Origin of the sequence: Polaribacter batillariae, assembly GCF_017498485.1 — a bacterium.
Taxonomy (GTDB): domain Bacteria; phylum Bacteroidota; class Bacteroidia; order Flavobacteriales; family Flavobacteriaceae; genus Polaribacter; species Polaribacter batillariae.
Genome location: NZ_CP071795.1, coordinates 2,075,772 through 2,306,457, shown reverse-complemented (window position 1 = coordinate 2,306,457; position 230,686 = coordinate 2,075,772). Strand labels below are relative to the sequence as shown.

Genomic DNA, 230,686 nt, shown 5'->3' with positions numbered 1-230,686 from the left:
AACGTTTTTTAAAAGCAATTTTTGGCGTTAGTCTTTTTTTAATATTATGTATGGGAGGGTTTGCCTACCAACACGTTCAAAAACTTACAAAGTCTTTTGAAATGGTAGAGCATACCTACGAAGTTAATGTAGAGTTAGAACAAATACTTTCTTATTTAAAAGATGCAGAAACTGGGCAAAGAGGATATCTTATTTCTAAAGACACCTTGTTTTTAGAACCTTATTATTCGAGTAGAGAAAAAACGAACAACAGTTTTGCCAGATTAAAAGAACTTACAAAAAACGATAAAACACAACAAAATAGTTTAAAAAACTTAAGCTTTTTAATTGCCGAAAATCTAAGTATTTTTGATAAAAGCTTTAAATATGCAAATAAAAATGGTACTAATACTGCCGATTTCTATGCACTATTAAATAATGGAAAAAATACGATGGACAGCATTCGTGCAAAAATTAGTAAAATGATTGCCCATCAAAACCAGCTACTTCAAGTAAGAAAGAAAAAAAGTAACGAAAGCCTAACAAACACTCCATTAGTTATTTATTCTGTTTTAATAATTACATTGGTTATTTTATTACTTACTTATGCTAAAATTAATAAAGATTTAAAAAATCTTAAAAAGAAAAATATCCAGTTAGAAATTTTTAAAGAATCTACAAATCAATCAGAAATTGTAAGCAAACATGGCAATTGGACCTACTATATTAATGAAGATAAGTTCGAATATTCCAATAATTTATACCGCCTTTTAGGAGAGCAACCACAATCTTTTGATCCTACCATCGAAAACTTTATGAAATTTGTGCATCCAGAAGATGCAGAAAATTTACAAAAACAAGTAAATAGAATGATAAAAGAAGAAAACCTCCCTTTTATCTATTACAGAATTATTCAAAAAAACGGAAATATAAAGCACTTTAAAGCTTATGGTAAAATGATTGTAAGTGAAGACAATCAAAAAAGGCTTCTAGGAATTACATCCGATATTACAGAAGAAGTAAAAAATTACAAACTGCTAGAAGAAAGAAACTTAGAACTAGAAAGAAATAATAAAGAACTATCTTCTTTTAACCATGTTGCAAGCCACGATTTGCAAGAACCTTTGCGTAAAATTCAAACCTTTATTTCTAGATTAGATCATAAAGAAGCCAACAACCTATCTGAAAAAGGAAAATTATATTTAGAGAGAATAAAAATTGCAGCATCTAGAATGCGTTTGTTAATAGACGACTTGTTACAGTTTTCTAGAACCAATAAATCTGAAGAAGTTTTAGAGGTTACAAACATGAATCTTATCTTAGAAAATGCAAAGCAAGAATTGGCCGAAACAATTTTAGAAAAAGAAGCCACAATAACTTCAGATGCCATTCCTGAAATGACCGTTATTCCCTTTCAAATTCAACAATTATTTATAAATTTAATTGGCAATTCTCTTAAATATAGCAAGCAAAATGTAAAACCGATTATAGAGATTTCTTACTCGAAAATAAATACAGATGATGTTTCTAAACTAAAAAAACCAAAATATAGCAACTACCATAAATTAACATTTGTAGATAATGGAATTGGTTTCGACCAAGAATATGCAGAAAAGATTTTTGTGCTTTTTAGCAGATTACATAACAAAAACGAATATTCTGGAACAGGAATTGGACTGTCTATTTGCAAAAAAATTATAGACAACCACCAAGGCTATATTTTTGCTGAAGGAAAATTAAATAAAGGCGCCACTTTCGAAGTTTTTCTTCCTTTTAAATAATTTTTTTATGTTTGCAAAACGTTAAATCCTCCGCTTATATAATTTCACATAAACTTAATGGTAATTCTATAAGTTCTATTACAAATTATATAACAGTAAAACATTAATTTTTGTCAACTTTGTATAACAAAACAAAGCACGTAATGAATGTCAAAAAAAAAATACTAATAAGCTCTCTTCTTAGTATTTTTATGTTTGTAGCAATTTCTCTTTCAACCGTTTCTTGCAATACAAACCATAATAGTAAAACAGAAGAGGACAATGCAGCTAATAAAGAAGCTAAAATTAATAAGAGCCAAAAAGAGGCAAAACTATTGGTTTTAGCATCTAAGAATTATATAAACCTAATTAATTACAGCAATTATATTAAATCTAAAACTACAATAACTAAAAAAACAAAGTCTTTTTTAGAGTCTTTTGAAGCAAATTTAAACGAGCGTTTTAACCATTTAAAAGAACTTTCTAAACACGAATTGGTATTATTACCCAACACTACAAAAACTTCGTTTCTAGATAAAAAAAAGACTACGGAAGAGGTTGAAATCAATCAGAATGTTTATTTAACAGAACTAAATACAAAGATTAACGACCAAATCGATTTAATGAATAAACTTTCGGAAGAATCTAATAAAATTTCCATTAGTATTTTTGCAAGCGAAGCTGAAGATTTTTTAAAAGAAAATAAAAGAAACATAGAAAATATTATCGATAAAAGTTAAAGAAAACCATGAAAACCCTCCTATACACCATTACTATTCTTATAATAATAATTTGGGCCTTAGGTTTCTTCGTATATGCAGTTGGGTCTTTATTAATTCACTTATTGCTACTGCTAGCTTTTTTACTCGCAATTGCTGGTTACAAAATTAAAAACTCTTAAAATCATAATTGCTAGTAACCTGAGTTCGATTAATATTTAGATAGATTTTATTAAGAAAAAAAGATAGATTTTTAGTAATTTAAAGTTTTGAAATTCAATTTCTTAATCTAAGAACCCATCTATGTATTGTTACTCTAAAACTACGAGGTTATTTTGTGTTGTCGATGAATTTTGTAAAGAATATGATTAAATTGTAGAAAAATCGCTACTTGGTAACCCTGCTAAACGCACCACCAAAGATGTAAAAAAATCAAGATATAAACTAAAGCGGGAAATCCTAATGGAAATCCCGCTTTTTAAAAATGTTTATCGGACACTAATAGTTTTTAATTATTAATTTTCTCGTTTCCGTCCATTGTTTGGAATTGATTTTAATAACGAGAATTCCATCTGGAAGTCCATTTTCCATGACCTCCCAAACATGACTCCCTGGTTGAAAATCTCTGGTGCCGAATGCCAATTGCTGTCCTGATGAAATAGCTATAATCCTATAGGTAACAGTGGAACTTTCAGCCAAATTAAAGGCTATATTAAAATGTCCATCGGACTCATTGGGGTAAATAACCAATTGCTGTAAGTTGGAGGGGGTATCTGTTAAACTTAAGATCTCATCTTCAGAGATATATTGCTTCTCATCCAAGTTTTTATTGTTCATATTGGGCGATAAAGACATTATGCTCGAAATTTCAGCTGCAGTTAAAGCCCTTTCCCAAATGGTAATCTCGTCCAAGGCTCCTATATGCCGGATGTCGTCGTTACTATCCTTAAAGGATCCTATCTGGAACGTTCCCCCACTGGGGTCGTAGGTAATGTCTCCTGATCTGGCCGTAGAGGAAGCCTGTTGCTGGCCGTCAACGAACAGTTTCATGGTTGTTCCGTCATAGGTCGCTGCCACATGATACCACTGGTTTAAGTTGAAATTGTTAGGAGCCACAAGATAGGTCAGTACGTTATTTGTCGATATCCCGATACTGAACTTCTGACCGCTACCGTTAGTTCCCAGTATCCAACCTTTCTCATCGCTACCGTTGTCTGTGACCAGTCCTATAAGGCTGCTCCACCCCTTGGCCGTTGTGGTCTTTACCCAAGTGCTTACTGTAAATTTTTGTTGTGGAAGCCCGTCCTTGGCATTGATACCCGATTGTATGGATATCATGTCGTTCCCGTCTAGGGTAACCACGTCGCCTTTGGCGGGATCGTTCGCAAAGGTGGCTCCGTCATTAAGGCCCCCGTCGAAATCCTTGCCCATTGCAGATTCATCGTTTACATTTCCATTGAAAGGAAAATAGGCTATCGCTTCTGTTATTGGATTTGTTGGCTCATATTTAACTATATTATCTTCCTTATATAATAATTCTACTTCGGAAGCGGTAAGAGCTCTGCCCCAAAATACCACATCGTCAAGGTTTCCGTCATAGGTAACATGACTATTTTTGTTTAAGTCGCTGCCTAATATTGTATTGCCTGCACCGTTAGCCCAGTCCAAATTAAGATCTCTGCTATTGTTCAATGCACCGTTAATGTATAATTTTCGATTGATTTTTCCACTTTGTGCTTCGGTGTCTATTACATAGGCAATATGGTACCAACTGTCATCGATAAGGTCTTCTGAACTTGGCAGTCCGTATGATGTGCTTGGATTGAGTGGATCGTACACATTAATATCTCCAATTAGTTTGTCTCCTCTCATTTTGATCTCAAAATTGGAACCAGCCATTATGTTTGAAAAATTTTTGGAATCTATTTTATTTTTCATCCAAAAAGTTACGGTAAGGTCTCCATTATAATCATTAGGATCAAAATCATAATTGGTATCTATATAATCATCTGTGCCATCAAAACTCGCTACTATACCACGATCTAAATCACTTATATAGCTTGACCCACTGTTAATACCGTGATGGTTGTTTCCAGAACTATCATTGGCATTTGATTCCGTAAAGGCATAGACGGCCAAAGGATCCATTATATCTATTTTCGAGGAAGCATATTCTTCAGAAATCTCTTCAAGGGTAAGCGCCTTTTTCCATATTCTAACGTCATCTAACATACCGTTGTAATAATTTGATCCGAAACTTGATAGCCTGCCCATTCCCAAAACAGATTCATTAAGGTTGAAATTAGATGTGGTGGTCGTTTGGTCGATTAGATTGGAATTGATATACAATTTAATCTTTACTGTACCATTGGTTTTATCGGTATCATATACTGCCACAACATGGTTCCATTCATCCATACTAATAGTACTCTCCAAATTGTACGCTGCTACACTGCTTAAAGTTTCCGTATATAATGAAGCGGAAATAGTTCCTCCACCTATGGTACTTATCAAAAATTGTTTTGACCCTATTATCTCCATAATACCCGATTGAAAATTAGTTTTCATCCATAGAGATACACTAAAATCACCACCAAACTTCCTAGGGTTCAGGTCATCGGCTACTTCTACATATCCATTTTGACCATTAAATTGAGCTACTAAACCTCTTTTCGAGTCATTGGCAAAGGTCATATTGGATAACGAACCATGGCGTTCATAGACCGACGAATCAGAGAGATTATTTTCAAATTGATAATTGGCAAGCAGAAAATCTTCTTTTTTGGTCATGCTGTATTCCTCTTGCATTTCGGTTTCGGAAAGCACTTTTTTCCACATTTTAACGTCACTTATATGTCCTTTAAAGCTACTTCCGATCGCTCCGCCGAATCGATTGCCTATGGTTGTATTAGGGTCTTCGTCGTTTACCACATCCATAAAGCCATAAGGTATATTTGATGTGTTTGCAACAACGCCGTCCACATATAGCGTTCGGTTTACCGAGCCATCATCTTGGGTGTCCAACACTAAGGCCACATGATGCCATGTTAAGCCGGTTACATCATTTATGGAGCCGCTATCCATGCCATATTGAACCGTGCCCCCGTTATGAAATGTATGTACTTTTATGCCGTTTGTTGTTCCATTCCTATTTATTGACCAATTTCTGGAACCTATCAGAACAGCGTCACTTTCACCCCAACTCTCGGTACGCATCCATAAAGCTATGGTCATATCCTTTAGGTCTAAGGGATCAAAATCAAAACTAGTGTCCACATAATCGTCTATACCATCAAAATAAATTGCCATATTTCTTTCTGGGTCATTCTGATATTCAGCTCCTTCGGCTTGTCCATGATGAGCATATTTAGAATAATCTGTACTATTCCCTCCAAAGGTATAATGTGCAATAAGATCTGGTAGATTAAGAACATCCTTAAATTGAAACTGATAATCAACACCGCTAAATTGAGGTTTCCCATGAACATTAAACGTCACAGATTCATTAACCGCTATATTTTCATCAAAATGAGTATTGTATCTTAAAGGTAAGTTATTGACCGTTAGATAAAAATTAGTATCATCAACATATCTAACCAGCCAATGGGAGATATCGTTAGCATTTTCACTTTGAGACCAAGTGAGACCTGATCTAGAAGTGAAATTCAAGTATTTACCTGAACTTCCGTTTTGGATTACATATGTCATGCATCCCGAATAAATTAATTTTACTTTTCTATTAGTTGAAGAAATTCTGTTTTTATCTAATAGTCCAGGATCTCCAGTATCTGTAATATCCAGTACGGCACCTTTTATAGGGTTGGTAATATATTTTTCGTCATCAATAATAGGGTTTGCACTATTTTTTCTATTGAAAGCAAAAGGCATACCATCGGAGAAATTAAAAATAAACTGACCATCGTTATTCAAATCCAAATAAGCCTTCTGCCCTATATTAAAAAGTTTTACAAAGTTTTGTGCTGAAAATTCCAGGTTCCAATATAATCCGTCATTTTTAGGATCCCAATTATATATTCCATATTCCCCATCTATAAAACCCAAAACACCCCCTGTAGCCCGGTTTGCTATAGCGTAATTACCATTAGGTTGAATTTCTACAAGCCAATCCATAGTTTCACTTGGATCTGTTGGAGTACCGTGACCCAATTTTAAGTTATTTTTCCCATTTACAAAAGTATAGTAGGCACGCTCAATAGAATTATTGGTAAGAGGTATACGGAAAAGATCTCTTGTCATGGAACCATCTGTATAATATGCTTTCACATCAACCGTCTCAAATGCTTTAAAAGGTGTATTCTGAACGAGAAACTCGACTGAAGTGGTGGTACTTGATGAAGTTGAAATATTGTCAACAAAGTTATTGGAAGAAATACTGTAGCTTCCTTCTTGAGAGGTGCTTGGTATTAAGTAGTTAACCGTTAAATCATTCTCAGAACTATTTATTGTGTTATAGAATCCCCTAACTGAAATTTTTTTGTTACCATTATTATTTTCAACATTAAAATCCAAAACGGTTACGAATGGTGATGTTATGCTTTCAATCTCAATATAATCAATTTGCCTCCAACCATCTCTATAAGGTATTTTTATAGATAAATTTGTTTTATCGGCTTCAGGCTTAGAAATATCACTTCCATTTTCAAATTCTGTGATTCCAAAATTATTCACTTTAGGAAACGGATTTACATTAGATTGGTTTGCTACAATACTTGCAGATTCTTCTTTGTGATAAAGCTGATAATCGTGAATTCTAAAATATGCTAAGGTCTTTCTTTCAAGAGAAGGTTCCGGAAAAAGCATTCTTTGTTCCAACGGAGTTCCATACTCATTATTACTTGCTAAAAACATAGTTGGAAAGTGATTTTTATAGTTCGAGGAACTTTCTTCTGCTCCTGATTTCCACTGCCACCAATAATAGGAATACGCTTGTAAGTGTGAAAAATATTTGTGGGATTGAACCATAAAACGTACGAAAAGTTCTTTGCCTCTAGGCGCATCAGAAATATTCAAGTTGTGCACTCTAAACAACATTTTTTCTCCATTATCTTCAACAGTATATTCTACTTCTTTAACCACTACTATCTGACCGTTTTCAATATAGGCTAGTTCCATAACTAGCTCGCTTGTATTAGATAGCGTTCTTTCTCTTGTATTGCTAAAATTCGCCTGTACATCTGGGTACTCAGGTGGCCAATCAAGATAGGTTAAATTTGGATTATAGTGTTTCCAGTACAATTCCACATTTGCTTGTGCTTTATTATTGCTATTTTCCGACAATGTTATTTCGGCTACTTTTCTCCTATAATTTCGCACGGCATACTCCGGATTTTCACTAGCGTGATACACAGCGTCATTTCCTCCAATAAGCAATTCTCCTCCTTCCAAAATCCATTGACTGAAATATGGATTATAATCATAATTTTGGCTAATTAAATTTTCCTGAAAAATTGAAAATGCATATGGTAAATGATCCGTCAATTTATTATACCCATAGGTTTTATTAATATAACCAACGGAATCTTTGGCTTCTAGATAGTTTCTTACTGCAGCAGAATCAATTGTTTTTTGAAAAAAAACAGCAAAAGAAACCGTGTCCTTGGCAGAATTCAGATCGGATGCCTTAATTGAAAAACTTGGAACAATTGGCAACACATAATCTCCTGACGTTTTTTTGACCCATTGTTCCTCTTCACGATCATGCGCTTGTTCAATCCTTCTTTCTTCTTCAACCATAATAAAGTCGTAAATTAAAAATGCGAGACCCAATCCAGCACCAAAGATATCGGCTACTCCTGAGACTAAATCAAAAGCTTCCAATCCAACAGACATTTCTTCAATCCCAGCACGAAGAGCTACGTCTTCTACTGCTTCTGTCGCAAATTTCTCAGAGACTTCCCCTCCTAGCATATCCGCCTCATTAAAAGACATTTCTTCTGCTGACTCTCCAATATTTATATTATAATCCGCCTCGTTTTCAACTTGTTCACCTTCTTCACATTGATTACAGGTGGAACATAGAATTTGCCCATAAACAGGGTTAAGTATTGGAGCTAGGACGAATCCAAAGATTATCAATAAAATTATTTTATAATAAATTTTTTTCGTATTCATATTATTGAGATTTTTTAAAAAAATATTTAATCACACTTTTCTTTCATTTCTATATTTTCAATCTTATTGTACCCACGAGTAGATAGATTATTGAAATATCTGTATGTAGCAAAGCTTCCTCCACCAACTACAAGACTTGTTCCTATAGTTGCACCTATCGCAATACCCGCTATTTTAGCAGGGCTAAGAGATGAAGAAAGCGATGAGGCGCCACTTGCTGCAGAGGGATTAACTGTACCTACATCAAAAAAGCTATAGGAAAAACTACCTCTTCCATCCTCTAACAAAGCAACGGGTGTTGTAGTGCTGGGATCATTACCTAGTTGGTAGGGTTTTAAGACAACTTTGGATTGTCCTGCAATTAATGGATAGTTCGAGGCTTGCTTTCCGTTACTTTGTGGTATTTCCAATACGGTAGAATTGGCAGTATCAATACCAATAAACTCTGGTCTGTCTTTTAGTTTAAATGATCGCTCATAACCTGTTCCGCCCTCATCAGTAACTGATACTTTGCTACAAACATCCCAATTAGAAATGTCATTACCGTCTCTGTACAATTGCCATTCAAAATTTCCTTTGGCATTTTGAGCTAAGCAGCGGTTAGCTTGATCAACCATATAATAATTTCCTGGAGCAAGAGCAAAAGATGGCAAATCTTTTAGGTTTTTTAATCGAATAGTGTTAAGATTAAGACCATAGAGATACGTATTATTAGAATTTTCAGATAGAGAAAAACTATGCATGCCAGATGATTCTTCAAATTGTAGCGCATATGTATTGGTAGCATAATATTTGTTTCCCAAATCTGGAAGATTGGTTTCCGTAGTTAGAGTGCTTGAAATTGTATGTATGTCACTTAAAAGATTTTGTAATGCTATATTACCATTTACAAAAAGATAGTTGTCTACCGCTAATTTGGCATTTCCAGTTACAAAACGCCCATCTATATTAGCTGTTCCAATAGCCATATGCGTAGTCACATCCATCTCGAAAAGATCTTTTCTTAAATCTAAATCGTATACTGGCGGAGAATATGTTCCCTTGCCTTCAATATCAATATTATCTACTTTTGTCAAAGTAACATAGGTTTGAGTATGATCGGGGTTTGGTCCATTGTAAACTAAAAAGCTGTGCCATCTGTTGTCAATGTATTTATCAAATGATGATACATCTTCAAACTTGTATTGTACAACCTTTCCATCCGCTATTTTTATAAAATAAAATGCCTGATCATTAAGAGTTAATAGTTGACTTAATTCTTCTGCATCTCCGACCTCGGGTAAAAGTGGTTTTTTCTTGATTCGTTTTAGGGCATAATTCGGTATTTTACCTATACCTATAAGCAACATATTTCTCAAGGTTGGCACTACAGTACTTTCTCCTTCTGTATCTTCGTAGTACGTGTCCTCTCCTTGGTAAAAAAGAACGGCTCCTTTGGCAGCTTTTAAATTTTCTATTTTAAAATTACCTGCAATCATGCCTTCAGAATCGTTTAGCAAAGGCATACTTGGACTAAGGCTTATAAAGGCTTTGTCAAGGGTATGATCGGTATTATCATTATAATTAAAAGTTAGTTTACTATTATCCAATACTAAATATTGGTCATTGATTGAACGGTATTGCGAAATTTCTTCTGTGTGCTTTTTTGGCACTAGCATTAAAAAGCTGGATACTAGTCGAGAATAATAAGGTCCCTGATTGTCTTGAACCAATGGATAGCCTGTCCAATCGTGCAATGGCCCTTTAGCGTTAAACCAGATTTGGGAAGAACTTCCCCCGTCCAAATTTATCAGTTTGTCATATCCCTTATATTGATAATAGTTGCTTACCTCTGAATTTTTCATTCCAAAGGTTTTAGAGTAGTTAACTCCTCTAGCATCGGCAAAATTACCTAAATCACCATCTATTATCCCCACATCTAGTTTGTTATCCTTTATAGCTACATATGTTCGCGCATTAGGTACACGCTCAAAGAGTTTGTCATATTGTCTATAAGCCAGTGTTGAAAACCGCTTAATAAATTCATTTTCCGTCAATCGGCTACAGTCATTCCAACCTTCTTCTGCTGGCGCATATTCTACAGTACCCCAAGCTCTACGCAGTACCTCGTTACAAGCTTGTGGATTCGGATTGGATAGAAAACAGCGTATCGCCGTTCCAGACGGCCCCATATGCTTTGGGCTAAATCCAGGGTAATATAACATCCAACTGGGTTGCAATCCATATATATTATAGGCTTCTCCATCTTTCATGTAAGTCATGCCTGCCAAAGCATTGGTGTATTGTGAGGTTTCATTATTAAAAAGAGAACCTAGTTCTGCCACTGTATTTGTACCCGAAATCTCTTTAGGCCTACTTATTATGGTTGCCGATTTTTGAGCACCCCAATTCCAAGCAAATGCTCCTTCTCCCTTATAGCTTAAAATTTGTGGTTGTGCCTTAATTTGACCATCTTTTTTAATAAATGGCACCACCCCAGGTACACCATTGTAGTCCCAATCATAGACTGATCCATTCACGACCCACATGGCACCTTCACGTGCCATAACCCTAGAGGGAATATCTAGCCAACTGGTTTTTGGAACTTTTGTATATTCAAAACAATCCATATTTTGTTCATCACCGTTTGCCGGATCATAGGATTGAAATCCATCTTCTTCTTTTGGATGGAATTTATAACTTACTTTCAATTCATACTCATCGCTGCTGTTACCTAAGTCAAACTGGGAAATGGTTATTCTTTGTTTACGGTCGTTACCTGTTTTACTGTAACCATCAAGCCAACCTAAAAATGTAGGTTGTGAATTGTAACTGTTATAATCATAAATTGCGATTTCTTTGAGTTGTTCACGTGAATTCCAATAAGGATTTGCTGGATATTCATATCTTTTGATTTCCAGTCCAGCTTCTGGTATAGAAGCAACATTAGTAGTTACAACTGGTTCTGGATGCGAATCTAGACTAGAGCCATCATCATTAATGGCCATATTCTTAAGATCTTCGATAGTTAATTTTTGTAAGTTAGAATGGTAGTTTTTGAAACCAGAAGCCCCGCCAAAATTGGCAATTATATCTTTTGCCACTAATTCACAAGGTGCCTCCATTCCATCAGATGTATTCCAAACGTCTGCCTTTTGCCAAGTGTTTTGGGTTACATTTTTCATTCCTATACTTTTCAATTCCTTCACAAAAGACTTTCGGTTACGTTTGGCATTGAATTTCACAGGAATAGCGTTAAAATCTCTACTGGGATATACTTGACTAATTTTATACGAAAGAAGATTTTTAACTCTAGCTGCGGTATTTTTTTCATTACCTAGCTCCTGCCAATATAGCATGGGTATTTGGCCTTTTTGGGTTTCGTAAGCTGGATACCCGATCAAGTACTCGTTCATGGCAATACCTTCTATTGGACTAGTACCTAATTTTGATATGTTTTTTTGTGCAAATTTCAAAGATAAATCCATTGTGATATTGTAGAAACCAATGGATTCAGAACCTTCAATCGCATAAATGTAAATGCTAGAATTATTATACTCAATACTTTGTTTAAAGTTTTCGATTTGTGTTTTTGTTATCCCACTCTCCCAATCGCTAATACTACGTTGAGGTTCCATAGTTTGTAGGTCATAATCTTTGAAATAATTCCTTAAATAAGATAAACCTTGATCTCCCCCGTGAGTCATTACGTATATAGATCCTTGATTATACATAGTTGGGCTACTTACAGGAAATTTAAAAGAAATGCGTCTTGCTTGGGTTTCTCCAAATCCTGATTCTGTGGCTCCCATTATAATAACATTCCGAACATTATGGTCTAATATGAATTTCTTGTATTCATTTGGCAAATCCAATAATTTAATCCAAGCTACTCCTTCTCCTTTTATAGAAGGGTCGTAACCAGCAGTAGCATAACAGGAATAACCGTCTTTAATCCCTGAATGTACAATGCTTTGAACTTCTGCAAACGAATTCACAGAGACTAAAAAGTGAAGTGGTAGAATAGGCGCACCCATGTAATAAGAGAGGTAAGGCGCAGAAGGAACACCTGTTGAAATAATTACCGTATTGAAATCTGTTTCGCTTCCTAATTCTGCATTGTAAAGATCTACTGTTTTTTTAATTGATTTTTCAAGAAAGTTAAGTGAAGAATATACAGATACAGGCCCTCCACCAGGCAAATCCAAAGTTCCATCTAATTTTCTTCGTACATCCCATGTATGAGACACACCCGAATTTAAAGCGGCTAAAGATTTTTGAACCGCGTATTCAGCACTCATGCCTCCTTTTAAAGTATATACGGGTAGGCCTTGATAATCATTCTTGCCTATTTCGTAAGTGTCAATTTGTGTTGGGTTAAATTTTCTGAAAAAACTAAGAGGCAAAGTATAAATAACATCCCCTAATCTATACTCAAGCTTAACAACATATGCCCCTGCACTTAGCTGGCTATACTTATTGGAGGATATTATTTGTAGCCCAGATATCAAATGGGTACTATTTGCCTGGATCGTAAAATCGGATATAGCCGGATTTGTTGGTAAAACGGATTGATCACTGGTCACATTTTCTATTCGAATTACAGCCTGACTGATGCTCAAGTCATTGGGATTCACATTTTTTAATGTGAAAGAAATATCAACTTCTTTATTATTACTAATCGTAGTTTCAGGTTCATCTTGAAGAACAAGTTTAAGGTTTTCAAACGAACCATTTGCTCCATAAGAGAGGTTCGAAAATGACACTACAAAAATGAGCATTGCCACTATTAACTCTTTCAAATAATAATTTCTCATAATTTTAATTTAATTTAGTTGGTTCTTTTTGTAATCTTCTCGCAAATATTCGTTCTATCAATAAATACTTCTATAGACTCTGTTCAAGTGCTATAAGTGTACTGTAGGTTTAATTACTTGCCCTATCAGTATCTGAAATATGACGTTTGTAAGTGATGTTCCCTGCTACATTTCCATCAACAATATAAGAACCACTTTTTTCTACTGTTAAGTTTCCGACAACAGAAACATTGCTTTCTGCATATAATACGCCTCCAGACAGAGTTGTTATTTCCCCTCCTAATTCTACATGAAAATCTTGAGATCGTGAAACATTTGTGATTATTATGCAGAACATTAAATTCATAATTTTCTTCATAATTTATTTGATTTTGTGTTTAACAATGCCATGAAGGTATTGTATATAAACGACCGCTAGTGTTTAGAATAAATAAGTGGTTAATATTAAAAATAACTGGGAGTAAAAGGGAGATAATCGTTTTTTTAAGAAATGGTATTACACCTTCCGAAATTAATTATAAAAATTCCAGACAGTGTATAAATATTAAAGAAGTATGATTGAAAAAAGCCTCTTTTATGCGCTAAAAGTGGCACGTTGCAAACGGTCGTTAATCGATTTTTCCTAAGCTCAACCAAAAAAGTTGTTGTAGATGTGGCATAATGTCTTGCCAACATTCCTGGAGCATCTGGGCTTTGTTCTTTCTTGTTTTTAATGGTAACCCTGCTAAACCCCCACCAAGAATATCAAAAAATGAAGTGGTAACGATATCTGTACTCTTTCAGCTAAGCAATTTTAGGACTTTTAAACACTTTTATATTTACTATGCGCAACAACATATGAAAAAGGAATTTCCCAAAACTGTGTCCTACAATAGATTTACAGAGCTTATACAACAAAATCTTATGGCTATGGTAATGTTCTTAAAAACTTGCTGTATCGGAAAATGTATAGGTATTTCTTTTATAGATTCTACGCCTGTTACCTGTTAGGGGTTGTAAGAAAAAGCGTATCTATTCCAATAAGGTGTCTAAGGGTATTGCTAATACAGGAAAATCTATCGTTGGCTGGTTTTGGCTTTAAGCTCCATATTATCATAAACAATAAGGGAGAAATATTAAAATTTACCATAGCTTTGCATTAGGAGCTTGGACAGTAAATCATGCTAACAGAAAGGTCTTAAAGATTGCTTTAAACACTAAAAAAAGACCTTGGATGGATGGCTTATTCTCCCAAATTAATGATTTAAGTCCTCCTTTTGTGTATTCCTAATGCATAATGCAGGTTAAAACAAGAGTGTTTTTTTGATAAAATATTCGGAAAACTTTTTGCCGATAAAGGCGATATAGGTAAAAAATTGGCGCAATTACTCTTTGTAAATCGCGTCCAGTTAATAACAGGTATCAGGAATAATATGAAAAACTGTTTAATGAGTATTTCTCATAAAATATTGCTTAGAAAACGCTCAGTTATTGAAACAGTAAATGATGAACCTAAAAGTATTTGCCAAATAGAACATTCTAGACACAGAAGTTTTGGCAATTTTTTAACCAACATAATCTCTGGTTTAATAGCTTACATTTTCTTGCCCCAAAAACCATCTATCAAGTATCAAACAGTGAATTCTAAACAAATTTGTTCGTTTTAATAATCGAAATCAGGTTTTTAGCTTTTTCCTTTAATTAAACTTAAAGCTACTGCAAGAATTCCTAAACCAATTGTAATGTACGAATTCGTGTTGTCTTGTGCTTCTATTAAGTCTAAATCTCCAATAGAAACTTGTGTTTCTGGCTGAATTAACGTGTAAATTCCGTAACCTAATAAAATAAGACCGGCTACTAATAATACTGTTTTGATGGTTTTGTTCATAATGTTTGTTTTAGCTAGTTAATTTCATACAAAAATAAAAAAGCTATGTAACGAATATTAACTTGTTTAGAACAAAGGTTAACTGTATTGCTTACAAATCAAAACCCATATTAACGCCCAATTTTTTGGCGATAATCTTGGTAATTCGTTGTTTTACTTCTGGAATTTTTACACTTTCTAACACAGTATTTGCAAAAGCGTACATGAGTAATGCTTTTCCTTCTTTTTTCGGAATTCCACGTTGTTGCATGTAAAACAGCGCATCATCATCTAATTGACCAATGGTACAACCATGAGAACATTTTACATCATCAGCAAAAATTTCTAGTTGAGGTTTTGCGTTAATGGTCGCTTTATCACTTATTAAAACATTGTTGTTTTGTTGGTATGCATTTGTTTTCTGCGCTTCTTTTTCTACAATAACTTTACCGTTAAAAACTCCGGTAGAACGCGCATCGTAAATTCCTTTATAATCTTGATGAGACTCGCAATTTGGCTCTATATGATGTACTAAAGTATGATGATCTACGTGTTGTTTTCCTTCTATAATTGTAATTCCTTTTAAAATAGAATCGATATATTCTCCTTTTTGATAAAAGTTTAAATTGTTTCTGGTAATATTTCCCCCGAAAGAAAAAGTATGTACAGAAACCACACTTTTCGACTGTTGTTCTATGTAAGAATTATCGACTAAAGAAGCGTTTAAATTGTCATTCTGAATTTTATAATAATCGATATGAGCACTTTTATCTGCAAAAATTTCAGTAACCGCATTTGTTAATACAGCATTGCTAGTTAAACTTTGATGGCGTTCTATAATTTGCACCTGAGAGTTCTCGCCCACAACAATTAAATTACGGGGTTGTAACATGGTTGCAGTTTCTGACCCTGTTGTAAAATGAATTATTTGAATTGGTTTTTCGACCTCTTTATTTTTTGGGATATAAATGTAAGCACCCTCGTTTGCAAATGCCGTATTTAAAGAGGTTAAATTGTCTTGTTTTGCAATTTTGTTAAAATAATTATCGATTACAGCTTTGTATTTTGGCTTTGCCAATGCAGATGACATTAGGCAAACATCTATTGTATCGTGTGTAGTTTCTGATAAAAAAGAGCTGTATTTGCCATCGATAAATACAATTTTATAAGCATCTATATCGTGAATAAAATATTTTTTTACTTCTGCCAACGCAACAGCGTTTTCTTTGTGAGGAAATAAACTATAATCTTGCTTTAAAACAGAGTTTAAAGAAGTGTATTTCCAAGCTTCTAATTTTCTGGTAGGAAAACCCAAGCTTTCAAAATTTTGAAGCGCCTTAGAACGAATTTCGTGAATATCTGAATTGGTATCTACACGATTTTCAAACGCTACGTATGATGATAATAATTTATCTTTTAATTCCATGGTTTCAGTCTTCAGTCGCCAGTCTTCAGTTAGCAGTTTATGAATTAAATATATAAATTGCTTTTAATGACTAACTTTCTTGTTTTTTATTTTTGTTTTTGGAGTGCAGTTTTTTGACTGCATACTGCCTACTGATTTACTACGAACTTATACAAGTTCTTGCTTAATCCAATCATATCCCTTCGCTTCTAACTCTAAAGCTAAAGAAGCGTCTCCTGATTTTACAATTTTTCCATCGTGTAAAACGTGTACAAAATCTGGAACAATATACTCTAACAAACGTTGGTAATGTGTAATTACAATTACGGCATTATCTTTCGATTTTAGTTTGTTTACTCCGTTTGCAACAATACGCAAAGCATCAATATCTAAACCAGAATCTGTTTCGTCTAAAATGGCTAATTTGGGGTCTAACATTGCCATTTGAAAGATTTCGTTACGTTTTTTTTCGCCTCCAGAAAAACCTTCGTTTAAAGAACGCGATAAGAATTTACGGTCTATTTCTAATAATTCTGATTTCTCACGAATTTTCTTTAACATGTCTTTGGCTGGCATGTCTTCTAAACCTTTTGCTTTGCGAGTTTCGTTAATTGCTGTTTTTATAAAGTTGGTTACAGAAACGCCAGGAATTTCTACTGGGTATTGAAAAGATAAAAACACCCCATTGTGTGCTCTTTCTTCTGGAGCAAGTTCGCTAATATCTTCGCCATTTAATTCGATGGTTCCATTGGTAACTTCGTATTCTTCTTTACCTGCAATAATATTTGCTAAAGTACTTTTTCCTGCTCCATTGGGTCCCATAATTGCATGAACCTCACCTGCTTTTACCTCGAGGTTTAATCCTTTTAAGATTAACTTATCGTCTATACTTGCTTGTAAATTTTCTATTTTTAACATCTTTTATATATGTAAAATTAATTGCATTTTTTATTTTCATCTAACGAAATAAATTTAGAAATAACCAATTGTTCTTCTAAACCTCCATTCATTTTTTCTCCCATTTTAAGTTCTCCAGAAACTTTTACCCATTCAGGCTCATATGTTTCATGGTCTGCATTTAAATATGCCTTTTGCAACAAAATATAATCTTCATTGCCAGTTATTGAATATATTTTTCCTGTTTTACAGTCTGTAAAACTTGCTGCATCTGCTACATACACAAATTCTCCTTCGAAAATTTTTGGAGAAGACGTTTTATTTTTAGCCAATATTTCTTGTAGTTTTAAAAAATCTTGTGGTGAATGCTGAATGATTACTTCTGCATTTTTTTCTTTCGCAAAAGCTTCAAACTTTTCCATACTTTCTAAAGTTTGTTTTACATCGTAATTAAATGATGGAACTCTTTTATGTTCTCTATTTTCTTTAAAATGATATAAATCTCCTGCTAATAAAATGGGTTTTTCTAAACCTAAATCGACATATAAAACTTGATGCCCAACTGTATGCCCTGGCATGTATTTTATAACCACTGTTCCGTCTCCAAAAACATCGTAATCTCCTTTAATTTTTTTAACGTTTTTTAAGGCTGCAACTGCTGGGTTTTTAGTTTTTAAAGAGTCTCCTAAAACCGAATTGTATTCGTTTTCTTGCACAATCCATGTGGCATCTTTCATGTAATTTGCATGACCTGTATGATCGAAATGCGAATGAGACATGGCAAAGTATTTAAAATCGTCTTTTTTAAAACCGATGGAATTTAATTGATTTGCTAAAGAATCTGGTCTTTGAATTCTAAAAACACCACTTGGCTCGTCAAAAGGTTCTGGCATTACAAATTGTTCTGGCAAACCTGCATCCCACATTAGGTTTCCTTTTGGGTGTTCTATTACATAATATGTATCTGTAAATTCTTTTGTTTGCCCTTTATAGGTTGAGTCTTGAGAGAAAACTTCTAATTTTTTTACAAAGATAGTACCCCCCACTAATTGGTGTAATTTTACTTTTGGTTTCGAAGTTTCTTCAACCTTTTTTTCTGTTTTTTTACAACTTACAATACTAATTGCAAGAAGTAAGAATAGTATTTTTTTCATGTATTTATTATTTTGATTTTCCTGCAAGGTCTTTTTTTTGACCTTGTAGGTATAATTATTGTTTTTTTTAAATACCTACAAGGTTTTTGAAACCTTGCAGGATGTTTTTGAAACCAACCTTGCAGGAAATTTTTGAAACCCTACAGGATGTTTTTGAAACTCTGCGGAACAAGATAATTATCCTACACTTCCTTCTAAAGAAATTTCTAATAATTTTTGCGCTTCTACAGCAAATTCCATAGGTAATTTATTGAGTACTTCTTTACTAAAACCGTTTACGATTAAAGCAATTGCTTTTTCAGTATCAATACCACGTTGGTTGCAATAGAAAAGTTGGTCTTCACCGATTTTACTAGTGGTTGCTTCGTGTTCTATTTGAGCCGATTTGTTTTTTGCTTCGATGTAAGGAAATGTGTGTGCACCGCATTCATTTCCCATCAATAAAGAGTCGCATTGAGAGAAATTACGCGCATTTTCTGCTCTTGCATTTATCTGTACTAATCCTCTATATGAATTTTGAGAGTTTCCTGCAGAAATACCTTTAGAAATAATGGTAGAACGTGTGTTTTTGCCTAAATGAATCATTTTGGTTCCAGTATCTGCTTGTTGGTGATTGTTGGTAACTGCAATCGAGTAAAATTCGCCCACAGAATTGTTTCCTTTTAAAACACATGATGGATATTTCCAGGTAACTGCAGAACCAGTTTCTACTTGTGTCCAAGAAATTTTTGCATTGTTTTCGCACAAACCTCTTTTGGTAACAAAATTGTAAACACCACCTTTTCCTTCTTTATTTCCAGGATACCAGTTTTGTACGGTAGAATATTTAATTTCTGCATCGTCCATTGCAATTAATTCTACTACAGCTGCATGTAGTTGATTTTCATCTCGCATTGGAGCAGTACAACCTTCTAAATAAGAAACATAACTGCCTTTGTCTGCAACAACTAAGGTTCTTTCAAATTGGCCTGTTCCGCCTTCGTTAATTCTAAAATAAGTTGATAATTCCATGGGACATTTAACACCTTTTGGAATGTAACAGAAACTTCCGTCAGAAAAAACGGCCGAGTTTAAGGCTGCATAAAAATTGTCTGTCGTTGGTACCACAGTTCCTAAATATTTACGCACCAACTCTGGATGTTCTTGAATTGCTTCTGAAATTGGCATAAAAATAATGCCTTTTTCGGCCAATGTTTTCTTAAAAGTAGTTGCTACAGAAACAGAATCCATTACAATATCTACAGCAACATTGGCTAATTTTTTTTGTTCGTCTATAGAAATTCCTAAACGTTTAAAAGTGTCTAATAATTCTGGATCTACTTCGTCTAAAGAATTTAATTTTGGTTTCTTTTTTGGGGCAGAATAGTAAGCAATGTCTTGGAATTTTGGTTTCTCGTAATTTACATTTGCCCAATCTGGTTCTTGCATTTGTTCCCAAACTCTGTACGCTTCTAAACGCCATTCAGTCATCCATTCTGGCTCGTTTTTCTTTTTAGAAATGGCACGTACAACATCTTCACTTAATCCTACAGGAAACGTGTCGCTCTCTATGTCTGTATAAAAACCGTATTTGTATTCTTGGGTTTTTAATTCTTGTTCTAATTGCTCTTCTGTATATTTCATAGTTTAAGGTTCTTTGTTTAAAGTTCAAAGTTGGCTTCTGTACATGTCCACTAATTGTTTTAAATAATTTAAAGAGGTGTAATTATTTTTGTATTTTGAACATTAAACTTTAAAATTTTTAGTTTTTGTATTTACTTCCTTTGAAATCACTTTTTTACAAGTAACTGATAAAACCACCAATCATTTTACTTAATTTAAGTGCTTGTTCTTTTAATTTATTAAACTCTTTTTCGTTTATATAATTTCTATCAAAAACCCTATATAATTGAGCATCTTATTTCTCCACAAGATGCTTTTGCAATTGATAAAAATTGAATAAACTCTTTATTTCCATTTCTTTTGAAACCCTTCAGCAATATTATCTATAATAGAACCTGAAGAGCCATCTATTTGACCATATAATTTGTAATCTTTTCTTTATTCTGTATTATTAGCTACTAAATTAATGTCGTTACAAAAAACTCTGGAAAGTTTCCAAATTTCTAAATCTTCGAACATTTTAACGGTAGCCATAACTCGGAATTTTAAATCTTAAATTTTAAAACTATTTACAAACTAAAACTCTCTCCACAACCACATGTTCTATTGGCATTTGGGTTGTTAAAAACAAATCCTTTACCATTTAAACCTCCAGAATACTCTAATGTGGTTCCTACTAAATATAAAAAGCTTTTTTTATCTACAATTAGTTTTATATCGTTTTGTTCAAAGATTTTATCGTCTTCATTTTTTTTATTATCAAAAGTTAAATCGTAAGACAAACCTGAACAACCTCCACTTTTAACACCTACTCTCACGTAATCTTTAGTAGCGTCGAAACCATCGTCTATCATTAATTCGATGACTTTCTTTTTTGCTGTGTCTGAAACTTTTATCATAATTTAAGTAGATTAAATCTAAATTGACTGCAAATATACGATATCTGTTGCAGAAAAACACAGATCTTTTATTATGAAACTTAATGAAACAATTGGTTTTATTGATTATTAGTAAAGTTTGTATTATTGACAAATTCTTCATCGGAAAGAGATAGTAAAAAGGCTTTTAAATCGGCTTTGTCTTTGGTCGATAAATTTACACCACCTTGGTTTACCTTTTTCATTAAAGGGTCTATTGTTGAAGATTTTTGAAGTCCTTCAGAATAATGATTGATAACTTCATCTAAAGTTGCAAATCGACCATCGTGCATATAGGGTGCAGTAAATTTTAAATTTCTAATGGATGGCGATTTAAATTTGCCATTATCTTTTGGGTCGCCAGTAATTTTACCCAAACCTAAATCTGTAAAAGTTGCGTCTAAACCGTTGTTATGAAATTTGTTATCTGTCCAAAGTGGATTGTTATCACTTCCATGGCAATGGAAACAATCGCCTTTCGTTTCGTCCATAAAAACGTTAAATCCGTTTTGTTCTTCTGGTGTTAATGTTGCTTTTCCTAAAAGGAATTTATCGAATTTAGAATTTGCTGAAATAAGTGTTCTTTCGAATTGCGCGATTGCTTTTGTTACTAGAACAGAATCGATGGTTGAGGTTCCAAACGCACGCAAAAACAAATCTGGATAAGCCGAATCTTTCTGTAGTTTTTCGGCGACTTTTTTCCAGTTCGAATGCATTTCAATAGGGTTTGAAACAGGTTCGAAAGCTTGTTTTTCTAGGCCGAATTCTTTACCATCCCAAGCGAATCGCTCGTCGAAATTCCAAGCCAAATTAAATAAGGGCATGGAGTTTCTAGTGCCAAAACTGCCATCTACTCCATCGCTAAAACGTGTTTCGTCTGTAAAGGCTTTTTTAGGATTGTGGCAAGTAGCACAAGATTGAGAATTGTCGCCAGAAAGCGATGTGTCGAAAAATAATTTTTTACCCAATGCAACTCCTTCTTCTGTTAGTGGATTGTTCGAAGGAATTATGGGCGCAATTAATTTATCTGAAAATAAAGGTGGAATTTCTAAATGATAAGGAATTGGGGTATAAATTTCTTCTTCTTTAGATGCACAATTCATCAAAAGGAAAAAAGAGAGAAGAAAAATATAGTTTGTTTTCATTATTTGTGATATACCTACAAGGTTTTTGAAACCTTGCAGGAAGTTTTTGAAACCTTTTTAGAAAGACCTTTCGACTGCGCTCAGGGTGACATTTTATTTATTGACTACTTTTCCCAAAGAAAAAACCGACTTTCCGTTTGCATTCATCATTTTTTGGGCTTCGAAATTGCCCATTAAATTAGTATTTAATTCGTTTAAATTCCACAAATTGGGGTTTTTAAACCATTCTGCGATGTTTACCTTAATTTCAATTTCGGTATTGTTTTTTATTTCTACTTTTCCTAAATTTACTTCAAACGAAGTGTCTTCGAACTTTAAATCGGTAAGATTTGTTCTATCAACAGCTCTAATTGTATGATAATTAAAGCCTGCTTCTTGGTTGTTATCGTCTATGTATTTTCCATCAAATTGCATAAAATGATATCCTCCACCCAACATAGCAGGTACATTAAAATTTACAGAATTTAAAAATTGATATTCGCCATCTTTATTGTCTTCATTAGCAAAACCAAAACGAAAAGAAAGGTTGTAAGTTCCATTTTTTACGTCTAAAATACTAATTTCGGTACCCGTATTTTCGCCAACATCTACCAAAGTATAGTTTTTAGAATCCATAAGGTTGATGTTAGAAATTAGGTATCGCAATTTTTCGATGCTTAGTTTTTCGCCATTTTCGTTTGTAAATTTTAGTGCACTAAAATCTTCATTTGTTATTGGAATTCCGTTCCAATTGTGTGTAAATTTTAAGTTGATAAAAGGTGGGCTTACACAACAATCGATTTCTTTACAACTATTAAAGGCAATTAAAATTACGACTAATAAAATACTATATTTTTTCATTTTTTTCATTAATTTGAATTACCAAAATATCTGTAAATCCTTTATTTTCAGAGATTTCTAAATCGGAACTACTACTTTCTCCAACAGCAATAATAGATCTATTATTTAGCTCTACTACATCATATAAAAAATCAATTTTTGTACCACCAACCGTTTTTTGCCACAGTAATTTTCCGTTTTTATCAACCTTTAAAATAAGGGCATCGTTTTGTCCGTTATTAGAAAAGCCATTGTCTAAGCTTCTAGAACTTCCTGCAATAACAAAGCCATTATCTTGGGTTTTGTAAATAGCTCTTGCAACATCGAAATTGCTTCCCCCAATGGTTTTTTCCCAAATAATTTTTCCGTTTGGAGAGATTTTTACCATCCAAACATCTGCGGCACCCTTATTTATAGTAACATCTTTGTTTGAGCTTCTGGTGTCGCCAACAACCATAAAATTACCATCGTTTGTGGCTACAATTGCTCTTGCTTCATCAATTTCGGAACCGCCAAAACTTTTCTCCCAAAGTAACTCTCCGGTTTTAGAAATTTTTATTACCCAAAAATCGTACGTTCCTTTGTTATTTTTAATGTTAAAGTCGTTGCTATCGGATGAACCCGCTAAAATATAACCATTATCAGCCGTTTTTACGACTCCTAAAGGGGTGTCTGTAAACGAGCCTCCATAATATTTACTCCACTCTAAAACACCTGATGGATCTGTTTTTATTGCCCAATAATCGCCACCTGCGTGTTTTTTTACTCTGGTTTTTGAGTTTCCTTGGCCTCCAGAAGCAGAAACATCTAAAACGCCTGTAATTAGAAAACCATTATCGTTTGTTTGTAATAAAGAAGTTCCATAATCTGCACCAGAAAAACCGTAGTTTTTTTGCCAAAGAAGGTTTCCTGTTGAAGAAATTTTAATCAACCAAAAATCTTGAAAACCTGCATTGGAAGTTACGTTACCATCTAAACTTTTGGTGTAGCCCAAAATGGCAAAACCACCGTCTTTTGTTTGAATGATGTCTGCGGCTCTATCGTCTTCGGAGCCACCAAAGTTTTTTTGCCATTCTAAAACACTGTCTGCAGAAAATTTTAACACCCAAAAATCGAAAGATTCGTTTGTTTTTGTAGTAACATCGCCATTGTTACTTTGGGTATAACCTGCAAGAATATAGCCACCATCAATTGTTTTTGCAACTGTATTTGCAACATCGTTTTTAGTGCCACCTAGAGTTTTTACTTTAATTTCTTGAACTGAATTTTTGGTGTTTTTAAATGTAATACAATCATCTTTAGAACAATTAAAAAACGAGAAACAGATAAAAATTAGTAAACTATTTTTCAAAATATATTAGGTTTTGCTTTTTCGAATTACAAACAGACCACGATTTATATCGCTAATAATAATATTTCCACTTGGTAAGTATGGGTACACATTCCAAGCACCATTAAAAGCGGTGTTGTCGTTTTCTGGATAGGTGTCGAAAAAACCAACCTCCGTAAATAGTTTATTATCGATATTTGAAATATCTATAATTCGAACACCTGCTGTATAGTTTGCTTGAAAAAATAAGTTGCCCTTTACATAACCATTATGATCGATAGCTGCAGATTTTCCTAAATACTCGAAATGTAAAAGCGGATTGTCTAAATCTGTAAAATCGAAAATAATAGTTCTTGTATTTGTTCCTTTATCTTGCTCGTCTAACTCGTCTCCTAAAATAAAATATTTAAGATTTTCTGTAAACCAACCTTGGTGTGTGTAACCAATATTCGGATAACTAATGGCAGAAATTTTAGTTGGGTTTTCTTTATCTGTAACATCTACAATTACCACTTCGTTTTCGTTACTTCCAATAAGAATTTCTTTTCCTGTATAATCTAAATCTGGACCATTATAAGTTACTACTTGTGCATCGTGTGAATAGGCACTTTGCTCAAAACCACCTGCGGCTTTTACTTGAAAAGGATTGTTTAAATCCATAAAATGAGGTCCACCAGCAAAAGTTTTTGTACCAACAGCGTATCCAAAACCACTTTCTTCGTTAATAACGATGTTATGTGCGCTTCCAAATTCGGTATATTCTCTATCTGCCGTAAATTCTACTGGTGCATTTATAACTTTACCTAGTCTATCTAAGTTAAAAATTTGCATTCCATGATTTTCGGCTTCACTTACAATATATGCTACATTTTTGTACACTTTTATATCTCTCCAAGAACTGTTTTCTGTTCTTGTTTTTAAAAACCCTAAAACAACTGCTCTTGCAGGATCTGTAATATCGATAAAAGAAACTCCTTTATTTGTACCAACCAATGCATACTCTTTATTGGTTGAAGGATCTACCCAACCCCAACTATCGTTACCAACTGTGTTTTCGCCTGCAATTTCTTCTAAAGAAATATGTGTTAATAAATCGTAATCGTTACAAGGATAGTCGCCAGCAAAACCATTTTCGCATTTTATAGCAGGATTTATAATTATTTGTCTATCTGCTTCAAAAACATCTTTTTTGGTACAACTACATACGATTAATATTAAAAGGAAGAGAATTTTTTTCATCATAATTTATTTTTTAAAAAATCTATGTAGATTTATATTAATGATAACGAAATTATATTTTTTTAGTATTTCGAATTGTGTTTTAAGAAGATTTATTTAGGTTCGAAACTTTTCTTACCAACAAAAATAAACATATTGTAACAAATTATTTAGAGATCTCTGTTAAAGTAATTCTATATTCTTTTTTATTGTAATTATCTTTGCAAAATGTTAGAAGATAAAAACCCACAGAAAACATCGTTGGCAGAACTTGGAGAGTTTGGCTTGATAAACCATATTACGCAGTATTTTAAAGTTGAAAATGCATCAACCATAAAAGCGGTTGGAGACGATGCTGCAGTTTTAGAGGCTTCTGAAAAACAAACTTTGGTTACTACAGATTTGTTGATTGAAGGTGTGCATTTCGATTTGAGTTACATGCCGTTAAAACATTTAGGTTATAAGGCTGTAATGGCAAACTTGTCTGACGTGTATGCAATGAATGGAGTTGCAGAGCAAATTACAGTTTCAATTGCAGTTTCTAACCGTTTTTCTTTAGAAGCTATTGAAGAGTTGTATGCTGGTATTCAGTTGGCTTGCAGTACTTATAAGGTCGATTTAATTGGTGGAGATACGACTTCTTCTACCAAAGGAATGTTAATTTCTATAACCGCAATTGGAAAAGCGAATAAAGCAGATGTTGTATATAGAAATGGCGCAAAAGAAACCGATTTAATTGTGGTTTCTGGAGATTTAGGTGCTGCTTATTTAGGTTTACAGGTCTTAGAAAGAGAGAAGCAAGTTTTTAAAGTAAACCCAAACAATCAGCCAGATTTAGACAATTATACTTATTTAATTGAACGCCAGTTAAAACCAGAAGCTCGCAAAGATGTTCCCTTAATTTTAAAGGAATTGGGTGTAAAACCGACTGCGATGATTGATATTTCTGACGGACTTTCTTCGGAACTTTTTCATATTTGCACACAAAGCAAAGTAGGCTGTAAGATTTATGAAGAAAAATTGCCTTTAGACCCACAAGTAATTTCTGCTTGCGAAGAATTTGAGTTAGATTCTACCATGGTTGCTTTAAGTGGTGGCGAAGATTACGAACTTTTATTTACGGTGCCAATTACCGATTTTGAAAAAATAAAGGGAAATCCGAATTTTTCTATTGTTGGACACATTACTGCCCAAAACCAAGGTTTAAATTTGGTAACTAGAGCCAACCAAGAAATTGAACTGAAAGCCCAAGGTTGGAATGCTTTAAAAGGCAAATAAAATTCTAAAAATTGATGGTAAATGATATAAAAACTCGTACATAAAAATTTTCGGGTTTTTTTTGAATGGTTTGTTCTTGGGCACAATACTTATTTTTAGGACGCCCATTTTAAGATGCTTTTTTCAATATTTTCACTCCAAATACTTTCATCTTCCATTTCTTGATTGTTTTGCCATTGCTTTTCCAGCCAGTTTTTTAGCTTTTCTGGATTATTAAATTTATTTTCTATTCCTGTTTTTACAAATTCAATAAATTGATCGATAGTTAGCGGAATAATTTTAGTTTTACCTCCATACAGTTTTGTGTTGAAGCGGTTTAAATTAAAATAGTGTGCTAGAGTTCCTTCACTTATTTTGGGGGCAATAAATAAACAATACATTTCTTTGTTAAAACTTTCTTTGGCTTTTCCAAAATGCCTTGGCACAGATTCGCTTTCCATTTTATATTGAGTATTACCCCCAGACATTGTTACTTCTGTAATTAAACCAAAATCTGCAAATTCCGATTCGATGTCAGATTTTTGACCTGGCGCATGATTCAATGGCATTCCATCGATATCCATAACAAAATTGCCATCCACTCTTTTTGCATAATTGAGCATAACTAAAGCTCTCCATACATTCCACTCAAGAAACAGAGGTGCATCTGGAACCTCTTTTTTCTTTATTTGTTTAAAAACTTCAAGAATATCGGGCAATTCTTTGTAATCTTTTAGTTTACGCTTCTTTTCTTCAATATTTTTTGATTTAACACTAATTTCAAGATTTTCTAAAATATCTTTAAGTTCTTCAATTGATGCTGTTTTATCAAATTCAGTAAGACCTAATTTTTCTATTTTATTAATTAAAAGGTCTTTATTATCTGATAATAATTTGACTGAAAATGGATTAAATAAATGTTTTTTAAAATTTGATACATTTTTAAAAACCAAAGGTTTTCTATCAGTTTCTTTTAAAATGTAATTTACTTCCTCAATTTTTTGAGGTAAAATTACCAACCTAAAGGTTCTTTTTTGAAAAGTAATTAACTCTGTAGCTCGAATATACCTGACAAAAGCATCAGCATAGTCTTTCATATTTGAGCTTTTAGTTTTTATAAACTTTTGTAAAGAGATGTTAGAACTTTCCCTAGTTTTTAAGTTTTTGTCTTGTACTTCTTGTTGAAAAACTTCTAACACTTCTTTTTTAAAACATTCTGCAACGTACATTTTACGACTGCCTTTAAAAGACTTTGAACCCTCGCGGAAATTAATAATTTTTTCAACAATCTTATCAAAATCTTTGTAGTTTGTTAGTTGCGAAAAGAACAATGCAATTTCTGTTTTAGATAGACTTTCGAGTTCTTTAACTAGCCTTAATAGTTCGAGGTAAGGTTTTACTGAAAATTCAAGAGATTTAGATTGTGTATGATAAGGTGAAGGGAGTTGAAACTTTAACATTTGCCTTGTAAATATTTCATCTTCTCTTTTTCCTGTAAGTAATAATTTTCCAGCTTCCGTGATTTTAATTTCAGGTTTTAAATCAACAAAGCCAAATGCTTTTGGTGCTCTTGTAATTCTATCTCTCGCAGCAAATGCAGGGTCAGCAGGATAACTTTCGCCTTCATAAAATTCTGATTTATATAAGGAGCCAAAAAAATCGGCTTGTAGCTCCGAATTACCAGTCCATTTTTTACCTGAAAAGGAACTAGTTAGTAATTCAATTTCTGGAATAATTTTTTCTAAAGTTCTTGGTGATGTAAAACCGAATAATGCTTTAACTTTTGATAAACTTCCCATATTTATTCCCAGAAGATTTTATCATCAATTGCCATTGATTTTGTTTGCAAATTATCTTTTCCTGAATTTAAATATTCAAATATCCTTGAAGATGACATTTCTATAGATTTGCCAGATATGTCACACCCTATAAAATTACAATTATTTTTTATTGATGCTATTGCAGATGAAGCACTTCCTAAAAAAGGGTCGCATACAGTAAACCCCTCTTCTGAACTAGCGTGTATCATTGCTTGAAAAACCTCTACAGGTTTTTGAGTTGGATATTTTGAACTATGTATTCTCTTAAAACGCCAAACATCAGGAAATTTTCTATTTCTTATTTTTCTGGTATTACCATTAGTAGCAAAAATTACATATTCGTGTCTTCTTCTGAAATAATGCCCCATTCCAATATTTACTTTATCCCAAGTGATTAAGTTTTTTACGTCAAAGTGATTTCTAACTACATTTCCGAGACTTAAAAGTGAGTAAGAATCGAACATTATATAAATATGTCCAGTAGATTTTTTTAAAACTCTTTTGCATTCAGATAAGAATTCGTTGTAGTTTTCTTCGCTGTCTTCAAATTCTCCAAACCATTTTCCATTTTCTTTTCCTTTATCAGCGTATTTTCCAACGATTCTTCCTTTTCCAAGTTGTAACTTGTCGTTCATTCCAGAATAAGCTGGGTCAGTAGCAATGATATCAACACTATTTGAAGGAAGTTTTTTTAGAAATGAAATGGCATCATCTTGATAGATGGATACTTTATTATTTTCTGAATTATATTTAAAAGTAGCTTCTGCTTTTTTTAATCTCTTCTCAATTCTATCTTCTGTTTTTTCAATAAAAGACAGGATTGTTTGAAAGTATTTTTTTGATATTTCCTCTTCATTTACGAGAGGAATATTTTGTTGAATTATGTATTCTTTAAGTCGGCTTTCATTTATTCCGTATTCTGCTATTATTTCAGATGTTTTGTACATTCGATTCTTTTTTTCAAATCTACGAAATTTGTCTCGTTTCTGGATGTTTTTCGTATTGTTCCTAACGAGTTTGTGTATGGTTAATTCATAGTTTAAATACTCAAAGTTAGCAAATAAAAACAGCTTACATTATTTTTTATGAAGATTATGCAAATAATTTATGCAGTCTAAACAAGAGAAATTTAAGCTATTATTAAAGTTTACCTTTACCGTATTTACACTTATAAAAAAAGCTTCATTTTTTTATCGCTTTAATATTATAGGTAAATTTAATCTTATGTTTAGGCGAATTCAAAAATAAATGAAACAAAATTATTTACACAATTTCTTTCATATCTTATATAATTTCTAGCTGAAAGAAATACATAACTTAAAAAATAAAGTTAATTTACTGAAAATCAATATTATAATTAATCAAAATAAAATCATATAACAAAAAGAAAAAATTGTGTAACAAAAAAAGTCGTTTATGGTTGTTTCTTTGTAGTATCATTTTAAGTGCAAGTTAAACAAAATTTAATTTGATTAAAAAAACTTAAAAAAGAAAAAAAATATCAATCTTAAAAAACCAACCAATTATGATTACTGTAAATTCTAAATTAAAGGGCTTAAATTTATTCTTTAATAAGTTACAAAAAGAAATTGGGGGCAAGCTAAGCGTTACTGCAGGAGAAAATATTCTTACTCTAAATAATAAAATAGGTAATGGTACTATTCGTTCTATTCGCTTAGAAGATGGTATTAGTTTATTAGAGTTTAGTATAAATGCTAAAAAAGATATACAAATTAGTATAGATTCTAATGCAGGTTCGCACATTAATTTTGTGTACTGTTCTAAAGGAAAAATTTCGCATTCTTTCGAGAAAAAAGAGGCAATAAATACAATTGAGACTTTTCAAACAAGTATTATTTCTAACGTAGTTTCAGAAAAAAATACAATTACTTTGTTTGAAGGCGTAGAAACAAATACAACCATTATTTCTGTAAATACAGCACTTAAAAAAAGAACCTCTTCGATTAATACAACTTTAAAAGAGGCTTTTATAACAAATAAAACAGAAGATTATATTTATTTAGGTTCTTATAACTTAAAAATTGCAGAAAACATTAAACAATTAAGAGCGATTGATAATGAAGGCGTTGTAAAAGCTTTATTAACAAAAGGAATTGTTAATTTAATTTTAGCTTTAGAAATCGAACAACATAAAAAAGATTTAAAAAACCCAGAAATGGCTTCTTCTTCGTTAACAAAAAGCGAAATGGAGTTGATAAAAGAACTAACAGATTACATAAACAACTATCCAGATATGGACCATAGAGTAAACGTTTTAACTCGTAAAATTGGTTTAACTGCGGCAAAAGTGCAAGAAGGTTTTAAATTAATGCACGGTTTAACGGTTTGCGAATATGTAAGAACTGTACGTTTAAAAAGATCGGAAGAGTTAATTGTAAATACCGATTTAAGTATTTCTGAAATTGTGTATAGTTTAGGTTTTTCTAGTCGTAGTTATTTCTCGAAAAAATTTAGAGAAATGTTTAACTGTTCGCCAAGTAACTATAAAAAGAAAAATAGGTTAGCTGTATCAGCATAATATATATCTAATACCAAAATGAATATTTAAAAAGTCCAATAATTAGAAAAAATATATTCTTGTCTTGTAATTGATTTGACTAATTCTTTAGTAAGATTTTCAGATTTATTGGAGATAAACTCTACAATTTGTGGTATTGATTTATAGATTCTGTTTGTAAAGGCTCTTTTATACCAAGCCCATATTTGTTCTGCAGGGTTTACTTCTGGAGAGTATGGAGGTTGAAATATTAAGATGATATTATCAGGAATTTTAATTTTCTTAGCCTTATGAAAAGCCGCATTGTCCACTACCATGACTTTAAGTTCGGTTGAATTTTCTTTGGATAATTCATTCAAAAACAACTCAAAAATATCGGCATTACAGTTTGGGTATTCCAGTAAAAACTTATCCCCGGTAATTGGAGAAAATGCACCAAAGAGATAGGTCGATTTAAACACCTGTTGAAAAGGGCAAATTGGCTTAACGCCTTTCACTGTTAAAGCGCGCCCATTTTTGGTAAACATCCCAAAACGACTCTCATCTTGAAAATAAAGATGGATGCTTTTGTAAGAATCTCGTTTTTCTTTTACGGCTTGTTGGCAAATACGACCAAAGTTTTTTTAAAAGTATCCACAGCTTTAGCATCCTTTTTGATATGTGATTTACGAGCTACTTTTATCTTGGTACCAAATTGATTACGACAGAATACCATAAGACTATTATATTTCACTGTTTTTCCAAATTCTTCTTCTACCCAAATCAACAATTCTTTATAACCGCGAATACCTGATTTGGGATCACTTAGCTTAGCATAAATTTTCTCTCGTTCTTGCTTGGTAAACATAAAGGGAGCAGAGGCTGTGGTCTTATGAGCAAGCAGTCCTTTTAAACCACCATTAAGATACATCGTTCGCCATCTTTGAATACTGTTATGATTTACCCCAACTAATTTAGCTAAAGCGTTTTTAGATAGTGGCTCTTTATGTTCTTTAATGACTTGTAGCATTCTAAGTCGTGGAATAAATAAAGCTTTGCTCTTTTTTTGTAATGATTTTAATTCTTTAATACTCTCTTTTACTATAATTTGTTTTGGTAATGCCATCTTTTTATAATGAATTAATTAATAGTCTAATTTACGAAAAATAATAATTAAAACCAAATATTAGTCTAAAAAAATATTCATTTTGGTATAATGATTTTTCATTAGCCACTATCGTGTAGAACACATAAAAAAATAGAAAAAGAAAATAAAAATCTCAAGGTATTTTATCTTGAGATTTTTTGCTATTTATAAAATGTATTTCGAGAAAAATTTACCCTAAAAGATTACTTTTCTTTATCTCGTTTACAAAAGGCTGGCTGTACATTCTCTTTCCTAAAGCAGCATTAATTGCATTGGCAACTGCACCACCAGCAGGTGGTAAACCTGGTTCTCCTAAACCTGTTGGCGATAAATTATTTTCAACAAAATAAACGTCCACTTTCGGAGTTTCGCCCATTCTTATCAACCTATATTTATCGAAGTTTTTATATGCTGGTTTTCCATCTTTAAAAGAAAAATCGGCATACATGGCATGTCCAATTCCATCGATTACACCACCTTCTACTTGGTTTCTTGCTCCTGTTGGGTTTACCACCACACCACAATCTACTGCAACTGTTACTTTTTTAATTATGGGAAACCCATCTTTTAATTCTATTTCTGCAACTTCTGCAACATGTGTATTATGGCTATAATAAGCAGCAAAACCTTGGTAAGTTCCTTTAGTATTTTTACCCCAATTCGATTTTTCTCTTACCAACTTAATGGTGTCTTCCATTCTTTGTCCAGAATACTCGATTCTTTTATCGTCTGTATTTTTTACATTTTGAAGCAAATCTAAACGTAATTGAATGGCATCTACATTTAATTCTGTCGCCAATTCGTCAAAGAAACTTTGCTCAGCAAAGGCTAAAAAATTGGTATATGGTGCTCTCCAAGCTCCTGTGGTTATGTTGCTTTTATAATTGCCCGTTTCTACCTTGTAATTTGGAATACAACCCGCAGGGAAAAAATTTGGAATTAAACCATACATGTTTCCGTTAATAGCAGCTTCTTTTAAGTGATATCCTGTAACTTTTCCATCTTTTAAAGATGCTTTTATTCTGTATTTTATGGCTGGTCTGTAAATTCCCGCAGTCATGTCGTCTTCTCTCGAAAAGACAACTTTTATTGGTTTTTTTGCCAGATTAGAAATTTCTGCAGCTTCCAAAGCAAAATCGCCATACAATCTTCTTCCAAAACCACCACCCATTCTTGTCATTTCTAAATGAATTTCTTCCACTTTTCTTTCTAATAATTTTGCAACTCTGTTTGCAGTCCATTGTGGTGTTTGAATTGGACCCACTAAATGAATTTTATCTGCAGTAACATCTGCATAAAAGTTCATGGGTTCCATACAATTGTGTGGTAAAAATGGCGAATTATAGGTTCTTTCAATTACTTTATCTGCTGTTGAAAATGCCTTTTTTATATTTCCATCTTCTCTTCGAACGTCAAAATCTTTTCCGTCTAAAATTTTGTTTAAAATTTTGTCGTGTTTTTCTGTACTTTCTGCTTTCGAATCTGTTTTCCAAGTCGCAGAAAGTGCTTTTTTACTTTTCATTGCTGCCCAAGTAGAACTTGCCAAAACTGCAATTTTATCTCCAAATTTTAATACATCAGAAACTCCATTTACAGCTTTTGCTTTGGCATCATCATAGGTATCTAATTTTTGTCCAAAAGCTGGTGGTCTTAAAACAGAGGCATACACCATTCCTTCAGTTTTATAGTCTAAACCAAAAAGCGGTTCTCCTGTAATAATTTTATCAATATCTACATTTATAGCATCTTGACCAATAATGGTAAAATCTTTGGTTTCTTTTAGTTGTACTTTTTCTGGAACTTCTAGTAAAGCAGCTTCTTTTACAACAGCTCCATAACCTAATTTTTCTCCTTTTTCGTTAGTTATAATTCCTTTTGAAGCTTTTAAAGTGGTTGCATCTACATTCCATTTTTTTGCGGCTGCATTTACCAACATTTGTTTTGCAGTTGCGCCTGTTTGCCTTAAAGCATCCCAACCTTGACGTATAGATTGGCTTCCGCCAGCAACTTGTCTTGTATAATTTTTAGTATCTAAAATTCCTTGAGCTACTGTTACATTTTTCCATTCTACATCTAATTCTTCAGCAATAATCATTGGCATAGAGGTTTTTACACCTTGTCCTATTTCTGGATTTGGCGAAAAAATAGTTACATAACCTTCATCTGAAATTTTAATAAAAGCATTAAAATCGTTAAAGTTTAAATTGGCAATATCTACTGGCATTTCTGCCTCTTTTTTACAAGCTGTTAATAGGTTAAAACCAATTAATAAACCTCCACTTGCCAAAACAGAGGTTTTTAAAAACCCTCTTCTGCTAAAATTATCTTTTTTATGTAGTTTCATTTTATAGGTTTTTAGATGCTAATTTTACTGCTTTTTCTATTCTATTGTAAGAAGCGCACCTACAAATATTGCCATGCATTGCTTCTCTAATTTCTTCGTCAGTAGGGTTTTTATTTTCTGCTAAAAATGCAGAAGCTGTCATAATTTGTCCTGCTTGGCAATAGCCACATTGTGGTACATCTATTTCTTTCCAAGCTTCTTGTACTGGGTGTTTCCCGTTTTTAGACAAGCCTTCTATGGTTGTAATTTTTACATCATTTAAAACTGAAACTTGCATTTGGCAACTTCTGGTGGCAACTCCATCTATATGCACTGTGCAAGCGCCACATTGTGCAATTCCGCAACCAAATTTTGTACCTACTAAATCGAGTTCGTCTCTTAAAACCCATAATAAAGGGGTGTCTTCATCTACAGAAACAGCCCTGTTTTTTCCGTTAATATTTAAAGTGTAGTTTGGCATAAATAGATATTTTAAAAAATACTGAGGTAAGTTACAAAATTTTAAACTTCGTTTTTTTTAATATTGAAAACATTTTCGTTTTTTTTATCATTTTAACAAAAAAAACAAATACTATTTAAACTATATTTAGTTTTTGAAGTCTAAGCAATATGAAATTAGTACACATACAACATTTGTATAACAGAATTGGTTTTGGTATTACACCAAAAGAAATGGCTCGTTTGTCTAAAAAAAGTAAACAGCAGATTGTAGATGAAATTTTTTCATCCTCCGAAAAAATAACACCCCTAAAAATTGATACCTCTTTTTTAAAAGATATACAACCAAAAGATCTAAAAGACCAAGATAAAAAGCGTGCACTTCAAAAAATAAACAGAGAAAAAGTAAATGATTTTTCTGTTGCGTGGTTTTATCGTATTTTAAATCCGACAGCAATTTTTAGAGAAAAAATGACGTTGTTTTGGGCAAATCATTTTGTGTGTGAGAGTAGAAATAATGTGTTGTTTATTCAAAATTACAACAACGTTTTACGAGAAAATGCTTTTGGAAATTTTAGCGATTTTACAAAAAAAATTTCCAAAGAAGCTGCCATGTTAGGTTATTTAAACAACAAACAGAACCGAAAGAAAAGTCCGAATGAAAATTTCGCCAGAGAATTAATGGAGCTTTTTACATTAGGACAAGGAAATTATACAGAAACCGATATTAAAGAAGCTGCCAGAGCATTTACGGGTTACAATCATAATTTTAGAGGAAAATTTGTGATGAGAAAATATCATCATGACAAAAATGAGAAAACATTTTTTGGAAAAACTGGCAATTTTACTGGAGACGATATTATTGATATAATTCTCGAAAAAGAACAATGTGCACGATTTATTTCAGAAAAAATATATCGCTATTTTGTAAATGAAAACATTAACAAAAATCATATCGATCAAATGGTTGCTGTTTTTTACAAAGAGTATAATATCGAGAAATTAATGCGTTTTGTGTTGCTTTCTAATTGGTTTTATGATGATGAAAATATTTGGACTAAAATAAAATCGCCTATAGAATTTTTAGCAGGAATTTACACAGTGGTTCCTTTTAATTTTAAAAAACCAAAGCAAATTTTATTAATTCAGAAACTTTTGGGGCAAGTTTTAATGCGACCACCCAACGTGGCTGGTTGGCAAACTGGTAAAAATTGGATAGATTCTAACACCTTGGTTAGGCGTTTGCGTTTGCCTTCTATTTTATTGAATAATACTGCAATTACATATTCAGATACTGGAGACGAAGAAGCAATGGTTAACGACTTAAAATCGAAAAAACTAAAAAGAAAAGGGTACATAAAAACAACAGTAGATTGGAATTCGTTTGAGAAAAATTATAAAAAAGAATCGAATAACAAACTCATTTCCTTGTTGTTAACCAACAAAATACTTTCTGGAACCAAAGAATTATTGTTAAAAAATGCAAACATTCCAAAAAAGGATTTTTGCATTCAGTTAATGTCTATTCCAGAATACCAACTTTGCTAAGCTCTCGACTGCACTCGAGATGACAAAATATAATATTATGAAACGTAGAGATTTTTTAAAACAGACTTCTTTTGCCTCTGGAATGTTTTTTGTTCCGCAGTTTTTAAAAGCTTTTGAACAGCAGCTTCCAAAGACTTTTAGTCATAAAAAAGTAGTAATTATTCAGTTAAAAGGGGGTAATGATGGTTTAAATACTGTAGTGCCTTTTAGGAACGATATCTACCATCAACAAAGAAAAAATATTGCCTTAAAAGAAAACGAACTTTTAAAAATTACTGATGAAGTTGGGCTACACAAAAGTTTAAAATCGTTACAAAATTTATATGATAAAGGTTTTGTAAGTATTATTAATAATGTGGGATATCCGAACCCTAATTTATCGCATTTTAGATCTACAGATATTTGGCAAACTGCCAGTGATAGTAACGAATATTTACAAAGTGGTTGGGTAGGAAGATATTTAGATTTTACCAAAGAAAACCCTTTAAAAGCCATAGAAGTAGATGAGTCTTTGTCTTTATTATTAAAGGGAAAAACGCAAAACGGATTGGCAGTTACAGATGCTAAAACGCTGTATAATTCACTTCGTGAACCGTTTTTTAAAAATGTAATCAATCATAATTTAGATGCGCATTTAAGTGAGCATAATTTAGGCTATTTGTACAATACTTTAATTGATGCAAAATCGTCTGCAAAATACATTTTCGAGAAGACAAAAACAAAATCTGCTGCTAACAATTATCCTAAAAACTTGTTCGGAAAACAGCTAAAAACCATTTCTCAATTTATAAATTCTGGTTTAGAAACACAGGTGTATTATGCAGGCTTAACAGGTTTTGATACGCATGCAAATCAGCCCAATACACAAGCAAGATTGTTACAAACCTATGCAGAAAGTATGGAAATTTTTGTGGAAGATTTACAGAAAAACAACCATTTCGATGATGTTTTAATTCTTACTTTTTCTGAATTTGGAAGACGTGTAAAACAAAACGAATCTCAAGGAACAGACCATGGAGCTGCAAATAATGTTTTTGTAATTGGTAAAAATTTAAAGAAGCAAGGTTTGTATAATAATTTGCCAAATTTAAGCGATTTAGATGCCAATGGAAACTTAAAGTATAAAATTGATTTTAGAGAAATCTACGCCACCATTTTAGACAAATGGTTGCAAGTAAATGATAAAGCTATTTTAAATAAATCGTTTTCTAAATTGAGGTTTGTTTAAAGCAAAGAGTGCTAATAATCTGCAGATTATTGAGGCTGTTTTTTCTTAAATTATCTAAATAAAGGAATTTTAATTTTTTCGGTTGGTTTGCTTAATTTCCGGGTTTTTATTCTTAATCGCTGTTCTTTGTTCTTCTTTTGATGGTTTCTCTAAATTTTGTTGTTATTGCGTAACTTTTTTCGATAACTAATGTCAAAAATAAACGAAATCTAAAGACGTAGTAACGGTTTCTGTAATTTTTTTAGATGCAGAATTAGCAAGTATAATGCCATTTGTTATTTAAAATTACCATAATAAAGCGCCTTTTTTTCTAAATCTTGTTATACTTTTCAAGAATATTCGTTACTCTAAATATAAGATGAAAACAAAAGATTTCGAAAATAAAATACTTTCACTCTCAGATCAAGTTTATAGAATGGTTTATCGAATGCTTCAAAATCACGAAAGCTCCGAAGATGCTGTTCAAGAAATAATGATAAAACTTTGGGATAAACGTAAAAAAATTCGAAATCACCCTAATATTCCTGGTTTTGTGTTTTTAACAGCACGCAATTATTGTTTCGATCTTTTAAAGAAAAAAAAGCCGAATTTTAATTCCTCTGAGTATCAATTGAAAAGAGTAGAATCGGATACGAATTTGCATCAAATTGAATGGAGAGAACTTACCGAAAATGTTAAAAAAATTTTAAAAGAATTACCCCCAAAACAAGCGGAAGTAATGTTGTTGAGAGATCTTGATGGTTTCGAATTTAAAGAAATAGCCATTATTACAAATCAAAAAATAGCACATGTTAGGGTTTTATTATCGAGAGCCAGAAAACAAGTTGGTGTACAATTAACTAAAATATATAATTATGAATATCCAAAAATCTGATGATTTAAAAGATAAGTATTTTACTGCTAAAACGACACTTGAAGAAGAAAAATTGCTTTTTAACAGTAAAAATAGAACTCCAGAAATAGAAAAATGGGCAGCTTATGTGAAAAAAAATAAAGCAGAAATTCCTTCTAATTTAAAAGATTCTGTTTGGAATGCCATTCGAAATAAAGAAAAAAAGAAAAGACAAAAATTAATTCGTTTTTCTGGAATTGCAGCGTCTGTCGTTTTATTTTTATCGGTATTCATTTATAATTACACGAATAAAATAAAATATAAAAAAAACGAAGCTTTATTAAACGAAGCTTTATCCATGTTTCCTGAAGAAAATATCGTAAAAAAACAGCAAATTTTTTATGAAGACAACATGGTTATTGTTTACTTAGAATCAAAATAATTTTTACGAATATTATTAATCATTTAAAACTAAATTATGAAAAAATACTCATTGCAATTTTTGTATCCTGTATATCTATTGCTCATTTTTCTGCACAAGACAAATTAAAAGTTGAAATAAAAAAAGAGAAAAAACCAGATGTTTATATAGACGGAATAAAGTATAATTATGCCATTGTTAATTTACTTGATCAAACTAAAATTGAATCTATAAATATTCTAAAAGACGAAAAAACTTTAAAAACATACAAAGCTCCAAATGGTGTTATTTTAATTAAAACGAAAAAAAACATTAAACAAAACCTTACTATTGACGAAAAAACAACAACTGGTAAAAAAGAACCGCTTGTAATTATTAATGGAAAAGTTGCAGACAAAGCAACATTATCGAATCTATCTCCTCAAAATATTAAGTCTATGGAAGTATTAAAAGGAAAGGAAGCAATAAAACAATACAAGGCTTTAAATGGTGTTATTATTATAAAAACTAATAAATAACATAAGTTCGATGTAAATTATCTACTTTAATGCTCATTAACAGGTCTTTAATTTAATATGTACGATATTTTTTAGTCTTTTCTAATTAGCTTGAAAACATCTGTAAATTCAGTGCTTTCAGAACGGAAGCTAAGTATGTAAATCAATAAAAACTTACTAATAATTGTTTATTACAACTTCACTGTTATTCGAATTATTTAATTAGCTCTAGAAATAATATTGGTTGGTAAAACCTTATAGTTAAAATTTACAAATAACCTCACTTTAAAACAATAATCGGCATTTTTACAATTCTCGGTATTTTTAAAACCATTTTTTGAATATAATTTAGGTTGAAAAAAAGGTTTTATAAATAACTTATAATTAGATAATTAAAAACTCGTTATCCCTGAGCTCAGGGATAAGCATCCCTGAATTCAGGGATGCAAAAAATATACGGTCTTCAGGGGTTGACAAGCTTCTTTTAAACACTTATGTTTATAGAATATTATTTACATAATAAAAAAATTAAGAACATTAAGAACAGTTGGCAATCATTTTATTCCCAATAGTTGGAAGATTAAAAAGACCATGAATTTATATATAAAGATTCTTTATACAAAATGAATTTTCATAGTTTTGGTTGGAAAAGTGACTTCAATTTGGTTAAAAAAACGGCAACAAGTCTTACTTTTGAGTTGCTTTCATCAGAAAATAGCAGAAAACAATATCCTTTTGAATTTAAATTACAAATCGAATATGTTATTCATGGAAATAGTTTAGACGTAAATTATTTTGTGGAAAATCCTGCAGAAAAAGAAGATTTATATTTTTCAATTGGTGGACATCCAGCTTTTTAATATTCCTCTAAAAATAGGGCAAAAGAGAGATGAATATCAGCTTGTTTTTGATAATAATAATAATACAATGCCAAAATCCAGAGATAAAGAAAGTAGTTTGTTTGTAGATACTTATACTCAGTTTTTCGATAAAGGTGGCGTTTTACAAATTAAAGACAGCACTTTTATTGAAGGTACTTTGGTGTTTAATCCGAATCCGTTTTCGAAAGCAACTTTGGTTCACAAACTTACAAAAGAACCGTTTTTTACAATTCATTTTAAAAATTTCCCTTATGTCTCAAAAAGACCCGAAGACGCCATTTATTGCCATTGATCCTGGTATGTTGTTGCAGACGACGTTTATCATAATAGAGAATTCACACAAAAAGAAGGCATACAAATTTTAAAACCCAAAAAGGAGTTTCGTTCTTCTTATGCTGTTGAGGTTTATTAGAGTTTGTGAACTTGACTTTCTTAAAAAAAAACACTATCTTCGTTTAACTTCTGATATAAAACATTGAAACGTTTTATATCATTAATAGTTATGGGCAATTAAACGAACATTATGGTTAAAAGAAATCAATGAGATGGCAAAAAAAAGGACTAATTTCGGGAAAACCAGAAGGTATTGAAAATGGGTTAACTCTTTCGCGTTTAAAATTTGGTTTTAATTTAGCTTATGCTCAATCTGAAAGTGGTGGTGATGGTAGTTGGTGGAATGACCCTAGTGCTTTTGGAACAATGTGGACATTAGCTCTAGCTGAACCAACTCCTATTGGAGAAGCTGTTGCAGGAATAGTTACTGGTATAGTAGGTATTATTTAGTAATAACTAGGTCAGAATGTATTGCTGAATATGTTAGTTGTAAACTTTATACCTCAAATAGTAACTGTGGAGATTGTCTTCATTTTTGTATAGTTCAAGGTTATTGGAATTGTTAAAAAAATATTATGATAGGATTTGAATTAAATATTAATAAAAAGAAGATTTCTGCTGCATTGGAAAATGGAGTTGTATCAATAATTCTAACAAAGTTATCTGACGAATTTATAGATTCCATTGATTTGGATTTTACTGGACTTAATACTTCTGAAAAAGGAAACGAAGAAGCATTAGACTGGTATAAGTCTCAATTAAAAGTAGGTGACGAACTGACAATTAAAGTTAAAGATATACCGAAAAATTCATTACCAAAAGAGGTAAGGAAAAAAAATCGTACTTTAGAAAATGAACGAAAATTAAAAACATATCGCACTCTAAAAAAAGAATTGGAAGAACAAGGGTTGATTTAAAAAAAGCCCATAACACGGTATATAAAAAATAGCAGTTAAGAGCTAAGCTAAAAGTTTCGTTCTTTTCTGTTATTATTTTTTATAAATTGAAAAGAATATAACTTTTATTCTGCTACTTTCCATAAACAAAACCGTTAAACGAACCAACTCAATTATACTGCACCTTCCTTATCACACGCATGGCTTCTTTATAATTAATATAAGTTGTTTTATCTTCTAAATTTTTAATGTAGTGCTTTGCTTTTTTCAAATGCTCTGCAACGTCTAAAAAACCGTGTAAATAACAAATTAAATAATTGGTTGGCAGTCTTAAAACATCTAAATATTCAGTTTTAGAAAGGGGTTTGTTTTCTTCTATTTTTTTAACAATGGCATTGCAATTATAATACATATGGTAGATAATTTCTGCATCGAATTTTGGGGGCTCAAAAAGAAATTCTTTAACTATATCATGTTTGCCATTGTTCTTAAAATGGATAATTGTTTTCTCTAAAGGATAGTATTTTTCTTGCTTTTCTAAGCCTAAATAAATGTATTCTGTAACAATAAAAGAGTTGCTGTTATAACTAATTTGAACATCGTCTAAAGCAGAGAAAAAGAGTTTTACTTGTTCGTTTATCAACTCTATATCTACTCTAGAGAAAAATTCTTTACCATTTATAATTTTACTTTCTCCAGCCCAACACAACACAAAGAAGGCATACAAATTTTAAAACCCAAAGAGGAGTTTTGTTCTTCTTATGCTGTTGAGGTTTATTAGAGTTTGTGAACTTGACTTTCTTGAAAAAAACTACTATCTTCGTTTAACTTCTGATATAAAACATTGAAACGTTTCATATCATTATAGTTGTGCCCAATTAAAAATTCTGTTTTACAACTTAACTCAAGATAAATTATTTTACCAAGAATGAAACCACGATAAGAAATAACATCATCTATTTTAAAATTAATCACTTATATTTCAGAGAAAATATTAAGTAATGTAATTTATTAAATAAACCTTTACCAAAATTGGGGAAACAGTTTTTTATTTTTAAGTTTGCTATAAATTTAAAAATAATTATATGAATATGAAAAAAAATATTTTAATATTTGCTATTTTACTGACTTGTAATTTTTTATTAGCTCAAAAAAAAGGACGTTTTTTAATTGGGGGAGATTTCAATTATTCATCTCAAAAATTTGAAGGATCTGACAATTCTGGAAATATAATTGATGATAATTTAGGATACTCTTTTAGTCTAAATACAAAAGTGGGTTACCTATTTAATCAATCAAATATAGAAATTGGTATTAGTTTGGGTTACTCTAAATCAGATAGAAATGAAAGTAGTAATTTTAATCCAAATCAATCTTGGGATAATGAATTTAAAGGTTATTCTTTTTCACCCTATATTAAAAAATATTTTCCTGTAAATAGTAATTTTTCTTTCACTTTAGATGCTTTCTTTAGCATTTTTTATGGTGAGTCATTTTATAGCCAAAGACAAGTGCAATCTGACTTAATAAATAAATCTTTTGGAATAAGACCTGGTATATTTTATTTTTTAACTAAAAACATCGCCTTAAACTCTAATATTGGTTTTATAGGATATAGAGAAAATAAATATAAAAATCAAGAAGGAGAAGCATATGATAAAAATAAATTTTTTGATGCAAATTTCGGTTTCACAAATTTATTTATAGGAGTTACCTACTTTTTTTGATTTTTCTTAATATTTAAGATTTGAAATATTCGAATGGATTAATAGAATACAAACAGCAATAGCGAAGGAAGAGGCAAAAAGTATTATATAAATAAAGATGGAACTTTTAACTATAGAATTACCATTAAGGAATCTTTATTTAGTTTACCGATAGAAATAAATTTTAACCAACTAATTAATATATATAATTTTAGTATATAAAAACTGTGCACAACAAAATATAAAAATTAATTATAAATTTGTCTAAACTTTTGGGTGCACATCACTTTCTATCTGTGATTTATTTGCTAACTCTAATGCTTAAACACGCAACTAATCTTATACAAAACCGTTAAACGAACCAACTCAATTATACTGCACCTTCCTTATCACACGCATGGCTTCTTTATAATTAATATAAGTTGTTTTATCTTCTAAATTTTTAATGTAGTGCTTTGCTTTTTTCAAATGCTCTGCAACGTCTAAAAAACCGTGTAAATAACAAATTAAATAATTGGTTGGCAGTCTTAAAACATCTAAATATTCAGTTTTAGAAAGGGGTTTGTTTTCTTCTATTTTTTTAACAATGGCATTGCAATTATAATACATATGGTAGATAATTTCTGCATCGAATTTTGGGGGCTCAAAAAGAAATTCTTTAACTATATCGTGTTTGCCATTGTTCTTAAAATGGATGATTGTTTTCTCTAAAGGATAGTATTTTTCTTGCTTTTCTAAGCCTAAATAAATGTATTCTGTAACAATAAAAGAGTTGCTGTTATAACTAATTTGAACATCGTCTAATACCAAAATGAATATTTAAAAAGTCCAATAATTATACCATTTAAACTTTGAATTCAAGATAATATTTATTATCTTTCGAGGTAAAATTTATTATCTTTCAATATGCCAAAGAAAATTACCTTATCCATTAAAGAAGAATCTGTTGAATTGCGAAAACTATATGAGTCTACCACTACAGAATTACGAAGAGATCGTTTAAAAATGTTATACTACATAAAGTCCGGGAAATACATCTATCGTAATGCGATCGCAAAGAAGCTTGGCAGACGTCCAACCACCATAGGCAATTGGATTAAAGACTATGAAACAGGAGGCCTTTCAAATTTATTAGAAATACATAGCGGAGGTAATAATACCGTTCATATTTCAGATAGAGCAAAAGCCTATATCTCCAAGACATTATCTAATAGCGATACCACCATAACTTCCTATATAGAGTTACAAGCTCGTATAGCCGAAGATTTATCAGAGATAATAAATTATGGTGCACTTTATGCACATTGTAGGCGAAAACATAAGTCTAAGCTAAAAGTATCAAGAAAGTCACACTATAAAAAAGACCCGAAAGCCGAAATGGTTTTTAAAAAACCTAGAAAAAACTTTTAAATTATTTAGAACAAAACTAAATAAAAATAACTTTGAATCGGTCAATTTATTTTTTCAAGATGAATCTCGTTTTGGATTAATCACCAAACAAAAAAGAGTCATTACAGCTAAAGGCGTTAAACCTATAGCAAAGTACAAACATAGTTATCAGAGTAAATGGCTATGGGGAAGTTTTTCACCCATTACCGGTGAGAGTTTCTGCATGCTAACAGATACTGTGTGTAAAGACTTTTTTATTGAGTATTTAACAGACTTAAGTGCCTGTAATCCTTTGGAACTAAAAATTGTAATTATTGACAATGCAGCTTTCCACTCTACTAAAGATGTAAAATTGCCTGATAATATTATTTTATTACCTATCCCTGCATATTGCCCTGAACTAAATCCAGCTGAAAAAGTTTGGCAATACCTTAAAAGTAAAATTGCAATGAAAATTTATGACACTTTAGATATACTAGAATCCAAAATAGAGCACCTAGTTTATCAAATGGATAATAAGACCATTAAGTCTATAACCGGATATGAATTTTATCTAAAATCTTTTTATAACGTTTTTAATGTTTAAATGGTATTATATTTAATATCATTTATCAAAAAACAAACAAACAAATGTCGATATCAGATTTATATTTTAACGGAGAGCATAAAAAAGAAATTGGGCATTTTGCAAACATTGTAAAAATTGCAAAAGCAGACGGAAAAATTAGCGAAGAAGAAAAAGCGTTGTTAATTAAAACGGGTAAAAGATTAAATATTAGTTTAGAAGAATTTACAGCCATTATAAACAATCCCGAAAAATTTCCTATAAATCCGCCAATTAGCTACGATGAAAGAATAGAACGTTTGTATCGTTTAACAAAAATGGTTTTGGTAGATGGAGAAGCCGCTTTAAAGGAAGTAAAATTATTAAGAAAAATTGCAGTTGGTTTGCATTTTTCTATAGATAATGCAGAAAAAGTTTGCGACGAAGCGATACATTTAGTGATGAATGATAATAATTTAGAAGATTTTACTTCGGCGATTAAAAAGATAAATCTTGTGTAAAAGTTTAATCTAAAATATTTGTTGGCAAACCGTCTATACTTTCTTGATTTCTGTTTTTCCAATAGTTTTTAATGCCTTTTTCGCCTTGTTCTTTTGCCCAATTGTTTAAATCGTTTCTTTCTCCTTTATATTCAAAATAAGGAATAGACATTCCGCAAGATGTTTGGGCAGATTCCACTTTAATATCAAAAATTTGACGTGTTCCAGGAATTTCTGGAAACAAGGAAATAAGCTCGTTCCAAGAAGCATCGCCTTCTTTTATTTCTTTTCCTTTTCCGTACAAACGTAAAATATTTGGCACTTTTTCGAACGAACAAAACATTATAGTAATGCGTTTGTTTTCTAGTAAATGTGCAGCAGTTTCGTTGCCACTTCCAGTAACATTTAACCATAAAACGCGATTTTCTTCGATAATTCTAAAAGAATCCATTCCTTTTGGCGATACATTAATTCTGCCTGAAGTTAGCGCAGTTGCTACAAAAAATATTTTTTGAGCTTCTATAAATTTTTGAAGTCGAGAGGTAATTTTAGTGTAGAATTTAGACATGTTATAAAGATACTATTCGTTTTTAAATTTCTTTAAAAAATTTGATTTATATTTTGAACCAATTGGTATTTTTTTAGTGTCAATAAAAATTTGGTTTCCTTCAACAGTATTTACTTTTTTTAAACTGATTGCAAATGATTTATGAACCTGAAAGAAAGTATCTTCAGGTAATAGGCTTAGTATTTTTTTAAAGGTATTATTTGTTAAAAGAAATTTATTTTCTAGATGAATTTTCACATAATCTCCAAATGCTTCTATATAAAAAATGGAAGAAATTTTTATTTTATGCAACTTTTTATCGGCCTTAATTAAAATGGTTTCTTTTGAGTTTGTTACTTTTTTAGGTATTTCTAATTTATCTGTAACTTTATTTACAGCTTGTAAAAAACGATCAAAAGAAAAAGGTTTTAAAAGGTAATCTACAGCATTTACATTAAAACCATCTACAGCATATTGTGGATACGCAGTTGTAAAGATTACTAAAGGAGGGTTTTGTAAAGATTTATAAAATGATAATCCAGATATTTTAGGCATATTAATATCTAAAAAAATTAAATTAATGGTTGGGTTAGATTTAAGTTCATTTAAAGCTTCAACAGCATTGTTACACGTTTTTGTAAGTGATAAAAAACCAATTTTTCTTATAAAAAGTTGTATAATTTCTTGAGATGCAGGTTCGTCATCTATAATTAAACAATTAATATTCATTTGCATTTATTTTAAGAGAAACTTGAAATTTATTGTTTGTAATACTTGTAGAGAACGAATGTTTTTTAGGATAAATAAGGGCTAAGTTTTGTTGAATGTTTTTTAAGCCTAAACCGCCAACGTTATTATACTCTACTGGTTTTTCTTTAGGAAGATTATTTTCTATAAAAAAAGAAAAGCTATTTTTAGTTTGCTTTATTTTTATATCGATAAAAGCGGCCTCAATTTCGCCTTTAATGCCATGTTTAAAGCTATTTTCTATTAATGGTAGCAATAACATTGGGTATATTTTAAAATTATAATTATCAACTTTTACATCAAAATTTATGTTTGGTTTTTGGTGTCTTGATTTTTGAAAATCGATGTATTTTTCTAGTAAAATAACTTCTTCTTTTAAAGTAATTTTTTTAGTACTTACATCGTACAAAACATATCTTAAAATATCTGAAAGCTGCAAAATTGCTTCTGTGGTTTCTTTTTTATTTTTTAGTGATAAAGAATATAATACATTTAAAGAATTAAATAAAAAGTGCGGATTTATTTGTGCTTTTAAAGAAGATAATTGGTTTTCTATTTCTTGCTTTTCTAATTTTAAAGTTCTGTTTTCTACTTTATTTAAGTAGATCCAGTCTTTAGAAAGTTTTATAAGTGTAGTAATAATTAAAAAAACAGCAAAAATGAATACTATTTTTATATTAGAATGATAAGATATAAAGTAATAGTCTGAGAAAAATCCTTCGATTAAAGAATTAAAAAACCAAATATTTAATTGTGTAAATAGGGCTAAATTTGTAAGAAAAAGAAGGCTAAAAATTAAATACTTTTCTTTTTTTAAGAAAAAAGGAATTAGAAAATATAAATTTATAATTACTGGAATTATTAAAGTAATAAAAAAAGAGATGGTATATACATAATCTATTTTAGTCGGTGAAAAATCCTCTGAAAACACAAATAATAAAAGCACAAAAGAAAACCCCCATAATAAAGTATTAAATACAACTTTATTATGGCTTTTTTTTAAAAGAAAAAAAGGGTTAATCTGTAACATTTATTTTGCTTAGAGTAAATTTTGTAGAGGTTTCCCATTTTTTAGCATCGTTAGATGCCATATATTTTTTAACAAATTTTTGTAATTCTTCGGGCTTTGCTGTTAATAAATACTTGTCATCTGTTAAGCCAATTTTTTCGTGCTTAATTTTAATCTTTTTTTCTTTAAAAAGTGCCTCAATTTTATCTTCATCTAACCATCTTATTTCTATCTCTCCATTTTTTTGTACATCATATTTTACCAAACTATGTGTATATACTGAGTGGCTTTCTAATAAATTGTCAATACCACTTTCTTGATTTATTGGAAAGAAATCTAAAAACTTTTGATTATTTATAACAAACGGAGTTGCAATAAATATAACTTCTTTATTTTTATAACCTCTCTTTATAAAGTAACTGTTTTTATAGTCAAGATATAATTTCCAATCATCTTTTTTCATTTTTGAGTCATCTTTTATTATTTTATCTGTAAAAGCGACAACATTCCACTTTCCTTTTTTAGAATCTTCCCATTTGCCAATAAAATTTTTATCGAAAGAAATGCTTTCTTTTGTATAAAAAGGATGTAAAGATTTTACTACGCAAGAAGTAAAAAGTAACAAACAAATTGCAAAAATTAAATTTCTAGCAGTCATAATTTTAAATTTATAGATTATTTTACAAACGAAAGAATATATTAATGTAAAAAAAATAAAATTCGGTTAACACAGTTGTTTTCTCGATAAACAATTGGTTTTTAAAATAAACTCTCTAAATTGTAGCCTTTAAATTAAAAATAAAAACTTTTTTTATGGAATACGGCTTTCTTTCAGTAATACCACCCATTGTTGCCATTATTTTAGCATTAAGAACCAAACAAGTATATATCGCTTTGTTGTTCGGAATTTGGTTTTCTTGGTTGATAATTGAAGGCTGGAACCCATTAAAAGGAACCTTAGCCATGATTGAAGGAATGGTAAACGTTTTCCAAGATAAAGGAAGCACAAGAACCATTATATTTAGTGCTTTGGTGGGTGCATTGCTAATTTTTATTCAATTTTCGAGAGGAGTAGAAGGGTTTATCAATATTATTAATAAAAAATTGGTAAAATACGAAAACAAAAAATCGGGTTACAGCAGAGTAATGGTACAAATTTTGGCAACATTTACAGGATTGTTGTTGTTTGTAGAAACTAGTATTAGCTCTTTAACAGTAGGAACTTTGTACAGACCAATTTTCGATAAATTAGGAATTCCGCGTGAAAAACTGGCTTACATTGCAGACTCAAGTTCTGCACCTTCATCCATATTAATTCCCTTTAATGCTTGGGGCGCATTTATTATGGGTTTATTAATTACACAAGGAATAGAAAAACCATTTCCGGTAATGATGTCGTCTATCTTGTATAACTTTTATCCTTTATTGGCAATTGCAATTGTATTTGTGGTAATCTTAACAAAGAAAGATTTTGGTCCAATGAAAAAAGCCGAAAAAAGAACCAAAGAAACAGGTTTATTAATGAATGAAGGCTCCAAACCAATGGTTTCAGATGAGGTAACTTCATTTCCGCCAAAAGAAGGGATTCCAGCAAGAGCCTATAATATGATTGTGCCTTTGTTAACCATGGTTTTAATGATGCCTATCAATTTAATTTACACAGGTTGGAATGAAGTTAAAGAATTCTCATCAACTTTTGATCATATAAAACAAGCCATTGGCGCAGGTTCTGGCTCATCATCTGTTTTATACGCCGTAATTACAGCACTTTTAGTGGCAATTACAATGTATATGATTCAAGGTTTTTTAAAGCCAAAAGAAGCTGTAAATTTAACATTAAAAGGAATAAGCGAATTAATGCCTTTGGCGTTATTAATGTTATTGGCATTCGCCATTGGAAACGCTTGTGGAGAATTAGAAACTGGAAAATACGTTGCTACAGCTACAGAAAAATGGTTATCGCCCCAATTATTACCAGCAGTTGTGTTTGTAATTAGTTCGTTTATTGCATTTTCTACAGGAACTTCTTGGGGAACGTTTGCCATTATGCTGGCAATTTCTATTCCAATGGCAAATATTCATGGAGCTGATGTTACCATGGTAGTTGCAGCCACTTTAGGAGGCGGAATTTTTGGAGACCATTGTTCGCCAATTTCAGATACTTCTATTATTTCTTCCATGGCATCTGCCAGCGATCATATAGATCATGTAAAAACACAATTGCCTTATGCATTGGTTGGTGGTGTAATTACTACGATTTTGTATTTAATTATTGGGTTTTTTGGGTAAGTTTCTTTTCAGTTTTGTCATTCCGCAGAAATCTCACACAACATTATTCAAATGAATGATTTAAAAATTCCATTTTAGCATTTTTTCTAAAATTAATTTTCTTTTGCCTTGTTAAGTTTTTTATTTCTTTTTCTCTGACAATAGCCTCTTGTATCCAACCAAAATGTTCGTAAAACAATAAATAATGTACATTATATTTTACAATAAAGCTTTTGGGATTCTTTTTTTCTTGATGCTGTTGTAACCGTAACGTAAGGTTATTGGTAACGCCTGTATATAAAACCGTTTTATGTTTATTTGTAAGAATATAAACATAAAAATTATAGATATCAGGAGCATGTGATATCTATTATTTTTAACTTTTTCGGTTTGTTATTTTGCATGTGAGACGCTTACAGCGTGACAAAACGGTGTGGAAAATGTTTTTTCAAACAACGTATTTCCTTCAAAAAAACTCACTTGAAAACGATTATTAAGCTTGAATAATTGGGGTTGTGCCTAGTTATTTTAATTTATAAATTGTTTTATTTTTTTCTCCTATTTTTTCAAATAAACCTACTTCTACTCCTTTTTTTAAATCTCTACTTGCTGTCGCTGAAGAAATACCTTTAAAAATATTCATATAATCTTTTCTTGTAAATTTAGTTTTATTTAATGAAACATAATATTCTAATCTGTCTTTTTCATTTAATGTTCGATTATTAAAATCTAATAACTGACTTATTGAAATGTCAATTACGTTGAGCATATATTCAATAAACTTAGTTGATTTTCCAGATTTATCACATTCAGACAAGGCTTTATAATATTTTTCTTGGTCGTTGCTAATTAACGTTTCAAAGGGGAGAAACTCAAAGATTGGATATTTTTCCATTAGAATTAAAGTTTGCCATAATCGTCCCATTCTGCCATTTCCATCCAAAAAGGGATGTATGAATTCCATTTCGTAGTGAAAAACACAACTTTTAATTAATTCAATTTCATCAGACTTTTTCATATATTCAAAAAGGTCTTTCATTAAATATGGCACATTCTCAAAAGGTGGTGCTAAATGCTCAACTTTTGAGCCTTTTACAATTCCGACACTTCGATTTCTATATTTTCCAGAATTTTTAATTAGGTCTTCCATTAAGATTTTATGCGCTTTTAAAAAAGATTTTTCATTAGAAGGATTGTACTTTTCTAAATTTTCATAGATTTTTATAGCATTTAAAACTTCAAGAACATCTTTTTTAGGGCCAATAACTCTTTTGTTTTCAAGAAGTGCTGTTATTTGTTCTTCTGTAAGTGTGTTTCCTTCTATTTTTAAAGAAGAATAAATAGTTTTAATTCTATTCTGTTTTCTCAGTTTTGGCGAAGGTTTGTTTAATAAATTAGCATTTACTTCTCCTATTTTCTCTGAAATAGAAATTATTAATTTTAAAATAGAAGATGTTATTTCGTAAGGTGGTTTCATTTCTTGATACTATCATTTGATACTATCAAAAATACAGTTATTTCGCCTTAATTATGTAATGAAACGAAATTTTTTAACCGAAAAGAATTCTAGAGGCGATGCCTTGGGGGTTTCTGTTGCAATTGTTATTTCCGTGAAAACGAGAGTCTAAATACAGTATTTTATTTTTTGACCTTTCTAGGTCAAAATAAAACCAGTGGATTTTTGGTTTCAATAAATTTTTATTGAAGCAAACATCTTTAAAATAATTTTGGTGTTATTTTAGTCTGAAGGCATTCAGGATAAAGTCGCGTTTTTACTACTCGCTTTTTTTTAGAAAAAGTAAAAAAAGCTCAAGCAATTCGCTTGTCTTAAGCGAAGTCGAAAAATTCAATTGCTAACGCAAGCTTGTTTTTTCTATTCTAAATAAGTTTATCATTTTTAAAAAGAGATATCTATTATTTTTAACTTTTTCGGTTTGTTATTTTGCGTGTGAGACGCTTACAGCGCGACAAAACGGTGTGGAAAATGTATTTCTATTTTAAATATTATTTCGCCAAAACCCCACGTTTTTTTAATTCAGCAATTTCTCTTAAAGCACCTTCTTTAACCGTGTTTTCTTTGAATAAAAATGTTTTTTCAAACAACGTATTTCCTTCAAAAAAACTCACTTGAAAACGATTTTTTAGTTTGAATAATTCAGGTTGCATAAACTCAATTTTTGCAAAAGAATTTGCTGGCAATTTGTCTATTTTTTTACGCAATAAAGAAGTGGTTTTAGTGTCAGAAAAACCTTGAGAAACAATCATAACCATTTCTAAATCAACATTTTTATTGTTGATTAAATAAACATTCCAATCACTGGTGTTATAAATGTCGTTAAACTCATAAACAACAGCCATTTTTACGTTGGTAACTTCTGGTATTTTGATGTCTTTTTTCATAAGCCTCTTTCCTAAAAAGGGGAGAAATTATTTGATAATTTGTTATTTTTTTATTGCTTATCTATAAATGTTTTTAACTTTTATTGAATCTAAAAATGATATTTTATAGATTTTAAAAGGAAAATTTTTAATAGAACAGATTGGAGTTTCTTCTGTTTTCGTTAAGGTGGGCTTTTAGATTACACTCTTAAACTGCTCTAAAAAACGTTTGTCGTTTTCGTAAAACATTCTAATATCTGGTATTTGATACAGCAACATTGCAATGCGCTCAATTCCCATTCCAAAGGCGTAACCAGAGTATTTTGTAGGATCTATATTGGCGTTTTTCAACACATTAGGATCTACCATTCCACAACCCATAATTTCTAACCAACCTGTACCTTTTGTAATTCTGTAATCGGTTTCTGTTTCTAAACCCCAATAAATATCTACTTCTGCACTTGGCTCTGTAAATGGAAAATAAGAAGGACGCAAACGAATTTTCGACTTGCCAAACATCTCTTTTGTAAAGTATAAAAGGGTTTGTTTTAAATCGGCAAAAGAAACATCTGTATCTATATACAAACCTTCTACTTGATGAAAAATACAGTGCGCGCGTGCAGAAATATCTTCGTTTCTAAAAACGCGCCCAGGAGAAATGGTACGAATTGGTGGCTCGTTATTTTCCATATAACGAACTTGTACAGAAGAGGTATGTGTTCTTAATAAAATATCTGGATTTTGCTCAATAAAAAACGTGTCTTGCATGTCTCTTGCAGGATGATATTCTGGCAAGTTTAATGCCGTAAAATTGTGCCAATCGTCTTCTATTTCTGGTCCTTCAGAAACCGTAAAACCAATTCTGTTAAAAACCTCTATAATTTGGTTTTTTACCAAAGATATTGGATGACGAGAACCTAGCTCAATAGGCTCTGCAGGACGTGTTAAATCGCCATAAAAAGATTGTTTATTGGAAGATTGGTCTAAAGCATCTGTTAATGCTGCTACTTTATCTTCTGCAGATTTTTTTAAATTATTTAATGCTTGCCCAAAATCTTTTCGCAAGGTTACATCTACATTTTTAAACTCGGCAAACAAATCTTTTAACAAACCTTTGCTTCCTAAATATTTAATTCTAAATGCCTCAACATCTTCTTTAGTGGTGGCATTAAACGCCTTTACATCGCCAATTAATTCTTTTACTTTGTCTAACATTTTCGGGTAAAATTATGAAGCAAATTTAGTGTTTTTTGTAGAGTTTTATCAACCTAAAGAGAAGAAAACAAAACAAGCTTTCGAAATCGATTGAAATATGGAGAAGTAAGGTATTAAATAAAATAAAAAATTTATTTTGTCAATTCATAAAATACTTATCTTTGTTGCTTTAAAATTTTGTAAAATTCGTAAAAAATCATACATAAAATTATGGAGTTAAAAATTAAAGAATTTATGGAAATGGTTAAAAGTAGAAATAACCATGAGCCAGAATTTTTACAGGCTGTTCAAGAAGTTGCAGAAACTGTAATTCCTTATATCGTAAATCATGATATTTATCATGGGAAAAATATTTTATTAAGAATGGTAGAACCAGAAAGATTAATTTCTTTTCGTGTTTCGTGGGTAGATGATAGTGGAGAAATTCAAGTAAATAGAGGGTATAGAATACAAATGAACTCGGCAATTGGCCCATATAAAGGTGGTTTGCGTTTTCACCCAACAGTAAATGCAAGTATTTTAAAGTTTTTAGCTTTTGAGCAAGTATTTAAAAACTCGCTAACAACATTGCCAATGGGTGGTGGAAAAGGAGGTTCTGATTTTGATCCAAAAGGAAAATCAGACAACGAAATAATGCGTTTTTGCCACGCTTTTATGAGCGAATTATTTAGACATATTGGCCCAAATACAGATGTTCCTGCTGGAGATATTGGTGTTGGAGCGAGAGAAATTGGTTTTATGTTTGGAATGTATAAAAAACTAAAAAACGAATTTACAGGTGTTTTAACAGGAAAAGGGCAATCTTGGGGTGGTTCTTTAATTAGACCAGAAGCTACAGGATATGGAACCGTGTATTTTGCACAAAACATGTTGCAACGTAAAGACGATTCTTTTGAAGGAAAAAAAGTAGTGATTTCTGGATCTGGAAACGTGGCACAATATGCTGCTGAAAAAGCAATCGAATTAGGAGCTACTATCTTAACATTATCTGATTCTGGAGGTTATATTTTAGATGAAGATGGTATTAGTACAGAAAAGTTAAAACACGTTATGTATATTAAAAATGAAAAACGTGGTAGAATTAGCGAGTATGTAGATAAATATCCAGAAGCAAAATATTTTGAAGGCGAAAGACCTTGGTCTGTAAAATGTGATATTGCTTTGCCATGTGCCACTCAAAATGAATTGAATGGAGAGGAAGCAAAACAATTAATTAAAAACGGTTGTATGTGTGTTTCTGAAGGCGCAAACATGCCTTCTACACCAGATGCAATTCACGAATTTCAAAAAGGAAAAATCTTGTTTGCCCCAGGAAAGGCTTCTAATGCTGGTGGAGTAGCAACCTCTGGATTAGAGATGAGCCAGAATTCGTTAAGAATTTCTTGGTCGAGAGAAGAGGTAGATTCAAGATTAAAAGATATTATGGAAGATATTCATGATTCTTGTGTAGAATATGGTAAAAACGACGATGGTTCTATAGATTATATTAGAGGTGCAAATATTGCAGGTTTTGTAAAAGTTGCAGACGCAATGTTGGCACAAGGAGTTATCTAAAAAAACTTTAAGTTCTTATAAAGAAGAAGAGGGCTGTCTCGAAAGTATTAAAATTTGTCATTTCGACTGTAATGGAGAAATCTTATTTATTGAATTTCAATATCTTAGATTTTTCGATAACTTCGTTCGCTACTTTCAATCAAAATATATTTTGATTTTAGGAATGCTTAAAATGATAGCTAAATTTACTTTTGAGACAGCCTCTTTTTCGTTTATTTGCACATCTAAAAGAAGCTATGAACCTACTAATTTTTATACTTTTCGGTTTTTTTATTGCAGCAGCAGGTAGCATTACACCTAGTTTTTTAAATTTAACGGTTGTAAAATTTAGTTTAAGAAACGGAAAAAAAGCCGCTTTTTATTTAATTGGGGGTTATGCAACTATTTTATTTTTTCAAGCAAATATTGGTGCTTACTTAGCCAGTATTTTAATGGAAAATTCAGAATATATTACCCTAATTCAAAAAATAGGAACTGGAATTTTGTTCTTGTTGTCTATTAATTTTTTTCGCATGTATTTTACCACAAAAGTTGCAAAAGAAAAACAAGAAATCCCAAAATCGAAGGCGTATTTGCACGGTATAATAATGTCTTCTTTAAACACGATTGCAATTCCGTTTTATTTTACAACAATTTCGATTTTAATTGGTTTAGAATATTTCGAATACTCATTATTAAATGCATTTTACTTTTCCATTGGCTCTACAATTGGCTCTTTTACTTTATACTCTTTATATGCGATAGTTGCCGAAAAAATTGAACACAAATTAACATCTATTGCTACAAAAATGGATTTTATTTTAGGCTGCATAACAGGTCTTGTTGGCTTTATAAATCTAATTTATTTACTATCGAAATAATTATACCATTATGTGTTTGAATGGTTACGGTTTTGTGTGAGAGGGTTTTCCGAAAGAAATTAAGTAGTAAGCAAAATTACAGCTAATTTTAATTTGGTTAAAAGCAGCAATTTTTTATAAAACGAAAGAGTTGTGCAACGGTTACAGTTGTTATGCACAGGCATTTTCATTCACAACATTCCTTTGAGGTTGTTATTGGAAATAATAGTTGCTTAAAGTATTCTTTATCTTTTGGATAATTTGTTTTAGAGTTTTCAATAATTCCAACATCTACAACAGCTCCTTTTCTGTTATAATATGTACCAAATAATATGTCCCAAAATGGAAAAACATTACCGAAATTTTTTGCTTCTTCCATTTTTATACTGTGATGAAAATGATGAATTTGTGGCGTAACTAATATGTAATCCCAAAAACTTTTTTGTGTTTGAATGTTTGCGTGAGAGATGTAAGCAATTACTACGTGTGTAATACCCACTAAAAATATGATTTCTTTATTGAATCCTAAAAGTAGAAGAGGTGTTATTTTTAAAAAAGTGTTTAAAAAAATATTGATTGGATGAATCCAGTTTGTTTTAAACCAATTTAAACTTGTTGGCAAATGATGAATGGAATGTATCTTCCATAACAAAAGACTTAAATACGACTTTGTATTTCCTTTATGGCTAACTCTATGATAAATGTATGGAAGGAATTCGCCTATTAAATTAGCAATAATGTATGTTGCCAAAAATGGCAATGAATCCCAAAAATTAGTTATTGGAAAGAATTTTTCTTGAAGATTAATAACAACTGATAATGCAAGCATTTTTCCTAAAGCATCAAATATGGCTGTCGAAAAAATGAAATGTTTAATATCTGTCCAAAATGTCTGTTTGTTTGGTTTCCATTCTTGTTTTAGTGGAATTATTCGCTCTAAAATTAGAATGTAAAAAAGGGTAAAGAGAAAAATGGAATAGGATACTATTTCTAAATTCCAATTATTTTGAAATGTTAAATAACTAAATATACCTGTTATTATTAATAATGTTGGTACAACTACTGAAGATATAATTTTATGTTTCATTTGTTTACTTTCTCTTGTAGTCGTATGAGTAAACTAAAAAGACGCAGGATTATGGAATAAAATTTATTCTTGCCATTTCATTTTTTAGTTCTTGAGGAAGTTCACAGTTATTTTTTAATTGAAAATCAGACACTTGACCTTTATTGTTATATGAAATATCGATGCATTTATTTACCAATTCTTTTAATTTTTTTCGTCCTCTTTGTATTCTTGATTTGGTTGCTGTTAAGCTTAAATTGAGTATTTCGGCAATTTCCTGCTGTGGTTTTTGCTCAATATCACTTAAAAAAAGTGGTCTGCTATATTTTTCAGGTAGATAAGTTTGAATTACAAACCCTGTCAAATCACAGAAACAAGTACTTGAATTGGTTATTTCAGATTCATTTATTGGTAATTCAGAATATCTTTTATTTTTTCTATAATAATCTGCAATTGTATTTCTAGCTACTTGAAAAATCCAAGTTTTATAGTTTTTAATTTCTGTCTTTCTGTTTAGATTTTCAATCAGTTTTAAGTTAACTTCTTGCAAAACATCTTCTGCAATATTTTCGTCATCCATTTTAGTTTTGATGAAATTCAGTAAATGACTTTTGTGCTTATCCCATATTTCTTTAAATGTCATTGTCTTTTTTTTTTGCATGCATAATGTTTTGTATAAACCTCGTTTTAATGAGCTATACTTTGTTGTGGTGCGTTATTTATTCAGGCAGAAGCTGGATTCACTTGAATTTGTCCTCCGATTGCTTTCAACACTTTCATTATTGTCGCAAATTGTGGTTTGGCTCCATCGGATAATGCTTTATATAAACTCGGTCTGCTCAATCCAGTTTCCTCCGCAATTTTTGTCATTCCGATAGCTTTTGCTATATGTCCGATTGCATTAATTACATCTGCATTATTGCCTTGTTCCAAAACTGTATTAAGATATTCCGCAATCATTTCTTTACTGTCCAAATAATCCGCTATTTCAAATCTTGAAGTTCCCATTTTCTATTTATTTAATTTTTTCCAAATTTCTTTCGCTTTTGCAATGTCTTTTTGTTGAGTTGATTTATCTCCGCCAATCAGAAGAACAATTACTTTTCCGTCCTTTTCCTTGAAGTAAACTCTGTAACCTTTCGCAAAATTTATTCGCATTTCCCAAATTCCGTCTCCAACAGTTTTAAAATCGCCAAAATGTTCGTTTGTTTCTAATTTTTAGATTCTAAATAAAATTTTCGCCTTTGCCTTAAAGTCTTTTAACTTTTTCAGCCATTTGTCAAATTCAGTTGTTTTCTCAATAAAGAACATAAATTTTGTATCTACTTGGATACAAGTTCAAGAATAATTTTTGGATTATTTACTTCGAAATTCAGTTTTCGGCAGAGCGGGTTTTAATGCACCACAACCAACTTTGATATGGCTAAAAGTAGCAATTAATTATACACTTCTTAAGTTTGTAATTCATTAAATTTGAACATAATTAAGAAAAGACAAAAGAGAGGAATAAGGTTAATATATACGCAGAAGCATAGACTTCGTCAACATTGAAAATCCCCTCTCTTTTCTACACAGATTTCGTACAGTTCTATGAGGCTTTTAGACCTCGCTTTTAAGTCGTTGAAACTCGCGTAGTATGTCCTTTCGTAAAAACATTTATTTATGAATAAAGATATTAAATATTTTGGAATAGACATCAGTCATTTATTTTTTGATGTCACAGATTCAGATGGCAATTATTACCAGTTTAAAAACAATTTAACAGGCTTTAAAAAGTTTGTAAAATTATTAGATTTAAAGAGTCATTGCGTGATGGAAGCTACCGGTTATTATCATTACCAATTAGCCTATTATTTACAAGAAAAAGGTTTTAAATTATCGGTAGAAAATCCATTATCGGTAAAACGTTTTATTCAAATGAAATTGTCTAAAATAAAGACAGATAAGAGCGATTCTAAACTAATTTGTGAGTATGCAAAGCAGGTTAAATTAAAGTTGTGGAAAGGCAATTCTAAACATCAGCTGGAATGTTTACAAATGACAAGAACCCTTTCAGCATATACAAAGCAGAGCACTATGCTGAAAAATAAATTACATGGCGAAGCCGTTTTAGGTACACCAAGTAAATCTGTTGTGAGGTCTTTAAAACGCAGTTTAAAACATGTTGAGAAAGAAATAAAAACGATAGAAGAAGACCTATTAATTTTAGTAAAAGAAGTTCATAACGATGTTTTAACACGTTTAAAAAGCATCCCAGGCATTGGTCCCAAAACCTCTTTAATGTTAGTAGTTTTAACCGATGGATTTGAGCGTTTTACGAGTGGTAGTGAATTGTGTAGTTATGCAGGTCTAACGCCAACAATTAGACAAAGTGGTAGTAGTGTAAAAGGACGATCGAGAATAAGTAAAATAGGGAATCAAAAACTAAGAAATTTATTGTTTATGTGTAGTTTTAATGCATGCAAATACAACAAGGCTTGTCGAGATCTTTATCAACGAATCGTAGCCAAGGGAAAGAGCAAAAAATTAGCCTTAATCGCAGTCTGTAATAAACTACTAAAACAGGTCTTTGCAATAGCAAAATCAGGATTAATATATGATGAAAATTATAAAAGTACTTTCGTAAAAAATTAATGAGTTTTTACTTGTTTTTTACCACAGTACTTTGTTGGCTGCAGTTATTCCCTATTTCTGGATAATTAAATCTATTATTAGCCCTATAGCTATTGCGGCTAGAGAAAAGGTAATCATTCCAAGTAGGTAGGCAAAAAATGCTTTGACATAGCTAAGAAATTTTCTTTTGTTGAAAAAATGACCTAGAGCGTATGTCGTATAAATAAATGCTCCTACGGCCCCGACTTGCATCAAGTTTACTTGTGTCAGACTTTGAACGATTCCGAATACTGAAAATATTAACATTCCCATGCCAATTACGAAGCAGAGAAGTATCAGAATTTCAAAAAAGTTGAACTGATATCTTCTGAAAAATAATTTCAGCCATAGTCCAATGAAAATGGCCAAAATGATATTGGCATAACCGTAGTTTCCCTGAATCCATTTAAAAATGTTTATAACAGTGGATTGCTCATTTCCCGAATAATTTATGTAACCGTCTTCGAAATTAAATATCTTGTTTGACAGGGTATAGATTAATGAGGTAATTATTAGGAACAATATCGGTTTTACTAGCCTGTTCCTATTTTCATGCAGAAAGGCCCTTATATTTCTACCCGGATTTATTGTCAACTCCCTTATTGTAAATAAGAGTCCTTTTTCGAAGTTGAGAACATCTCGGATTTCCTGAAATATGTATTGGGCATCGATTCGTTTCAGGTTTGCGGGATTTCCACAAATAGGGCAGTAGTTCTGGGTTATTTCGGTTCCACAATTTTTACAAATTTCTGCCATCGCCTATTCTAAATCTCGTTCCTTCAACAATTTCTTCAAAGCATTATCTTTCTTTGAATTGGTAATTAATTTGTATGCGATAAATAAAGGTATGAGTATAAAAAATCCAAATCCGTTCATTACAATGCTGTAGATTACAATTCCAATTAGAAAACCGATAAACACCGCATTGGTGAAGGAATCTGACTTTAGTTTTTTTGCTTTGTCCAATAATTCTTGATCCGTTAATTCCGACAGTTCTTTTTCCTCCATTTGTACAATTTAAAAGGATTACTTAAATCGATTTTGTTTGTCATAATTGCAGCCAACGTATTTGTTTATGGAAAGTTGCGATTTTGTCTGCGAGGAATTTCCGAAGGAAATTCAGTAGTAGGCAAAAAAGCAACTAATTTTGATAAGGCTAAAAATAGCAATTTTTTATAAGCGGTGTTAGCAAATGCGTGTTTTTATGTTTTTTTTCAACGTTTTTTTTGTTTTCCGTAAAGATTTTAATTCCACATTTTGCTTAATTCCAAAAACGTTTTAAACTCAAAAATTGAGTAAGAATTCCGCGTTTAATTTTTTCAGAGTTTGAGTGAATTCATACGTTTTACAATTCCAACTATTTGCAAAATTCCGCCTGAATTTTGCGAGCGAGAGAGTGTTCCACATTTTTGGATTCAAAATATTTTTTTCAGATTTCGAAACGGTAAAAAACTAAAAGTTATTTTTAAACAACTGACTTGTTTTTGGCGACTTTTCAAGTAGGTCTTAACTTTAAATTAATAAACTGATTAGCAATGAGTTATACGCTTCGTTGTACCGCGTACTTTTTATTCAGTCCGTTCAATAAATTCTGAAAAAGTCAAGATTTTGGTATTTTGAATCTTTTCTAAAATCAACAAATCCTTGTCTCCAGTAATTAAATAATCTGCTTCTGAATCAACAGATAGATTAAGTAAAAAGTTGTCTTTTTCGTCTCGACAGATTTTTATGTCAGAAGTAATTTTTGCTAATTCTCCAAATTGGTCAAAATACTCAAGAATTTTCTCAATATCCTTTTTTTGAGAAATACTTTTTAAATTTCGGTCGGCTTACAACATCAATAAATTCTTCGAGCAATTCGTTGGAAAAAATCAATATGATTTTTTTGTTTTCAATCAGTTCATCAATTTGACTGAATTTTTTGGAAATCAGAAAGCTAATCCAAAGATTTGTATCAAGGATTATTTTCTTATTTTTCATATCGTGATTTTCTCACTTGCTCGACTTCTTTGGTTATTTCATCTAACGAAATCTCTTCATTAGATTTAGCCCTTATTTTTTTTAGTAAAGCAGAGAATTCCGATTTATATTTTTCTTTATTAATCTTTATCAAGTTCAAATCCGCTAAACCTTTAAGAAGTTTTTTCGCTTTTGGGTTTATTATGTCAATTCGGATAGTTTCCATTTTCTTTAATTTTCAATAAATTTACTGAATAATATTCAAATCACGAATTTTTTTCAGTATGTGGTACAACGTTTTGTATAAGAATAGTGCAATTTTGTCTGCGAAGAATTTCCAAAGGAAATTCAGTAGTAGGCAAAAAAGCAACCAAATTTAATTGAGATAAATATAGTAATATTTCCATAAAGATATAAATTCCACATTTTGTCAATTCCGCATTTAACTTTTTAGAGTTTGGGTCAATATCTAACATTTTAAAAATTCCATAAGAATTTACTAACGAGCGAGTGTTTGGTATTTTTATCGAAAACAGTAATTTTTTAATGATAAATACGACACAATACCTATAAAATTAATGGATATGTTTTTTCTCTTTTTTTTCGGTTTTGTGTTTTCATTTTTAGGTTTTACGTTGCCAAGTGTGTTAAACATGACAGCTTTAAAAATACGATTAGATAGAAGCAAAAAAGATTTTAGTAATTTTACTCTAGGAGTTTCGTTGGTAGTTTTTCTACAAGCGTATCTTTCTATTTATTTGATACAATATCTTTCAAAAAACCCTACTTTTATAGAAATTTTAGAGAAAGCAGGCATTATTGTACTGTTATTTTTGTCTGTTTATTTTTTCAAACAAAATAAAAAAGAAAAAAAACAAATAAAAGTTTATCGAAAAAATTCCTTTTTTTTCGGAGTTGTTTTATCTGTTTTAAACATGTTTGCAATTCCTTTTTTCTCTGGAATTGTGGCACTTTTAATGTCGTATAATATGACAAATTTCGATATTACTTCTACCTTATATTTTGTTGTAGGTGCTGTAATTGGCGCCTATTTTATTTTATATTTGTACGGAAGATTTGCCTATTTAATTCAACAAAAAACGGGGAATTTAACAAACAATATCAATTTAATTTTAAGTTTTATTACAGCTGGTTTTGCGCTGTTTACTTTTCTTAAATTTGTTCTTTAAATCGAAAAGAATGAAAATAATTAAAAACATACTTGTTGAAGGAAAACACAAAAAACCAATTGTAACAGATGTTTTTTATAAAGAAACGCATCAACCTAAAAAAATAATTATTTTTTGCCATGGCTACAAAGGTTTTAAAGATTGGGGCGCTTGGAATTTAATGGCAACAGCATTTGCAAGTGCAGGTTTTTTCTTTATAAAATTTAATTTTTCTTACAATGGAGGTACTCCAAAGCAACCTATAGATTTTCCAGATTTAGAAGCTTTTGGGAATAATAATTACACCAAAGAATTAGACGATCTAGAAAGTATTTTAGATTGGATTTCTACGAATACCGATTTTAAAAAGGAAGCAAATAGCCATTGTATTTCAATAATTGGTCACAGTAGAGGAGGAGGAATTGTTACCATAAAAACAGCTGAAGATTCGCGTATAAAAAACCTAATTTCTTTGGCTTCTGTTTGCGACTTTGGTTCAAGGTCATCTACAATTGGCGATTTAGAAAATTGGAAAAAAACAGGCGTAAAATATGTTTTAAACGGAAGAACAAAGCAATTAATGCCTCATTTTTATCAATTTTACACTAATTTTAAAGAAAACGAAGAACGACTAAATATTAAGAAGTCTGCCCAAAAAATTAAGGTTCCACATCTAATAATTCATGGAGATTCTGATGCCTCAATCTCTGTAGAAGAAGGTAAAAAAATACATTCTTGGAACCCTAAAAGCACTTTAAAAATCATTAAAAATGCAGACCATGTTTTTAATGTTTCCCATCCTTGGAAAAAAGACAAAATGTCTAAAGAATTGGCAGCTGTTACTAAAATTTGTATTGATTTTATAACTAAAAGTTAGGCTAACCCAGTTGTTAACGTTTTTATATTTTGATTATTAAAAGCGAAATTATTTGTTTTTAAAACAGGTAATTTCGCTTTTAAACTAAAACTTTAAACTTGCCTAATTTGTAAAATTTTTATCGGAAAAATAAATATCGATAGGAGACGTTCCTACTTTTTCAACCTTTTTTTCGAAAGATTTATCATCATTATAAATGGCGATAATACTATTATCAGGGTCTAAAAAATCTTCTAAACCTATTACAAAAACTTGTTTGGTAACAGGGTGTTGTTTTACAACGGTTGTTAAAGCAACATTATTTGTGGCTGGTGTTACAAACTCTTCTACTAATTTTGTGATAGTATTAAATCTGTAAATTTTACCAGAAGCAGCCTCTGACCAATAAGCTGTAAAACTAGAACGATTTAAACTTAAAAGACTGTTTTTAAATAAATTAATAGTATTATCTGTAACAGTAACCACTTCGTTTATAGAGTAATCTTTATTTAGTTTTGTAAACGCCGCTTTTTCGGTTCTTTTTTCTGTAGCGACCCAAATTGTACCATTTTTGTTCTTTAAAATACCAGAAATATTTTCGGCAAAAGTTAACAAGGTAGTTATTTCTTTTGTGGTAGTATTCATTGCTTTTAAATCTTTACCATCTGCAACTAAAACAGTATTTCCATCGGTTACTAAAGCAGCATTATTGTACAAAATATTGTCAGAAAAGCCATCTATTTTATTACCAATACCAGTGGTTATATTTACGGGAGCAACATTATATTTTTTACGCCTTCCTCTTCCAGAAACTCCAATAACCAAGCCCTCTGTAGCCGAATACATTTCTAAATAAGAAGGTGCAGTAAGGTCGGAACTGGTCACCACGTTATCAACATTTAAATTCTCTACGTTAAATTGTGTAATGTAATTGGGCCCTTTTTTACTAACAACAAACAAAGCGTTGTCGAAACTCGAAAAAGAAATCGATTCTCTATCAGTAGATTCGTACACATTTGGTGTTAAAAAAGCACCGCTATTTAAAAAGTTAATGGCTGTTTTATCGCTTTCTAATGTTAAAATAAAGGTGGAATCGAAAACAGCTTCTTCTTCAATTTTCGACGTTGTTTTCTTAGAGCAAGATGCAAATACGAAAATGCATAAAAATGCATATGCAGCATAAAAATTCTTCATTATAATTGGGTTTTAGGTTACGGTTTAAAAATTCGCATACACATTGCATCTTATGGGTTAGATTAAAAAATAATCAAACAAAAAAATACGTATGTCGAACAAAAAATAATAGTCTTCTGCCTTTTTCTCGAAAGCATAAAAACACGAATTTGAGCACTGGCAGGTCTCCTGACTTACTTTTTGTTAAAACCTTCCCATTTAAATTTTTAAACAGTGGTGTGAGATTTAACAGACATCTTTTTACAAGACGAAGCTTACAGTTGCGAGAACAGTTCAGGATTTTTTTAACTAAAAAATCACCTGATTCCCTTTTAATTTTACATTCAATACATCGAACATAAAAACCAATACTTTATGCGGCGAAAGTATTTACTTTTTAGAGATAAAAAAAAATAGAACTGTTAAGAAACTCCCTTATTTTGTTAAAATGAAATTAGAACCTCCTTTTCGAAAAATAATTCATGTAGATATGGATGCATTTTATGCGTCTGTGGCAGAGTTAGATAATCCAGAATTAAGAGGCAAAGCAATTGCTGTTGGTGGTGGTGGAGATAGAGGCGTGGTTTCTGCAGCAAGTTATGAGGCAAGAAAATTTGGGGTAAAATCTGCTATGAGTAATGTTTTGGCTAAAAAAAAGTGCCCACATTTAATATTTGTAAAGTCAGATTTTGCACGTTATAAAGAACTATCAGCAAAAATTAGAGAGATTTTTTACGAATATACAGATCTAGTAGAACCCCTTTCTTTAGATGAAGCTTATTTAGATGTTACCGAAAATAAAAAAGGAAATCCGTCTGCAAACGATATTGCCAGAGAAATTCGAGAACGTATTTATCAAGAAACAGGTTTGCGAGCTTCTGCAGGAATTTCTATTAATAAATTTATCGCAAAAATAGCTTCGGATATTAACAAACCTAATGGACAAAAAACAGTGCATCCAAAAGAGGTTATTCAATTTTTAGAAGAATTACCGGTAAATAAATTTTACGGTGTAGGTAAAGTAACCGCCGCAAAAATGTACAATTTGGGCATTTTTGTTGGAAACGATTTAAAGAAAAAATCGTTGGAAGAACTGGTTACTTTATTCGGAAAATCGGGCTCGCATTATTACAATATTGTTCGCGGAATTCATAATAGCCCTGTAAAACCGAATAGAATTCGAAAATCTTTAGCAGCCGAAAGAACGTTTAACGAAAACATTTCATCAGAAATTTTTATGATTGAAAAGTTAGAAAAAATTGCAGATGAATTGGAACGAAGAATGCTAAAAAACAACACAAAAGGAAAAACCATCACTCTAAAAATTAAATATTCCGATTTTACACAGCAAACAAGAAGCAAAACAAAACCCAATTTTATGCAAACAAAAAAAGAGTTTTTTCCTGTGGTAAAAGAATTGTTATTTCAAGATAAATTAACAAATTCTGTGCGTTTATTAGGAATTTCTTTCGGAAATTTAAACACAGAAATTAAAGAACCTGTTTGGGTACAGTTAAAATTTGAATTTTAACGCACAGTTTCTTTGAAGACCTGACAGGTTTCAAAAACCTGTCAGGTCTAAAAATTACGAAAATGAAAATTATCAGAACCAACTCAGAAAACCAAGATTTTAAAAATTTGGTAAAAGAATTAGATGCATATTTAAAAATCACGGATGAAGATGAGCATGATTTCTACAATCAGTTTAATAATATTAATATTTTAAAACATATTGTTTTGGCTTATGTTGATAAGATTCCTGTTGGTTGTGGTGCTATTAAAAAGTTCGACAATATTTCTATGGAACTAAAACGAATGTATGTTTCTCCAGAAAACAGAGGAAAAGGAATTGCACAAAAAATACTTTTAGAATTAGAAGTTTGGGCAAAAGAATTAGGGTATAAAAAGTGTGTTTTAGAAACAGGAAAAAGACAGAAAGAAGCTGTTACATTTTACCATAAATGCAATTATAAAGTGATTGAAAATTACGGACAATATAAAAGTATGGAAAATAGTATTTGCTTTGAAAAACAGTTATAAAGTAGATATAAAAGACCTCACAGGTTTTTAAAACCTTGTGAGGTCTAAAACTAAAAAACGTTAATGAACTACAGCTATTGGGAATTAAAAGAATGGTTTACTAACATACATTTTACCATCGTTGGTAGTGGAATTGTGGGTTTAAATTGCGCCTTAGAATTAAAAAAGAAATACCCTAAAACCAATATTTTAATTCTCGAAAAAGGAATGTTGCCACAAGGAGCAAGCACTAAAAATGCGGGTTTTGCGTGTTTTGGAAGTCTTTCTGAATTAATTGATGACTTAAATTCTCATACAGAACAAGAAGTTTATAATTTGGTGGATAAACGCTGGAAAGGTTTACAACGATTAAGACAAAATTTAGGAGATAAAAACATCGATTTTCAGCAAAATAAAGGTTTCGAATTGTGTGAAAACGAAGCATTTTTTGAAGAATGTATTTCAAGAAAATATCAAATTAATCAGCTTTTAAAACCTATTTTTAAGAGTGATGTTTTTTCTATTTCAAAAAACACTTTTGGTTTCCAAAAAGTACACAACAAATACATTACAAATAATTTTGAAGGACAAATTGATACAGGAAAAATGGCTTTTGAGTTGTTGTATAAAGTTCAGAATTTAGGCGTTAAAATTCTCAATTCAATTACTGTAGAAAGTTTTATTGAAAGTGGAAATCTGGTTGAAGTAAAAACGGATAAAATCACTTTTAAAACCAATAAATTATGTATTGCCACAAACGGATTTGCAAATCAACTTTTAGACGAAAAAGTACAACCTGCAAGAGCACAAGTACTCATTACAAAACCGATTAAAAATTTACACATCAAAGGCACTTTTCATTTAGACAAAGGGTATTATTATTTTAGAAATATAAACGATAGAATTCTATTTGGTGGAGGTAGAAATCTCGATTTTAAAACCGAAAAAACTACTGAATTTGGTCAGACAACCATCATTCAAAATCAATTAGAAAAAATATTAAAAGAAACAATTTTACCAAACACAAATTTTGAAATTGAACGGAGGTGGAGTGGAATTATGGGTGTTGGAAATCAGAAAAAAGCCATCGTTAAACAAATTTCAAAAAACGTTTTTTGTGGAGTTCGTTTAGGTGGAATGGGAATTGCAATTGGCAGTTTAGTTGGCAAAGAATTAGCAGAGTTAATTGAATAAAACTTTAACCTCTCGACTGCGCTCGAGGAGACATTCGTAATATGAAACAAAATTTTGATATTGTAATAATTGGAGGTGGTTTAGCAGGTTTATGTAACGCCATTCACTTATCAAAATTTGGAAAAAAAGTTTTATTAATTGAGAAAAGTAACTATCCAAAACACAAAGTTTGTGGCGAATATATTTCGAATGAAGTGTTGCCTTATCTAGCATTTTTAGATATCAATCCGTTTGATTTTGGTGCTGTAAAAATTGATAATTTCCAATTATCTACAACAAAAAATAAAGTGATTTCAGCAAAATTACCTTTGGGTGGGTTTGGAATTTCGCGCTATCAATTCGATTTTGTTTTATCAGAAAAAGCCAAAGGAAATGGCGTTGTAATTTTACATGATTCTGCTTTAAATGTCGATTTTAAAGAAGATGAATTCACAGTAGAAACCAAAGAAAACGACTCTTTTAAAACAAAAATTTGTATTGGTGCTTTTGGCAAACGTTCTTTATTAGATGTAAAAATGGAACGCGAATTTATTAAGAAAAAATCGCCTTATTTAGGAGTTAAAATTCATGTAAAAGGAGATTTTCCATCAGATTTGGTGGCACTTCATAATTTTAAAGGCGGTTATTGTGGCGTTTCTAAGGTAGAAAATAATACTATTAATTTGTGTTATATCAGTAGTTTTTCGGCATTTAAAAAGTTTAAAAATATTGAGGATTTTCAAGAAAATGTGGTTTTTAAAAATAAGTTTTTAAAAGAGGTATTTCAAAAATCAAAACCAATTTGGGAGCAACCATTGTCTATCAGTCAAATTTCGTTTGAAACCAAAAAGCCCGTGGAAAATCACATCATCATGTGTGGTGATGCTGCAGGAATGATTCATCCACTTTGTGGAAATGGAATGAGTATGGCCATTCAATCTGCACAAATTGCATCTAAATTGATTCTAAATTACTCAAATGGTAAAATCGAATCGAGAAAGGAACTTGAAAAGCGCTATATTAGTGAATGGAACAAACAATTTAAATGGCGTTTACAAGCAGGTCATTTTATTGCGATGTTGTTTCGAAAAGACAAAATAGCATCATTTTTACTATCATTATTAAAGAAAATGCCGTTTTTGTTACCCATCATTATCAAACAAACTCACGGAAAACCAATCAATAACTAATGGATTTTTTCATCAGCACCAAACAGAGATCAAATAAAGAAGAATTGATGGACGATTTTTCTATTGGTGGCGATTTGTTGCGAGATACGTTAGATAAATTAGAGAATATAAACAGGTGGTTAGGAGGAAATAAAGTCACTGTAAATGGTTTACAATCTCTTTTGAAACATCATCCAAAAGAAGAAGAAATTACCATTATAGATGTGGGTTGTGGCCATGGAGATATTTTACGAGATGTAGCAAAATTTGGCAGAAAACACAATTATAAATTCAAATTGATTGGAGTAGATGCCAACCCAACTGCCATTGATTATGCAAATGAATTGTCTGTAAATTATCCTGAATTGAGTTTTGAAACACAAGATATTTTTTCTGATAATTTTAAAAACAGAACCTTTGATGTAGTTTTAGCGACATTATTCTTGCATCATTTTAAAGAACCAGAACTGGTTTCGTTTTTAGGAAATACGTTAAAACAAACCAATATAGGAATTGTGGTAAACGATTTGCACCGACATAAATTAGCCTATTATTTGTTTATGCTATTGTCTATTTTTATCTCTAATAAAATGATTATTGAAGATGGATTAACATCAGTTTTAAGAGGATTTAAACGTAAAGATTTAGAGAGAATGTCAACAAAATTAAAAGTAAAACCAAGAATTCAATGGAAATGGGCTTTTCGTTTTCTGTGGATAATAAAAAAATAAATGAAAGTAAAAATAACATCCGTTGCAAAGCAACTTCCAAAATATTACAGAGAAACGAAAGATATTATTCCGTTTGTAAAAATATGGATGCAAGATCAAGAAGAACGTTTTCAACGAAAAGTCATCAAACTTTTTGAAGGTGCAGGAGTTGACAAACGTTACTCCATCATGGATCCATTAGCAGTTTTTACAGCCACTTCTTTTGAAGAAAAAAATGATGTTTACATAAGAGAAGTTATTCAATTAGCAGAAAAATCATTGCAAAAATCTTTAGAAAAAGCCCATTTAAAAGCTACTGATTTAGATTACATCATCACAGTTAGTTGTACAGGAATTATGATTCCGTCTGTAGATGCCTATTTGATAAATTCCTTAGGAATGAAACAAGATATTGTACGTTTGCCAGTTACAGAAATGGGTTGTGCAGCAGGTGTTTCTGGAATTATTTATGCGAAAAATTTCTTAAAAGCGAATCCGAATAAAAGAGCAGCAGTTATTGCAGTAGAAGCACCAACAGCTACCTTTCAGTTAAACGATTATTCGATGACTAATATTGTTTCTGCAGCCATTTTTGGTGATGGAGCTTCCGCAGTAATTTTGTCTTCTTATGAAGAAGATCAAGGACCAACCATTGCAGATGAAGCCATGTATCATTTTTATGATGCGACACACATGATGGGTTTTAAATTGGTAAATACGGGTTTGCAAATGATTTTAGACAAAGAAGTTCCTCAAAAAATATCCGATCATTTTCCAACCATCATTCATCCCTTTTTAGAAAATAACAACTTGACTATAGATGATATTGATCATTTAATTTTTCATCCAGGAGGAAAAAAAATTGTGCAAACAGTAGAAGATCTTTTTGGTGTCTTAGGCAAAAACATTAACGATACAAAAGAGGTGTTACGTTTGTATGGAAACATGTCTAGTGCCACAGTTTTGTATGTTTTAGAACGATTTATGGATAGAAATCCTGCAAAAGGCGAAAAAGGCATTATGTTAAGTTTTGGGCCAGGTTTTTCTGCACAAAGAATATTGTTAGAATGGTAAAATTATAAAAATGAAATCATCAGAAATTATCAAACTATTACCCTATCAAAAACCATTTTTGTTTGTTGATGAAATTACAGACATTTCAGAAAATGGAGTCATAGGAAACTACACATTTCAACCAAACGAATTTTTTTACGAAGGCCATTTTAAAGACAATCCAACAACACCTGGTGTTATTTTAACAGAAACCATGGCACAAATTGGTGTGGTTTGTTTGGGTATTTTTTTATTGAAAAATGAAATTTTATCAGACAAAAAACCGCAAATTGCCTTAACATCTAACAACATAGATTTCTTTTTACCGGTTTTACCAAACCAAAAAATAACCGTAATTTCAACAAAAGAATATTTTCGATTTCATAAGTTAAAATGTTCCGTAAAAATGATGAATTCTAAAAACGAACTTGTTTGTAGAGGAACCATTGCTGGAATGATTGTGTCGATATAGACCTGACAGGTTTTTAAAACCTATCAGGTCTAAAAAACGAGTTGTTTAATAAGTAATTTTCAGAAAAATTAAAACAAGAGTAAGATTCGTGAAAATCGGTAAAACCCGTGTCAAAAAAATAATAGAATTTGAAAAACAGAGTCGTTATAACAGGTTTAGGAGTGGTTGCACCCAATGGGGTTGGGTTAACTGAATTCACAAAAGCCATAAAATCAGGAACATCTGGCATTACCTTTCATCAAGAATTAAAAGACAAAGGTTTTTCTTGTTGTATTGGTGGTATTCCAACTATTTCCGAAGAAAAAAAGAGCGAATATTTAACTCCTTTACAACTGCGTGGATTCAATTCCACCTCAATTTTATATGGAGTAATGGCAGGAATTGATGCTTGGAAAGACGCAGGTTTTTCGGTTGATGAAAACTCAGATTTAGATTACGACTCAGGAATCATTTTTGGCACTGGAACATCAGGAATTGAAAAGTTTCGAGAAGCGATTTATAAAATTGACGACCAAAATGTAAGACGTTTAGGAAGTACTTCTGTAGTGCAAACTATGGCAAGTGGAATTTCTGCGTATTTGGGCGGAATTTTAGGTTTCGGAAATCAAGTTACCACAAATTCATCTGCTTGTACAACTGGAACAGAAGCTATTTTATTAGGTTTTGAGCGCATAAAAAACGGAAAAGCAAAACGAATGTTGGTAGGAAGTTCTAGCGACAGCAGTTTATACACTTGGGGCGGATTTGATGCCATGAGAGTGATGACTTATAAGCATAATGAAACTCCAGAAAAAGGCTCTAGACCCATGAGCGCAACTGCATCTGGCTTTGTTCCCGGAAGTGGAGGAGGCGCTTTGGTTTTAGAATCTTTAGAAAGTGCTTTAGAAAGAAACGCCACCATTTATGCAGAGGTTTTAGGTGGAAACATCAATTCTGGCGGACAAAGAAATGGAGGTACTTTAACTGCGCCAAATGCTACAGCTGTTCAGAAATGTATTACAGATGCCATTAAAGATGCTAATATTTCTGCTGATGAAATTGATGTAATTAATGGACATTTAACAGCCACTTCGAAAGACGCTTTAGAAATAGAAAATTGGACAAAAGCATTGCAAAGAAAAGGAACTAATTTTCCGTATATAAATTCCTTAAAATCGATGGTTGGGCATTGTTTGTCTGGTGCTGGCGCTATTGAGTCTGTGGCTTCCATTTTACAAATTAAAGAACAGTTTGTGTTTCCAAATATCAATTGCGAAGATGTTCATCCAAAGATTTTAGAATTGATTTCGGTAGATAAAATTCCACAAAAAGTAATCAAAAAAAATATCGATATTTTAGCAAAAGCCAGTTTTGGTTTTGGCGATGTAAATGCTTGTGTTATCTTTAAGAAATATTCAGAATTTTGATAAAAAGACCTCACAGTTTTTTAAAACCTGTGAGGTCTGAAAACAAATTACAACATAAAATGACAAAAGAAGAAATTATAAAAAAACTAACAACCATCGTAAAACCTTATGTTCAAAACGAAGAAGGTTTTAAAAACCTGTCTGAAGAAACAGATTTTATTAACGATTTAGAGATAAATTCTGCAAACTTGGTAGATATTATTTTAGATGTAGAAGACGAGTTTAACATAGAAATCGATAACCATGCTATGGAAAAAATGCTATCTGTAAAAGCAACTGTGGCTGTTATTCAAGAAAAAATAAATGATTAATATTGGAAACGATATTGTTGATTTAAATTGGTACTAAACCAAAAAGTGTGTAAGTAAAGTTATTCTGAAATTTTTCTAGAGCAATCATTAAATTGCTCCATGAGGAAAAATTTCGGAAATAACTTTACGATTAAATAATCACTAAATTTATAAACACACTTTTATTATGAAACCAGAAGATTTATTAAACGAAGAATTTTTAAAACAATTTAAAACAGGTTCAGAACTAACCAGTTTTATAGAACAACTGCACAAACGTGGTGTAGAAAAGATTTTAGAAGGCGAATTAGATGCGCATTTAGATTACGATAAGCATCAAAAAAGCAACAATCCTAATTCACGAAATGGCTATGGAACCAAAACAATAAAGACGCATTTAGGAGAAACTAAAATAAAAGTTCCAAGAGATCGCGATGCTACTTTCAATCCAATGCTTATTAAAAAGCGAGAAAGTACTGCAGATGGAGTTGAAAACCTGATTATTTCTTTATATGCCAAAGGAATGAGTACTACAGATATCGAAGAACAAATACGAGAATTGTATGATTATAACATCTCTAGTTCAGCCATTTCTAGAATCACAGATAAAATTACAGCTGACATTATTGCTTGGAAAAATAGACCTTTAGAAGCTACTTATCTGATTGTATGGATGGATGGCATCGTTTTTAAGGTTCGTGAAAACTCCAAAGTCATCAATAAAACAATTTACATTGCTGTTGGTCTTAGAGTAGATGGTAAAAAAGAAGTTTTAGGACTTTGGTTAGGAAAAAACGAATCTTCCTCTTTTTGGATGAGCGTTTTAACCGACATAAAAGCCAGAGGAACACAAGACATTTTAATTACAGCAACTGATAATTTAAACGGATTTACAGACACCATTAAAACTATTTTTCCCAATTCAGTAACACAAATATGTGTGGTTCATCAAATCAGAAACTCTTGTAAATATGTAGTCTGGAAAGATAAAAAAGCCTTTACAAGAGATATGAAACAAATCTATACAGCTCCTACAAAAGAAGCAGCAAAAGCAGCCTTAGAAGACTTTAAAAATAAATGGAACTCTAAATATTCTTATGCCATTAAATCATGGGAAAACAATTGGGATGAACTCACTGTTTTCTTCGATTTCCCATTAGAAATCAGAACCATTATTTATACCACAAATTTGATAGAAAACTTAAATGGGAAAATTAGAAAATACACTAAAAACAAACTCTCATATCCAACAGATGATGCTGTAATTAAATCCGTATTTTTAGCTTTGAGAGAATCAACAAAAAAATGGACATTGCCTATTAGAAATTGGGGTATCATTCTTAACCAATTTTTGGCTATATTTGAAAACAGGATTAAACTATGAAAAATTTAATCCTGTAATTTTTAACTTACACACTTTGCGGGAAAGTGTCTTTAAATTTGGCAAAAACCAAAAATAATTGGCAACGAAAAGGGTTTTTGTAAGCAGGCTATAATTAGCAATGGAGTATGTGATGAGGTGTTGCCCAACGTCGTAATTATTCATTGAGTTTATTTCTTTCAATTCGTTCCTTTGCATTTATTATGGCTTGATGTAATTTCTTTTCTAATTGTTCTTTTGGTAAAACTTCAGTTAAATATTCCGCTACCATAATTCCATCTTTGTGCATTTCTAACAGTTCAATTTGTTCTTTACTTGTTTGTGAACATAATATAATTTCTATTGGTGCTTTTTCTCCTTCTTGTTTTTCGTGTTTTTCAAGCCATTTCAAATACAATTCCATTTGTCCTTTGTATTTAGCTTTGAACTTGTCAATTTTTAGTTCAATCGCAACTAACCTTTTTAATTTTCTATGATAAAATAAGAGGTCTAAATAATAATCATCTTCGTCAATAATCATTCTTTTTTGGCGTTCTACAAAAGTAAATCCATTTCCTAACTCTAAAAGAAATAATTCTAATTCTTTTAAAATAGCGCTTTCCAAATCATTCTCTAAATATCCGTTTTTCAAATCAAGAAAGTCAAGTAAATACGGGTCTTTAAATATTCCCTTATCTAGCTCGTCACTTTTATAAATTTGTAAGTCTGCATTTTCAGTTCTTTCGTAAACTTTTTTTGATATTTGTTTTCTTAATTCTCTAACGCTTATTAAGTTTTCAAAAACATTTTTTGCATAGAAATAACGTGCTTTTTGGTTTTTTAGAGGAATTAGTACTAAAAAGTGCGACCAAGACAAATGTCGCGACAGTGTAACGACATTTTCAAGTTCAGGAAATATTTCAGAAAACTGAATCATTCTCCTAATATTTTTTTCTTTGAAACTATTTCCGAAATTTTTAGATAATTCTCGTGACAATGAAACGACAATTTCTTTACCATATTCGGCTCTACTATTTTCTAAAATATCAGACTGAATTCGTTTCCCAATTTGCCAAAACATTATGGTTAAAGAACTATTCGCTTGAATAGCTACTTGAGTTTTGGTTTTTTTAACGATAGATATTAAATCGTTAAGTATATTTTGATATTCAGATTTCACAATTATATTAACATTATTCCCTATATTTCTTAAAATCAAAGATAATATTAAAATCTGGGTAGTTTTCGGAGTTTTCGGTTTTTATGTTGGGCAACTCTTTTTTATAAAGGAATGATTACAAAAAGTAAATATCTTCGACAAGCTAAGACTAACATCTCGTTTTTAGAATGTGTTTTTATAGAAAATTAATTAACTTCGGTAATTAGAAATATAAATGTCAGTTCGAGTGTAGTCGAGAGCTATTTGGAAAGTAAAAATCGAAAACCTTTCGACTGCGCTCAAGGAGACAAACTTAAAACTTATGACAAAAGAAGAAATTATAAAAAAACTAACAACCATCGTAAAACCTTATGTTCAAAACGAAGAAGGTTTTAAAAACCTGTCTGAAGAAACAGATTTTATTAACGATTTAGAGATAAATTCGGCAAACTTGGTAGATATTATTTTAGATGTAGAAGACGAGTTTAGCATAGAAATCGATAACGATGCTATGGAAAAAATGCTGTCTGTAAAAGCAACTGTGGCTGTTATTCAAGAAAAAATAAATGATTAATATTGGAAACGATATTGTTGATTTAAATTTGGCAAAAACCAAAAATAATTGGCAACGAAAAGGGTTTTTAGAAAAGCAATTCACTAAAAATGAACAAGAAATTATTTTAAATGTCAATGATTCTTTTTTACAAGTTTGGCAGTTTTGGTCGATGAAAGAAGCTGCATACAAATGTTATACCCAAAAGGTTGAAAAACGGTTTTTTGCGCCCAAAAAATTCGAATGCAATTTAATTTCTAAGGATGAAGGAATGGTAGTTTTTGAAGATATAAAATTTTACACAACAACTGTTTTTAATGAATTTTATTTGCATACAATTTCGAAAAACCATCAAGAAAAAGTAGTAAACTTTTTTAATATTGGATTTCAAAAAACAATTGATAGTGATGTTAAACTAAAACTTGCTGAAGAAACTGGTATTGCATTACAAGAAATAAAAAAAAGAAAATCGATTATTGGGGTTCCAAATTTTTATCAAAAAGGAAAAAAACTCACACAATCTTGCTCAATTTCGCATCATGGAAATTACGGAGCTTTTGCATTTACCTTAGAAAATGAATTTAAAACAAGCACTTTATAACCAATGTGAAGCATTTGCAAACAGGCGTTTACAGAATGTAGAAGAAGTAATTTCTTCGAACCAAAAAGCACTACAATCTGAAACAAAAAGTTCTGCAGGCGATAAACACGAAACGGGTCGTGCCATGTTGCAGTTAGAAATGGAAAAAGCCAGTATGCAATTGGCAGGAATTTCTCAAATGAAGGAAACTTTAAATAGAATTGATGTTTCTAAACAATCTAAAAAAGCACATTTAGGAAGCATTATTTTCACTGACAAAGCCAATTATTTTCTATCCATTTCAGCAGGGCAATTAGTAATTGCAGGCAATATATATTTTGCGATTTCTATTGCTTCGCCCATTGGAAAATTATTGTTAGGAAAACAAGAAAACAATGAGGTTATTTTTAATGGAAAAACAGTAAAAATTAAACGGGTTTTGTGAATATTTTGCTTACGGTTTTGTGTATGGTTTGTTGCGAGGTTTTTCGCAAGTAAGTAGGAAGCCAACAATAAAGTTTATACTTTGTTGGTATTTCGTGCTTTATTTTTCATAAATCGGAAACGTAGCTCTATAAGAAATAGGTAAATCATCTAGTCTTTCATAAAGGTTTATAATATCCTTTTTAAACTGATTAATTTGTCTAATTGCGCTAACGATTTCAAGAAAATCTTCTTCTTTTTTAGGTATGGGAGCATATAAATTCAAAAATTGAGCTTCTTTAAATCTTGCTCTACTTTCTTTTGTTGAACCTGTTGTAAGTCGGTTGATTAGAGAAATAATTTGTGGGCTAACAAAATAAAAAGATAAATATTCTAATAAATCTTCTTTTTCATATTTATCAAATTGTAATTCAAACGTCGGAAATTCTCCCGAAAAAACTCCTCCAGCAGTTTCGTTAGTGATAAAAGAAAATGAACCGTTGTGAGCAAACAGACGACTATATACAAACCATCCAGATTTTACTTGATTTAATTTGGAAGCTTTTATTTCAGAACCATTGACAGGGTCTTTTTTAAATACTCCATTACCTTTTCCACTAATTCCTAAACGCACATATTCTTGGTCCGATTTAATAGAAATTTTATTAGTTACAGGAGAGAATAATTTTTCAGCTTTAAAGAAATCAAAATCTTTTTTCTCAAAAGATTTTTGCATAGATTTTTGGATGCTTGTGATTTCTTTAGATAATATATTTATTTCATGAAAGAGATTTTCAGATACTACACTTGGTTTCTCAAAATTAAATTCTTCTTCAATGGGAATATATCTTTCTGCATCTAATCGAGAAGTAAGGCTATTAATATGAACAATTTTTGTGTATTTAAAAATAGGGTCATTATTCCCATCTTTACGATAATTCTTAAAGTCAAATAAAATATCGGGCAACTGATTTCCTGTTACTTGTAAACCAGTTGGAGCATAACCAGTATTTGTGCATACTGCCATGAAAATTTCTTTAGAAATCTCTTCATTTGGTTCTTTCTTTCTCTGTAAAATAACTACAGAAGTTTTAACTGATGTACTATAACCTTGAAAGGTTTCTTTATTTAGACCGATGACAGCTAGAACTTTTGCTTCTCTTTGAATATATTCTCGAACATATGAATTTCTATCGCCATTTAAGATTCCATCTGGTAATACAAAAGCAACAATTCCAGTTTCTTTTTTTACTAAATTTAGACACCTTTCAATTGCTAAAATTTCTCTAGCTTGTGAATTACGACCATCTCCTAATACAAATGAATTAAGAATTTCAGAGTCTGTTTCATTTGCACCAAAAGGAGGGTTTGTAAAGCAAATATCAAATTTTTCTTCTACAATTTTATCCTCAACATTTTTAAAACCATCATGTTGGAAAACACCTGTGTTACCATCTCCATGAACAATCATATTCATTTTACAAGCTTGGGCAGTTCTTGCTTTCCAATCCGTTCCGTAAAGAGATTTGTCTGATAAAACCTTTTTCCATTTTGATTTTTCTTCGTCAGAGAAATCATTTAACCTAATTTTTTCGCTTATCTTTTCAAAAGCGTAAATTAAAAAACCACCTGTTCCGCAAAATGGGTCAACAATTCTTTCTCCAATTTTGGGTGAAATGGATTCAACAATAAATTCAACAACATTTCTAGGAGTAAAATATTCTCCAAGACCTCCAGTAAAAGTGTCGCCTAAAAAATATTCAAATGCTTCGCCTTTAACGTCAAAATTAGTCAGAGTTAAATCATAACTTTCAAATATGGCAACAATGTCTTTTATTGTTCTATCTTTAAGTTTTATGGTTGTGTTTTCAGGAAATAAATCTCTAAAGCCTTTTACTTTTTGAATTTCACTAAATTGCTGCTGAACAATATTTACATTTAATTCCTTTAAAGTCCTGTCATATATCTCTGAAGTAAATCTATTTGAATCTTTGTTATATTGTTCTTCATACATTTTAGCAAATAGAATCTTCGATAATTCATCAAATGCTTGTATGGGGTCATATCCTTCATTATTTCTAATGATATTATGGCATTTTTTTAGTAAATCTTTAAAAGTAGAAACATCATCAATTGTAAACAATTCTTTAGCAGCTTCCTGCCTTAAAACGTCTTGAATATTCTTACTTAATACAGCACCAACAAAATCTGACAGTAAATCTTTTCTTTTTGGTAGTTCTTTTATTCTTGATTTATCTAAAGTTTGATAAACTTGCGAACTATTTCCATTTGTTAAAATGGCTATCGGAGCAATTTTAGGTAATAATCTTGCATAGCTTATAACTTGGTCTCTACCATTTTTAGAAAGTATTTCACTCGGAGATTTAGTATCTACAACTATTAGAGGTGTTTCTAGCTTTTTGTCGGTATAAACAACAATATCAGCAAAAATAGATTTTGTTTTGCGACCTTCATTAATTTTGATAGTTTTTTCAAACTCCATATATTCCCTCTTATATCCTAATTTTTCTAACCAAGGAAGGACTAAATGAATTTTTACTTCTTCTTCATTATTGTATGCTCGCATATAGTTTTTATCTGTTTTTTGCTGTTTTTGCAAAGTTAATAAAATGGAATCCTATTTCATTATTTTATGTAACTTTGTTTTTTCCGCATGAAGCACAACGTATTTTCGTATATGACCAAGTTTTAATTCTTTTATATACGAAGTTAGCGAAAGGTGTTTAAAAAAAAAATTAGAATCAAACTAAACTTTTTAGGGCTCTTATTTATCTAAAAAAGATAGTGCTACTTCTTTTTTATTATTAAAAGGTTTAACACTATTAAAATAGATAGTCGTGTTTTTAAAATCAGCTTCAATTAGCCAATAAGCACCTTTAAAATAAGCATTGAGAACGATGGCTTTTTTGTCGGAATTTTCTACAATTTTAATTTGATGTGGATAGAATAGATGTGTTTTTCCGTCGATTGTAATTTCGTTTACATCATCAAACAAAGCTGCAATGTATTTTTTTTTCGGATTGTGGTAAATTTCTTTTGGAGAATCGTTGGCAATTATTTTTTGATGACGAATTACAATTAATCTATCCGCAAAAGAAAGTGCGTCGTTTTTATCGTGAGTTGCCACAATACAAGCAATGTTTTTTTCTTTTAAATAAGCAAATAAACGTCTTCTTAAAGAGTTTTTTTTAAAGTTGTCTATCTGCCCAAAAGGTTCGTCTAACAACAACAATTCTGGCTCTTTTGCGAGCGCTCTTGCAATGGCGACACGTTGTTTTTGCCCGCCACTTAAATTTTTAACCTTTGTGTTTTCAAAAGCTTTCATCTCGATAACTTCCAGTAATTCTTGTGTTCTTTTTTCGCTTTCTTCTGGATAAAAACGAGACAAATGTTTTTTGATATTTTCGGACACAGAAATGTAAGGCATTAGATCGAAATCTTGTGCTACGTATTTAAAAAAATCCATTCCTGGCACTAAATATTTTTTTGGTCCTAAAACCTGGTTTTCTTTCCAAAAAATAGTTCCTTTTTGTAAATCTAACAGCCCATAAATTATTTTTAAAAGTGTCGATTTTCCACAACCACTTTCGCCCATAATGCACAAATGTTCTCCTTCTTTTAAGGTGAAGTTGAAATTCTCTAAAACGGTTTTGTTTTTTGTATAACCGAAAGAAATATGTTTAACTTTTAGCATGCAACAAAAATAGCTTTTAAAAAATTATTTTTACAAACCAAGATTTTTTTTAAGAAGTTCGAGCCCTATTTACACCAATTATTATTTACAATTTTAATCTTTTGGTAATAATAATGGCATCATTGGTAACAAAGGGCATTGGCATCATTTCTTCGGTTCTTGGCTTTATATTAAAGTTTTTATTGGTAAGTAAATCGTTAGAAATTTCGTTAACAATTAGCTCTAATTTTTCGGTTGCATTTACTACAAAAGAAAGCACAACCTCTTTGTCTTGTTTTGCTAAATAATACGTTAAAAAAGTGCCGTTTTTAACTTTATAAGATTTGCCATTATTTACCAAAACATCGTTTACTTTAAATTGCTGAATTTTTAGGGCAGTTTTGGTAAGAAATTCTATTTTATTAATTTTTCTATTAGGAATAACGACCAACTCTAAAAATCTTTTCGAATTAATAATGGTATCTAGTTCGATACTAATTTTTGCACTTGAAATATTCTTAAAAGCTGTTTTTTTATGAAATTTAAAACGGGTATTGTATTTGCTGTTTGTTTCTGCATTTTCGATGCTTCCTTTTACAAAATTGTCTTTAAAAATTTGTTTGGTATAACTGTCTAAAGTATTATTGTAGGTGCCAAAGTAGGCTGTTTTAGCATCTGAATTTTCGATATAAACCAAACTGTTGGGTTTTTTATTATCTATAGAAAAGTCGCTATTGTAAGTTGCAATTCCAAAAAATAAGATGGCTAAAACTCCAGACCATTTTTGTGTCCAAAACGATTTTTTTTGATGAAATGTAAGAAGCATCAAACCAAAAATCAATACTATAAAAATAGCACTAAGAAACAGTATTTTTAATCCCAAACCAACAGGAAATATTTTTACCCAAGGAGCAAAAATATAAATAGTTGGTATAGATAAAATGGTAAATAAAATTCGTTTCGATTTATCTTCTAAATTTAAGAAAATAGCAATGGCTAAGATTAGCAATCCAGAAAAAACAGGAATTATAAAAAAACTAGCTCCTTTTAAATAAACACCAATTAAAAAGTTAATAAGCAACCAAATAAAAATGGGTGCAATTAACAAATTTGTTGTTTTTTCTTCTTTTGAAGCTCTTTTGTAAATTGTGAAAAGCAACCACAAATTTAAAAATGTAAAAGCAAGAATATAGGTGTATCCATTATAGGTAAAACCATGTAAAATATCTGTATAATGTGGGTGAATAATCAATAATAATTTCCACAACCCGAAAGAAATTCCACCACATAAAATTAACGAAACTAAAAAGAAAACAAATCCTTTTAGAATGCCTTTTAGAGTTATTTTATTGAATAAAAATCCGAAAAAAAGTAAGGTTATAAATAGTATTAATGCAATAATTAACATGGGTATTATCCAAGAAAAAGGGTAGCTTATTAACTTTGTGAAAGGAAAATTTACGTACACAAAATCTTCATCAGAATTTAAGTTTGTTAAATCAGAATTCGAAAAATAATTTAAAGTAGTTGTAAAATAATCTGCCTGATGTAAAAGGGTTTCTCTGTTTAAACGTTCGTAAGAATCTTGTGTTGTATGGTAATCGAAATGGTCGCCAACAAACGCAAAATTAAATCCGTTTATATTGGCATCTTCTCTAAAAACAGTTAAATCTGTATCGTTTGGCAATTTTTTATAAATAGCATACATTAACGAGTTTGCTGCTGGGTAATTTGGTTTTGCTGCAATAAATTCCGATAATAACTTGCTGTTTTTTCCATTGGTTTCCATTAGCATATAAGAAGGTCCTCCACTACCTCTGGCTTCAAAATTTAAAACCAAACCAACATCTTTGGCCCAATGATGTTGGTTTACGAAAGCTTTTGCTCCTAGCAAACCTAATTCTTCAGCATCAGAAATTAAAATAATAATATCGTTTTTGGGTGTTTTGTTTTTCGCTAAAAAAGCTCTAACTCCTTCTAAAATGGTCGCCACTCCAGAGCCAGCATCACTTGCACCTAAAGAAGAATGTGGATCCGAATCGTAATGCGTTAATAATAGCAGTGCTTTTCCGTTTCCAGAACCTTTTAAACGCGCCATAATATTTTGGGTAGTTGTGGCTGCAAACCACTTGGTGTTAACGGCTGTTTGCGTTTCAATTTTGGTTTCTAAACCCAGTTTGGTAAGTTCGTTTTTAATGTAATTTTGCACTTTTTGATGCTCTTGAGTACCCACAAAATGTGCTTTTTTACTAATGTTTTTTAAATGAAGAAGTGCATTGTCGATAGAAAAATCTGTTATAACATTAGTGGTATTGCTTTCTAAAGAAGGTTTTGCATCAGAAAAACTCCAATAAATAACCCCCAAAATAATAAGAACAGAAACAATGGTAGAAAATCTTTTCATTAGGCCGTTTAGTTTTTATAAAAGTAAGAAATAAAAAAAACTTCGATAAAAAGTAAAATGAAACAGAAAATTTGCTAACTTTCGTTCAACCAAAAACATACTATTATGGGAATTAAGAGTTTTCAAGGAAAAAGAGACACAAGTCAGGCAAAAGAAGCATCGCAAATTTTAGTTGCAGATTATATGACCACCAATTTAATAACCTTTAAAGCGGAGGATTCTTTGGATCATGTGATTGAGCAATTAATTGCGAACAAAATTTCTGGAGGGCCAGTTGTAAACGATAAAAACGAATTAATTGGTATTATTTCTGAAACAGATTGTATTAAACATATTTCTGAAAGCAAATATTACAATATGCCAGCAGACACCAATAACACTGTTGGTAAATACATGGTAAAAGATGTAGATACTATAGATAAAAATATGAACATTTTCGACGCCGCATTTAAGTTTATTAGTTCTCATAGAAGAAGATTTCCTGTGGTAGAAAACGGGAAATTAATTGGGCAACTAAGTCAAAAAGATGTTTTAAAAGCGGCCATTAAAGTAGATGGAAATACTTGGTTGTAAGCTATGCAAAAAACCATCAATTATACATTATTTGGTAAAAAACTTATTTATATTGGCTTTTTATTAATTGGTTTACAGTCTATTGCACAAACAAAGGCAAAACCCAATGTTATAATTATTTATACAGACGACCAAGGTTCTGTTGATTTGGGCTGTTATGGAGCTTCCGATATTTATAGCCCTAATATCGATCAATTAGCGAAACAAGGCACACGTTTTACACAAGCCTATGTTGCTGCACCAGTTTGTGCACCTTCTAGAGCCGCTTTACTTACGGGAAAATATCCTCAAAAAGCGGGTGTTCATGGAAATACATCGCATGTTATGGGTTCTGATGGAATGCCTGGAGAACAATACACAATTGCAGAATTGTTTAAAAATAACAATTACAAAACAGCACATATAGGAAAGTGGCATTTGGGAATGAGCAAAAAAACGGGACCCAATGCACAGGGTTTTGACTATTCTTTTGGGCATTTAAGAGGTTGTATCGATAATTATTCGCACTATTTTTACTGGGCAGGGCCAAATACTCACGATTTATATGAAAACGGAAAAGAAGTTTTTTATGAAGGTAAATATTTTCCTGATTTGGCTTCAGATAAGGCTTTAAAATTTGTTGAAGATCACAAAGAGCATCCATTTTTTATGTATTATGCCATAAATATGCCTCATTATCCATATCAACCTACAAAAAAGTGGCGAGAATATTACAAAGATGTCGAAAAACCAAGAGGCGATTATGCCGCATTTATTTCTACAATAGACGAGAGAATTGGTTTTTTAATGGATAAATTAGATGCTTTAGGCATTAGAGAAGAAACCATTATCATTTATCAATCAGATAATGGTTACTCCACAGAAACTCGTGCTTTTGGTGGTGGTGGAAATTCAGGCCCATACAGAGGTGGAAAAAGCAGTTTGTTTGAAGGTGGTATAAGATTGCCAACGATTATTAGTTGGAAAAATACGTTGCCAAAAAATCGTGTAAATAACGAGTTTTTAATGAATGTAGATTGGTTACCAACGTTGGCCAATTTATGTGAACTTAAAAATATACCAAAAGATATCGATGGTTTGGACCTGTCTCAAATGATTAAAAATTCTAATTCAGCATTACCAAGAAAAGAGGCTTTTTGGAAATATGGCAATCAATGGGCTGTTAGAAAAGGAAATTGGAAACTTATTGGTTATCCAAAAGATACTTCACACAAAGGCAAATTAGATGCTACAGAAGACGCTTTATTTTTATCGAACTTAAGTGAAGATGTTTCAGAAATGAAAAATTTAGCGCATAAATATCCACAAAAAGTAAAAGAATTAACAGCGGCTTTTTTGCAGTGGGAGTTTGGTTATGAAGATGATGTACCAAAGAAAGTAGAAATTATTGAGCATTTAGGAAAAAGTAAAAAAATAAAATCGATAAAAGAGTTACATAAAAAATATAAAAACATAGATGTACTTCTCGATGGAAAGCGTGGTTATAAAGATTTTCGTTCTGGGCAGTGGGTAGGACAAGAAGGCGCAGATTTAGCGTTTGTTATAGATCTTAAAAAGACGCAACCTATAACAACGATTCATTTGGGGTATTTACAAGATCCAACAAATTGGATTTACCCTCCAATAAATTTTGAAGTTAGTTTTTCTAAAGATGGGACAAATTTTAATAAAACAACGGTTTCGAATTCAGCTATAAAAACAACTAAAAAAGGAAGTCTTACTGGCAAATTATCTATTGCAACAAGGCAAAAAGCACGATTTGTAAAAATTCATATAAATGGTTTTGGAAAAATTCCTAAAAATTATGAAGGAGAAGGAAACAATGGTTGGTTTTTTGTTGATGAGATTATTGTAGAATAAAGAATTTCTTGCAACCAACAATCCTCGAGGAATTCTTTTCGATTCATTTACTTTTTTCTTTTTACTCTTTTCTAATCAATAAAAACAGTTCGTTTTCTAAAGGTAAATACCCTTCATCATAAATATAAAAATAGGTATTTCCTGTTTTGGTTTTATAGATAGACGTAAAAAACTGAAAGTCGAAACCTTTGTCGTATAATTTCGTTCGGGTAACTTTTGTTTTTCCAGAAACGTTTAAATCGGATAAAATTTTATAATTTTTTCGAAGTCGGTTATTAATATTTCTAATTAAATTTTTGCTGTCTTTATTCACACGATTATTATAGGCATTTCTACAATAATCTGAGCAAAATTTCTTATCTATTCTACCTTTTACAGGTTCTTTGCATTCTAAACATTCTTTGGTTTCCATGTAGTAAATATACAATAAAATATCCGTTTACAAACGACTACAAACAATTACAACCGAAAGTAATTGTTTTGCAACCGAATAAAATTAGCATGTTGTCGCAACTTTGCATCGTCAAACAAATTGGCAAACACAAATTATAAACAAGCACTTAACATAAAAAAGTGCATAAAACCTTATCTTATGAATACGTTAAGAAACAAAGTACAGTTAATTGGAAATTTAGGAAACGCACCAGAAATTATCACTTTAGAAAGTGGTAAAAAACTAGCAAAATTCTCTTTAGCAACAAATGAAAGTTATAAAAATGCACAAGGAGAAAAAATTACAGATACACAATGGCACAATGTGGTTGACCATATGCGAAATTCAATTAATCGTCAAAAAGCCCATGCCTAGGGGTTATAACATTAACCCAGTTACAATAGGAGACTACTTAAAACAATATAGGTTAGAAAATGGTTATACTGCTTTTGAAATGTCATTAGAATTAGATGTTTACAATTCTACCATTTATAAGTGGGAAAATAATCTCACAAAACCTCAAGGAAACAACTTAAATAAAATAATAGAATTTATAGGTTACGACCCAAGAATTCACAAATCATTAAAAACAAAATATTATGAACTCACTTAGAAACAAAGTACAATTAATAGGAAATTTAGGAAACGATCCAGAAATAATTACATTAGAATCTGGAAAGAAATTAGCAAAGTTCTCTCTTGCTACAAACGAAAGTTATAAAGATGCTTCAGGACAGAAGGTTGATAATGTTCAATGGCATAATCTAGTCGCTTGGAATAAAACAGCTGATATTATTGAGAAATATATAACTAAAGGTAAAGAGGTTGCTATTGAAGGTAAATTAACTTCTCGTTCTTATGAAACGAAAGAAGGTGAAAAACGATATATTACTGAAGTTGTTGTGAATGAGCTGTTGATGCTTGGAAACAAATAACTTTTAAAAGCGTCAGCTTTTATCATCAAAAAACAAAGAGACAACTATAACCAGTTGTCTCTTTGCATTTGCTTACGTTGCTGTTCTTGTTTTATTTGCTCCATTCTTATTTGGTCTGGAATACGTTCATTTGCGTTGTACTTTGGTAAAGAAATTTCTTTTGTAGAACGTAGTTCTTGCGGTGGTATTTCTTTTGTTTTTTCGTTGTAGAACGTAGTTTTTTCTTGGTTTTCCAGTATTAAAGCGTAGTATACTCTTTTGGCTTTTTTACGTTGGAATGGGTCTGTTAAATCGTTATTCAAGTAATCCGTTACTTGTATCAAATTCTGGTCGAGTAGTTCCTGAATTCCATTGGTAACGCTTCTGTTAGATAAACCTGTTTTCTCAAATTGCGAATGAGCAATCCAATCTTTTTGTTTTACGTTTCCATTTTCATCACGCCAACCTAAAAGATTTCGAACAATTTTTAAATACACTCTTACCGCAGAACCACTCAAATTTCCAATCTGTGCATCAAAAAATATATTTGGAACAGGTGTTGTGTTATTCAACTTCATGAGCTCCAAAATCAATTACTGGTAAATTCTCATTATGATTCGCAAAAATCATATAGTCTGTATCTGGTTGATGATACAACTGTAAAAACCAACCTCCATTTTCGGTTACTTTTACAACTCCTACCTTGTGATAAATATGTTTGTCGCTGTTCTCTTTACTGATAGTTTTTCGAGTAACAACATTATAAAATTTAGTCATACTAAAATTCAATTTTATGTACAATCAACCTTAGGGCTTAAGCCCAATATCTAAATAATTTTAATAATAAATGTTTGATAGATCTCATAATTATTTTGACTTATGTCGTGCAAGTGGTGTTGTGCGACGTTAGGTAATCTAAATAAAAAGGGATATAATGTCCCTACTACCTCCAGAATGGTGGGCATCACCTCAGTAAGTGTCATAACTTTTGGTGCTCACCATTCTGAAGATAGCTCTATTTTACCATAGCTGTCGCAAAACTGTTGCTTGTGCGACGTTACCACCATATAATTTAAACCCCTCTTTGGGGTATATATGGGTGTCTATAAGTATAGAGAGAGATACCAAACGGTAGTAACTTAAATACAAAGTATAAACTTTATAAAGGATTACTAAAATTGATTAAATATTCATAGCTGAAAGTACTGTCTGTAATTATACATTTAACTCATAAAAAAACAATCACTTTTTATAAATGATTGTTTTCTAAATTTACGCTATCACAAATTTTCTTGCTACATCTAAATAGCGTTTTGTAGAAAGTTGCATATAATGAAATGACGATTCTGGTTTAACGTGTCTCAGTATTGCACTTACATCACGAACGCTTCCACCTTCATCTAATATGTAATTAGCTTTACCATGTCTAAAGCTATGTGGAGTAATATCTTTATCTAACATTGCTAAATCAGCCAATTCTTTAATCCAACGTTGAATACTCCTTGAGGTATATGCCTTCCCTGTTTTAATATTGATTAATAACTTATCTGTTGCTACATCCTGACATATTCGTATTCCTAAGAATTTAGTGAGTAGTTCATTGGTTTGTCTACCCCAAACAACTAAATTATAGCGCATACTTTTTCGACTACGTACTTTTGCAGTTCTCAATCCTTCTTCATTTTCTTTACTAATATGCGATATTTCAATATCACATAATTCGCTTATTCGCATCCCTGTATCCCAAAGTAGATGCAGGACTAACTTCTTCTTTAGATCATCGTAATAATTTTCATCTAATAGTTCATTCATTTCTTGGAAATCGTCTTTTGTGACGATATCTTTATTGGGGTTAATGAAACGTATAGGAATAATTTCTTTGGGGTTAAAATCGACTTCCCTTCGTCCATGCCAGAAATAAAAGAAGTTTCTAAGAATTCTTGCAGAATATGCAATGGTAGCAGAACTATAAAATTGCTCCATTTTCTTGTGATAGGCAACAACATCGTCTCCTGTAAGGCTTCTAAGTTTTGTTGCTTCTCCTATAAACTGTTCAAACTGCGCCAATCGAATTTTATAATTTTTAAAGGCTACGGTTGTATGTGATTCTTTCCAATCTAAATAAATCTGTATTGCTTTTTTAATATCCATAATCATAAAAGACCCGCCAAAAGCAATCTGGCGGGTCTTTTATATAACCTAATAACAAAAAATAAGTTCCATCAAAAAAGATGAATTACTTATTCTTGAATCAAGAAATATAAATAAACACGCGCTGTTGCTTTAGTTTACTTTAAATACTAAATAATATAGTACAAAAAATAAACGAGGCTTTCGCCCAACGAGGTTTCTTTGTATTTAAGTTACTTTCAATAGTATATTTCATAAAATAAAAATTAGCAAGAGTTCGACTTTCTTGCTTAAAAGCTTAACGGTTTCCCTTCTACAAAATATGGTATAATAGTAGTAAGTTGAACGTAAAAAAGACCTTATTAAGAAGTTTAAAAAGTACCACACATTTAAAATAACGCAATAGTTCTTTCCACAGTTTTTATAACTGACTCAAAAATTAAATAATTATTCCTTCTTACTCTATTCCCTGTTATGTATTGGCATCATTCAAATTTGTATGACGTCAGTTACTTTGCTCGTACTAATTTTAGAAACGATAGAAAAATGTTTGGCATTAAACAAGCCGATAGAATGTTTCATTTTTATTGTTTTGGAAAATCTGGTGCTGGTAAAACGTCACTCCTTAAAAGTCTTATGATGCAAGATGCAGAAGCCAATCGTGGATTTGCTTTTGTTGATGTGCATGGAGACGCCTCTCGCGAGATCAATGAAAACTTAAAAGATCGTTTTAAAAAAAATAACATCATCTATTTTGATGTTACCAATCCAGAGCTTGATTATGGATATAATCCACTTCGCAGAGTCTCTGCATCTAAACGTTCTTTAGTTGCCTCAAATATTTTAGAAATTTTCCAACGCAATTGGAAATCGGCTTGGGGTATGAAAATGGAACATATTCTCAGAATGATTTTACTCACACTATTGGATCAGCCTAAAGCCCAGCTTTCGGACATCCTAAAACTTTTACATCAAAAATCATATCGTGAAGAATGTATTCTTCATATACGAAACCAAGATATCAAAACCTTTTGGTTGAAAGAATTTCCTAAATACAAGCCCAACGATTTACTACCTATTATGAACAAATTGGGTGGTTTCTTAAGTCATACAATAGTTCGTAAAATACTCATTGAAAATAAAAACCAATTGTCATTAAGAACTATTATTGATACTAAACAAATCTTAATCATCAATTTAGCTAAAGGACAAGTAGGTGCAGACGTGGCTAACATTCTTGGAGGATTGTTACTTACCTCTTTGGCTTCTGCTTCTTTTTCTCGAATTGATATTTTAGAGAAAGATAGAGTTCCCTATTTCTTATATATAGACGAGTTTCAAACAATCTCTGGAACAGAACTTATTGCAGAATTATTGGCTCAAGTCAGAAAATTCAAGATTGGATTAATTTTGGCAAATCAATTTTTATATCAACTAGACCCGAATGTTCGTGCAAGTGTCTTAGGTAACGTAGGTACTATTGTTGCTTTTCGTTTAGGAATTACGGATGCCAAACTCATGGCAAAAGAATTCTACCCTGCTTTTAAAACAGAAGATTTTATCTCACTTGCCAACTATTCCATATATCTGAAACTAATGATTGGTGGAAAACCATCAACCCCATTTAGTGCAGATACCATTCTCTAACATTATAAATCTTTTTACTCATGAAAACTAAATTAACGGAATCTCCTTTAGAGATGTCAACATTTAATGAAGTACAAATTCATTATGAACGACCAATTTTTAATACGAATCGAGTTGTAAAATGTTCTGAAGATTCAGAAAGAATTCTTCGAGAATTTTTAGACAACAAACGTATTGATTATAAAGAATTCTTTTGGGTGCTATTGCTCACCAATGCGAATCAAGTATTAGGTATTAGTGAGATTGGTATTGGAAGTTCAACAGGAGTTGCTGTAAATGTAAAAGAAATTTATCAACTCGCTTTATTATCCAATGCATCAGCAATTGTTGTGGCGCACAATCATCCTTCAGGAAAATTGATGCCTTCAACAGCTGATAAAAACTTAACGCAAAAGCTAAAAGAGGCTTTTAAATTACTCGATATTACTTTACTCGACCATCTCATTCTTACTTCTGAAGGTTTTGTTTCCTTTTCTGATAGTGGATGGATGTAAGTCACTTCCCTATTATGATAAAAACACCCATTACTTATACCATTTAAACTTTGAATTCAAGATAATATTTATTATCTTTCGAGGTAAAATTTATTATCTTTCAATATGCCAAAGAAAATTACCTTATCCATTAAAGAAGAATCTGTTGAATTGCGAAAACTATATGAGTCTACCACTACAGAATTACGAAGAGATCGTTTAAAAATGTTATACTACATAAAGTCCGGGAAATACATCTATCGTAATGCGATCGCAAAGAAGCTTGGCAGACGTCCAACCACCATAGGCAATTGGATTAAAGACTATGAAACAGGAGGCCTTTCAAATTTATTAGAAATACATAGCGGAGGTAATAATACCGTTCATATTTCAGATAGAGCAAAAGCCTATATCTCCAAGACATTATCTAATAGCGATACCACCATAACTTCCTATATAGAGTTACAAGCTCGTATAGCCGAAGATTTATCAGAGATGATAAATTATGGTGCACTTTATGCACATTGTAGGCGAAAACATAAGTCTAAGCTAAAAGTATCAAGAAAGTCACACTATAAAAAAGACCCGAAAGCCGAAATGGTTTTTAAAAAACCTAGAAAACACTTTTAAATTATTTAGAACAAAACTAAATAAAAATAACTTTGAATCGGTCAATTTATTTTTTCAAGATGAATCTCGTTTTGGATTAATCACCAAACAAAAAAGAGTCATTACAGCTAAAGGCGTTAAACCTATAGCAAAGTACAAACATAGTTATCAGAGTAAATGGCTATGGGGAAGTTTTTCACCCATTACCGGTGAGAGTTTCTGCATGCTAACAGATACTGTGTGTAAAGACTTTTTTATTGAGTATTTAACAGACTTAAGTGCCTGTAATCCTTTGGAACTAAAAATTGTAATTATTGACAATGCAGCTTTCCACTCTACTAAAGATGTAAAATTGCCTGATAATATTATTTTATTACCTATCCCTGCATATTGCCCTGAACTAAATCCAGCTGAAAAAGTTTGGCAATACCTTAAAAGTAAAATTGCAATGAAAATTTATGACACTTTAGATATACTAGAATCCAAAATAGAGCACCTAGTTTATCAAATGGATAATAAGACCATTAAGTCTATAACCGGATATGAATTTTATCTAAAATCTTTTTATAACGTTTTTAATGTTTAAATGGTATTACTATGGTGGAAAACAGAATTTAGCAAAAATGATTGTGGAACTTATTCCAGAACATACCACCTATACAGAAGCGTTTGCAGGCGGTGCTGCTATTTTCTTTTTAAAACCAAAAGTGCAAAATGAAATTATTAATGATACAGATTCCTTTGTTACTATTTTTTATAAACCTGAGTTCGATTAAAATTTAGGCATTTTTTTCTAGTAAAAAAGATAGATTTTCAGTAAATTAAAGTATTGAATTTCAATTTATTAATCTAAAAATCTATCTATGATAATCTACTCTAAAATTACTGAAATTTTCTGTCTTGTTGATGAATTTTGTAAAGAATATGACCAAATAGTCAGTAAACACCTTTTAGGCAATCCATCAAAACGTCCCAGTGTTATGTCAAATAGCGAGGTAATTACCATTACCATTTTGTTTCAGCTTAGTGGTTTTAGGACCTTTAAACACTTTTACGTGTATTACTTGCAAAAGCATATGCAAGATGATTTCCCAGCTACAGTTTCATACAATAGATTTACAGAACTCATGCAGCAAAACCTCATGCCAATGACTTTATTTTTAAAGACATGTTGTTTAGGTAATTCTACGGGTATTTCTTTTGTAGATTCTACACCTGTTAGAGTTTGCAGCCCCAAACGAATTAAGAATAATAAAGTATTTAAAGGCATTGCAACCACTGGAAAATCCACTATAGGATGGTTCCATGGCTTTAAATTGCATATCGTTATAAATGATAAAGGTGAAATCCTAAACTTCTGCATAACCCAAGCTAATGTTGATGATAGAACGCCATTAAAAAAGAAGTCTTTTTTAGATAAAATTTATGGTAAGTTATATGCGGACAAAGGTTATGTTGGAAAAGATTTAATGCAGTTACTTTTTGCTGATGGATTGCATTTAATTACTCATATTAAAAACAATATGAAGAATTCTTTAATGACAATGAGTGATAAAATTTTACTGCGTAAACGCTCTGTTATTGAAACCGTAAATGACGAACTCAAAATATTTGTCAAATTGAACATTCTAGACATAGAAGTTTTACTAATTTCTTGTCAAACATAATCGCAGGTCTTATTGCATATAGCTTTTTACCAAAAAAACCTGCTATAAAATATCAGACTGTAAAGTCTAATCAGTTGACAATTTATTAATCGAACTCAGGTTATAAAGTGCTTCACGAAGATTTTGAAGCTTTAAGGTCTAAAATTATGGTCACTGCGTATTCACGAGTCGTTTATAATGTGGCTTTAAATATGTATAAACACCCTGTTTTCTTTACAGATTTACAGCGTGCTTGGGCATTCTTTGTATTAACAAATATGGGGTTCTCTGGACGTATTGGTTCTTTTGGTTGTTATACCAAGGGAACCAAAGCAATGGGTTGGGAGAAGAAAAAAGAACTTCTAAATCCAGCATTAAAAGAACGCTTAAAAGGAACTCAAATTGAGTGCACAGACGCTTTAAAAATTTTAAAGCTACGAGATAGTGTTACGACCTTCAATTATGTGGATCCGCCTTATTTCAATTCGAATATGGGACACTATGGAAATTACACAGTTGAAGATTTTAGAGAACTTTTAGAAGTTTTAACATCACTCAAAGGGAAATTCATTTTGAGTAGTTATCCTTCAGAAATTCTTACGGAGTTTACAAATCTTAATGGTTGGCATACAAAATCTATTGAACAATTAGTATCTGCAAATCAAACTAAATCTAAAAAGAATAAAACCAAAACGGAAGTGCTTACTGCAAACTTTCCATTAGAATAATTACAAATTTAAAAACCAAATAAATGAATACAACACAAAACAAAATGATTGACTTCGATTTTCGAGGTTTTAAAGGAACTACGCAAGCTACTTTAGAACTCTTCCAACATCTAGCCAAAGAAAAAGGCTGGACTTCAGAAGAAATCCAAAATGTACTTACTGAGGCTACCAAACATGATGATGAAGATCATTTGATAGCAACCATTCTTGAATATTGTAAATACTAATCTCTTAATCCTAAAAAATGAAAAAAGTAATTGAAAAAACAGTCAATCTTAATTTGATTGGAGTGGATGGAAATGCCTTTGTAATTATGGGGGTCTTTCGAAGACAAGCTAAAAAAGAAGGCTGGACACCAGAAGAAATTGAACTAGTGATGGAAGATGCTAAAAGTGGTGATTATAATCACTTATTAGCGACCATAGAAAATCATTGTGAACCTAAAAGCGAAGACGAATGAAACTTAGAAACTACAAACAAATCTTATTTTTCTTAAACAGGTTAGAACCTTTTTTAGAATCTATAAAGGAAGTAAAAATAGATACAGAACTAATGAATTATTACACCGATTCTGAATTGCGTGAAATGATTCATTGGTTGTATCGTGATGTTTGGAGCAAAAATGCGCTTGGATTTATGGAGCGTTCTAAACTAATCGAGTTAATAAATAGCGAGTTAAATGTATTGCTTTGGACAGTTCATGGTCTTGAAAAACAAATGACTCAAACACCTAGTAATTCTCAAGAAAATGTGGATGCGTTCTTTGAAAGAACGCAAAATCAAATTCACTATCTGGCATCAAAACCTGTTGAGAATTGGGATGAATATGACACTTCAAACTATAGAAGTTTACTTGTAAAGACAGGAACTACCAAAAGAGTATTTGCCATTTTTGCAAGTGATGTATTGGCTGAAGATGTCTATGCTCTTACTACAAAGCCTTCTTATTTTTTCGATACCAAAGAAGAAGCTGAAGCTGAAATAGACAACATTATTATTGAAGAAAAATTTACTCGAGATGAACTCGTGGTACATAGCCTTTGGCTATTAACTTAAGCTAAATATTAATTTTAAAATTGAATATTATGAATGCAACAATTGTAGATGTTTTAATTGAAAACATCAAAACCGACCAAAGTCTTCTGAAGCAAACAGAAGCACAAATTGAAACTGCGAAAGAAAACAAGAGAAATGTGGTAGATCGTCTGAAAGATTATAGACGTGATGTTACAGTACTCTTAAAATATGCAGATGATGAACAACGCAAACGTATTGAAGAACTTGGCTTCGATTTTTCGGAGTCGGAGAGGGGTTTGAATCCTGTCGCTTCTTTAGTAATGGATATTGTTATGAAAGCTAAAGACAATCAGCTTACTAATGTTGAGTTGTATGATGCGTATGTAAAAACCTTTAAAAAGAAGGAAGATGCCTTTAATTATACTGAGTTCAACATTAAATGTCGCTCTTTATTTAATACGCAACGTTTATTGCGTAAAAAAGGAACAGACCCTAAGTCATCACGTACTGATATTATATCTTTAAATGGACGAGTAATTCCAAAAGAAGAACCTGAAGCAAAAAAGAAATAACTATGAAAGATGATACTTATTTGGACATATTCGATACAGAAGAGAAAGCAATAGACCACGCAATGTGGCTAAACTTTAAGTATCGAATTGCGGGAATTACTTTTGGAGTAATACCAGGACCTAAAAGAAACTTTGCGGTTTGTGAACAGGCTACTTTAGAAGAAATGGAAAGTTCCTTTCTTGATATTTTACCAAAAGATTATGCTGAACTTTCTTATAGAAAACTTGATCTAATTCGACAAGATGAAGAACTACTTCCTCATTGGGAAAGCATTATCGGAATGGTTTCTGTTATGGATGGTGAAATTTTACGTTTCATTTTAGAAACTAAAATACCACTTGAACGAATTATACGTCATGAACTTGCCTTAAGAGGGTTTGATAAAAACCATCGTTGGTGTGGTTTTAATAAAGCTAGAGAAATCTGGACAGGTGAAAATTGAATACAAAAACACTCATTTGATTGAGTGTTTTTTTTGGGGCTGGTATACTTTTTGCTAATTTTTATATAAAATGATACAAAAGATTTTTTTAATACTAATAAAATAAATAATTTAGCAGAAGATATGGAAAACAATAAAAATACATTCGAAAGTATTTTAGCAATCATTGGTATTTTATATATCCTTGGTTTCGTTTATCACAAACTAAAGAATATAACTTCTGACACTGAAACAAAAGTTATTTCTGACGATGGTTTAAAAGCTATACAAAATCCTGACACGGCTAGTCAACTTCGTGAAGCTGTAGATGATTATCACAATACAGGAGATTGGAATAAAACAAAATTAGAATCAATTTTATAATAAAAGGCTATGAATCTGACTATAGGTTTCATAGCCTTTTTTATATCCATTGTAATTCCGGGTATTTTATTTAGAAGATTTTATTTTTATGGTGAGTTTTCTAAACAATTCAATACCAAAGACCCTGTTCTACATTCAATTTTTTTTAGTATAGTACCAGGGATTATAGTTCAAATTTTATGTTTAATTATCTATCACTTTTCTCTTGGCTTTGAATCTAGTTTTTTAGATGTTTTTGTAATATTTAGAGATGTAACTTCTGATGGTTCTAATGGTACACAAGAAGCTACAAAAACCTTTATTGATAACGATATTATTAGATTCTTTATATATTCACTTGCAACCTTTATTTTTTCTTCTTTTATAGGTTTTGTTTGCAGCAGGTTTATAAGATTACAAAAATGGGATAAAAAGTTTAAGCTCTTCAGGTTTAAAAATCAGTGGTATTATATTTTTAGTGGAGAGGTACTGAATATGAAAAAATTTGAAGAGGCTCACAAAATATCATTTAAAGGAAATAAAGGAGTAGACCAAAATACTTTGATGACATATGCAGATATTTTAGTTTCAGTAAGTGAACAAAATGATAGAAAAGAATTATATACTGGATATGTTGCAGATTATGACTTAAAAAGTGATGATATAACCCAACTTGATAAGGTTTACTTAATTGATACACATAGGTATAAGAAGAAGAATAAGGTTTTAGATGAAAGTGGTAATGAAATAAGAAAAGAAGAAATCGATGAAGAGGGCAACCCAACAAAATCGAGAAATAGGATTAAAGTGCCTGGAGATATTTTTATATTGAAAGTCGAATGGTACTAAACCAAAAAGTGTGTAAGTAAAGTTATTCTGAAATTTTTCTAGAGCAATATTTAAATTGCTCCATGAGGAAAAATTTCGGAAATAACTTTACGATTAAATAATCACTAAATTTATAAACACACTTTTATTATGAAACCAGAAGATTTATTAAACGAAGAATTTTTAAAACAATTTAAAACAGGTTCAGAACTAACCAGTTTTATAGAACAACTGCACAAACGTGGTGTAGAAAAGATTTTAGAGGGCGAATTAGATGCACATTTAGATTACGATAAGCATCAAAAAAGCAACAATCCTAATTCACGAAATGGCTATGGAACCAAAACAATAAAGACGCATTTAGGAGAAACTAAAATAAAAGTTCCAAGAGATCGCGATGCTACTTTCAATCCAATGCTTATTAAAAAGCGAGAAAGCACTGCAGATGGAGTTGAAAACCTGATTATTTCTTTGTATGCCAAAGGAATGAGTACTACAGATATTGAAGAACAAATACGGGAATTGTATAATTTTAACATCTCTAGTTCAGCCATTTCTAGAATCACAGATAAAATTACAGCTGACATTATTGCTTGGAAAAATAGACCTTTAGAAGCTACTTATCTGATTGTATGGATGGATGGCATCGTTTTTAAGGTTCGTGAAAACTCCAAAGTCATCAATAAAACAATTTACATTGCTGTTGGTCTTAGAGTAGATGGTAAAAAAGAAGTTTTAGGACTTTGGTTAGGAAAAAACGAATCTTCCTCTTTTTGGATGAGCGTTTTAACCGACATAAAAGCCAGAGGAACACAAGACATTTTAATTACAGCAACTGATAATTTAAACGGATTTACAGACACCATTAAAACTATTTTTTCCAATTCAGTAACACAAATATGTGTGGTTCATCAAATCAGAAACTCTTGTAAATATGTAGTCTGGAAAGATAAAAAAGCCTTTACAAGAGATATGAAGCAAATCTATACAGCTCCTACAAAAGAAGCAGCAAAAGCAGCCTTAGAAGACTTTAAAGAAAAATGGGAATCCAAATATTCTTATGCCATTAAATCATGGGAAAACAATTGGGATGAACTCACTGTTTTCTTCGATTTCCCATTAGAAATCAGAACCATTATTTATACCACAAATTTAATTGAAAACTTAAATGGGAAAATTAGAAAATACACTAAAAACAAACTCTCATATCCAACAGATGATGCTGTAATTAAATCCGTATTTTTAGCTTTGAGAGAATCAACAAAAAAATGGACATTGCCTATTAGAAATTGGGGTATCATTCTTAACCAATTTTTGGCTATATTTGAAAACAGGATTAAACTATGAAAAATTTAATCCTGTAATTTTTAACTTACACACTTTGTGGGAAAGTGTCCCTTTTTTAAATTTATCAACCTCTCCCCAAGCACCAAATTAGTGTTGTTTATGTTAAAGAACGTTTGTTAAAAATATTATTCTATTTTAAAAGTAGCTACTTCGTCTATATTTACGTTTGTGCTTGTAGCAACCAACTCTACTGCAAATTGTTCTTCTTGTGGTTCTGTAATTGGAGTATCATCTGAACTACAAGAAATTAATAATAGAAATATTATAACTGCTAAATTCTTCATTCTTAAATTTTTATTTGTCATCAGAAGTCATTATAAATTACCTAATTCAAAACTGCTCCTCTAGTATATAACTCAAAGAATACTTTTTACCAACTTAACTTAAAAAATTTATTTTCTTTTAGGTCTTTAACCTTTAAAGTATCAATCCAATAAAAAGGAACAGGTCTTGTATCTCTGTAAAAACGAATGCTATAATTTCCTTTTTCATTGGTTTTAAAGCTAATAATGCCTTTATCATCAGTTCTAAGTGTATGAATCAAAATAAAACTTCTCATTGAAAATAGAGGATTTTTTACCTTTAAAACCTCAACTCTTAAGTTTTTCCTAGGTTGATTTTTTGCAGTTTCTATAGCTTGAATTTTCACCTCTATTATTCCTTTTTTAGATAAACATGACATAAAACAAATGCTTAGTAAAATAAATACTATTACTATATTTTTATATTTCATAATTAAAAACTATTATAAGAATTATAAAGTGGATCATTTAAACTGAACCTAATGATGTTTAAATGCGTTACATTTTTTAATCCAGTATAATTTACATTATAAGCTCCTCCTCCTTTAATTGGGCTACCCCAATATGGATTCTTACCCCACCAACCTAATATTCCACCAGTTCTCGGGTTTCTTTGATAAAAATTAAGAACTTTGCCAACCCTATGTTTTAACTTAAAAGTACTACTCCAAAAATGATGTGGATCAAAAGTAACCAATCTACTGACATAAATTCCAGCGTTACCTAAGCTATTGACAATACTAATAGCTGCATTTCCTCCTCGACTGTAACCATAAATTTCTATACTTTTACCACTGTGATTATTTTTTATATGATCTAAAGCCTTACCTTCTTCGTAAAATTCAAACATCTTACCTCCTTTATCTTCAACATATTTTTTTAAAGTACTACCATCACCACTCCCTTCGCCTCCTGCACCATATATTCCTACAACTAATTTTTTTGCTTTTTGCACAGCACTTTTAACCATATGTGCCACATGATTTAAAGAAGAACTAATAGCTCCATTTCTAAATCCATCCCAAAATTTACCTCCAGAAATAACACTTCCAACCCCACCAGATAAAGAACCTGCAGTTATTATACCAGCTGCTTTCCAAAAATTAGAAGCTCCTGCACTTTCTAAGCACCAAATTGGCGTTGTTTATGTTAAAGAACGTTTATTAAAAATATTATTTTATTTTAAAAGTAACTACTTCGTCTATATTTATACTTGTGTTTGTAGCAACTAATTCTACTGTAAACAGTTCTTCTTTTGGTTCTGTAATTGGGTCTTCATTAGAGCTGCAAGAGAAAAAAATTAAACATAATATCAATATTTTATACTTTATTACAATATTATTCATAAACTATTTCCTTTTTTATTAGTTTATTGTTTTTAATTGTTAAAATGTAATTAGGTATTTCGTGTTCTGTAGTCCAATTTTCTGTAAAAGTACTGTCTTTTGAATAAGAGATATTATTTCTTCTTGTAATTTTAGGATGCCTTTTTCTAAGTAAACCAAATAATACTTCTTTTTTAATTCTAAAATCATTTAAATTTTTGTCTTGAATAAAAATTATTTTTCCACTTACTTTAGCTATTTGATTAATCTTAAAATAAGGTATGAAATTATAATAATTAGATATATATGTGATTCTATATTTTTTTTCATCATTTTTTTCTGTAAAAATTGATGACAATTCAATTGCAACTTCCTCTTTTTTCTTATTTGTATTAATTAGATATTTTTTGATAAATTCGATAATTTGCTCTTTTAATACACCATCGGAAACATCACAAAAGGCGTATTTATAAATCTTCTCATATTTTTTATTTTCAGAAGTTTGCAACCACCATAAATCTTTTTGCTCTTGTGCTATACTACTATTATAAAATAGAAGAAATAAGAATAATAGTACTACTTTTTTTACCATGCTCCATTATTTTTTAATGAATAATTAAACCCATATTTATTAAACTGATTACCAGCACTTACAATCCATTCATTACCTCTGTATAGATCGACATAGATGCTCCTTTAAATCTATTAAACATTAAACTCAAATCAGCTTTACTTACTCCAATTCTACCAGGTGCATATTTCATGCCAGAAGGATGAGTATGAAATTGTGATTTTATCTTATAAAACTCTCCTTCAAATTTCACATAACTTTCGCCATTTTTAATTGTTATAGGGTTTTTAGATTCTGTTCTGGTATTATCTGAAGGGTCTAATACAATATAATCACCATTTTCTAAAGCAAATCCAGAAACTTCTCTTTCCAAAACATACCCATCTCCCATATCAAGTAAAATAGATTCCTCTTGAGCATAATTATAAGCATCTTTCTTTTTTTCAAAATAATGATGTATCTTTTGTTGTAACATATGCACCACATGATTTAAAGTAGTAGAAATTGCTCCATTTCTAAAACCATCCCAGAATTTACCACCAGAAATAACACTCCCTACACCACCAGATAAAGAACCTGCTGTAATGGTACCTGCTGCTTTCCAAAAATTAGAAGCACCAGCACTTTCTAAGCACCAAATTGGCGTTGTTTACGTTAAAGAACGTTTGTTAAAAATATTATTCTATTTTAAAAGTAGCTACTTCGTCTATATTTACGTTTGTGCTTGTAGCAACTAATTCTACTGTAAACGGTTCTTCTTGTGGTTCAGTAATTGAGTTATCTTCTGAACTACAAGCAGAGTATAAAGCAACCATCATAAATATGAATATGTTTCTCACTATGTTAAAGATTTATTTTTTTTAAAGCTTTTAATAATTTTTCTTTCTTATAATAATTGAATCCATTTAATGAATCAGGAAAAAACAGTTTTCTTTTAACCAATTTTTCACCATATAATTCTAAAAAATTTTTACTATTCTCTTGAGGGAACTCAAAACTAAAATTTTTCCCTAAAAACTTCAGAGCTATTAAATTTACCCTCTGTACATATTCTTGGTCTTTTTTTAAAAAAACAAAATACTTTTTAAAACAATCTATTTCTTCTATTTTTTTTATTTTTTCTAAATTTTTATTTAGAACTATTTTCCTTTTTTTAATCAAGAGTTCAACTGCTTCATCATATTTAATATTTTTTTTATTTAAAAAATTAAAATACTTAAGTTTTAAATTTAAATTGTTTTTATTCAGTAAATCTTGAATATAGATAGCTGAGTTAATTGCTTGAAAATAATCATTAGCAGGATGATGAAAATATTCAGAAGTTCCTGTTTCTTCTATTTCTTTCTTTTCTCTCATATAAATTTCTTCATCTTTAATTTCCCAATTATAAGCGTAAGGATGTTCAAATTCCAAGAATACTTTGTAAGTACTTATCGTATCCTTTATTTGTAAACTAGGCAAATCTCCTGTAGGTTTATACCAGTGACTTATTGCTATAGGCATATAGTTTTTCATAGGATCAACTATTTTTCTAATATATATATCAGAATCTAAGTTGTTTGTATATTTTATAAGTAAATAAGGAACATTAATTGAGTCTTTGCTATAAAAAGCAAAATTGTTTTTCTCTTTGATTTCTATAACTTCCATACTAACCGAAACTTGTTGAGAGATACCTTTAAAAAAAACAAAAAGCAATAGTATAATAAAAACATTTTTTTTCATCATTAAAAAGGGTTTATAAACCTTGCGGTAGTTGTAAATTTGTAATTATACCAGTTTAATTTAGAGAAAAGTTTAAGAGATAAATCGTTAAAGTTATAAGGACTAAAAGCATTAAATCCTCCATAATTTGTACTTCCTAAATAACTTCCATATGAATAACCTTGAAATTCCATCATATAGAGCAAACTTTTATAATCAGAATAGCTTGTAGCCAAACTTCCTAATACTGATATTTGACCTACATGAGTAAATTCATGTCCCATAGTTCTTGCGCTTGTATTTTCATAGTTAGCTACATTATTCTCCTAAGTTACATCTCTTTTATATTGTTCTCCTAGTAAAGAGGTAATACCTTTATAAATACCTCCTTTTCTTCAATTAACACTTTTAGCAGAAATATCACTTTTTAATTATTTAGCATAATTTCCTCCTCTAAGATAGAGTCTTTAGGAACTTCTCGCAATTTACCAATATACTCAATTGCATCTTTCACTTTAATAAAATTTAAGTGTGTTAAAAAATAACATCTTCTAATATAAAAAGGGTTTAATTGATTTTTTTGAATATCATCTTCCTTAAATGGTATTTTATACATATAATATTTAGCAGAATTATTTTCTAGAATTAAATATTGATTATTCACTGAATTAATATTGAATTCTTGGTTGTTAAATATTAATTTATTATCTGAAATTTGATATTTAAAAGGTCCCATTTTTCCAGAATTCTCTGAATAGATATTTATTATTTTATCACTAAACTCTATTTCTGAATAATCGATATTTTGTTTATCATTTTTTATAAATGTCCATCTTTCCCCTGTAAACCTATACGCTTTTCTGCAACTGCAACTATTTAATAATAAAACAATTGTTAAGAAAACGAGTGTTTTTGTTTTATAATCCATTATAAATCTTTTTTAAATAATTATAACCTGCTGTTGTTTTTGCTCCTATAGTAATTAAATAGTTTCTTTCATTTCCAGTTAAGTAAAACCCTCGATAATATCCTGAATTATATTGAGGTGATGGTTTAAAACTGGAAAACCTATCTAAATAACCGAAACCTGCTTTGAAAATTTTATAATAACTTTTGTTTTTACTAAAATCATTAACATTATAACCTTTTACTCTTAATTTATATTTATGTTCATTAAGGGTTAACTCTTCAGAAAACTCATTATAAATACCATCGGCATAATCATTAGGTTCAATAATGTCAAATAAATTAGAAAGTTTTTTATTTCGATTTGCTTCTTTGAATGTTTTGAGTATCTCTTTGATCTTATTTTTAGATTTTTGTAAATTTACTTTTTCTATTTTTTTCTGAATTATATGCACAACATGGTTTAAAGAAGAAGAAATCGCTCCATTTCTAAAACCATCCCAGAATTTACCACCAGAAATAACACTCCCTACACCACCAGATAAAGAACCTGCTGTAATTGTACCTGCTGCTTTCCAAAAATTAGAAGCACAGCACTTTCTAAGCACCAAATTGGCGTTGTTTATGTTAAAGAACGTTTGTTAAAAATATTATTCTATTTTAAAAGTAGCTACTTCGTCTATATTTACGTTTGTGCTTGTAGCAACTAATTCTACTGTAAACGGTTCTTCTTGTGGTTCACTAATTGTATCTTCATTAGAGCTACAAGAGAATAGTGTTATTATTAATAACATCCTTAACATATTTCTAAAAAGGACCATTGTATTTTCTTATCCATTATTCACGTTAATTTACCTAACAACATATATCTGGGTTTAATAGATTGGGTAAAATAATTTCATTAAAAATAATTAATTTAAGAGTTGAATTATTTAATTCTTTTTCATCGAAAGTAGATATTGCATAGTTTACATAAAATAAAGGAGAAACACCATCTAATTTCACTATTTCAATTATTATTTTTTTTATATTTTTATCGCGATAAGATAGGGATTTATAAAGAATGTAATAGAATTTACCCAAATAGTTATTGAAAATTCTTAGCTTATTATTTTCTTGAATATTAAAATTAGTAAACAAATTAATATCTTTTAAATCTTTTTCTTCAATATTAGAGAATGATGGTTCATTGAATTCTAATTTAGAGTTTCTTATAGAATCGACCCATTTTTTTACTTTTAAAATTGGAACAAATTTTTGATTTTCTTTTTTATACATTTCCCGCAACAACTTACTTTCCCTTAGTTTCTTAACAAATTCACAACAAGACCAATCCCTTTCAATCTCTTCTTTTAGGGTATCTGTATCATAATTTCCTTTAAGTTTTAATAGGTATAAATACATCCTATTATCATATTTTTTTTCTAAAATTGTATTAAAATTATTTAGTATTTCTGTTAATACTGAATGTTGATTTTTAGAAAAATGGATATTTGATTGAATTAAATTTTGATTTGTTTTTTTGTTTACAACCTTAGTAACACAACAATATGCTAATAAAGTTAGTGTAAAGAAATAAAAGAGCTTTCTCATTTATTAAAATTTAACAGGTTTTGAATTTATAAAATTTAAAATATCATTAAAAGATGATTTATTATAAGAGGTAAATTTTAATCTGCTTAACCATTTACCCCAAACTGTCCCATCAAACATTCGTATTTCATTATTACCCCATATACCTACATCTTTTATTACAGATGGTCTATATTGCTCAATAGGTACTACACCCTCAAAAATACTTGATTTATATTTAAATGATTTTATATATGCTTGTCCCATAGAAGTTGATTTCCAGCCATTTAATTTTAATTTATCAAATTTATAAAAATCAAAAAGATCGTCAAGTGTTGGGTTTTTACCTTGAAGCTTGTCGTAAATTTTCTTCGGGTTGGTTTCATGTCCATTGTTTAAAATTAATACTATTTTTTTAATTTAACTAATGGCCCTTTTTTGGGGGAGTATTACATATTACAAGATGCTATTTTAGATAGAATTGTTCACTCGGCACATAGAATTAATTTAAAAGGTGAATCTATGAGGAAAAAATTAAGAAAAAAACACTAATTTTAACATACAAATTGAATCGATTTTAACACTTGATTTACTCTGCTCAATTTCATCCGGAATGAGTGGCTCAATTTAACTGGACTTTCCATACAATGACAGCTGATTGTGTACTACCAACATTCCCTCCTATATTTTCACCATTATGCATTACTTCATGATTTTTGTTAAAAATAAACTGACCATTTGTGTAAAACAATAACTCACCTGTTGATGAACAAATGGTGGCAGAACCACCTACATCTGCAGTTATTTTAGTAGAAGTAATTGCAGTTGCCGTACCAGAATTAAAATCTATACCAGCGCCAATACCAAAGTACCAGATGTTAGTTTCTTTTTGTGCAAAAAGAGAACTGCTTAAAATTAAAAAGAGCACTACTATTTTCTTCATATACTTTTAACAAAAATTCCCGCAAGTTAGCGGGAATTTAATCATTTGTTTTTACTTTTTACCACTCAACAGCAAAATCAACATCTAAATTAATAGAGGTGTCTTCTAAAGTAATATTATTAGGTTGGGATGAACTATATTGAGCTAAGTTAATTTCTTTCTCAAAAGGAGGACCTAATAATAAATCTTGACCGACTCCACCTCCGTCATCGTCTGCTAATCCAAAATGAATAAGTGCATTTGGGTCAATATATAAATTCTCTTGTGAAAAATTCCATGTCAAATCTCCTTGATTTTCTTTAACAGCAGATTTATACCAAAGAGCTTTATATCTTTGTCCTGTAAACAAATCTACATGAGGTTTAGACAATGAAAAAAATACATCTGCTAATCTATTAACATCTATATTTGAAAACTCGGTATCCCAAGTATTGTCTTTATCATAGAAATTGTTAACCAATACTTCTTTAATGTGGAGTGCATTACCTTTCTCTACAGTAAAACTTAAAGTACTGGTTGCGGTTATCTGATTATTATTAGCATCAACTACTCGAATGCTATATGTAATATTTCCGAGGTTTGCGGTGTCTACATATAAAGTTAAGCTTGTACCAAATGAATCTCCTTGACTTTTACTTACTGTTCTAGAGGTAGTAAAGTTATCTGTAGAATGAGTAATACTAATAAAAGGTCTATTTGTCTTTACTTCAAAGATAGTTACTTCGTCTATATTTGCATTTGTGTTTGTAGCAATCAATTCTACTGTAAATGGTTCCTCTTGTGGCTCTGTTATTGGGTCATCATCTGAACTACACGAAAAAAACATAATAGTTGATAGAAATATTATTATTTTGTTTTTCATTAATTAATTTTATTAATATACAGTTTATTCAATCTTTTTTAACACCACTTTTTTTCCATACTCTTTTAGCTTACCAAAAGAATCAAAACTCACTTTTGTATCTAAAAAATTAATATTCTTAACAATAGGTTCTTTATTTGGATATTCATTATATTGATTAAATTTAAATGGTTCTTTCCCGTCTATATATATAATTGTAAATGAATTATCATTAGTCCATTTATCATAAATATAATTTTTAGTCAAGTTAAAATATCTTTCATTTCCTCCATTTGGAATTCCTATCAACTTATTTTTCGGAGATATTACTAATGCACTATAAGGTAGTAATTTATCAATTAAAAAAATAACAACATAATTATCATTTTTCTTTTTTATGATTTTTGAAGGTATCTCTTTACCAAATTCATTGAATATTGCGTATTCTTTATTTACTTTATAAATATTTTTCATTTTGATAAGTATGACTATTAAAGTAATTAATATAATTAGCGTTATAATTTTTTTCATTTTTTTCATTTTTAATTACCTACATATCTTCTATAAACATATCCATTATTTCCAGGATATCCAGAAAGATTATAAGAACTTGTTCCAAAATTAGTAATCCTTACTGTATAATGACTAGCTCCAATTGATTGAGTTCCACTAATCATTATACCAACATGACCAGTTGCATCCGAAAAATTAGCACTGACAGCAACTACATCTCCAGCTTTAGGGCTTGATACTACATCCCAACCAGGTATATCGTAATTAGGATCAGCCCATTGTGAAGCTGTTGGAGGTGAACCATAACCAAAAAATTTTTTAATAGGATTACCATTTGGTAACCCTGGAGAAGCACCTGATTCTGTTAAGATATCATAAACAAATTTGTTACACTTATTTGTTTTAGATTTAAAATTATCTTTTTCCACTTCATAACTCCATTTTTTTGATTTATCATGTTTTTTAGCATTTTTTACAATCTTTTTAGCTTTTGCACTTTCTTGAATCATATGTGCAACATGGTTTAAAGAAGAACTAATCGCTCCATTTCTAAAACCATCCCAAAACTTCCCGCCAGAAATAACACTCCCAATACCACCAGATAAAGAACCTGCTGTAATAGTTCCTGCTGATTTCCAGAAGTTATTAGCACCTGCACTTTCTAAGCACCAAATTGGCGTTGTTTATGTTAAAGAACGTTTGTTAAAAGTATTATTTTATTTTAAAAGTAGCTACTTCGTATATATTTACGTTTGTGTTTGTAGCAACTTTACTGTAAATGGTTCTTCTTGTGGTTCTACAATATTATTATTTACAACTACACGAAAAAAGCATAATAGTTGATAAAAATATATTATTTTGTATAATTAGATATTTCTATGGGGATTTTATTTGAAAAAAGATTACCATCAAAAATTTCAAAATTTCCTTCTCTTATTGTTTTTATTATGTTTTTAGGTAATCGATTTATTACAGCTTTTTTATTAGCTTTAAAAAACAACTGTAGTGTATAACTATTATTTACATCTAATTTAATGGTTTCGATACTGCTAATAGATTCTGAAGTTAAATTCAAGGGTAGACTAAGATATGATTCGAAATAATATGTTGTTTTACTTGGAATAACAAGTAATGTACTTAATGAAAGACCTTTATATAAAGCCTCATTATCATCCAAGTTATATCCCAATTTTTTAAAATATTGAATTGTGTTTTTTTCAATTTGTATATCAATTTCCGATTCTCCACCTAATATACCTCCATCATTCACAACAATATTTCCTTCCGAATCTCTTATTATAATATTATTTAGGCTAATGCCAGTAAACAATTTTGGAAAAGAAGAATAAGAGGGATTTCCCTTGTTTATATCTTCAGAAATAGGGTTAAAAATAATATTCTTGCTACTTCTATTTTCAATCTGAAAAACAATTTTATTTAGTTTAGCTTTCTTTTTTTTAAGTAAGTAAACTGAACCAGAGCAATTACTTTCATTACAGTGTACTATAATTTCTTTGGTAATTAGTTTTAGTTGTAGATAGTCAGTGTTTGTGTTTTTACAGTTTATTAAAACTATTAAAAACAAAAAAAGAATTTTTCTCATTTTTTATTTGTTATAAATATTGAAAAATTTATTAAAATTCCCAATCGTGTTAGAATCTAAATCGCCTAAATGCATTTGAAAATGATATGAATTAGCTTCTAAATATGCATGCCCTTTACCTCCTACAGAAAGGCTTCCAATATTTTCATAAGCCCATTGTGCTATTGTCTTTCCACTATATTCACCTCCTTTATGAACAAATTTATACTGAAAAGCATGATTAAACTCATGAAATGAAGTACTTAAAAGTCTAAAATTATTTACAAAAACATTTTTAGTTAAAACTACAAAATGACCTCCAGGATGATAATAAGGGTTACTTCTGTTATTTGATTCAACAAAAATCTTTGGAGTCTTTCCTTGTTTATATATTTTTTTCAATTCAGGAATCTTTTCAATCATTTTTTTTACATAATCCAAACTCGCAGTAGCTTTTCCTGATGCAGCATACCCTGCTCTTTTTAACATTTGTTTTATAGTTAACCTGTTTTTAACCATATGTGCCACATGGTTTAAAGAAGAAGAAATCGCTCCATTTCTAAAACCATCCCAAAATTTACCGCCAGTAATAACACTCCCTACACCACCAGATAAAGAACCTGCTGTAATGGTACCTGCTGCTTTCCAAAAATTAGAAGCACCTGCACTTTCTAAGCCTTTTAAAGCATAATGCCCTATGGCAGAACCAACAGCACCAGCTGCAAAGCCACTAAAATAATCGCCACCCATGGCAAGCGACATCATTCCTCCCAAATGTCCGTGAGCCACCGCTTGTACACCAACTTTGAGAATGCCTTTGAGCCCTTGGACGGCTGTACCTATTGCTTTAGCAAAAACGCCACCAATAGCGCCTGTTAAAGCAGCTAAACCTGCTCCTTGAAAGAAAGGTCTTCCGTCAATTAAATTTATAATTCCGTTGGTTGTTACACTAATTAGGGCTCCTATTAATGCTGCTACGATAAACAACTCTCCACTTTGGTCTGTATATTTTAAAGGGTTATTTAAGACATATCCATACCTATTAAAATTTTGAGTATTGAATGGTTCTTGTATGTAATTATCAGGGGATAAAAAACGCCCTAATTTAGCATCATACATACGTCCATTCATATGTATTAAGGCTACTCCTATAAAATGTTCATGCCCTGTATAACCTCTGCTCAGTAAAGTTGTATCATGTTTAAAATCAATTTCACTATTTCCTTTTTTAAATTTATCAACCTCTCCCCAAGCACCAAATTGGCGTTGTTCTATTACATTGGCTCCGTTATCAGAAATTGCAAGAATACTACCAAGGTAATCTCTATGTAGATAATGGAACCCATTAGCTGTACCTGCTTTGGTTTGTTTGATATGTACTACAGGAGCTGCATATGCATCGCCACCAATATAGGTAATTATTTTTGTATTTCCTTGTTTATCAACTTCAATCTCTACAGGAGTAATTCCTGAATAATGCTTTTGATATCTGCGATCTAATTTATTATCTTCGTTTCCTCCATAGTAGGCATGACTTCTACTTTGTAAAATACCATATTCAAAATCTACCTGTGCCTTATCTTTTACTTTTATAGAAACTGGTTTTTTATATGCATTGTATTTTATGTTTTGTAACGGTTGGTTTTGGTAATGTAAATCTCCTTTGGTATTTAAACTTACATTTTGTAATCGGTAGGAAGAAGCACTACCATAGTTATAAGTTCCTATCTCTGAATTTGAAGTAATACGCCCACGAGCATCGTATTGTTGAGAGCGGGTTACTGAACCTGAAATATTGGTTAAACGGTCTAAATTATCATAGGTAAAAGATTCATTCCAGCCTAGATTGTGGTTTTTTCTACTATTAAGGTTTCCTCTTTGTGTGTTAAAACTATATTCTAAATTTAAGGCTGTTTTTGGGGAGTTCCCAGAAGTTTGGTCTACTATTTTGGTTAAAAAACCGAATTGGTCATAGGTTCTTTTTTTAACCATTCCATTGCCTAAAAGCACTTCTTTTGCCTGACCTTTTTGATTTACTTCTTTGAGTTTCCACAGTGAAGTTCCTGCATTATAGTCTTGTATTTCAGTTAAAATTCCAGAATTGGCATCAAATATATTTCTAACTTTTATAGTACTACTTACATTATTTTCTAAGTTTTTACTAATGTAAGTTTCTGCATTCACTCTGCCATAAGAATCCCTAGCTACCTGATATTCAAAAGATGCTTGCCCATTTTGCTCTTTGGTAGCTGAAGGTCTTTTGTAACTATCATATAAATAGGTATAGGTGTAATTCTCATTAGTACGAGCATTATTCCCTTGAATAGAGGTTAATAATTTTGTGGTAGAATTATATGTATAATTTAAACTTAAATTTGTTTCTTCTCCGCTCACTTTTTTAGTGGTAATTTTTCCAAAACCATCATATGTATACGTAGTTTTCCCTTTAGGAGTAGTTTCTTCTAACACTTCTCCTAAATTATTATATCTATATGTGTAAGTACCAGCAGAAGGGTCTGTTAATTTTGTTTTTCTACCCCAACCATCTATTTCAGTGCTAACTACGTGACTACCGTAATTAGCAGTTTTCATTGTTCCATTACCAAAATATGTGTAATTGATAATGCCTCCAGAATCTTCCATTTTTAGAATATTGCCTCGGCCATCTTTGGTAGTTTTTACGGTTTTCGTTCCATCATTTACCGTTGTGACTAAGCCGTTGTAAGTAATATTTGCAACCAAACCATTAAAACTAGTTCTTGTAATTTCTCTACCATATACATCAAAAGCCATAGTATTCCATTGGCTAGGTGAGGTAAAATAGGGTTCACTTTCTCTAATTTTTCTTCCAGCAACATCATATTCTATACTTTTATACGTCCATTTATTGTTAATTCCTAAAGCACCGCTTTTTAAAACCCAACCTAAAGCATTATATTCTGCGATTTCGTCTGTACCTTGAGGGTAGTTTGTTGTTTTTTTTAGTCCACCTCCATTTAAATAGGTATAAGCAAATGTTGTTATTTTGTCTAAGTAGTTTTTTTCAGAAATCAAACGATTCCAACCATCATAAGTGAAAGTTGTTTTTTGTCCGTAAGGATTTATAGTTGTAATAGGGTTTCCAAAACCATCGTAAGTAAACTTGGTTTTTAATCCTTCAATATCTGTAGATTCTATTAAAAAACGTCCACTAGAATCGTATTTAAAATTTTCTGTTCTTGCAGCTAAACCACTTGGAGTTAATGTCTTTCTAGTAACATTACCAAAAGCATCATAGGTAATATTTTCTGTATTCCAAGGAGTTCCATTTCCTTTTACTTTTTTCTGTGTGAGCAAATTATTATTGTAACTATACGCTTCTTCAGATGTAAAAGTATTTCCTCCAATAGTATTGGTTTCTACTTTCTTAGTAATTCTACCTATATGATAATATTGGGTATTAGCACTTGCATTATTGCTATACGTATAGGTTATATTTTTACTACCTCCATTATAAGTACTATTTTCTGTTAGTAAATTTTTGTAACCATCATAAGTATAATTTTTAGTGGTAGTTACGCCACTTAATGCATTGTGCTGCACCACTTTTGTTGGGATATTAGTAAATACTTTATTACTAGTTAAGTTTGTGCTAAATGTATTCGTAGTTTTGGACATATAGCTACTTCCTTCGTAGGAAGAAGTAGAAACCCATTGTTCTGTAGCAACTCCTTTTTTAGTTACATCATGCTTAGATATTGTCCATAAAGTACCCACTCCATTACCATACCAATTGCTTCGTTTGGTTTTTAAGAATCCTTGGAATCCAATATTAATATTAGAAACGGCTCCATGATACAAAAAGTCTTGATAACGCTTAATTCCTGCCCCTTCTTCGGTTAATTTTTTAACGAGTTGAAAAGAATTTGCCCTATTAATGTTTACAAAAGGATAGTTCTGGTTGTAATCGGAAGAATAAACCTGAGAACCATAAGGATTCTCTGGTATCCCTAAACGTTCATAATCAATAGTTGTTTTTACACCATTATTGGTAATGCTTTTTAAAGTAACGTCTTTTCTATGGTTTTTTTTAAACTCATACATAAAAATGTTGTTTACGCTTATATACCCATATTCTAAATTACCATTAGTGACATTGGATTCTAAAAATATTGGCGAGCCATATTTATGTACTTCTCCGCTTGTATCAGTATATCCTGTCTCATATGAAAATGTTGGTGTAACAGTTGAACTAATTTGATTACTTTTGTATATACTAATATATTCAGCAGAACTTAGTTTTTCTTCACGATAATTCACAGTTGTATTAACGTTGTGCATTATCAAATCTGTCTTACCATCTCCATTTACATCTTGTGCAGTATAGCGGTATTCATAATAAGTATAATTAGGAGTAGGGAAACCTCCAATATTCTTTTTTTCATTTTGATAATAACCATAAGGAAGACTCTTTGTTTGTTTATAATAATTTTTTCCTTTGGATATAAAAAACCTCCAATTTTTAGATTTATTAGCTGTAGCTACTATAAAATCTGTTTTACCATCTCCATTATAATCTCCCATAAGGATTGGAGTATTATAATTATTAATGGATAATTTTATCCCTGAATCAGTTTCTTCATGAAGTAATACTAGATTATTGCTTTCATTTAACGTATAGATATATAGTTTTCCTTCTTTAAAATGATATATATCTTGTTTCCCATCTCCGTTATGATCTCCCACTTGTATTAAATCGTTAGAACCAATACCTTTTCTAAAATATCCTGCTGTTTTTGAAAAATTAGATGTAACATCTCTTTTTAAATCAATAAAATGAACCTTTGCATTGTATTGATTTGTTGTATAGGAATTGCATTCGCAATTGTCAAAAACATCATCTATTGGCTGTATGCTATTTTGTATATTCTCTTGATTATTAGAATTTTCTTTTGTTATGTTTTTATTAGATTTTTTAGCGTTTTCTTTTTTCGCCTCTGTTTTTCTAAAACCATCAAACCGGATTTCATCGTCGCCACCAACAGGATAACATTGTCTTCTAGAATAACTTTTTTCTATAGCAATTACATCCGTTAATCCATCTCCATTAAAATCTCCCGAAATGTATTTTTTAGGAATCATATAATAACTAGAACTACTACAATAATTGTCTGTTCTATATTTTGAAGTGTTCCAAACTTTATCATACTGATGTACAGGGCCATAAGATGCTTGTGCAAAAGTCCTAAATCGAACAGTAGAAGTTGAAGAAGAGCTGGAAGAAGATGTTTCTCTTACCGTAGTTACAGCCTGCTGACTTAAAATTTTATTGTTCCAAGATAAAATAGTGCTTGAAAAAACATCACTAAACTTTTCTGTATTAATTGGGAAAGCAAAAGCAGTTTCTTCATATAAATTAGTATTCATATGTAATTTGTCTCTTGTATTTTTATTATAATAGATAATATCAGTTCTTCCATCACCATCATAATCCCCTGCAATTAAGCCACTTGTTTTATAGTCAAAGCCAGGATACGTATTTACTACATTTCGGTTTGGTATCCATGAAGAAGTTGTTTCATAATTAAATGTAATCGGTCTTAATGCTTTATTTTGAGCATTGTATTCTTTAACAGAAGTTAAACGTTGATATCCTAAAGACGTGGTATTATGAGTTAATTCGTATTTTCTGTATTGAGAACCACTTGCTGTTGTTTGAATGCTTCTTAATAAATTAGTTCTTTTAAAGCTATACTCTCCTACATATACATTTTCAGGCCTATTTCTTGAAATATAAGTAAAGTTAATTTGATTAGTTGGTGATGTTCCTCCAATTCTTCCTCCATATTTAATGGTTTTAATACTCAATAATCCATTATCTGATTGATAATTGTAATCTACATAATTTCCTTGTGGGTCTTGCCATCTAAAAATTGCCCATTCTAATCTGCTTCTCGAATTTCCAGCGTTACCATACCAAGCTCTAGTTCCGTTTGGATAATACACAATAAAATAAGATGGACCATAAGTACTTCCATAAGGAGAAGTTCCATAAGCCACAACTTTAACATTCGAGTAATTTTCTGTTTGATACACGGAACCACTTGCACCATAAGTACCCGATTTTATTATTAAGCGTTGCCCATCTATAGAGAAACGATCGTCTTTAAAATCGATACCATCATGTTTATTGTCATAATATTTTGTTGCAGGTATTCTACTAATGGTTGACAATCCAGAGACATTCCAACCCCATCCTGCTAAACCATTTGCTCCCTGACTTGTGTAGCTTACCCCAATATTAGGTGCTACATCTTTAATGCCTGGTGGAACCATTATTGGAATGGAATAACTAGCTGCACCTGTTAAAGAAACAGATAAACTACCTGCTGTACTACCTGCTTCTGTACTATTTCCAGAATCTCTTGGATCAACACATTCTCCGGTTTCAAAATCTCTTAAACAATCTAAATCATCAATAGGAATTGATTTAGCAGATTTACTTAAATTTTTAGCCTCATTAAGCGTTTTCTTTGTTTTTACACTAATCTTTTTAAAGCTCATTTAACAGAACTTTTACCACCTACAACATTAGGATTTTGTGCATGAGAAAATTGAAATCCTAAAAATAATAATACTATGAGTATATGTAATTTTCTTTTCATGGTGCTAATTTTTATTTTTTAATAATTTTTTTTGTAATGCTTTTTCCGTTTTTTAAATGTAGATGAAGAAAATAAACCCCAGCAGGTTTATTCGTTAAATCAACTTCGATTTTATTCGCTTTGTTAAAAGATAAATTCTTTAACAAGGTAGAATTTGTATTATAGATGCGAATTGTATGAATTTGTGTTAATAATTCTTGTTGTACTCGAATAAGCACTTTATTTTCGGTTGGGTTTGGGTACACAGTAAGTTGACTCTCATAAACAGGTTCAATTTCTTCTGTTGGTTCAGCTTCAGCAATAACCTCTTCTTCATGAATTATTGTTTTTTGTTGTTTTCGAGCGGTAGGAGGTGCACAGTAAGAAGGGTCTCCACAATAGAAATTTTGTGTTTGATTTCCTGCAGCATCATAAGAAAGTATAATTTTTGAATCGTTATTTATTTTTAATAATTCATGTATTGTAGGTTCATTACCATTTATCGGATCTATTCTAGGGTCATAAAAATATTGTCTATCTAAAATATTAGTATCATAATATAAATAAGAACGATGTCTTAAAGCAGTAACTGTACTTTTAAGTTTAAAATCGGTTATTGTTCTTACTTTTTCACCTGTTGTACCGTCATAAATACCTCCTGTATTTGTGGTTCCTGTATGACTACTTTTGTGTACATAACCTACCAATAGATACCACCTATTCAATTTGGGTAAATCTCCTGCAAAGAAATAAGGATTGCTATTATATGTTCCATTCAGTCTTAATGAACCGCTAGCATTTGCGTAAAAACCAAGATAGGTGTGCCCATCATTAGAATTTGTTTTTTTTATCCAAATACTATATCGGTAAGATGTGTTGGAATCTATTCCATAAACCCAACTTGTATTCCAGCCACCATCTGCATTACTAGAAGCATCTGGAGTGGCTTTCCATAAGACCACTTCTTCTCCTATATGATTTCTTCCTAATTCTCTACTGTTTTCGGACGTAGCTCCATTTTGACTGAAACCAGAAACTGAACCAAAACCTACCGTCCAAGTGTTTGTATTTAATAAGTTTTGAGAGTTTACTGAAAATGAGGTTACCAAAAAAGCAACCACATAAAATAGTTTTGTTTTCATAGAGGTGTTTTTTAAATTTATTGTTTCTTTTTTATAATTAGAATTGTAAACAATCAAAAAAGATGAACCTAAATCCTAAAGAATAGGAACTGTTTTTATTTTAAAAATCAATATGTTTTCGAAGATTTTAGCAATTCTTTTTATTTTTCGAGATAAATATATAAAATATTTTTTAATTTCCAACTTATTGAAAATGAGATATTTTTTATCTTACCGTTTTAATACTATGTTGATTTTATTGGTAAAAATTAAGGTTTAAAGTTTTTTAGAATATATATTACCTTTTTTACCTAATTATAAAAAATAAAAAAATGAAATCAATTTTTAGATCGTGCTTAATATACAGTCTTAACTATTTTCAATATGTTTTGTAGGAGTTACACCTGTATATCTTTTAAAAACCGTTGCAAAGTAAGAAGACGAACTAAATGATAAATTATAAGCCACATCTTGTATGCTGTTTAACGTATCTAGCAAAAGTTCCTTAGCTTTTTCGATTTTTTTTCTTAAAATATAGTCCGAAGGGGAGTAGCCCATTTCCTTTTTAAACTTGTATTTAAAATGAGATAAAGATAAGTTGCTTAAATGAGCCAACTGCTCCAAAGGAAGTGGTTCTCTAAGGTTACTGTTAATATAAGCACATATATCGGATATTTGCTTACTTATAATTTGATTGGAATGTTTATTTCCAAATTCTAAAACATTCAATAGAAAATGTAGTAAAAGATTTGTTATTTTAATTTTTTCCAATCCATTTATTGGGTGTTTGCAAATTCGATAAATAGTATTAAGGTCATGCTTTAGCCTATCAGAGCCTTTAAATTTCCTTTTTGATTTTAAGTTCATAAAACTTTCTACTAATAATTTCGTATCTTTTCTTGTTAAATTTAAAAGTCTTTGGTTTTTATTAGGAACTTCAATAATTAACCAAAATAAACGTCCGCGTTCTTCGGGGAAACTTTTTGTGCCATGTTTTTCCCCAGGAAAGGTAAGTAAAAGGTCTCCGCCATTTATTCTATAGTCCTCTCCCTGAATATGGTAATATTGCGTACCTTTCTCCAAAAAACATATTTCAATCATATTGTTATGGGTGTGCATTTCCAGGCTTTTGTTCATTTGCCTGTAATTATAAGTTCCCAAAACTTTTATACATTCAAATCCTAAAGCCTCAAAATCAATAATTCGACGTTCGTTGGTTGAAGTCTTGTCAAGTTCCTGCATCTTTGAAATAGTATTATAGTACTAAAATTAATAATATTTTTTTAAATTTTAGCTTTCTTTGGTAATCTATTATCTAAGATAAAGAAATAAGGGTTAAAATGCTTATTTGCTACAAGGTTTAGATATTGAAGTAAATATGTATGCTGTTAAGCATTACCAAACAAAGCAAAAAGAGTATAGATAAAATGCTACAGTTTTATTAAAATGAATTATTTAAACAAAAATAAGATGAAAAAAAAAGTATTTCAGCAAGGTTTAATCCTAACATTCATGTTCTTAGTTACTCTTAGTTTATTTTCAAAAAAAGCACAACGACCAAACATCATCTTTATCATGTCAGATGATCATAGTGTTGGAGCAACAGGAGCTTATGGAAATTCATTGGTGCCAACACCCAATATTGATAGGTTGGCAGACCAAGGGATGATATTTAATAATTGCTTTAATGTTATCTCAATTTGTGGAATGTCTAGTTTTTATAAACCAAGATTGGCAAATGGTGGAAGATGATTTTCATAAAGAAGGTTTCATAGGTATCGATGGTCAAAAATCTCAAAATAAAGACCAATGGAAATTAAGCTTTCTAAATTTAGAAAGCTATAAAAATTCATGGTTACAACAAGCTAAAGAGTTCCATGAAACCGCATGGGAAAAAGATGTACGGGTGTTACAGTTTAAAATACTAATTGTTGAAAAATAAAATAAAAAGAACTTTTAATTTAAATACAACCACTAATGAAAAATACGATACTATTGCTAACTGCCTTACTGATATTTAACTGTACAACAAAAAATGAGGGGGTAAACGCATTAGACCAATTGACGGTTCGAATTTTAGGTAAAGAAAAAGCAAAGAACTTTATTTTTGAAAAAACGGTGTCTATTACAGATAAAGACAAATTTACAATTGATTTTAAAGACGGTAAAGTCCTTATTAAAGGCAATTCCAACATTGCCCTAGCATCAGGATTTAATTGGTATTTAAGATACTTTACAAACTCGCACATCTCATGGGAAACACAACGCATTAACCTGCCTGAAAAATTACCGATAGTAGCAAACCCGGTCACTAAAAAAAGCCCATTTACCTATTCGTATTATCTTAATTACTGCACCTTTAACTATTCCATGGCATTTTGGGATTGGGAACGTTGGGAAAAAGAAATTGATTGGATGGCCATGAATGGGGTTAACTTGCCTTTGGCCATAGTTGGAGTTGAGAGTGTTTGGAAAAAAACGTTAGAGCGTTTAGATTTTACAGAGCAAGAAATTAATGAATTTATACCTGGACCTGCATTCAATGCCTGGTGGCTTATGGGTAATTTAGAAGGATGGGGAGGGCCCATTTCCGACGAATATATCGAGCAACAAGCAACACTACAAAAGAAAATACTATCTCGTATGAAAGAGTTAGAGATGTCTCCCATATTACCAGGCTTTTATGGGATGGTGCCAAACACATTAAAAAACAAGTATCCCGAAGCAGATGTTAGAGACCAAGGTCACTGGGCAGGAGGTTTTAAAAGACCCGCATTTTTATCACCAACCGATCCGCTTTTTAATACCATTGCAAAAATTTATTACGAAGAACTGAAAAAAGAATTTGGAGATGCCAAATACTTTTCTGGAGACCCTTTTCACGAGGGAGGAAGTAAAGAAGGAATAAATTTGACCGAAGCAGGGAAAAATATAGTACATGGAATGCGACAAAGTTTTCCTGAATCTACCTGGGTTTTTCAGGGATGGCAAGGAAGTCCTGTCGAAAAACTTATCAAAGATATTAAAGAAACAGATTTACTTATACTAGATTTAGATTGCGACAATCGCCCCCAATGGGAAGATAGAGAAGGCTGGAAACAAAAGCCATGGATTTGGAACGCCATTATAAACTTTGGAGGAAATACGGGTCTTTTTGGTAGAATGGAAGTACTTGCAGAAGAACCGTTTCGTGCCTTAAATCATAAAGAATATTCAAAAGGACTAAAAGGTATTGGTGCGATGATGGAAGGCATTGAGAATAATTATGTCATGTACGAACTGCTCTTTGAACTAAAATGGCACGACCAAAAGATTAACCTTAACAATTGGCTATCGGCCTATATCGAAAGACGTTATGGAAAAGAAAATAAAAACCTTTATAAAGCATGGCAAATATTAAGAAAAACGGTTTATGGTAAAAAATTAAATAAAACCAAATCTCAACAAGGTACTTCAGAGTCCATTTTATGCGCTCGCCCTGCATTAGAGATAGAAAAGGTATCTTCTTGGGGAACTTCGGAACTCTATTATAACCCATTAGAATTATTACAAGCTTGGACAATTTTTGTAAACCAAGCCCAACATTTTAAAAACAATGAAGGCTTTGAGTACGATTTGTTAGACATTACACGTCAGGTACTTGCCAATCATTCGCAAACTCTACATAAAAACATGGTATCAGCATTTTATAAAAAAGACAAAAAAAACTTTGAAAAAATAGCTGAGGAATTTCTTCAATTGTTAGATGACCAAAATACACTATTAAACAGTAATGAACACTTTATGCTAGGAAAGTGGATAAAAGATGCTCGAGAGAGAGGAACAAATCCATTGGAAAAAGATTTATTCGAGTACAATGCTCGTACCCAAATAACAACTTGGTCTTTTCAAGATTCAAATTTACACGAATATTCGCACAGAGAATGGGCTGGTTTGTTATCTGATTTTTACAAACCAAGATGGGAAATGTTTATTAATTTCTTGAAAGAAAAACTCGATAACAAAAATGCCAAAGCCCCTAATTATTATACTTTTGAAGAAGCTTGGACGAAACAAAAAAACACCTTTCCGTCTAAACCAATAAACAAAACGTTAAAGCAAGTACAAAGGATATATAACAAATACCATAACAAAATAAAAAGCAACTTTTAAACAGACCATAAGATAAATTAACAAATTTAAAAACACCATCCATTTACTTTTAAAGAGGTACCTTATAAAGCAAATAAGTTACAGCAAAAACTTTCGTAAATGGAAAACAGATAGCGGAAACCAGTGTAAATACACTAGGAAAACCAGCAAAAATCGAATTAATTGAAGATGAATCTGGTAAACCACTAGAGGCAAACTGCAATGATGTTGTGTTTATCTATGCTAAGGTATTAGAATAGTAGTAAAATAAAGCCCAGCTGAAAAAGTGGGCTTTATTTTTTAGACCTTTTTAGGTAAAAAATGAAACCAGCAAAATACCTCTGTGAATCTGTTTTGAGAATCGTTGGTTTCAAGAAATTCTTTAGTTTAACAAACATAAATTTTAAGCTGATAAATGTCATGTTTTACTCTAAGAGATATTAAGAACTTTGTATAAAATTAATTTTAAACAATACAAAATGACTAAAATTAGCAAACTTTTAATTTTTGTTTTTATAGCAACAATTTCTACAGCACAAGCACAACTTAAAATTGATGCAGAAATAAGACCCCGTTTCGAGTACAGACATGGTTTTAAAACCTTAATTCCAGATAATACAGATGCAGCTGCATTTGTTTCGCAAAGAACAAGACTAAATACTTCTTACTTAACAAAAGACTTAAACTTTTTTATTAGTTTACAAGATGTGCGAGTTTGGGGAGATGTGCCACAGTTAAATACAGCAGACAATAGCGGTTTAACAGTACACCAAGCATTTGGAGAGTTTTTATTAAATCCGAATATGTCTATAAAATTAGGACGTCAAGAAGTAATTTACGACGACCATAGAATTTTCGGTAACGTAGGTTGGGCACAACAAGCAAGAAGTCACGATTTGGCATTGTTAAAATACAGAAAAGATGCATTTAGTATGGATCTAGGTTTTGCTTTCAACCAAAGCAAAGAAAATATAACAGGTACAACTTTAGTAACACCTAATACTTACAAAGCATTGCAATATGCTTGGTTACATAAAGATTGGAACAATTTTTCTGGAAGTCTTTTATTCTTAAATAATGGAACACAGTTTATAGATGTTACAAACGCAAGCAATAACGAAACAAGATACAGCCAAACTTTAGGGACACACTTAAAATTGAATGAAGGAAAATTTGCAGCCACCAGTAATTTGTATTATCAATTTGGTAACGATGTTGCAAATAACGAGATAAGCGCTTATTTATTAGGCTTAGAAACCACATATAAATTTACAGACAAAACGTTATTTGGTTTGGGTGTAGAATTGCAAAGTGGTAACGAAAACGGAGCACCAAGCAATGGAGAAAACAAAGCTTTTTCTCCTTTTTACGGAACAAACCACAAATTTAATGGGTTAATGGATTATTTTTACGTGGGTAACCACGCAAACAATGTTGGTTTATTAGACCTTTATGCAAAGGCAAACTTTAAACTAAATTCTAAATCGAGCCTAACAGCATTTGTACACCAATTTTCTGCAGCAGCAGCGATTAACAATACAGTTTCAAAAAATTTAGGAACAGAGTTAGATGTTGTTTACGGTTATAATTTCTCTAAAGACATAAAAATAAACGCAGGGTATTCTCAAATGTTTGCTTCTGAAGGAATGGAGGTTTTAAAAGGAAATTCCGACGGAAATACCAACAATTGGGGATGGTTAATGGTAACAATTAAACCCACCTTATTCAGTAAATAAATCATTAAAAATTATAAACAGATTCTTAGATTTTTGCACAAACCTAAGTATTTGTTCTTATGATAATTATCATATTTTTTATCTGTTTAAAACACGATATTGCGAAAGCACAAAACTATTTTAATACTTTAAATCAATTCAAGCAATGCCCATAAAAAGTTATTTAGCACATCCGCAAGAAGGCAAAAAAGAAGATTTATTAAAAGCAATTTCTACGCTAAAAGGCTGTGAAGTTTTGCCTGCAGAAAATAAAGAAGTTTTAGTGCTTGTAACTGAAACCGAAACAGAATTAGAAGATACAATTTTAAAAGAGAAAATAGAGGCGATTAACAGTCTTAAACTACTGGCTTTGGTTTCTGGCTTTCATACACCTATAAAATAAGTAAAAAATGGCAACATCTCTAACTAGCAGACGAAGTTTTATAAAAAAAATGGCAGCTACAGCAGCAATGACAGCAGCTGCAACTATGTTCCCTGGAATTATATTTGCAAGTGAACAATTAGAAGGCATTCCTAACGAAGCAAATCTAGACTGGAAAAAAGGTCCTTGCCGTTTTTGTGGCGTAGGCTGTGGTATTTTGGTAGGTGTAGATAATGGAAAAGCAGTAGCAGTAAAAGGAGACCCAAATTCTTCCGTTAACAAAGGGTTACTTTGTGTAAAAGGATACCACCAAACCATGTGTATTCAATCTAAAGATAGGCTTACACACGCTTTGGTAAAAAAGAACGGTAAATATGTAAAAACACCAATAAACGAAGCTTTAGATATTGTCGCAAATAAAATGAAAGAAACCATTGCAACACATGGTAAAGATGCTGTGGCAATGTTTACCTCTGGACAATCTACCATTCCAGAAGGTTATGTAGCCTCTAAGTTTATGAAAGGAGCCATTGGCACCAATAATTTAGATTGTAATGCGCGTTTATGTATGGCAAGTGCAGTTGCAGGTTTTTTAACAACTTTTGGAGCAGACGAACCAATGGGTTGTTATGAAGATATAGAATATGCAGATTATTTTATCACTTGGGGAAATAATATGGCAGAAATGCACCCTGTACTGTTTTCTAGAATGCTAGAACAAAAAAATAATAGAGGTGCAAAAATAATAGACTTTGCAACCAGAACAACACGTTCAAGTACGGCTTCAGATAAATCTATTTTATTTGAACCACAAACAGATTTAGCATTGGCAAATGCGATTTGTTACGAAATAATAAATAATGGTTGGGTAAATAAATCGTTTGTAGAAAACCATTGTAACTTTAGCAAAGGACTAACAAACATTGGTTATGGTACAGAAGATAAGTTTAAATTTAGCGACAAACCAGAAAAAATAAATTTCGAAGAGTACAAAGCTTTTTTAGAAGATTATACCCCAGAAAAAGTAGCAAAATACGCTAGAGTATCTGTAAAAGATATCAAATATTTGGCAAACATCTACGGAAACCCAAACAACAAGGTCGTTTCTTATTGGTGTATGGGCGTCAACCAACATACTAGAGGAACATGGATGAATAATTTAATATACAACATCCACTTATTAACAGGTAAAATTTCTCAACCAGGAAATGGTCCATTTTCTTTAACAGGGCAACCATCTGCATGTGGTACTGCACGTGAAGTAGGAACTTTTACCCACAAATTACCAAAAGGTGTAGTAACAAACCCTAAACACAGAGAGTTTGCAGCAAAAATTTGGAAAGTGCCTGTAGAAAGAATTCCATCGAAACCAACCTATCATGCAACAGAAATGTTTAGAGCTGTAGATAGAGGCGATATTAAATTTATTTGGACGCAAGCTGTAAACCCATTAGTATCTTTACCACGAACAAGTAGATTTCGACCAGGAATGGAAAAAAAATCTTGTTTTGTGGTCGTTTCAGACGTTTTTCCAACACCAACATCCGATGTTGCTGATGTAATTTTACCAGCAGCTTGGCATATCGAAAAATCTGGATTGTATGGAAATTCCGAAAGAAGAACACAACATTGGAACAAAATGGTAGAAGCTCCAGGAGATGCAACAGCAGATGCTTGGATGTTTATTGAAGTTGCAAAACGTATGGGTTTTGGAGATTTGTTTCCATACTCTAAAGAAAATCACGTAGAAGAAATATTTAACGAATATCGTCAGTTTCATGCAGGTAAAAAACATGGAATGGCACCTTTAGAAGTTTTAAAGAAAGAATCTGGTGCAATTTGGCCTTATGTAAATGGCAAATCTACACAATGGCGTTTCAATGCAAAATACGATCCTGCTTGTAAAGAAGGTACAGAATTCGATTTTTACGGAAAACCAGATGGAAAGGCAATCATTTGGCAACGACCTTATGAACCAGCAGCAGAAGCACCAAACGAAGAATATCCATTTTGGCTAAATACAGGCAGAGTTATCGAACACTGGCATACAGGTTCTATGACACGTAGAATTCCTGTTTTGCACAAAGCAATGCCACAGGCGTATGTAGAATTTCATCCAAAAGATGCCAAAACACTAGGTATTAGAAATGGCGAAAAAATAAAAATAACCTCAAGAAGAGGTTCTTGTGTACTTCCAGCCTCTATCAACGAAAGAGGTTTACCAACACAGGGTCAGGTTTTTGTACCATTTTTTGATGAAAATATGTTAATTAACGATGTTACTTTAGACGCATTTTGTCCTATTTCTAAAGAACCAGATTATAAGAAATGTGCGGTTAAAGTAGAAAAAGTCTAAGCCATGAGAAAGAGATTAGGCATTATATCATTATTTATAATTCTATTGATTGCATTTATTGTGGTTTGGAATTTTAGTTATCAAACAGGTCAAGAAGAAGCATACATTCCTATCGAAGACAATAGCACTATAAAAGCAATTCCATCTGAAGCGGGTGCTTTTAGAAGATCTGAATATGTGTTAGATTATACAAACATGCCTGTAGATAAAAATCATCAAAGAACCTTAAATACCTATTATAAAAACAGAGCGTATCATGGAGCTCCACCAAGCATTCCTCATCCAGTAAAAGAAGAAATGGTGGTTGGAGAAAACACCTGTTTGCAATGTCACGAAAATGGTGGTTTTACAGAAAAATTTAAGGCATATGCACCTGTAACTCCACACCCAGAAATGGTAAATTGTAGGCAATGTCACGTGGTTGAAAAAACAAACGGAACTTTTAAACCTTTCGAATTTAGAAAAATAAATGCGCCCAAAGTGGGGGTAAACAATGCGCTGGTTTCAAGTCCGCCAATAATGCCACACCAATTACAAATGCACGAAAACTGTTTATCTTGTCATGCTGGGCCAAGTGCACCCAAAGAAATTAGAGTTTCGCATCCAGAAAGAGTAAACTGCAGACAATGCCATGTTTTAAATAATAAAGAAACAACAGATATAGGAATTTTTATAAAAAAGTTGAAAGATGAAAACTAGAAAAAAAATACAAATTTTAGAATTTCTATTTTTGATGATTTTGGCATCCTCTTGTGGTCATAAAGAAGAAAAATACCATAGTGTAACAGATAGAATTAAAGCCGAAGGTAAAAATTACCATGGGACTTCTATTTCGTCTGAAGCATTTTTAGGTAATGGAAAATTTATAGAAATTACAGAAGGAGAACATACTTTTTTAATTCCAGAACGAAAAGGAAAGATAAAATTATATGCTTGTACAGAATGCCATACCAAACCCTTAAAAGAATTACAAGGGAAAGTGATTAAAAAAGCACACTGGAATATCGAGTTAAATCACGCAAATTCAAATACAATGAACTGTGCTACGTGCCACAATAGCGAAGATATGAACAGTTTAAAAAGTATTACAGGAACTAAAATAGACTTTAATAAAAGCTACCAATTATGCAACCAATGCCACACCAAACAATTCGAAGATTGGAAAGGTGGCGCACATGGAAAACGAATTGGAGGTTGGGCACCACCAAGAGCATCTATGACTTGTGTAAACTGTCATAACCCACACAAACCACATTTCGAAAGCAGGTGGCCATCACGTTTTAACACAGAAACAGAAAAAGAACGTAAATAAAAACTTAGGCATGAGTGATAATAAAAAATGGTTTACCTTAAATTTAAACAGTAAAAAGAACCAAACTTCGGGCACTACTTGCGGCTGTGGAAAAACAGAAGGTGGGTGTAATTCACAGGAACCTAAAGAAGCATTAAGTGCAGATGAGTTTTTCGAAGCTGCAGTAAGCGCATCTATTGGAGAAGAGCGAAAAAAAGATGGTTTCGACCAAGTTTTCGACGTAAAAATGGATCGAAGAACAGCATTTAAACAATTAACAGCAAGTTTATTAATTGGTGCAGGAGCTGTAACTACTTCTTGTAGCACTATAACAGGTAGTAAAACCAAAGAAAAAGCACAAATAGATTGGGAAGAGCAATTTAAAGGAAACTACAAATTAATGAACGACAAAGAGAAGAGCGAAACTGTAGATAGGTTGGTTCGATCTTATCAATTGCGTACAGGAAAAAACATTAGCATGTCTTCTAAAAACGCAGAAAAAGATGTGTTGTTTGGCTATGCTTTTAATATTTCTAAGTGCCAAGGATATATGGATTGTGTAAATGCTTGTGTTGAAGAAAACAACCAAGACAGAAATTCGGAAATGCAATACATTCGAATTCACGAAATGAAAGACGGAAAAGGTTTCAATTTTAATGAAGCCGATGATAATTATTACCACGAAGTTCCTGCTGAAGGGCATTTTTACATGGGAACACAATGTTTTCATTGCGACAATCCACCCTGTGTAGAGGTTTGCCCTGTACAAGCAACCTGGAGAGAAGAAGATGGTTTGGTGGTAATCGATTACGATTGGTGTGTAGGTTGTAGATATTGTATGGCTGCTTGCCCTTATGATGGCAGACGCTTTAATTGGAGCAAACCAGAAGTTCCAGAAGCAGAAGTAAACCACAACCAACATTATTTAGGAAACAGAATGCGTAAAAAAGGGGTTATGGAAAAATGTACATTTTGTGTACAACGTTCTAGAGCAGGAAAAAACCCGGCTTGTGTAGAAGCTTGCCCAACAGGAGCAAGGATTTTTGGAAATTTATTAGATCCAAAGAGTACCATTAGATGGGTTTTAGAAAATAAAAAAGTATTCCGTTTAAAAGAAGATTTAGGTACAGAACCTAAGTTTTGGTATTATATGGACTAATAAGCGTATTAATTAAAATAGTATGAAACAACTTAAAGTATTTAGAAGCTTAGTAAAAGATAGCTTAGGCACAATTACTAGTGGCTCCATTACGTATCATATCTGGATGGCTTCCTTAACCATTATTATGCTTATAGGAATGTATTGTTATTCCATTCAACTAGAAGAAGGTTTAAGCGCTACAGGAATGACAGACAGGGTAAGTTGGGGGTTGTATATTTCTAACTTTACCTTTTTAGTAGGGGTTGCAGCAGCAGCAGTAATGCTAGTAATGCCAACCTATGTTTTAAAAGATATCGATTTTAAACAAGCTGTTTTAATAGGAGAAGGTTTGGCAGTAGCTGCTTTAATAATGTGTTTGGCATTTGTGGTGGCAGATATGGGTGGCCCATCTGTTTTATGGCATATGATTCCTGGCATAGGCGTTTTTAATTTTCCAAATTCTATGTTAACTTGGGATGTGATTGTTTTAAATGGTTATTTATTTTTAAATATTACCATTCCTTTTTATATCCTTTTTAGACATTATCAAGGCAAAGAAGCTAAGAAAAACGTGTATTTACCAGGCGCAATTTTATCCGTTTTTTGGGCAGTGGCTATTCACTTGGTAACCGCATTTTTATACCAAGGTTTGCAAGCAAAACCATTTTGGAACAACGCACTTTTAGGACCTCGTTTTTTAGCATCTGCATTTGCAGCTGGGCCAGCTTTAATTATTTTAGTATTAGCTGTTATTAGAGCTTTTACAGCATTTAAAATTGAAGATAAAACCATCAAAAAAATTGCAATGGTAGTAACTGTTGCAGCTCAAATAAACCTAATAATGTTGGTATCAGAGTTGTTTAAAGAATTTTATGCTCCTACACACCATAGTGAAAGTGCCTATTATTTATTCTTTGGTTTAGATGGAAAAACAGCACTATTGCCTTGGATTTGGACCGCCATTACTATGAATGTTTTAGCCACTATTATGTTAACATTTCATAAACTTAGAAATAATTTGAAAGTATTGTATTTCTGTTGTTTTCTTTTATTTGTTGCCATTTGGATCGAAAAAGGATTTGGTTTAATCGTTCCTGGATTTATTCCTGGGCCTTATGGAAAAATTGCAGAATACACACCAACAGCCATAGAAATTGGCGTAACATTAGGTATTTGGGCAATGGGTGCATTGGTTTTTACAATGCTTGCTAAAACCGCCATTTATATTGAATTAGGCAAAATAAAATTTAAAAAGAAAGCATAAATTACAAACGTATTTTTTGTAAGAAATCCACTTTTTTAGGTGGATTTTTTTGTTAGAGTTGCTTTACCATCCTTAAAATTTCCACGAATTCACGAATTTTTTAAATTATTTATCTGTGTATTTATGGCAACAAAAAGAAATAATTATATGAGTTTCCTTTGCTTAAAATTCTAATTTCTTTCATAAAAAACAAAGAATAGTTTACCTTGGCATTAGATTTGAAGATATTATATAAAACACAGTAAAATGAAAATCATGAAAATCGTATCTATATTTGCAATTATATTAGGCTTCTCTCAATGCGGAAGCAGTAAATTTGTTAAAAATCCTTCTTTTAAAATAGAAAAAGCAGTTTATAATCATTGGACTGGTGGCCAACCAGGAGTAAGTGGAACAAAATTAGAAATACACATTTCAAATGCATCAGAAGTTGAATTCGATTCTGTATTCTTTCAGCAAAAAGAAACAAAAGTAGAAGTTTCTAAAAACGGAAATAAAACCATTTTAATCGGTCATTTTAGTACTTCAACAAGAGAAAAAAGAGACTTTGTTTTAGACGCAGACCCTACAAAAGAGCTAAAAAACACACCACCCAATATCGAAAAATCAAAATTCGATTTAAAAGAAACCGAAGCTGTTTTATCTTATAAAAAAGGAGATAAAGTACATTATTATAAAATAACAGGTATTCTACAAACACAGTCTTCCTTTTTTCCATCAGCAAAACAAAAATAAATATCTATTTGATTATCAATATATAAACCGTTAATTTTTTAGCGGTTTTATTTTTGGCACGCAATTTGAATATTCATAAGCATAACCATAAAAACAAAAGCTTATGAAATCTTTAAAACTACTTTTTACAATTATAATCACAGGAGTATTATTAAGCGCATGTACCACAGAAGACGATTTTAGAGACGATAGATTTTTTTTAGAAGACGTTGTTTCTGGCTACGATTTATGGTATGTAGATTATCATAGAACCATTGGTAATGGAGAGGTACCTTATGTATCTAAAGCCTTTACACTATCTTTTTTAAATGGAACATTATATGCAAATAACAACATTACAGACATTGGAGTTACAGGAAATGGTTTGGGAATAGATGTAGGCACTTACGATACTTTTAATGGTTTGTTAGAAACGAATCACGATTTAGATGGAAGAAACGATTTTGAAGTAACTGTAATTTCTGCCAACGAAATTAGATTGTATAATTACAGACAAGATGTAACTTATTTTTTAATAGGTTACCAAACAAATACGTTCGATTACGATAAAGTATTTTACGAAAACATCGAATATTTTTTACAAGAATACGAAGCTTGGGAAAAAGTTGCCACAAATGGAGGCGTTCCAAATGCTTTTGATGACGAAAATTTCTTACAATTTACCCCTAAAAATAACACCACATTTTATAGTTCACAAGACAACTTTGGCACGCAAATTGCGAATATAAATTGGAGTTACGTAGGCGCATATGAAGTATTTGATGTTACAGGTTACGAAGACCTAAAAATTTTAACACTTAATTATGATGGTGGAGATACAGAAGAGTTCGAGTTAAGCGTTATAAATGATGGAAAAATACGATTGTATAACGTAGATTCTAAAACAACGTACGATTTTGAAGGAAGAGGATTTGTACAGTATTTAAAGAGTACAAATGCCACTAAAAAAACAAAATCTTTTGTAAGAAACAGTAACAGAAAACGTACTAAAATAGAAAGAAAAACAAAGATTAAAAAGAATTAAAAATAAAGTTTGGTTAGTTGATTTTTGGTTGATTATCTCTCGATAATCAATTGAAAGAGAAACCGCTCTGAGGAGAGCGGTTTTTTCTTTGTTTATATTTTAATGAAAATTTAAATAAGAAAGTACCGTTTCTAAAAATTGATTTATTTACTTTTATCAAAGAACTGTTATCCCTAATAAAAATAAGAATCTTACTTATTAAAAAGTAACCCATAAAAATAGTTTTCTTTTTTATAGAATACGAACAATATGAAACCAACAGCATTTATTACAGGCGCAACTTCAGGAATTGGAAAAGCAACCGCAAAATTTTTTGCAAAAAATAATATTCGTTTAATTCTTTGTGGAAGAAGAGCAGAACGTTTACAAGAACTTCAACATAAATTAAGCAAACTTACAGATGTAACCACTTTACAATTCGATGTTTCTAAAAGAAACGAAGTCGAAAGTGCGATTAAAAGCCTTCCAAAAGATTTTCTACACATAGATATTTTAATAAATAATGCCGGAAACGCCCATGGTTTATCGACCATACAAGATGGAAATATAGACGATTGGGATGCCATGATAAATAGTAACGTAAAAGGATTGTTGTATGTTTCCAAAGCCATAATACCACAAATGGTAGAAAGAAATAACGGATTTATTGTAAACATTGGTTCTATTGCAGGTAAAGAAGTGTACCCCAATGGCAATGTATATTGTGCCTCGAAACACGCTGTAAATGCTTTAAATAAAGGAATGAGAATCGATTTAAATAAACACAATATTCGAGTTTCTGCAATTCATCCTGGAGCCGTAGAAACAGAATTTTCGGAAGTTCGTTTTAAAGGAGATACAGAGAAAGCAAAATCGGTTTATACAGGTTATAAAGCCTTGCAGGCAAAAGACATTGCAGAGATCATTTACTTTGTTGTTACAAGACCCTATCACGTAAATATCGAAGATTTGGTTGTCTATCCAACAGCACAAGCAAGTGCCACAATAACGAATAGAAATTCATAAACATGAATATCGAAAACCTAAATAAAAATTGGTTAAAATTAGGGCAAAAATATTGTCAGGATTTTATTTTACTGAATGCTGTTGGAAGAAAGATTAAAAAACGTTACTCAGAAAAAAACAGGCATTATCATAATTTAAATCATATCGAATTTATGCTAAATTTAGCCAAAGAAAATAAAGAAGCAATTACTGATTTTGATGAGCTTCTTTTTGCGATTTGGTTTCATGATATTATTTACAAATCTCGTTCTAAAAGAAACGAAAAAAGGAGTGCAAAATATGCCATAAAAAAGCTAAAAAATTTCAATCTTAAAGAATTGAAAAGAGACAAAATTTACAAATTAATTTTATCTACTAAAAAACATAAAATTCTTGTTAATAAAGATCTAGACAACGCTTTTTTATTGGATTTCGATTTGGCGATTTTAGGTAAAGATTGGGAAATTTATAAAGCATATACTCAAAAGATAAGAAAAGAATATAAAATGTTTCCTAATTTTTTATATAGACCAGCAAGAAAAAAAGTATTGCAAGGTTTTTTAGACAGAGAAACGTTATATTTTACAGAGAAGTATAAAAATTTGTTTGAAGAAAAAGCAAGAGAAAATCTACAAAAAGAATTAAATCTTTACAATTAAAATGATTAACAAACGCTTATTGATTAAAAATTTACTTTCTCATAACGATGAGAATAGTTTTTATGATAAAAAGCGACAATTATCTTTCGATTCTAAAATAGGAAAAGCCAAGTTTTTAAAACACGTTTGCGCGCTTTCTAACTCCAATCCAAATAACAATTCTTTTATTGTAATTGGTGTAGAAGACGAAGAAAATAAAATTTTGGGTGTCGATTTTTTCGACGATTCAAAAATTCAGAATTTGGTAAATGCCTACTTAAAAAATCCGCCAAAAATTGAATATGAAAATGTGCCTTTTCCGCGTTTGCCAAGGCACAAAGTGGTGGGTTTGGTTACCATTCATCCGAATAATAAAATAACATCACTTTTAAAAAACGCTTGGAAATATAAGAAAAACACTATTTTTTATAGAAGAGGTAGCAATTCCATGCCATTTTTAGGCGATAATTTCGAACTTAGAAATACCAACCAAGAGATTGTAAATGCCATTGAAAAGAATGCCAGTAACAATTTAGAGCAAACGTTAAATGGTGTGTTCGATTTTATAAACAACCACAAGCCAACATACAACCCACAATACAAAGTTTTTAACGAGCAATTTGTGTTGTGTTGGGCTGGAGAAAGTAAAATTATAAATGGTAAAGAATTTTTCTCTAGAGTAGATATAGAGTTGATAAACGAACAAGTAAAACTCTTTTTCTCTGCTTTAGACGATGTTCAAATTAGTTATAACAGCAACTCTTTTATTGTTACAGAATACATTTATTTAGGCTTAGAAAAGCAAGAAAAATACTATCCTTTAGAGAAAACAATTATCCATTTTAAGAACAATGGCAAACACGATATAGTTAAAGAATTTCTTTTTGAGCCCCCAAAATTCGATGCAGAAATTATCTACCATATGTATTATAATTGCAATGCCATTGTTAAAAAAATAGAAGAAAACAAACCCCTTTCTAAAACTGAATATTTAGATGTTTTAAGACTGCCAACCAATTATTTAATTTGTTATTTGCACGGTTTTTTAGACGTTGCAGAGCATTTGAAAAAAGCAAAGCACTACATTAAAAATTTAGAAGATAAAACAACTTATATTAATTATAAAGAAGCCATGCGTGTGATAAGGAAGGTGCAGTATGGGTAGTTGGTTCGTTTAACGTGTTTTGTTTATGGAAAGTTGCGATTTTGTCTGCGAAGAATTTCCGAAGGAAATTCAGCAGTAGGCAAAAAAGCAACTAACTTTGATAATGTTAAAAGTAGCAATTTTTTATAAACAGCTTTGTTGTGTGTAGTTTTTTATTCAATTTTCTTATATCCTTTATATCTTTCGTTTTTGGTTTTCGCTTCTGCGTTCTCACCAACAATAATTCCATTAATATTCAAAGTATCGAGCCATTTATATTCTTCATTCCACTCGATAAAGAATGCCTTAGTGGAAGAGCTTTTTCCTCCTCCGCTTTTAGTAATTTCAAAATCTTGGATATTATCGACTTCCATCGGTAAATTCCCATTAAAAATTCTTTTATCATCTTTCGAATATGGCCATTGCATTACTTCGAAAGTATTCGGATTGGCAAAAATCACAATATCATTATCTAGGTAGACATTATTTTCGTCTTTGGAATATCCATTATCCGTTATTACATTAAAAGTCTCTGGGTCTGCATTTGAGATTTTAACTCCCCTCCAATAAACATTGTTTTTGTCTTTCGCATATTCTTGGTAATTCAAAATTTCGAACGTTGCATTATCGGCATCTATTTCTCTAATGTGTCTTCCAGCTTCACTGTGCAAAACCCAAGTCCATTTATTATCATTTGTTTTTTCATATCCTTCTCCGCAGGAAACAACTAGAATTGTCAGAATTAATATGTGGATGGTTCTAATTCTCATTTTTTTAAATTACACACAACGGTTTAGCTATGAGTAGTTGCGTGGGTTAGCACTAAACCTTGCAAGTACGCACCAAGCTGAAAATCCGCGAGGATTTTCAGAAGTAGGCGAGAACAAGCAATTACTTATAGCCATTGTTGTGCGTAGTTATTTTTAATTTTTCAAATTCTTTTTTGTATTTCTCTATTCGAGATTGGTCTTTTGTAGATAATAGAAATGGTTTTCTTTTACCAGTAATCATTGTATCATAAATTAAAATTCCATCTTTTTTGAATTCAACTTTTTGATATGCATTAAACATTGCACATTTTGTATTCACTAACTTCGCAGCAAGTTTCGCATATTCTATTGTAGGAAACTGATTTGAAAGTTCAAGGATTTTCAAATTCCCCAAATTTGAGATAGGTTCAAGAGATTCATCAGAAACCTGAATGTTTGTTAATCTTAAAAATTCCAGTTGAGGAAGTTTAGAAAGTGGTTTTAAAGTATCTACTTTAAGTTTTTTATCCATTCCACCATCTAATGATAGACTTTTGATTTGAGTTGCTTTTTCCAATAGCGATAAGTCTGAAATTTTGGAAAAATCTCTAATTGCTAATTTACTTAAATTTAGATTTGATTTGAAATTCCAAAGTTCTGTAGCCTTTGTATTCCATTCCATTATCAAAGTTTCACATTTATTCAGACTTTCTAAACAACTTAAATCTTTTGCAAGAAATTGATAGAAACTAATATGTTTCGGTTGATGAATGGAAAAAATCTGTTCAATATCTTTTTCTTTCGCTCCAATTAGCCAAAGTTTTTCAATATTTAATTCATTTAAGAGATGTCGATTTTTTACATTCGCGCGAATATATAATTCCGCTTTAGAATTGTCAAAATCTGCTAAATCAGAAACGAATTCTGGTTTAGTCTCAAATCTGTCTATTCTAATATCCTTCATTTTCTAATTACGCACAACTATAATGATATGAAACGTTTCAATGTTTTATATCAGAAGTTAAACGAAGATAGTGGTTTTTTTCAAGAAAGTCAAGTTCACAAACTCTAATAAACCTCAACAGCATAAGAAGAACAAAACTCCTCTTTGGGTTTTAAAATTTGTATGCCTTCTTTGTGTTGTGTTGGGCTGGAGAAAGTAAAATTATAAATGGTAAAGAATTTTTCTCTAGAGTAGATATAGAGTTGATAAACGAACAAGTAAAACTCTTTTTCTCTGCCTTATACCAAAATGAATATTTTTTTAGACTAATATTTGGTTTTAATTATTATTTTTCGTAAATTAGACTATTAATTAATTCATTATAAAAAGATGGCATTACCAAAACAAATTATAGTAAAAGAGAGTATTAAAGAATTAAAATCATTACAAAAAAAGAGCAAAGCTTTATTTATTCCACGACTTAGAATGCTACAAGTCATTAAAGAACATAAAGAGCCACTATCTAAAAACGTTTTAGCTAAATTAGTTGGGGTAAATCATAACAGTATTCAAAGATGGCGAACAATGTATCTTAATGGTGGTTTAAAAGGATTACTTGCTCATAAGACCACAGCCTCTGCTCCCTTTATGTTTACCAAGCAAGAACGAGAGAAAATTTATGCTAAGCTAAGTGATCCCAAATCAGGTATTCGCGGTTATAAAGAATTGTTGATTTGGGTAGAAGAAGAATTTGGAAAAACAGTGAAATATAATAGTCTTATGGTATTCTGTCGTAATCAATTTGGTACCAAGATAAAAGTAGCTCGTAAATCACACATCAAAAAGGATGCTAAAGCTGTGGATGCTTTTAAAAAAACTTTGGTCGTATCTGCCAACAAGCCGTAAAAGAAAAACGAGATTCTTACAAAAGCATCCATCTTTATTTTCAAGATGAGAGTCGTTTTGGGATGTTTACCAAAAATGGGCGCGCTTTAACAGTGAAAGGCGTTAAGCCAATTTGCCCTTTTCAACAGGTGTTTAAATCGACCTATCTCTTTGGTGCATTTTCTCCAATTACTGGAGATAAGTTTTTACTGGAATACCCAAACTGTAATGCCGATATTTTTGAGTTGTTTTTGAATGAATTATCCAAAGAAAATCCAACCGAACTTAAAGTCATGGTAGTGGACAATGCGGCTTTTCATAAGGCTAAGAAAATTAAAATTCCTGATAATATCGTCTTAATATTTCAACCTCCATACTCTCCAGAAGTAAACCCTGCAGAACAAATATGGGCTTGGTATAAAAGAGCCTTTACAAACAGAATCTATAAATCAATACCACAAATTGTAGATTTTATCTCCAATAAGTCCGAAAATCTTACTAAAGAATTAGTCAAATCAATTACAAGACAAGAGTATATTTTTTCTAATACCATTTAAACATTAAAAACGTTATAAAAAGATTTTAGATAAAATTCATATCCGGTTATAGACTTAATGGTCTTATTATCCATTTGATAAACTAGGTGCTCTATTTTGGATTCTAGTATATCTAAAGTGTCATAAATTTTCATTGCAATTTTACTTTTAAGGTATTGCCAAACTTTTTCAGCTGGATTTAGTTCAGGGCAATATGCAGGGATAGGTAATAAAATAATATTATCAGGCAATTTTACATCTTTAGTAGAGTGGAAAGCTGCATTGTCAATAATTACAATTTTTAGTTCCAAAGGATTACAGGCACTTAAGTCTGTTAAATACTCAATAAAAAAGTCTTTACACACAGTATCTGTTAGCATGCAGAAACTCTCACCGGTAATGGGTGAAAAACTTCCCCATAGCCATTTACTCTGATAACTATGTTTGTACTTTGCTATAGGTTTAACGCCTTTAGCTGTAATGACTCTTTTTTGTTTGGTGATTAATCCAAAACGAGATTCATCTTGAAAAAATAAATTGACCGATTCAAAGTTATTTTTATTTAGTTTTGTTCTAAATAATTTAAAAGTTTTTTCTAGGTTTTTTAAAAACCATTTCGGCTTTCGGGTCTTTTTTATAGTGTGACTTTCTTGATACTTTTAGCTTAGACTTATGTTTTCGCCTACAATGTGCATAAAGTGCACCATAATTTATTATCTCTGATAAATCTTCGGCTATACGAGCTTGTAACTCTATATAGGAAGTTATGGTGGTATCGCTATTAGATAATGTCTTGGAGATATAGGCTTTTGCTCTATCTGAAATATGAACGGTATTATTACCTCCGCTATGTATTTCTAATAAATTTGAAAGGCCTCCTGTTTCATAGTCTTTAATCCAATTGCCTATGGTGGTTGGACGTCTGCCAAGCTTCTTTGCGATCGCATTACGATAGATGTATTTCCCGGACTTTATGTAGTATAACATTTTTAAACGATCTCTTCGTAATTCTGTAGTGGTAGACTCATATAGTTTTCGCAATTCAACAGATTCTTCTTTAATGGATAAGGTAATTTTCTTTGGCATATTGAAAGATAATAAATTTTACCTCGAAAGATAATAAATATTATCTTGAATTCAAAGTTTAAATGGTATAACAAAAAATATAAATTCTCCTAGATTCAAATGCTAGTGCAAGTTTTTGATAGGATTTTCCTACGGGTTTTACCCCGTTAGGAAAAGTCCAAAAAAAGTCAAAGATTTGTGATATGAACTACAAACAATTAACTTTCGAACAAAGGTACTCAATAGAATTAATGCTTAAGGCAAAAATTAGTAAAAAAGAGATTATTAAATCACTTTGTATTAATGAAAGTACTTTTTATAGAGAATTGAAAAGGAACTCAAAACCTAGGACTTATAGTGCTAAACACGCACAAAAATTAGCTGATGAGCGTAAAAAAGAAGGCCATTATAAGACTATTTTTTCAACGGAAATGAAAAAAATAATCAAAGAAAAAATGATTAAATTTCAATGGTCTCCAGAACAGATAGTTGGTTGGTGTAAACTTAAAGCAATACAGATGGTCTCTCACGAGCGAATTTACCAATATGTTTGGCAAGATAAAAGACAAGGAGGATTGCTTTATAAAGAACTACGAACAGGTCAAAAAAAATATAAAAAAAGGTATGGAAGTAAATCCAATAGAGGACAAATACCCGATAAAGTGTCTATAGAAAAACGTCCAAAAATTGTAGAACTCAAAGAAAGAGTAGGTGATTTAGAATCTGATTTAATTATAGGAAAAGACCATAAAGGAGCTTTATTAACCATTGTAGATCGCTATTCTAGTTTTTTATGGATTGAAAATGTGACAGGAAAAAAAGCAGATATGATTACAAAAATGACTATAAACACTTTAGCACCACATAAAAAATGGGTTCGAACAATTACCAATGATAATGGAAAAGAGTTTGCAGGACATAAAAAAATAGCAGAAAAATTAAATTGTGATGTCTATTTTGCTCACCCTTATAGCTCTTGGGAACGTGGACTTAACGAGTATACGAACAAACTTATCAGACAATATTTCCCAAAAAATGAACACTTGGATAATGTCAAACAAAAGGATATTTTTGAAACGGTAAACAAACTCAATAATAGACCAAGAAAAAAGTTAGGATACAGAACCCCTAAAGAGGTTTTTTATCAATTTATTAACCAAAATCAAAAACTTGCACTTGGTACTTGAATCTACGTCTTCATAAAAAACGAAAAAGAGAAATTTGTTCTTATAATTTTTTGTATTTTCATTGTGTCTTTTTTATGAAAATTCATTCATAAATTTAATTCTTATTATGAACAACTTTTCTTACTTCAACAGAGAAAAAATTACCAAAGATTTACAAACCACAGAATTCGATATTTTAATAATTGGAGGTGGTATTACAGGTGCAGGCATTGCTTTAGATGCAGCTTCACGTGGTATGAAAGTAGCTTTAATCGAAAAAAACGATTTTGCTTCTGGTACATCTAGCAAATCTACAAAACTAATACATGGCGGATTGCGTTATTTAAAACAATTCGATTTTTGGTTGGTAAAAGAAGTAGGCACAGAACGTGCCATTGTACACAAATTAGCACCACACTTAGTCATTCCAGAAAAAATGATTTTACCTTTAATTGAAGGCGGTACATATGGCTCTTGGCTCACTTCAATTGGCTTAAAAGTGTACGATATTTTAGCTTCGGTAGAAGGAGACGACAAGCGTAAAATGCTCTCTAAAAAGAAAGCTCTAAAAAAAGAACCATTGCTGCCAAAAGATATTTTAAACGGTGCAGGTTATTATGCAGAATATAGAACAGATGATGCGCGTTTAACGTTAGAAGTTTTAAAAACGGCATTAAATTACGATGCAAAAATTATCAACTACATAAAAGCAACCGAGTTTATTTATGAAGATGAAAGAGTCGTTGGTGCAAAAGTAAAAAATACTTTTTCTGATGCTACTTTTGATATTAAAGCAAAATATGTGGTAAATGCAACCGGACCTTGGGTAGATACTTTACGCCAAACAAATCACTCTCAAACAGGAAAACGTTTGCACTTAACCAAAGGTGTTCATTTGGTAGTTGCTCACGAAAAATTGCCCGTAAAACAATCTGTTTATTTCGATATTCCAGATGGTAGAATGATGTTTGCAATTCCGCGCGGAAGAGTTACCTATTTTGGAACAACAGACACCAATTATCAACAAGATAAAGACAATGTAGAAACAAGTTTGGTAGATGCAACCTATTTAATATCTGCCGTTAATAATATGTTTCCAGAAATTAATATTTCTTTAAGTGATATTCAATCGTCTTGGGCTGGTTTGCGTCCTTTGATTCATGAAGAAGGAAAATCGGCATCTGAATTGTCTCGAAAAGATGAAATTTTTGTGTCTGATACAGAACTTATTTCTATCGCTGGCGGAAAATTAACGGGCTATCGAAAAATGGCAGAACGTATTGTAGATTTGGTTGCTAAAAAATACAAACGCAGATTTGAAAAAGAATTTGAAGACATTAAAACAAAAGAGTTGGTACTTTCTGGCGGAACTTTCGAAAATTTCGAGGAAGTTAAAAGTTATATAGATGCCATACATAATAGAATTGCAGAGATAGGTTTCGATGAAAAAGATGCAAAATATTTGGTCTATAATTATGGAAAACAAACAAACACAATTTTACAGAAATACGACGATTTATCATTAGAAATGTCTGAAGAAGGTGAAAAAAAGAAAATGATAAGAGCCGAAGTTTTATTTTGTATCGAAAACGAAATGACGTGCACACCAACAGACTTTTTTATGCGAAGAACTGGACGTTTATTCTTCGACAAACCAAGTGTAGATGTACACAAAGATTTTGTAACAGAAATTTTTAAAAATACATTTTCTTGGGATGAAAAAACAACGGAATCTCATCAAAATGAATTGGAAAAACATTTAAAATTAGCCACTACTTTCGAGTAGCTAAATAACAAGATAATAACAATTTAGTCTCTTTAAGTTTTAAAAACTTGAAGGGACTTTTTTTGCTAGAAATTAACATAAAAAATTATTGAAATTAATTTACTTTTTTATTTTCAAATTAAAAAAAATGTATATTTGCATTCGCATATTATTAATGGTTAAGCTTATGAAAATATAGTTTATTCTCTTCGCTTTAAAAGCATAATTCTTTTAGGAAAAAGAATTGCTTACAAACGGCTCTGTATAAGAAAAGCAGGGCTGAAAATGAGTGCAAACCATTCGGTTGAATACAAGCCGAATTTTTAAATTTTTCTTATTATCTTTTTTTTTCACTCAATAAGCCAAATTTAAAAATTTGGCGACCTCTCAAATTGGCCCAAACTTTTAAGTTTAGCCACTAATTGCCCTATTGTTTTTATACTTTGTTGCCAGTAGTACTTTCCGCGCAATCTAAAACGTCTAGCGACAATTTCAAACTTCCGCCTAATCCTTCTCGTATAATTCGCATCAGAGTAGAAAGTCGGATATCACTTGCATTATTTTCAATCCGAGAAATGTAGTTTTTAGTCGTACCAACTTTTTCGGCAAGCTGTTGTTGCGTTAAATGTTGTTTTTTTCTTGCCTCTTGGATTAGCACACCGATTTTAAAGGTCTCAAATTCCTCTTGAAATTCTTTACGAGATTCTGTACCAACTTTTCCGTATTGTTCGTCTAAATGGTCGTCAAACGATGTAATTCTTTTATCTGTTTTCATAATATTCCTTTTTTAACCGTTCCGCTTTTTTAATTTCTTTTTTGGGTGTTTTTTGAGTTTTCTTTTGAAATCCGCTCAATAGGATAATTAAATTCCCTTTGTCGAAAAAGCAGAAGATTCGGAATATTCCATTTCCCGCTGAAATTCGCACTTCCCAAAGTCCGTCAGTATTCGTAAGATTTTTAAAAAACTTTTCTGGAACAATTCGGTTATTTCTCAACAAAATAAGTATCCAGTCAATTTTCTTACGAACAACGAGCGACTGTTTTAAATAGAAATCTTTAAAGTGGTTTTCGTAAAATCCTATTTCTCTTTTAAATTCGCTCAATTAGTTAGTCGTTAAATTCAGAGCAAAGTTACCTAAAAAGGCAACATTTTCCAAATCTATTTCAGAATTTTGATGCGAAGACGGATTTTAGAGTATTACTGGCAACTTATATTTAACAAAAACAACCTTAATTTTTTTTAATATTATGAAACCATTATATACTGTAGCATTCGTGCTATTTATTTCTGCATCTTTATCTTCTAAAATAACTATAAACAACTCGTTAACGGCAACTTTTAAAGGAGTTACAGATAACGATTATTTTAAGTTTGAAGATGATAACAAAAAAGAAGTTTTGTTCTACGATGTTGCAGAAGATGTTGAAATTACCCTATATGACGACGATTTAATAGGCAAAAAATTTAAAATTACCTGGATAGAAAAAGAAGTAGAGGAAATGGATGAAAATGGAGAAGAAACAGGAGAAAAAAAGACCGTAAAGTCTATTACTGCACTTTCTTACGCTAAGTAATTTGAAAGCCGTTTATTTGAAGCTCAAAAAAACGGCTTTCTTATACACTTTCGCGCAACAAACTTTTATAGGTTTTACGCAAATTTTCTGGAGAAGCACCAAATTTATATTTTAAGAAAACATAACCATTAATTAAATTTACTTTTAACCAAGAGTTTTTTTCGTACTTTCTAGCACTTACAATAGCTTTCGACTGTATAATTGCAAACGGAATTTTTTGTTTTCGAACCCTGTCAATCATTTCAAAATCTTCCATAATACAAAAATCTTCATTAAAACCGTTTAATTCTTTAAAAGTATCTTTTGTAAAAAACTGGCACTGGTCTCCTCCCCCAGAAAACAACCCATCTTTGGCTGTAAACTTACTATTGAAGTTTAAAAAAGGGGTTTCTTTATCGAATTTATAGGCAAAAAAACCAGCTTTATTTCCTGCTTCAATCGCTTTTTTTATTTGTGGGTAAAAATCTGTAGGAAGTTGCACATCTGCATGTAAAAACAACAAAACATCGCCTTTCGCTTTACTGGCACCAAAATTCATTTGCGACGCTCTTCCTTTTTTATCGCTAATAAAATATGTAACTTTATCGAAATTCTTACAAATTTTTGGACTATCGTCTGAAGTCTCTGGAGAATTCGAAATAATAACTTCTATAGAAAATTTGTTAGTTTCTTTACATAGAAACGACAACCTTTTTACAAGATTTTCTTGTTCGTTATAAACAGGAATTATAATACTTAATAACATACTTAAACTTACGTAAAACTCTATGAAAAAGTTTTTTTTAATACTAATTTTAACTTCAGCCTTTAATTTTAAAGCACAAGATACTGTAAATTATAATGAAGTTTCTCAAGATTTACTACAAAATATAATGGATAATAAATCTTATGAAAAACAAGTAAAAATTTTAGAAGAAAGTACTCTTGAAGATTTGGTAAGCCAATTAAAAACCGATAATCAAAAAATTGCTTTTTGGGTAAATGTTTACAATTCATTTATACAAATTTCTTTAACAGAAAACCCTAAAGAATATGAAGATAGAGGTGCATATTTTAAAAAACCAAGAGTAAAAATTGCTGGTGAAACATTGTCTTTTGATGAAATTGAACATGATATTTTAAGACGCTCAAGAATTAAGTTAAGTTGGGGATATTTGCGTAAATATTTCAGGCCCAAATACGAACGAAAATTACGCGTAAAAAATATCGATTGGAGAATTCATTTTGCATTAAACTGTGGTGCAAAAAGTTGTCCTCCAGTTGCAGTATTCACTCCTGAAGATTTAGATACCGAGTTCGATTTTATGACTACAGAATACCTAAAAGAGCAAACAACTTACGATAAGGAAACAAGAACTGCAACATCCGTTTCATTATTTTCTTGGTTTAGAGCAGATTTTGGTGGTTTGTGTGGTGCTAGACAAATTTTAGCGGATTATAATATTACTCCAGAAAAACCAAAAAAATTAAAATTTAGTAATTATGACTGGACATTGAGTTTAGGAAATTTTAGAAAAATTCCTAAATAAATTTCAAACAAGAATTTTACAAAATATTCGATTTTATATAATAGGGAAAAAGAGAACTTGTTTTAAAAATTTATTCCTCTTTTTCGTTGGCTTCTATTTCTTCGGTTAAATCTAACTCTCTTAATGTTGGGTTTAAAACTCCTGTTGCAACTACTGTTATTAAGGTCATTGTTCCACCAAAAACAACTGCTGCAACTGGTCCAATTAATTTAGCTGCTAACCCACTTTCAAAAGCGCCTAATTCGTTAGAAGAACCTACAAACATAGAATTTACAGAGGAAACCCTACCTCTCATATCATCTGGTGTTTTTATTTGTAAAATGGTTTGACGAATTACCATTGAAATTCCGTCTGCAGCTCCACTGATAAACAATGCCAAAACGCTTACCCAAAAAATAGATGATAACCCAAAAGCAATAATGCTTAGCCCAAAAATAAAAACAGAAACTAACATTTTTTTACCTGTATTTCTGTTAATAGGAATATAGGTTGTTAAAAACATGGTTACAATACTTCCCATAGAAATGGAGGCATTTAAAACTCCAAAACCTTCTGGCCCCACTTTTAAAACATCTTGTGCAAAAACCGATAAAATGGCAACAGTTCCACCAAAAAGAACCGCAATCATATCTAAGGTTAAAACACCTAAAATGGCTTTATTTTTAAAAACAAATTGTACGCCTGCTTTTAAACTTTCTTTCATTGGTTCGCCAATTTTAGTGTTTAAAATTGGTTTCTTTTTAATTAGAAAAGTGAATATAAATGCCAACATTACCAAAATAAAAACCAAGCTTAAGGTTTTATCTACACCTATTTTACCAATAAAAATTCCTCCAAAAAGGGCTCCAGAAACAGCGGCTGTTTTCCAAGTACTGGTACTCCAAGTTGAAGCATTATGATATATTTTTTTAGGAACCAATAAGGCCACTAAAGAAAAAATGGTGGGGCCAAAAAACGAACGCAAAAATCCGCCAAAAAATACCAAACCATAAATACAATATAGTATAGCATTGGTAGACCAACTTTGTAAAACATTCTCTGTAGTTAATAAAAATAGCCCTAAACTAATTAACGAAAAAGCAGCTGTACAAATGGCTAATAAGTTTCTTTTTTCTCTTTGATCTACTATATGACCTGCAAATAATGCCATTGAAAAAGCCGGAATTATTTCCATTAAACCAATAATACCTAAAGAAAGTGGGTCTTTGGTAATTGAATAAACTTGCCATTCAATCACAATAAATTGCATAGACCAACCAAAAACCAATAAAAATCTTACAAATAAAAAAATATTGAATTCTTTTATTCTTAAAGCTGCATAAGGATCTTGTTTTGCCAAATTATGTTCTTTTTAATTCTTGGTAAATCTACAAAACTTCAATTTAGTAATAGTGTTTTAAAAGTGTTTCGTTTCATACTTTTTAAAACCATTATTTATACATTTTTATGTTCAAAAATATTAATTTCATCAATTTCTTTTATCAAAAATTAAAAACGCAAATTACTATATAACAGAAGTTTATAGAGTTATTTACTTGTTTTTCTTAAAAATTTCTTAAATAAGAAATAAAAATCTTTTTGGGATAACAATATTTTTAAATGAGTTCATTTTTAAAATAATTCTGCCTGAAATTTGTAGTAGAAATAAAACCGACAATCCTTTTTTAAAGTTCTTTGTCAAAAAAATGAAAATCAAAAACGAAACAAGATGAAAATTTATTTAAAAACATTAGCTATTTGTTTATTGTAGCAACAATAACATTATTTACACAAAACACAAACGCACAATCTTCTACAGAAAAGAAACTAACTTTAACCTACCAAGGTTTAAATGTAACTGACAATTTTAAATTTGTAGATAGTAAAGGAAAAGAAATTGTATTTCATGACGAAGATATAGAGTCTCCAAGCAAATTAAGTTTATTTGATGAGGGTTTATTTGGTAAAAGATTTGTAGTACACTATAAATGGGTAGATGTGATGCTTTTCGACCAAGAAACAGGAGTTGCAAAAGATGAAACTATGAAAGTAAAAAGAATTACCAATTTTTACGAAGCAAACGATATTAGAATGAAGAAAAATACAACTATTTTAGCTTCAAACAACGAGTAGTTTTTTAAACCATAAAAATGAAAGCGTTCTTAGAAAAAATCTAAGAACGCTTTTTTTTAGCTCAATTTCATATCCATTAAAATGGCAAAAGTTTGGTTAATATCTTCTTCTTTAACCACAATTGTCATTTCATTGGTAGTAGAAATAATTTCTTGTAGCGGAATATCTGCCCAAGCCAATTGCTTTAAAATAAAATAGTAAATACCCGATTGTTCTTGATTTTCTTTTGGCAATTTTATGGTGATAGAAGCCAAATCTAATACGTTAGAAATAAGCGATTCTTTTTCGAATATTCGGTTTACAAAAGGCTCTAAGTTTTTACTGGTAACAATATTGGTTTCGAAAATACCTTGCGAAACGGTTAAAAAATAGTCCGAACTTTCGGAAGATTTGTTTAAAATCTTTGCAATTTCTTTTAAAAGTGAGGTGGTATTTTTAAACGTAAAATCACATAAATCAGATCGTACAATTACATCTCCTAAATCTAATGCAAGTTTTTTAATGTTTTTTCGAATGCGCAATTCACTTGCTGGAGAAAGCCTGTTAATAGCCATCATTACTGCACCAACCTTTACATCTTTCTTTAAAACTGCAGAAACTTCTGGTAAAATAATTCTTGCTAAAGAAGAAACATTTATTAATTTTTCGTTGAGTGCTTCTTCTATAAAAGGTGTTTTTCTAATGGTACTTTCTACAACTTCTTGTATTGTTTTCATGGTTTTTGTTTAATTTAATACAATAATGTTCAAAAATAAACAAATAATTGATTTTGAAACCTATTTAGGTTAATAAAAATAATTTTTATAGAAACGAAATCGAAAAATTTTTAAAGTATATAAAGAATTAGATAATTATTTTAGATTTCTCCACAAGGTCGAAATGACAAACGAATGTCATTTCGAATGAAACGCAGTGAAATTGAGAAATCTTAAGTGGTACTTTAATCTGTTTTTTTAAAAGGAGAATATAGAACGTTTACTTAAAATAAGCCTTTTTAGATTTCTCCAAAAGGTCGAAATGACAGACTAATCCAACTTATTCGTCAATTTTTTAAATTCTTTTTTTGCATCTTTATCAGCATACAAAACATTATAAACAGCATTTATAATTGGTGTTTTAGCACCGTTTTCTTCTTTCATTTTAAAAGCACTTTTTGTAGCATAATACCCTTCAGCAATCATGCTCATTTCCATTTGAGCAGATTTTACAGTGTACCCCTTTCCAATCATGTTTCCAAATTGCCTGTTTCTACTAAAAATGGAATATCCAGTAACTAATAAATCACCCAAATAAGCAGAATTATTAATATTGCGTTTCATTTTATGAACCTTTTTAATATAGCTCTTCATTTCACGAATTGCATTGCTCATTAATACTGATTGAAAATTATCACCATAACCCAAACCATGGGCAATGCCAGCAGCCACAGCGTATATATTTTTTAACATAGCTGCATATTCAGTTCCAATAATATCATCAGAAATTTTGGTTTTTATGTACCAACTTTTTAAAGATTTTCCAATAAATTTTGCTTTTTGTTGATCTTTACAAGCAATTGTTAAATACGAAAGTCGTTCCATGGCAACCTCTTCTGCATGACAAGGCCCTGTAATTACACCAATGTTTTCAAACGGAATATCGTATTCTTTATTAAAATGTTCTCCCACAATTAAACCGGTTTCTGGCACAATACCCTTTATGGCAGAAAAAATAATTTTATTTTTTAATGGTTTTGTAAGTTTTTTTAATTCTAAAGTTAAAAAAGCAGAAGGAATTGCAAATATTAAAACATCATATTTTGCAACAGTTTTATTTATATCATAAGATAAATCTAACTTGGTTGCATCTATTTCTGCAGCTCGTAAATAATTAGGGTTGTGATTGTTTTTTTTAATGTGCTCAATCGCTTGTGCATTTCTCATGTACCAACCTACTGTATCTAAATTTTCTGTTAGCATTTTTACAATGGCTGTTGCCCAGCTTCCACCTCCTAAAACGGCTATTTTTGTCTGTTCATTCATCATTCTTCATTTTAAAGTTCAAACCTAGATTCAAATGCTAGTGCAAGTTTTTGATAGGATTTTCCTACGGGTTTTACCCCGTTAGGAAAAGTCCAAAAAAAGTCAAAGATTTGTGATATGAACTACAAACAATTAACTTTCGAACAAAGGTACTCAATAGAATTAATGCTTAAGGCAAAAATTAGTAAAAAAGAGATTATTAAATCACTTTGTATTAATGAAAGTACTTTTTATAGAGAATTGAAAAGGAACTCAAAACCTAGGACTTATAGTGCTAAACACGCACAAAAATTAGCTGATGAGCGTAAAAAAGAAGGCCATTATAAGACTATTTTTTCAACGGAAATGAAAAAAATAATCAAAGAAAAAATGATTAAATTTCAATGGTCTCCAGAACAGATAGTTGGTTGGTGTAAACTTAAAGCAATACAGATGGTCTCTCACGAGCGAATTTACCAATATGTTTGGCAAGATAAAAGACAAGGAGGATTGCTTTATAAAGAACTACGAACAGGTCAAAAAAAATATAAAAAAAGGTATGGAAGTAAATCCAATAGAGGACAAATACCCGATAAAGTGTCTATAGAAAAACGTCCAAAAATTGTAGAACTCAAAGAAAGAGTAGGTGATTTAGAATCTGATTTAATTATAGGAAAAGACCATAAAGGAGCTTTATTAACCATTGTAGATCGCTATTCTAGTTTTTTATGGATTGAAAATGTGACAGGAAAAAAAGCAGATATGATTACAAAAATGACTATAAACACTTTAGCACCACATAAAAAATGGGTTCGAACAATTACCAATGATAATGGAAAAGAGTTTGCAGGACATAAAAAAATAGCAGAAAAATTAAATTGTGATGTCTATTTTGCTCACCCTTATAGCTCTTGGGAACGTGGACTTAACGAGTATACGAACAAACTTATCAGACAATATTTCCCAAAAAATGAACACTTGGATAATGTCAAACAAAAGGATATTTTTGAAACGGTAAACAAACTCAATAATAGACCAAGAAAAAAGTTAGGATACAGAACCCCTAAAGAGGTTTTTTATCAATTTATTAACCAAAATCAAAAACTTGCACTTGGTACTTGAATCTACGAAATGTAATAAAATTAGTAACCATGTATGAATGCTTGTTTGATTTATTATCTTTGTTTACATTCGTAACATTCATATGAAAACCTATATTCTTATATTTATTTGTCTTTTTTTAATTGTTATTTCTTGTAAGAAGAAAGCAGAAATAAAAAAAGAATTTCAACCCAAGGTTGAAGAAAAAAAATCGACTAAAGCTGCCAATGTTTCCATTCTTGAAAAAGAGTTTGTTATTGAAGGCTTAAACGATATTTCTCATAAAGTTTGGTTGTATTTGCCCCCAAATTATAATGAAACTACAGAACCTTTTGATGTAATTTACATGCACGATGCTCAAAATTTGTTTGATGAAAAAACTTCTTTTGTAGGTGAATGGGCTGTTGATGAAACCTTAAATAACCTTTATAAAAAAACAGGTAAAAGCTTTATAGTTGTTGGTGTAGAAAATGGTGGTGAGAAACGAATTGAAGAATATACACCTTGGAAAAACGAAAAATATGGTGGAGGAAAAGGCGCAATTTATATTGATTTTTTAGCAAATATTTTAAAACCATATATTGATACTAATTACAGAACAAAACCTGCTGCAGAAAATACCGCTATTATTGGTAGTTCTTTAGGGGGATTAATTTCCTTTTATGGTGGATTAAAAAAGCCAGCGGTTTTTGGTAAAATTGGTGCACTTTCTACTTCTTTTTGGTTTTCTAATAAAGTAAATGATTTTGCGAAAGAAAATAGAAATCGTAAAAACACAAAAATCTATTTTTTAGTTGGTGGAAAAGAAGGAGATACTATGGTTCCTGATACTGAAAATATGGCAAAATTATTAGTAGATTTAGGATTTCCTGAAAAAAATATTCACACAAAAATAGTTCCTGAAGGAAAACATACAGAATCTTTTTGGAAAGCAGAATTTTTAGAAACCATTACTTTTTTATTCAATTTATAAAATGAACGTACAAATAATTAACAAATCGAAACACGCAACTCCAAATTATGAAACAGAAGGAGCTGCAGGAATGGATTTAAGAGCAAATATTAGCGAAGCCATTACCTTAAAACCTTTGGAAAGAGCCATTGTTAAAACAGGCTTATTTATTGCTTTACCTATTGGTTTTGAAGCGCAAGTAAGACCCAGAAGTGGTTTGGCTGCTAAAAAGGGAATTACTGTTTTAAATGCTCCTGGAACTGTAGATGCAGATTATCGTGGCGAAATTGGTGTAATTTTAGTAAATCTTTCTAATGAAGATTTTGTAATAAATGATGGCGAAAGAATTGCACAATTAATTATCGCAAAACACGAACGTGTACATTGGCAAGAAGTTAGTGTTTTAAGTGAAACAGAACGTGGTTCTGGAGGTTTTGGAAGTACAGGAGTTTAGAAATATTTAATTAGTTCTCGATACAATTTCGATAAAAAAATCGAAATCACTCGAACTGACATTTCGAAAAAAATAAATAAGTTAAAAATAAAAAATTATGATTTTAGGAGTATGTGAATGGTTGAGTACCAAAACAAATTTTACAGCAAAAAATATTAGAATACTATTTGTATTATTGGTTTTGTTGGCTGGTTTTGGTATTGGAGCCTATTTAATTCTTTGGTTGGTAAAAGTACTTTCTAAAGAATAAATTTAGAAAACGTTTATTAAACTAGCTTATTTTTCGAACTTTATTGTACAGTAATTCAAAAGGGAAAAATGCCTGAGAGTAATGTGCAAACCCAAGTTTTTCGTAAAATTGAAAAGCTTGCGGTTGTTTGTTTATTGTAGCTAAAAATTAAAAAACTGCTATAGATTGATTATTTCTATAGCAGTTTGTAAAAAATAACTTCTAATAAAAATTTAAAAAATGTTTGTTGAATACTCTTTTAGAGCATTTAATTCATAAATTATAAAGATTCCGTTTTTGTGTAGAATTCGTAAAACTTATTCTTGATTATCAATAGCATCTTTTATTTTAGCTTCTAACTCTTCTGCTAAATCAGGATTTTCTGCAATTAAGCCTTTTACGGCATCTCTTCCTTGACCTAGTTTGGTTTCACCATAACTAAACCAAGAACCACTTTTCTTTACAATACCTAATTCTACACCAATATCTAAAATTTCACCAACTTTAGAAATTCCTTGACCGTACATAATATCAAATTCTGCTACTTGAAAAGGAGGTGCTACTTTATTTTTTACAATTTTAACTTTGGTACTGTTTCCAAGAACTTTGTCACCATCTTTAATTTGTGTTCTTCTACGAATATCTAAACGAACTGAGGCATAGAATTTTAATGCGTTTCCACCAGTTGTAGTTTCTGGATTCCCAAACATTACACCAATTTTTTCACGCAATTGGTTAATAAAAATAACCGTACATTTTGTTTTAGAAATGGTACCTGTTAATTTACGTAATGCTTGCGACATTAAACGTGCATGAAGTCCCATTTTAGAATCTCCCATTTCACCTTCAATTTCACTTTTTGGCGTTAATGCAGCCACTGAATCAATTACAACAATATCAATGGCACCAGAACGAATTAAATTTTCTGTAATTTCTAAAGCTTGCTCACCATGATCTGGTTGAGAAATGATTAAATTATCGATATCTACTCCTAAATTTTCTGCATAAAATTTATCAAAAGCATGTTCTGCATCAATAAACGCAGCAATTCCACCTGCTTTTTGAGCTTCTGCAATTGCGTGTAAAGTTAAGGTTGTTTTACCAGAAGATTCTGGACCATAAATTTCTATAACTCTACCTCTTGGATATCCACCAACACCTAAGGCTAAATCCAACCCTAAAGAACCTGATGAAATGGCATCAATATCTTCTGTAACAACATCTCCAAGCTTCATTACAGAACCTTTTCCGTAAGTTTTATCTAATTTATCTAAAGTAAGTTGTAACGCTTTTAATTTCGCTGTTTTTTCTTTGTCTGCTGCTGCCATAAATCTTGCTAATTTTTTAATTTAAATAGTGTAGCAAGTTACAAAAAGAGTTTGTTTTTTATGCATCTTTTTTTTGTATTTTTATAAAAAAAATAATTATGAAAAAAGAAATTATTCAAAATTTAGCTTACAATTTCGAAGACCATTCACAAACTACTGAAAGTGGCATAGAGTTCTGGTTTGCAAGAGATTTGCAACAACTTTTAGGGTATGCTGAATGGAGGAATTTCCAGAAAGTAATACAAAGAGCTAAAAATATTATTATCCACAAACATATTGAAGGAAAAATTTTTAAATGTAACAAACTTGTAAAAATAGGTTCTGGAGCAGAGAGAAGAATTATTGATTATAAATTGGATAAAAAAGCATTTTTATTAATCAAAGAATTAACAAGTAGTTTTAAATTAAATAATTTTTTTTCAATAAGAAATGAAAGTGTTGTTTTACAATTAGTTGAAAAATACTGTATTCAAAAAAAAATACCTTTTGAGTATCAATTTAAAGTTGATAAATATTATTATGATTTTATGATTGATAATTCAATATTATTAGAATTTGACGAACCGCATCATAAATTAAGTACAAGACAAAAGAAAGTTGATATTGATAAAAATTATATAGCACAAATTAATAATTTTCAAATTTTTAGAATTAACCTTCAAATGGATATTATAGACATAATTTTATATATAGAAAAAAATGTATAATTCAATACTTATAAAAGGAGACCAAGCTTTATTTGGGAGGACTACAAAAGAAATGAAAAATAAATTAGGAATTTCTAACAATAGAGCATTAGCAGATTATTTACCAACTATTACTATAAAAGCTAAAGATTTTGCAACAGAAATAACCGTTTTCAACACAAAAGAGAAAAATTTAAAAAACGAAAGAAGTATTTCTGCAGAACACATTACAAACAATCGTTCTGTAAGAAAAATATTACTTGATAGAGGAATAAAACCAGAAAATTTACCAGCAGAAGAGGATATTAAAAAGTTAGAAAGAAGAGTAAATTCTGAATCAAAAAAATTAGGTAAAAATCCTGATAGATTAAAATAGATAAAAATAAAATGACACACATAATTTCTTTAATTTCTGATGATAAAAAATCAATAGTAAAAATAGAAAAAGGTGAATTAATATCTTTTAAGGTTGATGATGCTGAATATATACATCAAAAAGGAAGCAAAGGTTGGCGAAAATCGGATGATGAAATGTTTCCGGTAATTGGCCCAATTTCTAAAAATAATTTTAGAGTACACACCAAAAAAGGCGATGCCATTCAAGATCAACATGGTTTGTTACGTGAATTAGATTATTTTTTAATTTCTTCGGATGAAACTCACGCTAAATTCATCAAAAAATATACAAAAAATACTAAAATTTCGAATTCGAAATTTCCTAAAAAATCTACAGAAAAAGAATTATTTTGGCCTTTCGATTTTACGTTTGAAAAACATTATTCTCTTAAAAATAATACGTTAAAAATCGATTTTATAATTACATCTGAAGCTGGAATGCCTTTTATGTTGGGCTATCATCCTGCTTTTTTATTATCGAATACTGGAAAAGATACTTTGATTGCCAACAATAAAAAAATAACTTTAAAAGAAATTTACGAAGTTGGGCACAATGCTTTTCCTGTTTTAAATACGGATAAAATCATACTAGAAAATTCGGATAGAAATCATCTTGAAATCACCACAAAAAACTTTAACAATTTTATGTTGTGGACAGAGGTTGATAATATGTTATGTATAGAACCAATTACACAATATACTTCTTACACCAATCAAAAATTTTCTGAAGAAAATATGCGTATTTCTAGTGGAAAAGAAGTATTTTCTGTAAGTATAAAAGTTTTATAAATTGATAAAAAAACATCATCATTTTATCATTCATAAACCTTGGGGAATGATTTCTCAATTCGTAAATCCTGCAAAAAGAAAAAAGAAGTTGTTAGGTGATTTGTACGATTTTCCTGAAGGAACCATGGCAATTGGGCGTTTAGATGTACCTTCTGAAGGTTTGCTGTTATTAACAACAGATGGTAAAGTTTCCGCAGAAATTAGATCCAGTAAATTCGAAAAAGAATATTATGTGCAAGTGGATGGACAAATAACACAAGAAGCTATAGAACAATTAAAAACGGGCGTAGAAATTGCTTTTAATGGTAAAAAATATGTGACAAAACCCGGAAAAGCTTCCATAATTAGTGATCCTAAATTTCCTTTGAGAAGTCAAAAAATTAGAGACGAAAGACATGGCCCAACAAGTTGGATTTCCATCACAATTAAAGAAGGAAAATTTAGACAAGTACGAAAAATGACAGCAGCTGTGGGTTACCCAACTTTACGACTAATTCGTGTTAGAATTGGTGAAATTGAATTAGGAAATTTAGAAGTTGGTGCTGTAAAGGAAGTAAAAAATTTAACCTCTATCCATTCTAATATGGGGAATTCCATCTTCTAAATACTCCTCTCCTATTTTTACAAATCCATGAGATTCGTAGAACTTTTTTAAATACACTTGGGCAGAAATGGTAATTTTATCAGCATTAAAATGTGTTTTTATTGCTTTTATAGAAGCTTTCATTAAATCGTGACCAAAACCATATTTACGTTCATTAGCAGCCACTACTACTCTACCAATACTAGCATTATCGAAATAATCTCCTGGTTTAAAAATACGTGAGTAGGCAACTATTTTATTATTTTTAATACCAAAAACGTGTAAAGACTTAAAATCTTTACCATCTAAGTCTTGATATACACAATCTTGTTCTACCACAAAAACTTCGGCACGCAATTGTAAAATTTCGTACAATTGATATGTTGTTAATTCAGAAAATGATTTTGTGATAAAGTTCATTATTTATAAAAATTTTTCGATACTAATTTCTCATACTTCGAAAATTCACTCGAAATGACAAACTGAAAGATTTTTACCCAGCACAAGAAATTTTATTTACTCTTGTTGCGTGTCTTCCTCCTTCGAAATCTGTAGAAAGAAAAACATCTACAAAACCAATTGCTTGTTGTAAAGACACAAAACGTGCAGGAATCGTTAAAATATTGGCATTATTATGCTGTCTTGTTAAGGCTACCAATTCTTTATTCCAACACAAAGCAGCTCTAATTCCTTGGTGTTTGTTGGCTGTCATTTGTGCACCATTTCCAGAACCACATAAAATAATACCTAATGCTGCTTTGCCAGATTCTACGGCATCTGCTGTAGGATGAATGGCATCTGGATAATCCATAGAATTTTCAGAATCTGTACCAAAATTTAATACTTTATATCCTTTTTCTTCTAAATGTTTTATAATTTCGAACTTGTATGCTGTTCCTGCGTGATCGTTACCAATGGCAATTGTCATAATTTAATTATTTTTTTAATTTGTCATTTCTTTTGTTTGTTATCTCGATTTTATGGAGAGATCGTATTTGTACAAGATTAGTTGCTGTGTTTAAGGATTAAAGTTAGTAAACAATTTTGTATGGTGTTGGCATGTCGTTTTTATTCGTTTTCTTTCCATTCATAAATTTCAAAACTTTCAACTGAAATTCCATTTTTAATTGCTCTTTCTAAAAACTCAATTTGTGTTTTCCTTATTTTATCTTTTCCTTTTCTTTTCAGCTCAACAAATTTGATTTCGTTTTGTTTCCATAAAATTAAATCCCAAGTTCCACTTAATTTTCCATTCGCATTTATTTTATTTAATTTTTCACTTATAAATTCTGGCAAAATTATTTTTGGTTCATTTTTTTCGGGCAATTCAGAACGAAATTTATTTCTAAAAGTATCTGCCCAAACTCCTTCAAATCCTTTTTCCTTATATTTTCTCAAGGCATATAATTCCGCAAAGAGTGGAATTCCATTGTAATTCAAAACTGGTTTTTTTCCATAAGTATCTAAAATTTCTTTTCCTTTCCAAACTGGAATTAATTGAAATGTTTTCTTTATTTCAATTCCGTTTAATATTTCATTCATTCTGTTAAGTTTTATAAATGCAAGCCTACTGAATTATAAAACAATTTTATAGATTCCTCTATTTCCCTGTCGCTTTAATCGGAATGACAGGTAGTTACATCAACAAAAATATAGTTTTTATGGTTATTAACACTTATAAACATCTTAAAAATTAGCTTTTTTAATAACTCTTTAATTTTTAATATTTTAGCATTTTAAGAAAATGTTAAGAAGTTGTCATAAGAAACTCGTAACTTTTTTTGGTAATTCTAATTTTTATTACAATACAATAGGTTTTATTACATACACAACTTTTTTTATTGATTTTTCATAAAAGTTTATCAACATAAAATTTACAATTTATTTACATAGAAAGTGTTGTTAATTATTCATAAAAATAGGTTAATAGCTGTTTATAACTTTTGTTAATAAGTACATTTTAAGATTGATTTTTAACGTTTTAAATAGCTTATAAAATGTCAGTAGTTTTTAATAACTCATATATAAAAATTAAAAGCGTATATTTTATAGTAACTATTCACACACTATTATAACCATTATAGTTTTTTAAAAATTTTCTAAAAGAAAAAGTATTATAGTATAGAATGTTGATAAGTGTAAAAAAAAGTAAATTTTAAGAAAATAAAAATTACTAAACCGTTTTCTTTTCGGCTTTTAAAAGATGAGTCGTGTCTTTTTGAATTTCAACCGTTTTTTGAGGAGCATCTACTTTATTTAAAGTCGCATTTACCGTTATTACAGTAACATAAACCCCTGTAAGAAAGATAATAGCGAATAAAGCAATAATTTTATATAAATTTTTCATTTGAATTGAAATATGCCCTTTATTATAAAGACGCATAATTTTTAAAAACGTTACAAAAAAATTAAGATTTTTTTAACTTATTAAAACTCTAATTTTAAAAATGCGGAGTAATGTATAAAATTAGTGAGTTAAAATAATCTTGCTGAAAAGCGGAATCTCTTAATAGTAAATTCGAAGTTTTATAGATCTATATTGAATTTATTTACACTATAAAAAACAAAAACTATAAAATGTTCACACAAAATTTCACCGCTTTTTCTATAATTTCAACAGAAACTTCGCCAGTACCAACCAATTCTCCATCTGCTTGAATAAAAGGTTTTGCGTTTTTTGGAATTACCGTAATTCGGTTTGTTTTATACGTTGCTACTTTTTTATGCTGCACAATTTTTCCTGAATACAATTTTGGAAGATGAAATATTAAATCGAAAAAAGTGAGGTTTTTAGCAATGGTAATATCTAGCAAGCCATCAGTAGTATGCACATTTTTTGTAAACTGCATTCCACCTCCAGAAAATTTACAAATTCCAAAAATTGTCATTAAACAGTTGGTTTCAATCACTTTATCATCAAAAATAATTTTAAAGGTCGATTTTTTATAGAACAACAAACCATAAATTCCGGCTAATAAATAAGCAATAGCACCAAAACGTTTTAAAGATTTAAGTTTGTTAACAATGTAACCATCATACCCCAAACCAGCTACGTTGTTAAAATATGTAAGTTTACAATTTGTAGTTTTTAAAACCCCAATATCTTGTAGTATTGTTTTTTTTCTTTGGATAATTTCTATCGATTTTTCAATATGATTCGGAATATGATAGGTCTTTATCCAATCGTTTCCAGTTCCTAAAGGAATTACACCAATAGTTAGTTCGGAAGTTTTTACATATCTTTGCAACATTATTCCGTTAACTACATTGTGTAGTGTTCCATCTCCGCCAACCGAAATAATGTTTCTAAACCCTTTTTTGATTGCGTTTTGTACCAAATCAACCTCGTGTTTAGAAAATTGTGTAAAAGCAAAAGAATAGTCTAAATTCTTATGGTTTAAGTTTTGTCGAATTTCTTTCCACTGTTTAGAAAAATCGCCATTACCAGAAGTAGAGTTTGCAATTATAAACCAAGAAAATCTATTGATTTTATCGATATAAGACATAAAAAATAAATTAATAAAACTATTTCGAAACCCAAATAGTATAAACAAGCAAAGTACAAAATAGAATCGTAACAATTAATTAATAAGATGCAATAGAAATAAATGCTATTTTAGTATCGTGTTAAATTTATAGTTGAATTAATTGAACTAAAAAACAAGATTTATAAACTCTATTTCCAAAAGTTAAATAGAAATAAAAATTATTAAAAAATATAAATGACAAGAAAGAAGAAAAAAATATATAAAAAGAAAGGAAAAGTTGTAAAAGATTTAACGAAAAATATATTTAAAATTTTAAATGAAGACAGTAGTAAGTTCTTCAATTATAAACAAATAGCTTCAAAATTAAAAATTGAAGATACCGATGGTAAAAATCAGATTATTAAAAAACTAGCAGAATTAACAGCTTCCAAAAAAATTAAAGAAGTAGATAGAGGAAAGTTTCAAATTAACGAAGATAGAAAATACTCTATTGGAACTTTAGATATTACTTCTAACGGAAATGGATATTTTATTACAGACGATTACGAACACGATATTTTTGTTCCAAACATTAACCTTGGTAAGGGTTTGCATGGCGATGTTGTAAGAGCTTATGTGTACAAACGAAAGCGTAGTAACAAACTAGAAGCCGATGTTGTAGAAATTATAGAACGCGCAAAAACTGAGTTTGTAGGTGTTTTACAGAAAAATAAAAATTTTGGATTTGTAATTTGCGACAACTCTAAAATGTATGCAGATATTTTTATTTCTGAAAATAAAATGAATGGTGCAGAACATGGAGACAAAGTACAAGCTAAAATTCAAGATTGGCCAGAAAACTCTAAAAATCCGTTTGGAAAAATTACCACAGTTCTAGGAAAACCAGGAGACCACGATACAGAAATGCATTCTATTTTATTAGAATACGATTTGCCTTACGAGTTTCCGCCAGAAATAGAAAAAGAGGCAAAATTACTTCCGTTAGAAATTACCAAAGAAGAAATTGGTAAACGTAGAGATATGCGTAAAGATTTAACCTTTACCATAGATCCTAAAGATGCAAAAGATTTTGACGATGCATTGTCTTTTAAAAAATTAGAAAACGGAAACTTCGAAGTAGGTATTCACATTGCAGATGTTTCGCATTATTTACAACCAAACACACTTTTAGATAACGAGGCTTACGAAAGAGCAACCTCTGTTTATTTAGTAGATAGAGTAGTGCCAATGTTGCCAGAAATGTTAAGTAATGGCGTTTGTTCTTTAAGACCCAATGAAGAAAAATTAACATTTTCGGCCGTTTTTGAAATCAACCAAAAAGCACAAATTGTAAACGAATGGTTTGGTAGAACAGTAACCTATTCCGACCAACGTTTTGCATACGAAGAAGCACAATATTTAATTGAAAATAATAGTGTGATTTCGAACGAAAATAATACTGTGATTTCGAGCGAAGTCGAGAAATCTCATCATTTAAAATGTACAATTCCTGTTGATGTTTCTATTACAGGTTCTTCTTACGAAGTTACTCCAGCAATTGTAGAAGCCACTTTACAATTAGATAAATTGGCAAAAATTTTGCGTAAAAAAAGAATGAAACAAGGTGCCATTTCTTTTGATAGAGTAGAAGTAAAGTTTAATTTAGATGAAGATGCAAACCCAATAGGTGTTTTCTTTAAAACCTCTAAAGATGCCAATAAATTAATTGAAGAATTTATGTTACTAGCCAATAGAAAAGTGGCTGAATTTATTGGAAGACATAAAGGAAGACCTTCTAACAAAACCTTTATTTATAGGGTTCATGACGAACCAGATATCGAGAAATTGGCTTCTTTAGAAAATATTATTAGTAAATTTGGCTATAAAATTAATACAGAAACCAAACAATCTACTTCAGATTCTTTAAATAAACTTTTAAATGATGTATATGGTAAAGCAGAATCGAACATGATTGAAACACTTGCCATTCGAAGCATGTCTAAAGCAGTTTACACAACTCAAAATATTGGGCATTATGGCTTGGCTTTCGACTACTATAGTCATTTTACCTCACCAATTAGACGTTATCCAGATGTAATGACACATCGATTATTGCAACATTATTTAGATGGAGGAACCTCGCCAAAAGCGCTACCTTATGAAGAAAAATGTAAACATTCTTCAAAAAGAGAAGAATTAGCTTCTAAAGCAGAACGTTCTTCCATAAAATACATGCAAGTAAAATACATGCAAGATCATAAAGATGAAGTGTTTGATGGTGTAATTACAGGTGTTACAGAATGGGGAATTTACGTAGAAATTTCTGCTAATAAATGCGAAGGTATGGTTCGTATTAGAGATATTAAAAGCGATTATTATATTTTTGATGAAAAACAATATGCCATTATTGGACAATCTACAAAAAACAGCTATCAGTTAGGAGACAATGTAAAAGTGCAAGTAAAGAAAACCGATTTAGAACGCAAACATTTAGATTTTTATTTAATTGAAGAGTAGATTAATCTGTCATTTCGACTTTTTTTAATTCTTTGTCATTTCGACCTTATGGAGAAATCTCTAATTATATTCAATTAAAAAATAATATTAAATTTGTTTTATAAATAATAAGAGATTTTTCGACTACACTGCGTTTCGCTCAAAATGACATATGTTTGTCATTTCGACCTTGTGGAGAAATCTCTAATTACATTCAATTAAAAAAATGATATTAAATTTGTTTCATAAATAATAAGAGTTTTTTCGACTACACTGCGTTTTGCTCAAAATGACAAAAGAATGTCATTTCGACTTTATGGAGAAATCTCTAATTATATTCAATTAAAAAAATGATATTAAATTTGTTTCATAAGTAATAAGAGATTTTTCGACTACACTGCGTTTCGCTCAAAATGACATATGTTTGTCATTTCGACCTTGTGGAGAAATCTCTCAATGCAAAGATTCGTCGGTTTTGCTATCGCTTCACTCGGAATGACAAAAGAATGTCATTTCGACTTTATGGAGAAATCTCCAATTATATTCAATTAAAAAAATGATATTAAATTTGTTTCATAAGTAATAAGAGATTTTTCGACTACACTGCGTTTCGCTCAAAATGACATATGTTTGTCATTTCGACCTTGTGGAGAAATCTCTCAATGCAAAGATTCGTCGGTTTTGCTATCGCTTCACTCGGAATGACAAAAGAATGTCATTTCGACTTTATGGAGAAATCTCCAATTATATTCAATTAAAAAATGATATTCAATTTGTTTCATAAATAATAAGAGATTTTTCGACTACACTGCGTTTCGCTCAAAATGACATATGTTTGTCATTTCGACCTTGTGGAGAAATCTCTCAATGCAAAGATTCGTCGGTTTTGCTATCGCTTCACTCGGAATGACAAAAGAATGTCATTTCGACTTTATGGAGAAATCTCCAATTATATTCAATTAAAAAAATGATATTAAATTTGTTTCATAAGTAATAAGAGATTTTTCGACTACACTGCGTTTCGCTCAAAATGACATATGTTTGTCATTTCGACCTTGTGGAGAAATCTCTCAATGCAAAGATTCGTCGGTTTTGCTATCGCTTCACTCGGAATGACAAAAGAATGTCATTTCGACTTTATGGAGAAATCTCCAATTATATTCAATTAAAAAATGATATTCAATTTGTTTCATAAATAATAAGAGTTTTTTCGACTACACTGCGTTTCGCTTAAAATGACATCATAATAAATATAAAACAATGATTTTAACAACAACACACAACATAGAAAACTTCAAAATAGTAGATTATTTAGGTATTGTAACAGGTATAGCTTACGACTCTAGTTATTCTTCTAATGGAACAAAAATGTCTTTTAAAGACATGTTTAGCATGTCTAAATATTACGAAAAATACACGTTAGTTTTAGAAAATATCAAAGAAAAAGCGTTTCAGAATTTAAAAGAGAATGCTTTAAAATTAGGTGCAAATGCAGTTGTTGGCATTCAATTAGATGTAGAACCTTTGGCAAATTCATCTACTTTGTTTGTTTCAATTACAGGAACCGCAGTAAAAGCCGAATAATTTTTTTTAACGATATTCGCACAATAAAAACCAGTAAAAACCTTTATAGTGGTATAATTTTTGAATTAAGATTATCAACTAAACCTTTAATAATGAAAAATTTAGCTTTTTTAAACTTATTATTTGTAGCATTTTTAGCAAATGCACAAACAACAATTACTAAGAACTTAGGTGATTATAACACATTAAAAGTATATAATGGCATCGAAGTAGAGCTTATAAAATCTTCGGAACAAAAGTTAGAAATTACTGGCGAAAAGTCTCAAATGGTAAAAATTAAAAATGTAAACAACACTTTAAAACTCTCTTTACCTTTTTCTTTAACACCAGAAGATAATGCTGCAGATGGTAAAATTTTAATTAAAATTTACTACAATAAAAATATTGCTGTTATCGATGCAAATGAGGGTGCAACCATTACTAGTAAAAAATTTAATCAAAATAAAATTGAAGTAAATGCACAAGAAAGGGCATTTATCAACTTAACTTTAACAACAAAAAAACTAAAAGTAAGGGCTTCTTCTGGCGGAATTATAAAACTATCTGGAACAACTAATAACCAAGAAGTAGATGTCGATTTATATGGTATTTATCATGGTTTTAATATGAAAGCTTCAGAAAAAACAGACGTAAAAGCAGGCACAGGAGCAAAAGCAGAAGTAAATGCACAAAAAACGTTACATGCCAAAGTTAGTTTTGGAGGTACTATTTTTTACAAAGGAAATCCGAAAGTGGTAAAAGATAAAAAGGTAATAGGTGGTATTATCGAAAAAAGAAATTAAGAGAAATAAAACAAAAGAGTACTATAACAACCTTTTTTGTATCTTTGTACTATATTAAATTAAAGAAAACATGAATAGTTTATCAATATTTTTTGGAATGATTGGTGGTCCGCAAATAATTATAATTCTTGTGGTAATTTTACTATTATTTGGTGGTAGAAAAATACCAGAATTAATGCGTGGATTAGGAAGCGGAATTAAAGAGTTTAAAAATGCATCTAAAGAAGATTCCGAAGAAAAAATCGAAGAAAAAAAGTAAAACTATTTTTTAAAATAGTATCAAATGAAAAGCTCAATCTATTTACTAGATTGAGCTTTTTTTTTACGAATTAAAAGAATCCCCCAATTTTTCTAATCCATTTATTATTACCACAAATATATAATTACTATCGCTTGCACATAAAAATTTGTTACAAAAGGGAAGTTTTTTTACAAAAATGGGATTAATGGGAAGCTTATTTTACCAATTTTAGTAAAGATTGTTTCGAAAACTTTCTAGATACAGGAACATCGAACGGAATTATATCTGATTTTAATAAATAACCTCTGGCATTTCCAGAAATACCTTTTATAAATTTTGTATTTACAATGTAACTTTTATGACATCTTAAAATATTACAATTATCTGCAAATTTTTTACTTATTTGTGTAAGGGTAACTCTTAAAATTTTTTCCTTTAAAACATTATTTTTAAGGAGAAAAAAGCAGGCATAATTTCCTTGAGAAGTAATGTACACCAATTCTTCGATACGAATTTTAATACTCTCTTTTTTATTATCAGAAAATATCTCGATTTTAGCTTCTTTTTCTATTGATTCTAATGGAGTGATTTCTACTTTCGTTTGTTTTTTTAACTTATTTGCATTGTAAAAATTAATTTCTTTTGCTCTATTTCTTCTTTTTTTACGAACATTTTTTTCATTTATAAATACAAAAAATGTAAGCGGAAAAATACTCACTAAAAATGTATAAAATAAAAATTCTAAAAAACTTAGTTTTTTTAAATTGTAGGGTTCTTTATACATTTCTCCAAAATACCATAAGAAAAACGCTACAAAAATAACTCCTACAAAAATTAAAAGTATATTTTTACCAACAGTCCAATTATCTTCGTGAAAATATTTTTTAAATATTATAGATGGAACATACAATACAAAGAATGTTCCTAGAAAAGCAATTATTCCAATTCCTAAGGTATATTCTAAGATAATTACATCGAACTGAGAAAGGTAAAAGGGCCTAAAAATGTATAAAAAAAGAAATACAAAAAGCCCATGAAAAAAACTTATTTTCAGTTTAAATTTCGCAGACGGATTAAAATAATAAGGCGTTTTTAACCATTTTAAAATAGAGTCAATCATAGCAATTTTTGATACTACTAAATATTAAGATTATTATTATTAAGATTATATTTTTTCTGTGGATGTTTTTTCTTGAGGGATATTTAAAATTGTTATAAAATTTGGTAAAACTTCACGAGTAAGCTGGGTTTGATAGTTGTTTGGCTTCAATAAAATACCAAAACGTATTTTCTTCGTTATAAATACCTAATAAATAAGTTGTAGATTTTATTCTTGTATTTTTTATTATTTTTTAATTGTTGTTTTTTCATATTTTTAAATGTTTCTTCAATAAAAGAAATTGTAGTTTTTTCGCCATTTATTATTAAACTACTGGTAAATAAGTGTGTTTGTTAACAGTTTTAAAGTTAAATGTTAAGTAGCTTTAGAAGTTTTTAAAACAGCTTTTAAAGCTTCTTTTTTTGTTTGAGAAAACATACTCGAACAAAAGATAAATATTAAAAATATCGATAAAATTTTACTCATCTTTCTTTTTAGCTTTGTGGTTTTTCATAGCTTCACCAATTTGGTTGCTTGCAGTAAAACTTGCCACCATATCGTTTAACATTTGGCTACCTGCTTGTGGTGAATTTGGTAATAAAATTAAGTTGCTATTGGTTTCTTGACCAATAGACTGCAAAGTATCGTAATGTTGTGTTACTACGATTAATGCAGAGGCTTCTTGCGAATTAATGCCTACTTTATTTAAAACTTCTACAGATTCTTCTAAACCGCGTGCAATTTCTCTACGTTGGTCTGCAATACCTTGCCCTTGTAAACGTTTGCTTTCTGCTTCTGCTTTGGCGCGTTCTACAATTAAAATACGTTGTGCATCTCCTTCGAATTGTGCGGCAATTTTTTCTCTTTCAGAAGCATTAATTCTGTTCATGGCTTCTTTTACTTGTGCATCTGGATCGATATCTGTAACTAACGTTTTAATAATATCGAAACCATAATCTAACATGGCATCATTCAATTCAGATTTTACAGCAATGGCAATATCGTCTTTTTTTACAAAAACATCGTCTAATTTCATTTTTGGAACTTCTGCACGAACCACATCAAAAACATACGAAGTTATTTGATCGTGTGGATAATCTAACTTGTAAAAAGCGTCATAAACTTTGTCGTAAATTACTTTGTATTGTACAGAAACTTTTAATTTTACAAAAACATCGTCTAACGTTTTTGTTTCAATAATTACATCTAATTGTTGAATTTTTAAACTTAATCTTCCTGCAACTCTATCTACAAAAGGTATTTTAACTCTTAACCCAGATTGTCTTATGGCGTTAAATCTTCCAAAACGCTCTATAATGGCTGCAGTTTGTTGCTTTACCATAAAAAAGGAAGCGAAAAGAATAAGTATTCCTATAAATAAAATTATAATTAAAAATGGTGGCATAGTTCGTTTTTTTTTGAGGATTAATAATCTGTTAGTTGTAAATATAACAAAATATAATAAAAATATGTATTTAAGTAATTAGACCCTCTTTTTAAAAAAAGTTACATTTTTTAACAAAAAGAAGCTGTCACAAAAGTAAATATAACTGTCATTTTAAGTGAAGTCGAAAAATCTAAACTACTGAAATTCAATAATAAGATTTCTCTATCACCTTCGAAATGACAAATTTTAATACTTTCGAGACAGCCTCTTAAAAGTTGCTGAAAAGTTTTATAATTTTTCGATAGCGTTTTCGATTCTTTTAATGGTTTCTTGCTTGCCAATCATTTCCATAATATCAAACAAATGTGGTCCTGCCAATTTACCAACTAAAGACAAACGTAATGGTTGCATAATTTTACCAAAACCTATTTCTTTATGGGTAATCCATTCTTTAATTTGTTTTTCGGTATTTTCTGATGAAAAATCTTGTATATTTTCTATTACTTTAATTAAATCTTCCATTAATAAGCCAGTTTCTGGCTTCCAATTCTTTTTAGATGCTTTTGCATCATATTTGGTTGGTGCTTCGAAAAAGTAAGAAGATAAGTCCCAAAAATCTGATACGAAAACAGCTCTTTCTTTTATTAAAGAAATTACTTTTCGAACATAAGATTTCTCGACTGCGCTTGATTTCTCGACTGCGCTCGAAATGACATTTTGCTTTGAATGTAAAATGGGCAAATATAAATCAGTCAATTCTGCATTAGATTTTAGTTGCATGTATTGTTGTTGAAACCACTTTGTTTTATCAGGATTAAACTTTGCTCCAGATTTACTAACTCGTTTTAAATCGAATTCTTGTATTAAATCTTCTAACGAAAATAATTCTTGTTCTGTTCCAGGATTCCATCCTAAAAAAGCCAACATGTTTATAAAAGCGTCTGCGAAATAACCATCTTCTTTGTATCCTCTAGAAATTTCTCCAGTTTCTTCATTTTTGTATGCTAAAGGAAATACAGGAAAACCTAATTTGTCGCCATCTCTTTTGCTTAGTTTACCTTTACCAATAGGTTTTAAAATTAAGGGTAGGTGTGCAAATTTTGGAGCATTCCAGCCAAAAGCCTTGTACAATAAAACGTGTAAAGCCATAGATGGCAACCATTCTTCACCACGAATTACGTGGCTAATTTCCATTAAATGATCGTCTATAATATTTGCTAAATGATAGGTTGGCATTCCATCGGATTTAAACAAAATTTTATCATCTAAAATATTGGTATCAATTTTAATTTCTCCACGAATTTCATCATTCATTATAAGTGTTTCATCTTGTGGAGATTTAAAACGAACTACGTATTTATCGCCTTTTTTAATTCGTTTTTGTACTTCTTCATCGGTTAAAACCAGAGAGTTTACCAAACGTCCTTTTTCGCGATTATGCCAGTTATAAATAAAGGTTTTTCCTTCAGATTCGTGGTTTTTTCTTTCTAAATCTAATGCTTCAGCAGTGTCAAAAGCATAATATGCCCAACCAGAATTTATTAAAATATCGGCATATTTTTTGTAAATTTCTTTACGTTCCGATTGTCTGTATGGACCCAATTTTTTATTTTTTCCTGGACCTTCATCAAAAGGAATATTACACCAATTTAAAGAATCGATAATGTATTTTTCTGCATTTGCAACATAACGAGTTTGGTCTGTATCTTCGATTCTTAACACAAAAGTTCCATTGTGTTTTTTTGCGAATAAATAATTGTATAAAGCTGTTCTTACACCACCAATATGTAAAGGACCTGTTGGACTTGGGGCAAAACGAACACGAACATTAGATTCCATTTTTTCTGTTTTTTGGGTTTCTGCTTTCGCAGGAAAGCTATTTTTAATGAACCTTAAAAAAATAAGGTATTTTTTCGTGATACAAAGATAGTTTTTTATTAGAAGAGGAGAGAAGTTGGAAAAGAGAAAAAAGACAGTCTTTTTGTAAGTGTTTTAGTACTTTTATTTTTTTTAATTTTTTATAAATGAATTATAAAGCACATTGCGATTTATGCGACCATCAAATTTTAAATTTGAAAGATGGAAACAGGTGTGGTTTGACAAGAAAAAAGCCAGATTTTGATAGAGTTTGTACTAAAATTCGTTTAAATAATAAATTAAAACACGATTTATAGGAAATTTTAATTGAATTAGAAATTTTAAAAGAGTCAAAAATAAAAGTTTATTTAACTTCAATTTTTAATTTGGTTCTTGGTGTTATTATAGTTTTTTGTGGTTACTTTTTTTGGAGATTTTTATTAGTAATTCTTTTAAAAAATATAATTATTACAGAAAGAACTTTCTCTATAATCTAAGAGAAAAACACAAAATAGAATTTCTCTTAAAATTATATAATAAAAAGTACGAGTATAAAATTGCGCTTGGTAAAGAGATACATGATCTTAAAGAAGTGTTTTTTGAATTAAAGATTTTTTAAAAATATTACTTTATAAAATTCATTGAAAAGATAGAATTATAAAACCTGTCAGGTCTGAAATACATTCGTAAATTCGTGGTATTTATTTCAGAAATTTACCACCTAAAAATTATTATACAGCTATTATTTTCTCAAATTTAAAGGACTCCTATAGGAATCGAAAACTTCTAAAACAATAATAGAATTTTCATTTTTAGGAACGTAAACAATTTTAAAATGTCTTACAATTATTCTTCTGTAAGGCTCATTTAAAACTTCATCTACTTGGTATTGTTCTATAAAGGCGATATTTTTTGAGGCTTGAATAATATCTTTTATAACATTACCAGCATTTGTTGGAGACTTTGTTTTTTGAGTATTCTGTAGTAAATATATTTTAAATCTGCTTTTGCTTCATTAGACCAAATAACTCTTATTTTTTTAACTGACATTTTACCAGTTTTCAACCTCTTTTTCTAAATCTTCAACAGTAGTAAAATATCCGTTTTTTACAGATTTTTCTGCTTTTTTTATTTTTTCGACATACATTTCTTTCGTCAAAGGTTCTCCTTGAACCGTGTAAGCAACAATTTTTTTATTAGATAAATGAATTTCTAAAAATTCCTCAAAACGCGCTACCAGATTCGTATCTGTTATCGTATCAAAACGTTCCTTAAATTTTATTTTTCTTGTTGTTAAATCCATAATATAATTTTTAACTATTTCAAATATACGTATTTATAATAAATTTTTGTGTTGTGGAAATCTTAAAAATAGAAAACTGCCAAATTAATAGATTCATATAAAATATAGAATTATAGTACGAAAAGACCTCACAGATTTAAAAACCGGTGAGGTCTGAAATATTAATATTTTTATTCGTGAATTCGTGGCATTTACTTCAGAAATAACCCACTTAAAAAGTATTAAAAATACCAATTGTAAAAGCGGTTTGTTTTGCTACATTATTCCCAAAGAAAGCGTTACCAAAACCAGCAGTAATTCCTAAATCGCACAATTGTAAAATTCCTTTTAAGCCATAGGCACCATATTCTTGGTCGTTTACGTACAAACCTGTTAACGAGTTGTTTGTAGGGATGTTTATATTTCCATTTTCGAAAGATTTTACAACATCTACATAACCAATTAACCAAATATTTTGGGTAATTTTTCCTCCAAATTCTCCACCAACTTTAAAGTTAGAACTGTAATTGTTTGTACGAATGTCTGCACCAATATGTGTTTGTAAAAAAGTTTTTCCGAAACTTTTTCCTGCTAAAAATTGAGGGGTAAAAGTAAAAGCATCGTAACCAGTTCTAATTCCTGTAGCATCGTCATAAGAACTTGTATTTATTTCTGATAGTAATTGCCCAGCTAAAACCCATCCATTATTATAAAATTGATGTTTTAAACCCAATTGAATGTTTCCAAAGGAGGTTTTTGTTCCACTATTTGTTATAGGGCCAATTAAATTTTGATTAGGAACAAAATCTTCTACTTTTATAGACTTTAAAGGAACACTAAAAACCAAAGAAGTGTTATTTGTAAAACCATATTCTCCATAAATTTGGTAGGTTCTATCTGTTATATTTCTTTCGGTATTGTAATCTGGATCTCCAAAAAGCTTATTGTAATTAGAAATTGTCGTGAAAGAAAGATTTACAAATAAATCTCCTTTTTCCTTTGTCCAAGGGCTTTGTGCAAAAATAGAGGTGCTTAAAAATAGTAGTAAAACTGCGCTAATTTTTTTCATATTTTTGTTTTTATAGATGGGTTTTATTTTTAATAATACGTTAACGAAATCAAAGGTACGTTTTTAAAAAAAGAACGTATAGAAAATACAAATTTACGATATTAAAATACCTGTTAAATATTTTAAAAGATTTAGATAAAATGCTGTCAATTCGAATAAATTTTACAGCTGAAATAAGTGCCATTTGTTTTGAGAATAAGCATTTTTTATTTCAAAATAAAAAGAGGCTACTTTTTTAAATTCTAAAATTTATGATACAAACCAAAAGTAATAGCGGCTTGTTTTGGTAAATTATTTGCAAAAAAAGCACCGCCAAAACCTGCAGTAACACCAAAATTATCTGTAAATTCTCCAATTGCTTTTAAACCTACACCACCAAATTCTTGATCATTTACGTAGAGACCAGTAATTGTGTTAGCTGTAGGTAAAACAACATCGCCATTTTTTAAAGATTTAAAAATATCTAGGTAACCAATTAACCAAATGTTTTTTGTAATTTTTCTACCTACTTCAGCACCAATTTTAAAATTAGAACTATAATTATTTGTTCTAATATTTCCGCCAATAAAACCTTGTACATAGGTTTTTCCAAAACCTCTTCCTACTAAAAATAAAGGCGTAAAAGTCCATGCGTTGTAGCCTGTTCTTATACCAGAATTGGCATCGTAAGAATTGGTGTTTGCTTCTATAGAAAATTGGCCAGATAAAATCCAATCTTTTTTATAAAAATTGTGTTTTAAACCAATTTCTATATTTCCTAAAGCAGTTGTATTAAAATTTTCGGAACAATCGCCAACACAGTCTATTGCTGGGTTTTCAAAATCTTTAATAGTTATTATTTTTAATGGAAGATTTACCAGCAAACTGGTTTTATCAGACAAACCATATTCGCCAAAAAACTGCACTGTATTGTCTGAATAAGTTCCAAAAGTACTATAATCTGGGTCACCAAATAAAGTGTCGTAATTAGGTATTGTTGTAAAAGATATTTGTGTGTAAAATTTACCTTTTTCCTTTGTCCAAGGGCTTTGTGCAAGAGTTATTGTTGTTAAAAGTAATGCTAAAAGGGTTGTTATATTTTTCATATTTGTATTTTATTTGGGCTTAGTAGGCATTCATTTTAAATACTTACAAATTCATTTAACAAATTATTTTATTGCGAATCCTTTCAAAAATAGTATTTTTATTAGTTAATTATGAGCGGATTTGAAATTATAGCACAAAAACTACATTTATTTACGAGAAAATTCTACGTAAATGAACTAATAAAAGGAACCATCTTATTTCTTTCTTTAGGATTCCTATACCTATTATTTACCTTGTTTTTAGAGTATTTTTTATGGTTAAAACCAACAGCAAGAACCATACTTTTTTGGCTGTTTATAGGTGTTGAAGTTTTTTTATTAATAAGATTTATTGCCATTCCTATATTTAAATTATTCGGTTTCCGAAAAGGAATTACTTTAGAAGAATCTTCAAAAATTATTGGAGCGCATTTTCCAGAAGTTAACGACAAATTACTGAATGTTTTACAGCTGAAAGAAAATTCGCATCAGTCTGATTTGTTAGTAGCGAGCATCCATCAAAAATCAAAAGAATTACAACCCATTCCGTTTGTAAAAGCAGTCGATTTTAAGAAAAATACCAAGTATTTAAAATATGCAATTGTACCTGTTTTAATTTGGTTAATTACTTTAATATCAGGTAATAACGGAATTTTTACACAAAGTTTAGATCGTGTTGTAAACCACAGAAAAGCATACAATCCTCCAGCACCATTTTCTTTTTCTTTACAAAATGAAAACTTGCAAGTTATTCAAGGCAAACCAATTACAATTATCGTAAATACAACAGGAACTGTATTGCCATCTGAAGCAAAAATTATTTTCGATAACCAGCAATATTTTCTTCAAAATAATGGAAATGGAATGTTTTCTTACACCTTTTCTGATGTTCAAAAACCAATACATTTTTTCGTTGAAGCAAATGGTGTGCAATCGCAAGATTTTAATATTGAAATTATAAATACACCAACAATCAACAATATTGCTTTGCAATTGAATTATCCAAGGTATGTGGGCAAACGAAACGAAACCATCCAAAACACAGGAAATATTATTGTTCCAGAAGGCACCAGAATTACATGGAAAGTAGAAGCTTCTCAAACGGATTCTGTCGCGTTTATTAACAATGAAAAAAGAAATTTATTCAAAAATATTTCGAATTCTAATTTTGAATTTTCGAAATACATCAGAAATTCACTCAACTACCAAATAACATCTTCCAATGAAAACTTAAAAGATTATGAAAATTTGCAGTTTTCTGTTGGTATTATTAAAGATGAAGTTCCAGAGATTTCTGTACAAACTAATATCGACAGTATTTCACGTGGAACAGCAGAATTTGCAGGTCAAATTTCAGACGATTATGGTTTAAAAAAATTGCAGATTGTGTATTACGATGCTAACAATCCTCAAAATCAACAAACGTTCGATTTACAAATTACGAAAGAAAATATACAAACATTTTTTTATCAATTTCCTGACGGATTAAATTTAAAACCAGGCATCAATTACGAATTATTCTTTCAAGTTTTTGATAATGATGCCGTAAACGGAAATAAAAAAGCGAAGAGTAAAGTTTTTAATTATCGACAAAAAACTACCCAAGAAATCGATCAAGAAATCTTACAAGAACAAAGAAATACCATTAATAGTTTAGAAAACTCCATTCAAAAACAAGAAAAACAAGAGAAGGAGCTGAATAAAATTAAAGAAGCTTTACAAAACAAAAAGAAGCTAAGTTGGAACGATAAAAAGAAAGTAGAAAACTTTATAAAACGTCAAGAAAACTATAAAAAAATGATGCAACGTCAAACTGATGAGTTGCAAGAAAATTTAGACGAGAAAAAGGAAGAAAATAAAGATCTTCAAGAAAAGAAAGAAGAACTCAAAAAACGAATCGAAGAACTTAAAAAATTAGACAAGCAACAAAAGTTGTTAGATGAAATTAAAAAAATGGCTGATAAATTAAATAAAGAAGATTTAGTAAAAAAAGCCAAAGAATTAGCACAACAAAACAAACAACAAAGGCGAAGTTTAGAGCGCATGTTAGAACTTACTAAGCGTTTTTACGTCGAACAAAAAACCATGCAAATTGCCAATAAATTAGAAGAATTGGCAAAAAAACAAGAAACTTTAGCAAATAAAGAAGATGCCACTTTAGAAGACCAGAAAAAATTAATGACGAATTTAAAGAACTAAAAAAAGAGTTAGAGGAATTGGCTAAAGACAACGAAAAGTTAAAAGAACCTATGGAGTTGCCAGATGTAGAAGATGAAAAAGAGGCCATAGATAAAGAGTTAAAAAATTCAGAAGAAAATATTAAAAAACAAGATAAAAATCAAACTAAAAAAAGCCAAAAAAATCATCTAAAAAGATGAAAGAGATGAGTGCCAAAATGCAAAAGGCGATGGAAGCAATGGAAGGAGATTCTATAGAAGAAAACATGGAAGATTTGCGAAAAATTTTAGAAAATTTGGTTACGTTTTCATTTCAGCAAGAAAATTTAATGAATAAGTTTAATGAGATTTCTACAGAACATCCAGATTATGGAAAAAATCTAAAAAAACAAAACGACATTCGAACTTATTTCGAATATATAGACGATAGTTTGTACGTACTTTCTATGCGTTTGCCAAAAATATCTGCAAAAATTCAAGACGATTTATCTACTGCACATTATAATTTAGAACAATCTTTAGAGAATTTTTCTGAAAATAGATTCAATAACGGAATTTCGAACCAACGTTATGTAATGACATCTACAAACAACCTTGCAGATTATTTGAGTAATATTTTAAACAGTATGAAAAACTCCATGTCTATGAAAATGGGCAAAGGAAAAAAAGGAGATTTTAGTTTGCCAGACATCATTAAAAAGCAAGGAGAATTGTCTGAAAAGATGAAGCAAGGAATGAAAAAAGGAGGAGAAAAACCAGGGCAAAAACCTGGAGAGAAACCTGGAGAAGGCCAAAAAGATGGTAAAGAAGGGAAGAAACCAGGTGAGAGCGGAAAATCTGGAGATAAAGGAGAAGATGGCAAAAATGGAAAAGGTAAAGGGGGAAAAGAAAATGGGAAAAATGGTAAGCCTGTAGAAAATGGAAAAAGAGGAGAAGAAGATGGAGAAAGTGACGATTTAGATGGCGAGTTATATGAAATTTACAAACAACAATCTTTGTTAAGGCAAGAACTTCAAAATGCCATTAAACAAAGCGAAAACGAAAATCCTAATGGAAATACTGCTGCTAAAAAAGCATTAAAAACCATGGAACAATTAGAAAATGAAATTTTAGAAAAAGGCTTTAATGCAGGAACACTCCAAAGAATGCAGCGATTAAATTACGAGTTGTTAAAATTAGATACTGCTGCTTTAGAGCAAGGAGAAGACAAGAAACGAAAATCTACCTCAAATTTTAAAGAAAGTGAAAGAAACAAAGCCAAAATACTTCAATTTAAAAAGCAGTTTTACAATCAAATAGAGATATTAAACAGACAATCGTTACCTTTGCAGGAAAATTATAAAATTAGGGTTCGAGAATATTTTTCTGAACCTAAGAAAAAAGAGAAATGATAACGTTTAATTACGAAACTGATTTTGAAATTCTCAACGAAAAAGCGTTAGAAAATTGGATAGTAAATACAATCGAAAAACATAATTGTAAAGTAGGCGAAATCAATTATATTTTTTGTGATGATGCTTATTTACACAAACTAAATGTCGAATTTTTACAACACGATACCTTAACCGATATTATTAGTTTCGATAATTCTTTAGGTAAATTAATCAACGGAGATATTTTTATTTCTATAGAAAGAGTAGCAGATAATGCCAACGATTTTAAGGTTTCTTTTGAAGAAGAATTGCATAGAGTAATAATACATGGTATTTTACATTATCTTGGTTTTAAAGATAAAACAGAAAACGAAAAAAAAGAGATGAGAAATCAAGAAAACAACGCTTTATCACTCTTAAGTATTTAAAAATCAGTTATTTAAAATTATAGTTTCACGTGGAACAGTAATATATATGAGTTTATTTACAACAAATTACGATGTTATAGTAGTTGGTGGTGGTCACGCAGGTAGTGAAGCCGCAGCAGCAAGTGCAAATATGGGTGCACATACTTTATTAATTACAATGAATTTACAAAACATTGCGCAAATGAGTTGTAACCCAGCAATGGGCGGAATTGCCAAAGGACAAATCGTAAGAGAAATAGATGCTTTGGGTGGTTATAGTGGAATTGTAACCGATAAAACGGCCATACAGTTTAAAATGTTAAACAAGTCGAAAGGTCCTGCAATGTGGAGTCCAAGAGCACAATCAGATAGAATGCTGTTTGCAGAATGCTGGAGAACCATGCTAGAACAAACCAAAAATTTAGACTTTTATCAAGATTCAGTTAACGGGTTGTTGTTTAATGATGATACAATTATTGGTGTAAAAACAGCTTTAGGATTAGAGATAAAAGCAAAGACTGTAATTATAACAGCAGGAACTTTTTTAAACGGATTAATACATATTGGAGATAAAAGTTTTGGTGGAGGTAGAGCAGGTGAAGGAGCTTCAACCGGAATTACAGAAGACTTGATTAAAAAAGGTTTCGATGCGGGTAGAATGAAAACAGGAACTCCTCCAAGAGTAGATGGTCGATCTTTAGATTATTCTAAAATGATAGAACAACCAGGAGATGAAATCACAGAAAAATTTTCTTATTTACCAACGTCAAAAGCATTAACCAAACAACGTTCTTGTTGGTTAACTTATACCAATTTAAAAGTACACGATGCTTTAAGAGAAGGTTTCGAACGTTCGCCAATGTTTAATGGTAGAATACAATCTACAGGACCAAGATATTGCCCTTCTATTGAAGATAAAATCGATCGCTTTGCAACCAAAGAAAGGCATCAAATTTTTGTAGAACCAGAAGGTTGGACAACCTGTGAAATGTATGTAAACGGATTTTCAACATCGCTTCCAGAAGACATACAAGACAAAGCAATTCGTTCTATAGAAGGTTTTGAAAATGTAAAGTTTTTTAGATACGGCTATGCCATAGAATACGACTTTTTTCAACCCACACAATTAACACATTCTTTAGAAACAAAACTGGTTAAAAATTTATTTTTTGCAGGGCAAATAAATGGAACAACGGGTTACGAAGAAGCAGCTGCACAAGGTTTAATGGCAGGTGTAAATGCCGCTTTAAAAACACAAGAAAAACCACCTTTTATTTTAAAAAGAAGCGAAGCTTATATTGGAGTTTTAATCGACGATTTAATTACAAAAGGTACAGAAGAACCTTATAGAATGTTTACTTCTCGTGCAGAATATCGTACATTGTTAAGACAAGATAATGCCGATTTAAGATTAACACCACGTGGTTTTGAAATTGGTTTGGCATCCAAAGAACGATTAGATCGTGTGTTAGAAAAACAAAGAAAAACAGATTTATTAATCGATTTTTTGCAAAAAACAAGTGTAACAGAATCAGAAATCAATCCGATTTTAGAAGCTAAAAATTTAGCATTAATCAATCAGTCTATGAAACTTTATAAAATTGCGTCAAGACCTCAATTAGCATTTTCTGAGTTTTATAATATCGAAAAAGTAAAAGCCTTTTTAAAGGAAAATAATATGGATAGAGAAATTATAGAACAAGCAGAAATCCATTTAAAATATGCTGGTTATATAGCGAAAGAAAAAAACAATGCCGATAAATTAAACAGGTTAGAGAACGTTGTAATACCGGCCTCTTTTAATTACAGCAAAGTAAAATCTCTATCTTATGAAGCAAGAGAAAAATTAACAAAAATACAACCAACATCCATCTCTCAGGCAAGCAGAATTAGCGGAGTTTCACCAAGTGATATTTCTGTACTTTTGGTTTATATGGGAAGGTAGAAAATATTAAAATTGCAAAATGTTCCTCGTGGAACAATATAAAAAATTAAAGAATATGGAGAATGAAAAAGAACTCTATACAAATTTAATTCCCCACTTAAATTGTAAAGATTTTACGGTTTCAAATGAAACTTTTCAAATACTAAAAAATGAAATATATGAAATGTTAGTAACATTTCCTGTTCCAGAAAATTTAGAAGATTATTATAAAAGTGAAGCTTATATTTCTCACACAGATAGTAAAAAGTCTTTGCTTGATAAAGTATATCAACTTGTAAAAAGTTACACTTTAAAACGTAAACTTTCTTTGTTAAATTCTTTCGAAACCGAATCTAAATTGGTTTTAGATATTGGAGCAGGAACAGGAGATTTTTTAAAAGTTTGTAAAAACGATAACTGGAAAGTATTAGGGGTTGAACCCAATTTAAATGCCAGAAATATTGCAGCAAAAAAAGGCATTCAATTAAAAGAAAATTTATTAGAAATTACAAATCGAAAATTTGATGTTATTACACTTTGGCATGTTTTAGAACATGTACAAGATTTAAAAGGCACCCTTAAAACCTTAAAAAAATTATTAAAACCCGAAGGTAGAATTATAGTTGCGGTTCCAAATTATAAAAGTTGCGATGCAATTTTTTATAAAGAATATTGGGCAGCTTATGATGTGCCAAGACATCTTTGGCATTTCTCACAAAAATCTATTCACAAATTATTTTCTGAAGTAGATATGATGGTAGATGATACTTTACCTATGAAGTTCGATGCGTATTATGTTTCTTTATTAAGCGAGAAATATAAATCTGGTAAAATAAAACCACTAAAAGCATTGTACAGAGGTTTTCTATCAAATTTTAATGCGATAAAGACTTCTGAGTATTCTTCGTTTATATATGTAATTAAAAACTTCTAAAAAACGATTTTAATACACCTAATTTAACACTTCGAGTTTAAAATATATAAACTACCGTCATAAAATGTAAAAACCTCTTAAAACGCATGTTTTAAGAGGTTTTTTTAATAAATTTTATTTATTAATTTTTTTAAATTATTACTTTTAGTTATTTAATAGAAAAACACCAAAAGTAGAGATGATAAAATAGACCGCTAACGACATTGCTCCTGCATAATCTTTTGCCAAACGTTGGCCTATTAATAAAAAAAGTAAAGTAATTGCAGAGAGCTCAATGCCGAATAAAGCAACTTCTTTTGCTTCTGAAGTATATAATTGGTACACTCCAATAATCATTAAAGCTCCAGCAACCATTTCAATTATTAAAATAATGGCTAATAAAAAAGGAACATTATTTTTTAATGGAGAATTTTTAAAATGATCTGTAATAAAAGCGACGTTTCCTTTCCAATCTAAAAGTTTGTCTATTCCAGATTGAACAAAAGTGATGATTAAAAAAAAGAGAATTAATACTTCTGCAGGGTATTTTGATAAAAAGTTCATGCGAAGTTGTTTTTATTTTCCGAATAAACGTTGAAAAAAGTTTTTTGTTTTTTTAGTTGCTTCATCAATTTCTTCTTTTGCATCTTCTGCCAAATCAGCCAAATTTTCTGCGGCTTCACTCGCAAATTCAGTAGCTTTTTCTTTTACATCTTCGTACATTTCTTCTGCATCTTCTGCAAATTCACTTACTTTTTCTTTGGCCTCATCAGAATATGAACTTAGTTTTTCTTTTATTTTATCCATATTTTCATCAGAAAAAGTCTCGTTTATTTTTTCTTTAGCTGTCTCAAAAGCTTTGCTGGCATCTTCTTTAAATTCAGCGGCTTTTTCGGCAGCGACATCTTTTATTTCATTTGCTTTTTCTTTGAAATTATCTAAGGCATCTTTAGATTCTTCTGTAACCGTTTTTTTAATTTCTTTTGGCGGTAATTTATCTTCTTTTTTAGACATAATTAATTGATTTATATTTGTTTATATTATTTAAAAGCTTTATCTATAGGTTCCCAAAGTTCTATTTTATTTCCTTCATTATCTAAAATCCAACCGAATTTGCCATAATCGTAGGTTTCCATTTCTCCGACAATGGTAACCCCTTCTTTTTTTAGTTCGGCCAGTAATTTAACTAAATTTTCAACACGATAATTAAACATAAAGTCTTTTTTTGAAGGCTCGAAATAGCGGGTGTCTTTTGCAAACGGACTCCATTGTGTAGAAGCGTCTTTTCCTTTTGCGTCTTTCCACCAAAAAGTAGCTCCATAATCGTCTGTATTGAAACCTAAATGTTTTTGATACCAATCTTTAGATGCTTTCGGGTTTTTAGACTTAAAAAATAATCCGCCAATTCCTGTAACTCTATTTTTCATAATTTTTATTTTTATGTCATTTCGACTTTATGGAGAAATCTCGAACACGAATATGATTGCTAAGATTTCTCAGTTCCACTTCGTTCATTCGAAATGACATTGTTGTCATTTCGACCTTGTGGAGAAATCCCCATTTATATTTTGTTTAAAAATCGCATTAAGCTTTTTTTATAAATAATAAGAGATTTTTCAACTTCATTATATTTCCCTCAAGATGACATTCGCTTGTCATTTCGACCTTTTGGAGAAATCTCGAATACGAATATGATTTCTAAGATTTCTCAATTCCACTGCGTTTCATTCGAAATGACATTCGTTTGTCAATTCGACTTTATGGAGAAATCTCGAACACGAATATGACTGTTAAGATTTCTAAATTCCACTTCGTTCATTCGAAATGACATTCGTTTGTCATTTCGACTTTATGGAGAAATCTCGAACACAAATATGATTGCTAAGACTTCTCAATTCCACTGCGTTTCATTCGAAATGACATTCGTTTGTCAATTCGACTTTATGGAGAAATCTCGAACACGAATATGATTTCTAAGATTTCTCAATTCCACTTCGTTTCATTCGAAATGACATTCGTTTGTCTTTTCGACTTTATGGAGAAATCTCCCCATCCCTTTTTAATTTTTCAACTTCAGTTTTCTTCACTCAAAATAACAAATGATTACTTCTTTTTAATGTTCGTTTCATAAATATCTATCCATTCTTTTACAGACAATTTTTTGCATAATTCTGCAATTAACTCATAAGGAATATCCTCTATTTTTTTAAAACGAATACAACTTTTTCCCATGTCTAATTTGCGAGAATTGTGTTTTGGGTATTCATTTACAAACCAATCATGAATTTCTGGAACCGCATAAATACCACTATGATATACATTAATGGAGTTTTTTTGAGAAGCAATATTCATAAAAGGCAAAGGTTCTTCAGGCTTACAGTGGTAACCATCTGGATATATTTCATGCGGAACAAAATACCCAATCATTCCATATTGAATGCCTTCCTGAAAGTCTTTTGGTAGATTTTCTTTAATGGTTTTCCGTAATTTTTTAAGTGCTTCTTGTCTTTCTTCTGGAACTTGGTTAATGTAATCTTCAGGAGAAGTTGCTTTGTACTGCATGACTTTTAGTTTTAAGCCAACAAGTTAATAAATTTTTTTTTGAGCATATTATTCATTTCGAACGAAAGGCATTGGAGTTGAGAAACCTTATTGTTAAACTGTTTTTTGTGAGATTTCTCCATAAAGTCGAAAAGACAAACAAGTGTCATTTTGAGTGAAACGCAGTGGAATCGAAAAATCTCTTATTTGTAGTTTAATATTGAAAAAAATACGTCACTTTTTAACTTTGTTAAGATTTCTCCACAAGGTCGAAATGACAAACAGATGTTATTTTGAGTGAAAGGCAATGGAATCGAAAAATCTCTTATTGTAGTTTAATATTGAAAAAAATACGTCACTTTTTAACTTTGTTAAGATTTCTCCACAAGGTCGAAATGATAAACGAATGTTGTTTTGAGGAAAGCAAATCGAAATCGAAAAATCTATCGTTTTAAAGGAGTTTCTAAAGTGAGATTTCTCCGCAAGGTCGAAATGACAAACAGAACAGTTAACAAAACTTTGTTTTGATTTTATTTACAATCGTTTGTGCTAATTTTTCTTTGCTTTCAACTGTCCAACCCGCAATATGTGGAGATAAGATTACATTTTCTGAATTGATTAAGTAATGAAAAGCCTCTGGTATTTTATTGTCAGAAAATAAGTTTTCAAAACTTGCTTTTTCATATTCTAAAACATCTAAACCAGCACCTAAAATTTTACCTGATTTTAATGAGGAAACCAAATCTTTGGTAACTACGGAGGTTCCGCGTGCAGTATTTATCAACCAAAAATTCTTTTGAAAACTATTGATAAAATTTTCATTTACCATATTTTTTGTAAGCTCAGTTTGTGGCGTATGTAAACTTAAAACATCGCTATTTTCTTGCAATTCTTTTAGCGAAACCTGCATGCAATTTTCGTCGCCAACATTAGGTTTTAAATCGTAACAAATTACATTTACATCGAAACCACGTAATTTTTTTGCGAAAGATTTGCCCATATTTCCATAACCAATTAAGCCAACAGTTTTTCCATCGAGTTCTATTCCGCGATTTTCTTCGCGCAACCATTTTCCGTTTCTAACTTCTTTATCGGCCTTATTTAGTTTGTTAAAAAGTGACAATAGCATGCCCAAAGAATGTTCGCCAACAGCATTTCTATTGCCTTCTGGAGCTGCAATTAATTCGATATTTTTTGAGGTTGCATATTCACAATCGATATTTTCTAAACCAGCACCAACTCGTCCAATAAACTTTAGTTTTGTGGCTTTATTTAAGAAATTTTTATCAATAGAAAACCGACTTCTAATTATAAAACCATCGTAATTATGAATTTTAGCTTCAATTTCTTTTTTTGAAGACGTATAATCTTCATTATTAATAAAACCCAACTCGTTCAATTGATTTATTAAAAGCGGATGATTTGTGTCTAAATGTAGAATTTTCATGTTATTAAAAAACAGTAAAACAGTTTAAGTTTCTACTTCGTAATAAATTCCTTCCCAAAGGGAAAGGTTAGGATGGGCTCTTTAATATTGCTCTTTTTTATTCGGAAAATCGCCACTTTTAACATCGGTAATATAGCTTTTGAAAGCACCTGCCATATCTTTATACAAATCTAAATATCTTCGTAAAAAACGTGGATGAAATTCGTGTGTCATTCCAATCATATCGTGGGTTACTAAAACTTGACCATCAACACCATTTCCAGCACCAATTCCAATAACTGGAATCGAAATTGCATCAGCAACTTGCTTGGCTAATTTTGCAGGCACTTTTTCTAAAACAATCGCAAAACAGCCAATTCTTTCGAGCATTAAAGCATCTTCCATTAGTTTTTCTGCCTCTTCTTCTTCTTTTGCTCTAACAGTATATGTCCCGAACTTGTAAATAGATTGTGGCGTTAAACCCAAATGACCCATCACAGGAATTCCGGCATTTAAGATGCGTTTTATAGATTCTTTTACCTCTTTACCACCTTCTAATTTTATAGAATGTCCTCCAGATTCTTTCATAATTCGAATCGCAGAACGCAACGCTTCTTTTGGGTCCGATTGGTAACTTCCAAAAGGCAAATCTACCACCACCAAACAACGTTCAATGGCTCTTACTACTGAACTTGCATGATAAATCATTTGATCTAATGTAATTGGTAATGTAGTTTCGTGACCCGCCATTACATTAGAGGCAGAATCGCCTACTAATAAAACATCGATTCCTGCGCTATCTAAAATTTTTGCCATGGTATAATCGTAAGCAGTTAGCATAGAGATTTTTTCTCCATTTGCTTTCATATCTACCAACGATTTTACAGTAACGCGTTTATATTCTTTTTTAGCTACAGACATATTTTATAGTTTTTTGTTGCGGTAAAAGTAAGAAAAAGCAATAGATGTTCTACATTTTTTCAATTTTCTAAAAATTAGTAGCTTTAGCCTTTTAAAAATTAGTAAATGATACTTCGAATTATAACTTTTCTTGTAATCTTTATTTTTTCAGCAACTACTTTTGCGCAAGAAAATAAAGATAAAATTGCCATAAAAAGTGTTATTGATACTTTTTTTGAAGGTTTACATAAAGGTGATAGTACACTTATAAAATCTACGTTGCATAAAGAAGTAAAAATTCAAACGACATCAACTGATAAAAACGGAACTAAAATACTAAAGACAGATCGTGTAGAAAAATTACTTACTGGAGTTGCCAATAAAAATCCAACACATGTTTATTTAGAAAAACTCACGGCTATAGATGTTAAAATTGATGGGAATTTGGCTTCAGTTTGGACGCCCTACGAATTTTATTTCAACGGAAAATTTAGCCATTGTGGCGCAAATTCTTTTCAACTTTTTAATAATAATGGAAATTGGCAAATAATTTATTTAGTAGATATGAGAAGAAGAGAAAATTGTGATGCTTTAAAAGAAAAAAAATAGCAGTATATTTGTTCTTTTACCAAACAAATGTTACAAGAAGAAAATACTATAAACTCAGAGAAATGGATTGATAATTATGCAGATTATTTGTATAACTATGCGATTCCTCGTGTGAACGACAGCGATTTAGCGAAAGATTTGGTGCAAGAAACATTTTTTGCGGGCTTAAAGTCGGCAAAAAATTTTCAAGGAAAATCTACAGAAAGAACTTGGTTGGTTTCTATCTTAAAAAGAAAAATTATCGATTATTATCGTAAAATTAATTCTAACAAAGGCAAAGCAGAGGTTCGAATGAATTTTTACGACGATGGCGAAAATGAAGGAAATTGGATTGAAGAAAGAGTGCCACAAGCCTGGGACAATCAATCTGAAAAAAGCATAGAAACGGAAGAACTAAGAGATCAATTAGAAAGATGTATCGATAATTTGCCCGAAAAATATGCATTAGTTTTTCGATTAAAAACAATACAAGAATTCGAAACAGAAGAAATTTGTAAGGAACTAGATATAACTGCGTCAAACTTATGGGTTATCATACACAGAGCAAGAACTCAGCTTAGAAAATGTATGGAAGATAATTGGTTTAATAATTAAAAGATGTTTAAAAAATTAAAAATAACTTGCGACGAAGCAACGACGATATGTGATAAAAATCAGTATGGTGAAGCTACAATTTTAGAGCTAGTAAAATTAAATATTCACTTTTTAAGATGTAAAATCTGCTCTTTATATACAAAACAAAATATGACTTTAACGAAACTTTACAAAGGCTATTCTAGCAGTTGTAAAAGTGTAAAGCATTGTATGTCAGAAGAAGATAAAGAAAAACTTAAAAAGGCATTAGAAGAAAGCAGTCTTTAAAAAATACTTTTATTAAAATGTAAACGGAACGTATATTTATTATGTGCTCCGTTTTTTTCTTTTTTAACAATTTGTAAAGGTAAAATTATTTGAATTCGAAATACCATCTTTATAAACCAAAGAACCCAAATACACTTAAAAATGCACTTTTTACCAGAAAAAATAGATAATTATATTGTAGAACATTCGCAACAAGAACCCAAAATTTTACAAGAATTAACCAAAGAAACGTGGCAAAAAGTACTAAACCCAAGAATGTTAAGTGGCGCTTTTCAAGGTCGAGTTTTATCGATGATTTCTAAATTAACAACACCCAAAAATATTCTTGAAATAGGAACCTACACGGGTTATTCTGCACTTTGCTTGGCAGAAGGTTTGGCAAAGAATGGCACTATTTTTACAATCGATAAAAATGAAGAGTTAGAAACACTTCAAAATAAATATTTCGAAAAATCGGAATACAGAAACCAAATTAAGCAACTGGTAGGAAATGCCTTAGAAATTATTTCAACAATTAATGAGAAATTCGATTTGGTGTTTATTGATGCAGACAAATCTAACTACATTAATTATTTTCATTTAATTATTGATAAAATGAATTCTGGCGGAATTATTTTGTCTGACAATGTTCTGTGGAGTGGAAAAGTAGTAGAAAAATTAGACCCAAAAGATACAGACACAAAAGTACTTTTAGCCTATAATAAACTGCTAAATGAAGATACTCGAATAGAAAGTATTTTGCTTCCTATTAGAGATGGTTTAACAGTTAGTAGAGTAAAATAAATGTAATTTTGTTTACCGTAAATGTTTCAATCAAGAGAAAACAACAAAGCGTAAGATTCTTTTTTAAACTAAACTTTTGTTAGAAAATAACCGATCTAAAGCTTTGTTTTCTAAGAATTCTTGTTTGAATAAAATGAATACTTTTATTCAAACAGAGTTGAGTTTACACTCTCAAATTCTAATGACAAGAATGCGCATTGGTATAAAATGGAAGATGTTTATACAGGTTCTAATATTATTTTTACAGAAATTAAACAAGCTCGAACAACTTTCCTGGTAAAGGTTTTAAAACACCTTTCATTTCCATTTGTAGTAAAATAGATGACAGTTGAAAAATAGGAATATTACATTCTAAAGAAATTACATCTAACAATTGTGCCCCTTTTTCGTGCAATAAATCGTAAATTTTTTGCTCGTTTTCGTTTAGATCTACAAATAATTGTTTTTGAATGGGTTGAGATTTTGCTTGAATATCCCAATTGAGCATTTTTACAATATCGTTGGCAGATGTTAATAATTGTGCGCTATTATTTTTAATAAGATTGTTGCAACCTCTGCTGTAAATATCTGTGGTTCTTCCTGGAACCGCAAAAACATCTCTATTGTAAGAATTTGCAATGTCTGCAGTTACTAAAGAGCCTCCTTTTTCGGCAGATTCTATAATTATGGTTGCTTTAGAAATGCCAGCAACAATTCTATTTCTTTTTAAGAAATTCTCTCTTAAAGGCGTTTCTTCGTGCCAAAATTCGGTTATAAATCCGCCATTTTCATTTACTTGATGGATGTGTTTTTTATGAACTTTCGGGTAAATTTCTTCTAAACCATGTGCTAAAACGGCTATCGTTTGTAACTTATTTTTAATCGCTGCTTTGTGTGCACAAATATCTACACCATAGGCAAAACCGCTAACAATTATTGGGTTGTATTCTACTAAATCTTCTACCAATTTATTGCAAAAATCGCGCCCATAAGAACTCATATTTCTTGTACCAACTATCGAGATTATTTTAGAGTTCGAAAAATCGATATTACCGTCTTTAAATAAGAGAATAGGGCTGTCTATACAATGTTGTAAATTGGTTGGGTAATCGTTATCTAAAAAATAAGAATAATCGATTTTATTGTCTTGTATGTATTTTAGCTCTTGTTCTGCAAATTCGATGTTTTTGTTTTCGAAAAGGTGTTTTAAAACATAATTTCCAATTCCGTTTATTTTGGCTAAACTTGTAGGTTTTTCTTTAAAAATTTGAACCACATCTCCCACATTTACAATGAGTTTCTTGGCTAAAATATCGCCAATTGCTTTCGATTTTTGTAAACGTAAAATGGCTAATAATTTTTCTTCTTCCACTGGTAACAATTTGACAACCAATATATAAAAAATTGTTGATAATTTTTAGAGAACTTTCTTTTGTGAACTTCTAAAACTTATATATTTGTTACAATGAATTTAGCCAACTACATAAACGATTTATTGTACAGATACGATTGCGTAATTGTTCCAGATTTTGGAGGATTTGTAACCAATAGAATTGGTGCAAAATTGCATAGAAATACCCATACTTTTTATCCACCAACAAAACAAATTACCTTTAACAGTCATTTACAACATAACGATGGTTTGTTGGCAAATTATATTGCTTCCACCGAAAACATTTCTTTCGAAAAAGCTTCTACAGCTATTTCTTTATCTGTAATTAAGTGGCAAAACGAAATTCAAACAAAAGCAATAAGCCTAAAAAATTTAGGAACTATTTCTTTAAATGAAACACAACAAATTGTTTTTGAACCTTCTAAAGAAGTTAATTTTTTAACAGAATCTTTTGGTTTATCTACCTTTGAATCTTCTACAATTAAAAGGCACAAAAAACCCGTAAAACCTTTAATTCCTGTAGCTAAAACCAAAGATAAAAAAGGCATTCCTACATTTATAAAATATGCTGCAACTGCTGCAATTTTATTAACATTAGGGGTTGCTGGTTACAAGGGATATCAACAAAACAAACAACAAGAAGTTTTGGCAAGCCAACAAGAAGCGCTAGATAAAAAAATACAGTCGGCTACTTTTGTAATCTCGAATCCGCTACCAACTATCGAGTTAAATGTTGCCAAAGAAATTGCAAAACCTTATCATATTATTGCTGGTGCTTTTCAATTTCCAGAAAATGCTGCTAAAAAAGTAGCACAATTAAAAGCAAAGGGATTTGATGCTAAAATTATTGGACTTAACAAATGGGGTTTAACCCAGGTTACTTATAACAGTTATGCCGATAAAAACAAAGCAATTAACCGTTTAAATAAAATTAAAAGAACGGTTTCTAAAGACGCTTGGTTGTTTGTAAAAACGCTAAAATAATTTACCTTTTCTTTATACTTTTTGCCTTCGCTTTTAAGTAAGCGATTACTATCTTTGCACAAAATTTTTCGATGGAAACAAAAACACCTAAAGACTCGTTAACGGTACTTACAGATTTAGTTTTACCTGGTGAAACTAATTATTTAGACAACCTTTTTGGAGGTGAATTGCTAGCAAGAATGGATAGAGCTTGTAGTATTGCTGCCAGAAGACATTCTAGAAGAATTGTGGTTACAGCTTCTGTAAACCATGTAGCCTTTAACAAATCTGTTCCTGTTGGAAGTGTGGTTACTATAGAAGCAAAAGTTTCTAGAGCTTTTAAATCTTCGATGGAAATTTATGTAGATGTTTGGATAGAAGATCGCCAATCTGGACAAAGAACAAAAGTTAACGAAGGAATTTATACTTTTGTGGCAGTAGATGAAACTGGTAAACCTGTTCAAATACCACAAATTGTGCCTGAAACAGATTTAGAAAAAGAGCGTTTTGATGGTGCTTTGCGAAGAAAACAATTAAGCTTGGTTTTAGCAGGTAAATTAAAACCTACTGAAGCTACAGAACTAAAAGCATTGTTCAATTAAAATAAGTAAACCATGGGCGCTTATAACTATAAAATCGTAATATCTATTGTAATTTTTTTGTTAGCGATTTTTATTCGTTTATTAATTACAAAATCGTTGCGTAAAATTCAGGTAAAGTTTGGGTTTCAAAAAGCGAGAATTTTAGTAACAAATAAAATAATTACAATTTTAATTTATATAACCGTAATTGTTGTTATTTCTTTTCTTTGGGGTGTAGATGAAAAGCAATTACTGGTGTATGTATCTTCATTTTTAACCATTTTAGGAATTGCATTTTTCGCGCAATGGTCTATATTATCTAATATTACTGCTGGTATAATTTTGTATGTTAATTATCCTGTTAAAATAGGAGATTCTATAACGGTTTTAGAAAAAGATAACGACATTACTGGAGAAATAAGAGATATTGGTGCCTTTTTTATTACTATTAGAACTCCTAAAAAAGAGTTGATTACCTTACCAAACTCTATAATCCTTCAAAAAAATATTCGATATTCTCCTCAGCCAGATTAATTTTAAATTAAAATAAAGAAGCTGTCTCGAAAGCATTAAAATTTGTCATTTCGACTGTAATGGAGAAATCTTATTTATTGAATTTCAGTATTTTAGATTTTTCGATAACTTTGTTAGCTACTTTCAATCAAAATATGTTTTTATTTTAGTAATGCTCAAAATAACAGTTACATTTACTTTTATGACAACGTTTATGTGTATGGATCGTTGCGTGTTAAAGCATGAATTACTCCAAGTACAAATCTACGTGAAAATTCCGCAGGAATTTTCCAGATGAGCACAGACCCAGCAATGGTTTATATACGGCTAGCACAAGTAATTTTAGACTGAATTTAATTGTTTAACCATATCTTTTATTTCGTTTATTTTTTTAAAATAATCCTCACTTTTCTTCTTGTTTTTTTCGAATAGTTCATTGTCAAAACAACTTATGAATCCCTGAATAAATGCATATCCCACAACTTTCCACCATCTATCAGTTGGATGAAAACCAGCATTGGTAATTTCAAAAACTAATTGAGTATTTATACCTTTAAGTCCAGTAATATAATTTTTAAGAAATGAGCAATAGTTATTCAGAATTTCTATCCCATACGATTTTTCATAATCGGGTAATAATTCAGAAGAAACTTCCCATTTTATAAAATCATAAAAATCTTCTTTTTGATACTCAAAAATTCGAAACTCTATATGAGCATAGGAATCGTGTTTTCTACAAAAACCTATTCCTTTGATTTCTTCAAAATTCCAATTAATAATTTTATCGTTTATTTGAGATAATTTATCAATTCCATAAATCCTATTATCAATTTTAATTAAATTATCCATTCGTAATTTCTTATTTGTGCTAACTTCTTTTTTAATATTAATATTTATCTCTTTTCAATTTTAAGATTTGTAATTTAAAAGATTACGCCATTTGCTCTTCGTGCTTTCCTTCATATACTTCTTCCACGAGTTTTGCGTTAAATGCTGGTAAATCTTTCGGGTTTCTACTGGTTACTAACCCTGCATCTACAACAACTTCTTTATCAGACCAATTTGCCCCTGCATTTATAATATCTGTTTTAATGGAGCTGTATGAGGTTACGTTTCTTCCTTCTAAAACTCCTGCTTCTGCTAATAACCAAGGTGCATGGCATATTGCGGCTACTGGTTTATGGTTTTCAAAAAAAGATTTTACAAACTTTACCGCATTTTCATCATTTCTTAATAAATCAGGATTGATAACTCCTCCTGGCAACATTAATGCATTATAATCTGCTTGAGAAACTTCATCTAAAGTTTTATCTACTTTGTAACTTTTGCCCCAATTACCATCTGCCCAGGATTTTATTTCGCCAGATTTTAAAGAAACTACATGCACTTCTGCACCAGCTTCTTCCAAGGCTTTTTTTGGTTCTCTTAATTCGCTTTCTTCAAATCCATTTGTTGCTAAAATTGCAACAGTCTTTCTGTTTAAGTTTTCCATTTTGTAATTTTTAAAGTGAATATGTATTGAAAAATAGATGTACTATCTAAATTCAGCACTAAATTACAAAGTATAGGAAATAGTGATTGACGTTATTAAAAACAAATTTGACACAAATACTATTTTAAGATAATTTTAGGTTTGTATTAACTCTTAAAAAAGCTTATCTTAAATCTTTAGGATCAATAATTTTTTGTTCTAAAAGCTGCTTTATTACAATTTCTGTCATATCGCTTTTAAATGCAAATTCGTAACGAATATCTACAACATAAGCTTTTAAACGCATTTTTAAATAAGAACGGCCTTCTTTTACTTCATTAAAAAACAACACATAAATAGGTTTGTTTAAATAGATGTATTTAGATATTTGTGCAGATTCATAAGCCAATTGTCTCACGCGTTTTGTATCTACAGTAATGGGTAAATAAATTTCTGCAACAACTTGGCAATTGGCTTCGCCTGTATTAGAGTTCGATACAGATTCGTTCATTAACTCTCCATTTGGAATACTTACCAAAGAGTCGTCTGCAGTTACAATTCTTATTGATCGCAAACCAATTTCTACAACTTCTCCATAATGGCTGCCCACTTCAATTTTATCGCCCACTGTAAAAGGTCGGTCTAACAAGATAATAATTCCGCCAAAAATGTTTTTAATAATATCTTGTGATGCAAAACCAACTGCAATACCTAAAGATGCAGACACCGCAATTAAGGTAGCTGCTGGAGGTTGAAAAACACCAACAATAATTAAAACAATAATAAATATCCAACCAAAAATTTTAATTACAGGAATAATTCCTTTTATTGTAATTCGTTGGTTTGTAAATTTTTCTGCATATTTTTCTAATAAAGAAACCGTAAATTTTATAAGTAAATAGCCAATAATAATAAAAATAATTGCCCAGAAAATTTTGGCTGCCGAAAAGAATTCCCAAATTGGTGGTGGCGTTAAATTTTCAACTATTTTATCTTTGGTATTTTTTACTTCTTTTTTTGCTTCTTCTTTTACAACAGAGTTTATTTTTAAAGAATCTACTTTTACACTATCTGTTTGTTGTACAATTGAAGATTGAATTGGTAAAAATGCAACCGTATTTTTGTTTACTGCTATAAAGTTGGCAGTAATAAAAAGAAATATGATAATTATTTTTTTCATTTTAAACATTTAATGAATCACATTTTTACTCTTTAATAAAGTGGTAATTTGACGATATAAAAATATGTTTATCGTGTAAAATTCTTCATTTTCCATTGTTAGCAAGCCTTTTTCGTACAAAGCATGTACAATGTTTTTAGTGTGCTGTTCATTTAAGCTAGAGAGCTGTAAAATATCTTCTATCGTTAATCTTTCTTGCAACAAAATACTATTTAGCATTAATAATTTTATAGGGGCTAATTTGTTTAAAAAAGAGGTGTTGATACTTTTTAAAGAACGCATATAAATGGTGCTTCCAGAAACTTTTACTGTAGAGCGAATCCAGTACATAAAAGCGATTCTAAAATTACTTTGTGCAATTTTATTAATATCGCTAAAAAAGTCTTCTTTTAAGATTTCTTGTTGCACTTCTACAGGAGATTTTAAAAATTTTTTGGTTAAATAAGCAACTGGTGGTTTTTCGAAATGCAAATTGTAGCCACTAATTTTGTGTCTTTTTATTAAGGCTTCTGTAATTGTTTGTTTGTCAATTTCATTCATTTCTATCTGAAAAGCAAAAAGTTCTGATATTTGAATTGATTTATCTAAATATTGAAACGCATACTTAGATGAAGTAACTATCCAAAAAACATTTTTTTTGGTTGAAGCAATTAAATTAGATAATAAATAAAGCACATTAAAGCCACCTACTTTTCTAAAATACAAATACTGTAAATCTTCTAAAATAATTATTTTCTTTTTTCCGTTGTTAAAAAAGGCGATCCAATCTTCTATGGTATCTAAATCTTTTTTAAAAGATGTTTTTAGAAAGGCAATAAAGTCAATAGGTTCGCTAATATTTTGTTTTGATGATAAAAAAATGGTTTTAGGCATTTTTTTATGCTGATTTAAAAAATAATGGATTAAAGATGTTTTTCCTGAGCCTCTTTCGCCAACAATTACAGTAGCTGCATAGTGGTTTTTACCAAATGAATTGTAAGCGACATCTAAACTTTGTAATGCTTCTGTTCTTCCAATAAATAGTGTTTCGTTTTGTAAAGTTTCCGAACGAAATAAGCGTTGATACACATAAGGTAATTCGTCTAAGGCTTGTTCTGCTTGCTTTAAAAAGTCAGATAAATCGCTGTTTACGTCTGCAATTTCTTTGTACAAACCTGTTCTAATTAACAAGTTTTTTACACGTCTGGCTGTTTTTGTGTACTTATTTTTAGAATAGTTTATGGCGACAGGAACAAAATTCTTAACGTTATTTATTACTTTTTCTTTTAGTAATTTACTTTTTTCGATAGATTTTGCCTTTGCAATCGATAATCTAATCTCTAAAATATTTTCTGTATCTGTTAATTCTAAAATACTTTGGTTAAATTTATTGATGCTTGGCAATAGCAGTTTGCCATTAGAAACATTTAAATGGGCTAACGTATTTTTTAATTCTTCAATTTTTTCTTCGCTTCTTTCTAAGCCTTCTAAAGCGACTTTTTTAGGTGAATTTTCTGTAGAAATACTGTCTTCGGTATCGTTGTCGAAAAGAGATAAAGCCGATTCTAAGTTAAATTCACTTACTTGAGCCAATGCATTTATATCGTCTATAAAAGAAGTAACTTTTACATTTAAATCTACTTTTGCTTGTTTAATTGTACTGAGTAAACTTGGCCAACTTTGGTAGGTTACTAACTCGTAAGGCGAAATATAATTTATAGCTGATGTTGCTGTTTTTGTACTAAAATCCATATCAGAACTAATCGCTCTTTTTGTAGAAAGTGTTTTTAGAACTTGTAGTACATTTTCTTCGAACTGATTAATTTGTAGTGGCAATTCTAGATTTGTAATTCGTATAGAAGTTTCTTCAATAGTTTTTTTAAAGTGCTTGTTTACATTTTTCAACTCATTAACAAAGGCACTTTTTATGTCTGCCTTTGTTTTTGCTTTCGAAATTGTGCTTTTTACGTCAAACAAATATGTTTTAATATTTTCCAATTCGTTTTTAACAACTTCCGAGCGCTTGTTTATAGACCTTTCTAAAACATCGTATTTAAAAAGTACACTAAAAATAATTTTAAAAATTTCGATATCTAACTCCCAATCGCTTTCTAAAACGCTAAAGGTATTTTGCCAAAGTTTTGCCTCTTTTTGGCTTTTCTCGAAAACCTCTTTTTGGTAATTTGCAATTTTATTAGTGTTAAAAAAATGGGCAGGCAACTCGAAAGTATCTGCTTTGTACAATGCATCTGTATATTGCAAAGCAGTTGCTTCAAAAATTTCTGCAAAGGCTAATTTATGGTGCTCGATTCTCGATTCTAAAGAAGGTACTTCTTTTAAAGTATCGAATAAATCTTCGGAAAAAGACAGTTCTTTTTTGTCGGACAAAAGAAGCTTTATAGCCTCATCTATACCATGATCAATCTTCCAATAAATGTTTGTAATTTCTGATATTTCTTTGTGTATTGCATCTATGGCTGTCGCCAAACTTTTTATAAGTTCGCCTTTAAAATAATACGATGTTGCATTTTTAAAAGGTATTTCTTGTTGCCAAAAAACAACTTCTTTTTTTGTTTTTCTAAAAATGTTGGCTGTTTTTAGAGGAATTTTAGAGATATTAAATAAACTACGTTTTATACTTTTTTTAAATTTTAGGGTTTTAGAATCTGTTTCTAAACCAAAAAATCGTTCTTTGTCTTGCGTTCTAGTTATGCTCGTATGTAAAGTCTCTAAATAAGCATCTAAAGAGGTAAAATAGTCGTTAAATAAAAGCTCTTCGTTAGAATTTATTTTAGAAAAATAGCTCGAAACTACATTATCTAATGCTTCTTTGTAAGTATCTAGTTCTTTTATAGCAACATCTTCTTCTGTTGTAAAGGTTTTATTAACGAGATTTTTTTGAAGCTGCTCTATTTTTTGCATCGTTTTATGATGCTCAGTAATTTTTTCTAAAAAAACAGACAGCAACTTTTCTTTATATAAAGCTACGATTTCGTTCTTCTGTTGTAAAATAGTTTCTTCCATTGACGGTTGTTAACATTTCAAAGATATCCAATAAAAATAAATAAATATAAAAAATTTATTTTATTGATATTCAGAAACTAAAACGTAAAGTACAAAATGGTTTTTCTACTAAAACTACCTTTTTAAAATCCAAGAAGCAGGGTTTAAAGGAACTGTATTTTTGTAAATCGCAAAAATAAGGTTTGTTTTTCCGGAAACTTTGTTGGTAAATATTTTACCAATATTTTGCCCAACCACAATGGCATCTCCTTTTTTTACGTATAATTTGCTTAAATTGTTATAAGAAGATATGTAATTACCATGTCTTATTAACACATTTTTTCTTCCTTCTGGCGAAATTAAAATATTCATAACTTGCCCACTAAAAATGGCTTCTGCATTGTTGCCACTTTTGGTAGTAATATGCAAGCCTGTTCCATTAATTGTAATTCCTGGAAAAGTTGGGTGTGGTTGTCTGCCAAATTTTCGTGTAATTAAACCTTCTTTAACGGGCCATGGTAATTTACCTTTGTTTAGCTCGAATTTTGCTGCCAATGCTTTTGCTTCCGGACTTAATATAAACTCGTTTTTTTTGGAAGATTTGGGTTTATTTTTTACGTTTCTGTTTGCTTTTGCAATTTCATCTCTAATAATTTCATCGATTTTTGCAGCCACTTTTTTTTCTTCAGAAATTTTCTTTCTAAGATCTCTTTTGTACTTACTTTCTTTCTTTTTAATGGTAGAAATTAATTTTTCTTGCCTCTTTCTATCTAATTCTATGATATTTTTTTGCTCTTTTTCTGCAAGTATTAAAGTGTCTTTTATTTGCTTTTGCTTTATTAAAGAATCGTTTAATTTTTCTACCACCTTTGTTTGTGCTACAATGGCTTCTGCTTGCTTTTTTCTAAAAGCAGCATATTGTTTTAAGTATTCTAAACGTTTGTAGGCTTGATAAAAATTTTGTGAAGACAACAAAAACATTGCTCTACTTTGTTGCGATTTGCTTTTGTAAGATTTAAAAATCATATCTCCATAATCTTTTTTTAGATCAGAGAGTTCTTTCTCTAACTTGTCTAATTCTTTTTGGTTTTTTTGAATCTCGTTAGATAATAATTTCGCTTCTAAATTAATTGTATTTATTAATTTTAAGCGAACTTGTATTTTCTGGTTGATATCTTTTAGGTTTTCTAAAGCATTTTTTTCTTTTTTTTGCTCTGTAAATAACAAACTATTTACTTGCTGAATTTCTTTTTTCAGTTTTATACGCTGTTGTTCTAGCTCTTTTTTTGTTTGTCCGAAAATGGAAAGACAACTTAAAAAGAGTGTAAAAAATACGATATGAAGTTTTTCTTTTAGCACTATAATTCTATACGTTTATATCCATTAGGTATCGAAAAAGAAGTGTTAATGGCTGTATTAAATTCTACTGATTTTAAATCGAAATCTATTTGTGTAAACTTCTTTCCGTCTTTTGCTTTTATTTTTATTTCCTTTGGAAAAACAACTTCATCTACCATTGTGTAAGATGGATAAAAAATATCTAAACGTTGTTCTTTTGCAGAGTTTACAATCGATTGGCTATTTAGTTTAAAATGTCCAGGATGAATATCAAAAAAAGCATCGAATAAAATAGATTGTACCTCTGGTTTTAAAATATAAGAATTGTTAACAATTTCTACCAGTTGTTTTTCTTCTTTTATATTTAACATTGCCTGACCTAACAATAAATTTTGAAGCTGATTAAAATTAATTTCTGTACCTAATAATTCTTCTAACATGGCAAAATCGCCATCGAAATATTGCTTTTTTAAAGGAGAATAAAACTGAACAGATGTAGGTGTTATTTTGGCTTTAAAAACAGAAATAAACTTGGTTCCTTTCAACCAAATTACCTTGTCTTTTTCTATTTTCATATACACAGAAATATTCTGATTTATTTTTCCGTTATTAAAATTTGCTTTAAACTTTGCGTCTATAGTTTTTTTATTAAAATTATTAGAGATGTGTTTTCTTGCTATTTTTTTAGCAGCCATTTCTTTGGCCACAACTGCAGTTCCCATAGTATATTTTTTTGTTTTACATGAAGCGAAAACGAATATACAAATAAACATATATTTTAAAATTCTCATATTCCTTTCAACTTTTTATATTTTTCTAGAAACTTTTGCTCGTTTTTTTTATTTCCTAATCCTTTATAAGAAGTAGATAATTCTTTATAAAAATCTGCTTCCATATCATCTTCAATAACAAAATCGATACCATTTTGTAAAGTTTCAACAGCTTTTTTAAAGTTCTTTTTTATATTTAATGCTTTTCCGTTTATTAAATACACAAAAGGCTGTGCAGGAAACAGTGCAATGCCTTGTTTACTAAATTTTAAAAGACGCTCTGGATTGTTTTGGGACTTGTTTAAAATTTCTTCTAAGATTTTATACGACTTATCTGTTTTAAATCTCGATATTAAGTCTTCGATATTGGCCTCTAATTTTTTAACCTTTGGTGCTTCTTCTGCTTTTTTTAAATTCGCTTTTAATCTTTTTAAATTTGCAGAGAGTACTTCTTCTTTTTCTAAAATTTTTAATAAAGAGACAGCACTTTTGCGATCTTTATTTTGAAGATACAAACGCACTAAATATTCTCTTTCTCTAGGATATTGGGCAATTATTTTTTGTTGTGTTTTTATGGCTTTAAGAAAATCTCTTTCTCGAACATGTATTTTTACTAATTGTTTTAGCATCCAAACATTATCTGGTTCTTGGGCCAAAGCTCTATTGATGTATTCTTTTGCTAAAAGTGTATTGTTTAAACGTAAATAATTTTTCGAAAACTCGAAAAAGACGGTTAAATTATTTGGTAAAATTTGGTTACAATTTTCTAAATTCTCTATTGCTTTTTGGTAATTTCCAATAGATTTTTGAGAAAGTGCTTCAAAAAAAGATTGTTGAAAAAGCAACTCTTTTTCTTCTGTTAAATCTTTTGTAGCAGCAATGCTGTCTTGCGAATAGATTTTCGTAGAGAAAAGAATAAAGAACAAAGAAAAGAGAACAAACTTTAAACAAGTAGCTCTCTTTTCTCTATTTTTTATATTCTTACTTCTTGTTTTCACTAAATTAATTCTGTATAATCGCCAATACTTACAGAGGTATATCTACCATTATATTTTGCATGATTTCCAATCATCGCTTTGTTTAAGTTTGCGTTGGAAATAGATACGTTAGATTGTATTAATGAATTCGAAATAATAGAATTTAATACAATACCATTATCGCCAATAGAAACATGAGGGCCTATTTTACTGTCTTTTAAAACAACATTTTTACCAATATAACAAGGTTGTATTATTTCTGAATTCTCTAATATAACGTCTTCGGAAACTAAATTATTACCTGCAGCTGCTTCGAAATTTAATACTTGTTTATTGGTATCTACTGTTGGGTCTTTTTTACCACAATCCATCCAAGCATCTACAGTTCCAGGAACAAATTTTGCGCCATCTTGTTTTAGAGTTTCTAAAACATTGGTTAATTGATATTCGTTATTTTCTCTTAAATCGTTGTCTATTAAATACTGTATTTCTTCTCTTACTCTGTCTCCATCTTTAAAGTAATAAATACCTATAATTGCGAAATTAGAAACAAATTCTTTGGGTTTTTCTACAAAATCTGTAATAAAACCATCTTCTAATTTTACAACTCCAAAGGCACTTGGGTCTTCTACTTTTTTTACCCAAATGGCCCCATCTGCATTGGCATCTAAAGTAAAATTTGCTTTAAATAAAGTATCTGCATACGCCACCACACAAGGGCCAGATAAAGAGTCTTTTGCGCAATATAAGGCATGTGCAGTTCCTAAGGCTTCTTCTTGTACATAAACAGTGCCTTTTGCTCCTAATTCTTTTGCGATGTTTAGTAAATTTTGTTCTGTTTCTGATGGAAATCCTTTTTTAGCGGGGCCAATTATAAACGCAATTTCATCTATTTTTTGATCGATCACAAAAGAAATATCTTCTACCAAACGTTGTACAATTGATTTTCCTGCAATTACGGTTAAAGGTTTTGGTACTGTTAAGGTATGTGGTCTTAAACGAGAACCAATTCCTGCCATTGGAACAATTATTTTCATTTTCTTTTTTTCTATATATTAGGCTTGCAATATACTATTTCTATATAGATACTGAAAGTATAAAACTTTATTATTAAATCTAAAAAAACAACCAAAAACACTGTTTTATACATTACAAATTGGCACAAAAAAACTTTAAAAAGAATTATTAAGAGATTCCATTTTGCAAAAAAGTCGTTAAAAAAACAATTTTTGACTCTTTTTTACTTTTCTAAAAAATCAAGCTATAACTACGCATTTTTGCTTTCATTAATTTTTTACATCCCTGAGCTCAGGGATACACATCCCTGAGCTCAGGGATGTAAAAAATATACGGTGTTCAGGGATTGACAACTTTATATCGTTTTAGTATGTTTGTTAACGGTTTTATAAAAAATTATGACTTTTTAACAGAATACAAGTATATAATACATTATTTACCGAAAATAAATTAATATTAATAACCCCCAATTTAATTCAATTATGAAAAAAAACAACGTCAAAATTATTGTAGGAAGTTTACTTTCTCTTTTATTGCTAGCTTTCTTTATAATTAAAGAAAACGCGAATAATAAAATGGAGCAAATTCTCTCGCAAAGAGAAAAATTAGAAAACTATGTTAAAAATAGTCCGTTTAAAGAAACCCTAACTTGGGACAAAAAGAAGCGAAAATTAAATGGTTTGCCTCCAAATAGGTATTACGAACAAATGTGGGAGCTAACGATAAACCCTGCAACTGGAGAATTAGATGATGGAGAATTAACCCAACTTAGAGCAAGACTTCACAAAAAAAGAGGCAAAAGAAAAAACCCAGGAAATGCAACCAATGCATGGACAGAAAGAGGGCCTAACAATATTGGTGGTAGAACAAGAGTAATTATGTTCGATCCTAACGATGCCACTAATAATACTGTTTATGCTGGAGGAGTTTCTGGTGGTTTGTGGAAAAACACAAACATTTCTAATGCAAACTCTCAATGGAGCAGAGTTACCAATGTTCCTGGAAATTTATCTGTAACTTCTATTACTGTAGATCCTAGAGATTCTGATAGATGGTATGTTGGAACTGGTGAGCAATATACTGCTGGAGATGTTGTTGGAAATGGAGTATATGTAACTGTAAATGGAGGTGACTCATGGACTCCATTAACAATTCCTGCTGCGGGTCCAGATTCTTTTAACTACAATGCGTCGAACCTTTTCTTAAAAGGAATTTATTATGTAAATGATATTTTAGCTTGGGATAATGGAGTTTCTACAGAACTTTTTGTTGCTGTAGGTGCGCATTCTTATGGCGATGCTAAAAGTCCATCTAACTGGTTAGGCTTACAATCTACAGGTATTTATCGTTCTACAAATAACGGTTTAAATTGGAATAGAATAGAATCTGCAAACCTTACTCATACATTTAACAATACAACTTATTATTACATTCCTAACGATTTTGAAGTTGGAGCAGATAATAGAATTTGGATGGGAACAATTGGTTCTGCATTAGGCGAAGGTGGAGGAAGAGTTTACAGCTCTACAAACGGTTCTACTTGGACAGAAGCTGCTACTTCTCCTTTACCAAATTCAAATAGGGTAGAATTAGAAGCTTCTGCAACTAATGCAAACAAATTATATGCTTTAACACAAGGAACTACTGAAGCTGCTCCTGTACATATATACAAAACAACAAGTGCTTTTGATAATATTACTCCAAAAACATTACCAAATGACGCAGACAATGGCATCGCTGCCAACGATTTTTGTAGAGGACAAGCTTTTTACGACTTGGTAATCGAAGCAGATCCTACAAACGACGAAACTGTTTTTGTTGGTGGTATCGATTTATTTAAATCTACCAGTGGAGCAAATTCTTGGGTTCAAATTTCTAAATGGTCTAACAACCCTGGGTTAAACACACTAGACGCTTCTTTAGTTCATGCAGACCAACATTCAATCGCTTTTGGAAATAACGACTCTAGCGAAATGCTTTTTGGAAACGATGGTGGAGTTTATTATTCTGGAAACTCTGGTAATACAATAAACTCAAGAAATAAAAATTATAATGTTACTCAGTTTGTAAAAGCGGCTATTGGTCCTGATGGTGTGGGTGATGAGGTAGGTATTTTTTCTGCTGGATCACAAGACAATGGAACACAAGCTTTTAGAGATGGAAATACTTCTGTGGGTATTAATAGCTCCGAAGAATTAAGTGATGGCGATGGCTTTTATACATTTGTAGATAAAGATGGAGAATATGTAATAGCAACTTTTATAAATAATGTAATTTACAGATTTAATTTACCTTGGAATGGATTAGGAAGAAAAGAAGGAGCTGCAACAAGTTTATCTAATAGCAAAACAACAGGAGATTTTGTAAACCAAATGGGTTATGATAGTGATGCAAATAGGTTATTATCTAACAATACCAGTGTAAATAATAATGTTGCAAATTACTCTATTAGAAGTATAAATGTTGCTGCAAATAGTAGTGGAACAATTACAAATAATTCTTTAACTGCAAAACCTACAGCTTTTAGAGCTTCTCCTTTTGCAAATAATACTTGGTATGTTGGTTTGGCAAATGGACGTTTATTAAAACTAACAGATGTTACAAACTCATCTGCTACTTGGGCTATTATAAACACCCCTTTTGTAGGTGCTATTTCTTCTATAAGATATGGTGAAACTGCGAACGATATTATGGTAACCATCCACAATTATGGAGTAACAAGTGTATGGTATTCTGCAAATGCAGGAAATTCTTGGGTTAGTAAAGAAGGAAACTTACCCAATATACCTGTTAGAGATTTCTTACAAAATCCATTAGCTAGAAACGAAGCTATTTTAGCAACCCAATTAGGTGTTTGGGCAACCACAAACTTTAACAATGCAAACCCAACTTGGACACAGTCTTACAATGGAATGAGTGATGTAAGTGTTACATCTTTCGATTATTGGGCTGTTGGTGGAGACGATACCAATAACAAAATTATTGCTTCTACTTACGGACGAGGAGTTTTTACTGGCAAATTTACTGCAAATGTTGCCGAAGATACACAAGCACCAACACAACCAACCAACTTAACAACTTCGAATGTTACTACAAATTCGGTAAATTTATCTTGGACCGCTTCTACCGATAATACTGCTGTAACTGGTTATGATGTTTACAGAAACGGAACCTTAGTAACAACAGTAACAAGTACTTCTTATACTGCAACCGGTTTAACTGCTGGCACAAACTATAGTTTTTATATTGTTGCAAAAGATGAAGCAGGAAATGTATCTTCTGCGAGTAGTACCCAAAGTATTACTACACTTGCCCCAGATACAACTGCGCCTTCTGCTCCAACATCTTTGGCCTCATCAGGAAAAACAAATACAAGTGTTACTTTAACTTGGAATGCCTCTACAGATAATGTTGCTGTGACCTCTTACGACGTTTTAAGAGGAAACACCGTTGTTGGAAACACAGCAAACACAAACTTTACTGTTTCAGGATTAACAGCAAATACCACTTACTCTTTTACAGTAAGAGCAAAAGATGAAGCTGGAAACGTATCTTCTGCTAGTAATAGCATTACCATTACTACAGACACAGCTCCTGTAAACTATTGTGCCTCACAAAGCTCTAATGTAAACGACGAATATATAAGCAGAGTGCAACTTGGTAGTATCGACAACCCTTCTGGAGCTCAATTTTATTCAGATTTTACAGCAATTTCAACAAGTTTGATAAAAGGAAATACCTACACAGTAACTGTTACCCCAACTTGGACAGGTACAAGTTACAACGAAGGTTATTCTGTTTGGATTGATTTTAATAAAGATGGCGATTTTACAGACGCTGGCGAACAAGTTTTATCGAATGCACCTAGCCAATCTGCAACCGTTTCAGCTTCTTTTACAGTGCCTGTTTCTGCTGTTACAAACACTACAAGAATGCGTGTTTCTATGAGCTATAATGCCATACCAACCTCTTGCCAAAGCTTTACTTATGGAGAAGTTGAAGATTACACTGTAAATATAGGAGCATCTGGCCCAGATACTCAGGCTCCAACAAATCCTTCTGCATTGGTAGGTACAAATATTACAGAAACTACCGTAGATTTATCTTGGACAGCTTCTACAGACAACGTTGCAGTTACAGAATATGACGTGTTTAGAAATGGAACCAAAATTACAACAGTTACAAGCACATCTTATCAAGCAACAGGACTTTCAGAAAATACTTCTTATGTATTTACAGTAAGGGCAAAAGATGCAGCAGGAAATGTTTCGGGAAATAGTAATTCTTTAAACGTTACAACTTTGGCGGCGCCAACCTGTTCTGATGGAATTCAAAATGGAGACGAAACAGGTATCGATTGTGGTGGGGCTTCTTGTAGCCCTTGCCAAAGTGCTAGCGTTGTTCTAAATCAAGGTTTCTTTGAAACAGGTTTAGATGGTTGGATAGATGGCGGATCTGATTGCGCAAGAGTAAACTCTAGCTATTCTTATGAAGGCTCTTATTCTGTAAGAATTAGAGACAATTCTGGCGTAAGTTCTGCAATGACACTTTCAAATGTTAATTTAACACCCTACACTCAAGTATCAATTAACTTCTTCTTCTATGCTTATAGTATGGAAAATGGTGAAGATTTTTGGCTTCGTTACTACAATGGTACTTCTTGGACCACTGTACAAACATACGTAAGTGGTACAGATTTCGAAAACAATACGTATTACGAAGCTACAGTTACTTTAAGTTCTTTAGATTATACGTTTGCTTCTAACGCTGGTTTTAGATTTCAAAACGATGCTAGTGCAAATGCCGATCAAATTTATATAGACCAAGTTACAATTACTGGTTCTACAGGAAATGCTTCCATTGCAAATACATTAGAAAGTTTAAATTCTGTAAACGTTTCTTCTGCAGCTGGAACTTTAGATAATCGTATTGGCGATGTTCTTATATATCCTATTCCTGCAGAAAATATTTTAAATATAAACCCAATTTATAATTTAAATAGTGTTTATAAAATTATAGATTTAACAGGAAAAACAATTTTAAGAGGAAAATTATTTAACAATACCATCGATATTTCGAACTTAAAAACTGGCGTTTATTTCGTTGAACTGTCGGATGAAGAAGAAACATTCCTACAAAAATTCATCAAAAATTAGGCATTTTCAATTTTTTTTTCAATAATAAGAAACCCAGGAATAGCCTGGGTTTCTTACTATCTTTATTTTTCTACCATCCCTGAGCTCAGGGATGCAAAAAATATACGGTGTTCAGGGATTGACAAGTACCTATTTAACGTTTATATTTACAACATCAACATTATAATGTCATTTAATTTTGCATTCCCCCTCTAAGCAGCCCCCTAAATATTAAGTGAAGATGAAAAGAAAAAACCCAAGATTTACCTTGGGTTTTTCTCGTTTAAAACTTTTCTTAAAAAATAATTGAGAGTCAAACTTAACTGAACACCATCGATTTTTCGTTTCTTTGCAAAAAAGAAGATTAATGAACTATTTATCAGTAGAAAATATCTCTAAATCCTATGGAGAACGCGTTTTGTTTGAAGACATTTCTTTTGGAATTAATAAAGACCAAAAAGTGGCTTTTGTTGCAAAAAACGGAAGTGGTAAAACTTCTATTTTAAACATTATCGCGGGTTTAGATGTACCAGACACTGGGCAAATAGTTACTCGTAAAGATATTTCTATTGCTTATTTGGCTCAAAATGACGATTTAGACAAAAATCTAACCATCGAAGAAACCATTTTTGCCACAGAAAACAAAATTCTTTCTATTGTAAACCAATACGAAAAAGCTCTAAAAAACTTAGATGATACAGATGCATATCAAATTGCATTTGAACAAATGGAACAATTTAATGCGTGGGATTTTGAAACACAATACCGTCAAATTTTATCGAAACTAAAATTAGAAGATTTGTCTTTAAAAGTGGGTAAACTTTCTGGGGGGCAAAGAAAACGCCTTAGTTTGGCAATTGTTTTAATAAACAAACCCGATTTATTAATTTTAGATGAACCCACCAATCATTTAGATTTAGAAATGATTGAGTGGTTAGAAGCCTTTTTTGCAAAAGAGAAAATTACCCTATTTATGGTTACACACGACCGTTATTTTTTAGAACGTGTGTGTAACGAAATTTTAGAGTTAGATGAAGGTAAAATCTATAAATACAAAGGAAATTACTCTTATTACCTTCAAAATAAAGAAGAGCGTTTGGCTTTAGAAGCAACCAATTTAAACAAAGCAAAAAGTTTGTTTAAAAAAGAGTTAGAATGGATGCGAAAGCAACCCAAAGCGAGAACTACAAAGTCGAAATCGAGAACAGACGATTTTTATCAAATTAAAGAAAAAGCACACCAACGTAGAAAAGACCACCAAGTTCAACTAGAAATACATATGGAACGTTTGGGAAGTAAAATTCTAGAACTTCATAAAGTGTGTAAATCTTTTGGAGATAAAAAGATTTTAAATGGTTTCGATTACGTTTTTAAACGTGGAGAAAGAGTGGGTATTATTGGCAAAAATGGCACAGGTAAATCGTCTTTTTTAAATATTATTACAGAAAAAGCACCTTTAGATAGTGGTAAAGTGGTTTTAGGCGAAACTGTAAAATTCGGTTATTATACACAAGCTGGTATCGAAATTAAAGAAGGTCAAAAAGTTATCGAAGTAATAAAAGAATTCGGAGAATTTATACCACTCTCTAAAGGAAGAAAAATTTCTGCATCGCAATTATTAGAACGTTTTTTGTTTGATAAGAAGAAACAATACGATTTTGTTGAAAAACTTTCTGGAGGCGAGCAAAAACGGTTGTATTTATGTGCGGTTTTAATTCAGAATCCGAATTTTTTAATTTTAGATGAACCAACAAACGATTTAGATGTTGTTACCTTAAATGTTTTAGAAAATTTTTTACTAGATTTCCCAGGAAACTTATTAGTGGTTTCTCACGACCGATATTTTATGGATAAAATTGTAGATGCCCTTTTTGTTTTTAGAGGTAATGGTGTGGTCGAGAATTTCCCTGGAAATTATTCCGATTTTAGAGCGTATGACAGTTCTAATAATAACGAGAGTGTAAAAGAAACAGCTAAAAAACCTGTTGAAAATAAGGTAGAAAAAAAAGCAAAAAAATCGGGTTTAAGTTTTAATGAAAAAAGAGAGTTTGGTGCTTTAGAAGTAGAGATTGAAAGGCTTCAAAAAAGGAAAATAATCATCGAGAATCAGTTTTTAAATGTAGAGATCGAACCCGATACTATTGCTAAAAAATCTGAAGAATTACAAGAAATTATAAATCTTTTAGACCAAAAAGAAGAACGCTGGTTAGAGCTTTCTATGTTGTTGGAAGATTAGATTAGGTTTTTATTCCACAGAGATTTACGAAGAAAACACAAAAAACCGCAGAGGTTTAAAAAAATAAAGAGACACAAATTTCTCATATTTTCACGGATAGTTGCGCTGAGGTTCACGGAGAAATTTCGGAAATTATTATCCATTAGAAAAATAAAGCATAACCTTCGTTACAGTTTCTTCTAATAATAAAAGAAAAACGGAAAAAGATAAATTAAAAAATTCGACTTATGCTTAATCAAAAAGAATAAAATGGCATTATATAAGCGCAGTATCAGAATTAAAAAGAAAATTATTCAAAAAAGCCAACTTACACTTCCAAAAATAAAACTCTAAAAACGTCTTTTTACAGGGCCTGTAAGGTCGTCTATATCTTCTTTTACAGAGCTAATTTCTTTATTAATGTCTTTTGTGATACTTTTAGTATCGACACCAACATTTTCTGAGCTGTCTTTTATTTCTTGCTTAATATCGTTTGTTGCATCTTTAATTTGACGCATTCCTTTCCCTAATCCTCTAGCGATTTCAGGAATTTTATCTGCACCAAAAACCATTACTACGATTAACATAATAACCACAATTTCTGGACCACTTATAAAAAGTACAATCGTATTCATACAACAAAGATACTGAGTTATTTTAATAAATTGAATAAACAAACTATGGTTTAGGTATCTTTTTTGAAAAAAAAAGTTAAAATTTTGTATTGTACTTTCTCAATTTTACTATTTGTAAATTTTTTGTTAATTATTTTTTACAAAACAAAAGCCTTATTTTAAAGCATTTTAGCACTTTTCTTCTAATTAACATAACATTGTTAACCTTAAACTAACATTTTATTTCTGTTTTCATAAAACTTTCTTAATATTTAAATATTTACAAATAGTAAAACTAACTGTTTATTTGTGGAGTAAAATTTAATAATTGTAAATAATCATACAAATGAATAATTTGAAACTATTAATAAGTACGTTTTTTGTTTTGTTAGCAACGAGCAGTGCATTTTCACAAAAAGCAACCATAACTGGTACTGTAAGTGATGGAAACTATCCATTACCAGGAGCAAGTGTTATGATTCGCAATACAAATAAAGGTGTAAATACAGATTTCGATGGAAAGTTTGTATTAACAAATGTCGAAGCAGGTAAATTAAGTGTCGTAATTTCATATATAGGTTTTAAAAAGAAAGAAATTTCTGTAACAGTTGTAGAAAACAACAGTGTTAATTTAGGTCTAATTGTCCTAGAAGCTTCATCCGAAGAATTAAATGAAATTGTAATTAGCGGATCTACAAGAAGAAATAGCGAAGCAAGAGCATTAAATATTCAAAAAAAATCGATGAGTATTATGAATGTAATTGCGGCAGACGGAATAGGAAAATTACCAGACAGAAATGCAGCAGAAACCGTACAACGTATCCAAGGGTTATCTATAGAAAGAGACCAAGGAGAAGGGCGTTTTGTGTCTGTAAGAGGGTTGCCACCATTTTGGGCATCTACCACAATAAACGGAAACAGAATTCCTACTGCAGAAGAAGAAACCACTTCACGTGCAACTGCATTCGACTTTTTTCCATCAGAATTAATTTCTTATGTGCAAGCGGCTAAAGCATATACACCAGATATGGAGGCTGATGGAATTGGAGGAGGCGTAAACTTTATTACACAAACGGCACCAGCAAAAAAAGTACTAAGTGTAAATGTTGGTGGAGGTTACAACGTAAAATCTGCAAAACCAATCTACGACGCTTCTTTAACAATTGGAAATAAAAGTAAAGACGGAAAATTCGGTTACATTTTAAACGCTTCTTACTGGAATAGAGGTTGGGGAACAGACAATTTCGAAGCAAGAAGAAAAGGAGACGAAGGTGTTTTTAGAATGGAGTTAAGAGATTACAATGGAGAAAGAATTACCAAAGGTATTAATGGAGCGATGGAATACAATTTTACGCCAGCTACCAAAATGTATTTTAGAGGAATGTATGGTACCTTGTCAGATACAGAAAAACACTACAAACACAGGGTTCGTTTCGATAAATTTGATGCAAATACAAGCACAACAAGAGTAGAACTTCAAAACATACATAACGAGTTAGTTACAGAAATGTTTGGTGGCGAAATTGGTGGAAAACACAATTTTAGTAACGGAAAACTAGATTGGAGCATTGCTTCGTACTCAAATGAGTTTAAGTATGGAAACATTCCAACAGCAGAAGACAAAAGTTACTTTTTAATAAAATACAACCAAGATGGTGTTGGTATAAAGTCAGATTATTTACAAAATAGACCAACAAACACAGGTGGAGCAGGAGACCATAGAGCGTACTGGAAAGCAGATGGAGGAAAATTAGATTATAACGATGTCGATGCATTATTTGGCTTTTATAGCGATCCATCATTTAAAATGGATGCCACTAAAATGCAATTTTCTGATTTAGAATTGTATAAAATTTCAATTAAAGAAAGAGACAATATTGTAGCATCATTAAATTACGAATTAGATGTAAACGATACCTTTAAGATTAAAGTTGGTACAAAATACAGAGACAAAGATAGGCGAGCAACTTTCGAAGATTTATTTTATGGTTGGTCTGGAGCAGGTGCAGCACCATTTTTATCTAACGAAGCGAACTTTATTACAGAACAACCTGGAAGAGCAGATTATTTAAAAGAATTAGGAGCCAATATTCAATCGACTTTTGGCCCTGTTTTATCTACAGACGGAATGACCAATTTCTGGAATAAAAATAGAGCGAACTTAACTGTTTTACCAGACGACTCTGCAGCATTACAATTTAATAGTGGTTTAGGACGTAATTTTAATGTAGATGAAACCCATTTGTCTTTCTACGGAATGGGAACTTTAAAAGCGTCTGAACAATGGACCATTTTAGGAGGCTTAAGAGCCACTAAAACCAATACAAAAGTAGATGGTTATCTCGTTGAAAACAGCACGCTTAAAAAAGCAGAAAACACTAAAAACTACTGGGCAATTTTACCAATGCTGCATATTAAATATTCGCCTTTACAAGATATGAATATTCGTTTTGCAGCGACCAGAAGTTTTTCGAGACCTAATTTTGGAGACATTTCTCCTTCTGGAACGTACATTTCTTTCGACAACGAATTTAAAGGAGGCAACCCAAACCTAAACCCAACATATTCTTGGAATTTAGATTTGTTAGGAGAGTATTACTTCGAAAATGTAGGAGTTATAAATGCAGGTGTTTTTTACAAATCAATTACAGACCCTGTGTTTAACGATACTTATCAAGGTACTTATAATGGTATTTCTGGTGTAGAATTTAGCACACCTGTAAACGGAGCAAAATCTTGGATTGGCGGAATCGAACTAGGTATAAACAAGCGTTTCGACTTCTTACCAGGTTTCTGGAAATATTTTGGAACACAAGTTAATGCCACATTAATGGATTCTGAAATGACAAAACCAAGTGGACGAAAAGTTGCGGTTGCTTACCAAGCAAACTCCCTATTTAATGCACAGTTATTTTACGAAAAAGACGGCTTTAACACGAGGTTGGCATTTAACCATAAAGGAAAATATGCAATTGCTTACGGAGAAAGAGATTTAGACGATGTGTATTATGGAAAATACAACACGTTAGATTTTTCTGCATCGTATCAAATAGGAAAAAAATGGACCCTCTTTACAGATGTAAATAACATTTTAAACAACCCTTTAATTTATCATTATGGGCAATCAGAAGATCGTCCAAAACAAGTAGAGTTCTATGGAATTAAAGGAAATATCGGAATAAAATATAGCCTATAGTAGCGTACAATTTGTTAAATGTTAGCAATGCTCTTAATGGTATGTTAAGAGTTTGCTTTCCTTTTATTTACATTACAAAAACAACATGAATATAAGGTTTTTAATACAAGCATCTTTGGCCGCATTTGGTACATATTTTTGTATGTATGCGTTTAGAAAACCGTTTACAGTGGCTACTTTTCAAGACCTTGCTTTTTGGGGTATTAACTATAAAATATTGCTAATTATCGCTCAAGTAATTGGATATACACTCTCTAAATTTATTGGAATAAAAGTAATTGCAGAGATGAAATCGAACAAAAGAATATTCTTTTTAATCGGTTTTATTCTTTTTGCAGAACTCGCGCTGTTGGGCTTTGCAATAGTTCCTGCCCCTTATAATATTTTGTTTTTATTTTTAAATGGTTTGCCTTTAGGAATGATTTGGGGCATTGTTTTTTCGTATCTCGAAGGCAGAAAAGCTTCTGAATTGTTAGGCGTAATACTTTCTTCTAGTTTTATTGTTTCGTCTGGAGCCGTAAAATCTATCGGAAAAATAGTGTTAGACGATTTTAATATCAACCAGTTTTGGATGCCTTTTGTTACAGGCGCAATTTTTATGCTTCCGTTAGTATTTTTTGCATGGTTGTTAGAGAAAATTCCTGCGCCTTCTATAGAAGACAAAATCTTAAAAAAAGAACGAAAAACGCTTAATTCAAAAGAACGAAAGGCACTTTTTAAAAAATTTGCAGCCCCTTTAACTTGCATTGTTGTTTTTTATATGATATTAACCTCTATAAGAGATTTTAGAGACAATTTTGCCAGAGAAATTTGGGATGCTCTTGGGTATAAAGATGCTTCAATTTATAGTATTTCAGAAATACCAATTGCAATTTCGGTTTTGGTTATTTTGGGAATTATTGGTAGCTTCACAAAAAATTACAAAGCATTTTTATATTATCATTATGTATTAATAGTGGGATGTTTATCGATATTAATTAGCACTTATTTTTATCAAATTGAAATAATTTCTGCATTAACTTGGATGATTATTTCTGGATTTGGACTCTACAGTTGTTACGTTCCATTCAATGGAATTTTCTTCGATAGAATGATTGCTACCTACAAAATTAATGGAAACGTAGGCTTCTTAATTTACATTGCAGATGCTTTTGGATACTTAGGAAGCATTTTAATATTACTTTATAAAAATTTCGGACAAAAAAATATTTCTTGGCTAACTTTCTTTACCAATACTTTATACTTTTTAGCAATTATTGGTTTGGTAATTTCTATTTATTGCTATTCTTTTTTCCGAAAAAAATACCACAAAAAAACACAAACAAATTTTTTAATTTATGAACAATAAATACGATTTAATAATTGTTGGTGGCGGAATACTTGGAACGTTTTATGCGTTCCACGCCTTAAAAAAAGGACTTTCTGTTGCAATTTTAGAAAAAAACAGCCAGCCGCAAGGAGCAACTGTTCGAAATTTCGGACAAGTAGTGCCCTCTGGAATGAATCAAAAATGGCAAAATTACGGACGAAGAAGTTTAGAGATTTACAAATTCATACAGCAAGAATTCGATATTTCTATCAGACAAAATGGTACGGTTTATATTGCTTCAAATGATGAAGAAATTCAGCTCATAGAAGAACTTTATCAAATTAATAAAAACAATAATTACACCTCTACAATACTTACAAAACAGCAGTGTTTAGAGAAATTCGAAGGCTTAAAAAGCAGTTATTGTAAAGCCGGTTTATTTTTTCCAGAAGAGGTAACTGTAGAACCACTAAAAATGATTTATGCCTTGCATTCTTTTATGATTAAAACCTTAAAAGCAAGCATTTTTTATAATACAACCGTAATCAATGTCGAAGAACAAAATGGAGCAACTGTGGCAATTACTTCCGAAGGAAAAAAATACAGCGCTACAAAAACCATTATTTGTAACGGAAACGATTTTAAAGTACTATTTCCAACAATTTACAATCAAAGCGATTTAATTGTATCTAAACTACAAATGATGCAAACAAAACCGCAAAAAAACTACAAATTAAAGGGCTCTATTTTAACAGGTTTAACCATTCGTAGGTACGAAGCTTTTGAAGAATGTGCTTCTTGGAAAACGATTAAAGCAAACGAAAATTTAGAAAGTTTCGAGAAAAAATATGGCATACATATTCTTTTTAAACAAGCCACAGATGGTTCTGTAATTTTAGGTGATTCTCACGAGTATGCCACTGCAAAAGAAATAGACAATTTAGGGTTCGATTTAAATATGAATATTGATAATTTTATGATAAAAGAAGCCCAAAAAATTATCGATTTGCCAACATACGAAATTCAGCAACGTTGGGCAGGTTTTTATTCGCAATGTAAAAATAGCGATATTTTTGAGCATTCAGTAAGTAAAAACATACACATTGTTACAGGAATTGGCGGAAAAGGAATGACAGCAAGTGCTGGTTTTTCTGAAGAAAATTTACAAAAAATACTTTAAAAACAAATACCAATGAAACATACAAAAATGGTGGTTTTAGATATGGCAGGAACCACAATAAACGAGAAAAATGTTGTTTATAAAACCTTACACAAAGCCATTAAAAATGCAGGTGTTGCTGTTACTTTAAATACGGTTTTAGCATATGGTGCTGGTAAAGAAAAACACCAAGCAATTAAAGATGTTTTGGCACATTTAAACGAAGCAAATAAAAGTTCTTCTGCAATATTCGAAGACTTTAAAATTTTGTTAGACGAAGCTTATAAAACCCTAGAAGTAAGCCCAATTAACGGCGTAGAAAAAACGATTTTAAACTTAAGAGAAAAAGGAATTATTGTTGTTTTAAATACGGGTTATAATCGAAAAGTAGCCACAGGTTTATTAGAAAAAATGCAATGGAAAAAAGGGCAACATTTCGATGCTTTAATTACGGCAGACGATGTCGAAAAAGGACGCCCAAACCCAGATATGATTTTAAAAGCAATGCAACTTTTTAATATTGATGATCCAGCAACTGTTTTAAAAGCAGGCGATTCTGCAATTGATATTGAAGAAGGTAAAAATGCAAAATGCGGAATTACAGTCGGTGTTTTATCAGGAGCACAAACCAAAGAACAATTGGAAAAAGAACATCCGACATATATTTTAGATTCTTTGGCTACTTTAGAAACCGTTTTATAAAAATGTCTGTAAATCAAGGAGAAAATAGTAAAGATTTAAAAATTGAAGGGTTGCAATCTTCTTTTTCTAAAAATTTAATAGAAAGAGATGCAAAGAGTTTTTATCATCAATCGTTGTCTTCACCTGTTTTTAATACAATTTCTAAGGCAGAAGGAGCTTATTTATACGATGGAGATGGAAAAAAATATTTAGATTTTCATGGAAATGGCGTGCATACAGTTGGGTATAACAACCCAAAAGTTATAGAAGCTATTTCGAATCAAATAATAAATAAACTTTCTTTTTCTCCAAGAAGATTTACCAACGAACCTGCAGTAGCATTGGCAGAAAAGTTAGTTGCTATTTCTCCGAAAGAATTTACAAGAGTATTGTTTTGTCCTGGAGGTTCCGAAGCGATAGAAATGGCAGTAATGTTGGCAAAACATCATACAAAAAAATGGAAAACATTGTCGTATTATGGCACGTTTCATGGAGCAGGTTTTCAAGCAATTTCCATTGGTGCAGATGCACATTTTAAAGAAGGTTTGGGACCAGTAATGCCTGGCGCAATACACTTAGAATTGCCAGATTATTATAGAAATCCTTGGGGTTTTAAAGAAACGAAGAAAATCGACGACGAATACCTAAGGCAATTAAAAATTCAGATTACAAATAATAGCGAAATTGCAGCCTTAATTTCGGAACCTATTTTTTACAATTCTACAGTACCTAGCAAATATTATTGGCAACAAGTAAAAGAATTGTGCACAAAAAACAATATTCTTTTAATTTTTGATGAAATTTATACAGCATTTGGTCGAACAGGAAAAATGTTTGCATCCGAACATTTTGTAACCCCCGATATTTTAGTAATTGGCAAGGGTTTTGGAGGTGGAATTGTACCTTTTGCGGGCATTTTAGGCACAGAAGCGTTAAATAATATCAACCATAAATCCATTGGGCATTATACACACGAAAAAAATCCTTTATGTTCGGCTGTTTCAAAAGCGGTAATAGATTTTGTTATCGACGAAAATTTATTGAAAAAAACAGCCGAATTAGGTGCTTATTTTAAGAGTGAACTGCAAAAACTACAAGAACAATTTACTTGTGTTGGAAACGTAACTGGCTTAGGCCTTAATTTAGCCGTAGATATTGTAAAAAACAAAGTAACAAAAGAAAGAGACTTTAAAAAAGCACACGAATTAATGAATTTTTGCTTAAAAAACGGAATTTCATTCAAATTAATTCAGGGTAATATTCTAAACCTAAAACCCAGTTTAATCATCACAAAAGACGAGGTAGAATTTTTCTTAAAAACACTAAAAAAAGGATTGCTTTCTCTGTAAATTTTATTGATTTTCGGAATAAAAATACAGTACTAACATGGTACAAGACTCTGTGTTATTATTTACAGGAACGTGAGGCAATCTTCCATTAAAATAAAGAGAATCTCCTTCGTTTACGGTTACTTCTTCGTTATTTATAAGATAAGTGCAACTTCCGTTTAAAATATATTTGAATTCCCAAGCATCTGTAGTAACTTTTACTCTATAAGAATTTGGCGAAATGGTTAATATTACAGCTTCAAAACCAATAGTATTTAGGCTTTTTCCAAAAATGTGATAATAGGTAAAACCTTGTGCCTCTATCTCTTTTTCTAAAAACTGTTGCTCGTTTTTTTTGATTAAAATATAGGTGGCCCCAGCTTTGTTTTCTACACCTTCGAAAAACGTACTTGCATCGATTTCTAAGGCACTAATTAACTCTAACAAAACAGGAAGCGAAGGAATGGTTCTTCCGTTTTCGATTCTAGAAATAAGTCCGTTACTAACCCCAGCAGCACTTGCCAATGTGCTAATGGTAATTTTTTGCTTATTTCTTATAGATTTAATTCGTTTTCCAATACCAATTAAAAAATTGTTCATGTTGTTTTGTTTACTGCTTACGAATTTAAAATAATTCCTTTAAAAAAGAGTTGTTTTGTGGCGAATATCTATTTAAAAGCATTCAATTTTATAAAAGCGACAATTGGTATTAAAATATCTTCACAAACCCGATACAATTTTTCACTTTAAAACAAAAATCGGCCTTTTTACAATTTTTAATGTTTTTAAAACCATTTTTTGATTATAATTTATGCTGAAAAAACGATTTTATAAACAACTCGTAATCAGATAATTAAAAACTTGCTATCCCTGAGCTCAGGGATAAGCCTCCCTGAATTCAGGGAGGCAAAAAATATACGGTCTTCAGGGATTGACAAGTACTTTTTTATGGTTTATATTTATACCATAATTCATTGTAGAAACAATAAAGTATTAACTACCCTCTAAATTTAAAGCTTAAAGATTCCCTAAAATATTTCGCTTTTAATATACATGTAAATATTAATTTTTAAATTTAACCCATATGAAAAACAGAAAAATCAACTTTAACAAACTCGGAATTCTTCTGTTAGGATTTTCTATCTTTCTTTTCAACTGTGAAAAAGAAGAACTCATAATAACGGAAGAAGTATTAGAAACCGTTTCTGTAAATGAAGCTTTGAATCTCTTCAAACAAAATAAATCCTTATCCAAAAAATCTAATACTACTACTTTTTTAACTCCTCATCTTGAAAAAATTGTTCAAGAGAAAATGGAAAACACGAATAAATTATTAACTATAATACCTGCAACCACAATTTATAGTGAGCATTATAGTAGAATTCTTTTATTAAAAATTAATGGAGAAATTAAATCTGTCGTTTTTAGTATGTACAGTAATAAAAATTCTACTACTCAATATTTTTCAGGAGAAATAGTCATTACAGATTTAATAGGAAATTTTTTAAATGGTTATAGAGCAAAAAATGGAAAACTAATTACACAGTTTAAAAAGAAAGTAAATATTAATAAAGCTTTAGTTTTTCCGATATTTAATTCTTTTCAATCTTCTGGCTACTGCCCTGACCATGGTAATTGTACTGACAATTCTTTATGTAATATTTGTTTACAACAATTAGATGAAGTTGTTGTTACAAGTAACATATCTACTAATACAGGCATACCAATTACAACTATTTATATAAATGGAAGTCCAGATTTTAGTGATGAACAAGAAACTATTTCTTGGATTGCCAATGATGATATTTCTGGTAGTCCAAACCCAACAGTTAATTGTACTGGTGGTAAAATTTATAATAAAACTACTCAAGAGTGTGAATGTCCTGAAGGACTCGTTGAAGGTGCTAATGGAAATTGTGTAAATACACCAACTCCATGTGAAACAGCATTATTGTCTAGAGATGTATATAATACAACAAATGGTCAGCAAGAATTAGGACAGGAACCAATACCTATAAAGCTTAGTGGTGGATGGGAGTTAAATAACACTTTAGATACTTCTTCATTGAATTTAACTGATCCTAGTTCTGGTTTTAACTCAGCTGTGTATCAGAAATTAGTTAACGGTGTTTACCAATATATGTATGTTACTGAAGGTACAGATCCTATTTCAATTATAGATTGGTATAACAATATAAGCCAAATTTCTGGAAACTCTAAACAATATGAAATTTCGGTACAAAACGCTACAAAATTAAATAATTTAGTTGGTAATAGACAATTGTATTTTACAGGTCATTCTTTAGGTGGTGGTTTAGCGAGTGCTAATTCACTTGCTACTGGAAGAACAGCATATACATACAATGCAGCAGGGTTAAGTTACGAAACTCGTCTTACATACAATAGAGGGCATAATTCTGAAATTCATGCTACTGTAGTGAAAGGTGAAATAGTTGATAAGATTCAAAGTCAATTTGGTATTAAAGCTGAAGATTCTAACACTATAAATTATATTGAAGAAGAAAGTACTTATTGGCAAGATTTTTTAATAAACGTTCACCAGCTCTAAATACTTATAAAGCTGCAAGATTACATATGATTGGGACTGTAATAGATATATTAGATTGTGAATAATATAAAAATGATTAGTAATGAAAACTAAAAAAAAAATATTTTTATACTTAAGTATTGGTGTGTTTGTAATTTCATTAACTCAAAAAAGTTATTGTACTGTTGGTGGTAATTGTGAGTATTTTTCAGGATTACTTAATTTAATCTTTGGCTGGTTTGGAGTATTTATGTTACATTTTCCAGCTTTTACATGGTTAGCGAACCCATTACTTTTTATTTCTTGGTTACTATATAAAAAAAAACAAAAGACTTCTTTAATTTTGAGCGGAATTTCATTTATGTTAATGCTCTCTTTTTTATCTGTTAATCAAATTATTGTAAATGATGGTAGTACAAGTTCAATTGTAAATTTTTATGGCTTAGGTTATTGGTTATGGTTATTTAGTTCATTTATAATATTAATTGGAAATTTAACCCATATGAAAAACAGAAAAATCAACTTTATCAAACTCGGACTTTTTCTATTCGTAGCTACCTTATTCTTATGGAATTGTACTTTAGAGAATAATTCATACGAACCAGAAAATATCGATTTAAATAACGTAAAAACTGTATCCTTTAAAGATGCAATTGCACATTTTAATGCTAAAAAAGAAAAAATTAAACAAAAAAAGAATTATTCAAAAAGTACAGAAAATAAATTTGAAGTTACTCCTGATTGGAACACCCTAGAATATAATGAAATTGCCTATACCAATGCTCAATTGACTACTGCTAATTCTCAAATAAATAGAAATGGTCAATATTCTAGTCAACTATATTTTATTAATGTTAACAACCATATTAGAAATGTAATTTTTACGATCTGGAAAGATGAAGTTGATAAAAAAGGTAGTCTCATCAATGGAAGAATATATTTCAATGATTTAGAAGGTAAGTTCATTGATGGATATCGAGTTGAAAATGGAATTTTCACAAAACGTTTTGTTGTAAAACCACAAATTCAAAAAGCTAGTTTTTTCCCTCTTTTTTTTATTCAACAACACAACATAACTGAAGAAGGAGATTGTTGGAATACAGATGTTTTAAATGATTTTGAAGGTGGTGTTTTAAACGAAGTTGTTATAACTGCTGAAGGTGGAGGAAGTAGTAGTACTGGAGCAGGCCATAGTGATAGCTATAATTGGTATTACACATATGGTCCTGGAAGTATAAGCTATGGTAGTTACATTAATGGAGCAACATCTACAGGTACTATTGGTGGAGGTGGCAGCTCTAGTTTATCTTCTAGTCAAGTAACTTCTGCTGCTGCTGCAATTCTTATGGCGGCTCCTATTGAACCTGATGAAAACGGAAAGTGTCCTGAGGGATATGAAAAAAATCCCACTACTGGAAAATGTGACCCCATTTGTACTGGTGGGAAAATTTATAATAAAACTACTCAAGAGTGTGAATGTCCTGAAGGACTCGTTGAAGATAGTTTTGGTAACTGCGTAGAAGACCCTTGTAAATATATAAAACTTCAAATTCAAAACCCAAACTATACTGCCCAAGCAAACGAATTAAAAGGGAAAACTGGTTTAAAAAAAGAAACTGGATACAAACAAAACAAGGATGGAAATCAGGTTTCATTAATAGATACTAATGGTGGTCATTCGTTAACAATACCTATAGATAACAACACCGTCGGCTATATGCATACACATCTCAATAACTTTATTGAGATAAACCAAAAAACGGGTAAAGAAGAACTAAAAAAACCAATAAAAATGTTTTCTCCCGCAGACATTATTAATTTTTTGCAAATGGTAAGAAACACTAAATTTAATGGAGTGCCTACTCATTTAGTGTATGCAACTATGATATCTAGTTCTGGTAATTACACGTTACGTTTTACTGGAAATGTTGATGATAATTTTATAACTAATGCAAATATGCTCAATTCCCCAAATAGTTATAAAACCGTTTATGAGACTTATATTAAAGATAAAGGAGAAGAAAGAGGTTTTTTACATTTTATGAAAGATTATATCAAAATAAAAGATATTAATTTATATAGAATCAGAGATAATGGAGATACGGAAAAGAAAACTCTAAAAACAAATGGAAAAGTAGATACCAACGATTGTTAAATATAAAAAATATAAAAATGAAAAAATTGAATATAATATTAGTTTTTACTTTATTAAGTTTAAGCTGCAAAGCACAACATATAATACCTGTAGAAAAAGTAGTAGAGTACAGAAACACAAATGAAGGTTTATTAGGTGATAAAGATTACGTTTATGTAAAAGACATCAATAACCTTTTAGATAAATTTGTAGGTACTTGGAAAGGAATTTACGAATCTAAAAATTATGAATTCGAAATTATTAAAATAACCGATGACAGAGGTGAAGTAAAAGAAGATATGCTTTTAATGCGTTATAAAATTACTGATGCATCTGGAAACCTTATAGAAAATACGCTAAACTTACCTAATGATAATATGTATGTAATAAGAGGAGAGTATTTAGCAAAAACAGGAAGTTATGTGTTAGATTATATGGGTAAAAAAGGAGAATGTGGTCAAAATGGAACTATTTTTATTTCTGCAAATGGAAATAAAATGGATTTATTTTTATCTGTAGATGGAGAAATATATCCTGAATGCACAGCTGGTGGTTCAGATCAAGTTTTACCTGTAAATGGAATTGAATTAATAAAACAATAAACACAAACCAAAACCTCGCATAAAAAAACAGCAGAAAAGTACAAACCACAAAACCTGTACTTTTCTGCTATTTCTTTACCAATAAAACTAGGCATTCCAAAGCTTTTCAATTGGTATTAAAATATCTTCACAAACCTTAATCAATTTTTCACTTTAAAACAAAAATTAAACTCAATAAATGGTAAAATCTTATTTACAAAGTTTAAGCGTTATTTTTGCTTAATAGCAGAAACAACCCTTTTTAAAAACTCGTTTTGATCGGCATTTTTAGTTAAGCCTAAACGAACAATTACCAATTCTTCGTCAGGTAAAATATATACATTTTGTCCTTGATAACCACTTGCAAAAAACATCTTTTTAGAAACGTCTGGATATCTCCCTGAAGAATTTAACCAAAAATGCGCTCCATACCAACCATCAGAAGTTGGTGTAGGTTTTACCACATAATCTGTCCAAGTTTCCTCAAAAATTTGTGTTCCATTCCAATTTCCTCGGTGTAAATACAGCAAACCGAATTTTGCCCAATCTCTTGCAGTTGCCCAAGCATAAGAAGAACCTACGTAATTTCCGTCTAAATCGGCTTCTACAGTCATCGAATTCATGCCAATTTTATCGATTAAGTTTGTGTACCAAAAATCTAAATATTCTTGATGCGTTTTAAACTGTTGTCTTAAAATTCCTGAAAGCAAATTACTCGTTCCAGAAGAATAATTCCAAGTTTGGTTAGGTTTACCTACCAATTGCTTTTTTTCTTGCTCTTTGGTCATGTTTCGCTCTAAAAACAACATTCTTGTAGCATCTGAAATTTCATTATAATTTTCGTCCCAAGCCAAACCCGAATTCATTTGTAGTAAATTATGAATGGTAATGTTTTTTCTATCATCATTTTGCCAACTTTTTACAGGGGCTTTGTCTTGTACATTTATTTTTCCTTGAGATTGTAAAATTCCAAAAATGGTAGAGGTAATACTTTTTGTCATAGACCAACCTAATAATTTAGAAGTTTTATCGAAACCATCTGCATATCTTTCTGCAATAATTTGATTTTTATAAATTACAATTCCTGCCCTTGTTTGGTTTTTTTCTTCAAACAAAAAATCGATTGCTTTTTGTAACTTTTTATAATCAACATTCGTAAAAATAGTGTCTTTTTGTGGTGCATTTCCAAAGGGAAAAGAGATATTGTTACTGCCTTTCGCCCTTTTTGGTACTAAATAAGCTGCTGTTGCATCACTTTTATCTAACATTAAAACAGCGCCTAAACCTTTTCTATAAATCGCTTTTCTGGTTAATAAACCAAATGCAGATGAAGTGGCTATTTTCTTTTCTCTATTAACATAATCTGTCGCCAAATTTACAGGCGAAAAATTATTATCTGTTGTATCTGTGAACGCTAAAGTTCTTTCTGCTAAAAACACAGAAGAAGCCATGTTTTTTGCTGAATAACCAGATAATATATTCAATTTCGGATAATTATAAATTACAGCAATCGTAATAATAACTGCAATTAAAAGAAGAGTTCGTTTTACTATTTTCATAAAATACCATTTAATCTTGTAAAAATAAGAATTTAATCTTGCCTTTCTTATCAGTTTAAAATTGCATCCTTTATCTTTGTATTTTAAAACGATTTGTATGATAAATGTTGATAAAATAAGAGCAGATTTTCCTATTCTTAAAAGAGAAATAAACGGAAAACCTTTGGTATATTTCGATAACGCAGCCACTTCACAAACACCACAAGTTGTTATTGATGCAATTGTAGATTATTACAGTAATTACAATGCAAATATTCATAGAGGCGTTCATGCTTTAAGTCAAGAAGCAACTGATAAATACGAAGAAGCGCGTATTAAAATTCAACATCATTTTAATGCAAAACATGCATACGAAATTATTTTAACCTCAGGTACAACAGACAGTATTAACAGAGTTTCAGCTGGTTTTGCTTCGCTTTTAAATAAAAATGATGAAATTATTGTTTCGGCTTTAGAACATCATTCTAACATTGTGCCTTGGCAAATGTTGTGCGAAAAAACAGGTGCTATTTTAAAAGTAATACCAATGTTAAAAGATGGCTCTTTAGACATGGCAACTTACCATAATTTGGTAAACGAAAAAACAAAATTGGTTTTTTGTAATCATGTTTCAAATGCTTTAGGAACTGTAAATTCTATTGAAAAAATTATAGAAACTGCACACAAATTCGGTGCTGCTGTATTGATTGATGGCGCACAAGCAACACCACATATAAAACCAGATGTACAAGCTTTAAATGTCGATTTTTACGTGGCTTCTGCACATAAATTATGTGGTCCAACAGGTGTTGGAATGTTGTATGGAAAACAAGAATGGTTAGAGAAATTACCTCCTTATCAAGGTGGAGGAGAAATGATTGATACGGTTACCTTCGAAAAAACAACCTATGCTGGTTTGCCTCATAAATTTGAAGCTGGCACACCCAATATTTGTGGCGGAATTGCTTTTGGAGCTGCAATTGACTACATGAATGCTGTTGGATTTGACAACATTGCTTCTTACGAAGACGAACTTTTAAAATACGGAACACAAGAATTATTAAAAATTAAAGGTTTAAAAATTTACGGAACTACTTCAAAAAAAACGGCAGTTATTTCTTTTAACGTTGGCGAAATTCATCCTTATGATATTGGTGTAATTTTAGATAAATTAGGCATTGCTGTAAGAACAGGACACCACTGTGCACAACCCATTATGGATTTTTATAAAATTCCAGGAACCGTTAGAGCTTCTTTCTCCTTTTACAATACTAAAGAAGAAATAGATGTTATGATTACGGCTTTAAAAAGAGCTGTAATGATGCTTTCTTAGGAGGAAAAAAATCACGAAAACGATACTGAAAAAATCTTTTCGGAATGACAAACTAAGTGGAAATTGGGAGAAAAGTAGGTTAAACCATATTTTAAAAAAAGAAGCTGTCACAAAAGAAAATGTAACTGTTATTTTTAGCATTACTAAAATCAAAATATATTTTGATTGAAAGTAGCTAACGAAGTTATCGAGAAATCTAAAATACTGAAATTCAATAAATAAGATTTCTCCATAACAGTCGAAATAATAAATTTTAATACTTTCGAGACAGCTTCTTTTTCTATTTATAGACTATCTTAAGGCTGGAGAGTAGTTTGTTGGATAATCGTCTGCTTTTGCCAAACCATCTGTTGCTAATGTAAAGTTAGAACCAAATTTAGCATCTATAGCTGCTAACATTTTGTTTGCCATTAGCGCATAACCTCTTCCTGTTAAATGAATACCATCTAAACTAACCAAACCACCAGTAACTAAATCTGTTGTCATAGTATAACGATCGAACTTAATTCCGTTAGCGGCTTCTCTTAAAATTGCGTTTAAGTCTATTAGTGCTATATTTTCATTTGCATTAACAACTGTTGTAATCGTTGCATTATATGCATCTGTAGCTGTTTTTATAGCCATTTGTTCTTCTGGTGTTAATACCCATTGGTCTGCTAAAGCTACACCAACACCATTAACACTCGCAGGATTATTTGGATCTGCTAGAGTTCCAATAAAAGATGAACTTGGTAACACTAGTAAGTCTTCTGAAGTTGCTTGTCTTAATTGTTTTAAAGCAGCAAAAGCAGGGTTTATAGCACCAAGGTCTGTTAGGTTTTCATCTATAATTACAACCGCATTTTGTCCTGCTGCAAAAGAAATTGTTCTTTTCGCAACTTCTGCATCAGCATCCGCCTGAGACATTGCCCCACCAGCAACTAAAGCTCCAAAAGCTTGTTTGATTCCTCCATTATATGCTGCATATGCTCCATTAACAGCAGTTGCTGTTGCTTCGTCCATAGGAATTGCATTGTAAGGAACTGTTGTGAAAAAAGGTAATAAACTAATATCTGGTACAGTTGCAATTACTCCTTTTGTACCTCCTGCTGTTAAAGCAGAAACCATTCCGTTAAAAACTTGATTAAATACAACTGGACTTGTAATATCATTAGACCCATAACTAGCAACATCTAAATTATTTTTTTGATCGATACCAGTTCCTCCAGAAGTGGCAAAACTTAAAACATCGTTTCCTCCAACTTCACTAAGTGTAAAAAAAGTGGGTTGCTGTGCCATAGCATCTCCTAAAACTGTTGCTCCTGTACTGGAAGCCATTCTTCCAAAATATGGGTTTAATGTTCCATAACCAGCAAAAGTTAAGTGAAAACTTTTTGCTCCAGGAATACCATAATTATTAAAAGAAGAACCCTCTGCAGGTGCTGTTAAATTTGTCGTAGGAACTGCTTGTAAACGTGCTGGACCAGTGCCATTAAAATATAAACGTGGTGGTTGAATAACTGTAGATCCTAAAACAAAACCTCCAATATTATCGCCCATTAAAGGCTGGTTAAAATCTCCACCACCAGCTGCTTTAAATTTAGCTGCTAAAATATTCGGAAAAGAGTTCTTTTGTCCTTCAATAAACAATGCTCCGTCTGTAAAACCTGCTGTAAAAGAGGCTCCAATTGCAACATATTTAGAGAAATCTAAGTCATTTGCATCTAAGTTTACTTGTGGTTTTACTTCTTCTAAAATCGGGTCTAAATCGTTGTTTACATCACAAGATGCAAAGCCTATTGATAAAAGAAGTAAACCTATATATTTATAATTTTTCATAAATTATTGTTTTTTTATTAGTTATTAATTGTCCAAGAAAGGTAGTATTGAGAACCTATAGCCCCAACTCCTGGTGCACTAAAATATTCTTTTCCTGTTAAATTTGCGCCACCTAGTTTAAAAACAGATTTAATTGAAGGCACACTATAATTAATTTGAGCATCTAAAATGGTTCTAGATTCTATGGTTGCATCTAAGAAAGTAGATTCCCATAAATATTCATCTTGCCATCTTGCGTTTATGTTGAAACCAAAGTTTTCAAATAAATTTGTATGACCGAATTGTAATTTTACTTTATGTTCTGGTGTGTTAAAACCAGCTTCAAAATCTGGGTCAGACGCTTGATCAAAATCAAACTTTGCATAGGTATAATTTACGCCTAAATCGAAACCATTAAATATTTTTGTATTTAAACCTATAGAACCACCATAAGAACTAATGTCTGCAGTGGAATTTGTATATACTTGGAAAGCTTTAAAATCTCCATTTCTTAATGCTAAAAGAGACAAGCTATTATCTCCTACAGTTCCATAAAAAGGAACCAATACATTTTTACCAGAAATAAAATCTTCGTAACTGTTATAGTATGCACTTAAATCTACAGTAATTCTAGATTCCCCTGCACTAATTAAACCTCTATAACCTAATTCGTAAGCAGTCACTTTTTCTGGTTTTACTAAAGGTGCAACTGACGCTACTGGAGCACCAGCTTGAACAGAACTTGCAGAGAAAGAGTTTTCGTAAGCCAATCTTCCTACTAAAGTTGTTGTAGCTCCTCCTGTAAATGTTTGACCTGCAGGACTTACATTTAATGGTGCAGATGTATATCTATCTAAATTGTCTGGTGCAGAACCTACTAAAATTGCAGCCCCAGCATCTAGACCAATGTATTGATCTTGTGTTGTTGGATTTCTAAAACCTGTTTGAAAAGAAGCTCTAAAATTATCGTTTTTATCTTCTCCTGCTGCATATGCTATCGAAACTCTTGGAGATAAATTACCATCGAAATTTTGTGCTTTGTCATAACGAACAGAAGCAGTAAATTTTAAACGATCGTCTTCTAACATTTTCTTTTGCATTTGCGTATAAACTCCATATTCATCATAATCGATAGGACCATCGTAATCTGTAAAAATACTTCCATTTGAGTTTAAAGAATACCTTCTATAAGAACCTCCTACTTGAAATTCTGCAAAATCAATAACATCCTGAAAATTATAGTTTACGTCTCCATGATACAATTTTGTTTGATCTTGAAATTTAGATCCTGTCACTAAATCTGGGTCTGATGTTACCTCATCAAATGCCGCTTGAAACCCTGGGGTTCCTGGTTCTAACCTTCCAGTATCTGCTGCAGCTCTTGCTGCTATATGAGAACCTGTTACTAGATAAGTACCTGCGTATTGTTGAAACCAATCTTGGTCTGATTTCCATCTTCTATTGATATTAATTGCAGCAAAACGCGAATCGTAAGAGTTACCTGCGTCTTCTGTAGTAACATAACCTCTTACAAAGAAGTTTTTACCTCTTAATTCTAATTTTTGTTGTGCCAAATAGAAATCTCTAATATTATACCTATTTGCTCCTTGGTAAATGGTATTCCCAACACCAAATTTAGAATTAAAAATTACTTCTAAACGATCGTCACCAAAAGGGCGATAATGTAATGCCGTATTTAATTTTACACTTTTAGCTTCGTAGTCTTTCATTAAATCTACTTCTCTATATCCTGTTCTACTTACCCTACCAATGGCGCCACCTAAATCTACAGCAACTTCATCACCATAAATATTTAAGCCATCGAAATCGTTTATAGATCTATCTCCAGGAGCATATTCTCCATTTCTTGTATTTCTATAATCTGTAGCAAACCATTCTGTTCCTTTTAAGTAAGAAAGTGTTGCTTTCGCCGCAAACTTATCAGAAAAAGCATATGCCATTCGAATGCTAGCATCATGGAAAGCATTGTCTCCAGCAGCATCTTGAATTGTTAAACCACTCTTATAAGAAAAACTAATACCTTGGTCGTTAAACGGACTTCTACTGGTCATAAACATAATTCCATTAAAAGCATTTGCACCATATAATGCAGAAGATGCACCAGGCAATAGCTCTACTGTATTAACATCTAATTCCGACATTCCTAAAAGGTTTCCAATCGCAAAGTTTAAGGCTGGTGAAGAATTGTCCATACCATCTACCAACTGCATAAAACGTGTGTTTGCAAATGTTGCAAAACCTCTAGTATTTACAGATTTAAAGGTTAAACTGTTTGTATTGATATCTACCCCTTTTAAATTTTCTAAACCATCGTAAAAAGAGGGCGAAGATGTATTTTTAATCGCTCTGGCATCCATTCTTTCTACAGTTACTGGAGACTCCATAATTCGTTCTGGAGTTCTAGAAGCAGAAACAACAATTTCATCTAAAGAGGTTTCGTTTTCTGTTAAAGTAACATCTACTTTTTGGTTGTTTTTAGTAATTTCAATTTTTTCGGTTTTAAAACCTAACATCGAAACTTCAATAGTAAAAGGTGGGGTGTCTGAAACTTTTAAAACGAATTTTCCATCGAAATCTGTAGTTGTACCTACAGCTTTTCTAGAAATTTTAATGTTTGATCCTGGAAGTAATTCTCCTGTAAGCGCATCTTTAACTGTACCTGTTACAGTAGTTTGGGCAACCATAACAGTGCTACTAAACGCGATACATACAAGTAGTAAAATCTTTTTTATCATAATTTGAATTAATTTGTTAACTGTTATGCAAAATACAATTTTTTTTGAATTATTAATTATTTGACCTACTATTTTGTATTTTTATGAAACAAAGCTTCTTAAATTATGATAATCTCATTCGAATAATTGATTAAAATCGATAAATTTTAAGGCTTTAGTGTTGTACATTTGCTACGAGAAAATCTTATTTTTTTTGAAAACGATTATCGATATATCTAATTTTTCGACCGAAGAAAAAACTTTTGTGACTATTGGAACCTTTGATGGCGTGCATTTTGGACATCAAAAAATATTAGAAAAATTGGTTTCTGAAGCAAAAAATGCTGGAAAAAAATCGGTATTGCTTACCTTTTTTCCACATCCAAGGATGGTTTTGCAAAAAGATGCTTCTATCGAATTAATTAATACGATTAACGAACGAGAAAAACTCCTTAAAAAAACGGGCTTAGATTACTTAATTATTCATCCTTTTAGCAGAGATTTTTCTAGAATGACGGCTCTTGAATTTGTACGAGATATTTTAGTAAATCAATTTAATATTTCGAAATTAATTATTGGTTACGACCATCATTTTGGCAAAAATCGCGAAGGAAACATTCAGCAATTAACAGAATACAGCCATTTATACGATTTTAATGTAGAAGAAATTCCTGCACAAGATATCGACCATGTTTCTGTAAGTTCTACAAAAATAAGGCGTGCTTTGGCCAATGGAAACCTAAAAACAGCCAACGATTATTTGGGCTATAATTTTATGCTGAAGGGAAAAGTTGTAAACGGAAAAAAATTAGGTGGTAAAATTGGGTATCCAACTGCAAATATAGATATTGAAGAAGATTACAAACTAATTCCTAAAACAGGGGTGTATGTTGTAAAATCTACCATCGATAAAAAAACTGTTTTTGGAATGATGAATATTGGAAACAGACCTACTGTAGATGGAAACCATCAAACCATTGAGGTTCATTTTTTTGACTTCAATCAAAATTTATATGGCAAAATTTTAACCATAGATTTAATTTATTTTTTACGTGACGAAGAAAAGTTCGATTCTCTTAATTCGCTAATTCTTCAACTTAAAAAAGATGAAGAAGCTGCACGTGATTATATAAAAAATAAACTTATAATTTCCTAAATATATGGTCGTTTTTTTTATTAGTAATTCACGTTAAAAACTACTGCACAAATTATATATTTGCATTCTTAAATTCTTACAAAATGTTACAAGTACAATTTATTAGAGAAAATAAGCAAACCGTTTTAGAGGGGTTGGCAAAACGTAATTTTGCTAACGCAGAAATTATTGTTGAGCAAGTTTTAACTGCCGATGAAAATAGAAGAGCAACACAAGTTGCTTTAGACGCTATTTTAGCAGAATCTAATACTTTGTCTAAAGAAATTGGTGGTCTTTTTAAATCTGGAGAAATACAAAAAGCAAACATTTTAAAAGAAAAAACGAGTCAATTAAAAGAGCAATCTAAAGAATTTTCAGAAAAATTAAATGGTTTTGCTGATGAGCTTCAGAATTTATTATATCAAATCCCAAACATTCCGCACGCTTCTGTAAAAGCAGGAAATTCTGAAGAAGATAATGAAGAAGTGTTTAAAGAAGGAATGATACCAGATTTGGGCAAAAATGCATTGCCTCATTGGGAATTAGCCAAAAAATACGACATTATCGATTTTGAATTAGGTACCAAAATTACAGGTGCTGGTTTTCCTGTTTATAAAGGAAAAGGTGCAAGATTACAACGTGCATTAATCAACTATTTTTTAGATAAAAATATAGCTGCGGGTTACAAAGAATACCAAGTGCCACATTTGGTAAACACAGCATCTGCCACTGCAACTGGGCAATTGCCAGATAAAGACGGGCAAATGTATCATGCAACAATCGACGACTTGTATTTAATACCAACTGCAGAAGTGCCAATTACCAATATGTTTCGTGGAAATTTAATTCAGGAGACCGATTTTCCAATCGCAGCAACAGGTTACACACCTTGTTTTAGACGCGAAGCTGGTAGTTATGGAGCGCATGTTCGTGGTTTAAATAGGTTGCATCAATTCGATAAAGTAGAAATTGTAAGAATAGAACACCCAAACAATTCGTATCGCGCTTTAAACGATATGGTAGAACACATCAAAGGTATTTTAAGAGAATTAAAATTGCCTTACAGAATATTGCGTTTGTGTGGTGGAGATACTGGTTTTACAGCCGCTTTAACATTCGATTTCGAATTGTTTTCTACAGCTCAAGATAGATGGTTGGAAATTAGTTCTGCTTCAAATTTCGAAACTTTTCAAGCAAATAGATTAAAGCTTCGTTTTAAAAACAAAGAGGGTAAAAGTGAGCTTGCACACACCTTAAATGGTAGTTCTTTGGCTTTACCACGTGTTTTAGCAGGAATTTTAGAAAATTATCAAACCAAAGACGGTATTAAAATACCAGAGGTACTGGTTCCTTATTGTGGGTTTTCTGTGATTGACTAAATTAGTACGCAGTCTTCAGTTGGCAGTAATCAGTCAGTTTGTTTGCGGTTGAATGGAATCGTAATTTTAAGTATTTGTTTGCAGTCAGAAAATAACTGCCTACTGTAACTGAAAAACTGTGGACTAATTAGCTACAACTGCTAGCATTAATCTTTTGTATTTGTTCATTTCTAAAAGAGCGTTTAAATATGCAGCTATTTGTCCGTTTTTCATAAACTTTATGGAATTGCTTTTTGCTATTTGATATTGTTGAGAAAAAGTATTCATACAATTTAAAATTTTATTTGGTTATACCTTAAAGACTAATTTCGCGCCAAAATGTTACAAAAGACCTCTTAAAAAAGAAATGGGTTTAATAAAAATTTAACATTTTTGTTGTTTATATTTGAACTCCATGAAACACTTCTTTTTTCTTATCTTATTTATTGCCAGTAGTTTTAGTGTTGCCCAAAACATACAACAAGCAACACAAAACGAATACCTGCTTGCAGAAAATTACTATAGAGAAGGAGAATACGAAAAAGCAACCCAGCTTTTTAAAAAATTATACGAAAAAACACCCTTTAACACCACATATTTAGGGCGATTAATTACCTGTTACCAAGAAACAGATCGATTTAAGGAAGCAGAAAACCTATTAAAAGCCCGAATAAAATCGAATGCCTCTCAAGTTTATTTATATGTTTATTTAGGATATAATTACGAGCGACAACAACAAAAAGAACAAGCAAAAATCAATTACGATTTAGCATTAAATTCTTTAGATAAAAATGCAGCTTATGGCGGAATTATTGGGCGTCTTTTTAAAGATTACAACTTGCTAGACAATGCTATTTTAGCTTACGAAAAAGCAATGGAAAAGAATAAAAATGCCAATTATAGCTTTCAAATTGCACAAATTTATGGCGAAAAAGGCGATTTTAAACAAATGTTTGAATCGTACATAAATCTGGTTGATAAAAACGAACAATATTTTAGCCTTGTTCAAAGATATGCAAGTAAATATATTACAGACGATTCTGAAAATGAAGCCAATATTTTATTCAGAAAAACACTTTTAAGAAAGTCTGTTAGCAATCCAAAAGATGTTTGGAACATGCTTTTAAGCTGGTTATTTGCACAACAAAAAGATTACAAAAAAGCATTTATACAAGAAAAAGCACTGTACCAAAGAAATTCTACAGATTTGTCTTCTATTTTTATGATTGGAAAAATCGCTTTCGAGAACAAAAATTTCGATGCTTCTACAGAATGTTTCCACTTTATTAAAGAACATTCAAATAGTAAAGAAGAAATTATTGATGCCAATTTATACCTCTCGAAAATAGCAGTAGCTACCAAAAACCCAGAAACAG

226 protein-coding genes, 8 pseudogenes and 1 riboswitch (2 of these 235 only partly in view) are annotated in these 230,686 nt (G+C 30.8%); of the genes and pseudogenes, 121 read left to right on the top strand and 113 right to left on the bottom strand.

Annotation, left to right across the window (positions count from 1 at the left end; genetic code table 11):
• The 3 genes from JL193_RS10075 to JL193_RS17220 all read left to right on the top strand — a co-directional run.
• On the top strand, positions 1 to 1,760 hold the 3' portion of the coding sequence (locus JL193_RS10075; RefSeq protein ID WP_243456725.1) for a CHASE3 domain-containing protein. The gene continues 25 nt to the left of window position 1, outside the view; 1,760 of the gene's 1,785 nt are visible here — the last part of the coding sequence; the start codon falls outside the window, past its left edge; the stop codon is at positions 1,758 to 1,760.
• Positions 1,761 to 1,903: 143 nt separating this feature from the next.
• A complete protein-coding gene (locus JL193_RS10070) occupies positions 1,904 to 2,479 on the top strand; it encodes a hypothetical protein (RefSeq protein ID WP_207970682.1) in 576 nt (191 codons plus the stop codon).
• 8 nt (positions 2,480 to 2,487) lie between these two features.
• Positions 2,488 to 2,640: a DUF5670 family protein gene (locus tag JL193_RS17220; protein ID WP_243456724.1), complete on the top strand. Its 153-nt coding sequence runs from the start codon at positions 2,488 to 2,490 to the stop codon at positions 2,638 to 2,640.
• A gap of 316 nt (positions 2,641 to 2,956) precedes the next feature.
• On the opposite strand, the gene JL193_RS10065 is transcribed toward JL193_RS17220, so the two are convergent.
• The 4 genes from JL193_RS10065 to JL193_RS10050 form a co-directional block, all read right to left on the bottom strand.
• A complete protein-coding gene (locus JL193_RS10065; protein ID WP_207970681.1) occupies positions 2,957 to 8,590 on the bottom strand; it encodes a LamG-like jellyroll fold domain-containing protein in 5,634 nt (1,877 codons plus the stop codon).
• A 26-nt stretch (positions 8,591 to 8,616) separates the two neighbouring features.
• Positions 8,617 to 13,386: a hypothetical protein gene (locus tag JL193_RS10060; protein WP_207970680.1), complete on the bottom strand. Its 4,770-nt coding sequence runs from the start codon at positions 13,384 to 13,386 to the stop codon at positions 8,617 to 8,619.
• Positions 13,387 to 13,495: 109 nt separating this feature from the next.
• Positions 13,496 to 13,744 (bottom strand): hypothetical protein, encoded by a 249-nt coding sequence (locus JL193_RS10055; protein WP_207970679.1) that lies wholly within the window; start codon positions 13,742 to 13,744, stop codon positions 13,496 to 13,498.
• Between the two features lie 125 nt (positions 13,745 to 13,869).
• Entirely contained in the window at positions 13,870 to 14,100 is a 231-nt protein-coding gene (locus JL193_RS10050; RefSeq protein ID WP_207973442.1) for a Sua5 family C-terminal domain-containing protein, read from the bottom strand.
• Between JL193_RS10050 and JL193_RS17565 the strand changes: the two are divergent.
• Positions 14,047 to 15,032 (top strand): annotated as a pseudogene (locus JL193_RS17565) (transposase). The gene JL193_RS10050 and the pseudogene JL193_RS17565 sit on opposite strands and share 54 nt — an antisense overlap.
• Before the next feature lie 17 nt (positions 15,033 to 15,049).
• On the opposite strand, the gene JL193_RS10035 reads toward JL193_RS17565, so the two are convergent.
• The 11 genes and pseudogenes from JL193_RS10035 to JL193_RS09985 all read right to left on the bottom strand — a co-directional run bounded on the left by JL193_RS10035 (position 15,050) and on the right by JL193_RS09985 (position 25,743).
• Complete coding sequence (locus tag JL193_RS10035; protein ID WP_207970678.1) at positions 15,050 to 15,253, bottom strand: hypothetical protein; 204 nt, start codon at positions 15,251 to 15,253, stop codon at positions 15,050 to 15,052.
• 91 nt (positions 15,254 to 15,344) lie between these two features.
• Positions 15,345 to 16,658, bottom strand: a complete 1,314-nt coding sequence (gene sufD, locus JL193_RS10030; RefSeq protein WP_207970677.1) for a Fe-S cluster assembly protein SufD — start codon at positions 16,656 to 16,658, stop codon at positions 15,345 to 15,347.
• Between the two features lie 147 nt (positions 16,659 to 16,805).
• Positions 16,806 to 17,555, bottom strand: coding sequence for a Fe-S cluster assembly ATPase SufC (gene sufC, locus JL193_RS10025; RefSeq protein ID WP_207970676.1), 750 nt, complete (start codon positions 17,553 to 17,555; stop codon positions 16,806 to 16,808).
• 17 nt (positions 17,556 to 17,572) lie between these two features.
• Positions 17,573 to 18,688: an MBL fold metallo-hydrolase gene (locus JL193_RS10020; protein WP_207970675.1), complete on the bottom strand. Its 1,116-nt coding sequence runs from the start codon at positions 18,686 to 18,688 to the stop codon at positions 17,573 to 17,575.
• Between the two features lie 177 nt (positions 18,689 to 18,865).
• Positions 18,866 to 20,311 carry a Fe-S cluster assembly protein SufB gene (gene sufB / locus JL193_RS10015; protein WP_207970674.1) on the bottom strand — a complete coding sequence of 482 codons (1,446 nt, stop codon included), beginning with the start codon at positions 20,309 to 20,311 and terminating at the stop codon, positions 18,866 to 18,868.
• Between the two features lie 154 nt (positions 20,312 to 20,465).
• Positions 20,466 to 20,824, bottom strand: a pseudogene (locus JL193_RS10010) (four helix bundle protein).
• Positions 20,825 to 20,859: 35 nt separating this feature from the next.
• Positions 20,860 to 21,189 carry a HesB/IscA family protein gene (locus JL193_RS10005; RefSeq protein WP_207970673.1) on the bottom strand — a complete coding sequence of 110 codons (330 nt, stop codon included), beginning with the start codon at positions 21,187 to 21,189 and terminating at the stop codon, positions 20,860 to 20,862.
• A 98-nt stretch (positions 21,190 to 21,287) separates the two neighbouring features.
• Positions 21,288 to 22,352: a cytochrome-c peroxidase gene (locus JL193_RS10000; RefSeq protein WP_207970672.1), complete on the bottom strand. Its 1,065-nt coding sequence runs from the start codon at positions 22,350 to 22,352 to the stop codon at positions 21,288 to 21,290.
• 93 nt (positions 22,353 to 22,445) lie between these two features.
• A complete protein-coding gene (locus JL193_RS09995; RefSeq protein ID WP_207970671.1) occupies positions 22,446 to 23,192 on the bottom strand; it encodes an MbnP family protein in 747 nt (248 codons plus the stop codon).
• Positions 23,179 to 24,522, bottom strand: a complete 1,344-nt coding sequence (locus JL193_RS09990) for a hypothetical protein (protein ID WP_243456721.1) — start codon at positions 24,520 to 24,522, stop codon at positions 23,179 to 23,181. Before JL193_RS09990 ends, JL193_RS09995 begins: the two co-directional genes overlap by 14 nt.
• A gap of 6 nt (positions 24,523 to 24,528) precedes the next feature.
• Complete coding sequence (locus JL193_RS09985) at positions 24,529 to 25,743, bottom strand: choice-of-anchor B family protein (protein ID WP_207970670.1); 1,215 nt, start codon at positions 25,741 to 25,743, stop codon at positions 24,529 to 24,531.
• Between the two features lie 204 nt (positions 25,744 to 25,947).
• Here JL193_RS09985 and thiL point away from each other — a divergent pair, with 204 nt between their 5' ends.
• Entirely contained in the window at positions 25,948 to 26,997 is a 1,050-nt protein-coding gene (gene thiL, locus JL193_RS09980; protein ID WP_207970669.1) for a thiamine-phosphate kinase, read from the top strand.
• A gap of 95 nt (positions 26,998 to 27,092) precedes the next feature.
• Here thiL and JL193_RS09975 read toward each other — a convergent pair whose 3' ends face one another.
• On the bottom strand, positions 27,093 to 28,775 hold the full coding sequence (locus tag JL193_RS09975; protein WP_207970668.1) for an AlwI family type II restriction endonuclease: 1,683 nt from the start codon (positions 28,773 to 28,775) through the stop codon (positions 27,093 to 27,095).
• 2 nt (positions 28,776 to 28,777) lie between these two features.
• Entirely contained in the window at positions 28,778 to 29,743 is a 966-nt protein-coding gene (locus tag JL193_RS09970; protein WP_207970667.1) for a DNA-methyltransferase, read from the bottom strand.
• A 578-nt stretch (positions 29,744 to 30,321) separates the two neighbouring features.
• Between JL193_RS09970 and JL193_RS09965 the strand changes: the two genes are divergently transcribed.
• The gene (locus JL193_RS09965; protein WP_207970666.1) at positions 30,322 to 31,335 is read left to right on the top strand and encodes a helix-turn-helix domain-containing protein; all 1,014 of its coding nucleotides are present in this window, start codon (positions 30,322 to 30,324) and stop codon (positions 31,333 to 31,335) included.
• 26 nt (positions 31,336 to 31,361) lie between these two features.
• Here JL193_RS09965 and JL193_RS09960 read toward each other — a convergent pair whose 3' ends face one another.
• The 4 genes from JL193_RS09960 to JL193_RS09945 all read right to left on the bottom strand — a co-directional run bounded on the left by JL193_RS09960 (position 31,362) and on the right by JL193_RS09945 (position 35,244).
• Positions 31,362 to 31,877: an IS630 family transposase gene (locus JL193_RS09960; RefSeq protein WP_243456897.1), complete on the bottom strand. Its 516-nt coding sequence runs from the start codon at positions 31,875 to 31,877 to the stop codon at positions 31,362 to 31,364.
• A gap of 26 nt (positions 31,878 to 31,903) precedes the next feature.
• Positions 31,904 to 32,419: a helix-turn-helix domain-containing protein gene (locus tag JL193_RS09955; protein ID WP_207970665.1), complete on the bottom strand. Its 516-nt coding sequence runs from the start codon at positions 32,417 to 32,419 to the stop codon at positions 31,904 to 31,906.
• 211 nt (positions 32,420 to 32,630) lie between these two features.
• The gene (locus JL193_RS09950) at positions 32,631 to 34,784 is read right to left on the bottom strand and encodes a xanthine dehydrogenase family protein molybdopterin-binding subunit (RefSeq protein WP_207970664.1); all 2,154 of its coding nucleotides are present in this window, start codon (positions 34,782 to 34,784) and stop codon (positions 32,631 to 32,633) included.
• 1 nt (position 34,785) lies between these two features.
• The gene (locus JL193_RS09945) at positions 34,786 to 35,244 is read right to left on the bottom strand and encodes a (2Fe-2S)-binding protein (protein ID WP_207970663.1); all 459 of its coding nucleotides are present in this window, start codon (positions 35,242 to 35,244) and stop codon (positions 34,786 to 34,788) included.
• Positions 35,245 to 35,393: 149 nt separating this feature from the next.
• Between JL193_RS09945 and JL193_RS09940 the strand changes: the two genes are divergently transcribed.
• The 8 genes from JL193_RS09940 (at position 35,394) to JL193_RS09905 (ending at position 41,879) form a co-directional block, all read left to right on the top strand.
• A complete protein-coding gene (locus JL193_RS09940; RefSeq protein WP_207970662.1) occupies positions 35,394 to 36,770 on the top strand; it encodes a DUF1800 domain-containing protein in 1,377 nt (458 codons plus the stop codon).
• A gap of 37 nt (positions 36,771 to 36,807) precedes the next feature.
• The gene (locus JL193_RS09935; RefSeq protein WP_207970661.1) at positions 36,808 to 37,998 is read left to right on the top strand and encodes a DUF1501 domain-containing protein; all 1,191 of its coding nucleotides are present in this window, start codon (positions 36,808 to 36,810) and stop codon (positions 37,996 to 37,998) included.
• Between the two features lie 358 nt (positions 37,999 to 38,356).
• The gene (locus tag JL193_RS09930) at positions 38,357 to 38,872 is read left to right on the top strand and encodes a GFO_1088 family ECF-type sigma factor (protein ID WP_207970660.1); all 516 of its coding nucleotides are present in this window, start codon (positions 38,357 to 38,359) and stop codon (positions 38,870 to 38,872) included.
• A complete protein-coding gene (locus JL193_RS09925; protein ID WP_207970659.1) occupies positions 38,853 to 39,272 on the top strand; it encodes a hypothetical protein in 420 nt (139 codons plus the stop codon). Before JL193_RS09930 ends, JL193_RS09925 begins: the two co-directional genes overlap by 20 nt.
• A 1,099-nt stretch (positions 39,273 to 40,371) precedes the next feature.
• Positions 40,372 to 40,608 carry an aldose epimerase family protein gene (locus JL193_RS09920; RefSeq protein ID WP_207970658.1) on the top strand — a complete coding sequence of 79 codons (237 nt, stop codon included), beginning with the start codon at positions 40,372 to 40,374 and terminating at the stop codon, positions 40,606 to 40,608.
• A complete protein-coding gene (locus tag JL193_RS09915; protein WP_207970657.1) occupies positions 40,589 to 40,921 on the top strand; it encodes an aldose epimerase family protein in 333 nt (110 codons plus the stop codon). Before JL193_RS09920 ends, JL193_RS09915 begins: the two co-directional genes overlap by 20 nt.
• A 248-nt stretch (positions 40,922 to 41,169) precedes the next feature.
• A complete protein-coding gene (locus JL193_RS09910) occupies positions 41,170 to 41,412 on the top strand; it encodes a hypothetical protein (RefSeq protein ID WP_207970656.1) in 243 nt (80 codons plus the stop codon).
• Between the two features lie 125 nt (positions 41,413 to 41,537).
• Positions 41,538 to 41,879 carry a hypothetical protein gene (locus tag JL193_RS09905; RefSeq protein ID WP_207970655.1) on the top strand — a complete coding sequence of 114 codons (342 nt, stop codon included), beginning with the start codon at positions 41,538 to 41,540 and terminating at the stop codon, positions 41,877 to 41,879.
• A 148-nt stretch (positions 41,880 to 42,027) separates the two neighbouring features.
• On the opposite strand, the gene JL193_RS09900 is transcribed toward JL193_RS09905, so the two are convergent.
• Positions 42,028 to 42,585 (bottom strand): DUF5929 domain-containing protein, encoded by a 558-nt coding sequence (locus JL193_RS09900; RefSeq protein ID WP_207970654.1) that lies wholly within the window; start codon positions 42,583 to 42,585, stop codon positions 42,028 to 42,030.
• 364 nt (positions 42,586 to 42,949) lie between these two features.
• Here JL193_RS09900 and JL193_RS09895 point away from each other — a divergent pair, with 364 nt between their 5' ends.
• Positions 42,950 to 43,585, top strand: a complete 636-nt coding sequence (locus JL193_RS09895; RefSeq protein ID WP_207970653.1) for an outer membrane beta-barrel protein — start codon at positions 42,950 to 42,952, stop codon at positions 43,583 to 43,585.
• Positions 43,586 to 43,930: 345 nt separating this feature from the next.
• Here JL193_RS09895 and JL193_RS09890 read toward each other — a convergent pair whose 3' ends face one another.
• On the bottom strand, positions 43,931 to 44,374 hold the full coding sequence (locus JL193_RS09890; RefSeq protein ID WP_207970652.1) for a DUF5929 domain-containing protein: 444 nt from the start codon (positions 44,372 to 44,374) through the stop codon (positions 43,931 to 43,933).
• A gap of 96 nt (positions 44,375 to 44,470) precedes the next feature.
• Here JL193_RS09890 and JL193_RS09885 point away from each other — a divergent pair, with 96 nt between their 5' ends.
• From JL193_RS09885 to JL193_RS09875, 3 genes are read left to right on the top strand one after another with little or no spacing between them, the layout of a single operon-like run.
• Entirely contained in the window at positions 44,471 to 44,974 is a 504-nt protein-coding gene (locus JL193_RS09885) for a helix-turn-helix domain-containing protein (RefSeq protein ID WP_207970553.1), read from the top strand.
• Positions 44,919 to 45,539 carry an IS630 family transposase gene (locus tag JL193_RS09880; protein WP_207973431.1) on the top strand — a complete coding sequence of 207 codons (621 nt, stop codon included), beginning with the start codon at positions 44,919 to 44,921 and terminating at the stop codon, positions 45,537 to 45,539. The genes JL193_RS09885 and JL193_RS09880 overlap by 56 nt, the downstream gene beginning before the upstream one ends.
• A gap of 44 nt (positions 45,540 to 45,583) precedes the next feature.
• Positions 45,584 to 46,018 carry a TerB family tellurite resistance protein gene (locus JL193_RS09875; RefSeq protein WP_207970651.1) on the top strand — a complete coding sequence of 145 codons (435 nt, stop codon included), beginning with the start codon at positions 45,584 to 45,586 and terminating at the stop codon, positions 46,016 to 46,018.
• 4 nt (positions 46,019 to 46,022) lie between these two features.
• Here the strand turns inward: JL193_RS09875 and JL193_RS09870 are convergent, their stop codons facing one another.
• The 4 genes from JL193_RS09870 to JL193_RS09855 are packed head-to-tail and all read right to left on the bottom strand — an operon-like array spanning position 46,023 to position 48,958.
• On the bottom strand, positions 46,023 to 46,565 hold the full coding sequence (locus tag JL193_RS09870) for a pyridoxamine 5'-phosphate oxidase family protein (RefSeq protein ID WP_207970650.1): 543 nt from the start codon (positions 46,563 to 46,565) through the stop codon (positions 46,023 to 46,025).
• 12 nt (positions 46,566 to 46,577) lie between these two features.
• The gene (locus JL193_RS09865; protein ID WP_207970649.1) at positions 46,578 to 47,273 is read right to left on the bottom strand and encodes a LytR/AlgR family response regulator transcription factor; all 696 of its coding nucleotides are present in this window, start codon (positions 47,271 to 47,273) and stop codon (positions 46,578 to 46,580) included.
• Positions 47,263 to 48,321 (bottom strand): sensor histidine kinase, encoded by a 1,059-nt coding sequence (locus JL193_RS09860; protein ID WP_207970648.1) that lies wholly within the window; start codon positions 48,319 to 48,321, stop codon positions 47,263 to 47,265. The genes JL193_RS09865 and JL193_RS09860 overlap by 11 nt, the downstream gene beginning before the upstream one ends.
• Positions 48,308 to 48,958, bottom strand: coding sequence for a hypothetical protein (locus JL193_RS09855; RefSeq protein WP_207970647.1), 651 nt, complete (start codon positions 48,956 to 48,958; stop codon positions 48,308 to 48,310). Before JL193_RS09855 ends, JL193_RS09860 begins: the two co-directional genes overlap by 14 nt.
• A 155-nt stretch (positions 48,959 to 49,113) precedes the next feature.
• On the opposite strand from JL193_RS09855, the gene JL193_RS09850 reads away from it, so the two are divergent.
• Positions 49,114 to 50,589 (top strand): Na+/H+ antiporter NhaC family protein, encoded by a 1,476-nt coding sequence (locus JL193_RS09850; protein ID WP_207970646.1) that lies wholly within the window; start codon positions 49,114 to 49,116, stop codon positions 50,587 to 50,589.
• Between the two features lie 43 nt (positions 50,590 to 50,632).
• On the opposite strand, the gene JL193_RS09845 is transcribed toward JL193_RS09850, so the two are convergent.
• The 4 genes from JL193_RS09845 to pheS all read right to left on the bottom strand — a co-directional run bounded on the left by JL193_RS09845 (position 50,633) and on the right by pheS (position 54,162).
• The gene (locus JL193_RS09845; protein ID WP_367890044.1) at positions 50,633 to 50,896 is read right to left on the bottom strand and encodes a GIY-YIG nuclease family protein; all 264 of its coding nucleotides are present in this window, start codon (positions 50,894 to 50,896) and stop codon (positions 50,633 to 50,635) included.
• 195 nt (positions 50,897 to 51,091) lie between these two features.
• Positions 51,092 to 52,045, bottom strand: a complete 954-nt coding sequence (locus JL193_RS09840) for a Fic family protein (RefSeq protein ID WP_207970645.1) — start codon at positions 52,043 to 52,045, stop codon at positions 51,092 to 51,094.
• Between the two features lie 527 nt (positions 52,046 to 52,572).
• A complete protein-coding gene (locus tag JL193_RS09835; RefSeq protein WP_207970644.1) occupies positions 52,573 to 52,968 on the bottom strand; it encodes a hypothetical protein in 396 nt (131 codons plus the stop codon).
• Between the two features lie 174 nt (positions 52,969 to 53,142).
• Positions 53,143 to 54,162, bottom strand: a complete 1,020-nt coding sequence (gene pheS, locus JL193_RS09830) for a phenylalanine--tRNA ligase subunit alpha (RefSeq protein WP_207970643.1) — start codon at positions 54,160 to 54,162, stop codon at positions 53,143 to 53,145.
• A gap of 210 nt (positions 54,163 to 54,372) precedes the next feature.
• Between pheS and gdhA the strand changes: the two genes are divergently transcribed.
• Both gdhA and JL193_RS09820 read left to right on the top strand, forming a co-directional pair.
• Entirely contained in the window at positions 54,373 to 55,716 is a 1,344-nt protein-coding gene (gene gdhA, locus JL193_RS09825) for an NADP-specific glutamate dehydrogenase (RefSeq protein ID WP_207970642.1), read from the top strand.
• 236 nt (positions 55,717 to 55,952) lie between these two features.
• The gene (locus JL193_RS09820) at positions 55,953 to 56,576 is read left to right on the top strand and encodes a LysE family transporter (protein WP_207970641.1); all 624 of its coding nucleotides are present in this window, start codon (positions 55,953 to 55,955) and stop codon (positions 56,574 to 56,576) included.
• 166 nt (positions 56,577 to 56,742) lie between these two features.
• On the opposite strand, the gene JL193_RS09815 is transcribed toward JL193_RS09820, so the two are convergent.
• The 4 genes and pseudogenes from JL193_RS09815 to JL193_RS17210 form a co-directional block, all read right to left on the bottom strand.
• Complete coding sequence (locus tag JL193_RS09815; RefSeq protein WP_207970640.1) at positions 56,743 to 57,642, bottom strand: sterol desaturase family protein; 900 nt, start codon at positions 57,640 to 57,642, stop codon at positions 56,743 to 56,745.
• Positions 57,643 to 57,691: 49 nt separating this feature from the next.
• Entirely contained in the window at positions 57,692 to 58,264 is a 573-nt protein-coding gene (locus JL193_RS09810) for a sigma-70 family RNA polymerase sigma factor (RefSeq protein ID WP_207970639.1), read from the bottom strand.
• An 80-nt stretch (positions 58,265 to 58,344) separates the two neighbouring features.
• Positions 58,345 to 58,629 carry an addiction module antidote protein gene (locus JL193_RS09805; RefSeq protein WP_207970638.1) on the bottom strand — a complete coding sequence of 95 codons (285 nt, stop codon included), beginning with the start codon at positions 58,627 to 58,629 and terminating at the stop codon, positions 58,345 to 58,347.
• 3 nt (positions 58,630 to 58,632) lie between these two features.
• Positions 58,633 to 58,815, bottom strand: a pseudogene (locus tag JL193_RS17210) (type II toxin-antitoxin system RelE/ParE family toxin); the annotation flags it as partial.
• Between the two features lie 468 nt (positions 58,816 to 59,283).
• Here JL193_RS17210 and JL193_RS09795 point away from each other — a divergent pair.
• On the top strand, positions 59,284 to 60,255 hold the full coding sequence (locus JL193_RS09795; protein ID WP_207970637.1) for an IS110 family RNA-guided transposase: 972 nt from the start codon (positions 59,284 to 59,286) through the stop codon (positions 60,253 to 60,255).
• 51 nt (positions 60,256 to 60,306) lie between these two features.
• Here the strand turns inward: JL193_RS09795 and JL193_RS09790 are convergent, their stop codons facing one another.
• The 4 genes and pseudogenes from JL193_RS09790 to JL193_RS09775 all read right to left on the bottom strand — a co-directional run bounded on the left by JL193_RS09790 (position 60,307) and on the right by JL193_RS09775 (position 62,458).
• Entirely contained in the window at positions 60,307 to 61,029 is a 723-nt protein-coding gene (locus tag JL193_RS09790) for a DUF3667 domain-containing protein (RefSeq protein WP_207970636.1), read from the bottom strand.
• Positions 61,030 to 61,032: 3 nt separating this feature from the next.
• Positions 61,033 to 61,281, bottom strand: a complete 249-nt coding sequence (locus JL193_RS09785) for an FUSC family protein (protein WP_207970635.1) — start codon at positions 61,279 to 61,281, stop codon at positions 61,033 to 61,035.
• A gap of 560 nt (positions 61,282 to 61,841) precedes the next feature.
• Positions 61,842 to 62,253: pseudogene (locus JL193_RS09780) on the bottom strand (putative toxin-antitoxin system toxin component, PIN family).
• Positions 62,243 to 62,458: a hypothetical protein gene (locus JL193_RS09775; RefSeq protein WP_207970634.1), complete on the bottom strand. Its 216-nt coding sequence runs from the start codon at positions 62,456 to 62,458 to the stop codon at positions 62,243 to 62,245. Before JL193_RS09775 ends, JL193_RS09780 begins: the two are co-directional and overlap by 11 nt.
• A gap of 358 nt (positions 62,459 to 62,816) precedes the next feature.
• On the opposite strand from JL193_RS09775, the gene JL193_RS09770 reads away from it, so the two are divergent.
• Together JL193_RS09770 and JL193_RS09765 are read left to right on the top strand one after the other, a co-directional pair.
• Positions 62,817 to 63,422: a LysE family transporter gene (locus JL193_RS09770; protein WP_207970633.1), complete on the top strand. Its 606-nt coding sequence runs from the start codon at positions 62,817 to 62,819 to the stop codon at positions 63,420 to 63,422.
• A gap of 10 nt (positions 63,423 to 63,432) precedes the next feature.
• Positions 63,433 to 64,278, top strand: a complete 846-nt coding sequence (locus JL193_RS09765) for an alpha/beta hydrolase family protein (protein WP_207970632.1) — start codon at positions 63,433 to 63,435, stop codon at positions 64,276 to 64,278.
• Positions 64,279 to 64,380: 102 nt separating this feature from the next.
• On the opposite strand, the gene JL193_RS09760 is transcribed toward JL193_RS09765, so the two are convergent.
• The gene (locus tag JL193_RS09760) at positions 64,381 to 65,451 is read right to left on the bottom strand and encodes a DUF5074 domain-containing protein (protein WP_207970631.1); all 1,071 of its coding nucleotides are present in this window, start codon (positions 65,449 to 65,451) and stop codon (positions 64,381 to 64,383) included.
• 141 nt (positions 65,452 to 65,592) lie between these two features.
• A riboswitch (cobalamin riboswitch) is annotated at positions 65,593 to 65,815 on the bottom strand.
• Between the two features lie 63 nt (positions 65,816 to 65,878).
• Between JL193_RS09760 and dinB the strand changes: the two genes are divergently transcribed.
• From dinB to JL193_RS09710, 10 genes are all read left to right on the top strand, one after another.
• Complete coding sequence (gene dinB, locus JL193_RS09755) at positions 65,879 to 66,961, top strand: DNA polymerase IV (RefSeq protein ID WP_207970630.1); 1,083 nt, start codon at positions 65,879 to 65,881, stop codon at positions 66,959 to 66,961.
• A 62-nt stretch (positions 66,962 to 67,023) separates the two neighbouring features.
• Complete coding sequence (locus tag JL193_RS09750; protein WP_207970629.1) at positions 67,024 to 67,470, top strand: GNAT family N-acetyltransferase; 447 nt, start codon at positions 67,024 to 67,026, stop codon at positions 67,468 to 67,470.
• A 63-nt stretch (positions 67,471 to 67,533) separates the two neighbouring features.
• Positions 67,534 to 68,643, top strand: coding sequence for an NAD(P)/FAD-dependent oxidoreductase (locus JL193_RS09745; RefSeq protein ID WP_207970628.1), 1,110 nt, complete (start codon positions 67,534 to 67,536; stop codon positions 68,641 to 68,643).
• Between the two features lie 41 nt (positions 68,644 to 68,684).
• A complete protein-coding gene (locus JL193_RS09740; protein WP_207970627.1) occupies positions 68,685 to 69,812 on the top strand; it encodes an NAD(P)/FAD-dependent oxidoreductase in 1,128 nt (375 codons plus the stop codon).
• Positions 69,812 to 70,522: a methyltransferase domain-containing protein gene (locus tag JL193_RS09735; RefSeq protein WP_207970626.1), complete on the top strand. Its 711-nt coding sequence runs from the start codon at positions 69,812 to 69,814 to the stop codon at positions 70,520 to 70,522. Before JL193_RS09740 ends, JL193_RS09735 begins: the two co-directional genes overlap by 1 nt.
• Entirely contained in the window at positions 70,523 to 71,575 is a 1,053-nt protein-coding gene (locus JL193_RS09730) for a type III polyketide synthase (RefSeq protein ID WP_207970625.1), read from the top strand.
• 10 nt (positions 71,576 to 71,585) lie between these two features.
• Positions 71,586 to 72,026 carry a 3-hydroxyacyl-ACP dehydratase FabZ family protein gene (locus tag JL193_RS09725; protein WP_207970624.1) on the top strand — a complete coding sequence of 147 codons (441 nt, stop codon included), beginning with the start codon at positions 71,586 to 71,588 and terminating at the stop codon, positions 72,024 to 72,026.
• A gap of 128 nt (positions 72,027 to 72,154) precedes the next feature.
• Complete coding sequence (locus JL193_RS09720) at positions 72,155 to 73,432, top strand: beta-ketoacyl-[acyl-carrier-protein] synthase family protein (protein WP_207970623.1); 1,278 nt, start codon at positions 72,155 to 72,157, stop codon at positions 73,430 to 73,432.
• Positions 73,433 to 73,491: 59 nt separating this feature from the next.
• Entirely contained in the window at positions 73,492 to 73,743 is a 252-nt protein-coding gene (locus tag JL193_RS09715) for an acyl carrier protein (protein ID WP_207970622.1), read from the top strand.
• A 166-nt stretch (positions 73,744 to 73,909) separates the two neighbouring features.
• Positions 73,910 to 75,106, top strand: a complete 1,197-nt coding sequence (locus tag JL193_RS09710) for an IS256 family transposase (protein WP_207970621.1) — start codon at positions 73,910 to 73,912, stop codon at positions 75,104 to 75,106.
• Positions 75,107 to 75,260: 154 nt separating this feature from the next.
• Here JL193_RS09710 and JL193_RS09705 read toward each other — a convergent pair whose 3' ends face one another.
• Positions 75,261 to 76,262 (bottom strand): PDDEXK nuclease domain-containing protein, encoded by a 1,002-nt coding sequence (locus tag JL193_RS09705; protein WP_367890009.1) that lies wholly within the window; start codon positions 76,260 to 76,262, stop codon positions 75,261 to 75,263.
• A 301-nt stretch (positions 76,263 to 76,563) separates the two neighbouring features.
• On the opposite strand from JL193_RS09705, the gene JL193_RS09700 reads away from it, so the two are divergent.
• Genes JL193_RS09700 through JL193_RS09690 form a run of 3 tightly spaced genes read left to right on the top strand, consistent with a single transcriptional unit; the run spans position 76,564 to position 77,819 of the window.
• Entirely contained in the window at positions 76,564 to 76,815 is a 252-nt protein-coding gene (locus JL193_RS09700; protein WP_207970620.1) for an acyl carrier protein, read from the top strand.
• Positions 76,808 to 77,395, top strand: coding sequence for a 4'-phosphopantetheinyl transferase family protein (locus JL193_RS09695; protein WP_207970619.1), 588 nt, complete (start codon positions 76,808 to 76,810; stop codon positions 77,393 to 77,395). The genes JL193_RS09700 and JL193_RS09695 overlap by 8 nt, the downstream gene beginning before the upstream one ends.
• The gene (locus tag JL193_RS09690) at positions 77,370 to 77,819 is read left to right on the top strand and encodes a 3-oxoacyl-ACP synthase (RefSeq protein WP_207970618.1); all 450 of its coding nucleotides are present in this window, start codon (positions 77,370 to 77,372) and stop codon (positions 77,817 to 77,819) included. Before JL193_RS09695 ends, JL193_RS09690 begins: the two co-directional genes overlap by 26 nt.
• Positions 77,820 to 77,918: 99 nt before the next feature.
• Here JL193_RS09690 and JL193_RS09685 read toward each other — a convergent pair whose 3' ends face one another.
• The 3 genes from JL193_RS09685 to JL193_RS09675 form a co-directional block, all read right to left on the bottom strand.
• The gene (locus tag JL193_RS09685; protein ID WP_207970617.1) at positions 77,919 to 80,417 is read right to left on the bottom strand and encodes a type I restriction-modification system subunit M; all 2,499 of its coding nucleotides are present in this window, start codon (positions 80,415 to 80,417) and stop codon (positions 77,919 to 77,921) included.
• Between the two features lie 165 nt (positions 80,418 to 80,582).
• Positions 80,583 to 81,512, bottom strand: coding sequence for an ABC transporter ATP-binding protein (locus tag JL193_RS09680; RefSeq protein ID WP_207970616.1), 930 nt, complete (start codon positions 81,510 to 81,512; stop codon positions 80,583 to 80,585).
• 85 nt (positions 81,513 to 81,597) lie between these two features.
• Positions 81,598 to 83,895 carry a M20/M25/M40 family metallo-hydrolase gene (locus JL193_RS09675; protein WP_207970615.1) on the bottom strand — a complete coding sequence of 766 codons (2,298 nt, stop codon included), beginning with the start codon at positions 83,893 to 83,895 and terminating at the stop codon, positions 81,598 to 81,600.
• Positions 83,896 to 84,000: 105 nt separating this feature from the next.
• Between JL193_RS09675 and JL193_RS09670 the strand changes: the two genes are divergently transcribed.
• Positions 84,001 to 84,468, top strand: a complete 468-nt coding sequence (locus tag JL193_RS09670; RefSeq protein ID WP_207970614.1) for a CBS domain-containing protein — start codon at positions 84,001 to 84,003, stop codon at positions 84,466 to 84,468.
• A gap of 3 nt (positions 84,469 to 84,471) precedes the next feature.
• A complete protein-coding gene (locus JL193_RS09665) occupies positions 84,472 to 86,328 on the top strand; it encodes a sulfatase-like hydrolase/transferase (RefSeq protein WP_207970613.1) in 1,857 nt (618 codons plus the stop codon).
• A gap of 61 nt (positions 86,329 to 86,389) precedes the next feature.
• Here JL193_RS09665 and JL193_RS09660 read toward each other — a convergent pair whose 3' ends face one another.
• The gene (locus JL193_RS09660; RefSeq protein ID WP_207970612.1) at positions 86,390 to 86,740 is read right to left on the bottom strand and encodes a hypothetical protein; all 351 of its coding nucleotides are present in this window, start codon (positions 86,738 to 86,740) and stop codon (positions 86,390 to 86,392) included.
• A 180-nt stretch (positions 86,741 to 86,920) separates the two neighbouring features.
• Between JL193_RS09660 and JL193_RS09655 the strand changes: the two are divergent.
• From JL193_RS09655 to JL193_RS09645, 3 genes and pseudogenes are all read left to right on the top strand, one after another.
• A pseudogene (locus JL193_RS09655) lies at positions 86,921 to 87,091 on the top strand (single-stranded DNA-binding protein); the annotation flags it as partial.
• Between the two features lie 37 nt (positions 87,092 to 87,128).
• Positions 87,129 to 87,374, top strand: a complete 246-nt coding sequence (locus JL193_RS09650) for a helix-turn-helix domain-containing protein (protein ID WP_207970610.1) — start codon at positions 87,129 to 87,131, stop codon at positions 87,372 to 87,374.
• Positions 87,361 to 87,696, top strand: coding sequence for a single-stranded DNA-binding protein (locus tag JL193_RS09645; protein WP_207970609.1), 336 nt, complete (start codon positions 87,361 to 87,363; stop codon positions 87,694 to 87,696). Before JL193_RS09650 ends, JL193_RS09645 begins: the two co-directional genes overlap by 14 nt.
• Positions 87,697 to 87,740: 44 nt before the next feature.
• Here JL193_RS09645 and JL193_RS09640 read toward each other — a convergent pair whose 3' ends face one another.
• The 3 genes from JL193_RS09640 to JL193_RS09630 all read right to left on the bottom strand — a co-directional run bounded on the left by JL193_RS09640 (position 87,741) and on the right by JL193_RS09630 (position 89,826).
• Positions 87,741 to 88,247 (bottom strand): hypothetical protein, encoded by a 507-nt coding sequence (locus JL193_RS09640; RefSeq protein ID WP_207970608.1) that lies wholly within the window; start codon positions 88,245 to 88,247, stop codon positions 87,741 to 87,743.
• Positions 88,240 to 88,452: a hypothetical protein gene (locus tag JL193_RS09635; protein WP_207970607.1), complete on the bottom strand. Its 213-nt coding sequence runs from the start codon at positions 88,450 to 88,452 to the stop codon at positions 88,240 to 88,242. The genes JL193_RS09640 and JL193_RS09635 overlap by 8 nt, the downstream gene beginning before the upstream one ends.
• Positions 88,453 to 88,947: 495 nt before the next feature.
• Positions 88,948 to 89,826: a tyrosine-type recombinase/integrase gene (locus JL193_RS09630; RefSeq protein WP_207970606.1), complete on the bottom strand. Its 879-nt coding sequence runs from the start codon at positions 89,824 to 89,826 to the stop codon at positions 88,948 to 88,950.
• A 525-nt stretch (positions 89,827 to 90,351) separates the two neighbouring features.
• Here JL193_RS09630 and JL193_RS09625 point away from each other — a divergent pair.
• From JL193_RS09625 to JL193_RS09555, 15 genes and pseudogenes are all read left to right on the top strand, one after another.
• Positions 90,352 to 91,452: a type IV secretory system conjugative DNA transfer family protein gene (locus JL193_RS09625; protein ID WP_207970605.1), complete on the top strand. Its 1,101-nt coding sequence runs from the start codon at positions 90,352 to 90,354 to the stop codon at positions 91,450 to 91,452.
• A 20-nt stretch (positions 91,453 to 91,472) separates the two neighbouring features.
• The gene (locus JL193_RS09620) at positions 91,473 to 91,946 is read left to right on the top strand and encodes a JAB domain-containing protein (RefSeq protein ID WP_207970604.1); all 474 of its coding nucleotides are present in this window, start codon (positions 91,473 to 91,475) and stop codon (positions 91,944 to 91,946) included.
• 105 nt (positions 91,947 to 92,051) lie between these two features.
• On the top strand, positions 92,052 to 92,555 hold the full coding sequence (locus JL193_RS09615; RefSeq protein ID WP_207970603.1) for a helix-turn-helix domain-containing protein: 504 nt from the start codon (positions 92,052 to 92,054) through the stop codon (positions 92,553 to 92,555).
• A complete protein-coding gene (locus tag JL193_RS09610) occupies positions 92,500 to 93,120 on the top strand; it encodes an IS630 family transposase (RefSeq protein WP_207973381.1) in 621 nt (206 codons plus the stop codon). Before JL193_RS09615 ends, JL193_RS09610 begins: the two co-directional genes overlap by 56 nt.
• The gene (locus JL193_RS09605; protein ID WP_207970602.1) at positions 93,113 to 93,310 is read left to right on the top strand and encodes a DNA adenine methylase; all 198 of its coding nucleotides are present in this window, start codon (positions 93,113 to 93,115) and stop codon (positions 93,308 to 93,310) included. Before JL193_RS09610 ends, JL193_RS09605 begins: the two co-directional genes overlap by 8 nt.
• Positions 93,311 to 93,397: 87 nt before the next feature.
• Positions 93,398 to 94,290: pseudogene (locus JL193_RS09600) on the top strand (IS982 family transposase).
• 102 nt (positions 94,291 to 94,392) lie between these two features.
• Positions 94,393 to 94,908 (top strand): DNA adenine methylase, encoded by a 516-nt coding sequence (locus JL193_RS09595; RefSeq protein WP_207970601.1) that lies wholly within the window; start codon positions 94,393 to 94,395, stop codon positions 94,906 to 94,908.
• A gap of 23 nt (positions 94,909 to 94,931) precedes the next feature.
• Positions 94,932 to 95,135: a hypothetical protein gene (locus JL193_RS09590; RefSeq protein ID WP_207970600.1), complete on the top strand. Its 204-nt coding sequence runs from the start codon at positions 94,932 to 94,934 to the stop codon at positions 95,133 to 95,135.
• 17 nt (positions 95,136 to 95,152) lie between these two features.
• On the top strand, positions 95,153 to 95,368 hold the full coding sequence (locus JL193_RS09585) for a hypothetical protein (protein WP_207970599.1): 216 nt from the start codon (positions 95,153 to 95,155) through the stop codon (positions 95,366 to 95,368).
• On the top strand, positions 95,365 to 95,964 hold the full coding sequence (locus JL193_RS09580) for a hypothetical protein (RefSeq protein WP_207970598.1): 600 nt from the start codon (positions 95,365 to 95,367) through the stop codon (positions 95,962 to 95,964). Before JL193_RS09585 ends, JL193_RS09580 begins: the two co-directional genes overlap by 4 nt.
• A gap of 29 nt (positions 95,965 to 95,993) precedes the next feature.
• Positions 95,994 to 96,497: a hypothetical protein gene (locus tag JL193_RS09575; protein ID WP_207970597.1), complete on the top strand. Its 504-nt coding sequence runs from the start codon at positions 95,994 to 95,996 to the stop codon at positions 96,495 to 96,497.
• A 2-nt stretch (positions 96,498 to 96,499) separates the two neighbouring features.
• A complete protein-coding gene (locus JL193_RS09570; RefSeq protein ID WP_207970596.1) occupies positions 96,500 to 96,940 on the top strand; it encodes a hypothetical protein in 441 nt (146 codons plus the stop codon).
• A 123-nt stretch (positions 96,941 to 97,063) separates the two neighbouring features.
• A complete protein-coding gene (locus tag JL193_RS09565; RefSeq protein WP_207970595.1) occupies positions 97,064 to 97,303 on the top strand; it encodes a hypothetical protein in 240 nt (79 codons plus the stop codon).
• A gap of 9 nt (positions 97,304 to 97,312) precedes the next feature.
• Complete coding sequence (locus JL193_RS09560) at positions 97,313 to 98,131, top strand: hypothetical protein (protein ID WP_207970594.1); 819 nt, start codon at positions 97,313 to 97,315, stop codon at positions 98,129 to 98,131.
• A gap of 129 nt (positions 98,132 to 98,260) precedes the next feature.
• A complete protein-coding gene (locus JL193_RS09555) occupies positions 98,261 to 99,457 on the top strand; it encodes an IS256 family transposase (RefSeq protein ID WP_207970593.1) in 1,197 nt (398 codons plus the stop codon).
• A gap of 125 nt (positions 99,458 to 99,582) precedes the next feature.
• Here the strand turns inward: JL193_RS09555 and JL193_RS09550 are convergent, their stop codons facing one another.
• From JL193_RS09550 to JL193_RS09485, 14 genes are all read right to left on the bottom strand, one after another.
• Entirely contained in the window at positions 99,583 to 99,741 is a 159-nt protein-coding gene (locus JL193_RS09550) for a hypothetical protein (RefSeq protein ID WP_207970592.1), read from the bottom strand.
• 86 nt (positions 99,742 to 99,827) lie between these two features.
• A complete protein-coding gene (locus tag JL193_RS09545; RefSeq protein ID WP_207970591.1) occupies positions 99,828 to 100,190 on the bottom strand; it encodes a DUF2606 family protein in 363 nt (120 codons plus the stop codon).
• Positions 100,191 to 100,192: 2 nt separating this feature from the next.
• Positions 100,193 to 100,738, bottom strand: coding sequence for a hypothetical protein (locus JL193_RS09540; RefSeq protein WP_207970590.1), 546 nt, complete (start codon positions 100,736 to 100,738; stop codon positions 100,193 to 100,195).
• 193 nt (positions 100,739 to 100,931) lie between these two features.
• Positions 100,932 to 101,105 carry a hypothetical protein gene (locus JL193_RS09535; RefSeq protein WP_207970589.1) on the bottom strand — a complete coding sequence of 58 codons (174 nt, stop codon included), beginning with the start codon at positions 101,103 to 101,105 and terminating at the stop codon, positions 100,932 to 100,934.
• Positions 101,098 to 101,676 (bottom strand): hypothetical protein, encoded by a 579-nt coding sequence (locus JL193_RS09530; RefSeq protein ID WP_207970588.1) that lies wholly within the window; start codon positions 101,674 to 101,676, stop codon positions 101,098 to 101,100. Before JL193_RS09530 ends, JL193_RS09535 begins: the two co-directional genes overlap by 8 nt.
• Positions 101,677 to 101,734: 58 nt before the next feature.
• Complete coding sequence (locus JL193_RS09525) at positions 101,735 to 102,130, bottom strand: hypothetical protein (RefSeq protein WP_207970587.1); 396 nt, start codon at positions 102,128 to 102,130, stop codon at positions 101,735 to 101,737.
• Positions 102,131 to 102,332: 202 nt separating this feature from the next.
• Complete coding sequence (locus JL193_RS09520) at positions 102,333 to 102,494, bottom strand: hypothetical protein (RefSeq protein WP_207970586.1); 162 nt, start codon at positions 102,492 to 102,494, stop codon at positions 102,333 to 102,335.
• Between the two features lie 4 nt (positions 102,495 to 102,498).
• Positions 102,499 to 103,383 (bottom strand): hypothetical protein, encoded by an 885-nt coding sequence (locus JL193_RS09515; protein WP_207970585.1) that lies wholly within the window; start codon positions 103,381 to 103,383, stop codon positions 102,499 to 102,501.
• Positions 103,383 to 103,643 carry a hypothetical protein gene (locus tag JL193_RS09510; protein WP_207970584.1) on the bottom strand — a complete coding sequence of 87 codons (261 nt, stop codon included), beginning with the start codon at positions 103,641 to 103,643 and terminating at the stop codon, positions 103,383 to 103,385. Before JL193_RS09510 ends, JL193_RS09515 begins: the two co-directional genes overlap by 1 nt.
• Before the next feature lie 143 nt (positions 103,644 to 103,786).
• Positions 103,787 to 104,287, bottom strand: a complete 501-nt coding sequence (locus JL193_RS09505) for a hypothetical protein (protein ID WP_207970583.1) — start codon at positions 104,285 to 104,287, stop codon at positions 103,787 to 103,789.
• Positions 104,277 to 104,876 (bottom strand): hypothetical protein, encoded by a 600-nt coding sequence (locus tag JL193_RS09500; protein ID WP_207970582.1) that lies wholly within the window; start codon positions 104,874 to 104,876, stop codon positions 104,277 to 104,279. The genes JL193_RS09505 and JL193_RS09500 overlap by 11 nt, the downstream gene beginning before the upstream one ends.
• A gap of 39 nt (positions 104,877 to 104,915) precedes the next feature.
• The gene (locus JL193_RS09495; RefSeq protein WP_207970581.1) at positions 104,916 to 105,059 is read right to left on the bottom strand and encodes a hypothetical protein; all 144 of its coding nucleotides are present in this window, start codon (positions 105,057 to 105,059) and stop codon (positions 104,916 to 104,918) included.
• A 61-nt stretch (positions 105,060 to 105,120) separates the two neighbouring features.
• Positions 105,121 to 105,858, bottom strand: a complete 738-nt coding sequence (locus JL193_RS09490) for a hypothetical protein (protein WP_207970580.1) — start codon at positions 105,856 to 105,858, stop codon at positions 105,121 to 105,123.
• Positions 105,859 to 105,861: 3 nt separating this feature from the next.
• Positions 105,862 to 106,104, bottom strand: coding sequence for a hypothetical protein (locus tag JL193_RS09485; protein ID WP_207970579.1), 243 nt, complete (start codon positions 106,102 to 106,104; stop codon positions 105,862 to 105,864).
• A 189-nt stretch (positions 106,105 to 106,293) separates the two neighbouring features.
• Between JL193_RS09485 and JL193_RS09480 the strand changes: the two are divergent.
• Positions 106,294 to 106,389 (top strand): annotated as a pseudogene (locus JL193_RS09480) (ATP-binding protein); the annotation flags it as partial.
• Between the two features lie 70 nt (positions 106,390 to 106,459).
• On the opposite strand, the gene JL193_RS09475 reads toward JL193_RS09480, so the two are convergent.
• From JL193_RS09475 to JL193_RS09440, 8 genes are all read right to left on the bottom strand, one after another.
• Positions 106,460 to 106,780 (bottom strand): hypothetical protein, encoded by a 321-nt coding sequence (locus JL193_RS09475; RefSeq protein WP_207970578.1) that lies wholly within the window; start codon positions 106,778 to 106,780, stop codon positions 106,460 to 106,462.
• A 58-nt stretch (positions 106,781 to 106,838) separates the two neighbouring features.
• Positions 106,839 to 107,606, bottom strand: a complete 768-nt coding sequence (locus JL193_RS09470) for a hypothetical protein (protein ID WP_207970577.1) — start codon at positions 107,604 to 107,606, stop codon at positions 106,839 to 106,841.
• Positions 107,607 to 107,666: 60 nt separating this feature from the next.
• Complete coding sequence (locus JL193_RS09465) at positions 107,667 to 108,152, bottom strand: hypothetical protein (RefSeq protein WP_207970576.1); 486 nt, start codon at positions 108,150 to 108,152, stop codon at positions 107,667 to 107,669.
• Positions 108,153 to 108,163: 11 nt separating this feature from the next.
• A complete protein-coding gene (locus JL193_RS09460; RefSeq protein WP_207970575.1) occupies positions 108,164 to 108,643 on the bottom strand; it encodes a CHAP domain-containing protein in 480 nt (159 codons plus the stop codon).
• Positions 108,644 to 108,987: 344 nt separating this feature from the next.
• A complete protein-coding gene (locus JL193_RS09455) occupies positions 108,988 to 109,737 on the bottom strand; it encodes a hypothetical protein (RefSeq protein ID WP_207970574.1) in 750 nt (249 codons plus the stop codon).
• Between the two features lie 3 nt (positions 109,738 to 109,740).
• The gene (locus JL193_RS09450) at positions 109,741 to 116,259 is read right to left on the bottom strand and encodes an FG-GAP-like repeat-containing protein (protein WP_207970573.1); all 6,519 of its coding nucleotides are present in this window, start codon (positions 116,257 to 116,259) and stop codon (positions 109,741 to 109,743) included.
• 112 nt (positions 116,260 to 116,371) lie between these two features.
• Positions 116,372 to 117,481, bottom strand: a complete 1,110-nt coding sequence (locus tag JL193_RS09445; protein WP_207970572.1) for a T9SS type A sorting domain-containing protein — start codon at positions 117,479 to 117,481, stop codon at positions 116,372 to 116,374.
• Positions 117,482 to 117,829: 348 nt separating this feature from the next.
• On the bottom strand, positions 117,830 to 118,702 hold the full coding sequence (locus JL193_RS09440; RefSeq protein WP_207970571.1) for an AraC family transcriptional regulator: 873 nt from the start codon (positions 118,700 to 118,702) through the stop codon (positions 117,830 to 117,832).
• Positions 118,703 to 118,906: 204 nt separating this feature from the next.
• Here JL193_RS09440 and JL193_RS17205 point away from each other — a divergent pair, with 204 nt between their 5' ends.
• The 15 genes from JL193_RS17205 (at position 118,907) to JL193_RS09365 (ending at position 134,286) form a co-directional block, all read left to right on the top strand.
• Complete coding sequence (locus JL193_RS17205) at positions 118,907 to 119,212, top strand: sulfatase-like hydrolase/transferase (protein WP_207970570.1); 306 nt, start codon at positions 118,907 to 118,909, stop codon at positions 119,210 to 119,212.
• Positions 119,199 to 119,402, top strand: coding sequence for a hypothetical protein (locus tag JL193_RS09430; RefSeq protein ID WP_207970569.1), 204 nt, complete (start codon positions 119,199 to 119,201; stop codon positions 119,400 to 119,402). The genes JL193_RS17205 and JL193_RS09430 overlap by 14 nt, the downstream gene beginning before the upstream one ends.
• Positions 119,403 to 119,437: 35 nt before the next feature.
• Positions 119,438 to 121,612, top strand: coding sequence for an alpha-N-acetylglucosaminidase (locus tag JL193_RS09425; RefSeq protein WP_207970568.1), 2,175 nt, complete (start codon positions 119,438 to 119,440; stop codon positions 121,610 to 121,612).
• 458 nt (positions 121,613 to 122,070) lie between these two features.
• Positions 122,071 to 123,327 carry an alginate export family protein gene (locus JL193_RS09420; RefSeq protein WP_207970567.1) on the top strand — a complete coding sequence of 419 codons (1,257 nt, stop codon included), beginning with the start codon at positions 122,071 to 122,073 and terminating at the stop codon, positions 123,325 to 123,327.
• A 145-nt stretch (positions 123,328 to 123,472) separates the two neighbouring features.
• Positions 123,473 to 123,709: a hypothetical protein gene (locus JL193_RS09415; RefSeq protein ID WP_207970566.1), complete on the top strand. Its 237-nt coding sequence runs from the start codon at positions 123,473 to 123,475 to the stop codon at positions 123,707 to 123,709.
• Between the two features lie 7 nt (positions 123,710 to 123,716).
• Positions 123,717 to 126,044 (top strand): molybdopterin-dependent oxidoreductase, encoded by a 2,328-nt coding sequence (locus JL193_RS09410; RefSeq protein WP_207970565.1) that lies wholly within the window; start codon positions 123,717 to 123,719, stop codon positions 126,042 to 126,044.
• A gap of 3 nt (positions 126,045 to 126,047) precedes the next feature.
• Positions 126,048 to 126,743: a multiheme c-type cytochrome gene (locus JL193_RS09405; RefSeq protein WP_207970564.1), complete on the top strand. Its 696-nt coding sequence runs from the start codon at positions 126,048 to 126,050 to the stop codon at positions 126,741 to 126,743.
• Positions 126,733 to 127,356, top strand: coding sequence for a cytochrome c3 family protein (locus JL193_RS09400; RefSeq protein WP_207970563.1), 624 nt, complete (start codon positions 126,733 to 126,735; stop codon positions 127,354 to 127,356). The genes JL193_RS09405 and JL193_RS09400 overlap by 11 nt, the downstream gene beginning before the upstream one ends.
• A 10-nt stretch (positions 127,357 to 127,366) precedes the next feature.
• Positions 127,367 to 128,494: a 4Fe-4S dicluster domain-containing protein gene (locus JL193_RS09395; protein ID WP_207970562.1), complete on the top strand. Its 1,128-nt coding sequence runs from the start codon at positions 127,367 to 127,369 to the stop codon at positions 128,492 to 128,494.
• Positions 128,495 to 128,516: 22 nt separating this feature from the next.
• Positions 128,517 to 129,740 carry a sulfate reduction electron transfer complex DsrMKJOP subunit DsrP gene (gene dsrP / locus JL193_RS09390; protein WP_207970561.1) on the top strand — a complete coding sequence of 408 codons (1,224 nt, stop codon included), beginning with the start codon at positions 128,517 to 128,519 and terminating at the stop codon, positions 129,738 to 129,740.
• Between the two features lie 246 nt (positions 129,741 to 129,986).
• Positions 129,987 to 130,475, top strand: a complete 489-nt coding sequence (locus JL193_RS09385; protein ID WP_207970560.1) for a hypothetical protein — start codon at positions 129,987 to 129,989, stop codon at positions 130,473 to 130,475.
• A 103-nt stretch (positions 130,476 to 130,578) separates the two neighbouring features.
• Entirely contained in the window at positions 130,579 to 131,499 is a 921-nt protein-coding gene (locus tag JL193_RS09380; RefSeq protein WP_207970559.1) for a hypothetical protein, read from the top strand.
• Positions 131,500 to 131,748: 249 nt separating this feature from the next.
• Positions 131,749 to 132,504: an SDR family NAD(P)-dependent oxidoreductase gene (locus JL193_RS09375; protein ID WP_207970558.1), complete on the top strand. Its 756-nt coding sequence runs from the start codon at positions 131,749 to 131,751 to the stop codon at positions 132,502 to 132,504.
• Positions 132,505 to 132,506: 2 nt separating this feature from the next.
• On the top strand, positions 132,507 to 133,142 hold the full coding sequence (locus JL193_RS09370; protein WP_243456717.1) for an HD domain-containing protein: 636 nt from the start codon (positions 132,507 to 132,509) through the stop codon (positions 133,140 to 133,142).
• A 1-nt stretch (position 133,143) separates the two neighbouring features.
• Complete coding sequence (locus tag JL193_RS09365) at positions 133,144 to 134,286, top strand: ATP-binding protein (RefSeq protein ID WP_207970557.1); 1,143 nt, start codon at positions 133,144 to 133,146, stop codon at positions 134,284 to 134,286.
• Between the two features lie 152 nt (positions 134,287 to 134,438).
• Here the strand turns inward: JL193_RS09365 and JL193_RS09360 are convergent, their stop codons facing one another.
• Entirely contained in the window at positions 134,439 to 135,035 is a 597-nt protein-coding gene (locus tag JL193_RS09360) for a DKNYY domain-containing protein (RefSeq protein ID WP_207970556.1), read from the bottom strand.
• A 121-nt stretch (positions 135,036 to 135,156) separates the two neighbouring features.
• Positions 135,157 to 135,978 (bottom strand): leucine-rich repeat domain-containing protein, encoded by an 822-nt coding sequence (locus JL193_RS09355; RefSeq protein WP_207970555.1) that lies wholly within the window; start codon positions 135,976 to 135,978, stop codon positions 135,157 to 135,159.
• A gap of 170 nt (positions 135,979 to 136,148) precedes the next feature.
• Here JL193_RS09355 and JL193_RS17200 point away from each other — a divergent pair.
• The 3 genes and pseudogenes from JL193_RS17200 to JL193_RS09345 form a co-directional block, all read left to right on the top strand.
• Positions 136,149 to 136,259 (top strand): annotated as a pseudogene (locus JL193_RS17200) (DUF5929 domain-containing protein); the annotation flags it as partial.
• 88 nt (positions 136,260 to 136,347) lie between these two features.
• Positions 136,348 to 136,863: a helix-turn-helix domain-containing protein gene (locus JL193_RS09350; RefSeq protein WP_207970554.1), complete on the top strand. Its 516-nt coding sequence runs from the start codon at positions 136,348 to 136,350 to the stop codon at positions 136,861 to 136,863.
• On the top strand, positions 136,845 to 137,399 hold the full coding sequence (locus JL193_RS09345; RefSeq protein WP_207973432.1) for an IS630 family transposase: 555 nt from the start codon (positions 136,845 to 136,847) through the stop codon (positions 137,397 to 137,399). Before JL193_RS09350 ends, JL193_RS09345 begins: the two co-directional genes overlap by 19 nt.
• Here JL193_RS09345 and JL193_RS09340 read toward each other — a convergent pair.
• Both JL193_RS09340 and JL193_RS09335 read right to left on the bottom strand, forming a co-directional pair.
• Positions 137,396 to 138,016, bottom strand: coding sequence for an IS630 family transposase (locus JL193_RS09340; protein ID WP_207973431.1), 621 nt, complete (start codon positions 138,014 to 138,016; stop codon positions 137,396 to 137,398). The genes JL193_RS09345 and JL193_RS09340 overlap by 4 nt on opposite strands.
• Positions 137,961 to 138,464: a helix-turn-helix domain-containing protein gene (locus JL193_RS09335; RefSeq protein ID WP_207970553.1), complete on the bottom strand. Its 504-nt coding sequence runs from the start codon at positions 138,462 to 138,464 to the stop codon at positions 137,961 to 137,963. The genes JL193_RS09340 and JL193_RS09335 overlap by 56 nt, the downstream gene beginning before the upstream one ends.
• A gap of 182 nt (positions 138,465 to 138,646) precedes the next feature.
• On the opposite strand from JL193_RS09335, the gene JL193_RS09330 reads away from it, so the two are divergent.
• A complete protein-coding gene (locus JL193_RS09330) occupies positions 138,647 to 139,630 on the top strand; it encodes an IS30 family transposase (RefSeq protein ID WP_207970543.1) in 984 nt (327 codons plus the stop codon).
• 106 nt (positions 139,631 to 139,736) lie between these two features.
• Positions 139,737 to 141,395: a glycerol-3-phosphate dehydrogenase/oxidase gene (locus tag JL193_RS09325; RefSeq protein WP_207970552.1), complete on the top strand. Its 1,659-nt coding sequence runs from the start codon at positions 139,737 to 139,739 to the stop codon at positions 141,393 to 141,395.
• Positions 141,396 to 141,810: 415 nt separating this feature from the next.
• Here JL193_RS09325 and JL193_RS09320 read toward each other — a convergent pair whose 3' ends face one another.
• The gene (locus tag JL193_RS09320) at positions 141,811 to 142,149 is read right to left on the bottom strand and encodes a helix-turn-helix domain-containing protein (RefSeq protein WP_207970551.1); all 339 of its coding nucleotides are present in this window, start codon (positions 142,147 to 142,149) and stop codon (positions 141,811 to 141,813) included.
• Positions 142,136 to 142,477, bottom strand: a complete 342-nt coding sequence (locus JL193_RS09315) for a type II toxin-antitoxin system RelE/ParE family toxin (RefSeq protein WP_207970550.1) — start codon at positions 142,475 to 142,477, stop codon at positions 142,136 to 142,138. Before JL193_RS09315 ends, JL193_RS09320 begins: the two co-directional genes overlap by 14 nt.
• A 145-nt stretch (positions 142,478 to 142,622) precedes the next feature.
• On the opposite strand from JL193_RS09315, the gene JL193_RS09310 reads away from it, so the two are divergent.
• Positions 142,623 to 142,949, top strand: coding sequence for a hypothetical protein (locus JL193_RS09310; RefSeq protein WP_207970549.1), 327 nt, complete (start codon positions 142,623 to 142,625; stop codon positions 142,947 to 142,949).
• 40 nt (positions 142,950 to 142,989) lie between these two features.
• Here the strand turns inward: JL193_RS09310 and JL193_RS09305 are convergent, their stop codons facing one another.
• Entirely contained in the window at positions 142,990 to 143,694 is a 705-nt protein-coding gene (locus JL193_RS09305; protein ID WP_207970548.1) for a TIGR04283 family arsenosugar biosynthesis glycosyltransferase, read from the bottom strand.
• A 22-nt stretch (positions 143,695 to 143,716) separates the two neighbouring features.
• Here JL193_RS09305 and JL193_RS09300 point away from each other — a divergent pair, with 22 nt between their 5' ends.
• Positions 143,717 to 144,478, top strand: a complete 762-nt coding sequence (locus tag JL193_RS09300) for a DUF547 domain-containing protein (RefSeq protein WP_138535355.1) — start codon at positions 143,717 to 143,719, stop codon at positions 144,476 to 144,478.
• 70 nt (positions 144,479 to 144,548) lie between these two features.
• On the opposite strand, the gene JL193_RS09295 is transcribed toward JL193_RS09300, so the two are convergent.
• The gene (locus tag JL193_RS09295; RefSeq protein ID WP_207970547.1) at positions 144,549 to 145,817 is read right to left on the bottom strand and encodes an MFS transporter; all 1,269 of its coding nucleotides are present in this window, start codon (positions 145,815 to 145,817) and stop codon (positions 144,549 to 144,551) included.
• 398 nt (positions 145,818 to 146,215) lie between these two features.
• On the opposite strand from JL193_RS09295, the gene JL193_RS09290 reads away from it, so the two are divergent.
• Positions 146,216 to 146,590 (top strand): hypothetical protein, encoded by a 375-nt coding sequence (locus tag JL193_RS09290; protein ID WP_207970546.1) that lies wholly within the window; start codon positions 146,216 to 146,218, stop codon positions 146,588 to 146,590.
• A 56-nt stretch (positions 146,591 to 146,646) separates the two neighbouring features.
• Here the strand turns inward: JL193_RS09290 and JL193_RS09285 are convergent, their stop codons facing one another.
• Together JL193_RS09285 and JL193_RS09280 are read right to left on the bottom strand one after the other, a co-directional pair.
• Positions 146,647 to 147,306: a hypothetical protein gene (locus JL193_RS09285; protein ID WP_207970545.1), complete on the bottom strand. Its 660-nt coding sequence runs from the start codon at positions 147,304 to 147,306 to the stop codon at positions 146,647 to 146,649.
• 309 nt (positions 147,307 to 147,615) lie between these two features.
• Positions 147,616 to 148,611: an NAD(P)H-dependent glycerol-3-phosphate dehydrogenase gene (locus JL193_RS09280; RefSeq protein ID WP_207970544.1), complete on the bottom strand. Its 996-nt coding sequence runs from the start codon at positions 148,609 to 148,611 to the stop codon at positions 147,616 to 147,618.
• A 117-nt stretch (positions 148,612 to 148,728) separates the two neighbouring features.
• Between JL193_RS09280 and JL193_RS09275 the strand changes: the two genes are divergently transcribed.
• From JL193_RS09275 to JL193_RS09260, 4 genes are all read left to right on the top strand, one after another.
• Positions 148,729 to 149,712: an IS30 family transposase gene (locus JL193_RS09275; protein ID WP_207970543.1), complete on the top strand. Its 984-nt coding sequence runs from the start codon at positions 148,729 to 148,731 to the stop codon at positions 149,710 to 149,712.
• An 82-nt stretch (positions 149,713 to 149,794) separates the two neighbouring features.
• Positions 149,795 to 150,664, top strand: coding sequence for an alpha/beta hydrolase (locus JL193_RS09270; RefSeq protein ID WP_207970542.1), 870 nt, complete (start codon positions 149,795 to 149,797; stop codon positions 150,662 to 150,664).
• A gap of 1 nt (position 150,665) precedes the next feature.
• The gene (dut, locus tag JL193_RS09265; protein ID WP_207970541.1) at positions 150,666 to 151,097 is read left to right on the top strand and encodes a dUTP diphosphatase; all 432 of its coding nucleotides are present in this window, start codon (positions 150,666 to 150,668) and stop codon (positions 151,095 to 151,097) included.
• A gap of 97 nt (positions 151,098 to 151,194) precedes the next feature.
• Complete coding sequence (locus tag JL193_RS09260) at positions 151,195 to 151,347, top strand: PspC domain-containing protein (RefSeq protein WP_207970540.1); 153 nt, start codon at positions 151,195 to 151,197, stop codon at positions 151,345 to 151,347.
• Positions 151,348 to 151,643: 296 nt separating this feature from the next.
• On the opposite strand, the gene recA is transcribed toward JL193_RS09260, so the two are convergent.
• Positions 151,644 to 152,654, bottom strand: a complete 1,011-nt coding sequence (gene recA / locus JL193_RS09255; RefSeq protein ID WP_207970539.1) for a recombinase RecA — start codon at positions 152,652 to 152,654, stop codon at positions 151,644 to 151,646.
• A gap of 98 nt (positions 152,655 to 152,752) precedes the next feature.
• Here recA and JL193_RS09250 point away from each other — a divergent pair, with 98 nt between their 5' ends.
• From JL193_RS09250 to JL193_RS09235, 4 genes are read left to right on the top strand one after another with little or no spacing between them, the layout of a single operon-like run.
• A complete protein-coding gene (locus tag JL193_RS09250) occupies positions 152,753 to 153,361 on the top strand; it encodes a hypothetical protein (RefSeq protein ID WP_207970538.1) in 609 nt (202 codons plus the stop codon).
• The gene (locus JL193_RS09245) at positions 153,354 to 153,716 is read left to right on the top strand and encodes a hypothetical protein (RefSeq protein WP_207970537.1); all 363 of its coding nucleotides are present in this window, start codon (positions 153,354 to 153,356) and stop codon (positions 153,714 to 153,716) included. Before JL193_RS09250 ends, JL193_RS09245 begins: the two co-directional genes overlap by 8 nt.
• An 11-nt stretch (positions 153,717 to 153,727) precedes the next feature.
• Positions 153,728 to 154,525, top strand: a complete 798-nt coding sequence (locus JL193_RS09240) for an aldose 1-epimerase (protein ID WP_207970536.1) — start codon at positions 153,728 to 153,730, stop codon at positions 154,523 to 154,525.
• A 4-nt stretch (positions 154,526 to 154,529) separates the two neighbouring features.
• Positions 154,530 to 155,129, top strand: coding sequence for a pseudouridine synthase (locus JL193_RS09235; RefSeq protein ID WP_302849928.1), 600 nt, complete (start codon positions 154,530 to 154,532; stop codon positions 155,127 to 155,129).
• On the opposite strand, the gene JL193_RS09230 is transcribed toward JL193_RS09235, so the two are convergent.
• The 5 genes from JL193_RS09230 to JL193_RS09210 all read right to left on the bottom strand — a co-directional run bounded on the left by JL193_RS09230 (position 155,088) and on the right by JL193_RS09210 (position 158,614).
• Positions 155,088 to 155,528 (bottom strand): GNAT family N-acetyltransferase, encoded by a 441-nt coding sequence (locus JL193_RS09230; protein WP_207970535.1) that lies wholly within the window; start codon positions 155,526 to 155,528, stop codon positions 155,088 to 155,090. The two genes, JL193_RS09235 and JL193_RS09230, sit on opposite strands and share 42 nt — an antisense overlap.
• A 73-nt stretch (positions 155,529 to 155,601) precedes the next feature.
• On the bottom strand, positions 155,602 to 156,036 hold the full coding sequence (gene rpiB / locus JL193_RS09225) for a ribose 5-phosphate isomerase B (RefSeq protein WP_207970534.1): 435 nt from the start codon (positions 156,034 to 156,036) through the stop codon (positions 155,602 to 155,604).
• 140 nt (positions 156,037 to 156,176) lie between these two features.
• Positions 156,177 to 156,650 carry a VRR-NUC domain-containing protein gene (locus JL193_RS09220; protein WP_207970533.1) on the bottom strand — a complete coding sequence of 158 codons (474 nt, stop codon included), beginning with the start codon at positions 156,648 to 156,650 and terminating at the stop codon, positions 156,177 to 156,179.
• Positions 156,651 to 157,281: 631 nt separating this feature from the next.
• Complete coding sequence (locus JL193_RS09215; protein WP_207973518.1) at positions 157,282 to 157,491, bottom strand: hypothetical protein; 210 nt, start codon at positions 157,489 to 157,491, stop codon at positions 157,282 to 157,284.
• 187 nt (positions 157,492 to 157,678) lie between these two features.
• A complete protein-coding gene (locus JL193_RS09210) occupies positions 157,679 to 158,614 on the bottom strand; it encodes a diacylglycerol/lipid kinase family protein (protein ID WP_207970532.1) in 936 nt (311 codons plus the stop codon).
• 216 nt (positions 158,615 to 158,830) lie between these two features.
• On the opposite strand from JL193_RS09210, the gene JL193_RS09205 reads away from it, so the two are divergent.
• The 4 genes from JL193_RS09205 to tatA all read left to right on the top strand — a co-directional run bounded on the left by JL193_RS09205 (position 158,831) and on the right by tatA (position 163,696).
• On the top strand, positions 158,831 to 161,092 hold the full coding sequence (locus JL193_RS09205; protein WP_207970531.1) for a ribonuclease R family protein: 2,262 nt from the start codon (positions 158,831 to 158,833) through the stop codon (positions 161,090 to 161,092).
• A 1,239-nt stretch (positions 161,093 to 162,331) separates the two neighbouring features.
• Positions 162,332 to 162,655, top strand: coding sequence for a YbjQ family protein (locus JL193_RS09200; protein ID WP_207970530.1), 324 nt, complete (start codon positions 162,332 to 162,334; stop codon positions 162,653 to 162,655).
• A 92-nt stretch (positions 162,656 to 162,747) separates the two neighbouring features.
• Positions 162,748 to 163,437, top strand: a complete 690-nt coding sequence (locus JL193_RS09195; protein ID WP_207970529.1) for a head GIN domain-containing protein — start codon at positions 162,748 to 162,750, stop codon at positions 163,435 to 163,437.
• 70 nt (positions 163,438 to 163,507) lie between these two features.
• Positions 163,508 to 163,696 (top strand): twin-arginine translocase TatA/TatE family subunit, encoded by a 189-nt coding sequence (gene tatA, locus JL193_RS09190; RefSeq protein ID WP_207970528.1) that lies wholly within the window; start codon positions 163,508 to 163,510, stop codon positions 163,694 to 163,696.
• Between the two features lie 196 nt (positions 163,697 to 163,892).
• On the opposite strand, the gene JL193_RS09185 is transcribed toward tatA, so the two are convergent.
• The 3 genes from JL193_RS09185 to gltX all read right to left on the bottom strand — a co-directional run bounded on the left by JL193_RS09185 (position 163,893) and on the right by gltX (position 168,003).
• Positions 163,893 to 164,798 (bottom strand): LytR/AlgR family response regulator transcription factor, encoded by a 906-nt coding sequence (locus tag JL193_RS09185; RefSeq protein WP_207970527.1) that lies wholly within the window; start codon positions 164,796 to 164,798, stop codon positions 163,893 to 163,895.
• Positions 164,799 to 165,255: 457 nt separating this feature from the next.
• The gene (locus JL193_RS09180; protein ID WP_207970526.1) at positions 165,256 to 166,182 is read right to left on the bottom strand and encodes an SPFH domain-containing protein; all 927 of its coding nucleotides are present in this window, start codon (positions 166,180 to 166,182) and stop codon (positions 165,256 to 165,258) included.
• Between the two features lie 270 nt (positions 166,183 to 166,452).
• The gene (gltX, locus tag JL193_RS09175; RefSeq protein ID WP_207970525.1) at positions 166,453 to 168,003 is read right to left on the bottom strand and encodes a glutamate--tRNA ligase; all 1,551 of its coding nucleotides are present in this window, start codon (positions 168,001 to 168,003) and stop codon (positions 166,453 to 166,455) included.
• Positions 168,004 to 168,188: 185 nt separating this feature from the next.
• On the opposite strand from gltX, the gene JL193_RS09170 reads away from it, so the two are divergent.
• Positions 168,189 to 168,338 carry a hypothetical protein gene (locus JL193_RS09170; RefSeq protein WP_207970524.1) on the top strand — a complete coding sequence of 50 codons (150 nt, stop codon included), beginning with the start codon at positions 168,189 to 168,191 and terminating at the stop codon, positions 168,336 to 168,338.
• Between the two features lie 734 nt (positions 168,339 to 169,072).
• Here the strand turns inward: JL193_RS09170 and JL193_RS09165 are convergent.
• The 3 genes from JL193_RS09165 to JL193_RS09155 all read right to left on the bottom strand — a co-directional run bounded on the left by JL193_RS09165 (position 169,073) and on the right by JL193_RS09155 (position 171,457).
• Positions 169,073 to 169,324: a hypothetical protein gene (locus JL193_RS09165; RefSeq protein ID WP_207970523.1), complete on the bottom strand. Its 252-nt coding sequence runs from the start codon at positions 169,322 to 169,324 to the stop codon at positions 169,073 to 169,075.
• 211 nt (positions 169,325 to 169,535) lie between these two features.
• Complete coding sequence (locus tag JL193_RS09160; RefSeq protein ID WP_207970522.1) at positions 169,536 to 170,372, bottom strand: transporter family protein; 837 nt, start codon at positions 170,370 to 170,372, stop codon at positions 169,536 to 169,538.
• A 242-nt stretch (positions 170,373 to 170,614) separates the two neighbouring features.
• Positions 170,615 to 171,457 (bottom strand): hypothetical protein, encoded by an 843-nt coding sequence (locus JL193_RS09155; RefSeq protein ID WP_207970521.1) that lies wholly within the window; start codon positions 171,455 to 171,457, stop codon positions 170,615 to 170,617.
• Between the two features lie 111 nt (positions 171,458 to 171,568).
• Here JL193_RS09155 and JL193_RS17195 point away from each other — a divergent pair, with 111 nt between their 5' ends.
• Genes JL193_RS17195 through JL193_RS09135 form a run of 6 tightly spaced genes read left to right on the top strand, consistent with a single transcriptional unit; the run spans position 171,569 to position 178,251 of the window.
• Positions 171,569 to 173,635 carry a DUF4175 family protein gene (locus tag JL193_RS17195; RefSeq protein WP_243456716.1) on the top strand — a complete coding sequence of 689 codons (2,067 nt, stop codon included), beginning with the start codon at positions 171,569 to 171,571 and terminating at the stop codon, positions 173,633 to 173,635.
• 17 nt (positions 173,636 to 173,652) lie between these two features.
• Positions 173,653 to 173,814 (top strand): hypothetical protein, encoded by a 162-nt coding sequence (locus JL193_RS17190; RefSeq protein WP_243456715.1) that lies wholly within the window; start codon positions 173,653 to 173,655, stop codon positions 173,812 to 173,814.
• A gap of 5 nt (positions 173,815 to 173,819) precedes the next feature.
• Positions 173,820 to 175,004, top strand: a complete 1,185-nt coding sequence (locus JL193_RS17185) for a hypothetical protein (protein ID WP_243456714.1) — start codon at positions 173,820 to 173,822, stop codon at positions 175,002 to 175,004.
• Positions 175,001 to 175,414 carry an rRNA maturation RNase YbeY gene (ybeY, locus tag JL193_RS09145; protein ID WP_207970520.1) on the top strand — a complete coding sequence of 138 codons (414 nt, stop codon included), beginning with the start codon at positions 175,001 to 175,003 and terminating at the stop codon, positions 175,412 to 175,414. The genes JL193_RS17185 and ybeY overlap by 4 nt, the downstream gene beginning before the upstream one ends.
• 46 nt (positions 175,415 to 175,460) lie before the next feature.
• Positions 175,461 to 177,338: a tRNA uridine-5-carboxymethylaminomethyl(34) synthesis enzyme MnmG gene (gene mnmG, locus JL193_RS09140; RefSeq protein ID WP_207970519.1), complete on the top strand. Its 1,878-nt coding sequence runs from the start codon at positions 175,461 to 175,463 to the stop codon at positions 177,336 to 177,338.
• Positions 177,339 to 177,393: 55 nt separating this feature from the next.
• Positions 177,394 to 178,251 (top strand): class I SAM-dependent methyltransferase, encoded by an 858-nt coding sequence (locus JL193_RS09135; protein WP_207970518.1) that lies wholly within the window; start codon positions 177,394 to 177,396, stop codon positions 178,249 to 178,251.
• A gap of 144 nt (positions 178,252 to 178,395) precedes the next feature.
• On the opposite strand, the gene JL193_RS09130 is transcribed toward JL193_RS09135, so the two are convergent.
• The 6 genes from JL193_RS09130 to panB form a co-directional block, all read right to left on the bottom strand.
• On the bottom strand, positions 178,396 to 178,794 hold the full coding sequence (locus JL193_RS09130) for a DoxX family membrane protein (RefSeq protein WP_207970517.1): 399 nt from the start codon (positions 178,792 to 178,794) through the stop codon (positions 178,396 to 178,398).
• Between the two features lie 12 nt (positions 178,795 to 178,806).
• Positions 178,807 to 179,244 carry a hypothetical protein gene (locus JL193_RS09125; protein WP_207970516.1) on the bottom strand — a complete coding sequence of 146 codons (438 nt, stop codon included), beginning with the start codon at positions 179,242 to 179,244 and terminating at the stop codon, positions 178,807 to 178,809.
• Between the two features lie 26 nt (positions 179,245 to 179,270).
• Positions 179,271 to 179,657, bottom strand: a complete 387-nt coding sequence (locus JL193_RS09120; protein ID WP_207970515.1) for a VOC family protein — start codon at positions 179,655 to 179,657, stop codon at positions 179,271 to 179,273.
• 676 nt (positions 179,658 to 180,333) lie between these two features.
• Positions 180,334 to 180,792 carry a DUF1801 domain-containing protein gene (locus JL193_RS09115; RefSeq protein WP_207970514.1) on the bottom strand — a complete coding sequence of 153 codons (459 nt, stop codon included), beginning with the start codon at positions 180,790 to 180,792 and terminating at the stop codon, positions 180,334 to 180,336.
• Positions 180,793 to 181,279: 487 nt separating this feature from the next.
• Positions 181,280 to 182,218 carry a 2-hydroxyacid dehydrogenase gene (locus tag JL193_RS09110; RefSeq protein ID WP_207970513.1) on the bottom strand — a complete coding sequence of 313 codons (939 nt, stop codon included), beginning with the start codon at positions 182,216 to 182,218 and terminating at the stop codon, positions 181,280 to 181,282.
• Positions 182,219 to 182,299: 81 nt separating this feature from the next.
• Complete coding sequence (gene panB / locus JL193_RS09105; RefSeq protein ID WP_207970512.1) at positions 182,300 to 183,118, bottom strand: 3-methyl-2-oxobutanoate hydroxymethyltransferase; 819 nt, start codon at positions 183,116 to 183,118, stop codon at positions 182,300 to 182,302.
• A gap of 105 nt (positions 183,119 to 183,223) precedes the next feature.
• Between panB and JL193_RS09100 the strand changes: the two genes are divergently transcribed.
• The 4 genes from JL193_RS09100 (at position 183,224) to JL193_RS09085 (ending at position 185,350) form a co-directional block, all read left to right on the top strand.
• Positions 183,224 to 183,706 (top strand): nuclear transport factor 2 family protein, encoded by a 483-nt coding sequence (locus JL193_RS09100; protein WP_243456713.1) that lies wholly within the window; start codon positions 183,224 to 183,226, stop codon positions 183,704 to 183,706.
• A gap of 27 nt (positions 183,707 to 183,733) precedes the next feature.
• The gene (locus JL193_RS09095) at positions 183,734 to 184,300 is read left to right on the top strand and encodes a sigma-70 family RNA polymerase sigma factor (protein ID WP_207970511.1); all 567 of its coding nucleotides are present in this window, start codon (positions 183,734 to 183,736) and stop codon (positions 184,298 to 184,300) included.
• Positions 184,301 to 184,303: 3 nt separating this feature from the next.
• Positions 184,304 to 184,567, top strand: coding sequence for a hypothetical protein (locus JL193_RS09090; protein ID WP_207970510.1), 264 nt, complete (start codon positions 184,304 to 184,306; stop codon positions 184,565 to 184,567).
• Positions 184,568 to 184,708: 141 nt separating this feature from the next.
• The gene (locus JL193_RS09085; RefSeq protein ID WP_207970509.1) at positions 184,709 to 185,350 is read left to right on the top strand and encodes an O-methyltransferase; all 642 of its coding nucleotides are present in this window, start codon (positions 184,709 to 184,711) and stop codon (positions 185,348 to 185,350) included.
• Between the two features lie 250 nt (positions 185,351 to 185,600).
• On the opposite strand, the gene dprA is transcribed toward JL193_RS09085, so the two are convergent.
• Positions 185,601 to 186,701, bottom strand: a complete 1,101-nt coding sequence (gene dprA / locus JL193_RS09080; RefSeq protein WP_207970508.1) for a DNA-processing protein DprA — start codon at positions 186,699 to 186,701, stop codon at positions 185,601 to 185,603.
• A 93-nt stretch (positions 186,702 to 186,794) separates the two neighbouring features.
• Here dprA and JL193_RS09075 point away from each other — a divergent pair, with 93 nt between their 5' ends.
• The 3 genes from JL193_RS09075 (at position 186,795) to JL193_RS09065 (ending at position 188,800) form a co-directional block, all read left to right on the top strand.
• Positions 186,795 to 187,706, top strand: a complete 912-nt coding sequence (locus tag JL193_RS09075) for an HU domain-containing protein (protein WP_207970507.1) — start codon at positions 186,795 to 186,797, stop codon at positions 187,704 to 187,706.
• A gap of 71 nt (positions 187,707 to 187,777) precedes the next feature.
• Positions 187,778 to 188,287 carry an acyl-CoA thioesterase gene (locus JL193_RS09070; protein WP_207970506.1) on the top strand — a complete coding sequence of 170 codons (510 nt, stop codon included), beginning with the start codon at positions 187,778 to 187,780 and terminating at the stop codon, positions 188,285 to 188,287.
• A gap of 12 nt (positions 188,288 to 188,299) precedes the next feature.
• Complete coding sequence (locus JL193_RS09065) at positions 188,300 to 188,800, top strand: mechanosensitive ion channel domain-containing protein (RefSeq protein ID WP_207970505.1); 501 nt, start codon at positions 188,300 to 188,302, stop codon at positions 188,798 to 188,800.
• A 321-nt stretch (positions 188,801 to 189,121) separates the two neighbouring features.
• Here JL193_RS09065 and JL193_RS09060 read toward each other — a convergent pair whose 3' ends face one another.
• The 8 genes from JL193_RS09060 to JL193_RS09025 all read right to left on the bottom strand — a co-directional run bounded on the left by JL193_RS09060 (position 189,122) and on the right by JL193_RS09025 (position 198,534).
• A complete protein-coding gene (locus JL193_RS09060; RefSeq protein WP_207970504.1) occupies positions 189,122 to 189,628 on the bottom strand; it encodes a hypothetical protein in 507 nt (168 codons plus the stop codon).
• Positions 189,629 to 189,710: 82 nt separating this feature from the next.
• Positions 189,711 to 190,271: a type 1 glutamine amidotransferase domain-containing protein gene (locus JL193_RS09055; protein WP_207970503.1), complete on the bottom strand. Its 561-nt coding sequence runs from the start codon at positions 190,269 to 190,271 to the stop codon at positions 189,711 to 189,713.
• Between the two features lie 163 nt (positions 190,272 to 190,434).
• Positions 190,435 to 191,430 (bottom strand): mechanosensitive ion channel family protein, encoded by a 996-nt coding sequence (locus JL193_RS09050; protein WP_207970502.1) that lies wholly within the window; start codon positions 191,428 to 191,430, stop codon positions 190,435 to 190,437.
• A 9-nt stretch (positions 191,431 to 191,439) separates the two neighbouring features.
• On the bottom strand, positions 191,440 to 194,433 hold the full coding sequence (locus JL193_RS09045; RefSeq protein ID WP_207970501.1) for an AAA family ATPase: 2,994 nt from the start codon (positions 194,431 to 194,433) through the stop codon (positions 191,440 to 191,442).
• A gap of 114 nt (positions 194,434 to 194,547) precedes the next feature.
• A complete protein-coding gene (locus tag JL193_RS09040; protein ID WP_207970500.1) occupies positions 194,548 to 195,771 on the bottom strand; it encodes a murein hydrolase activator EnvC family protein in 1,224 nt (407 codons plus the stop codon).
• Positions 195,771 to 196,523 carry a lipoprotein insertase outer membrane protein LolB1 gene (gene lolB1 / locus JL193_RS09035; RefSeq protein WP_496559627.1) on the bottom strand — a complete coding sequence of 251 codons (753 nt, stop codon included), beginning with the start codon at positions 196,521 to 196,523 and terminating at the stop codon, positions 195,771 to 195,773. Before lolB1 ends, JL193_RS09040 begins: the two co-directional genes overlap by 1 nt.
• 14 nt (positions 196,524 to 196,537) lie before the next feature.
• Positions 196,538 to 197,518 carry a tetratricopeptide repeat protein gene (locus JL193_RS09030; RefSeq protein ID WP_207970498.1) on the bottom strand — a complete coding sequence of 327 codons (981 nt, stop codon included), beginning with the start codon at positions 197,516 to 197,518 and terminating at the stop codon, positions 196,538 to 196,540.
• Positions 197,518 to 198,534, bottom strand: coding sequence for a sugar phosphate nucleotidyltransferase (locus JL193_RS09025; protein ID WP_207970497.1), 1,017 nt, complete (start codon positions 198,532 to 198,534; stop codon positions 197,518 to 197,520). Before JL193_RS09025 ends, JL193_RS09030 begins: the two co-directional genes overlap by 1 nt.
• Positions 198,535 to 198,996: 462 nt before the next feature.
• Here JL193_RS09025 and JL193_RS09020 point away from each other — a divergent pair, with 462 nt between their 5' ends.
• Entirely contained in the window at positions 198,997 to 203,670 is a 4,674-nt protein-coding gene (locus JL193_RS09020; RefSeq protein ID WP_207970496.1) for a fibronectin type III domain-containing protein, read from the top strand.
• A 346-nt stretch (positions 203,671 to 204,016) separates the two neighbouring features.
• Positions 204,017 to 205,885 carry an ABC-F family ATP-binding cassette domain-containing protein gene (locus JL193_RS09015; RefSeq protein ID WP_207970495.1) on the top strand — a complete coding sequence of 623 codons (1,869 nt, stop codon included), beginning with the start codon at positions 204,017 to 204,019 and terminating at the stop codon, positions 205,883 to 205,885.
• 329 nt (positions 205,886 to 206,214) lie between these two features.
• Here the strand turns inward: JL193_RS09015 and JL193_RS09010 are convergent, their stop codons facing one another.
• The gene (locus tag JL193_RS09010) at positions 206,215 to 206,499 is read right to left on the bottom strand and encodes a Sec-independent protein translocase subunit TatA/TatB (protein ID WP_207970494.1); all 285 of its coding nucleotides are present in this window, start codon (positions 206,497 to 206,499) and stop codon (positions 206,215 to 206,217) included.
• Between the two features lie 325 nt (positions 206,500 to 206,824).
• Here JL193_RS09010 and JL193_RS09005 point away from each other — a divergent pair, with 325 nt between their 5' ends.
• The 5 genes from JL193_RS09005 to pbfA all read left to right on the top strand — a co-directional run bounded on the left by JL193_RS09005 (position 206,825) and on the right by pbfA (position 214,172).
• Positions 206,825 to 209,674 (top strand): TonB-dependent receptor, encoded by a 2,850-nt coding sequence (locus tag JL193_RS09005; RefSeq protein WP_207970493.1) that lies wholly within the window; start codon positions 206,825 to 206,827, stop codon positions 209,672 to 209,674.
• Between the two features lie 85 nt (positions 209,675 to 209,759).
• The gene (locus JL193_RS09000; RefSeq protein WP_207970492.1) at positions 209,760 to 211,022 is read left to right on the top strand and encodes a DUF5690 family protein; all 1,263 of its coding nucleotides are present in this window, start codon (positions 209,760 to 209,762) and stop codon (positions 211,020 to 211,022) included.
• Positions 211,012 to 212,163, top strand: coding sequence for a TIGR03364 family FAD-dependent oxidoreductase (locus tag JL193_RS08995; RefSeq protein ID WP_207970491.1), 1,152 nt, complete (start codon positions 211,012 to 211,014; stop codon positions 212,161 to 212,163). The genes JL193_RS09000 and JL193_RS08995 overlap by 11 nt, the downstream gene beginning before the upstream one ends.
• A gap of 12 nt (positions 212,164 to 212,175) precedes the next feature.
• Positions 212,176 to 212,844: a phosphonatase-like hydrolase gene (locus JL193_RS08990; protein ID WP_207970490.1), complete on the top strand. Its 669-nt coding sequence runs from the start codon at positions 212,176 to 212,178 to the stop codon at positions 212,842 to 212,844.
• 2 nt (positions 212,845 to 212,846) lie between these two features.
• The gene (gene pbfA / locus JL193_RS08985) at positions 212,847 to 214,172 is read left to right on the top strand and encodes a (R)-1-hydroxy-2-aminoethylphosphonate ammonia-lyase (protein ID WP_207970489.1); all 1,326 of its coding nucleotides are present in this window, start codon (positions 212,847 to 212,849) and stop codon (positions 214,170 to 214,172) included.
• A 3-nt stretch (positions 214,173 to 214,175) separates the two neighbouring features.
• On the opposite strand, the gene JL193_RS08980 is transcribed toward pbfA, so the two are convergent.
• Positions 214,176 to 214,751 (bottom strand): helix-turn-helix domain-containing protein, encoded by a 576-nt coding sequence (locus JL193_RS08980; RefSeq protein ID WP_207970488.1) that lies wholly within the window; start codon positions 214,749 to 214,751, stop codon positions 214,176 to 214,178.
• A gap of 484 nt (positions 214,752 to 215,235) precedes the next feature.
• On the opposite strand from JL193_RS08980, the gene JL193_RS08975 reads away from it, so the two are divergent.
• The 3 genes from JL193_RS08975 (at position 215,236) to JL193_RS08965 (ending at position 219,435) form a co-directional block, all read left to right on the top strand.
• A complete protein-coding gene (locus JL193_RS08975; RefSeq protein WP_207970487.1) occupies positions 215,236 to 216,720 on the top strand; it encodes a Tle-like phospholipase domain-containing protein in 1,485 nt (494 codons plus the stop codon).
• A gap of 82 nt (positions 216,721 to 216,802) precedes the next feature.
• Entirely contained in the window at positions 216,803 to 218,854 is a 2,052-nt protein-coding gene (locus JL193_RS08970; RefSeq protein ID WP_207970486.1) for a hypothetical protein, read from the top strand.
• A 17-nt stretch (positions 218,855 to 218,871) separates the two neighbouring features.
• Positions 218,872 to 219,435, top strand: coding sequence for a DUF6705 family protein (locus JL193_RS08965; protein ID WP_207970485.1), 564 nt, complete (start codon positions 218,872 to 218,874; stop codon positions 219,433 to 219,435).
• A gap of 209 nt (positions 219,436 to 219,644) precedes the next feature.
• Here JL193_RS08965 and JL193_RS08960 read toward each other — a convergent pair whose 3' ends face one another.
• Positions 219,645 to 220,973 (bottom strand): serine hydrolase domain-containing protein, encoded by a 1,329-nt coding sequence (locus tag JL193_RS08960; RefSeq protein ID WP_207970484.1) that lies wholly within the window; start codon positions 220,971 to 220,973, stop codon positions 219,645 to 219,647.
• 97 nt (positions 220,974 to 221,070) lie between these two features.
• Between JL193_RS08960 and JL193_RS08955 the strand changes: the two genes are divergently transcribed.
• Positions 221,071 to 222,285 (top strand): aminotransferase class V-fold PLP-dependent enzyme, encoded by a 1,215-nt coding sequence (locus tag JL193_RS08955; RefSeq protein ID WP_207970483.1) that lies wholly within the window; start codon positions 221,071 to 221,073, stop codon positions 222,283 to 222,285.
• Between the two features lie 291 nt (positions 222,286 to 222,576).
• On the opposite strand, the gene JL193_RS08950 is transcribed toward JL193_RS08955, so the two are convergent.
• Positions 222,577 to 224,103 carry an SGNH/GDSL hydrolase family protein gene (locus JL193_RS08950; protein WP_207970482.1) on the bottom strand — a complete coding sequence of 509 codons (1,527 nt, stop codon included), beginning with the start codon at positions 224,101 to 224,103 and terminating at the stop codon, positions 222,577 to 222,579.
• 17 nt (positions 224,104 to 224,120) lie between these two features.
• Positions 224,121 to 226,838 carry a TonB-dependent receptor gene (locus tag JL193_RS08945; protein ID WP_207970481.1) on the bottom strand — a complete coding sequence of 906 codons (2,718 nt, stop codon included), beginning with the start codon at positions 226,836 to 226,838 and terminating at the stop codon, positions 224,121 to 224,123.
• Positions 226,839 to 227,031: 193 nt separating this feature from the next.
• Here JL193_RS08945 and JL193_RS08940 point away from each other — a divergent pair, with 193 nt between their 5' ends.
• Together JL193_RS08940 and serS are read left to right on the top strand one after the other, a co-directional pair.
• Positions 227,032 to 227,973: a bifunctional riboflavin kinase/FAD synthetase gene (locus JL193_RS08940; protein WP_207970480.1), complete on the top strand. Its 942-nt coding sequence runs from the start codon at positions 227,032 to 227,034 to the stop codon at positions 227,971 to 227,973.
• A gap of 83 nt (positions 227,974 to 228,056) precedes the next feature.
• Entirely contained in the window at positions 228,057 to 229,331 is a 1,275-nt protein-coding gene (serS, locus tag JL193_RS08935; RefSeq protein WP_207970479.1) for a serine--tRNA ligase, read from the top strand.
• A 123-nt stretch (positions 229,332 to 229,454) separates the two neighbouring features.
• Here serS and JL193_RS08930 read toward each other — a convergent pair whose 3' ends face one another.
• The gene (locus tag JL193_RS08930; protein ID WP_207970478.1) at positions 229,455 to 229,598 is read right to left on the bottom strand and encodes a hypothetical protein; all 144 of its coding nucleotides are present in this window, start codon (positions 229,596 to 229,598) and stop codon (positions 229,455 to 229,457) included.
• Positions 229,599 to 229,725: 127 nt separating this feature from the next.
• On the opposite strand from JL193_RS08930, the gene JL193_RS08925 reads away from it, so the two are divergent.
• A protein-coding gene (locus JL193_RS08925) for a tetratricopeptide repeat protein (protein ID WP_207970477.1) crosses the window boundary here: on the top strand, positions 229,726 to 230,686 show its 5' portion. It continues 851 nt past the right edge of the window; the window shows 961 of its 1,812 coding nt (coding positions 1-961); it begins with the start codon at positions 229,726 to 229,728; its stop codon lies off the right edge, out of view.

Coding starts and splice junctions, on each gene's coding strand:
- JL193_RS10070 (WP_207970682.1), top strand. CDS start 1,904: ATGAATGTCAAAAAAAAAATACTAATAAGCTCTCTTCTTAGTATTTTT.
- JL193_RS17220 (WP_243456724.1), top strand. CDS start 2,488: ATGAAAACCCTCCTATACACCATTACTATTCTTATAATAATAATTTGG.
- JL193_RS10065 (WP_207970681.1), bottom strand. CDS start 8,590: ATGAATACGAAAAAAATTTATTATAAAATAATTTTATTGATAATCTTT.
- JL193_RS10060 (WP_207970680.1), bottom strand. CDS start 13,386: ATGAGAAATTATTATTTGAAAGAGTTAATAGTGGCAATGCTCATTTTT.
- JL193_RS10055 (WP_207970679.1), bottom strand. CDS start 13,744: ATGAAGAAAATTATGAATTTAATGTTCTGCATAATAATCACAAATGTT.
- JL193_RS10035 (WP_207970678.1), bottom strand. CDS start 15,253: ATGAACAAAACCATCAAAACAGTATTATTAGTAGCCGGTCTTATTTTA.
- sufD (WP_207970677.1), bottom strand. CDS start 16,658: ATGGAATTAAAAGATAAATTATTATCATCATACGTAGCGTTTGAAAAT.
- sufC (WP_207970676.1), bottom strand. CDS start 17,555: ATGTTAAAAATAGAAAATTTACAAGCAAGTATAGACGATAAGTTAATC.
- JL193_RS10020 (WP_207970675.1), bottom strand. CDS start 18,688: ATGAAAAAAATACTATTCTTACTTCTTGCAATTAGTATTGTAAGTTGT.
- sufB (WP_207970674.1), bottom strand. CDS start 20,311: ATGAAATATACAGAAGAGCAATTAGAACAAGAATTAAAAACCCAAGAA.
- JL193_RS10005 (WP_207970673.1), bottom strand. CDS start 21,189: ATGATAAAAGTTTCAGACACAGCAAAAAAGAAAGTCATCGAATTAATG.
- JL193_RS10000 (WP_207970672.1), bottom strand. CDS start 22,352: ATGAAAACAAACTATATTTTTCTTCTCTCTTTTTTCCTTTTGATGAAT.
- JL193_RS09995 (WP_207970671.1), bottom strand. CDS start 23,192: ATGAAAAAATATAGTATTTTATTAGTCGTAATTTTAATTGCCTTTAAT.
- JL193_RS09985 (WP_207970670.1), bottom strand. CDS start 25,743: ATGATGAAAAAAATTCTCTTCCTTTTAATATTAATCGTATGTAGTTGT.
- thiL (WP_207970669.1), top strand. CDS start 25,948: ATGTTAGAAGATAAAAACCCACAGAAAACATCGTTGGCAGAACTTGGA.
- JL193_RS09975 (WP_207970668.1), bottom strand. CDS start 28,775: ATGGGAAGTTTATCAAAAGTTAAAGCATTATTCGGTTTTACATCACCA.
- JL193_RS09970 (WP_207970667.1), bottom strand. CDS start 29,743: ATGTACAAAACATCTGAAATAATAGCAGAATACGGAATAAATGAAAGC.
- JL193_RS09965 (WP_207970666.1), top strand. CDS start 30,322: ATGATTACTGTAAATTCTAAATTAAAGGGCTTAAATTTATTCTTTAAT.
- JL193_RS09955 (WP_207970665.1), bottom strand. CDS start 32,419: ATGGCATTACCAAAACAAATTATAGTAAAAGAGAGTATTAAAGAATTA.
- JL193_RS09950 (WP_207970664.1), bottom strand. CDS start 34,784: ATGAAACTACATAAAAAAGATAATTTTAGCAGAAGAGGGTTTTTAAAA.
- JL193_RS09945 (WP_207970663.1), bottom strand. CDS start 35,244: ATGCCAAACTACACTTTAAATATTAACGGAAAAAACAGGGCTGTTTCT.
- JL193_RS09940 (WP_207970662.1), top strand. CDS start 35,394: ATGAAATTAGTACACATACAACATTTGTATAACAGAATTGGTTTTGGT.
- JL193_RS09935 (WP_207970661.1), top strand. CDS start 36,808: ATGAAACGTAGAGATTTTTTAAAACAGACTTCTTTTGCCTCTGGAATG.
- JL193_RS09930 (WP_207970660.1), top strand. CDS start 38,357: ATGAAAACAAAAGATTTCGAAAATAAAATACTTTCACTCTCAGATCAA.
- JL193_RS09925 (WP_207970659.1), top strand. CDS start 38,853: ATGAATATCCAAAAATCTGATGATTTAAAAGATAAGTATTTTACTGCT.
- JL193_RS09920 (WP_207970658.1), top strand. CDS start 40,372: ATGAATTTTCATAGTTTTGGTTGGAAAAGTGACTTCAATTTGGTTAAA.
- JL193_RS09910 (WP_207970656.1), top strand. CDS start 41,170: ATGAGATGGCAAAAAAAAGGACTAATTTCGGGAAAACCAGAAGGTATT.
- JL193_RS09905 (WP_207970655.1), top strand. CDS start 41,538: ATGATAGGATTTGAATTAAATATTAATAAAAAGAAGATTTCTGCTGCA.
- JL193_RS09895 (WP_207970653.1), top strand. CDS start 42,950: ATGAAAAAAAATATTTTAATATTTGCTATTTTACTGACTTGTAATTTT.
- JL193_RS09885 (WP_207970553.1), top strand. CDS start 44,471: ATGCCAAAGAAAATTACCTTATCCATTAAAGAAGAATCTGTTGAATTG.
- JL193_RS09875 (WP_207970651.1), top strand. CDS start 45,584: ATGTCGATATCAGATTTATATTTTAACGGAGAGCATAAAAAAGAAATT.
- JL193_RS09870 (WP_207970650.1), bottom strand. CDS start 46,565: ATGTCTAAATTCTACACTAAAATTACCTCTCGACTTCAAAAATTTATA.
- JL193_RS09865 (WP_207970649.1), bottom strand. CDS start 47,273: ATGAATATTAATTGTTTAATTATAGATGACGAACCTGCATCTCAAGAA.
- JL193_RS09860 (WP_207970648.1), bottom strand. CDS start 48,321: ATGTTACAGATTAACCCTTTTTTTCTTTTAAAAAAAAGCCATAATAAA.
- JL193_RS09855 (WP_207970647.1), bottom strand. CDS start 48,958: ATGACTGCTAGAAATTTAATTTTTGCAATTTGTTTGTTACTTTTTACT.
- JL193_RS09850 (WP_207970646.1), top strand. CDS start 49,114: ATGGAATACGGCTTTCTTTCAGTAATACCACCCATTGTTGCCATTATT.
- JL193_RS09840 (WP_207970645.1), bottom strand. CDS start 52,045: ATGAAACCACCTTACGAAATAACATCTTCTATTTTAAAATTAATAATT.
- JL193_RS09835 (WP_207970644.1), bottom strand. CDS start 52,968: ATGAAAAAAGACATCAAAATACCAGAAGTTACCAACGTAAAAATGGCT.
- pheS (WP_207970643.1), bottom strand. CDS start 54,162: ATGTTAGACAAAGTAAAAGAATTAATTGGCGATGTAAAGGCGTTTAAT.
- gdhA (WP_207970642.1), top strand. CDS start 54,373: ATGGAGTTAAAAATTAAAGAATTTATGGAAATGGTTAAAAGTAGAAAT.
- JL193_RS09820 (WP_207970641.1), top strand. CDS start 55,953: ATGAACCTACTAATTTTTATACTTTTCGGTTTTTTTATTGCAGCAGCA.
- JL193_RS09815 (WP_207970640.1), bottom strand. CDS start 57,642: ATGAAACATAAAATTATATCTTCAGTAGTTGTACCAACATTATTAATA.
- JL193_RS09810 (WP_207970639.1), bottom strand. CDS start 58,264: ATGACATTTAAAGAAATATGGGATAAGCACAAAAGTCATTTACTGAAT.
- JL193_RS09805 (WP_207970638.1), bottom strand. CDS start 58,629: ATGGGAACTTCAAGATTTGAAATAGCGGATTATTTGGACAGTAAAGAA.
- JL193_RS09795 (WP_207970637.1), top strand. CDS start 59,284: ATGAATAAAGATATTAAATATTTTGGAATAGACATCAGTCATTTATTT.
- JL193_RS09790 (WP_207970636.1), bottom strand. CDS start 61,029: ATGGCAGAAATTTGTAAAAATTGTGGAACCGAAATAACCCAGAACTAC.
- JL193_RS09785 (WP_207970635.1), bottom strand. CDS start 61,281: ATGGAGGAAAAAGAACTGTCGGAATTAACGGATCAAGAATTATTGGAC.
- JL193_RS09775 (WP_207970634.1), bottom strand. CDS start 62,458: ATGGAAACTATCCGAATTGACATAATAAACCCAAAAGCGAAAAAACTT.
- JL193_RS09770 (WP_207970633.1), top strand. CDS start 62,817: ATGTTTTTTCTCTTTTTTTTCGGTTTTGTGTTTTCATTTTTAGGTTTT.
- JL193_RS09765 (WP_207970632.1), top strand. CDS start 63,433: ATGAAAATAATTAAAAACATACTTGTTGAAGGAAAACACAAAAAACCA.
- JL193_RS09760 (WP_207970631.1), bottom strand. CDS start 65,451: ATGAAGAATTTTTATGCTGCATATGCATTTTTATGCATTTTCGTATTT.
- dinB (WP_207970630.1), top strand. CDS start 65,879: ATGAAATTAGAACCTCCTTTTCGAAAAATAATTCATGTAGATATGGAT.
- JL193_RS09750 (WP_207970629.1), top strand. CDS start 67,024: ATGAAAATTATCAGAACCAACTCAGAAAACCAAGATTTTAAAAATTTG.
- JL193_RS09745 (WP_207970628.1), top strand. CDS start 67,534: ATGAACTACAGCTATTGGGAATTAAAAGAATGGTTTACTAACATACAT.
- JL193_RS09740 (WP_207970627.1), top strand. CDS start 68,685: ATGAAACAAAATTTTGATATTGTAATAATTGGAGGTGGTTTAGCAGGT.
- JL193_RS09735 (WP_207970626.1), top strand. CDS start 69,812: ATGGATTTTTTCATCAGCACCAAACAGAGATCAAATAAAGAAGAATTG.
- JL193_RS09730 (WP_207970625.1), top strand. CDS start 70,523: ATGAAAGTAAAAATAACATCCGTTGCAAAGCAACTTCCAAAATATTAC.
- JL193_RS09725 (WP_207970624.1), top strand. CDS start 71,586: ATGAAATCATCAGAAATTATCAAACTATTACCCTATCAAAAACCATTT.
- JL193_RS09715 (WP_207970622.1), top strand. CDS start 73,492: ATGACAAAAGAAGAAATTATAAAAAAACTAACAACCATCGTAAAACCT.
- JL193_RS09710 (WP_207970621.1), top strand. CDS start 73,910: ATGAAACCAGAAGATTTATTAAACGAAGAATTTTTAAAACAATTTAAA.
- JL193_RS09700 (WP_207970620.1), top strand. CDS start 76,564: ATGACAAAAGAAGAAATTATAAAAAAACTAACAACCATCGTAAAACCT.
- JL193_RS09695 (WP_207970619.1), top strand. CDS start 76,808: ATGATTAATATTGGAAACGATATTGTTGATTTAAATTTGGCAAAAACC.
- JL193_RS09690 (WP_207970618.1), top strand. CDS start 77,370: ATGAATTTAAAACAAGCACTTTATAACCAATGTGAAGCATTTGCAAAC.
- JL193_RS09680 (WP_207970616.1), bottom strand. CDS start 81,512: ATGCTAAAAGTTAAACATATTTCTTTCGGTTATACAAAAAACAAAACC.
- JL193_RS09675 (WP_207970615.1), bottom strand. CDS start 83,895: ATGAAAAGATTTTCTACCATTGTTTCTGTTCTTATTATTTTGGGGGTT.
- JL193_RS09670 (WP_207970614.1), top strand. CDS start 84,001: ATGGGAATTAAGAGTTTTCAAGGAAAAAGAGACACAAGTCAGGCAAAA.
- JL193_RS09665 (WP_207970613.1), top strand. CDS start 84,472: ATGCAAAAAACCATCAATTATACATTATTTGGTAAAAAACTTATTTAT.
- JL193_RS09660 (WP_207970612.1), bottom strand. CDS start 86,740: ATGGAAACCAAAGAATGTTTAGAATGCAAAGAACCTGTAAAAGGTAGA.
- JL193_RS09650 (WP_207970610.1), top strand. CDS start 87,129: ATGCCTAGGGGTTATAACATTAACCCAGTTACAATAGGAGACTACTTA.
- JL193_RS09645 (WP_207970609.1), top strand. CDS start 87,361: ATGAACTCACTTAGAAACAAAGTACAATTAATAGGAAATTTAGGAAAC.
- JL193_RS09635 (WP_207970607.1), bottom strand. CDS start 88,452: ATGACTAAATTTTATAATGTTGTTACTCGAAAAACTATCAGTAAAGAG.
- JL193_RS09630 (WP_207970606.1), bottom strand. CDS start 89,826: ATGGATATTAAAAAAGCAATACAGATTTATTTAGATTGGAAAGAATCA.
- JL193_RS09625 (WP_207970605.1), top strand. CDS start 90,352: ATGTTTGGCATTAAACAAGCCGATAGAATGTTTCATTTTTATTGTTTT.
- JL193_RS09620 (WP_207970604.1), top strand. CDS start 91,473: ATGAAAACTAAATTAACGGAATCTCCTTTAGAGATGTCAACATTTAAT.
- JL193_RS09615 (WP_207970603.1), top strand. CDS start 92,052: ATGCCAAAGAAAATTACCTTATCCATTAAAGAAGAATCTGTTGAATTG.
- JL193_RS09605 (WP_207970602.1), top strand. CDS start 93,113: ATGTTTAAATGGTATTACTATGGTGGAAAACAGAATTTAGCAAAAATG.
- JL193_RS09595 (WP_207970601.1), top strand. CDS start 94,393: ATGTATAAACACCCTGTTTTCTTTACAGATTTACAGCGTGCTTGGGCA.
- JL193_RS09590 (WP_207970600.1), top strand. CDS start 94,932: ATGAATACAACACAAAACAAAATGATTGACTTCGATTTTCGAGGTTTT.
- JL193_RS09585 (WP_207970599.1), top strand. CDS start 95,153: ATGAAAAAAGTAATTGAAAAAACAGTCAATCTTAATTTGATTGGAGTG.
- JL193_RS09580 (WP_207970598.1), top strand. CDS start 95,365: ATGAAACTTAGAAACTACAAACAAATCTTATTTTTCTTAAACAGGTTA.
- JL193_RS09575 (WP_207970597.1), top strand. CDS start 95,994: ATGAATGCAACAATTGTAGATGTTTTAATTGAAAACATCAAAACCGAC.
- JL193_RS09570 (WP_207970596.1), top strand. CDS start 96,500: ATGAAAGATGATACTTATTTGGACATATTCGATACAGAAGAGAAAGCA.
- JL193_RS09565 (WP_207970595.1), top strand. CDS start 97,064: ATGGAAAACAATAAAAATACATTCGAAAGTATTTTAGCAATCATTGGT.
- JL193_RS09560 (WP_207970594.1), top strand. CDS start 97,313: ATGAATCTGACTATAGGTTTCATAGCCTTTTTTATATCCATTGTAATT.
- JL193_RS09555 (WP_207970593.1), top strand. CDS start 98,261: ATGAAACCAGAAGATTTATTAAACGAAGAATTTTTAAAACAATTTAAA.
- JL193_RS09550 (WP_207970592.1), bottom strand. CDS start 99,741: ATGAAGAATTTAGCAGTTATAATATTTCTATTATTAATTTCTTGTAGT.
- JL193_RS09545 (WP_207970591.1), bottom strand. CDS start 100,190: ATGAAATATAAAAATATAGTAATAGTATTTATTTTACTAAGCATTTGT.
- JL193_RS09535 (WP_207970589.1), bottom strand. CDS start 101,105: ATGAATAATATTGTAATAAAGTATAAAATATTGATATTATGTTTAATT.
- JL193_RS09530 (WP_207970588.1), bottom strand. CDS start 101,676: ATGGTAAAAAAAGTAGTACTATTATTCTTATTTCTTCTATTTTATAAT.
- JL193_RS09525 (WP_207970587.1), bottom strand. CDS start 102,130: ATGTTACAACAAAAGATACATCATTATTTTGAAAAAAAGAAAGATGCT.
- JL193_RS09515 (WP_207970585.1), bottom strand. CDS start 103,383: ATGATGAAAAAAAATGTTTTTATTATACTATTGCTTTTTGTTTTTTTT.
- JL193_RS09510 (WP_207970584.1), bottom strand. CDS start 103,643: ATGGGACATGAATTTACTCATGTAGGTCAAATATCAGTATTAGGAAGT.
- JL193_RS09505 (WP_207970583.1), bottom strand. CDS start 104,287: ATGGATTATAAAACAAAAACACTCGTTTTCTTAACAATTGTTTTATTA.
- JL193_RS09495 (WP_207970581.1), bottom strand. CDS start 105,059: ATGTTATTAATAATAACACTATTCTCTTGTAGCTCTAATGAAGATACA.
- JL193_RS09490 (WP_207970580.1), bottom strand. CDS start 105,858: ATGAGAAAGCTCTTTTATTTCTTTACACTAACTTTATTAGCATATTGT.
- JL193_RS09485 (WP_207970579.1), bottom strand. CDS start 106,104: ATGGGACAAGCATATATAAAATCATTTAAATATAAATCAAGTATTTTT.
- JL193_RS09475 (WP_207970578.1), bottom strand. CDS start 106,780: ATGAAGAAAATAGTAGTGCTCTTTTTAATTTTAAGCAGTTCTCTTTTT.
- JL193_RS09470 (WP_207970577.1), bottom strand. CDS start 107,606: ATGTTTTTTTCGTGTAGTTCAGATGATGACCCAATAACAGAGCCACAA.
- JL193_RS09465 (WP_207970576.1), bottom strand. CDS start 108,152: ATGAAAAAAATTATAACGCTAATTATATTAATTACTTTAATAGTCATA.
- JL193_RS09460 (WP_207970575.1), bottom strand. CDS start 108,643: ATGATTCAAGAAAGTGCAAAAGCTAAAAAGATTGTAAAAAATGCTAAA.
- JL193_RS09455 (WP_207970574.1), bottom strand. CDS start 109,737: ATGAGAAAAATTCTTTTTTTGTTTTTAATAGTTTTAATAAACTGTAAA.
- JL193_RS09450 (WP_207970573.1), bottom strand. CDS start 116,259: ATGAGCTTTAAAAAGATTAGTGTAAAAACAAAGAAAACGCTTAATGAG.
- JL193_RS09445 (WP_207970572.1), bottom strand. CDS start 117,481: ATGAAAACAAAACTATTTTATGTGGTTGCTTTTTTGGTAACCTCATTT.
- JL193_RS09440 (WP_207970571.1), bottom strand. CDS start 118,702: ATGCAGGAACTTGACAAGACTTCAACCAACGAACGTCGAATTATTGAT.
- JL193_RS17205 (WP_207970570.1), top strand. CDS start 118,907: ATGAATTATTTAAACAAAAATAAGATGAAAAAAAAAGTATTTCAGCAA.
- JL193_RS09430 (WP_207970569.1), top strand. CDS start 119,199: ATGGTGGAAGATGATTTTCATAAAGAAGGTTTCATAGGTATCGATGGT.
- JL193_RS09425 (WP_207970568.1), top strand. CDS start 119,438: ATGAAAAATACGATACTATTGCTAACTGCCTTACTGATATTTAACTGT.
- JL193_RS09420 (WP_207970567.1), top strand. CDS start 122,071: ATGACTAAAATTAGCAAACTTTTAATTTTTGTTTTTATAGCAACAATT.
- JL193_RS09415 (WP_207970566.1), top strand. CDS start 123,473: ATGCCCATAAAAAGTTATTTAGCACATCCGCAAGAAGGCAAAAAAGAA.
- JL193_RS09410 (WP_207970565.1), top strand. CDS start 123,717: ATGGCAACATCTCTAACTAGCAGACGAAGTTTTATAAAAAAAATGGCA.
- JL193_RS09405 (WP_207970564.1), top strand. CDS start 126,048: ATGAGAAAGAGATTAGGCATTATATCATTATTTATAATTCTATTGATT.
- JL193_RS09400 (WP_207970563.1), top strand. CDS start 126,733: ATGAAAACTAGAAAAAAAATACAAATTTTAGAATTTCTATTTTTGATG.
- JL193_RS09395 (WP_207970562.1), top strand. CDS start 127,367: ATGAGTGATAATAAAAAATGGTTTACCTTAAATTTAAACAGTAAAAAG.
- dsrP (WP_207970561.1), top strand. CDS start 128,517: ATGAAACAACTTAAAGTATTTAGAAGCTTAGTAAAAGATAGCTTAGGC.
- JL193_RS09385 (WP_207970560.1), top strand. CDS start 129,987: ATGAAAATCATGAAAATCGTATCTATATTTGCAATTATATTAGGCTTC.
- JL193_RS09380 (WP_207970559.1), top strand. CDS start 130,579: ATGAAATCTTTAAAACTACTTTTTACAATTATAATCACAGGAGTATTA.
- JL193_RS09375 (WP_207970558.1), top strand. CDS start 131,749: ATGAAACCAACAGCATTTATTACAGGCGCAACTTCAGGAATTGGAAAA.
- JL193_RS09370 (WP_243456717.1), top strand. CDS start 132,507: ATGAATATCGAAAACCTAAATAAAAATTGGTTAAAATTAGGGCAAAAA.
- JL193_RS09365 (WP_207970557.1), top strand. CDS start 133,144: ATGATTAACAAACGCTTATTGATTAAAAATTTACTTTCTCATAACGAT.
- JL193_RS09360 (WP_207970556.1), bottom strand. CDS start 135,035: ATGAGAATTAGAACCATCCACATATTAATTCTGACAATTCTAGTTGTT.
- JL193_RS09355 (WP_207970555.1), bottom strand. CDS start 135,978: ATGAAGGATATTAGAATAGACAGATTTGAGACTAAACCAGAATTCGTT.
- JL193_RS09350 (WP_207970554.1), top strand. CDS start 136,348: ATGGCATTACCAAAACAAATTATAGTAAAAGAGAGTATTAAAGAATTA.
- JL193_RS09335 (WP_207970553.1), bottom strand. CDS start 138,464: ATGCCAAAGAAAATTACCTTATCCATTAAAGAAGAATCTGTTGAATTG.
- JL193_RS09330 (WP_207970543.1), top strand. CDS start 138,647: ATGAACTACAAACAATTAACTTTCGAACAAAGGTACTCAATAGAATTA.
- JL193_RS09325 (WP_207970552.1), top strand. CDS start 139,737: ATGAACAACTTTTCTTACTTCAACAGAGAAAAAATTACCAAAGATTTA.
- JL193_RS09320 (WP_207970551.1), bottom strand. CDS start 142,149: ATGAAAACAGATAAAAGAATTACATCGTTTGACGACCATTTAGACGAA.
- JL193_RS09310 (WP_207970549.1), top strand. CDS start 142,623: ATGAAACCATTATATACTGTAGCATTCGTGCTATTTATTTCTGCATCT.
- JL193_RS09305 (WP_207970548.1), bottom strand. CDS start 143,694: ATGTTATTAAGTATTATAATTCCTGTTTATAACGAACAAGAAAATCTT.
- JL193_RS09300 (WP_138535355.1), top strand. CDS start 143,717: ATGAAAAAGTTTTTTTTAATACTAATTTTAACTTCAGCCTTTAATTTT.
- JL193_RS09285 (WP_207970545.1), bottom strand. CDS start 147,306: ATGAAAACAATACAAGAAGTTGTAGAAAGTACCATTAGAAAAACACCT.
- JL193_RS09280 (WP_207970544.1), bottom strand. CDS start 148,611: ATGAATGAACAGACAAAAATAGCCGTTTTAGGAGGTGGAAGCTGGGCA.
- JL193_RS09275 (WP_207970543.1), top strand. CDS start 148,729: ATGAACTACAAACAATTAACTTTCGAACAAAGGTACTCAATAGAATTA.
- JL193_RS09270 (WP_207970542.1), top strand. CDS start 149,795: ATGAAAACCTATATTCTTATATTTATTTGTCTTTTTTTAATTGTTATT.
- dut (WP_207970541.1), top strand. CDS start 150,666: ATGAACGTACAAATAATTAACAAATCGAAACACGCAACTCCAAATTAT.
- JL193_RS09260 (WP_207970540.1), top strand. CDS start 151,195: ATGATTTTAGGAGTATGTGAATGGTTGAGTACCAAAACAAATTTTACA.
- recA (WP_207970539.1), bottom strand. CDS start 152,654: ATGGCAGCAGCAGACAAAGAAAAAACAGCGAAATTAAAAGCGTTACAA.
- JL193_RS09250 (WP_207970538.1), top strand. CDS start 152,753: ATGAAAAAAGAAATTATTCAAAATTTAGCTTACAATTTCGAAGACCAT.
- JL193_RS09245 (WP_207970537.1), top strand. CDS start 153,354: ATGTATAATTCAATACTTATAAAAGGAGACCAAGCTTTATTTGGGAGG.
- JL193_RS09240 (WP_207970536.1), top strand. CDS start 153,728: ATGACACACATAATTTCTTTAATTTCTGATGATAAAAAATCAATAGTA.
- JL193_RS09230 (WP_207970535.1), bottom strand. CDS start 155,528: ATGAACTTTATCACAAAATCATTTTCTGAATTAACAACATATCAATTG.
- rpiB (WP_207970534.1), bottom strand. CDS start 156,036: ATGACAATTGCCATTGGTAACGATCACGCAGGAACAGCATACAAGTTC.
- JL193_RS09220 (WP_207970533.1), bottom strand. CDS start 156,650: ATGAATGAAATATTAAACGGAATTGAAATAAAGAAAACATTTCAATTA.
- JL193_RS09215 (WP_207973518.1), bottom strand. CDS start 157,491: ATGCGTCTTTATAATAAAGGGCATATTTCAATTCAAATGAAAAATTTA.
- JL193_RS09210 (WP_207970532.1), bottom strand. CDS start 158,614: ATGTCTTATATCGATAAAATCAATAGATTTTCTTGGTTTATAATTGCA.
- JL193_RS09205 (WP_207970531.1), top strand. CDS start 158,831: ATGACAAGAAAGAAGAAAAAAATATATAAAAAGAAAGGAAAAGTTGTA.
- JL193_RS09200 (WP_207970530.1), top strand. CDS start 162,332: ATGATTTTAACAACAACACACAACATAGAAAACTTCAAAATAGTAGAT.
- JL193_RS09195 (WP_207970529.1), top strand. CDS start 162,748: ATGAAAAATTTAGCTTTTTTAAACTTATTATTTGTAGCATTTTTAGCA.
- tatA (WP_207970528.1), top strand. CDS start 163,508: ATGAATAGTTTATCAATATTTTTTGGAATGATTGGTGGTCCGCAAATA.
- JL193_RS09185 (WP_207970527.1), bottom strand. CDS start 164,798: ATGATTGACTCTATTTTAAAATGGTTAAAAACGCCTTATTATTTTAAT.
- JL193_RS09180 (WP_207970526.1), bottom strand. CDS start 166,182: ATGCCACCATTTTTAATTATAATTTTATTTATAGGAATACTTATTCTT.
- gltX (WP_207970525.1), bottom strand. CDS start 168,003: ATGGAATCTAATGTTCGTGTTCGTTTTGCCCCAAGTCCAACAGGTCCT.
- JL193_RS09170 (WP_207970524.1), top strand. CDS start 168,189: ATGAATTATAAAGCACATTGCGATTTATGCGACCATCAAATTTTAAAT.
- JL193_RS09165 (WP_207970523.1), bottom strand. CDS start 169,324: ATGGATTTAACAACAAGAAAAATAAAATTTAAGGAACGTTTTGATACG.
- JL193_RS09160 (WP_207970522.1), bottom strand. CDS start 170,372: ATGAAAAAAATTAGCGCAGTTTTACTACTATTTTTAAGCACCTCTATT.
- JL193_RS09155 (WP_207970521.1), bottom strand. CDS start 171,457: ATGAAAAATATAACAACCCTTTTAGCATTACTTTTAACAACAATAACT.
- JL193_RS17195 (WP_243456716.1), top strand. CDS start 171,569: ATGAGCGGATTTGAAATTATAGCACAAAAACTACATTTATTTACGAGA.
- JL193_RS17185 (WP_243456714.1), top strand. CDS start 173,820: ATGAGTGCCAAAATGCAAAAGGCGATGGAAGCAATGGAAGGAGATTCT.
- ybeY (WP_207970520.1), top strand. CDS start 175,001: ATGATAACGTTTAATTACGAAACTGATTTTGAAATTCTCAACGAAAAA.
- mnmG (WP_207970519.1), top strand. CDS start 175,461: ATGAGTTTATTTACAACAAATTACGATGTTATAGTAGTTGGTGGTGGT.
- JL193_RS09135 (WP_207970518.1), top strand. CDS start 177,394: ATGGAGAATGAAAAAGAACTCTATACAAATTTAATTCCCCACTTAAAT.
- JL193_RS09130 (WP_207970517.1), bottom strand. CDS start 178,794: ATGAACTTTTTATCAAAATACCCTGCAGAAGTATTAATTCTCTTTTTT.
- JL193_RS09125 (WP_207970516.1), bottom strand. CDS start 179,244: ATGTCTAAAAAAGAAGATAAATTACCGCCAAAAGAAATTAAAAAAACG.
- JL193_RS09120 (WP_207970515.1), bottom strand. CDS start 179,657: ATGAAAAATAGAGTTACAGGAATTGGCGGATTATTTTTTAAGTCTAAA.
- JL193_RS09115 (WP_207970514.1), bottom strand. CDS start 180,792: ATGCAGTACAAAGCAACTTCTCCTGAAGATTACATTAACCAAGTTCCA.
- JL193_RS09110 (WP_207970513.1), bottom strand. CDS start 182,218: ATGAAAATTCTACATTTAGACACAAATCATCCGCTTTTAATAAATCAA.
- panB (WP_207970512.1), bottom strand. CDS start 183,118: ATGTCTGTAGCTAAAAAAGAATATAAACGCGTTACTGTAAAATCGTTG.
- JL193_RS09100 (WP_243456713.1), top strand. CDS start 183,224: ATGATACTTCGAATTATAACTTTTCTTGTAATCTTTATTTTTTCAGCA.
- JL193_RS09095 (WP_207970511.1), top strand. CDS start 183,734: ATGTTACAAGAAGAAAATACTATAAACTCAGAGAAATGGATTGATAAT.
- JL193_RS09090 (WP_207970510.1), top strand. CDS start 184,304: ATGTTTAAAAAATTAAAAATAACTTGCGACGAAGCAACGACGATATGT.
- JL193_RS09085 (WP_207970509.1), top strand. CDS start 184,709: ATGCACTTTTTACCAGAAAAAATAGATAATTATATTGTAGAACATTCG.
- JL193_RS09075 (WP_207970507.1), top strand. CDS start 186,795: ATGAATTTAGCCAACTACATAAACGATTTATTGTACAGATACGATTGC.
- JL193_RS09070 (WP_207970506.1), top strand. CDS start 187,778: ATGGAAACAAAAACACCTAAAGACTCGTTAACGGTACTTACAGATTTA.
- JL193_RS09065 (WP_207970505.1), top strand. CDS start 188,300: ATGGGCGCTTATAACTATAAAATCGTAATATCTATTGTAATTTTTTTG.
- JL193_RS09060 (WP_207970504.1), bottom strand. CDS start 189,628: ATGGATAATTTAATTAAAATTGATAATAGGATTTATGGAATTGATAAA.
- JL193_RS09055 (WP_207970503.1), bottom strand. CDS start 190,271: ATGGAAAACTTAAACAGAAAGACTGTTGCAATTTTAGCAACAAATGGA.
- JL193_RS09050 (WP_207970502.1), bottom strand. CDS start 191,430: ATGAAAAAAATAATTATCATATTTCTTTTTATTACTGCCAACTTTATA.
- JL193_RS09045 (WP_207970501.1), bottom strand. CDS start 194,433: ATGGAAGAAACTATTTTACAACAGAAGAACGAAATCGTAGCTTTATAT.
- lolB1 (WP_496559627.1), bottom strand. CDS start 196,523: ATGTTTATTTGTATATTCGTTTTCGCTTCATGTAAAACAAAAAAATAT.
- JL193_RS09025 (WP_207970497.1), bottom strand. CDS start 198,534: ATGAAAATAATTGTTCCAATGGCAGGAATTGGTTCTCGTTTAAGACCA.
- JL193_RS09020 (WP_207970496.1), top strand. CDS start 198,997: ATGAAAAAAAACAACGTCAAAATTATTGTAGGAAGTTTACTTTCTCTT.
- JL193_RS09015 (WP_207970495.1), top strand. CDS start 204,017: ATGAACTATTTATCAGTAGAAAATATCTCTAAATCCTATGGAGAACGC.
- JL193_RS09010 (WP_207970494.1), bottom strand. CDS start 206,499: ATGAATACGATTGTACTTTTTATAAGTGGTCCAGAAATTGTGGTTATT.
- JL193_RS09005 (WP_207970493.1), top strand. CDS start 206,825: ATGAATAATTTGAAACTATTAATAAGTACGTTTTTTGTTTTGTTAGCA.
- JL193_RS09000 (WP_207970492.1), top strand. CDS start 209,760: ATGAATATAAGGTTTTTAATACAAGCATCTTTGGCCGCATTTGGTACA.
- JL193_RS08995 (WP_207970491.1), top strand. CDS start 211,012: ATGAACAATAAATACGATTTAATAATTGTTGGTGGCGGAATACTTGGA.
- JL193_RS08990 (WP_207970490.1), top strand. CDS start 212,176: ATGAAACATACAAAAATGGTGGTTTTAGATATGGCAGGAACCACAATA.
- pbfA (WP_207970489.1), top strand. CDS start 212,847: ATGTCTGTAAATCAAGGAGAAAATAGTAAAGATTTAAAAATTGAAGGG.
- JL193_RS08980 (WP_207970488.1), bottom strand. CDS start 214,751: ATGAACAATTTTTTAATTGGTATTGGAAAACGAATTAAATCTATAAGA.
- JL193_RS08975 (WP_207970487.1), top strand. CDS start 215,236: ATGAAAAACAGAAAAATCAACTTTAACAAACTCGGAATTCTTCTGTTA.
- JL193_RS08970 (WP_207970486.1), top strand. CDS start 216,803: ATGAAAACTAAAAAAAAAATATTTTTATACTTAAGTATTGGTGTGTTT.
- JL193_RS08965 (WP_207970485.1), top strand. CDS start 218,872: ATGAAAAAATTGAATATAATATTAGTTTTTACTTTATTAAGTTTAAGC.
- JL193_RS08960 (WP_207970484.1), bottom strand. CDS start 220,973: ATGAAAATAGTAAAACGAACTCTTCTTTTAATTGCAGTTATTATTACG.
- JL193_RS08955 (WP_207970483.1), top strand. CDS start 221,071: ATGATAAATGTTGATAAAATAAGAGCAGATTTTCCTATTCTTAAAAGA.
- JL193_RS08950 (WP_207970482.1), bottom strand. CDS start 224,103: ATGAAAAATTATAAATATATAGGTTTACTTCTTTTATCAATAGGCTTT.
- JL193_RS08945 (WP_207970481.1), bottom strand. CDS start 226,838: ATGATAAAAAAGATTTTACTACTTGTATGTATCGCGTTTAGTAGCACT.
- serS (WP_207970479.1), top strand. CDS start 228,057: ATGTTACAAGTACAATTTATTAGAGAAAATAAGCAAACCGTTTTAGAG.
- JL193_RS08930 (WP_207970478.1), bottom strand. CDS start 229,598: ATGAATACTTTTTCTCAACAATATCAAATAGCAAAAAGCAATTCCATA.